The sequence below is a fragment of the Micromonospora sp. NPDC005707 genome, from assembly GCF_040631005.1.
GTDB lineage: Bacteria > Actinomycetota > Actinomycetes > Mycobacteriales > Micromonosporaceae > Micromonospora.
Genome location: NZ_JBEXYR010000001.1, coordinates 113,688 through 342,638, shown reverse-complemented (window position 1 = coordinate 342,638; position 228,951 = coordinate 113,688). Strand labels below are relative to the sequence as shown.

Sequence of the window (228,951 nt, the reverse complement as noted above, 5' to 3'; positions counted from 1 at the left end):
AGCCGTTGCCGTTCTGGAGCTTGCGCTCGGTGCCCTTCACCGTGATCGGGTCGCCGATCCGGGTGTTGGCGAAGAGCCAGTTGCCGTCCTTCATCGAGACGTTCACGCAGCCGTGCGACACGTTCGTCCTGCCCTGCACACCCTCCGACCAGGGCGCGGCGTGGATGAACTCGCCGCCCCAGGTGAGCCGCTGGGCGTAGTCGATCTCGGTGCGGTAGCCCTCCTCCGGGCCCAGCTCCTCCATGGTGTCGAAGACCGTGTGGCGCAGCTTCTCGATCACCACCATGGTGCCGCTGGACGACGGGGTGCTCTTCTTGCCGAGGCTCACGAGGATCGTCTTGATCGCCTTGCCGTCCTTGGTGACCGTCATCTTCTTGGTGCGGTTGTCCACGGTCATCACGAACGACGAGCCGATCTTGATGTCGACGGTGAGGTCGGAGCGGCCGTACCAGCCTCCGCCGAGTGGCAGGCCACCCGCCTGCACCTTGTAGGTCACCGTGCTGTTGGCCTTCCAGAACTCCTTCGGCCGGTAGCGCACCTCGGTCGGGCTCACCCAGTGCCAGATGCCCTCCTGGGCCGGCTTCGAGGTGACCGTCATCCGGCGCTGCAGGTCGTCGCGGTAGTCCTCGGGGATGGCCCGGCCGAACTTCACGATCAGCGGCATGGCCACCCCGACGACCTGGTTGTCGCCGAGGAAGCTGGTCACCCGGACCTGCTTGCCCGGCTTCGCCATGGTGGTGAAGGTGCTGGTCGCGGTGGCGGGCTTGCCGTCGTCGCCGGTCGCGGTCACCGTGGCCGTGTAGGTCTCGCCGTAGGCCAGGGCGCCGTCCGGCAGCCAGCTCTTCCCGTCCTTCGCGAGCTGGCCCTCGACGACCTTGCCGGCGGAGTCCTTCAGCTCGACGGTGGTGTCCTGCGCCTCCTTCGTCGTGAAGGTGACGGCGGTGGAGGCCGGCACGTCCTTGGCGTCGGCCGCGGGCTCGGTGATCGTGGCCGCCGCCTTGGGGCCGCTCTCGCCACCGCCCTGCCAGCTCGACCCCTTGTCGTCCCCGCCCTTGTCGCTGGTGCACCCGGTCAGGGCCATGGCGGCGGCGAGCACCGCGGCCGCGAACACGCGGCGTCGCCCGCCGCGCCGGGCACTGCCGCCCCGGATCAGCTCGTCCTGGCTAGCTCGCATGTTTCCCTCACAGTCGTGGTCCCGGGCCCCATCGTCCCTATAGACGCACCGGAACGGTTACCCGTTGCCGGAAGTGAACCGAAACACCCTGCCCGCGATGTAACGATTCTGATACCGTGCGGCGCTTTGTCGGGTGGAGTGGTCTCTCCGCCAGGCGTTACGCGGACGAACGGCCACCGAGGGTGGCGCGTCCGCCCACGTTACGCCTGCTCAGAAGGGCGATCCCTGCCCACCCTCGGGCACCGGCACGGCGCTGCCCGCGACGAACTGCGACCAGCTCATGCTCCAGGCCGTCCAGCCGTTGCCCGGCTCCAGCCGCCGCTCGGTGCCCTTCACCGTGATCGGGTCGCCGACCAGCGTCTTGCCGAAGAGCCACCGGCCGTTCGCCATGGAGACGTTGACGCAGCCGTGCGAGACGTTCACCCTGCCCTGCTTGCCCTCCGACCACGGCGCTGCGTGGATGTACTCGCCGCCCCAAGTCAGTCGCTGAGCGAAGTCGATCTTCGTGACGTACTGGTTGCGCGGGTCCGGCTCGTCGCGGGTGTCGAAGACCGTGGACTCCTTCTTCTCCATCACCACCATGGTGCCGCTGGACGAGGGGGTGCTCTTCTTGCCCAGGCTCACCGGAATGGTGCGGACCACCGACCCGTTCTCGTAGACGGTCATCTGCTTGGTCGCGTTGTCGACCTTCATCTCGAACGCGCGGCCGATCTTGGCGGTGGCGGCCCGGTCCATGTTGCCGTAGCGGCCGTTGCTCAGCGGGATCCCGGCCAGCCCCAGCCGGACCGTGATCGTGGTGCCCGGCTTCCAGTACTGCGGCGCCCGGTAGTACGCCTGCGTGCCGTTGTAGACCCAGTGCCAGGCGCCGGGCTGCGGCGGGTCGGTCTGCACGAACATCCGCTTCTGCACCGCGGCGCGGTCCTTCTTCGGGATGCCCGGCGAGAACTCGGCGACCACGGGCATGCCCACCCCGTACGTCTTGCCGCTGAACAGGTAGAGCCCGGAGCCGATCATCGACTTCGGCTTGGCCATCGTGGTGAAGCTGCTGGTGCCCTGCCGGGTCTGCCCGTCCGTGCCGGTGCCCGTGACCGTGGCGGTGTACCGGGTTCCGTACTTCAGCGGAGCCGACGGCACCCAGGACGAACCGTCCCGCCGCAGCCGGCCGGCGACGGTCGCGCCGTTGGCGGCGGTGAGGACGACCTTCGACACCTTCCCGCCGCCCGGGACCTTCGCGCTGATCTCGGTGCTGACCGGGCGCTTGGCGGACCCGTCGGCCGGGCTCACCGTCAGCGCCGCCAGGGCGGGCCCGCTCGGCTCGCCCGTCGCGTCCGGCGACGTGGTCGCCCCCGGGTCGCCCTGCTGCGCGCCGGCCACGAACGCCGGCTTCTTCTGGTCGTCACCGCACCCGGTCAGTGCCAGCGACGCCGTGAGGACCAGGACGCCCACCACCGCCCCGGCCCGCGCGAACCTGCCCATTCCCACCTCTGTTCTCGCGTGCCTGGCGGACATCGTGCCCCATGAGCACCCGCGTCCTGCGCCCCTCGACCGGACAGACGCGAATTTTGCGGTCTTTCGCCGGTTAAGCTCGACCGAAGGGTGGAGCCCGGTATCGGATTGGAACCCGGGTCGGCGTGCGTGCTAAGGTTCTTCCCGTTGTCAGCGAGCGCCGCTAGCTCAACTGGCAGAGCAGCGGACTCTTAATCCGCGGGTTCGGGGTTCGAGTCCCTGGCGGCGCACACTTCAGATCAGGCCCGGTGCAGTGCACCGGGCCTGATCTTTTTCGTCCGCCACTGCCGCATCGGGCTGGGGAGCGTGGCCCGGCGCACGCCGGCCGCGACCGGCGGCGAAACGGTGGCCGCCCCCGGCTGGGGCGTGATCGGCGGCGTGTTAACGTTCCTGCCGTTGCCGGCGAGCGCCGCTAGCTCAACTGGCAGAGCAGCGGACTCTTAATCCGCGGGTTCGGGGTTCGAGTCCCTGGCGGCGCACCAACGATCAAGGCCCCGACCTGTGTGGTTCACACCGGGTCGGGGCCTTATTCGCGTACGTCGGTGGTGGGCGGTCGCTCGGTGGGTGCTCTGGAGCCGCTGGACCGGTCCAGCGTGGCTGGGACGATGCGGCCAGGCGAGCTTCCGGCCGTCTGCCGGAGCGCGGCTCGACAGGATCCCATAGTCAGTTATGCCGGACGGTGTGCAGGTGACGCCTCGGCGTGGCGCATCTTGTAGTTCCAGGGGTTGCACGGCGTGGCCACAACGCGTGGCGTCGCCGTCGTGTTGGGGTGCCTCGGTTAACCGCGCACCGAGAACTCGCGTGGCTGCACGACGCGGGGCTGGTGGGCCGGGCGCGGTCGGCGGAGGACCGGGCGCACGCATGGTGGTATGGGATCACGGGGGAGGGCGTAGAGCTACTCGGCCACGCCCTCGCCGTCGCCGGGGCGGCCGGTGCCGTTGCGCCTGGGCCGGCGGCAGTGGGTGGGGCGCACTACCTGTTGTTCCTGCCGCTGCTGGCGGCCTCGCGGCAGGACCCTGGCCGGTGTGGGTTGTTCCAGTGGTTGGCGACGTTGGACACGTCGGTGTGGTTGCGGAAGCGGGGCTTGGCGCATCTACGCGCTGACGGGTACGGCGTGTGGCTGGAGGACGGCCGGTGTGTGCGGTTCTTGGTACACGTCGATCCGGACCAATTGCTGACGTCATCGCCGAACGCGAGCGGCCCACCGCCAGCCTCGGTGGAGTCCTTGTCGGTGACCGGCGCACCGACCCCGTCGTGCCGGTCGGTGTGGTGCTGGTCATCGCCCGCGGCGCGCTGCCCGGGAAGCGAACCTGCTGGCGGCTCGACGACGTTCCCGGCGCCGAGCCCGACGAGGAGGGGCGTGGCCCTGCAGGCCACTGTCCAACACTTCGGTGGCACCGCCGAGGAGGACCAGCACGAACTGCTGATCATTTATAACGTCCCGACCGGTTGGTTAGTACGCCACAGCTTGACGCACCACCCGGGCGTTGGATCGGACTTAACCAGGCCCAGGCCAACTGCGTAGTCAAGGTCATGCCGTGGGATTCCGATCGCCCGCCGAGGTTGGTCAGCCTTCAACGAACCCGAGCACCTGTAGCTGTACGGGCGCCCGGCATTCAGCCAAGTTGAAAATCCGGCGCGGAAATTCGCCCAGAGGTGGGGCCCTCCGCACAGGGAGCTTCGGCTACGGTGTTGGCGTCGAATCCATACCGGATGGAGCCCGTGACCAGCTATTCGAGCAATGCAGACGGAGAGTCTGACGGCGGCCGGCGGGCTGCCGACACTCTTCTCGGGACGATCGCGGCAGGTCGCGCTGTCCTTGTCCTCGGCCAGCGACACAGCACCGGCCTCGTTGACGAACTAATCCGTGACGTCGCCACGCTCTCCGGTGCGGCGGAGCGGCCCAACCTCCAGGAACAATTGCAGGAGCTGGAGACGGCGAGCCGGGTAGAAGAGGTTCGCCGGGCGTTCGGCCGGCATCGGCCCAACGATGACCTGCTCGAGATCGCACGGTGCCCATGGAGCATGGCCGCCGTCTCCGCCGTCGATCCGTTGCCGCTCGAGGCCTTCAACCAGGTGGGTAGCGACTCCGGACGGCGGCTGCGCGTGCTGTTCCCGTCGCAGGCGAGATCGCTGTCGGCATCGGTAAACCCGGCGGTGCTCACTGTCATCCGGCTCTTCGGCTCGACCGACGAGCAGGTGCCGGCCAATCTGCCCCCGCTGACCGCCATGGCGCTCCGGCAGCGACGCGCGTTCGACGTGGTACCGGTCCTCCAGCAGCTCCCGTTCCTTGCGGCGTCCGGCATGGTGGTCATCGCGGGCGTCGGCGAAGACGACTGGCTCCCGCTGGATGTGCTGGCGCTTGCGTGCAGCGCCCTACCTGCCGGCTCGGTCCACTGGTTCCTCGGCCACGAAAAGCCGGCGAAGCCCTCCGACTTCGACGACTTCGGCGATGCCCTGGTCGTCCACGAGGGCGCCCTGCCCGACTTCCTCCGCGACAACGCCGCGACCGACGCGGGCCGTAGGCTCGCGGAGGCTCAGGAGACCGCACTCTCAGCTGACGATCACATCATCTCGTACGGCCGACCCGGCGAGACCAAGCGCATCGTGCTGTCGGCGCAGGAATGGCGCAGCATGGCGCAGTCCGCAGTCATCCTCGACGATGCCGCGACCGCCACCCCGCCACCCCTCTCCCCGGACGAGATGCGGACGGAATTCCGCCACTTCCTCCGGGGCACGCAGCGTCCGCCCGACTGGTCGGCGATCGTCCGAGGTTTCCTGTACAGCCGCGATGCCGGCCACGAACTGGCGAAGGCCGTTGAAGCCGCGCTCACCCAGATCGGCTCGGTAAATCCCATCGAGTCGACGGAGCAGTACGCCGTCAATTACTCGCGCCGCCCGATCCTGCTGACCGGCCCGCCGGCCTCCGGCAAGAGCCGCATCCTTCATTGGCTGGCGGTCCACCTGCGCCAGCGTGGCCACGTCGTCCTCTACGTCGCGCCTGTCGCCGGGCGGTTGAAGATTGAGGCGATCGAACGGGTATGCCGCCTCCTGCAGTCCCGCGGGGCCCAGGGTGTGGCCGTGCTGGGCGACGAGCTCGACAACGCCGAGTACGCCCAACTTGCCGAGGCGCTCGCCGCAGCGGGCCGTAACGCGGTTGTGGTGGGCTCTGCCCGGCACAGCCCGTCCAAGTTCAAACCGGACGACGATCCGAGGTTCATGGCCGACCGGGAACCGGACTACAAGCCGATTCCGGTGGAGCGCCGGCTATCGGGGCAGGAGATTGCGAAGTTCAGGAAGTACCTCGAGGACCATGGCGAGAGAACAGACGGCCTCACCGCCGCCGTGATAGGCGACCCCTACTTCCTCCTGCTCCTCTACTACCTGCTACCCGATGCCCGTGGAAACGTCCGGCTGCGGGTGGGGGAGGCGTACGACCGGTTGGCCCGCGCTCTCGACGCGGCGGGACGGGCGGCGGAAGGCAGCGATCCTAAGGGCAACAGCGAACTGCGTGAACAGCTGAAGGCAGCGGCCAGCCAGCTCTTCCCCGGCATCGACTTCGATCGTGGTACCGAGGCCGAGGCGGCCTCACCCTTCGCGCACAGCGAGGCGACCCGCAATGCGCTGGACCTTGCCCTGCTCTGCGCGCGGCTGAAGAGGCCGATCCCCGTCGACCTCCTGCTGCGGGTCTTCGGCACCGACTTCATCCGGCCGTACGCCGCGTTCAGCCGCCGTCTCGGCGACTCCGATCTCATGTACGAGACCGTGGACGAGTACGGCGCACTAGTGCTGGGCACCGACCATGACGAGCTTGCCCGCCTTGCGCTCGGGGTCGTGCGGCCATCGCTGCCGGACCAGGTGCGTCTCCTCGAGCCTCTCGTCGACGCGGTCCAGTGGCGCGAAAGCAACTACCCGGGCGACGACCCCTATCAGGACTACTGCATCGAGATCCTCCGTCTGGTCGGTCCCCGCGGCGCGTACGCCGATGATTATTCGAGCCCTGCCAGCCTCGAGCTGCTGGCCCAGGTGCTCGAGCGCATTCGGCGTGGTCGCCAGGTGCGCATCCCGAAGCTGCTGCTCCTCGAGGCGCAGGCCCTGCGCCTGCTGGCCAACCGTGACGCCGATTACGACACCTCACTGCACCACGCCGTGAGCGCCATCGAGATCCTGGAACAAGCCGAGGAGGTGCTCCAGGCCCGCCGCGCGACGGACACCCGGAACCTCGAGCTGCTCAACCTCCTGACCACGCGCGCCGCCGTGCACGGATACAAGATCGGTGCCCATCTACGCCGCCTGAAGCAGGTGTACGAGACGGCACCCGGGTCCTCAGAGGAGCTGACCCTCCGCAAGGCGATCGAGGACGAGCTGGAGCTGGTGAGCCTTTACGTTGGCCGCACTCGCGCGCTCGGCCGCACTAGCTTCTTCCCGCTGGACGTCAACTTCTGGACGCTGCGGGATGTCGTCGGTCAGATCCCGGGGCTCTCCGAGGCCGAGCGGATCCGCTTCATCGCCGAGATGGCATCCATCCTGGAGACGGCGGTGGAGGAGCCGCTGGAGCCACGGCAGGTCCAGCGGTTCCTGAGCCGTCGCATCGAGCTGGCCGAGCTGGAGGGGCAGCATGCTGTCAGTGCTGAGCTGGCCGAGGGGATGCGCCGCGAGGGTGACTTCTCCGGCTACTGCCAGATTATCAGAAGCCAGGTCTACGACCCGAGAACCCGCCGGGCGCGGTCACCAGCCGCCGCGCGGCAGGGCCTGAATAGGCTCCTAACCCTGGACGAGGCCGTGTGGCGCAGCCGGGTGGCTATGGCGCTCGCCCATCACCTCTGGATGGAGGCCCACCTGCCCGGTGGTCAGGTCGGCGGCGCCGACCCGGTATACGCCGCCTGCACGCGCGAGGAGTGGGAGCAATGGAGCGAGATCCTCCGCGCTCGGCTGGGCTTCTCTGAGGACGAGGACAGCGCGTTTGTTACCTTCTGCCTGGCTTGGGCGCTGCTCCAGCTCTCCGAGCCCCACGCCGCCCTCAGCCAGATCGGGGCGCTGGAGGCCAACTCGGCCGGCAGCCGGCGGCGGGTGGGGTGCCTGGCGGTCCTCTCCGGCGACGACGGCAACCCGAAGCAGTATCGCGCGGTGGCCCGTCGCCGCCAGGGCGACGTGTGGATCTGCTACATGCCGCAGTTGCTCACCGAGATTCGGGTGTCGCCCGCAGTCCTGGGCTCGGCGGCCGATCTCCAGGTCGGCACCGAGATCCCGATCTTCGTGGGCCTCAACTACCGCGGCCTGCTCCCTTGGGACCGGCGAACCGACACACAGCGCCCGCCGGTCCCGGCCCCCCGGCGCGGCGCTCCGGGAGGCGCAGCGGAGCCTCCTCGCCCTGCGGCGCCTGCCGGGCCTTCTCCGGTCCGGCCGTCGCCGGCCATGATGCCACCGAGGCAGCCCCGAGGCCAATGAGACAGGCGGAATGGGCACAGCGATATGGGGAGACCGCCCGCTGGCGTCGTGACTACGGCGCCGGCGGCGTGCCCGTCCAGGTCGTGGCGGCCAGCCCCGAACTCGTCCAGGCGTGCGACCTGATCAATGATCTTGGGCGCGGCGAATCCCAGTTCGTGCTGGTGCAGGCGCCGGCCGGCGGCGGCAAGTCGACGCTGATCGCGGCGGCCTTGGCTGCGTTCACCGAACTGGGACTCCCCTACGAGCAGATCCAGCCCGGACACAGCCCGGGCCCGGTCATGGAGCGGCTCAGCCGGGGCAGCCTCGATGCGATCGTGGTTGTGGACGACTGCGACAGGCTTTCGGCGTCGACGTTGCGCAAACTCGTCGCGAGCAGGCGGAACTGCCGCGGCCTGTTCCTTACCGCGACCAGGGTCGGGAGCGACACCTCCTCGGTCCTCGACGGTGAACACGACCACTACCTCCGGGTGCCACATCTGGAGCGGCGACCGGACGACCTGCTCCTCGTCGCGGCCACTCTCTGGAGTCAGCTGTCGATGCCGCCGCTCGCGGACGCCTGCGACGAGTCCGCCACGGAGGCCCTGCTCCAGGGCACGTACGGCAAAGGCGCGTGGTCGCTCGCAGCCGTCCTGACGAGCCTCGCCGAGCTGCTGGAGGCCAGTGGAGACCTGGACGGTGGCCGCCTCCACCGGAAGATCACCTCAAGCGACGTGACGCCGCACCTGTTCCGCCTAATCAGGGAACAGATGCCGCAGCCGGCGGTCGCGCCCACGGACGCCGTCCTAGTGGTCGAGGGCGAGACCGACGAGATCTACCTGAGGCGGGCCGCCGAGCTCGCCCTGGAGGAACAAGGATGGCGCCTGCTCGACGGGCTGCAGGTCGAGTCGCCGGCTGGCCGCACCGGAGGCGCCAGCGCCGTCGTGGACCGCCTGCTCGAACTCCGGCGTGACGGCGTCACCGGGATCGGCCTCTTCGATCGAGACCCTCCCGGCTCCGTCGCGTGGGACATCGCCCACCGGCACGACCTCAAGCGCTACCAACTACCTGCCAGGTTCGACCCGCTCGACCGCGGCGACCAGAGCGCGATCGTGGAGATCGAGGATCTGCTGCCCGTCGAGCTGCTGGACCGCTACTACCAGGAGCATCCTGACGCCTCCTGTGAGGAGCGGCATTGGCGCCTGGGTCGATGGCGAATCGTTCCGCTTGGCAAGGACAAGGGGGAGCTCGCCGAGTGGGTCTGCTCCGTCGCCACCTACGATGACTTGGAGCGGTACGTGTATCTCCTGGTCGAGGTCCGGCATCTGCTGGACTTGCCGTACTCCCCGGCGATGCGTGACAAGCGCTGGCTTGCTCGCCTTCAGCAACGACCCACCGAGGCGAGCGAGCCGGCGATCGCCCCGGCAGCCCTTCCCGCCGCGTCCACCGCCGGGCCCTCAGCTCCTTGAGCTTGCCGGACGCGGGTAATCCCCCTCATCCCAGAGCCTGGCGCGATCACTGCAGGCTACGTCCAAAGGTCGGGCCGGCAGGCTACGCAGGTCAGCGCGCCGGGACACCAATTGCGCCCTGAAATTCCCAAGACCTGCTAGATCAGCTTCCCCGCCTGGGTGACAACCTTTCGACGTCGTGTGGCTGGCCATCGCCGTTGGACCCTGCAACCGTTTGCGCCGGTGATCGTGCGGGGGTAAGGGGGTTGGCGTTGCTCTCGTAGGAGGCAGATGGAGATCCATGCGCTGCGGGCGCAGGGCTGGACGATCTCGGCGATCGCCCGGCATGTCGGTGCGGCCCGTAAGGCTGGGTTCGTCAAACGCATGGCCTCTCAGGGAAGCGTCCGGGCACACCTACGGCGCTGACCGGCTGCACCGGCAGCTACGCCGCCACGGCATCCGCGACGGCAGCAAGCGAGTCGAGTGGCTGATGGTGCAACAGGGCTGGCGGGGCCCGTTCCTGCTCCGAGGCTGGAGCAACAGCGGCGCGGTGGTCCGCATTCTGTCTAGGCGAGGGCACCGGGTGGGCGCGCTGCCCAGCCGAACGCCGGCGCGGAAGGCTCGCCTGGATTCGTCACTTTCAGTAACCCACTGTCTCAGTGTGTGGCGCCTCATCGTCGAGCCGGGAAGGCGCGCGTCAGGCGTTTCTGGCGATCGCTACAGCGGTGCGATTTCTCCGTGGAGATCAACTTCTGGCAGCCCGGTTTGACCGCTTCGTTTTCTTTGTCCTCGGCTCTTCGGCTGATTCACTGAACAGTGATCTCCAGAATCGGCCCCAAAACCACGATTTGGGTATGTGGGTGCTCGCACGGCCTGCCGACGCCTGGCCCAACGGCCCACGGCGGGCGCTGTCGCCGCTCACGGCGGTCCCTGGCTTCCGATCTCCCGGCCAGAGCATCGACCACTCTCTGTCACGGCTGTGGGAAACAGGATGTCGGACCGCCGGGGTTCGGAGGGATCATCGGGGAATGGGTGACCAGGATGCCGCGCGGCGGTTGTCCCCGCGGCAGTGGCGGATCCTGTTGTACCTGGCGCAGCACGCTTCTGCCTCGACGCTGGACGTGGCGCTTGTCTGTGCGGTGTCGCGGCTGACGGCTCACCGGGACCTGGTGTGGCTGTACGAGGCGGGACTGGTGCGCCGCGACCGTTCGCCGGAGGACCGGACCCACACCTGGTGGTACGGGGTTACGGCGGAGGGGACCGACGTGCTCCGGCGGGCCCTGACAGCGTCGGGGCGGTCGGTTCCGCTGCGGTTGGGTCAGCGGCCCTCCGGCAAGGCGGATGCCCTGTTGTTTCTGCCGTTGGTGGAGGTGTCGCGGCGCAACCCGGGGCGATGCGAGCTGTTCCAGTGGCTGGCGACGATGGGGACCTCGGCGTGGTTGCGCCAGCACGACCTGGCGCGGTTGCGGGCCGACGGCTATGGCGTCTGGCTGCAGGACGGGCGGTGCCTGCGGTTCCTGGTACACGTCGACCGCGGCCCGATCGGCGACGTTGTCGCCGAGCACGAGCGGCCGGCGTCAGGGCTGGGTGGACTGTTGGCCGGCTACCGGCGCGCGGACCGGCTGGTGCCGGTCGGGGCGGTTCTGGTGATCGCTCAGGACGCCGAGCGAGAGGAACGGTTGCGGGCTGACCTGCTCCGGGAGCCACTGCGGAATGCTGTCGCCACAACCACGCAGCAGTTGTTGTATCGCCACTGGCCGGACGATCAGTTATGGCAGGTGCCGGGCGAGAGTGGTAGGCGCCGCCTCGTCGAGGTCGGATCCTGACCTCACCACGTCACGATGCCTCTACCACCATCAACCTCCTGATCGCGACGAGGTAGGCGGAGTGGTGCTGGAGTCAGCGGCGTCGTGCTGCCCTGCTACCCCTACGCTGGCGGCATGAGGGAACTTAGCGCGAACCGGAGTGGTAGGTGCTGATGAACCGGCATGCGGCGGCACATGCCGAGGCGATTCCCGACGCTATCCGGGCGGACGTGGAGACGCTGTGGCGCTACCACGACATGTATCACGAGTTGCGCCCGTGCGACGTGGGGATTGGGTTGGGCAGTCATGACCTCGGCGTGGCTGTCATCGCGACGCGCTTGTTTCACGAGGGCCTGTTCCCAAGAATCGTGTTTACCGGCGCGAACGCCCCGACGACCGTCGAGCGGTTCCCGCGTGGAGAGGCGGTGCACTACCGCGAGTACGCCGTCGAGCAGGGCGTACCTGGGGAAGCGATTCTCGTGGAGCCGTGTGCCACGAACACCGCTCAGAACCTGGAGTACTCGCGTCAGCTCCTGACTGAACACCAGATTCCGGTGCGGTCGGTGCTGATCATGTCGCGGCCCTACCAGCAGCGTCGGGCCTACGCGACGTGCAGGCTGATGTGGCCGGAGGCCGATGTGGTGTGCGCGTCGAACCCGCTCGAACTGGACGACTATGTGAGCAGCATCGGCGACCCGCGGCGGGTGGTGGACATGCTGGTCGGCGACACGCAGCGGATCGAGGTGTACGCCGAGCGCGGGTTCGCGATCCCGCAGGAGATACCAGACGAGGTACGGGCGGCCTTCGAGCGCCTGGTAGCGGCTGGCTACACGAGCCGGCTGATCTGAGCCCAGCTACCAGCGCGGCCCTCCCGACCGGACGCCCATCCGGTCGCTGAGTTCGACGGCCAGTCGAGGGGGCCGGGGGCGGGTGAGGATGTCCCGGACGAGGTCGCGGGAGAGCTGGTGGTAGCGCACCTGGTCGGGGCCGATGACCTCGGCGTCCAGGAGTGCGGCGAGCGCGTCGTCGATGCGGTTCCACCGGGCAAGGGCTCGGGCGGTTTCGATGGCGTGGCGAACCTGCCGCTCGACGGGCACGGTGCTGGTGTCGAGTGGGGCGCCGATGGCGATGGCGCGCTGCACGTCGCCGAGTTCCATCGCCACGGTCGTCTTGTGGATCGACACGTTGGTCGGCCCGAACGCGGTCCACACGTGGTTGCCATCGGCACCGAGTCGCCGTGCGGCGGCATCGGCCTCGGTGATGTGGGTGTCGGCCGAGGCGCGGTCGTCGTCTCGGGCGGCGGCCAGCGCGCAGACGAGGTGCAGGCTGCCGTAGACCGACAGCAGCTGTGGAGTCGGCTTGACGAGCCGTGGTTCCAGGAACTGTGCCGCCGTGGCGGCGAGGCCTCGGGCTTGGGCGTACTCACCGATGGAGGCCAGCGAGTGCGCGGCGGAGCGGCTGAGTGAGCCGATGACGACGTGGTCGTGGCTGGCGTTGGCGGCGGCCAGACCTCGGCTGGCGGCGGTCCACGCGAGGTCACCTTCGCCTAGCTTGGTGAGGAACAGCGCGGCGAGCTGGTGGGCGTAGGCGGTCATCGCATGCGCGCGCTGGCCGTCGTCTCCGTCGTACGCCTCGGTGGCGGTGAGGCGGTCGTGGATGAGGTAGGGCAGCCGGCGGGCGAGGGTGCCGTACCGCGAGTGCTGGTAGGCGGTCCAGATCTCGGCGACGTCGTTCTCGATCTCGCGCAGGGCGGCGGCCTCGACGTCCCCCGTGCTGGCCAGCGCTGGCGCGAGGTGGCGATAGTCGTGGAGCGCGGCCCGCAAGGCGGGGATGGTCTCGCGCCCTGAGTCGTCCGACCACTCGAACAGGCTCGGTGCACCGATCAGGTCGCCGAGGGACACGTCGAGGGCCTTGGCGATCGCGCGGATGACCGACAGCCGGTCCAGGTCGGCCCGGTTCGTTTCGACCTTGCGTAACCACTCCTGCGTCTTGCCGACCAGACCGGCCAGCACCTCCTGTGAGAGCCCGCGCCGACGCCGGTAGAAGGCGACGCGCTGGCCGATCGTCATGTCGTCCGTCATCCCTCGCACACCATCACCCTGCCCGCTGAAGGCCGCTGGACCCGGTACGGATTTTCCCGGTCCTCCGAAGGGGCCGCCCCTACGTTCAGTTCACCTCGGATCACCGGCGTGTGTCGATGCCGGTGTCGGGATGGCTGACAGGGAGCTGCAGATGGAGGGATCGATGAGCGGCGCACCACACCACGGCTTGGGCCGCTGGCTCGGCCCGTCCGGGAGCGAACTGTCGCGGCGTTGTCCCCGCCTGCGTACCGCCATGAGGGCTGCGCGGGTGGGTGATCGGCGGTCTGCTCCCAGCCGCCGTGATGCGGCGGCGGGCTCGCCCTTCCCCCGGCGAGCCCGCCGCTCATCGTTGCTGGCGGGAGTGGCGGCATGACGGTCTACGTCTCGCGTAACGCGATGGCCGGCCGGTCCCGGCGCCCCGAGCCCGGGTGGACGGCCTTGCCGGGACAGGTGTGGCCCGCTGATCCGCCGCTGCTCACCTTCGTGTGGCGTCGGCTGTTCGAGCAGCAAGCCCGCGAGGGCGGTCCCCGGTGAGCGGCCAGCAGCGCCGTCTTGTGGTCAACCGGCTCGCGCCAGCCGAGGTGGAACATCTGCCAATGCGCCCGCTGTGGCTGTGCCGCCGGTGCGGGCAGCCGTGGCCCTGCGGCGCGGCGAAGCTCGCGCTCCTGGCCGAGTACCGGGAAGTGCCGGTGAGCCTGTTCCTTTACCTGGCCGGCTGCCTGCACGACGCGATCGACGACCTGCACCGGCTCAACCCGAGCGTCACGGGCAGCGCCGCCGACATGTTCGACCGGTTCCTCGGCTGGCCCGCCCGCCACACCCACGCCTACCGCGTCAGTAGCCCCACGGCCGTCAGCATCGAAGAGGCCCCCTCGTGAACGGCATCGGCCTCATCAACGCCACCGGCCAACCGGCGGTCGCCAGCAGCTTCCACACGCTGGTCGTGCAGCCGACGAGCTTCTGCAACCTCGACTGCACCTACTGCTACCTGCCCGACCGGAGATCCCTCCGCCTGATGAGCGCTGCGGTCGCGCGGGCCTGCGCGGAGTCGATAGCCCTGCAGAACAGCTGTCATCCGGTGACTGTCGTGTGGCACGGGGGCGAGCCCACTGCCACACCCATCGGGCTGCTCCGGGATCTCTTGGCCCCGTTTGAGGAGCTCCGGCACGCGGGAATGGCCCGTCACGAGATCCAGACGAACGCGACGCTGATCAACCAGCAGTGGTGCGAGCTGTTCACCGCTTACGGGTTCGAGGTCGGGGTCAGCATCGATGGACCGGGCGCGTTGAACCGTAACCGCCTCGACCGGGCCGGCAACCCGACGGACGCCCGAACCCTGCGTGGCATGCAGGCCCTGGCCGACGCGGGGTTGAGGTACTCGGTGATCTGTGTTGTCACACCGGAAACCATCGACCAGGCGGATGCCCTCGTCGACTTCTTTACCGGCCTGCCCGGCTGCGAGTCGGTGGGCTTCAACATCGAAGAGCAGGAGGGCGCTGACCGGGCGCCGGTGTCGGAGGATGCCGCGTATCGGTTCTGGAAGCGCCTCATCGCACTTCGCGTCGGCGCCAGCCCGCTGCGGATCCGCGACCTGGACCGGCTGGCCGACTATCTCGCCGCCACCCGCGCCGGACACGTCGACCACGCCCCGTACGAGCCGATCCCGACTGTCTCATGGGATGGGCAGGTGGTGCTGCTGTCACCGGAGCTGCTCGGCGTCACCGAGCCGCGATACGGCGACTTCATCGCCGGCAACGTCATTCAGCAACCCATTACCGAAATGCTTGCCGGCGCCGGCGACCTGGGCTACGTCGCCGAGTTCATGACGGCCCTCAACGACTGCGCCGACCACTGCGCCTTCTACGACTTCTGCCGCGGCGCCCAGGCCGGCAACCGCTACTTCGAGCACGCGACGTTCACCGCCCGAGAAACGACCTACTGCCGAACCACCCGACAGGCCCTCGTCCGCGCCGCCGCGGAGCACCTCACCCCTCCAGGAGAAGCACCATGACCAACGCCCTCGCGGTCCTCGTCAACGCCGCACCCGAGCAACTCACCCGCCTCGGCGTCGACCCCCAGCGGTCGGTAGAGCCGATCGACGCGGCGAAGTTCGACAACCGCCCCACCTGGGCCAACAAGGGTAAGTTCGACAGCCGACCCGGCTGGGACAACTGGAACAAGAAGAAATAGCCCCGCGACGGACGCGCGGGGTGGCGTGCCCACCCCGCGCCCACACAGGTTGAGGACACATGCGCACCACCATGATCGGCGACGTGAAAGTCCTGCTGCCGGACCTCGAACCGGACGACCTCGACACCACCACGGACCTCGCCGGCGGCCTCACCGAGGCCCTCGTCGAGGGCGCAGCGTGGCACGGCTCGCGCCTTGAGGACGTCAGTATCCGTAGCAGCCTGATCACCGGCGTGGACCTGAGCGAGAGCACCTGGGAGGCGGGCAGCCTCTTCGGCTGCGAGTTCACCCGGACCGACTTCTCCGGCGCGACCCTGATCGGCATCACCATCGAACGGTGCGCCATTATCGGATCTCGGTTCACTGGCACCAGACTCACCGACGTACGCCTCAAGGACGTCCTGTTCGACGGCTGCCGCTTCGACTACGCCACCCTCCACCGCGCCAGCGCCGCCGGTTCGGTCGCGTTCATCGACTGCACTCTCACCAACGGCGCGTGGTCGTCCTGCCGACTGCCGCGCATCGCACTTCGGTCATGTGACCTCGCCGGCCTGGAACTGGACTCTTGTCACCTCGACGGCGCCGACCTGCGGGGCAGCCGCCTCCCGGGCCTCAAGGCGCCGCTGGACAACCTGCGCGGCGTCACCCTCGGCGAGGACCAACTCCCTGACCTCACCCGGCTGACCGTCGCCGCCCTCACCCTCACCGTCCGCAACGACTGAAGCCGGGGAGGCACCGTGGTCGCTGAACCCACTGGCAGCCCGGACACGATCCTTGTCTGCGTCCGGGGCAACTCCGGCTCAGGCAAGAGCAGCATCGGCCGGGAGCTACGACGCCGGTACGGCCGGGGCTGCGCCCTGGTCGAGCAGGACTACCTGCGCCGCATCCTGCTGCGCGAACGAGATCTGCTCGGTGGCGCCGCGCCCGCGCTGATCGGGCAGACCGTTCGGTTCGGGCTGGACCACGGCTACCACGTGGTGCTGGAAGGCATCATGCACACCAGCCGCTACCGAAGCATGCTGACCTCTCTGCGGGACGGCCACCGCGGCCGGTCGCTGTTCTGCTACCTCGACGTATCCCTGCCCGAGACCCTGCGGCGACACCTCACGCGCCCGCAGGCCGGTGAGTTCACCGCCGAGCACATGAGCGGCTGGTACGCCGCCCACGACGTCCTCGGCTGGCCCGACGAACTTGTCCTTCCCGAGACCACCGGACTGCACGAGGCCGTCGAGGCCATCGCAACTGCTGCCGAGCTACCCCAGACCGGACGCGACGACGACCTGCTTCCGTACGTACCGTCCCCATAGGGCAGTCCGGCCGGGTTGCCACCGCCGCATGTTCGCCCTACCGCGGCTGCATGAGCCAGCTCTCGATGGCGGTGAAGTCGCGCTCGGTCAGTCCGCGACGGGGATCAACCCGATGCAGCAGCGCCGGACCGTGGTGACGAGTGGACACCCACTGCTGATCGGCGTGGGAGATCTCGTCGTCGACCCAGACGAAGGGGCGTCCCTGCGCCCACTCGACCAGCCCACGGGTCTTCCAGTGCAAGGCGCCAGCGTCGTCGGAGTCTGGCCAGTCCACGACCGGCAGGGTCGGTAGCCCGAGCAGCGGCGCGAGCACGTCGTTCGCGTCGCTCATCCAGGTCGTCGCCCACACCAGATCACACGGCAGGGCCACCAGCCGGCGGCCGTGTCCCGGATCGACCTTGTACAGCAGGGGATGGGCATCGGCCGGTAGAGCCGGTGCCACGGGGCGGCCATGCGACATGTCCGGCCCAGCCGCCGCGGGTGTGCCGAACGGGATGAGGGTGCCGTCCACATCAAGGAACAGCAACGGACGCTGCGCGGGGGCGGACATGACCCCACAGGCTAGCTTCACGCGCCAACGGCTACCTCCGCGCTTTCCCACGGCCATTCGTCTCGTTGCTGCTCCGTGCCGGCTGGGTGCGCCACCGATGGCGACCACGGCAGGGGCGGCGCCCGGCTGCCTTTCGGCCTTTCCCGCTCCGACAGCGCCGGTGACCCGAACACGCCAGCAACACCACATTCCACACCCTCAACCAAGGAGTTCTCGTGCTTTCGCCGACACCTTCACCTACTGCCATAGGCATTGGCAGTGGCGAGTTCCGGCTTGATCTCCGTGCGGGGGTCGGGCTTGGCGTCAGCGTTGACGTCAGTCTTCAGCCGGACCCCCGAACAGACCCCCTATTTCCTCTCACACCGCAGGCCAACCCGCCGGTCAGCACTGGAGCCTTGTCCTGCGACAGACCCTGCTTAGTCTCGGGTCTCTCCCCCTGGGGCTGGTATCCCCTACCTGGGAAGGAAGTGGTAGCCGGTGGATGATCCGGTCCTTCGGGTCCAGTCCCAGCTGACCGGCCGTGATCGTGTGCTGCTGGGCTGGTTGTACGACCACGGCGTGTTGACGTCGTTCCAGATCGCGACCGCCCTGTTCCCGTCGTTGGACTTCTGTCAGCGGCGGCTGCGGACCCTGTACCGGTTGCGGTTGGTGGCCCGGCTCCGGCCGCAGCGGGCCGACGGCGGCTCGTACCCGTACCACTACGTCATCGACCAACTCGGCGCCGAGGTCGTCGCCGCCAGCCGCGACGAACGCCCACCCCGGCGGGACCACGCCCGGGTGGAGCGACGGCGCTGGACCTCGACCCGCAGCCTCGCCCACCGCCTCGGAGTGAACGGCTTCTTCACTGACCTGGCCGGGCACGCCCGCACCCGCCCGGGTGCTGGCTTGGTGGAGTGGTTCCCGGAGGTGGTGTGCCAGCGCGCCGGCACGTTCACCAGCCGGCAGGATCCGGGGCTGGTGCGGGCATACCAGCCGCGGGTCCGCCCGGACGGCTACGGCCGGTGGGTCGAGAACGGTGTCGAGGTGCCGTTCTTCGTCGAGTACGACACCGGCGCCGAGCAGCTGTCGATCCTGGCCGGCAAGGTGGACGGCTACCAGGAACTGTTCTCGAAGATCGGGCGGGCGTGGCCGGTGCTGTTCTGGCTGCACTCGGCCGCCCGGGAACGCAACCTACGCCGCGTCCTGGCCGACGTGCCGCTGATGGTGCCGGTCGCCACCGGGGCCCGCGACCACGCCGCGACGGCGGGCCTGGGCCCGGCGGAGGCGGTGTGGGCCGTGGCCAGCGGGGAAGGGCAGCGGCTGCGGCTTGTGGATCTGGCCCGGTATGCCGTTGACGTTTCCAGCCGGGCGGGTGAGGCCGCGTGATCGGCGACGGCACGACGGCGGCGGCGGACAGTACCTCCGCTGCGGATCGAACAGCAACTGTCGGCGTCTGTCGCGGATCTGTCGTAAGCGGCTCGGCCGGTGCTGACAGATTCGTGAGAGCAGCGGACGTCCGCTCCCACAGCGGCCGGACCGTGTCCGAGTCCCGCGTCCGCGGCGGGCAGTCCGCAGCCGGCGTCCGGTCCCCGTCCCAACGGTTGTCCGACGCCGGGCCGGTCGCAATCCGGTCCCGCCTCCTGCGACTTCCGGACGGACTGGAACCCCGGTCCGGAGCGAGGAGGTGATGGGCCACGACAGCACCGATCCGTGACCCGGACGGCGGTCCGCGCGATAGCCGCGTCGAGGGTGTCGTCCAAGTCGTCATCATGCTGGCGATCGGCGGCGCGGCGGGGGCGGCCAGCTTCACCCACGTGCACAACGTGGCCGCCGCGCACGGCCAACCCGGCTGGCTGGCCTGGGCCGACGCGACCGTCCTGGAGCTGATGTCCATCGCCTCCGGCCTAGAACTCCGCCGCCGCAAACGCGCCCACACATCCACCGTGTTCCCAGCAACCGTGCTGGCCTGCGCCGTCACCCTGTCCCTGGCGGCACAGGTCGTCGAGGCCGAACCCTCGGTCATCGGCTGGGTCGCCGCCGCCGTACCGGCGCTCGGGTTCCTCGTCATGGTCAAGATCGCCCTCGGACGCACCACCACCGCCACGCCCACCAACCCAGGGACCATCGGGGACCACCGACCGGACGAAGCCGGACGGACCGTTCCGGACAGCGGACCGGGCGAGACGGTGTGGTCCGCTGTCACGGCGGGGGAGCGGTCCAGGACCCGGACCGTCCGCTTACCGGAGGCTCCTCGCCGACATGGCGGACGGGACCGGCTTCGGCGAGCGGACCGGGGACGGTCCGCGCAGCCGTCCGGCGACGTGGCCGAGCTCCTGTCAGCGGCGCGAACTGTTCGGGACCGGCTGGCGGCGGACGGGCAGGCCCTGACCCGGGCGGCGCTCGCCGAAGCCCTCCGCGCCGCCGGTCACACCGTGTCCAACACCCGAGTATCCGAACTGCTCAAGACCGTCAAGGTCGAGGCGTCGGCATCACGCGAGCTGATCGTGGAACCGGCCGTGCCGATCAAGCCGACGCCACCGCCTCTGGCGCCACAGCGGCGCAGCGGTGACCGGGCAGCCATCCCTGCGCCGGTCGACCCCGACGGGATCACCCCGCTCGTGCCGCACAGTCATCCATCTCATAACCAGGAGAACCCTGATCATGAACAGCCCAACGAATCACGATGACCAGAGCACCCGCACCGCGACCGACAGCGCCACCACCGTGCCCGGTGTCGGGGAGGTGTGGACGGTCGAGGGCATCCGTGCCCTCGGCGTGACCACCACCCTCGCCACCACCGCGTCGGTGCTCGGGATCAGCCGATCCCAGGCGTACCGGCTTGCCGCCACCGACCAGTTCCCTCTACCGCTGATCCGGGCCGGCAGCCGCATCATCGTCCCCGTCGCCGCCCTCCTCCAGCTCCTCGAACTTGACCCCGCCGCTACCGGCGGCGGGCGACTTGAAGCCGCCGCGAAGGTGAGCGTGGATGCGATGACCCCGCCACCAGCGGATTCCACCCGACACCGCTGGCGACACCACAGAAAGCATCCAGGAGACCATGAGTGAAGGGATCCACCTTCAAACGCTGCGGCTGCCGCGACAGCGTCACGGGCCGGCGACTGGGACGCTCCTGTCCCCAGCTTCGCCGGCCCGGCGGCGGCTGGTCCCGCACCCACGGCCACTGGCAGTGGCAGATCGAAATCCCCGCCCGCGCCGACGGCACCCGCCGCACCCTCCGCCACGGCCCCTACGCCACCCAGGCCGACGCCGACGCCGTCCTGGACCGCATCCGGGCCGCGCTCGCTGTCCCCGATCCCACCGACGCGCACGTCACCGTCAAGACCGGTGACCTGATCGAGGCCGCCGTCAAGACCGGCGCGCCCGTGCCCAGCCCGGACCAGGTCCGGCGGGCGCTGCACCTGGACATCACCCCGACCGAACTACCCACGATGCAGGCGTATCTGACCGACTGGCTGGCTGGGCGCAAGAACATCAAGACAGGCACCCTGCGCTCCTACGAAGGGCACATCCGGCTGTACCTGATCCCGCACCTCGGGCACCTACGCATCGACCGGCTCCGCCCCGGCCACATCGACGCCATGTACGGCGCCATCGCCGAACGCAACACCACCATCGCCACCCTGCGCGCCAGCCGCGACCCCGCCAAACGCGACCAGGTCAAGAACCAACGGATCGTCGGCAACCGGACCCTGCACGTCATCCACGCCACCCTGCGCAAGGCCCTCAACGACGCGATGCGCCGCCACCGCTACATCGACACCAACCCCGCCCTCATGATCGAACTACCCACCGCCCGACCACCCAAGCCCACCATCTGGACCGACCAACGCATCCGCACCTGGCGCGACACCGGCCAAACCCCCAGCCCCGTCATGATCTGGACCCCCGAACACACCGGCCGATTCCTCGACCACACCCACGACGCAGGCGACCGGCTCTACGCCCTCTACCACCTGATCACCTTCACCGGCCTACGCCGAGGCGAAGCCTGCGGCCTGCACTGGGACGACCTCGACCTCGACGCCCACACCCTCACCGTCCGCTGGCAACTCGTCCAACACGGCTGGGCCACCGCCATCGACACCCCCAAAACCACCGTCAGCGAGGCCGCGGTCGCTCTCGACACCGAGACCGTCGCGGTGCTGCGCGCCCACCGTGCCCGGCAACAGCGCGAGCGTCTCGCCGCCGGTACTGCCTGGACCACCACCGGGCTCGTGTTCACTACGCCCACTGGCGGGCGGCTCCACCCTGCGGACGTCACGGGCCACTTCCACCACCTGGCCACGCAAGCCGGGCTGCCACACATTCGGCTCCACGACCTCCGCCACGGCGCCGCGACCATGGGCCTCGCCGCCGGCGTCCAGATGAAAGTCATCTCCAACCGGCTGCGCCACTCCAGCCCACACTTCACCGCCAAGTTCTACGGCGACGTCCTCCCCGAACTCTCACACGCCGCCGCCGAAGCAACCGCCGCCGTCGTACCAAGACGCAGTGGCACCGCAAGACCGGCATAAGACGCAGGCTCACCGTCTATCAGATGGCCAGGGCCAGATTGCCACCGAGCCGTCATCGGCAAGTCCGAAGCGTCTCAGGTAGTCGGCGTCGTCGGTGTCGCCTGCCTGCATGCGGAGCTCGGCCAGTTTCCGCAGCGCTGTGGTGTCGCCACGGTCGGCGGGCCTGCTGGTGCAGCGCCTCGGCACCGGCAGTATTACCAGCCTGCTCCCGCCGGTCCGCCAGGTAGGTCTCCGGTTTCCGGTTCTGCTTGGTCGCTGAACCATCTACCGGAGACCTCGCTGCGTCTCGACCTCCGCCACGCAGAGATCATCAAACAAGCAGCTCAAGCCCGGGCAACGACTTCGACACAGGGCCCAGTCGACTTCTGGGTCGCCCACGGGTTCTGGTCGTCCAGCCCACCCATCTCGACTCGCGGACCCTCGACGTCACGCCCGACGATCCCCGCTACCCGCGGATCTGGCGCGTCCGGGTCGAGGACCTGACCCGGGTCCTCGACCAGCTCGACCTCGTTCGAGACCGCCCTGCCCGGACTCGCCGGGCGCCTCGACCGCAGCCGCATCGCCGCCGCCGGACACTCCTGGGGCGCCCAGTCGGCAAGCATGCTGCTCGGCGCGCGGGTCCGCAACGCCGACGGATCCCCGGGTGAGGACCTGTCCGACCCCCAGATCGCCGCCGGAGTGCTGCTCGTCGTGCCGGGCACCGGCGGGGCGGACCTGACGCCGTTTGCCGCCGAGCGCTTCTCGTTCATGAGCCCGAGCTTCGCGGAGATGACCACCCCGGACCTCCTTGTTGCGCGACACTGAAGATCACAACCGATGAGGCGTTCACGGTGCCGACGAAGATCTAGGCCTACGAGACTGCCGGATCGGTGAGGTGTCGCCCGTCGTCGGCAAGGCGCCGCGAATACCCGGTCCTATGCGTTCTACAACGAGTCTCGCCTACTCGGCGTAGGTGTTCGTGAGAACCGGCGCCCTTGTGGATCACGGAGAAGTCCGGTGTGGGCCATCAGCAGCAGGTCGAGCCACTTTCCGTAGAAGCTGATCAAACCGCTGGCGTCCCGGCAGTAAACGGATCTGCCGAGTTATGGCGAGATTCTCCGGGTCAGTCGGCGGCGACTGCGGTCTTGGTGCTGCCGCCGTGTTCGGTGATCCGCGGCCGGATGTGTGCCTTGACGGCGCTGCGGCTGAAGGCTGGGTCGGTCGCCTTGCCTGACCAGATGTAGGCCTCTCCTCGTCCCAGCGCTGCCATCTTGGCCGGCGTTAGATCGGCGAGAGCAGCGTTGGCCTTCTGCAGATGCTTTAACCAGGCTGGAGAGGTGAACCGGTGCAAGATGAGTTGGTTGGAGAGCTCGATGAGGGCTATCGGCACTGATGCTGGTTCCTGGCTCGCCACCAGGATGCTCATCCCCTTGTGTCGCATCTCTCGCACGCTCTCGATCAGCCCGGCGGCGAGATCCGGGCTGTCGATGAACTTGTGTGCCTCGTCGAAGACGACGAGTTTGTTGAACCGACGCCCGGCGCTGGTGGCTTCCGAGAACAGCTCCATGAGTACGACGAACAGGCCGAGAGCCTCGTCCTTCTCAATCAGTTCGTCTCGAAGATCCACAATGATTACCCGACCGGGGCGGACCAGGTCCTGGATGCGGGCCGTGTCGTCGATGTAGTCGGCGGCGAGGTCCAGACGCTGGTGGGCCAGCTGTTTGATGGGATCCGACATCGACGATTGGTCGACCCCGGCGCGCAGAGCGTCGATGGACAGGTTGTTGCGGTGCGCCTTCATGATCCGGCCGAGTTGGCGGATGTAGGTGGACTGGTTGCCGACAGCTCCCATCAGAAAACGCCAGTGTGCGGCCCGTAGCTCCGTCGAGCTGAATTTGAGTGCCCGCAGCTCGATGCCGGGATATTCGTTCCGGCGTTGCTCCAGTTGGTCTTCGGGGACCAGCATCAGCACATCGTCGAGCCCGGTCGGCGCTACGCCGTAGCGGTCCCGCAGACCTTGGACCTGCGTCGCGTCGGAGTTGGGGGCGACCAGGCTGGTGAACTCAGGTACGTAGCTCAGGATCGGACTGTAGTGGAAGATGATGGTGGCCAGCGGCTGCGGCAGCCGGTTGACCGGTGGCGTGGCGAGGGAAGCAGCTTCGACGATGGTGCCCAGCGTGTAGCTCTTCCCAGCGCCCTGCACGCCGAACAGGCTGATGGTGTGGGTCTCGTTCAGGTCGAGAGCAATATGCCGCCCGCCGTACTCGCCGATGATGCCGTACTGGAGGGACGGACCGGCTGCGCCGATGTAGATGTCAGGCTGAACCGATGGAGCCGGTGGGTCGGGCACCGGCTGTTCTGACCGGTCTGTCGACTCCAGCAGTTCCGCTGGTCCGGTGGATTCCACCGGCTCCGGCCCAATTGGCGTTGCATCGGTGATCGCATCGTCTCGGTCGTTTGGGGTCTCGGGGTCGCGGTCGCTCGGTGGGCGACCCTGCGGCACGACATGGTCGCGGGCAGGTGCCCGGAACGCGGCCTGTGGCAGATGTGCGACGGTGGACTGACGTGTTCCGAAGGTCCCCTCGGAGTGGGTGTCGGTCGGCGAAGCCGCCGCCAGAACCGGATCGGTGGCGATGCCGCCGAGTAGTTCGCTGATGACGTCGCGGCCGACGCGGTGAAACTCGACCTCGCCCTCGTCGTCTTGGTCAGTTCCGCTGCCCCGGAGGTCGAAGATGAGTCCGGTCTGGGTGAAGCTCAGCTGATATCCCCAGTCGAGGTGATCCAACATCCAGTGAGCTTCTTCCGCGATCTCACTGGCACCATCGATGATGCCGTGGCGGACCGCCCGGCCGAGATAGAAGCGCAACAACGCGGCGAGCTCCGCGTTGCGGCTCGCCCGGTCAGGACGATCGGGCTGGTAGTACGCGGGGTCGAAGCCCTCGGCGAGCACGTCTCTGCTGCGGCTGAGCTGCTCGGTGATCTCGTTTCGGACCTTCTGCAGGTCCGCGATGCTGGTCAGCGTGCTGTGACACTTCACTTCGACGAGCCGGCAGGTGATGGCGCGTCGCTGCGCGTCGAGACTGAAGAGGGCAAGGTCGGTGCGTCGAAGTCCGACGCTTTCGGCGACCTCGTCGGCTCTGCGGCGAGCGTCGCGGTATAGCTCCAGGTGGGAGTCGAGGGGGACGAGGATCTGGTCGCCCAGGACTGCCTGGTGCTCCAGGTAGAGCCGGGCGAGCGCCAAGCCCAGGACTTCGGTCCGCTGGTTCGGTGCGGTGGACGCGATCTTGAAGGCCAGCCTGCCGGACAGTAGCCGAAGCTGGTCGAAGAAGGTCCCAGCGTGTCTGCGGTCGACCTGGAATCCGTGCTGATCCAGCATTGGACGCAGCAAGGAGCGCAGCTCGTCGACAGACCTGGAGCTGACCACCAGTTGGTGGCCGAGGCCGTCTGGTCCGGTGCTGGCGAAGTCGATGATGTAGTCGGGGCGGCGGGAACTTCCTGGGCTGTCGAAGTACTCGACGCCCAAGGTCCGGTCCACGGTGATGACCCAGTCGCTGCAGCGGTGTGCCTGATGTAGCAGGCTGGCGTCGGCGGCGGTCAGGTTCAGCGTTATCCGTGGCACCAGCCCGGTTCCTGCTTCACCGGTGGCCACCGTCGCTGTGGCGACCGAGATCGCCTGGGGAAGTGCGGTGAGCAGGTCGGAGTATTCCTCGGACCCTGGAATGTCCCGGCCAGGGCCGTGCCGGGGCTGCTTGTGCCAGGCCACGATGCCGTCGGTGGTGTCGACGTAGTCGACGGTCAACTCCTGGACCAGCCCGTGCACCGGTGCTGTCGAGTCGGGGCGGGCCGGACCGACACCGAGATCTTCGCCGCTGAAGGCATCGAAAAGCAGCGTGAGGTGTGCCGTGTGCCGGCTTGTCGCCGAGCGGAAGTCGTCGAGCGGCAGCACCGCGACGGCGAGTTTGGGCGCCAACCCGGCGCTTGTCGGTGTGCAGAACGTCTCCGCCTCGGCGGTGGTGCTCCACTCACCGCTGAGTAGTTGAGCGAGCGCCACACCGGTGCCGGTCTGCTGCGGGTCTGCCGCGAACAGTCGCAGGTCGTACGAGAGATGCCGAAGGTTCTTGCGGCGTTCCAGCTCGATGAGGGTGTCCGCCAGCTGCTCCGCGCGCCCCGGGTTGACCACGCACAGGACCAGGGTGGCGACGTAGGGGTGCATCCGGACGTAGCGCTCGATCCGGTCAGCGAGTTGTCCGGCGGTGACCGTCAGGGCCGCGCTCGGACTGTCTGGCACGCCGAGCGCCGATGCCACGTCGGCCAACAGGCTCTGCGGGTCGCCCGTTTCCGCCGGTAGGTAGACCCCCCAGTGGGTGGCGAAATCGACGGTAGCGGCGCTGAGCCGGCGGTCGGTGCCGACGGCGGTCAGCGGGAAACCGGTCGGTGCCAGGGCGAACAACCGCTCGGCCGCCGCCCTTACCCGGTCCTTGTCACCGGCCGCTACCGCGTGAACGAGCGGGGCGACGGACGAGGCTTCCGCGAGCCAGTGTCGCCCAAGCCGGGCCCAGGTGACCATCCACAGCAGACGCAGTGGGTGGGTGGGGGCGACCAGGGTGAGCTGGTGCAGGTTGCCCCGGGTGTCCTGGTGCTCCACCACGACGGTGTCGATCTGCAACAACGTCGTCAGTTGCCGCGTCAGCTCGGTGTCAGCGATCCGCCCGGTGCTGTGCAGCGATCCGTTGAGCAGCTCGGTGTATGCCTCCGCATAGGCGAGTACGGCGGTGTCGATCCGGCTCAGATCACGGCCGGCGACGACCATGCCGTCGTCGCCACTGATCGCGGTCAGGACGGCGGCCCGGGTGGCGAGGAACGTGTCGAGCCGTTCCGAGGCAGCCAACGGTGGGTGCTGATGCTCGACCTCGACAAGGCGGGGCGATTGCCCGGCCGCTGTGCTCAACTGGCGGACGGCGAGCCGGGTGGGCTCGGCCAGGATCTGCCGTTCCAGCTCGGCGAGGATCGGAGCGAGCGGCACCTGCGCGGTGCCATGCCCGCCGAAATCGGCCTCGACGATGGTGCGGGCCGGATCCTTCCATGACGTCTGCTGGCAGCTGGCCTCCTGCCAGTCCCGCCCGTCCGCCGACGCCTCGAACGCCAGCCGGAGCAGCTCCTGGGTCACTCCGGCGGTCCGGCGGTTGTTGGGTTGGCTCGGTGGCTCGTCGAGGTCGTTCTCCGCGACCACGTAGAACCGGTGACTCTCGTTGTCAGGGTGGCTGGCCGGAAGCTCGGATTCCGGCTGGTCGCGGCGGCTCGCGTGCTGGGACGTCTCGACCGGCAGCGGCACGCCCGTGCTGTCCATCGGCGTGACCCGGATGTAGTGCCAGCCGTGGTCGAGCCGGGCGGGGCGCAGCCGCTTCAGCATCGCCTTGTACGTCTGCCGTCGGTTGGTGCCGACCTTGACGGTGGTGTGTATTCCAGTCGGGCCGGACTCCTCGGACATCAGTTGGACGGAGAAACTGGTCAGGCCACGGACCTGTCGGGCGTCCGGGGTCACCTCGAAGACCACCGGCAGCTGGTTGTGGCCGGATGTGCCGCCTGGCAGGTAAGCCTGGCCGGTGATGCTGCCCAGGACCGGGTGGTCGCGGTGCTCAGGTCGCCCGCCGGCGCGCGGCAGGGGCAGCTCGTCGATGGTGATGCGTACGGCCGATGCGATCCGGTCCTCCGGCAGCGGCCAGCGGTGAAACGACAGCCCCCAGTTGGCGCGGTCGACGACGATCCGGCGGGTCCAGTCCAGGGAGGTGTCCCGGCCGGCGTCGGTCAGAAATTCGGCCACCTTGGTGCGGAACGCGGCATCGGTGAGCCGCAGGTCCACGACGCGTTGCCGGACCGACCGGTCGGCACGGTTGAGCGCCTGGATGGTCCGGGCGTTGCGGGTGGCCCGGGTGCGCACCTGGGCGGGGTCGGCGAACAGCTCGAAGTCGGGGATGAGCCCGAGCTCGAACAGCGCGCCGCCCGCGGCCTGCGGGTCCCGATCGTTGTGTTCGACGGTGAGCAGGAACCGGGCCTGCTGCAGCGTGCCGGCGACGACCCCGTACGGCTCGGTTGCCTGCTCGTCGAGCACGCCGAACAGTTCGCCGATCGCCGTGCGCAGCTCGTCGGGCAGGGCGGCTTGTAGTCGGGTGACGAGTTCCTGGTAGACGTCACCGGGTTCACTTTGCTCGAAGGTGGCGACCCCGAAGGAGTCTTCGGCGCTGGCGTGCGTGCCGGGTGGGATGAACACGAGCAGCGGTGGGCGCTGGCGGCCGTCGGCGTCGGGGTTGCGCAGCTCGACGAGCTTGGTGCCGCTGATCGCCACATCGTCGGACACCTGGGGCGGTTGTCCGAGGACGTGGATCTGGGCGGCGGCGCCGGTCGCGGCGCGTAGCCGGCGGCACAGCTGGGCGGCCAGCGGCGCGCCGAGGTCGGTCACCCGGACACAGTGCCCCGGTGCGCGGGCGGCGAGCAGCGCGGCGAACCGGGGCACCAGGACCCGTTCGAGGGCTTCGTCGAGGTCGGTGTCGGTGACTTCGCGCAGTCCGGTGCTCATCGTGGCGCTCCGTCGGGCCCGAGGCGATAACGCGGGGTGATGGTCTGGGTGAGGTAGGCATCGGAGAGGTCGGTGTAGAAACCGATCTCCCGCAACCGGGCGACGAGCGCGGCCCGGTTCTCCCGAAGCGCCCGGTGGTCGATGATGCTGGGCTGGCCAAAGCCGTCCCCTGGCGGAAGCTCGTCGATGTAGAGCCCATACCGGTCGCGTAGCACCGCGAGGAATTCGTCGACTCGGATCGCGGCGGTCCGCAGCGTCCCGGCGCCGTCGGGCCGCAGCAGGGCCAACTGGAGGAGCACTTCGAGTAGTCGGCTGTCGAGCACGAAGCGGCGCTGTCCGCGACGCGGCTGGGTGAGCATCGCGCCAGGACGGTGTTTGAGCAGCAGGCTGTCGAGGCAGTCGGTCAGGTAGCCACGGTGGAACTTGATTCGGTACGCGGTGATGATCTCGATGTAGGTGGCGAACGGGTCGAGCTTCAGCTGCAGCAGGTCGGCGATCTGCGGGTCGAGGCCGTTGTCCTCGCCGGATGCCGCCTCCACGACGCGGGCCAGCCGGGCTTCGGCGAACCGGCCCCGGTCGGCCTTGTGCGCCGGGCCCAGCAACGACAACAGCTGCTCGACGAGGAACATGTCACCGGCCGGCTTGCGAAGCTTGCCGATCTTCACCAGGTGCCAGCCGAAGTCGTCGAGCTTCTTCACGGTGAAGGTCGCCTGCACGAACGCCGGGATTCGGTCGTACCAGACCTGGGCGCTCGTTTCGGCCAGCCGGGCGGCGGGTGTGCCGGGCACTCCCGCGACGTCGAGGAAGAATCCGCCACCGAATCCGACGCGGTCGCCGGCTGTCCAGATCGGCAACGTCTTCATGATCCGGAAGTGGTACCGCGCCAGGTGGAAGGCGAACAGGATCTTCAGGTGGTCGACCAGCACCGACCGGGGGACGACCCCTCGGTGATAGAGCAGGCGGGTGACGTCCTGGGTGAGGAGCTCGGCGGCGGCGGTGTCCAGCGGTGGGTAGATCTTGCGAACCCGGCTCCGATCCTCCCGGTCGGTGACGGCCCTCTTGGCGGCCTCGCAGAGGTTGATCAGGGTCTGGGTCTCGACGTCGATCTCGGTGGCGTCGCCGACGCCACCGACGCGCTGGTCGACGCCGGCGAAGAAGAAGTTTTTCAGCAGTCTCAGTACGGTTTCACGAGACTTGGAGCCGTGGTGGAGCATCCAGTAAAGCTGTTCGTCGGCACCGTAGGGCCGGGATCGGCGCCCCACCCGGAAGCGGTAGGTGAAGCCATGCAGTGGCCGCAGCCCGGCGACGGCCTGGCCAGGTTTGCCCCGGTTGACCAGGTCGAGTAGGTGGGTTTCCAGCCAGCGGGCGGTGACGTCCGGGTCGAAGCCAACGAACCAGTCAGGAGACTCCGCGATCTGTTCGACGAAGGCGTCGACGCTCAGATCCGCCCCCGAGCCGACTATGACGCTCGGCGAGCCCTTCCACCGCAGCCGGGGCAGCAGGGCGGTGAGCACCCGGTCCATGTCGAGCTGTTTGTAGTCGAGGTAGCTGACCGCCGGGTGGCGGAACTCCTTGTCGTCCTTGTGTAACCCCACTACGACTCCTCCCGCGGGGCCACCGGCTCCATCCGGACCTGCCCAGCTGGCTCCCGCAGCACCCGCCACAGCTCCCGCCCGGTTACGGTGAGGAGCAGTTCCTGGTACGGGGCGGCGGACAGCTCGTGCTTGAAGATGGTCAGGCCGAGATGCAGCCCTTGGCGTTCGGCGATGCCGGGCAGGTAGCCGTCCCGCAGCCGGGTGAGCAGCTCGAACAGGTCGAGCCGGATCCGCAGCGCGGCGTGCTGGTCGGCTGCGCCCCGGTAGCCCAGCACCAGCTCCTGGGCACCACCCTCCAGGTAGGGCGACTGCGGCGCACCGTCCGCGCGCAACGACAGCTGCCCGGCGGGGAACAGCCGGTAGCTGCGGATCCTGCCGTCGGGCACCGCTCGGACCTGCAACGCCAACGCGTCGGCGATCCGGGCCGCGTCGCCGAGTCCTTCGCCGCGGTTCAGTGCGCCGATGAGCTCCGGCAGCCGCGACGGCAGCTCGTCCGGGCGGGCCAGCAGGTTCAGGAAGTCCGATGCCGAGCGGTACGGCAGCATGCGTCGCGACCGTTCGTCGTCGACGCACTCGAAGTAGAACCGGCGACGGGCGGCGGCGAGGTAGCGGCGGTGCGCCTGGCCGGTGGCCGAGCTCAGCGCCGTGCCGCGTGGCAGCTCGTCTACCAGGCGTTGCAGCATCTGCAGGTCGTATTCGCCGCGCCGGTCCACCGTCATCAGGGCACGGCCGGCGTCCGGTCCGACGTAGTCGAGCCGGCGGTCCAGGCCCGGGTCGGCGACCGCAGCGACATCCACCTGGGTCAGCAGGTTCAGTAGCCGGTCGGCACCGCCGGCCGGCCCGGCCCAGCTGTTGAAGTAGAAGCCGTCGAGCACTTCGGTGAGCTGGTCGCTGGCGTACAGCTCGTGGATGTCCGCGCAGTCGCGACCGGAGGTGAGCATGAAGGCCAGCGCCGACTGCACGTCTCGGACGGTGATGTGCGCGATGCCCCGCAGCTCGGTCAGGCGGTAGAGCATCCGCAGCCGTGCGGTGATCTTCGGCCCGATAGCCGGGTGCGCGAAGGTACGGGCGTTGTGCCGGGCGTAGCACTTGTCGACGAGCACGCACCCGTCGCAGCCCTCCCACCGTCGGGGGTGGGTCATCCGGCCCAGCATCCGGTCGAAGACCGCACCATTGAGCTCGTCGGAGTCGTCCAGCAGGCTGCGGCGGTTGAGGTTGATGACCACGACGCCGGACCCACTGCCGCGGGGACCAGCGGCACCCGGACCAGTGACGGCGGCCGGCGCGCCCGACCGGTCGTGCAGACCGGCCAGCACCTGGTCGGCCAGGGCCGGGAACTCCGACCGGTGGGTGTCGAGGAAGTCGACCAGCCGACCTTCGTTGATCGCGATCAGCCGGGTCTCTCCGGCGACCCCGGCCAGGTCGGCACCGGCGAACGGCGCGAAGAAGTCCAGCAGGACATCGTCGTTGTGCTTGTCCGACTCGTCCTGGCTGCCGTCATGGTTGGTCCGCAGGACCAGGCCGGTCGGGGTCTCGAAGTCCGCTCCGTTGCTGCGCCGCACGGGTGTGCGCGGCCCGTCCTTGGTGGCGACCGTCAACAGCCGTTCCAGGAACGCGGTCTTGCCGTCGCCAGCGTTGCCGGTGATGACCACCAGCCGGTAGGTGCCGGCCAACACGTCGGGGGTGAGCCTGTCGTCCAGCGCCGTGGTCACGTACAGGTCGAACGCCGGGTTGCCGCCGGCGCGGGTGCCGGCGTTGCTCCGGACGCTCTGGCTGTAGAGCGTTTGTAGGTGCCCGACGAACGGGTTGCTGCCGGCCGACGACGGCGTGGGCGGCGGGAGCACCGGGTCGGCGGGCTCCGATCGCACCGGCTCGAACACCTGGTCGCCGAGGTCGCGCAACGCGTCGCGTAGCTGCTGGGCGCTGGTGTACCGCTCGCTGCGCAGCGGGGCGATGGCGGTCGACAGGGTGTGGACAAGCCGCTCGGAGAGGTTGCCGAGCCCAGGCACCTGGCGCGGGTCGTCGGGCCGTCGACCCATGGTGGCGGCGCGATCCGAAAAAGGCCACTGGCCGGTCAGCACCTCGTAGAGGGTCAGCCCGAGCGCGTAGACGTCCCGGTCGATGAGGTCGGCGCGGGTGACCGGCCCGCCGGTGGCGAAGTCCGGCGGGGCGTAGCGGGCGGTGCCACCGGTGCGCGACAGACTGGAGTCGTCGGAGACCGCCACGTTGAAGTCGATGATCTTGCAGCCGTTGTCGGTCCGCAGCAGGTTCGCGGGCTTGATGTCGCAGTGGTAGATGCCGTTCTCGTGCAGGTAGACAAGCCCGTCGGCGACATCGACGCCGAGCCGCACGGTGTCCGCAGGCCCCAGCGCCCGCTGACTGACCAGGTCGGCGACCTGCTGACCGTCGACGTATTCGAAGACCAGGTACGGGATGTCGCCGCCGTCGAGGAAGTCGGCGCTCTCCACCTTGACCACGCTGGGATGAGCCGGTAGCCGCAACAGCAGTTGATACTCGACCCGCAGGCGCTCGACCACCGAATCCCGGTCACGGTGCACGATCTTCACCGCCCGGTCGAGGCCGGCAAGACGGTCGTACGCCTGGTAGGCGGTGCCGTAGGAGCCCGGCTTGCCGAGCCGGCGGCGGATGGTGAACTTGTGAGTCAGCTGATAGCCCGGCGGCAGGTCCCGGAAGTCGGGCTGCGGCGGCGTCGGCGCGGAGGTCGCCTCGGCCCGCCTGGTGTTGCCCGGTCGGATCAGCCACGCCAGGTCCCGCAGGGCCTCGGTGGCGGCCGGCCGCGCCGATGGCGCCAACGCGCACATCCGGCGCAGCAGCTCGGCCAGCGCTGGGCTGAGCCCGGCAGCGGTCATCACCTGCGGCGGCAGCACACTGCCCCGGCGGGTCTGGTCGTCGGTGGTGGCGAACGGCAGCTCGCCGGTGAGTAACCGGTACGCGATCACTCCGGCGGCGTACACATCGGACGCCGGGCTCATCGCCTGGGCCCGCCGCTGGCATTCGGGGGCGACGTAGGCCGGGTCGAGTACGTCGGCCAACCGGTCGATCACCGAGTGGTCCCGTGGCCCCTGCGGCCGAGCGTAGTCGAACCCGGTGAGCACGCCCCGGTTTTCCCGGGTGACCAGCACCGACGCCGGGGTCAACGCTCGGTGCAGCACCCGGTGGGTGTGCGCGTGGGCGAGCCCACGCAACATGTCCGCGACGACCCGCAGCCGCACGTCGGCGCTGAGCGCCTGCCGTGGGTCGGTCAGGTGTACGGTCAGTGGCTGGCCGTTGACGTCGTCGAGGACAAGGACGAACTGTCCTTCGTCGTCGGTGGGGAAGAAGTCGCGCCGGCCCACGATGTGCGGACTCGGCGGCATCTTCGTCAGAATCTCGTACGCGTTGCCGATCGCGTGGCGCTGCGCCGCCCGCTGATCGGCGGGCAGGAACGGGTCGGCCCGGTAGACCCGCAGCAGCACGGTTTCCGACGCGGCGGCGAAGGCGGCGTTGCGGGCCCGGTATTCGGTGACCTCTTCGTCGCCGCCGAGCCGTTCGCAGACCTGCCAGTTGCCGAAGTGTCGCGGCCCGGTGCGGCGGCGGACCCCGCTACCCAGGGCGTTGAGGACGGTCGCCTGATGCGATCGGATGTCGCGGATCATGCCGGCCCGGATCCGGGTCGGGTCATCGAGGGCCGGGATCAGGCCGTGCAGGTCGACGACGTCGATGGCGTCGGCGTCGAGGCGGTCGCTCGGGTCGACCAGCCGGGCGTCGCGACCGACCAGGACCACCAGGTGGCCCACGTAGACCTGGGAAAGCTCAGGTCGGGCCCGCTCCAGGACGCCTTTGAGCGCCCTGGCGTGCCCCCGGAGTTTGCGCACCGGCGAGGCGAACGAGTCGCGACCCTGCGGATACCACCGGACGCCGGCGACGTCGATCCGCCCAGCGGTGCCCTTCACGTCGATCAGGTGCACGGCGCGGGTGGTCACCACCACGAGATCCACTTCGTACGCGTTGCCGTGCACCGGGATCTCGATGTTGTGCAGCACGAACCAGTCGCCGGGAGCGTTGTCCCGCAGGTGCGCGATGATCCGGCGTTCCCCGTCGTTGGCCGGGGTGGACCCACCAACGATCTCAGCCACGATCAGCGAGCCGCCTCTCGCACCGCCTTTTCGAGCAGAGCAAACGCCTCGTCCTCCTTGCGGTCCGCATCGTCGCGGTCACGATACGCCTGCCGGACAACCCCGGCGATCCGCTCCCGGTCCGCCGCCGCCGCCATCGGCACCGGCAGCCGGGCCCGCAGCGACTCGTGGATGTCCTGTTGCTTGCCGCCGGTGCTCATCGAGCGGAGCATCCGGAAGGCCACCTCCGACCGGAGGAACGCGAAGAGGTACGCCCCCGACACCTGCGGATCCCCCGAAACCACCCGAAGAAAGTCTTCGGAGAAGACGTACTTGTCCAGCCAGTCGCCGGTCACCAGGAGCGGGCGACAGTAGACCTCGGTTTCCCCCAGGGTGCCGCGGGCAGCGATCAAGACGGTCTCATCCTGGCATCGCATGGCGTCGAACGTGGCGGCATCGAGACTGATCCACCGGCCTTCGGGGCGCAGCCAGAATCCCTGGCGTTGGCCGAGTAGCCGGTGACCCATCCCCGGTTTGCTCTCGACCCGCTTGAACCGATGACCGCGCGACAGTTGGCCGCCGGTGCAGATGTCGCCGAGGGGGCGGTGCGGGACTGAGCGGAGGGCGTCGATGATGCGGCGGGCGCGGGGGGAGTAGTTGAGGGCCCGCAGCGACAGGGCGGTGGGCCGCTCGATGGTGAAGCCGAGGTCACGCTCCCGGTCGTGCCAGCGCAGGTCGAGCAGCTCGGGGATGCCGGCGCTGACGAAGAGATCGCGGGTCGCCTCCCGTACTCCGTCTTCGTAGTGCTGCCGCAGCTGCATCGCCTCGGTGATCAGGGCGTCGATCCGCTGCTCGACGCCGCCGCCGAAGCGGGGCACCGGCAGGTCGGCGATGTGGCTCGGCTCGATGTGCTTGACGCTGGTGCCGTAGATGCCGCCCTTGATCACCGGGATGCCGAATGGGCTGGCCAGGAAGGTGTAGAGGTAGCCGGCCGGGATCCGGGCGAGGTCCGGCACCACCCGCATGACATCTTGGCTGCACGCCGCACCGGCCATGCTGAGCCGGGCGTAGGTGACCCGGCCGGCGGTCATTCCGGAGCAGGTGACCAGGGTCCAGCCCGGCTCCAGCGGAAGGTTCGGGATCGTCTCGAACGACCTCTTGGTGATCATCGGCAGGTTGGCCAGGTCGGCCTCGAAGATGTCCGCGCTGCCGAGGAACGGCACCCCGTGCGCCGGGTCGGTGGTCCACTCGCGGCGGAACCGGCCGGCGTGGAAGACGCGCGCGGTGACCGCGCGCAGCGGCTCGCTGTGCGGCATCCGGTGCAGGTATTTGCGGGCGGCGTAGGCGTCGGAGACGTATGGCCCCGGGTCGAGGCGGAATCCCTGATCGGCCAGCCAGCTCGCCTGGACGGGATTGTCTGGGCTGGCCAGCTTCACAGATCCTCCTCGGGGAACCAGTCACGTAGCGTGTCGCGCAGTTTCAGGAACGCCGGATCGGTGCAGCCCTTGACGGAGATCCCGGCCGCCAGCCGCTTGAACAGCGCCGGGGAGCGGTCCACCTTGTGCCCGTCGCGGCGCAGGTCGCGGTAGCGATCGCGCAGATGTTCGAGGGCCTCCTTCGGCCGCGCCGGTTTGGCCCGGTCGTGCGGCCAGTGGCCGCTGTCGGCCAGGATCTGCCGGAAGTTGGCGGGGCAGTTGAGCGCCTGGGCGACCCGGGGGTTGTCCTGCCAGACCCACGCCTCCAGCTCCGGTTCGATCACGATCACCGCAAACTCGGCCCAGGTGTCGCGCATCCGCCGGCTGAGGTCGTCGTGGATCTTCCCCGGCCCGGGGGTGCCGTCCCAGTCGTTGTCCAGCACGATCACCGCGCGGTGGTAGTCGCGCCGGTACGTGCGCAGCAGCTCCGGCCCCTGCCGGTAGACCCCGGGATCCTTGGTGGGGGAGACGACCACGTCGTGACGCGGATCGAAGGCGAACCGTTGGCAGCCAACGCTGCGGTGGAACTCACGTCGCCCGAGGAATCCGTGCAGCATCTGCTGCATCGAGCCGTCGGCGACCAGGAAGATCACGTCACGCATGGGTGGGGGCATCCGGGGGGTGGGAGGGTCACGAGAGCACTCCTGATGCGAAGAGGGTGCCGATGTCGACGCTGCCGTGCCAGTCCTGCATCCGAGGGTGCGCGGTGCCGGGGATGACCTCGACCGCGCCGTCGCCGTCGAGCCGGGCGAGCACGATGTTGGCGAGGTCGGTGTTGGCCAGCACGATCGGCGACTGGGTGGAGATCCACACCTGATCGTCGGTGAGGGCGGCCAGTGACTGCACCACGGTCTCGATGGCCCGTGGGTGGATGCCGTTCTCCGGCTCCTCGGTGACCAGCAGGCGGGGCCGCGCGGAGCTGGGCAGGTAGGGCAGCAGCGACAGCGACAGAATCCGCAGGGTCCCCTCGGACAGCCCGGACGAGGTGACCCGGTAGCCGCCGGCGTACTCCACCGACAGGTAGGCGTAGTGGTCGTCGGCACGCTCGATCGCGGTGACCCCGGTGATCTGCGGCAGCGCCGTCTGCAGGTGATCGATCCAGTAGCCGAACCCTTGCGGATCTTCCTGTTGCAGGTGCAGCACCAGCCAGGGCAGGTTGCGCCCGGAGGGCAGCACCCGCAGCGGGTCACCGGGCGCGGCGGCCTGGCGCAGCTGTGCCCAGTCCGGATCGAAGAAGACGGCACCTTCACGCAGCAGGTTGGCGAACCAGAGCGCCGCCGGGAACAGCTCCGGATCGGCCGGCACGGCGGCGAGCGCTACCTGACTGGCCGGCACCCGGAAGTCCGGCACCTTTGGGCCTCGGGTGGTCGTCTCGGCGGTGAACGCGGTCGGCTCGCCCGGCCCGCGTTGGATGACCGGCTGGGCGGCTTGGCGGGCGGACCGGCCGCGCTTGGGCAGGTTGGCTCCCTGCATCGCGATGCCCGCAGTCGGGCGCCGCCGGTCGGCGGCGGAGAAGAGGTAGAGGTATTCCTCGTCGACCTGCAACTTGTCGTTGAAGATCCGCAGCCGCAGCTCGTACCGCAGGTGATCCGGGATCCGGTGCATCATCGCCGCGGTGCTGCGGCCAGCCATGGTGTTGACGATGTCGGCCGGCAGCGCGGCCTCGATGGTGAAGGCGACGCTGTCGCCGCGCCCCTGGTGCACCAACTCGGTGAGGGTGTGCGCCCGGGGCACGCCGCGCCACTCCGGCGGGCGGAGGAAGGCGTCAGCCACCCGCTGCTGGGCGAGCAGGTCACCGAGCAGCACCGGGATGTCCAGCAGGGTGCTCTTGCCGGCACCGTTGGCACCGGCGAGCACGCGGAACTCGCCCAGGTCGATGCTGAGCTGCGCGAAGCAGCGGTAGTGGTAGGCCTCGATCCGGGTGATCATGTGCGCTCCCCTGGCTCGGGGTGCTCCGCGCGGAATCGCCGGTAGGCTTGGACGATCTCCGGCAGGTCGTTGTCGACGACCTCCTTTTTGCGGGTGACCTCCCGATAGCTGGTGCCGCCGTTGCGGTAGACCGGGATGCGCTCCACAGTGTCCTCCAAGATCGGCACACCGTCCGGCCGACACTTGTAGATCTTGTTGCCGCGTCGGTCCACCCCGACCTTCTCCGCTACCGCCATGAAGACCGGATAGTCGGGCTGCTCACCCAGCTCGGCCGCCAGCTTCTCCCGGTCGGTCTTCTTCTTGAGCAGCAGCACCGAGGTGAGGATGTTGACGTGGGCGTCGACGATGAAGGTCTCCACCGGCAGCTCGACGCTGGCCAGGATCCAGCAGTTGTCCAGCACCCAGCGGCGGATCCCTTCGTCCACCGGGCCGGGGTTGGACAGGATGCCATTGGGCAGCACGATGCCGATCCGCCCGCCGGGCCGGACCCATTCGACCGCCCGTTGGATGAACAACTGCTCCGGCGACATCGCCGACACTCGGCCCGGCCCGGCCTCGACCTGGCCGGTCTGCCGGTTGCGGGCCCAGGACTGGGCCACCCCGTCGCGGTACGCGTCGAGGATGTCCGCGTCTTCGATCTTGATGTCCGAGCCGAACGGGGGGTTGGTCATCAGGACGTCGATGCTGCCCAGCGGGATCTTCTCGGCTGCGGCGTGCCGTTCGGTCAGGTGGCCGCCGGGGAAGGCGAGGGAGTCCAAGTGGAAGACGTTGCCCTCTTCGCCGGTGGAGAGCATGACGCTCATCTGCGAGGCACGCACCAGGAATGGGTCGAAGTCGGCCCCGAACAGATGCGTCCGCGAGTACTGGGCCAGCCGCTCCTGGTGCTCGATCAACTGTGCCTCGGTGTCGGGCAGACCCTTGGTGCCCGCCGCTGCACGCCACTGGTCGAGCAGGTAGCGCAAGGGCTCCCGGAGGAAACCACCGGTGCCACAAGCCGGGTCGAGGATGGTTTCGTGCTCCTTGGGGTCGAGCATCTGCACCATCAACTCCACGGCGCCCTTCGGGGTGAAGTACTGCCCCCGGTCGCCGCGCAGGTTGATGCCGACCAACTCCTGATACGCCATGCCCTTGACGTCGATGTCGGTGCCGGCCAGGTCGTAGGAGGCGAGTTCGCCGACGATGAAGGCGAGCGCACGCGGCGAAAGGCTGATCTGGTCGCGGTCGGTGAACAGCGGGTAGTTCTTCTTCACCTCGTCGAAGAGCTCATGAATGCGCCCGGCGATGTCGGCGCGGCCTTCGTTGGTGAAGGGTTCGGCCGGCAGGGCGTAGAACCGGGGTGCGCGGTGCTGTCGGCGGCTGATCCGCTCGTCGTGCACCTTGGCGAAGATCAGGTAGAGGAACTGCCAGAACGCGGCGTCCTTGGGCAACCCTTCGTTGCCGTGCACGTAGTTGTGGCAGCGCCGGAAGGCGGTCTTGAGCATGGCTGCCTCGCCTCGGCGGAGCCGGGCTGCAGAGCCGCTCGTGGCGCCGAAGCTGGCGGCGTCGATCGGCCAGTCGGCCCGCGCCGGGAATTTGACACCGAATCGGGTGTTTTCCCGCTGCAGGAAGAAGAAGTCCAGGCCGTTGGTCCACAGGCCGTACTGCGCGTTGGGGGTGGCCGGCGTGCCGAGCAGATCCTCAAGCTCCTCCAGATCCTGCCGGGCCTGCTCATGTGTCCTGATCTTGGTGACGGCCCGGCTGACCTTCGGCTCCGGTTTGCAGATCACCACCCGTTGCAGGTTCTCCAGGGTCTGCGGCGCGCCAGGGGTGAAGACCGCGATATCGGCCTTGCGGATGCGCCGGCGTCGCCCCTCGATGTCGACCGGGATCGGGAAGTCGCGCGCCATGTCGTCGACCGAGATGCCGTACTCCACGGCCAGGGCTCGGGCGATGCGCTGGCGGACCTCTTCGTTGCCGCGCAGTCGGACCGGCTTGTTGGTGATGAAGTCGATGGTCTCGTCTGTTGCCAGGGACTCCGGCCCAGCTCCGGCGACCTCTGCCGTGCTGGATTCGTCGCCCGACGCGACGTCATGGCCCCTGTCGTCAACCATCCGCTGTGCCAACCCCTCTGAGCCGATCAAGTCTCGATCATTGTCGCCTGTGTGACCGACACTCCCGCGCGACACCCCCGGATCTGCCCCAGGTGGCGAGGGCAGAGCCGGAGGTGGCCAGCGCAAGAGGTGGTCAGCGGTGGATGCTGACCTGGGTGACGAAGGCCGACTAGGCGGTCGGGCCGAAGGTGAGGGTGCCGCCGGCGCGGTCCTCCTTGCTGTCGCGGACCAGCACCCGGCCCGGCAGGTTGTCGGCGACCTCGACGCAGTCGCCGCCATTGCTGCCGCTACGGGTGCTCTTGTGCCAGTTTGGTGCGTCGCTCATGTTCATGGATCACCCTAAGGATCAAGTCGCGGGACAGATCACAGGGTAGCGCTCGCGCGCAGATGGCTTCCCAGACAGCTGCCGCGTAGTGCACGTCCTTCATCCTGGCGCCGATCTCACCCTCAACCAGGGTGTCGAGGTATACCACCGGCGATCCGTCCAGAAGAGTGGCGATTGCAAAAGCGCCCGTGAGCCCCGCGTGCACGCCTGCCGTGAACGGGCTTCCCGACTCCGGTACCGCATGACGGAAACGATCGACGCACAAGGACGCCTACACCCATCGCTTGAGTGGTCCGGCAGGCGGGTGCTCGTCGGGTGCTCGCCCGCCGTGGACAGGTAGGCATCAGGTGGCACCCGGCGGCTGCAGAAACCGGATCAGTGCGCGTGTGTAGGACCGTCGGTGCCGCATGGGACCGATGAACATGACATTGGCGTGGCTCTTAATCCGCGGGTTCGGGGTTCGAGTCCCTGGCGGCGCACACTTTCACATCAGGCCCGGTCCTTCGCGGACCGGGCCTGATGTCTGTCCGGCCCCCGCACCGCCAGGGCAGCCGGCCTGCGTCGGGTTGAACCGGACAGATCGGGCATGGCGCAGGTGGCCCGTCGAGATCTTGGACAGTTGCCGTTCGTCACGAACGGCAACTGTCCAAGATCGCGGAGGACGTGTGACGACGCCTGCGATGTGTGCCGTGAATGTCCGGTTCGACGGTGGCCGGTGGCACGCCGGTGGCGGAATGGCGGGTGGGCGGGGGTCGTTGTATCGGGGTGCACGACCCGAGGAGGCGGCCCGTCGAGGCGGGTGCCCGTGGCCTGGAATGTTGGTGGGCCGGCGGTCGTTGTACATGGTCCGGCGCGGCGAAGTGGCACCCCGCCCCGCGCGCCGATGATCCCCCCGAATGACTATCGAGCGCCTGACGGTGCTTGCGCGCACCAGCAACCGTGTCGACCCCCGTCGGCCGGGGTGTGCGCCGACCCCCGAATGGAGCTACCCCCATGAACACGATGCTGCGGAAGAGTGTGCTGGGTATTGCTGGTCTGGCGGTTGCCGGTGGTCTGGCGGCCGGTCCGCTGAATCATCACGAGGCGGCGCCGACGGCGGGGCTGTCGGAGGCGGCGATGGTGCAGGTCGACAAGCCGGACGCGGGCAAGCTGATCCCGCACGGTGTGCAGGGCGCCCAGTCGCGTATCGAGCTGAGCGACGAGCAGGTCGGCAACGCGAAGGCGATCATCGCCGCCACGAAGAAGGCCGGTCTGCCGGAGCGGGCGGCGGTGATCTCGATCGCCACGTCGCTGCAGGAGTCGAAGCTGGAGAACCTGGGCCACCTCGGTGACGCCAACGACCATGACTCGCTGGGTCTGTTCCAGCAGCGCCCGTCCAGTGGTTGGGGTACGCCGGAGCAGATCACCGACCCCGAGTACTCGACCCTGGCGTTCCTGAAGGGTCTGAAGCAGGTCGACGGCTGGCAGGACATGCCGCTGACCGAGGCCGCGCAGACCGTGCAGGTGTCGGCCTACCCGGACGCGTACGCGCAGTGGGAGCAGCAGGCCGCCGACATCGTCGGCCAGTACTGGAACAGCTGACCTGAACAACCGACCGCTGGCCGGCACCCCGAAACCGGGGTGCCGGCCAGCGGCGTATCCGCGCGAGGTACGGCGTGGCCCACAGTGGACAGGGCGGCCGGGTATGCGGTATTTGCCGGGCCGCGCGGCCGGCCCGAGCTGCGTAAGGTCTTTGCGGTCGTCCTGAATACGGGGGTTCTCGCATGACCGTACATTTCGCCGCCCGCCTCGCCCTGGGCGCCGGAGTTCTCGCCGCCGGCGTCACCGCCCTGCCGGCCGCCGGGCACGCCGCCCCGGCCCCGGACAGCGCCACGCTGGTCGCCGTCACCGAGCGGGATCCGGCCACCGGGCTCAACGTCAAGTACCCGGTCAAGCCCGGTGAGGTGGTGCCGGCCGCGCTCGGTGTGACCAACCCCGGCGACGCTCCGGTGTCGGGCCTCGTGGTCCAGATCCGCGTGGTGGACGACCTGGATCTCGCCGTCAAGCACGACAACTGCTGGTACGCGGTGGACAGCAACCTGGAGGCCGCCTGGTGCGAGTTCGACAACGAACTGGCGGCCAGGCAGACCCTGGCGGTCGTCGGTGACGTGGTCACCGCCAAGGCGGACGCGCGCCCCGACAAGGTCACCTCGATCATCTTCCGCTGGTTCAGCAAGCAGTGGGTCGACGCCCAGGGTGGCGTGCAGCAGCTCGCCGACGGCGACGCCGGCCAGGGCACCAAGGCGGTCCGGGGCACCGGGACGGCCCTGGCGCTGACCGAGCGGGACCTGCCGCTGCCCGAGACGCCGCGGCCCATCAACTTCGCGTACGCCCAGCTCGTCACGCCGCCGACCACCCAGCCCACGGCGACCGCGACCCCGTCGCCCGGAGGGACCCCGACCGCCACGCCGACGGGCGGCACCGAGCCGACGGCGGTGCCCACCGGCACGGCGGGCGCGCCGGGTGACGGTGGCACGGGCGGTGGCGGCCTGCCGGTGACCGGCGCGAACATCGGCCTCCTGGCCGGGGTCGGCGGGGCGCTGCTGGTGCTCGGCGGCGGTGGTTACCTGATCGCCCGGCGTCGCCGTACCCGCTTCGTCGCCTGACCGCGGTTCCACCAGGCGCCCCGGTCCGCTCCCGCGGGCCGGGGCGCTTCGTCGTCCCCGGGGCCGGAGATCGTCAACCGGCGGTTGACGCGAGACTATCGTCAACCTATGGTTGACGCATGACGGAGGAGACAGAGCCGCTGAAGATGACCCAACCGGTACGCCTCGACGAGCTGATCGAGGGCATCAAGAAGGTGCACGGCGACGCGCTGGACCAGCTCGCCGGCGCCGTCCTGGTCGCCGACCACCTGGGCGACCTCGCCGACCACCTGGTCGGGCACTTCGTCGACCAGGCCCGCCGCTCGGGGGCCTCGTGGACGGAGATCGGCCGCAGCATGGGGGTGAGCAAGCAGGCCGCCCAGAAGCGGTCCGCCGCGAAGGCCGAGACGGCGGCGGCCCTCGACCCGAACGCCGGCTTCGGCCGGTTCACCCCGCGGGCCCGCAACGTGGTCGTGTCCTCGCAGGAGGAGGCGCGGGCCGCGGGCAACGCCGAGATCACGCCGGGGCACGTCGCCCTGGGCCTGCTGGCCGAGCCGGACGGGCTGGCGGCCGCGCTGATCGTGGCTCGGGGCGTACCCCTGGAGCGGCTGCGGGAGGCGGTCAGCGCGACCCTGCCGGCGAAGGCCGACACGGTTCCGGACCTGATTCCCTACGACGCGCGGGCCAAGAAGGTCCTGGAGCTGACCTTCCGGGAGGCGCTGCGGCTGGGCCACAACTACGTGGGCACCGAGCACATCCTGCTCGCCCTGGTGGAGGAGGAGGCCGGCGACGGCGTGCTCACCGGGCTCGGGCTGGAGAAGGCGGCCCTGGAGTCGGCGGTCGAGGGCGCCCTCGCCGAAATCACCCGTAAGCGGGCCTGACCCGCGACCGGGCCGCAGCCGCGCCAGGTCCGAGCCGCACCAGGGCCGAACCCCACCGACCCGAACCGCGTCAGTGCCGAACCTCAGCCCCGGCCGGGCACGCGCCACGGGGGCGCGTGCCCGGCCGGTGGGCGTCAGGCGGCGGGGAAGCCGTAGCGGGCGGCGTGCTCCGGGTCGGCCGGGTCGACCTGGCGGATCCCCGCGTCGGCGAGGCGCTTGTTCACCTCGTCGAGCTGTTCGCGGACCAGCCGGGCCTCCTCGTCGGTGACCCGGCCGCGGTGCGGCTTGCCGGCGTGCTCGATGGTGCCGTAGTCGACCTTCTCGGCGGAGCGCCGGGCTTTGGGCGGCCTGACCCGCTCGGCGGTGCGGAGCAGCTGTGCCATGGGCACGTCGGTGGCCATGGCGTCGAACTCGCTGGCCGTCAGCACCACCCGGCGCGGCTCGCCCCCGCCGTGCCGGTCGTGGATCTCCACGACGGCCACGTCCAGCGCCGCGTCGTCGATGCTCTCCACCTCGACCGGGGTGGCGTCGAGTTGCACGGGCCCGGCGACGAGGTCCGGGTGCTCCAGCACGACGACTGTGACCACCTCGTCGTCGGCGCGCAGCACCTGGCCGCTGAAGTCGGAGACGTGGATCGTCTTCTTGCCCATGCGCGAAGTTTCTCCTGTGGTAGGCCGGGATTCGGACCACAAGACGCTACAGGACAGGTGTGCGAAAGCTCGGTGCGGAGCGCCCCGGTGTGTCGGGGCGTCAACGGGCGGTGAGGCCGCGCCGGGGGGAGGCGCCCGCCGGCAGCGCGTTCAGCTCGGCCCACGAGAGCCTCCCGCGGCGAGCCCCCCGGTAGTCGGCCTGCGCCGGGAACCGCCCGGCGGCCTCGACGGCCTGCCAGCGCTGCTCGGCGTCCTGCTGGTACCGGTCATTCGGCTGATTCGGCATGACCATTACCGTCCCAGAGAAACTTGTACATGTATGGAAATGAATATGACGCGGGATCGATGGCTCCGGTTCCCGCAGCCGCCGGTGATGTTCTGAACGGTCTACCCGTCCGCCGGACGCTTCAATCGACTCACGCGCCGGATCCGGTTGGGCGTACCGTGATCACGTGCTCGACCGACGGCTGTTCCTGCACCTGGCGACCTGGTTGGGGCAGTGGCCGGCGGGTCCCGGGCTGCACGTGGTCCGCTCGCACCGGCGGGCCCGGCCGGCCTGGGACGGGCGGCTGCGCCCGGCCGTCGCGGTCGCGTCCCCGGAGTGCGCGATCCTCTCGGTGCCGCCGGACCGGGCCGGGCTGGTGCGGGACCTGGTCCGGGAGCGGTCCGGCGAACGGCTGCTGCCGGCCCTCCCGTCAGCGGTCGGCGCGCCCGAGTTCACCACCCACGCCGGGCTGTTCCGGTGGAGCACGGCACCGGCGCCGCTGCCGGACGCCGGTGAGTGGGTCGCGCCGACCACCCCCGGGCTGCCGCCCTGGCTGCGGCTGTTCGACCGGGAGGTGCTGGTGGTCCGGGACGCCGACGGGGCGTACCTGGCCGGCGCGGGGATCAAGCGGCACGACGCGTACGGGCACGAACTGGCCGTGGGGACGGCGCCGGCGGCGCGGGGGCGGGGGCTGGCCCGGCGGCTGGTCGCCCAGGCGGCGCGGCGGGTGCTGGACGAGGGAGCCGTGCCCACCTACCTGCACAACCACGACAACCGCGCCTCCGCGCGGGTGGCCGAGGCGGCGGGCTTCCCGGACCGGGGCTGGACGTCGTACGGGGTGTTCCCCCGCTGAGCGGGGCCGGCGCGGACCGTGGATCCCGGGCCGGATCCACGGTCCGCGGCCTGTCCCCCCAGGTCCCGACCCTGGTAACGCTAAGTGTCTGCCGCGTGTCGAGCAAGGGGTGAAGGGGCGTCGACCCCTGTCCGGTTGCGGACTTGACCTGCGGTTCAGCCGATGGGGTGGCCGCAGCGATCAGTGACGCAGTGTGTGGATCAATCCGATCACCTGGCGGGTCACGGGGCGCAGCACCCGGAGCCGGGACAGCTTCACCAGCCGGTCGACCAGCGGGACCGCGCCGTCGATGAGCTGGCGGGTCTTGGCCTGGCCGGGGGAGCGGTCGTGCACCCAGTAGAGCACCACGCCCATGTAGCCGAGCCAGAGCAGCTCCGGCAGGGGCTCGCGCAGTTCGGCGTCCACCGCGGCGGCCGAGCCTTCCAGCACCTCGCGGAAGAGCGCGACGGAGGCGTCCCGCGGGCCGGACGACTCGGCGGAGAACGGGCTGAGCGGCGAGGTGGGCTCGGCCGCCGTCTTGAAGAAGCTGGCGGCGAACGAGTGGTACGGCGTGAGCACGTCCACCCCGGCGTGCAGCACCGCGGCCAGCCGGGCGGCGAAGTCCCGCTCCCGGGCCAGCGCGGGCGCGGCCACCACCCGGTGTTCCCGCTGGGTGTCCGCGTAGAACTCCTGGATCAGGTGTTCCTTCGAGCCGAAGTAGTAGTAGGCGTTGCCCACCGCCACGCCGGCCTCCTGGGCGATGGCGCGCATGGTGGTGCGCGCGTACCCCCGCTCGCGGAACAGCCGCATGGCGGTGTCCAGGATCAGCTGGCGGGTCTGCTCACCCCGGGCCGTCGCCCCGGTGCTCGGGCCACCCGCAGCGGTCGTCGGCGCAGTCTGCTCGGTCATCGTCGTCACCGTATCCCGGGTCCGGCCGGGGTTCCCGGACCAGCTCACGTGCCGCGGAGGCGGCCGTCACCATCCGCCGGGCCAGCGGAAGCAGGTGCGGGCGGGCCAGCCGCTCGGCCGTCTGCCGGTGGTCGGTCAGGGCCCAGAGGCAGGCGAACCAGGCGCCGTCGCCCGCGTAGACGGCGCCGGTGTCGGCCACCACGGTCAGGTCCCGCAGCGTGGCGTCGTGGTCGAGCCCGGGGAAGCGCCGCCGGGCCTCCGCCGATCCGGCCGGCACGAACTCCAGGGGTACGAGCTGGGCGCGCGACGCGAGCCACTGCCGGGCGGCCCGGCACAGCGGGCAGTGCGCGTCGTAGAGGACGGTGAACCCGCGGATCCCACCGGCCCCGTGCCCGGTGGGATCCGTCGGGCGTCCGCCCGGGGCGAGCGTCATCGTGGCGGGGCGGGCGGTGTCTGACCCGGCGTGGGGCCGGCCGGCGCCGGGTGGGCCGGTCGCGCGCCGCCCTGCGGCGGGAGGTAGCCGACCGGGGCGAGCGGCGGGTGGGCGGCCGCCTGCTGGCGCAGTCGCCCGCGCCGGTAGCGGCCGAGCGCGAAGACGTTGAAGAAGTGCAGCGCGCCGAGGACCAGCAGCACCCAGCCGACCTTCATGGAGAGCTGTTCCAGCGCCTGGCTGGTGGTGCCGACCGGGCTGGACTCCTTCATGGCCACCGTGACGTAGCCGAGGTTGAGCAGGTAGAAGCCGACCACCAGCAGGCTGTTGACCGCGTCGGCCAGCCGCTTGTCGGCGAAGACGTCCTCCAGGAACACCAGCCCGTTGCGGGCGAGCGCCCGGGCCACCCACACGGTCAGCCCGATGCTGACCGCGAGGTAGGCCAGGTACATCCAGACCTTCACGTCCATCCCCGTCGCCTCTCTTGAACGCGTTCAAATCGAAGTCGGGCTCAGCGTACGACAGCTCTTGAACATGTTCAAGTTCGTCGGTGGGCGTACGGCCGGTATGGTCGCGACGGCGTTGTCGGAGCGGACGGGCGGGTCATGGAGATCGGTACGCGGGACACGGGGGCGGGGCGGCTGGTCGTCAGCCCGGTCGGCGACCTCGACATGGCCGAGGCGCCGGCGTTCGACCGGGCGCTCGACGCCGTGCTGGACCGGCCCGACCTGGTGGAGATCGTGGTCGAGCTCGGCGCGGTCACGTTCCTCGACTCGACCGGGGTCGCCGCCCTGCTGCGCGCCGCCGCGGAGGCGGTCGGCCGCGGCGCCACCCTCCGGGTGACCGATCCGCAGCCCCTGGTGGCCCGGGTGCTGCGGATCACCGCGGTCGACGTCCTGCTCGGCTGGTCGGGCGGGCACGACGACGACGGTTCCGCCGTGGAGCCCGGCTGGCGCCGCCTGCGCTGAACCGCCTCAGGGCTCCGTCCGGGCCGCCGCCGCACCGGACCACTCCATCAGCACCATGCTGGCGTCGTCGCGGGAAGCGGTGCCGTGCGCGGCCACGGCGTGGCTCAGCCGGCGCAGCGTCTCCGGCGCGGGCAGGTCCGAGCCGATGAACCGTTCGGCGAGGTCGGCGAGCCGGGGCAGCCCGAACATCCCCCCGGCCGCGTCGCGGGCCTCGGTCACCCCGTCGGTGTAGAGCAGCAGCCGGTCGTCCGGCTCCAGCCGCGCCTCGCCCGGCTCGCCGCCGGGCAGGTTCAAGCCGAGCGGCGGGCGCCGGCCCCCGGTCAGGGCCCGCACGGCGCGCCCCCGGCGCAGCAGCACGGGGGCGGGGTGCCCGGCGTTGACGTACCGGACCCGGCCGGTGTCGACCTCGACCTCGACCAGGACGGCCGTCACGAACCGCCCGTCCCGCCACTGGCTGAACAGGGCCGCGTCGACGGCGGCGACCTGCTCGGCCAGGCCGCCACCGGTGCGCCGGGCGGCCCGCAGCGCCGCGAGCGCGACCGAGGTGGTCAGTGTCGCCGGCAGCCCGTGCCCGACCCCGTCCAGCACCGCGAGCGCGAGCCGGCCGCCGTCCAGCGCGTAGTCGAACGCGTCCCCGCCCACCTCGTAGCAGGGTTCCAGGATCGCGCTGACGGCGACCGTGTCGGTGGCGAAGGTGAGCGGGGGCAGCAGTTGCCAGAGCAGCTCGGCGGAGACGGCCATCGGCTCGCTCCGCCGGGCGCGGACCAGGCTGTCGCCGTACAAGGACTTGCTGGCCGCCAGGTGCCCGATCAGGCCGGCGACCGTCCGGCAGCCGTCCTGGACGGCGGGGTCGTCCGGGTCGGTCCCGGCCGGCAACCGGACCTCCAGCAGGCCCAGCCGCTCGGTGCCGTCGACCACCGGCACCCAGAGCCGGCCGTCCTGCGCGGCCCGCACCCGCACCTCGGTGTAGGCGCGGCCGGGCAGGCTCGTGTCGATCGGCAGTGGATCCGGCAGTGGCCGACCCGGCTCGGGCAGCGGGCGCAGCAGCTCCTGCTCCACGTCCACCAGGTATGTGGTCACGGTCACGCCGAGCTCACGCACCGCCTCGGTCACCGCCGTGGGCAGCGCGTCCGGGGGCATCCGATGGGATCGGGCCACCAGGTCGGCCACCGCCCGGTGCCAGGGCTCGACGGTGCTCATCGGGACGGTGTACCCCGGAAACGGGCCGCGCAGACCTCAGCCGGCCAGGCCGAGCACCTGTGCCGCCGCGCGGCCGTTGGCGTGACTGGCGCCGTACGTGGTGACGAAGGCCCGCGCGCCGGCCGGCCGCCAGTCGCCCGGCCAGCCCATCTCCACCACCGTCACCGGGTGCGTGGCGGCCAGCGCCTCGACAAGTTCCCGTGCCCCGGGCAGCCGGTGCAGGTGGCGGCCGACCAGCACGACGGGCCGGTCCCCGGCGCGGGCGCGCAGCTCGTCCGGGTCGGTCTCGCCGGCCACCGCGCGGACCACCTCCGCCCCGGCCAGGTGCGGGCCCAGCCCCCACGGCACCCGCCCCTCGGCGATGGTGGAGGTGGCGTGCACCTGCACCACCAGCGGGGCGGCCAGGCCGGTGACGTCGCCCTCGACGCGTACCGCGCGCAGTGCGGCGGCGTAGCCGAGGCCGTCCGGGGTCTCGGACGCGGAGCCACCCGCGCCGGTCCAGGCGGCCAGCTCGGCGGCCCGGCCGGCGGCCTCCTCGACCCGGGTCCGGTCCAGCCGGCCGTCGCCGAGCCCGGCAACGATCGCGTCGACGACATGCTCCACCAGGCCGGCGTCGACCTTCGCGCCGATGCAGAGCAGGTCCGCCCCGGCGGCCAGGGCGCGGACCGCCGCCGGCCCCACCCCGCCGGCGGCCAGCGCGGCGCCCTTCATCTCCAGCGCGTCGGTGATCACCGCGCCGGTGAAGCCGTACTCGACGCGCAGCAGGTCGACCAGGACCGCCCGGCTGAAGGTGGCCGGACCGTCACCGGTCAGCGCGGGCACCCGGATGTGGGCGGTCATGACGGCGCGTACCCCGGCGTCGACCACCGCGGCGAACGGCGGCAGGTCACGCTCGCGCAGCACGGCCGGCGGCACGTCGACGGTGGGCAGCTCGTAGTGGGAGTCGGCGACGGTCGCGCCGTGCCCCGGGAAGTGCTTGGCGCAGGCGGCCACCCCGGCGGACTGGAGGCCGACGACCGCGGCGGCCGAGTGGACGGCCACCCGGACCGGGTCGGCGCCGAACGAGCGGGTGCCGATCACCGGGTTCTCGTCGGCGGTGTTCACGTCGACGGTCGGGGCGAGGTCGAGGGTGATGCCGAGGGCGGCCAGCTCCGCGCCGATCGCCGCGTACACCTGGCGGGTCAGGGTCGGGTCGTCGACCGCGCCGAGCGCCGCGTTGCCCGGGTACGGGCTGCCGGTGGCGTGCGCCAGGCGGGTGACGTCCCCGCCCTCCTCGTCGATGGCGATGAGTACGTCCGGGCGGCCGGCGCGCAGCGCCGCGGTGGTCGCCGCCACCTGGGCCGGGTCGTGGATGTTGGTGCCGAACAGCGTGTGCCCGGCGAGCCCCTCGGCGAGCAGGTCGACCGCCCAGTCGGGCGGGACCGGGCCGGCGTACGCCGCCAGCAGCGTGCCCAGCGCGAGCCGGCGGAGTCCTGGATCCAACCCCACGAGTATCCCCTTTCCCTGCCGGGTCGTCCGACGACCCCGGATCGGGGTGGCCGATACGCTAACGGACACCCCTCGGCAGGCGTTTTGTGGTTAGCAAACTTTACTGAAAATTGAGGACGTGGCATGAGCGCGACCCGGCTGCCCGGCACCCCCCGACTGTTGCGGGCACTCAACGACCGCGCGGCGCTGGAACTGCTGCTTGAGCAGGGTCCGCTGACCCGGGCGCGGATCGGCGAGCTGACCGGGCTCTCCAAGGTCACCGCGTCCCAGCTGGTCGAACGGCTGGAGGAGCGCGGCCTGGTCGCCCGGGTCGGCGAGCAGGCCGGCGGGCGGGGCCCGAACGCCCAGCTCTACGCGGTTCGGCCGGGCATCGCGTACGTGGTCGGCGTGGACGTCGGCGCCGAGCGGGTGGTGGCCGCCTGCGCCGACATCACCGGGGCGGTGGTCGGCCGGGTCGAGCAGTCCACGAAGGACACCGACGACCCGGTCGGCGTGGTGCACAACGCGGTGGTCCAGGCGGCCAGCAGTGCCGGCGCCGAGCTGTCCAGCGTGCGGCGGATCGTGCTCGGCACCCCCGGCCTGGTGGACCCGGGCACCGGCGACATCACGTTCGCGTTCAACCTGCCCCGCTGGCACAGCGGCCTGCTCGCCGCGCTGCGCGAGGACCTGCACACCCCGGTGGTCTTCGAGAACGACGTGAACCTGGCCGCCGTGGCCGAGGCGCAGTCCGGCGCGGCGCAGGGCACGGCGGACTTCGTGCTCGTCTGGCTGGACGCCGGTGTCGGTCTGGCGATCATGCTGGGCGGGCGGCTGCACCACGGCAGCAGCGGCGCGGCCGGCGAGATTGGCTACCTGCCGGTGCCCGGCGTACCCATCCCGCGCGACGTGTCGAAGCGGGCCAAGCCGGCGTTCCAGCAGCTCGCGGGGGCCGACGCGGTCCGCGCGGTGGCCGCGGAGCACGGGTTCGCGGCGGCCGGCGCGGCCGACGCGGTACGCGCCGCGATCGCCGCCGGCGCGGCGGGCGGCCCGCTGCTGGACGAGTTGGCGCGCCGGCTGGCGCTCGGGGTGGCGAGCACCTGCGTGGTGCTCGACCCGCCGCTGGTGGTGCTGGCCGGCGAGGTGGGGCGGGCCGGCGGGGCGGCGCTGGCCGAGCGGGTGCAGCACGAGGTCGCCGCGATCACCCTGGTCCGGCCCCGGGTGGTGAGCACCGGGCTGACCGAGGAGCCGATCCTGCGCGGCGCCCTGCGCACTGCTCTGGACGAGGTGCGCGACGAGGTGTTCGGCTCGACGGTCGGCTGACCGCCGGCCCGTCGTCACCGCTGCCGCCATGTGAAGGAAGTCTTCACGAGGCAGCGAATCTCTGCAAGGAGTTGCCGGTGCGGCCCCGGTCCGGGGCCGCACCGGCGCCCCTCAGATCAGGTCGCGGCGGCGGAACACCGTGAAGGCGCCCACGACCAGGGCGGCGGCCAGGCCGAACAGGACCACCAGCCCCGGCGCCCAGCCCAGCGTGTAGTAGCCGTCGCAGAAGCCCGCGATGTCACCGACGCACGCGTCGTTGTCCCAGAACCGGGCCTCGCCGGTGAGCCAGGCCCCCAGGTAGCTGGAGAGCATGAACCGGTCCGGGCGGGCCACCGACAGGATCTGGAACACCAGCCGGGCGCCCAGCTCCCACACCACCAGGTAGGCGGCCACCGTGCCGAGCGCCGCCGAGGTGTGCCGGCCCAGCGTCGCCAGGGCGAAGCCCAGCGCCGCGGCGAGCAGCACCAGCACCAGGCCGCGCACCCAGACCGCCGCCAGCGACGACCAGAAGTCGCCGCCCAGCCGCCCGGCGAGCCCGGAGGCCTCGCCGATCAGCCAGAACATCCCCAGGTACGCCACCGACGCCACCGCGGAGAGCCCCAGCAGCCCGCCGAGCAGCGTGCCCAGCTTGGCGCCGAGCACCACGAGCCGGCGTGGCCGCCAGAGCAGCAGGTTGACCACGCCGCCCGAGTTCAGGTCGGCGCCGATGTAGGAGGCGCCCACCAGGAACCCGAACATCGCCAGGAACGCGATCAGGAAGTAGAGCAGCGGCTCGGCCTCGTTGGCGAAGACGAACACCCCGCTGAGGTAGTCGGAGGCGCCCGGCAGCTTCTCCATGAGGGCCGGGTCGATCTGCGCGCAGTCCCGCGGCAGGTAGTCGTTCTCGTCCGGCGTCACCGTGCCCGCCTTGATCCGCAGGCAGCGGTCGTGCGCCAGCTCCATGTTGCGCACCTCCTCGGCGGCCTGCGCCTGGGCCCGGCCCAGCTCCACCGGCGTGGGCCGGTGCGAGCCGGCCAGCGTGGTCGCCACGGTCACCGCGAAGGCCGCCACCAGCAGCAGCACCATGAGCTGGACGAAGCGGCGGGCGGCCAGCCGCTCCAGCTCGGCACGGACCAGGTTCACGCGCCCACCTCCCGACTCTCGCGGACGTCCAGGTCGATCACTCCGTCGTTCGGCGGGGCCCCGTCCACCTGGCGGGGCAGCGCCGGGTGCGGGTGGTCGCCGGTCAGCTCCAGGAAGACGCTCTCCAGGTCGGGCCGGAGCGGGATCAGCTCGCGAACCCAGAGGCCCTGCTCGCCCAGCGTGCGGCTGATTAGCTCCGGCTCGACGACCCCGGTCACCACCAGGTGGTCGGTGCGCGCGGTCACCGCCATGCCGGCGCGGCCGAGCAGCTCCACGGCCCGCTCGGGCTCGGCCACCCGGACCTGCCACTGGTGCTGGTCGAAGCCGGCCAGCACGGCCTCCACCGGCCCGTACGCGACCCGCCGGCCCCGGCTGATGATCGTCACGTGGTCACAGATGAGCTGGATCTCGGCGAGGATGTGGCTGGAGAGCAGCACGGTCACGCCGGCCGCGGCGAGCGACCGGGTAAGGTCCCGCATCTCCCGGATGCCGGCCGGGTCCAGGCCGTTCGCCGGCTCGTCCAGGATCAGCAGCTGCGGGTCCTTGAGCAGCGCCGAGGCCACCGCCAGCCGCTGCTTCATGCCCAGCGAGTAGCCCTTGACCCGCTCGTCGCCCCGCTCACGAAGGCCGACCTGCTCCAGCACCTCGTCGACCCGGGAGGTCGGCACCCCGCCGGCCAGGGCCAGCAGCCGCAGCGTCTTGTGCGCGGTGAAGTTGCCGAAGAACTGCGGGCTCTCCACGATCGCGCCGACCCGCCCGGCGACCTCGGCCAGCCGCTCCGGGGACGCCGCCCCGAGCACGCTCATCCGGCCCGCGTCGGGCCGGACCAGCCCGAGCAGGGCGCGCAGCGTGGTGGTCTTCCCCGAGCCGTTCGGCCCGAGGAAGCCGTGCACCTGCCCGGCCTCGACCAGCAGGTCGAACCCGTCGACGGCGATCCGGCGCCCCTGGCGCAGGGTGTGGAACGTCTTGCGGAGACCGGCGATCTCGATGACCGCGCTCATCCGCAAGCCTCCCGGCAGCGGTCGGGCATGGGACGTCCTCCCGGAGTGGTGACCAACGACACGGCGCCCCACCCTATTGCCGCGACGCCGCCCGTGGGGGGCACCGGGCCGGCTGCGTGGTTGGATGGACCGGTGACTGGTGACCTGATCCCCGGCGCCGCCGGCGCCCCCGCCCCCGCACCCGTGGACGCGGATCTGGTGGTCAGCCTCGACGGGGTCGGCGTCAGGCGCTCCGGCAGCATGCTGGTGCAGGACGTCGACTGGCGGGTCGAGCTCGACGAACGCTGGGTGCTGCTCGGCCCGAACGGCGCCGGCAAGACCACCCTGCTCAACCTCGCCGCCGGCCGGCTGCACCCGACCACGGGCACGGCGCACGTGCTCGGCGAGCGCATCGGCCGCACCGACGTCAACGAGCTGCGGACCCGCATCGGCCTCTCCACCGCCACGCTCGCCGAGCGGATCCCCGGCGACGAGCGGGTCACCGACGTCGTGGTGACCGCGGCCTGGTCGGTGGTGGGGCGCTGGCGGGAGAGCTACGACCGCACCGACGAGGCCCGCGCCCGCGCGCTACTCGGCCAGCTCGGCGTCGCCCACCTCGCCGAGCGGACCTACGGCACGCTCTCCGAGGGCGAGCGCAAGCGGGTGCAGATCGCCCGGGCCCTGATGACCGACCCGGAGCTGCTGCTGCTCGACGAGCCCGCCGCCGGGCTCGACCTGGGCGGCCGCGAGGACCTGGTGGCCCGCCTCGCCGAGCTGGCGTACGACCCGGACGCCCCGGCCATGGTGCTGGTCACCCACCACGTCGAGGAGATCCCGCCGGGCTTCACCCACGCGCTGCTGCTGCGTGAGGGGGGCGTCGTGGCGCAGGGCCTGCTCGCCGAGACGCTCACCGCCGACAACCTGTCGAAGACGTTCGGCCTGCCGCTGGTCGTCGCGCGGGCCGGCGAGCGCTGGACCGCGCGCGCCGCCTGAGCCCGACGGGAGGGTACGCCGTGCCGCAGACCCGGGTCGCCGTGGTGGGCAGCGCCAACATGGACCTGATCGGCACGGCCGCGGCGCTGCCCCGGCCGTGGGAGACCGTGCTCGGCGACGACTTCGTCATGCTGCCCGGCGGCAAGGGCGCCAACCAGGCCGTCGCCGCCGTACGCGCCGGCGCCTCCTGCGTCTTCCTCGGCGCGATCGGCTCGGACGCCTTCGGGGTCACCCTCAAGGCGCGGATCACCGCGGCCGGCGTCGACACCGGCCACCTCCGGGTGGTGTACGGCCCCTCCGGCGTCGCCCTGGTCATGGTCGGCGGCGCGGGGGAGCACGCCATCCTGGTCACCCCCGGCGCCAACGGCGCGTTCACCAACCTCACCGAGGGCGAGCTGGCCGCCGTACGCGAGGCGGACGTGCTGGTCGCGCAGCTGGAGGTGCCGGTGGAGACGGTGACCGCGGCGGCGCTGGCGGCCCGGTCGGCCGGCACCCGGGTGGTGCTCAACGCGGCGCCGGCCCGGCCGGTGCCGGCGGAGCTGCTGGCCGCGACCGACCTGCTGGTGGTCAACCAGACCGAGGCGCGCGCGCTCACCGGGCGGGGCGCCGACGAGCCGGGGGCGCTGCTGGAGCTGGTGCCCCGGGCGGTGCTCACCCTCGGCGGCGACGGCGCCTGGTACGTCGAGCGCGACCGGCCGGCCGTGCACGTCCCGGCCGTGAAGGTCGACGTGGTCGACTCCACCGCCGCCGGTGACGCCTTCACGGCCGCCCTGGCGGTGGCCTGGGGCGAGGGGCGCGAGCTGGTCGAGGCGGTGCACTGGGCGGCGGCGGCCGGGGCGGCCTGCGTCCGCAAGCTCGGCGCCTCGGTGGCGCTGCCCCGCCGGGTGGAGATCGACGAGCTGTTCAGCCGGCCGGCCTGACCTCAGGCGGCGCCCGCCCGGAACGCCCGCCGGTACGCCGACGGCGAGGTCCGCATGGCCCGGCCGAAGTGGTGCCGGTAGGTGACCGGGCTGTCGAAGCCCACCGCCGCCGCGATCCCGGCCACCGGCGCGTCGGTCGTCTCCAGCAGTGCCAGGCTGGCCCGCACCCGCTGGTCGATCAGCCAGCGGATCGGGCTGGTCCCGGTGGCTCGGGCGAAGTGCCGCAGGTAGCTGCGGGTCGACAGGTGCGCCTGCCGGGCCAGCGCCGCCACGGTCAGCGGCTCGGCCAGGTGGCGGACCGCCCAGGCCAGGCTCGCGGCGATCCGGTCGTCGTCCGGGTCGACGCTCACCGGCGCCTCGATGAACTGGGCCTGCCCGCCGTCGCGGTGCGGTGGGATGACCAGCCGGCGGGCCACCGCGTTCGCCACCGCCGCGCCGAAGTCGCGCCGGACCACGTGCACGCAGAGGTCCAGCCCGGCGGCGCTGCCCGCGCTGGTGAGGATGTCGCCGTCGTCCAGGTAGAGCACGTCGGGGTCGACCGTGACCGCCGGGTGGCGGCGGGCCAGCAGGTCGGCGTACCGCCAGTGGGTGGTGGCCCGCCGGCCGTCGAGCAGGCCGGCGCCGGCCAGGGCGAACGCGCCGGAGCAGATCGACATGAGCCGGGCGCCCCGGTGGTGCGCCCGGCGCAGCGCGGCGACCAGCTCGGGCGACGGGTCGACGGTCACGTCCGGCACCCCGGGCAGGATCACCGTGCCGGCCCCGGCGAGGGTCTCCAGGCCGTACGGGGTGTGCAGGGCGGCGCCGCCGACGACCGGCACCGGCCCGGGACGCTCGGCGCAGACGCTGAGCCGGTACCAGTCGACCTCCAGCTCGGGCCGGGGCAGCCCGAACACCTCGGTCACGATGCCGGTCTCGAAGACCGACATCCCCGGGTACGCGAGCACCGCCACGGTCCGATCCTCGGGGGTCATGGCGGGATGTTAGCGAAGGACGGCGATCACGCCACTCCCGCCGGCGGCCCGCCCGGCCGCAGGATCGAGACATGACCTTCTCCGTGCCGCCGGCCGACCCGGCGACCGCCGCCGCCCACTTCCGCGCCCGACTCAGCTTCGAGACCGACGTCAGCGACGTGCACGCCGCCCTGGAGGCGGGCACGCCCGGACTCGTGGTGGTCGACTCCCGGGGCGACGCCGCGTGGCGGCAGGGCCACCTGCCCGGCGCCCTGCACCTGCCCACCGCCGAGATCGCCGCCCGGGCCGCCGAGCTGGTGCCCGCCGGGTCGACCGTGGTGACGTACTGCTGGGGACCGGGCTGCAACGGCGCCACCCGGGCCGCGCTGGAGTTCGCCCGGCTCGGCCATCCCGTGAAGGAGATGCTCGGCGGCTTCGAGTACTGGGCGCGGGAGGGCCTGCCGGTCGTCACGTCGGCCGGCACGGTGCGCCGCCGGGTGGACGACCTGACCGCGCCCCGGTCCGCGGTCGCCTGCGACTGCTGACGGTCAGTCGACGGGCTCGTCGGTGAGGCGTTCGCCCCGCCGGCGCAGCATGCCGAGCCCGGGGATGCCGGCCACGGCCAGCTTGAGGTCCCGGGTGACGGCCAGCAGGTCGTGCAGGTCCGGGCCGACCCGGTCCAGGGTGGCCAGGATCGGCAGCACGTCCGAGGTCAGGTGCTCCTTCAGCTTCGGCAGCTCGTCGACCAGCCGGATGGCCGCGGTCACCTCCTCCGGGCTCAGCTGCTCGACGAACCGGGTCGCCATCGGCGCGGCCCGGCGCAGCGCCGGCTCGTACGCGCCCAGCAGCTCGGCCGCCGTGCCGGCCGCCTCCTCGGCGGTGACCACCGTGCCGGCGGCCCGGACGGCCACCGCGTCGGCCTCGGCGACCAGGGCGGCCGCCGCCCGGGCCACCCGGTCCGCCTCGCCCACCACCGCGGCGGCGGTCGTGGCGACTCCCGTCGCGGTCTCGATCGCCTCGGTGGCGGCGGCGCTGATCACGGCGACCTCCCGGACCGCCGCGTCCGCGTCGTCGAGCACCCGGTCGGTGCGGTCGAGGGTGCCCTCGATGCGGTCGACCACCCCGTTGATCCGCCGCACGAGCGCCTCCACCTCGTCGAGCACCGCGAAGGCGCGGGCCGGCACGGCGGCGAACGCGGCGGCCGAGCCGAGCGCCTGGTCCAGGGCGGAACGGGTGAGCCCGACGACGGCGCCGGGACGGGGGAGGGGAATCGCCATGCCACCCAGTGTGCGTCCCGCCGGCCAGGACCGCCGGGTGGCAGCGGGGCGGCCACGGTCACACCCGTCGCCACGACCGGTGACGCCGGCGACAGCGAACAGCGCGGCCGGCGCCCGGTCTGGGCGGTCAGCGACGGTCGCCCTGCTGCTCCACTGCCCGCTGCACGGCCCGGTAGATCTGGCCGAACCGGAGCGCGTCGGGCGTGCGCAGCAGCAGCACCTCCCGGCCGTGGTGCTGCACCCACAGCTCGTGCACCCGGTTGCCCCGCTCGTAGGAGCGGTCCAGCCAGCCGAGCGGCACCTCCAGGAACGGGGTCAGGGCCAGCCCGACCACCACGAACCCGGCCAGGATGACCAGCGCCAGTTTCCAGTCGCCCCGGTCCTGCGCGGCCCAGGCCAGCGAGAGCGCGCAGACCAGCGCCACGAGCGGCGGCAGCGACAGCAGCAGGACCAGCACCCCGCGCCCCAGGACCCGGCCCCGGACCGCCAGGGTGGTCGCACCGCGGGCGTGCCAGACGTACGTGACGTCGGCGAGCGCGACGACGTGCCCGCCGGCGTGGATGGCCTTCGAGGTGACCTGTACCGCGTCGTCCCGGTAATAGAGGGTCATCATTCAGCCTAACCACCCCGGGTCCAGAGGGGACGGTGCGGCGACCGCCGGCGGGGTAGCGTCCCGGCATGGCGGACCGGGACGGGGCCGAGGCGGCCGGCACCGAGCAGCAGCGCAACATCGAGGTGGTCCGGCGCTATCTGCGGACGTTCGTGACCAAGGATCTGGCCGAGTTGGCCGAGGTGGTCGCCGAGGATGTGGAGATCTACGGCTCGGGCACGGCGGTGCGCGGCCGGCGCTACCCCGAGGCGGCCGTCTCCTCGCCCGGGCTGACCGTGCTCGACCAGCGGATCCTGGAGATCTTCGCGGCCGGGGACCGGGTGGTGGTCTCGATGGCGCAGACCTACCGGCGGGACGCGACCGGGGCCACCACGGTGCAGAGCGCGTGCAAGATGTACCGACTGGCCGGCGGGCGGATCGTCCAGTTCTGGGGCGAGCAGGACACCTACGGCCTGCTGCGCGGTCTCGGGCTGCTGCCCGACGTGCCGATCGCGTTCTGACGCCGGGGCGGGTTGCTCTCCATGGCCCGCTGCACCGCCCGGTAGATCTGGCCGAAGCGCAGCGCGTCGCCCGTGTGCAGCAGCCGCACCGGCCGGCCCCGCCAGCGCGCCCACATCTCCAGCTCCCGGCTGCCCCGGGCGTACGAGCGGTCGAGGTGTTCGAAGAGCACGTCGGCGAGCGGACCGATGCCGAGGCCGACCAGCACGGACGCTCCGACGATGGCGATGGTGACCACGGCGGAGCGGTGCAGCCAGACCGCCAGCCCGATGCCGAGCACGGCGGCCACCAGCGGGCCGGCGAGGGCGGCGCCGATCGCGCCCCGGCCGGCGAGCACCCGCCAGGAGCGGTCGCCCCGCCGGTGCCACACCACGGTCAGTTCGGCGAGGGGATAGCTGCGCCCGTCCACCCGGACGGCGGTGGAGGTGACCTGGACCGACTTGTCGTCGTAATAGGTGATCATGGCCTCACTCCCGGTGCAGGGGCGGCGACAACTCCGGCTCGCCGCGCAGCGACCTGGAGCCGTCGACACCACACTGTCTACCCCAACGACCCTGGTCGTAAGGTTGGCACGCGACTTCGACGAGGAAGTGAGGGCAGCGTGGGCGAGTTCGTCAGGCTGGAAGTGAAGGACGGCATCGGCACCATCCGGCTGGAGCGGCCGCCGATGAACGCGCTCAACACCCAGGTGCAGGAGGAGTTGCGCGCCGCCGCCGCGGCGGCCACCGCCGACGCCGAGGTCCGCGCGGTCATCGTGTACGGCGGCGAGAAGGTCTTCGCGGCCGGCGCGGACATCAAGGAGATGGCGGACATGTCCTACGTGGACATGGCCGGCCGGGCCGCCGACCTGTCCAGCGCCCTGGGCGCCATCGCCCGGATCCCCAAGCCGGTGGTCGCCGCGATCACCGGCTACGCGCTGGGCGGCGGCTGCGAGCTGGCCCTGGCCTGTGACTGGCGGATCGTGGCCGACGACGCCAAGCTCGGCCAGCCGGAGATCAGGCTCGGCATCATCCCGGGCGCCGGCGGCACCCAGCGGCTGGCCCGCCTCGTCGGCCCGGCCCGCGCCAAGGACCTGATCATGACGGGCCGGATGGTCGACGCCGAGGAGGCGCTGCGGATCGGCCTGGCCGACCGGGTGGTCCCGGCCGCCGAGGTCTATGAGGCCGCGGTCGCCTACGTGAAGCCGTACCTGACCGGCCCGGTGCAGGCGCTGCGGGCGGCCAAGCTGGCCGTCGACGGCGGCCTGGACATGGACCTCAACTCCGGCCTGGCCTGGGAGAGCCAGCTCTTCGCGGCGCTGTTCGCCACCGACGACCGGCGCGAGGGCATGGCGGCGTTCGTCGAGAAGCGCAAGCCGGGCTTCACCGGCCGCTGAACCGCCGCTCCGGGTCGGCGGCCCGTCCCGCCGCCGACCCGAGAACGGTTCACATCCCGCTTACCGGCCAGTAGCGTGTGACTCCGGTCATGACGAAGGGAAGTGGCGATGACGGAACGGGTCGAGGGGCACGGCGGCGAGCTGGCCCTCGCGGCGCTGCGCGCGCACGGCGTACGGGAGATGTTCACCCTCTCCGGCGGGCACGTCTTCCCGCTCTACGACGCGGCGCACCGGACCGGCTTCGGAATCTACGACGTCCGGCACGAGCAGTCCGCCGTCTTCGCCGCCGAGGCGGTGGCGAAGCTGCAGCGCCGTCCCGGCCTGGCCGTGCTCACCGCCGGCCCCGGCGTCACCAACGGCGTCTCCGGCCTGACCAGCGCCTTCTTCAACGCCTCGCCGGTGCTGGTGCTCGGCGGGCGGGCCCCGCAGTTCCGCTGGGGCTCCGGCAGCCTCCAGGAGATGGACCACCTGCCGCTGGTCGCCCCGGTCACCAAGCACGCCGAGACGGTGTTCGGCGCCGACGACATCCCGCGCGCGGTGACCGCGGCCCTCACCGCCGCGCTCACCCCGCACCGCGGCCCGGCCTTCCTCGACTTCCCCCTGGAGGCGGTCTTCTCGGTCGGCGAGGCCGACCTGCCCGCGGTCACCCCGCCGGCGGCGATCGAGGCCGACCCGGACGAGGTCGCGAAGGCCGCCGCCCTGATCGCCGCCGCGTCCCGGCCGGTGATCATCGCCGGCTCCGACGTGTACGCGGGCGACGCCGTCGAGGCGCTGCGGGCCGCCGCCGAGTCCCTCCAGGTGCCGGTCTTCACCAACGGCATGGGCCGCGGCGCGCTGCCGCCGGAGCACCCGCTCACCTTCGCCAAGGCCCGGCGGGTCGCCCTCAAGAACGCCGACGTGGTCGTGGTGGTCGGCACCCCGCTCGACTTCCGGCTGGGCTTCGGCGACTTCGGCGACGCGCAGGTGGTGCACGTCGTGGACGCGCCCAGCCAGCGCGCCGGGCACGTCCAGCCCGCCGCCGCTCCCGCCGGTGACCTGCGGCTGATCCTCACCGGGTTCGCCGAACACCCGGGCAACCGGGCCGACCACGCCGACTGGATCGCCCAGTTGCGCACCGCCGAGGACGCCGCGAAGGCGCGCGACGCGGAGGAGATGGCCGCCGAGACCGACCCGATCCGCCCGGCCCGGGTCTACGGCGAGCTGCGCAAGGTGCTCGCCCGCGACGCGATCACCATCGGCGACGGCGGGGACTTCGTCTCGTACGCCGGGAAGTACCTGGAGCCCGCCCAGCCCGGCACCTGGCTCGACCCCGGCCCGTACGGCTGCCTGGGCACCGGGATGGGCTACGCCATGGGGGCCCGGGTCAGCCACCCCGACCGGCAGATCTGCGTGCTGATGGGTGACGGCGCGGCCGGCTTCTCGCTGATGGACGTGGAGTCCCTGGCCCGCCAGCGGCTCCCGGTGGTGATCGTGGTCGGCAACAACGGCATCTGGGGCCTGGAGAAGCACCCGATGCGCGCCATGTACGGCTACGACGTGGCCGCCGACCTGCAGCCCGGGCTGCGCTACGACAAGGTGGTCGAGGCGCTCGGCGGCGCGGGCGAGACGGTGGAGAAGGCCGCCGACCTCGGCCCCGCCCTGACCCGTGCGTTCGACGCCGGCGTGCCGTACCTGGTCAACGTGCTGACTGATCCGGGCGACGCGTACCCCCGCTCGTCGAACCTGGCCTGACCTCGACGCCGCGACCGCCGTCGCCCGGGTGACCGGCGACGGCGGTCGCGTCGTTCTGCCCGGAGGTAAATCAGCGGTCTGTCAGCGCCTGTCGCCGTAACGTCAGCGCCGTCGCTCAAGGTGGGGTGACCAGCGAGAACGACGGGAGCAACGATGACTTACGCGATCCGCGCGGAAGGTCTGGTGCGCCGCTTCGGCGCCACCACCGCGCTGGCCGGGGTGGACCTGGCCGTCCCCACCGGGACGGTGTTCGGGCTGCTCGGGCCGAACGGGGCGGGCAAGACCACGGCGGTGCGGGTGCTGGCCACCCTGCTCGCCGCCGACGAGGGGCACGCCACCGTGGGCGGCTACGACGTCCGCCGCGACGCCCACCGGGTGCGCCAGCTGATCGGCCTCACCGGCCAGTACGCCTCGGTCGACGAGAACCTCACCGGCACCGAGAACCTGCTGCTCATCGGCCGCCTGCTCGGGCTGTCCCGGGCCGACGCCCGGGCCCGCGCCCGGGCGCTGCTGGCCGACTTCCAGCTCACCGACGCCGCCGAGCGGGCCGCCAAGACCTACTCCGGCGGCATGCGCCGCCGGCTCGACCTGGCCGCCAGCCTGGTCGGCCGCCCGCAGGTGCTCTTCCTCGACGAGCCGACCACCGGGCTCGACCCGCGCAGCCGCAACGAGCTGTGGGACATCGTCCGCACCCTGGTGGCCGACGGGGTGACCGTGCTGCTCACCACGCAGTACCTGGAGGAGGCCGACCAGCTCGCCGGCGAGATCGCGGTGGTCGACCACGGCCGGGTGATCGCCCAGGGCGCCCCGGAGGAGCTGAAGGCGCGCACCGGCGGCCAGGTGCTCACCGTCCGCCCGACCGATCCCGCCGACCTGCCGACCGTGGTGGCCGTCGCCGCCGAGGTCACCGGGGTCGCCCCGGAGGTCGCCCAGGCCACCGTCACCGTGCCGGTGAACGACCCGGACGTGCTGCCGGCCGTGGTCCGGCGGCTCGACGCCGCCGAGGTGGCGGTGGCCGAGCTGGCGCTGCGCGGCGCCAGCCTGGACGAGGTCTTCCTCTCCCTGACCGGTCACCGCGCCGAGCAGGACGCCCCGGCCCGCACCGACCTGGAAAGGATCCCGGCATGACCGCCGCCACCCTCGCCGCCCCGCTCGCCCCGGCCCGCCGCCCGGGCCTCGTCGCCGGGCTGCGGAACACCCTCACCCTGGCCTGGCGCAGCCTCGTGCAGATCAAGCACAACCCCATGGAGCTGCTCGACCTGAGCATCCAGCCGGTGATGTTCGTGCTGCTGTTCACCTACGTCTTCGGCACCGCGATCGCCGGCTCGCCGAGCGACTACCTGAAGTTCGCGCTGCCCGGGATCATCGTGCAGAACGCGTTCTTCGCCACCATGACCACCGGCTTCGGGCTCAACACCGACCTCACCAAGGGCGTCTTCGACCGGCTCCGGTCGCTGCCCGTGGCCCGCTGGTCGCCGCTGGCCGGCCGGATCCTCGCCGACACGGTCAAGCAGGCGTGGTCGGTGGCGCTGCTGATCGGCGTCGGCATGATCCTCGGCTTCCGGGTGGGCCACGGGTTCGCTGGGCTGCTGGCCGCGTTCGCCCTGCTGCTGGTCTTCTCGCTGGCCGCCTCGTGGATCTCGGTGCTGGTCGGAGTGCTGGTCAGCGAGCCGGACAAGGTGCAGATCTTCGGCTTCATGGTGATCTTCCCGCTGACCTTCACGAGCAACGCGTTCGTGCCGACCGACAAGATGCCGTCCTGGCTCCAGCACTGGGTGGAGGTCAACCCGGCCACCATCCTGGCCGACGCGCTGCGCGGCCTGCTGGTCTCCGGCCCGGTGGCCGGCCCGGTCGCCAAGTCGCTGATCTGGGCCGCCGTGCTGCTCGCCATCTTCGCCCCGCTCGCGGTGCGGGCGCTCAGGCGTCGAGTGTGACGGCCACCGCCTCCGCGGCGGTCGCCCAGCGGTAACCCAGCCCGCCCGCGTACGCCTCGGCGAAGCCCGTCTCGCCGAGCGCGTCGCGGGCGGCCGCCTCCACCCGGGCGCGGTCCAGCACGGCGTGGTCGGGGCCGCCCCGGATCCCGGTCGCCGCACCGAGCAGCCGGGCGGCCCCGGCCGGGCGGCCGAGCCGCAGCGCCAGATCGGCGTAGCCGACCAGCACGGCCGCGACCACCGGGGCGTCCTGCGAGCTGAGCGCCAACTTCAGGGCCTGGTCGTGCCGGGTCCGGGCGGAGACCAGATCGCCGTCGGCGGCGTCCAGCACGGCCAGGGTGGACGCGTTGAGCGCGCGCCACTGCGGAGCGATCGCGCGGTCGCCCACCAGCCGGGCGCCCTCCGTGAGGCAGGCCCGCGCCCCGGCCCGGTCGCCCTCCGCCCGCAGCAGCTCCGCCCTGCCGTACGCCAGCGCCGCCCTCGTCTCGTCCGATGCGGACAGCTCGGCCTCGTGCACCGCCCGGTCCAGTTCCGCCCACGCCCGGCCCCGCTCGCCCCGCCGCCACAGGTTGTGCGCCAGCCGCAGCCGCATTTCCGGCACGTCCTCGCGGACGCCGAGCGCCTCGAAGTAGGTCATGGCCTCCTCGTGGTACGGAGTCGCCTCGGCGGCCTCGCCGCGCCGGTCGAGCAGGTCGGCCAGCGAGGTGAGGCTGAACGACATGCCCCACCGGTCGCCGACCTGGCGGTAGTGCGCCAGCCCGGCCCGCAGGTCGGCCTCCGCGTCGGCATCCGACAGGCCCCCGTTGAGCAGGGAGTGCGCCCGGATCAGCCGGGCGATGCCGGCCACCCACGGATCCGGGTCGTCGAACAGGGCCACCATGGCGGCCATGGCGGGCGGCTGGAAGTTCGTGTCGAAAGCCGCCGCGATCGGCGCGGCGAGGCGCAGCAGCGGGTGTTCGTGCTCGCGCCCGAGGGACAGCTCCGCGGCCCGGGCCAGCCGTTCCCGGCTGACCGTGACCTCGTCGCTGTGGGTGTCGATCAGGTTCAGCGCGGCGGTGGCCAGGGTGAGGGCGGTGGCGGTGGGCGGCGTGTCGGCCACCCCGGGCAGCTCCAGCACCTGGCCGGCCAGGTCGGCGCCCTCGGCGCGCTGGCCGGTCAGCCACCAGTACCAGCCCAGCGCGGCGGCGTACCGGACGGCGGTGGGGGCGTCGCCGACGGCGATCGCGTGGCGCAGCCCGGCGTGCACGTTGTCGTGGTCGGCCGCGAGCCGGCGCAGCCAGTCCAGCTGCGCCGCGCCGCGCAGCTCGGGCTCGGCCGCCTCGGCCAGGGCCAGGTATTCGGCGGCGTGTGCCCGCCGGACCTCGTCCGTCTCGCCCGCCTCGGCGAGCCGGTCCAGGCCGTACTCGCGGATGGTCTCCAGCATCCGGTAGCGCGGCTCGCCCGTGCCGCCCGCCACCACCAGCGACTTGTCCACGAGCGCGGAGATGGCGTCGAGGACGTCCGCGACCGCTCCAGGTCGCGGCGCGGCGGCAGACGCGCCGAGCTGGAGTGGTCGTTCGACGGCGCAGACCCGCTCGACCGCGTCCAGGGTCGCGCCGCCGGCGAAGACGGCCAGCCGCCGCCAGAGCGCCCGCTCCCCGTCCCCGAGCAGGTCCCAGCTCCAGTCGACCACGGCGCGCAACGTCTGGTGCCGGGGCAGGGCCGTCCGGCTGCCGCCGGTCAGCAGCCGGAACCGGTCGTCCAGCCGGGTGTCCACCTGCGCCGCCGTCATGGCGCGCAGCCGGGCGGCGGCCAGCTCGATGGCGAGCGGCATGCCGTCCAGCGCGCGGCAGATGCGCACTACCGGACCGACCGTGGCCGCGTCCACCGCGAAGTCCGGGCGGACCGCGCCGGCCCGGTCGGCGAAGAGCCGCACGGCCGGGTACGCCAGCGCGGTCGCCGGGTCCGCGTCGGCCGGGGGCAGGGCCAGCGACTCCACCGGCCGCAGCACCTCCCCGGTGATGCCCAGCGGCTCCCGGCTGGTGGCCAGCACCCGCAGCCCGGGACAGGCGGTGAGCAGGCGTTCGGTGAGGCCGGCCGCCGCGTCGATCAGGTGCTCGCAGTTGTCCAGCAGCAGCAGGGCCGTACGCCCGGCGAGCGCGTCGACCAGCCGCCCGACCGGGTCGGCCGGCTCGGGGGCGCCGCGGCCGGCCCGGGCCAGCAGCGCCTGCTCGCGCAGGCCGAGCGCGGCGAGGGCGGCCCCCGGCACCTCGGCCGGGTCGGTGACCGGGGCGAGCGGCACCAGCCACACCCCGTCCGGGAAGCGGCCGGCCACGGCGCGGCCCGACTCCACCGCCAGCCGGGTCTTGCCGGCCCCGCCGGGGCCGGTGAGGGTGGCCAGGCGGGACCGGTCGAGCAGCCCGGCGACCCGGGCCACCTCCTCCTCGCGCCCGACGAAACTGGTCAGCGTGGCGGGCAGGTTCCCCCGGGCCGGGCGGGACGGACCAGCCGGGTCGGCCGGGGCGGGTCGCTCGGCGCGGACGGGGGCGGCCGCCGGCTCGCCGCGCAGGACCTCCAGGTGCAGGGCGGCCAGCTCGGGGCCGGGGTCGGTGCCGAGGGTGTCGGCGAGGGTGGCGCGCAGCCGTTCGTACTCGGCGAGGGCCTCCGCCGGATGGCCGGCCCGGTGCAGCGCCCGGATCAGCAGCCCGGTCAGCCGCTCCCGCAGCGGGTGGGCGGCGACCAGCTCGCGAAGCTGCGGCAGCAGGGCGTCCGGCGCCGCCCGGTCCAGCCGCGCCTCGACCAGGTCCTCCGTGGCGGCGAGCCGCAGCTCGGTGAGCCGGGCCACCGGCGCCCGGGCGAAGTCCGCGTCGGCCACGTCGGCCAGGGCCGGGCCGCGCCAGAGCGCCAGCGCCTCGGCCAGCCGGCGGCAGCCCTCGGTCGGGTCGTCGACGAGCCGGGCCCGGGCCGCCCGGACCGCGGCCTCGAACCGGTGCGCGTCCACGTCGTCGGGTGCCACGGCGAGCCGGTAGCCGCCGGGCTGCGCCTCGACGGGCAGCCCGGCCCGGCGGAGCCGCGAGACGAGGGCCTGGAGCGCGTTCGCGGCCCCGGCCGGCGGCTCGTCCGCCCAGAGCGCGTCGGTGAGCCGGCCGGCGGTGACCGTGCGGCCCGGCTCCAGGGCCAGCAGGATCAGCAGCCGGCGCAGCCGGGCGCCGCCCACCTCCACCGGCGTACCGGTGTCGGCGCGCAGCTCCAGGGGGCCGAGCAGGCTGATCCGCACGGCGTCGATTGTGCCCGCCCGGCGCCCGGTGGCGGCGCTCAGACCTCCGGCCGGTCCCGGTCGTCCTGCCCGCGGCGCAGCTCCTCCTCACGCCGGCGCAGGTCCTCCTCCCAGCGGCGGAGGCGTTCCTGGTCGTCGGCCCGCTTGCGCTCGGCGAGCGAGGAGAGGAACTCGGGGTCGTCGTCCGGCGCGACCTGCCGGGGGCGGTGCTGCTCGGAGAAGCCGTTCCCCATCGGCCAGGCGGTCCGCGTCCGCCGGGCGCCGGCCTCCCGGCCGGCGACGAACCAGGCGATCGAGCCGACCAGCGGGAAGAACAGGATGATCAGCACCCAGGCGATCCGGGGCAGCGCGCGGATCTCGCCCTCCTCGGCGGAGAGGCAGCTGATCAGGGCGCAGACGGCGAGTACGAGCTGGGCCAGGAAGAGCAGCCCGTAAAGGCGAACCATGCCGGACATCATGGCCCACCGGGGACGGTCAGCGCAGCCCGCGCAGCACGTGCACCACGCCCAGCAGCGCCAGGCCGGCGGCGGCCAGCGCGGTCAGCGGGATCGACCAGCGTGCCGGAGCGCGCGGCCCGGCGCCGGTGGCCCGGCGCCAGCCGGTCAGCAGGACGCCCAGCCAGGTGACCACGGCCAGCCCGGCCAGCAGCGCGTCGGCGGTGCGCCCGGTGAACGCCAGCCGGAGTTCCAGCACGAGGATCACGGTGACCGCGAGCAGCGTCCGTCGCCAGGCCAGCCGGGTGCGTTCCGGTTGCAGCCCCGGGTCCCGCCTCACCCGAGGCCCCGGGCCAGCACGACGGCCGCCAGCAGCAGCGCGCCGAGCGCGACCACGAGGGCCAGGACGGCCGGGAAGCGGGACGCGGGCAGCTCCTCGTCCAGCCGGATGGCCCGCTCGGTGCGGGCCCAGTGGTCGACCGCCCGGACGGCGACCGTGGCGCCGAGCAGCAGCAGCGCGACGGCGATCACCTCGCGCAGGTGCTCCAGGGGCAGCCGGGGGAGGAACTGCGCGGCGGCCAGCCCGCCGGCGATCAACGCCAGCCCGGTGCGCAGCCAGGCCAGGAAGGTCCGCTCGTTGGCCAGCGAGAAGCGGTAGTCCGGCCTGTTGCCGACCGACCGCAGCTCGCGCGGGTCGAACCAGCGCCTGATCGCCTCCCACACGGCCTCCATTATCCGCTTTGCCCGGTGCCTAGCCTGAAGGGATGACCGATCTTGACGCGCGGAGCCTGCGCGACGCCTACGACACCCAGATCCGCCCGGAGCTGCCCGACCCGGTGCCGGCCGGGGTGACCATCGACCGGGACGGCCCCCTGTTCCGCGTGCTCAACCTGGACCGCGGCGGCTTCCTCACCTACCGCACCCTGGACGGGCTGGCCGGCGCCGAGCTCGACGCTCTGATCGCCCGGCAGGTCGAGTTCTTCCGCGCCCGGGGCGAGTCGGTGGAGTGGAAGCTCACCGGGCACGACGAGCCGGCCGACCTGGGCGACCGGCTGCGGGCCGCCGGCTTCGTGCCGGAGGACCTGGAGACCGTCGTGATCGGCCCGGTCGCGGCCCTGTCCGCCGCCGTCCCGACGCCGCCCGAGGGGGTACGCCTGCGCGAGGTCACCAGCCACGAGGACCTGCAACGGATCGCCGCCATGGAACAGGCGGTCTGGCAGGAGGACCGGAGTCACCTGGTGACCGGGCTGGCCCGGGAGATCGAGGCGGACCCGCAGTCGATCACGGTCGTGGTGGCCGAGGCCGGCGACACCGTGGTGAGCGCCGGCTGGGTGCGCTACCTGCGCAACACCGGCTTCGCCACCCTCTGGGGCGGCTCGACGCTGCCGGAGTGGCGGCGCAAGGGCGTGTACCGGGCCCTGGTGGCGTACCGGGCGCGGCTGGCCGAGCAGCGCGGCAAGACCCTCGTGCAGGTGGACTGCTCGCCGGACAGCCGGCCCATCCTGGAGCGGCTCGGTCTCGTTGCGGTCACCACGACCACCCCGTACGTCTACACTCCGTGATCATGGAGCGGTTGACGGCGGACGAGCAGCTCACCCTCAAGACCGGAGCCTTCGGGGCCGTGTTCCTGGTCTCCAACGCGGTGCCCGGGATGCTGGCCATGGTGCGCGAGAGCATCGCCGCGTCCGGGGCGCTGGGCGGCGCCAGCGGGGTGGTCAAGGAGGCCCTCACCACCGGCCCGCTGCCGCAGCTGCCCCGGGACTCGGCGCTGGAGATCGAGGCGACCGTGCTGCCGGCGCTGGGCCGGGCCGTGGAGATCCTCCGGACCAAGTCACCGGGGGACGTCGAGGCGTACCGGTCGGTGGTGCTGGCCGCGGCCGACCGGGTGGCGCAGGCCCACCGGGGCATCGCGCCCGCCGAGGCGGCGGTGATCGACAAGATCAGGCATGCGCTGGCCGAGCCCGCCTGACCGGCTCGGCCGACCAGAGCGTGCGCACGCTGGCCCGGACGCAGCGGTCGCGGACGCGGCCGCAGGCGCAGCGGTAGGTCTCCGGGAGCATCCGGCGGCAGGCGCGGCGGACGGTCCCGGGGCCGTCCGCCGCGTCCCGCTCTCCCGTCGAAAGGCTCTTTTCCGGCATATCCGTCACCTCCCTATTTTGGGAGCTTACCCGCCGCGACGGAGCCCGGTGAGCTGTGTCACTCTGAGGCGCCGGGGAGCGGATGCTACTTGCGGGTAACATAAGCCCCGTGGGCAACTGCACAGCTCCGCGCGGTTGACCGAACGTTAAGTCACGCGCAAGGCTGCGCCCGTGACCGGGCGAGTGATCGCTACACCAAACAGGAGGGTCGTCGAAGCGCGATGAACATCGTCGTACTCGTCAAGCAGGTGCCCGATTCGGGCGCGGACCGCAACCTGCGTCCTGACGACAACACCGTCGACCGCGGTTCGGCGAACAACGTCATCAACGAGATGGACGAGTACGCCATCGAGGAGGCGTTGAAGATCAAGGAGGCGCACGGCGGCGAGGTCACCATCCTGACCATGGGTCCGGACCGGGCGACCGAGTCGATCCGCAAGGCGCTCTCCATGGGGCCGGACAAGGCCGTGCACGTGGTGGACGACGCCCTGCACGGGTCCTGCGCCGTGACCACCTCGAAGGTGCTCGCCGCCGCCCTGGGGCAGCTCAACGCCGACCTGGTCATCTGCGGCGCCGAGTCGACCGACGGCCGGGTGCAGGTCATGCCGCACATGATCGCCGAGCGGCTGGGCGTGGCCGCCCTGACCGGCGCGCGCAAGCTCACCGTCGACGGCGCCACGCTGACCGTCGAGCGGCAGACCGAGGAGGGCTACGAGGTGGTCACCGCCTCGACCCCGGCCGTCGTCTCCGTCTGGGACACCATCAACGAGCCGCGCTACCCCTCCTTCAAGGGCATCATGGCCGCCAAGAAGAAGCCGGTGCAGACGCTCTCCCTGGGTGACCTCGGCGTCGCTGCCGCCGAGGTGGGCTTCGACGGCGCCACCAGCGCCGTGCTCGAGCACACCAAGCGCCCGCCGCGCTCCGGCGGCGAGAAGATCACCGACGAGGGCGAGGGCGGCGCGAAGCTGGTCGAGTTCCTCGCCACCGAGAAGTTCGTGTGAGAGGTCTGGACATGTCTGAGGTTCTCGTCGTCGTCGAAGCCACCAAGGAATTCGGCGTCAAGAAGGTCACCCTGGAGATGCTCACCCTCGCCCGCGAGCTGGGCACCCCGAGCGCGGTCGTGCTCGGTGGCGCCGGCGCCGCCGAGGCGCTGAGCGCCAAGCTGGGCGAGTACGGCGCGGAGAAGATCTACGCCGCCGAGGGCGAGGAGATCGACGGCTACCTGGTGGCCCCGAAGGCCACCGTGCTGGCCGAGCTCGTCGGGCGGGTGCAGCCGGCCGCCGTGCTGCTCGCCTCCTCCCAGGAGGGCAAGGAGATCGCCGCCCGCCTGGCCGTCAAGCTGGAGAACGGCATCCTGACCGACGTGGTGGCCCTCGCCGCCGACGGCACCGCCACCCAGGTCGCCTTCGCCGGCTCCACCATCGTCAAGTCCAAGGTCACCAAGGGCCTGCCGCTGGTCACCGTCCGGCCCAACTCGCTCAACCCGGCCCCGGCCGCGGCCACCCCGGCCGTCGAGCAGCTCACCGTGTCGGTCTCCGACGCGGACAAGCTGGCCAAGGTCGTCGAGCGGGTCGCCGAGCAGAAGGGCTCCCGTCCGGAGCTCACCGAGGCGTCGGTCGTCGTCTCCGGCGGTCGCGGCGTCGGCAACGCCGACAACTTCAAGCTGGTCGAGGAGCTGGCCGACCTGCTCGGCGGCGCGGTCGGCGCGTCCCGCGCGGCCGTCGACTCCGGCTTCTACCCCCACCAGTTCCAGGTGGGCCAGACCGGCAAGACCGTCTCCCCGCAGCTCTACGTCGCGCTGGGCATCTCCGGCGCGATCCAGCACCGGGCCGGCATGCAGACCTCGAAGACCATCGTCGCGGTGAACAAGGACGCCGAGGCGCCGATCTTCGAGCTGGCCGACTTCGGCGTGGTCGGCGACCTGTTCAAGGTCGTCCCGCAGGCCGCCGAGGAGATCCGCAAGCGCAAGTGACCCCGTCACGACACGAGCCGCCGTCCGGTGATCCGGGCGGCGGCTCGCGTGTGTCGCGGCCCCTTCCATGGGGTGGAAGGGAGCTGATCGGCGGGCCGGGGAGCTGAGCCGGCCCGCCGATCAGCCCGTCAGGGTGCCCCTCAGCAAACTGTCGCCGGAGTGGGCGGGCTTGTTGTCGAACTGTTCGGCGGAGACGTCGACCACCGAGTAGGTCCGGAGGTCGACGTTCGGTGGCACCGGAAGCAACTCGTCTCCCGACGCCTTGCTCAGGGTACCCAAGGAAAACATCTTCATCGTCCGGGGATCAATCAGCCAGACCTCGTAGTACCCGGGAACGCTCGGGAGATTCGCCACGTGCAGGTGCAGCCGGCTGCCGTCGAGCACCCGGGCGTCGCCCGAGGCGTCCTTCGGTGTCGACCCGAACGCGGCCAGCGGCGCGCTGGCCAGCACCGTGGGCTGGGGCGGCGGCTCGTCACCGCCGCCCAGTACGACGGCGGTGCCCACCACGCCGATCAGCGCGGCGGCCGTGGCGGTGACCGCCGTGGTCGCCCAGCGTGGCCAGCGGCGGGAGCGGGGCGCCGTCGCCGGCCGGTCGGCCGGCTCGACCGGGTCACCGGTGCGCGGCGGACGCCGCCGGGTCAGCGCGGGCAACTCCTCGGCCTCCCGGATCTCCGCGACGATGCCCTGCCAGACGTGCTCCGGCGGCTCGGGCAGGTCGCTCAGGCCCTGGGTGCCGGCGCCCAGCCCGGCGACGTGCCGGAGCGACGCCAACTCGTCCCGGCAGTGCGCGCAGCTGTCGAGGTGGGTGGCCTCACCGCCCTCGGCCTCGCTCTCACCGAGCGCCAGAAAGACCAGCCGGTCGTGGTCCACGTGCGGCACCGTCCACCTCCCATCTGCGTCTCAGGCTCTGCATGCCGCGCCGGATGTGGCTCTTGACCGTGCCCAGCGGCACTCCGGTCACGGTCGCGATCTGCTGGTGGGTCAGGTCGTCGTAGAACGCCAGCTCCAGCATCCGCCGCTGCTCGTCCGGGAGCTGGGCCAGCTCGTCGGCGACGACCAGCCGGTCGACCACGGTGTCCGGGTCCGGCCCGGTGGTCGCCGGCTCAGGCAGCCGGCGGACCGTCTCGACCACCCGGGTCTCCCGGGCGGCGGCCCGGAGCCGGTCGACGACCTTGCGCCGCCCGATCCCGAGCAGCCAACCGACCAGCGACCCCTTCTCCGGGTCGAACGTCTCCCGGCCGAGCCAGGCGGCGACGAACGTCGCCTGGGTCACGTCCTCGGCGTCGCTGCGGTTGGCCAGGGTCGTGGTGGCCAGGTGCAGCACGGCTCGGCCGTACCGGTCGTACGCCGCCCGCAGGGCGGTCTCGTCCCCGGCGCGGAACCGTGCGGCGAGGTCGTCGTCGCCCGGCGGCTCGGGGCCCTGCCGGACCGTCGTCACGGGACGGTCCGCCTTCGCTGGGGCATGCCCGACTGTAGCCGCCACAGCCTTCGCCCCACTCTCCCGGTCAATCTGCGCTCCCTCGTCCACCTCCTCTTCGTCGGGCGGGGCCGGTCCGGATGCGGTCCGGCCCGAGAAAAAGAAATCGGATCCGGCCGCATCCGGGGGCCACGAAGCCGGCGTAACCCGTTCTGCACGCCAGTCCTGACGAATCAGCACCAATCACCAGGAGGCAGACAATGCAGTTCGCCATGTTCCGTCGGGTCGCCGCGATCGGCGCGGTGTCCGCCCTGACGTTCGCCGGCATCGGCGCCGCCACCACGGGCCCGGCCTGGGCGGCCTCGTCCAAGGTGTCGGTCGTGCACGGCATCCCGGGCACCCCGGTGGACGTGTACGTCAACGGGAAGAAGACGCTGGACAACTTCCAGCCGGGTGACGTGGCCGGCCCGCTCACCCTGCCCGAGGGGACGTACGACATCGCCCTGACCAAGCCGGGCGAGGCGGTCGACAAGGCGATCCTCACGGTCGACGACGCCGCGGTGCCGGGCGGGGCGAACATCAGCCTCGCCGCCCACCTGAGCGCCGACGGCAAGCCGCGGATCACCCCGTTCGTCAACGACGTGTCGAAGGTGGACGCCGGTGAGGCGCGGCTGATCGTCCGGCACACCGCCGCCGCACCGGCCGTCGACGTACGGGCCGGTGGGAAGCCGGTCTTCGAGGACCTCACCAACCCGAAGGAGGCCAAGGCCGACGTGGCGGCCGGCATGGTCAAGGCGGACGTGGTGCTCGCCGGCACCGACACGGTCGCCATCGGCCCGGCCGACCTGAACCTCCGGGAGGGCACCGCGACGATCGTGTACGCGATCGGCTCCGCCCAGGACAAGAACCTTGAACTTGTCGCGCAGACCGTCACCGGGCTGCACTCGGCCCCCGGCGGCGTGCCCAGCGGCACCGGCGGCCAGGCCGGCACCGGCGTGGACACCTGGTGGTACGTGCTGGCCGGCGCCGGCGTGCTGCTCCTGCTCGGCGGCGGGGCGCGGGTGGCCACCGCCCGGACCGGTCGCCGGTGACCGTGCGCCACCGCGGGGCGCTGGCGGCGATGGCCGCCGGCGCCGCCGCGCTCACCGTGGCGACCGTGGTGGCCTGCGGGTCGCGGCCCGCCGAGGACGTCGGCGCGGGCGAGGCGGCGGCCCTGGCCGGCGCCACCCCCACCCCGACGCCCACGGCCACCGGTGCCCGGCGGGTGCCGGTGAACGCGGGCGCCCTGCCCGCGGCCGGGACGATCGTCCCGCCGGTGCGGCTGCGCATCCCGCCGATCGGGGTCACGGCCACCGTCGACCCGGTCGGCATCAACCCGCGGACGGACGAGTTCGAGGTCCCGCCCAGCGTCGACCGGGTCGGCTGGTACCGCTACGGCCCGGGCCTGGAGGCCGGGACCGGCTCCGTGGTGATCGCCGGCCACGTCGACAGCGCCGATCAGGGCAAGGGGGCGTTCTTCCGGCTGCGCGAGCTGGACCGGGGGGACCTGCTCACCGCCACCGGCTCCGACGGCCGGGAGCGCCGCTTCCGGGTGGTGGCCCGGGAGGAGTACGCGAAGACGCGCATCCCGCTCGACCGGTACTTCGCCCGGGACGGCAGCCCCCGGCTCACCCTGATCACGTGCGGCGGCCCGTTCGACGCGAAGACCCGGCACTACCGCGACAACGTCGTGATCACGGCGGTGCCCGCGTGAGCGCGTGAGCGTCCGGACCGCCCGTCCCTGCCCCCCGTACGGGACGGGCGGTCCGGCATCCGGCGGCACCCCGGTCGGCCGTTAGGCTGAACGGTGATGGCATACCTGGATCACGCGGCGACGACCCCGATGCTCGACGAGGCACTCGAGGCGTACGTCGCCACGGCCCGCGAGGTGGGCAACGCGTCCTCGCTGCACGCGGCGGGCCGGCGCGCCCGGCGGCGGGTGGAGGAGTCCCGGGAGCGGGTGGCGGCCGTGCTCGGCGCCCGCCCGTCCGAGGTGATCTTCACCGGGGGTGGCACGGAGAGCGACAACCTGGCCGTGAAGGGCATCTTCTGGGCTCGCCGCGCCGCCCGGGCCGAAAGGATCCGGGTGGTCTCCAGCGCCGTCGAGCACCACGCCGTGCTGGACGCGGTGGACTGGCTGGCCGGGCACGAGGGCGCCGAGGTCGGCTGGCTGCCGGTCGACGCCGCCGGCCGGCTCGACCCGGAGCGGCTCCGCGCCGAACTGGCCGCGCACGGCGACCGGGTGGCCCTGGTCACGGCCATGTGGGCCAACAACGAGGTGGGCACCGTGCAGCCGGTGGCCGAGCTGGCCGCGGTCGCCGCCGAGCACGGGGTGCCGTTCCACACCGACGCCATCCAGGCGGTCGGTCAGGTGCCCGTCGACTTCGCCGCCAGCGGCGTCGCCGCGCTCACCGTCACCGGCCACAAGCTCGGCGGCCCGACCGGCGTCGGCGCGCTGCTGCTGGCCCGCGATCTCGCCGCCACCCCGCTGCTGCACGGCGGCGGCCAGGAGCGCGACGTCCGCTCCGGCACCCTCGACACCGCCGGCATCGTGGCCTTCGCGGTCGCCGTGGAGGCCGCCGTGAAGGGCCAGCAGGAATACGCGGCCCGCGTCGCCGCGCTCCGCGACGACCTGGTCGAGCGGGTCCGGCAGGCGGTCCCCGAGGTGGTCTTCAACGGCGACCCGACCGACCGGCTCCCCGGCAACGCGCACTTCTCGTTCCCGGGCTCCGAGGGGGACGCGCTGCTGCTGCTCCTCGACGCGCAGGGCATCGCCTGCTCGACCGGTTCGGCCTGCTCGGCCGGGGTGGCCCAGCCCTCGCACGTGCTGCTGGCCATGGGCGCCGACGACGACCGGGCGCGCTCGTCGCTGCGCTTCACCCTCGGCCACACCAGCACCAGGGCGGACGTCGACGCGCTGATCGCCGCGCTGCCCGGCGCCGTGGAGCGGGCCCGCCGCGCGGCCGCCCTCCGCACGCCCCGCTGACCCGGATACCCTCGGTGATGACGAGGGGAGTGGGCTGGTGAGGGTTCTGGCGGCGATGTCGGGCGGAGTGGACTCCGCCGTGGCGGCGGCGCGCGCGGTGGAGGCCGGGCACGACGTGACCGGTGTGCACCTGGCGCTGGCCCGCAACCCGCAGACCTACCGCACCGGCGCCCGGGGGTGCTGCACCCTGGAGGACTCCCGGGACGCCCGCCGCGCCGCCGACGTGCTCGGCATCCCGTTCTACGTGTGGGACATGGCCGACCGGTTCCACGAGGACGTGGTCGACGACTTCGTGGCCGAGTACGCGGCGGGCCGTACCCCGAACCCGTGCCTGCGCTGCAACGAGAAGATCAAGTTCGCCGCGGTGCTGGACCGGGCCGTGGCCCTGGGCTTCGACGCGGTGGTCACCGGCCACCACGCCCGGCTCGGCGCGGACGGCCTGCTGCGCCGCAGCGTCGACGCGGCCAAGGACCAGTCGTACGTCCTCGCGGTGCTGACCCGGGCGCAGCTCGACCGGTCGATCTTCCCGCTCGGCGACTCGACCAAGGCCGAGGTGCGCGCGGAGGCCGCCCGGCGCGGCCTCGCGGTGGCCGACAAGCCGGACTCGCACGACATCTGCTTCATCGCCGACGGCGACACCCGGGGCTTCCTGTCCCAGCGGCTCGGCGAGGCCCCCGGCGAGGTGGTGGACGCGCTCACCGGCGCGGTGGTGGGCAGCCACACCGGCGCCTACCAGTACACCGTCGGGCAGCGGCGCGGCCTGCACCTGGACCGGCCCGCGCCGGACGGCCGCCCGCGCTACGTGCTCTCCATCACCCCGAAGACCAACACGGTCACCGTCGGCCCTGCCGAGGCCCTCGAAGTCGCCGAGGTCCGCGCCGCCCGCCCGGTCTGGACCGGCGGCGCGCGCCCCGACGGGCCGATCGAGTGCGAGGTGCAGCTCCGGGCGCACGGCGACGTGGTGCCGGCGACCGTGTCGCTGGACGCCGACGGGCTGCACGCCGACCTGCGCCGCCCGGTCCGGGGCGTGGCCGCCGGCCAGGCGATCGTGGCGTACCGCCCGGACCCGGCCGGGGACGTCGTGCTCGGCTCGGCGACGATCACCGCCTGAGCCCTCGGCGCCCGCGGGGCGCTGGATAGGCTGCGGCGGTGACTGAGACGACCTGGCCGTGGGGAATGGGGACGGCGACGGGGATCGGGTCGTTGCCCGGCACCGACGTCGCCGAGGCGCAGCGCATCGTGCTCGGTGAGCTGCCCGACCTGCCGCACCTGCCGGAGCTGCCCGCCCGCGGCCCCGGCGCGGACCTGATCGGCCGCACCGGCGGGCTCCTCGTCGAGCTGCCGGTCGAGCTGTACGCGGCCCGCTGGCGGATCGCCCCACGCCCCGGCAAGGACCTGCGCCGCGCCCGCGACCTCATGGAACGCGACCTCGACCAGCTCGCCGAGCAGGCCGAGGAGTACACCGGCCCGGTCAAGGTCCAGGCCGCCGGCCCGTTCACCCTGGCCGCCTCGCTGGAGCTGCCGATCGGCGGCCGGTTGCTGCGCGACCCCGGCGCGGTGCGGGATCTCGCCGGCTCGCTCGGCGAGGGGCTGCGCGGGCACGTGGCGGCGGTGGCCCGGCGGCTGCCCCACGCCACGGTGCTGCTCCAGCTCGACGAGCCGTCGCTGCCCGCGGTGCTGGCCGGCCGGGTGCCCACCGAGAGCGGCTTCGGCACCCACCGGCCCGTCGAGCCCGAGGTGGCCCGCGCGCTGCTGCGCGGCGTCATCGAGGCGGCCGCCGTGCCCACCGTGGTGCACTGCTGCGCGCCGGACGTGCCGCTGGAGCTGATCCGCACCGCCGGCGCCGTCGGCGTGGCCCTCGACCTGGCCCTGGTCACCGATCTGGACCCGCTCGGCGAGGCGATCGACGCCGGGTTCGGGCTGCTGGCCGGCGCCGCGCCCGCGCTGCCGCCGCCGGCCGGCCGCGCGCTCACGTCGGCCCGGGTCGCCGACCGGGTACGCCGGGTCTGGGACCAGCTCGGCTTCCCCCGCCGCCGGCTCGCCGAGCAGGTGGTGGTCACCCCCGCCTGCGGCCTGGCCGGCGCCACCCCGGCGTACGCGCGGACGGTCCTCGCCGCCTGCCGGGACGCCGGCCGCCGGCTCGCCGAGGAATAGGTTTCCTGTCGCACGCCGGGGGCAGGATGACCGGCATGATTGGACAGCTGCGTTCCGTGGTGATCGACTGCCCTGATCCGCGCGCGCTGGCCGGCTTCTACGCGGAGCTGCTCGGCCTCCCGCTGATCGAGGAGAACTCCGACGGCGACGACTGGGTGGTGCTCGGCGGCCGGCCGGGCCACCAGCCGCGCGTCGCCTTCCAGAAGGCGCTCGACCTGCGTGCCCCGGCCTGGCCCGACCCGGAGCGGCCGCAGCAGTTCCACCTCGACGTCACGGTGGACGACATCGAAGCGGCGGAGAAGGCGGCGCTGGCCCTCGGCGCCCGCCGGCTGCCCGGCGAGGGTGAGGGCTTCCGGGTGTACGCCGACCCGGCCGGCCACCCGTTCTGCCTCTGCTGGGACTGATCGCGCCGGGGCTTGCGTGGGCGGGGCATGATCGCCAGCGTGATCGACTCCGCCACGCGCCGCGCGTCCGGCTCCCTCTTCGGCCTCGCCTACGGCGACGCCCTGGGCAAGCCCACCGAGTTCCTCACCGTCGCCGAGATCGTCCGCCGCTACGGCCCGACCGGCCCGCGGGAGCTCACCGGTGACCCGGCGCTGGTCACCGACGACACCCAGATGGCGCTCGCGGTGGCATGGGCGCTGCACGACGCCCCGGCCTGGACGGCGGAGGCGGTGGAGCCGTTGCTGCGGCGGCGGTTCCTCGACTGGGCGGTCAGTCCCGACAACAACCGCGCGCCCGGCATGACCTGCCTGCGCGCCTGCGCCGAGCTGGACCGGGGCACCCGCTGGCAGGAGGCGACGGTCGCCGGCTCGAAGGGCTGCGGGGCGAACATGCGGGTCACCCCGGTCGGGCTGCTCGACGTCGACCTCGACACCCTGGCCGGTCTGGCCCAGCTCCAGGCCGGCCTGACCCACGGCCACCCGACCGGCCTGGCGGCGAGCGAGCTGACCGCGTACGCGGTCCGGCTGCTGCGCGACGGCGCCGCGCTGCCCGAACTGCCCGGCCTGCTCACCGACCGGGCCCACGCGCAGCGCACGGTCTACCGGGGCGACTGGCTCGGCGACCTGTGGCACCGTCCGGGCGAGCGGACGCCGGAGGAGTTCATCGCCCGGGGCTGGGACGAGTGCCTGCGGGTGCTCGGCCGGCTCGACGCGGCCCTGGCCCGCCCCGACGACGGCGGCGACCCGTGCCGGCTCACCGGCGAGGGCTGGATCGCCGAGGAGGCGCTGGCCACCGCGCTGCTGTGCGCGCTGCGGCACCCCGACGACCCGGTCGGCGCGCTGGCCCGAGGCGCCACGACGGCCGGCGACTCGGACTCCATCGCCGCCCTGGCCGGCGCCTTCGTGGGCGCCGCACACGGCATGTCGGCCTGGCCGGCGGAGTGGTCCACCCGCATCGAGTACGGAGACCAGCTCACCGCCCTGGCCACCCCCCTGGACTGACCCGTCCCACCCTCGCCTCGCCGACCCCCACCTGGTTGATCATGAAGTTATTGCCGCGACACGCCGTGGCGCGGCACGACAACTTCATGATCGACGCGGGCCGGGCCGGGCCGGGCCGGGCCGGGGCCGGGGCCGGGGCCAGAGGGGTCGGGCCGGGGTCAGGCGGTCAGGTGGGGGAGGCGGCGGATGCCGCTCCAGAGGTCGGGGTCGCAGGCGCCCGCGCGGTCCTCGAAGGCGGCCAGGGGCACCGGGATGGGCTCGCTGATGTCCAGGTAGCTGTCGTGGTCGGCGTCCGGGTCCCAGCTCCGGGTGGGGATCGGCAGGTGGTCGTCGCGGTCCGACTTGTCCTGACTGGTGATCTTCAGGACGTCGGCGTCCCGCCCGTCGACCCGCAGCACGAGGCAGGGGCGCACCTTTGAGCCGGTCCCGTCGGCGTAGGGCACGTCGGCCCACCAGATCTCCCCGGGCCGGGGCGCATTCGCCGGCCCCCGCCCGGCATCGCGAGGCCGCGGCGGTGAGCCGGCCCGCCCGCGCGCCGGCTCACCGCCGGTTCGTCCACGGGTCGATTCACCGCTGGTTCGTCCGCGGGTCGGTTCACCGCCGGTTCGTCCGCGGGCCGGCTCGCCGTCGGGGCGGTCGCTGTCCGGCCGACCGCCGCGCCGGGAACCGCGGCGCCCCGCCGGTGCGCCGCTGCCGGGGCGGGCCGCCGTCCCGGAACGGCCGTCCGCCGCGCCGGTCCGCCCGTCCGGGCGCCCCGCGCTCCGACCCGCCTCCGCGGAGCGGTCCGCGGCCCGGCGTCGCCACTCGCCCCACAGCCAGCCGGCCGCGACACACGCCACGATCACCGCCGCCCAGAGCAGCCCGTCCCGCATCCGTACCCCGCCTCTCGCCCGTGCCGGCCGACCACCGGCGGCGATCGTCCCACGGCGTCCACCCACACCCCTCGGGCCGCGCCGGTCGATCATGAGGTTTGCGGGGTGGAATGTCCGCTTCGGCGCCGCCAACTTCATGATCCTCGGGGAACGTGGCGGTCTGCCGGGGACGGTTGTCAGGCCCGACCGATACCGTGCGGGAGTAGCACGATCACGGGAGGTCGACGCGGTGTCCGAAGGCGGCAGGGTGTCTGAAGAAGCGATTCCCCAGGCGGTCAGCCCCGCACAGGAGGCGGCGGCCGGCGCCGAGCCGACCCCGGAGGCGCGGGAGCGGCACAACACGCTGAGCCAGGAGCTCACCGAACACCAGTACCGCTACTACGTGCTGGACGCGCCGACGATCTCCGACGCCGACTTCGACAAGCAGCTGCGCGAGCTGGAGGCGCTGGAGGAGGAATACCCGGCGCTGCGCACGCCCGACTCGCCGACCCAGCGCGTCGGCGGCACCTTCTCCACCGACTTCACCCCCGTCACCCACGCCGAGCGGATGCTCTCGCTCGACAACGCCTTCGCCGACGAGGAGCTGGCCGCCTGGGCCGAGCGGGTCGAGCGGGACGCGGGTGGCCCGGTGCCCTACCTGTGCGAGCTGAAGGTCGACGGCCTGGCCATCAACCTGACCTACGAGAAGGGGCGGCTGGTCCGGGCCGCCACCCGGGGCGACGGGCGCACCGGCGAGGACGTCACCGCCAACGTCCGCAGCATCCGGGACGTGCCGGCCCGGCTGACTCCCTCCGACGAGTTCCCCGACGTGCCCGAGCTCCTCGAGGTGCGCGGCGAGATCTACTTCCCGGTGGCCGGCTTCGCCGACCTCAACGCCGGCCTGGTCGAGCAGGGCAAGGCGCCGTTCGCCAACCCGCGCAACGCGGCCGCCGGCAGCCTCCGCCAGAAGGACCCGCGGATCACCGCCTCCCGGCCGCTGCGCCTGGTGGTGCACGGCATCGGCGCCCGCCGGGGCTTCCAGCCGGCGGCGCAGTCGGAGTCCTACGCGGCGCTCAAGGCGTGGGGGCTGCCGACCAGCGACCGCTGGCGGGTGGTGCCCGACCTGGCCGGGGTGGCGGAATACATCGCCTACTACGCCGAGCACCGGCACGACGTCGAGCACGAGATCGACGGCGTGGTGGTCAAGGTCGACCCGGTCTCCATCCAGGGGCGGCTCGGCTCGACCAGCCGCGCGCCACGCTGGGCCATCGCCTTCAAATACCCGCCGGAGGAGGTCACCACCAAACTGCTCGACATCGACGTCAACGTCGGGCGCACCGGCCGGGTCACCCCGTTCGCCGTCCTCGAACCGGTCCGGGTGGCCGGGTCCACGGTCGCCCTGGCCACCCTGCACAACGCCCGCGAGGTCGAGCGCAAGGGCGTCCTCATCGGCGACACGGTCGTGTTGCGCAAGGCGGGCGACGTCATCCCCGAGGTGCTCGGCCCGGTGGTCGACCTGCGTCCCGCCGACGCGCGCCCGTTCGTCATGCCCACCACCTGCCCGGCCTGCGGCACCCCGCTCGCGCCGGCCAAGGAGGGCGACGTCGACATCCGCTGCCCCAACTCGCGCAGCTGCCCCGCGCAGCTGCGGGAGCGGGTCTTCCACCTGGCCGGCCGGGGCGCCTTCGACATCGAGGTGCTCGGCTACAAGGGCGCGGCCGCGCTGCTCGACGCCGGGATCATCCACGACGAGGGCGACCTGTTCGCCCTCGATGCCGAGCAGCTGTCCCGCTCGCCGTTCTTCGTCAACAAGGACGGCACCCTCGGCAGCAACGCCACCAAGCTGCTCGACAACCTGGCCGTGGCCAAGGAACGCGAGCTGTGGCGGGTGCTGGTCGCGCTCTCCGTCCGCCACGTCGGTCCGACCGCCGCGCAGGCGCTCGCCCGGCACTTCCGCTCGGTCGAGGCGATCGACGCGGCGAGCGAGGAGGAGCTGTCCTCGGTGGACGGGGTCGGCCCGACCATCGCGGCCAGCATCAAGGAGTGGTTCGCCGTCGACTGGCACCGCGAGGTGGTGCGCAAGTGGGCCGAGGCCGGCGTCCGGATGGCCGAGGAGGCCGGCGAGGAGGGCCCGCGCCCGCTCGAAGGGGTGACCGTCGTGGTCACCGGCACGCTGGCCGGATTCAGCCGCGACCAGGCGTCCGAGGCGATCCAGAGCCGGGGCGGCAAGGTCACCGGCTCGGTCTCCAAGAAGACCGGCTTCGTGGTGGTCGGCGACAACCCCGGGTCGAAGGCCGACAAGGCCGCCGACCTCAAGCTGCCGATCCTCGACGAGGCGGGCTTCCGGGTGCTGCTGGAGTCCGGCCCGGACGCGGCCCGCGAGGTGGCCCGCATCGAGGGCTGACCCCGCCCTCTGCCGCGCATTCCAACTTAATTACGACTACGACCGATTCGTGACTGTCGTGTCGGGGAAACCGGCACCGAGGGCGTTTCATTGGCGTACGGCGCGTGACGGTGCGCGCCGGGGCCGACCCCGGGAGGTGCGATGGAGACCGGCGACCCGCGAAACTCCGTCCCGCCCGGGCGGACCGGGCCGTTCTTCGGCTTCGTCACCGTGGTCGGCGTCCTGGCCCTGCTCGTCTCGGTCGGGCCGCTGGCCGCGCTCCCCGACGAACTGCCCCACCTGCCGGCCGCCTTCTGGACCATGGCGGCGCTCGCCGTCGCCTGCGACGCCCGGCCGTTCGTGCCGCCCGGTCGGCGCCAGACCTCGGCGGTCTTCCCGTCGACCTGCTTCACGTTCGCCATCCTGCTCGGCTGGGGTCTCGGCCCGGCCGTCGCGGTGCAGGCCGTGGCCGTGGCCGTCTCCGGCTGGCGGCTCGGCTACGCCGGCTGGCGCACCGCCTTCAACGGGGCCCAGTACGCGTGCGCGCTCGCCGCCGCGTACGCGGTCACCCGGCTCGGGCCCGGCGAGCTGTTCGGCGGCGGCCGGCTGCACTGGACCGACGTGGCGGCGGTGGGTGGCGCCACGGCGGCCTGGTTCGTCGTCAACTACGGCCTGGTCAGCTGCGCGATCCGGCTGCGGTTCGGCGACCGCTGGTGGCCCAGCGTCCGGCAGGGCCTGGCCTACGAGCTGCTCTCCACCGGCTCGCTGCTGCTGCTCGCCCCCGTGCTGGTGGCCGCCGCCCGGGCCAGCGCCGCGCTGATCCCGCTGGTGCTGGTGCCACTGTTCGCGGTCTACCGGATGGCCCGGCTCTCCGACGAGCGGGAGCAGCTCGCCGACCTCGACCCGCTCACCGGGCTGCCCAACCGCAAGGCCCTGCTCACCGAGGTGGCCGAGCAGGTGCACCTGCACGCCGAGCGGGCCGCCCGCGGCGAGCCGGACGCCCACCTGGCGCTGCTGCTGCTGGACCTCGACCGGTTCAAGCACGTCAACGACGCGCTCGGGCACGCGGTGGGTGATCGGCTGCTGGTCGAGGTGAGCGCCCGGCTCATCGAGGTGGTCGAGGGTGAGGACCTGGTGGCGCGGCTGGGCGGCGACGAGTTCGCCATCGTCGTACCCGGGCTCACCGGCACCGACCAGGCCCGCGAACGGGCCGGCCGGGTGGTGGCCGCGCTCGCCGAGCCGGTGCCGCTGGACGGCCTGCCGCTGGACGTGGGCGGCTCCATCGGCATCGCCCTCTTCCCCGAGCACGGCGAGGACTTCGCCACCCTCATGCGCCACGCCGACGTGGCCATGTACGACGCGAAGCACCGCAACGACACCGTCGCCGTCTACGCGCCCGAGTCCGACCACAACTCCGCCGAGCGGTTGAGCCTCCTCGCCGACCTGCGCCGGGTGCTGGAGTCCGGGCCGCCGGCCCGGGGCGAACAGCCGGCCGGCGTCCGTGGCGGTGACGGCGCGGCGCTCGCCCCGGCGCCCGGCCTGCCCGCCCCGGCGGCGCGGCAAGCCCGCGGCGACGGGCTTCCCCGCAACGGCGGCCGGGCCGGCGGGGCGCGATCCGGCCACGGGTCCCTCGGCAACTCGGGCGGGGCGCGCCTGACCCCGCGTCGGGACCTGGAGCCTCCGGCACGGTGGCGGCTGCGGCGGCGGGAGCGGGTCGAGGCGCGGCACGACGACGAGCTGATCAACCGGATCGTCACCGGCGCCGACCCGATCCGCCGCCGGTCCACCCGCACGACGCCAGCGGAGACCCCGACGCCCGGCGACGGCGACCGGCTGACCCCGGCCTACGGCGGCGACCCCGCGACGGTCGCCGACAGCCGGCCCGGGACGGTGCCCGACGGCCTGCTCCAGGCGGTGCCCGACGAACACCCCGGCGCGGTGCCCGACGCCCGGCCCGGGGCGGTGTCCGACGAACGGGCCGATGCCCGGCCCGGGGCGGTGTCCGACGCCCGACCTGGGACGGTGTACGACAAGCACCCCGACGCCCGGCCCGGGATGGTGCCCGACGAACACCCCGGGGCGGTGTCCGACGACCAGCCCGGCTCGGTCCTCGGTGGCCGGGCCGGAACGGTGTCCGCCGACCGCCCGGAGCGGCGCGGTCCCGACGTCGCGGGCGTCCGGCCGGGCGTTGCCGGCGGCGCACCGGCCGCCCCAGCCCGGACGGTGGAGCAGCGCGGCGGCACCGGTTCGGTCGGCCTCGACGACCCGGCCGGGGATCCGGGCGAGATCACCATGTACTACCAGCCGCAGATCGCCATCGCGACCGGCGAGGTGGTCGGGGTCGAGGCGCTGCTGCGCTGGCGGCACCCGCGCCGGGGCATGGTCGACCCCGGGGAGCTGATCCAGGTCGCCGAGCAGAGCGCGGTGATGCGGCTGCTCACCCGGCGGGTGGTGGACGACGTGGTGGAGCAGGTCGCCAAGTGGTCCGCGGCCGGCGTCACGCTGCGGGCCGCGCTCAACGTCAGCGTCCGGGACCTGCACACCGGCGAGATCGCCGAGCAGATCGCCGACCGGCTGACCCGCTACGGCGTACCACCGGACCGGCTCCAGGTGGAGATCACCGAGGGCGCGCTGATGGCCGACCCGCGGCGGGTGCTGGCCAGCATCACCCAGCTGCACCGGATCGGGGTCGGCATCGCGCTGGACGACTTCGGCACCGGCTACTCGTCGCTGCAGCACCTGCGCCGGCTGCCGCTGTCCGAGGTGAAGGTGGACCGGTCGTTCGTGCTCGGGATGGCCGACGACGCGGACGACGCGGCGATCGTCCGCTCGATGATCGAGCTGGCCGGGGCGCTCGGGCTGCGGGTGGTGGCCGAGGGCGTCGAGGACGAGCGCACCTGGCGGCTGCTGCACGCGGCCGGCTGCGACGTGGCGCAGGGCTGGTTCTACGCCCGGCCCATGCCGGCCGAGGAGCTGGTCACCTGGCTGTCCCGGTACCGGCCGGTCCACCCGGCCGTGGCGACGGACGGCGAGGGGCCACGCCGCCCGGCCCGGTGACCGGCACACCGGCCGCCCGCCACGCTCGCCGACCGCCGCACCGGCCACCGGGCCACGCGCGCTGACCGGCGCACCGCCGGCAAGCCCGAGCCGCTGACCGGTGTCCCGGCGGGCGGGCACCGGGAGTCGGAGGCGTCGACCCGACCGGAGGGCAATAGACTCGCTCCGGTCACCGCGTGTCATCGTCCCCGGCGAGCGCGCGGCCGGCACACCGCAGACGCAGCAGGACAGCCACGAAGGGGGCACCCGATGGCCGCCATCTCCCGCGAGGAGGTCGCGCATCTCGCGCGACTGTCGCGGCTCGCCGTCACCGAGGAGGAGTTGGACACCTTCGCCAACCAGCTGGACGTGATCCTCCAGTCGGTCGCCCAGGTGGGCGAGGTCGCCGCGGCGGACATTCCGCCGACGTCCCACTCGGTGCCGCTGACCAACGTCCTCCGCGAGGACGTGGTGACGCCGTGCCTGACCCCGCAGGAGGCGCTGTCGGGTGCGCCCGACGCCGAGGAGCAGCGGTTCCGCGTCCCGCGGATCCTGGACGAGGATGTGGCTTCATGAGCGACCTGACCAAGCTGACGGCCGCCGAGATCGCCGGCCTGGTGGCGACGGGCGAGACCTCCGCCGTGGAGGTCACGCGGGCCCACCTGGACCGGATCGCCGCCGTGGACGACCAGGTCCACGCCTTCCTGCACGTCGACACCGAGGGCGCGCTGGCCGCCGCCCGGGGCGTGGACGAGCGCCGGGCCGCCGGCGAGGAGCTGGGGCCGCTGGCGGGCGTGCCGGTCGCGGTGAAGGACGTGCTCACCACGAAGGGCGTGCCGACCACCGTCGGCTCGAAGATCCTGGAGGGCTGGCGCCCGCCGTACGACTCGACGATCGTCGAGCGGCTGCGCGCCGCCGGCACGGTGATGCTCGGCAAGACCAACATGGACGAGTTCGCGATGGGCTCCTCCACGGAATACTCGGCGTACGGACCGACCCGCAACCCGTGGGACCTGGAGCGGATCCCGGGCGGCTCCGGTGGTGGCAGCGCCGCGGCGCTGGCCGCGTACGAGGCGCCGCTGTCGATCGGCTCGGACACCGGCGGCTCGATCCGCCAGCCCGGCGCGGTCACCGGCACCGTCGGGGCGAAGCCCACCTACGGCGGCACCTCCCGCTACGGCCTGGTGGCGTTCTCCTCCTCGCTGGACACCCCCGGCCCGTGTGCGCGCAACGTGCTGGACGCCGCACTGCTGCACCAGGTGATCGCCGGTCACGACCCGCGCGACTCCACGTCGATCCCGGCCCCGGTGCCGGACGTGGTCGGCGCGGCGAAGCTCGGCGCGTCCGGCGACCTGACCGGGGTGAAGCTCGGTGTGGTCACCGAGTTCACCGGCGAGGGCGCCGAGCCGGGCGTGATGGCCGCGTTCCGCGAGTCGGTGGAGGCCCTCGCGAAGCTGGGCGCCGAGATCGTCGACGTCTCCTGCCCGCACTTCAAGTACGCGCTGCCGGCCTACTACCTGATCGCCCCCAGCGAGTGCTCCTCCAACCTGGCCCGGTTCGACGGCGTCCGGTTCGGCCTGCGGGTCGGCGACGACGGCAACCGGTCCCTCGAAGAGGTCATGTCGCTGACCCGCGAGGCGGGCTTCGGCCCCGAGGTCAAGCGGCGCATCATGATCGGCACCTACGCGCTCTCCTCGGGCTACTACGACGCCTACTACGGGCAGGCGCAGAAGGTCCGCACGCTGATCACCCGGGACTTCACCGCCGCCTTCGAGGGGGTGGACGCGCTCATCTCGCCGACCACCCCGTTCGTGGCCTTCCCGATCGGGGCGCGCACCGCGGACCCCTACCAGATGTACCTGGCCGACCTGTTCACCATCCCGACCAACCTGTACGGCGGACCGGCCATCTCGGTCCCGTGCGGTCTCTCCGAGGGGCTGCCGGTCGGTTTCCAGATCATGGCCCCGACCATGGCCGACGACCGGATGTACCGGGTCGCCGCCGCGCTGGAGTCCACGGTCGGCACGTTCACCCCACCGGCACTGTGAGGCAGGAGCAGCGATGACGACGACACTGCCCGCGTACGACGAGGTCGTGGCGCGCTGGGAACCGGTGGTCGGCCTGGAGACCCACGTCGAGCTGGGCACGAACACCAAGATGTGGTGCGGTTGCCCGACCGATTTCGGCGGCGAGCCGAACACCCGGGTCTGCCCGGTCTGCCTGGGCCTGCCCGGCTCGCTGCCGGTGGCCAACAAGGCGGCCATCGAGGCGACCATCCGGATCGGCCTGGCGCTGAACTGCTCGATCGCCGAGTGGTGCCGGTTCGCCCGGAAGAACTACTTCTACCCGGACATGCCGAAGAACTTCCAGATCAGCCAGTACGACGAGCCGCTCTGCGTCGACGGTTACCTGGACGTCGACGTCAACGGCGAGACGGTGCGGATCGGCATCGAGCGGGTGCACCTGGAGGAGGACACCGGCAAGACGCTGCACGTGGGCGGCGCGACCGGCCGGATCCAGGGCGCCACCGAGTCGCTGGTCGACTACAACCGGGCCGGCATCCCGCTCGTCGAGATCGTCACCAAGCCGATCCCCGGCACGGGCGCGCTCGCTCCCGAGGTGGCCCGGGCGTACGTCACGGAGCTGCGCGACGTGATCCGCTCGCTGGGCGTCTCCGACGTCCGGATGGAGGAGGGCTCGCTGCGCTGCGACGTCAACACGTCGCTGAACCGGCCGGGCGCGGAGTGGGGCACCCGCACCGAGACGAAGAACGTCAACTCGCTGCGCTCGGTCGAGCGGGCGGTCCGTTCGGAGATGCTGCGCCAGGCGTCGGTGCTGGATGCCGGCGGCCGCATCACCCAGGAGACCCGGCACTTCCACGAGGACACCGGGGACACCACCTCGGGCCGGTCGAAGGAGACCGCCACCGACTACCGGTACTTCCCGGAGCCGGACCTGGTCCCGCTCGCGCCGGACACCGCCTGGGTGGCCGAGCTGAAGGCCGCCCTGCCGGAGCTGCCGCGGCTGCGTCGCAAGCGGATCCAGCAGGACTGGGGCCTGTCCGACCTGGACATGCAGTCGGTGGTCAACGCCGGCGCGGTCGAACTGATCGAGGCGACCGTGGCCGCCGGGGCCACCCCGGCCGCCGCCCGCAAGTGGTGGCTGGGCGAGCTGTCCCGCCGGGCCAACGAGAGCGGCGTGGAGCTGGCCGACATCGGGGCCACCCCGGCGCAGGTCGCCGAGCTGCAGGGCCTGGTCGACGCCGGCAAGCTCAACGACAAGCTGGCCCGCACGGTGCTGGAGGGCGTGGTGGCCGGCGAGGGCTCGCCGACCGAGATCATGACCAACCGCAACCTCGAGGTGGTCTCCGACACCGGCGCGCTCACCGCCGCCGTGGACGAGGCGATCGCCGCGAACCCGGCCGTCGCCGACAAGATCCGCAGCGGCAAGGTGGCGGCGGCCGGCGCGCTGGTCGGCGCGGTCATGAAGACCACCCGCGGCCAGGCCGACGCCAAGACCGTCCGCGAGCTGATCCTGGCGCGCCTCGGCGTCCAGGGCTGAGTCCCGTTCCGAGGCCGCCGTCGTGACCCGGCGGCGGCCCCGGCCTCTTCCGAGTACGCGGCCACCCCCGCATCCCTCGCGCGTGGGCGTCAACGGCGACGCCCGGATGGAGTCACCGTGAACCAGCACGACCTCGACGTCCTCGACGAGATCCAGCGGCGGGTGCTCTGGCTCGCCACCCGCATCGTGGACGCGGCCAACCACGACCGGGACACCGGCGACGGGGTGAAGGTCGGCGGCCACCAGGCGTCCAGTGCCTCGCTGGTCACGGCGATGACCGCGCTCTGGTTCGCCCACCTGGACGCCGAGGACCGGGTGGCGGTCAAGCCGCACGCCTCGCCGGTCTTCCACGCCGTGCAGTACCTGCTCGGCAACCTGGACCGGTCCTACCTGCCGAAGCTGCGGGCGCGCGGCGGGCTGCAGTCGTACCCGTCGCGGACCAAGGACCCGGACGGGGTGGACTTCTCCACCGGCTCCGTCGGCCTGGGCGCGGCCGCGCCGCTGTTCGCGGCGGTCACCCGTCGCTATGTCGACGCGCACTTCGGCGAGCGGCCGCACTCCCGGTTCATCGCCCTCATCGGCGACGCCGAGCTGGACGAGGGCAACATCTGGGAGGCCGTCGCCGACCCGGCCACCACGGGGCTGGGCAACGTGATGTGGCTTGTCGACTTCAACCGCCAGTCGCTGGACCGGGTGGTCCCCGGGGTGCGGATCAACCAGTGGCGGGGGCAGTTCGAGGCCGCCGGCTGGCACGTGGTCGAGGTCAAGTACGGCCGCAAGCTCGCCGAGGCGTACGAGCGGCCGGGCGGGGCGGCACTGCGCGACTGGATCGACCTGATGCCCAACGAGCAGTACCAGTCGCTGTTCGGGCTGGCCGGGCCGGCCCTGCGCAAGCAGTTCCTGGACGGAGCGCCGGCCGAGGTGGCGGCCTTCGTGGCCGACATCCCCGACGACGAGCTGGGCCCGCTCGTCACCGATCTGGGCGGGCACGACCTTCAGGCGATGCTCGACGCGTACGCCCAGTGCGACGCGGTCACCGACCGGCCCAGCGTGGTCTTCGCGTACACGGTCAAGGGCTGGGGCCTGCCGATCGCCGGCAACCCGCGCAACCACTCGGCGCTGCTCACCACCGAGCAGGTCGACGCGCTGCGCGCCGCGCACGGCCTGACCCGCGACACCGAGTGGGACCGCCTCGACCCGGCGTCCCCGGCCGGCATCCGGGCCGGCGAGCGCCGGGAGGCGCTGGCCCGCGCGCCGCGCGAGCGGGCGCTGGGGGTCACCGTCCCGGAGACCACGAGGGTACGGGTGAACAAGCCCGTCTCCACGCAGGAGGTCTTCGGCCGGGTGCTGGTCGACCTGGCCCGCGACCCGAAGGTCGCGCCATACCTGGTCACCACCGCGCCGGACGTGGCCACCTCCACCAACCTGGCCGGGTTCATCAACAAGACCGGGGTGTTCGCCCCCACCGAGCAGCGTTCCTGGACCGAGGACCGGATGCTGCGCTGGACGGAGACCCCGGCGGGTCAGCACATCGAGCTGGGCATCTCCGAGATGAACCTGTTCCTGCTGCTCGGCCAGCTCGGCCTGTCGTGGGACCTGTCCGGGCAGCCGTTGCTGCCGGTGGGCACGGTCTACGACCCGTTCGTGCTGCGCGGCCTGGACGCGTTCCTCTACGGCACCTACTCCGGTTCCCGGTTCGTGGTGGCCGGCACCCCGTCGGGCATCACCCTGGCCCCGGAGGGCGGCGCCCACCAGTCGACCATCACGGCCTCGGTCGGCCTGGAGCTGCCCGGGGTCACCTTCTGCGAACCCGCGTACGCCGGCAGCCTCGACTGGCTGCTCTGCGACGCGCTCGGCCAGATCGCCGGGGGAGCGGCGCCGGCCGCCACGGCCGCGCCGGCCGAGGACGGGGCGTACTACTTCCGCCTCAGCACCCGTCCGCTCGACCAGGCGCCGTTCGAGGCGGCCCGGGCGCGGATCGGCGACGCGGTGCTGCGCCGGCAGGTGGTGGCGGGCGCGTACCGGCTCGTCGACGCGCACGAGGCGTACCCCCACCTGGCGGACGCCCCGGTCGTGCAGCTCGCCGCCTCCGGCGCGGTGCTGCCGGAGGTCCTGGCGGCCGCCGCGGAGCTGGCGGAGGAGGGCGTCGCGGCGCACGTGGTCGACGTGACCAGCCTGGACCGGCTCTACCGGGCCTGGCAGCGGACGCTGCGCCAGGGTGTGCGGACGGCGACCGTGCCGAGCGTGCCCGGCGCGCTGCGGTCGGCGTTCGCCGACCGGGTGCCGGTGGTCACCGTGCACGACGCCGCCTCGCACGCGATGGCCTGGCTCGGTTCGGCGCTCGGCGCACCGGCGGTCCCGCTCGGTGTGGACGAGTTCGGCCAGTCCGGCAGCGTCACGGAGCTGTACGAGCTGCACGACCTGCTGCCCGGCAGCATCGTCAACGCCGCGCTGGCCGCCCTGTCGCTGCGCTGAGCCTCAGCCCGTGGGGCTGGGCGTCGCGGTCGGGCTGCCGTTCGGGGTGGGCGTGGCGGGCCCGCCCCGGGTCGGGGTCGGGGTGACCGGCACCTGGTCGCCCTTCGTCGGGTCCTGGATGATGTGCCGTTCCAGGTTGACCTGCGACTGCCCGGTCCCGCCCACGGTGATGTCGTCGTACGCCTGGAGCAGCTTCTGCTGGTCGAAGTAGAGCACCGTCATCGACAGCGGGGTGGGCTTCTCGCCCTCCAGGCCGCGCAGGCCGGCGCCCCCGGTGGAGCCCTCGACGAAGAGCTGGGTGGGCTGCTTGCCGGGCACCTGCGGCAGCTTCGACACCTGCCGGGCGTGGGTGTGCCCGGCCAGCACCAGCGGGCAGGTGCCGGAGAGCGGGCCGGCCGAGGCCGGGTCGTGCACCAGTGCGACGTTCACCGGCTTCGGTGAGCTGTTCACCGTGGCGGCGAGCTGCTCGCCGGCCCCGATCACCTGGTCGGCGACGACCTTGGTGAGCCCGCTGCCGGCCGGCGAGGTCTCCTTGTCCGGGGTGAAGCGGGGGTCGCCGATGCCGGCGATGGTCAGCCCGGCGACGGTGGTCGTGGAGTTGTCCAGCACGACGGCGTTGGGCTGGGCGGCCACCGCGGCGGCCGTCTTCGCCGAGTCGTGGTTGCCGCGGATGTAGACGTACGGCTTCTTGAGCAGGCCGATCGAGCCGACGAAGGATGCCTCGGGCTCGCTGCCCCAGTCGGTGATGTCGCCGGTGTCGATCACCACGTCGATGCCGAACTGCTCCACCACCGTGCGGATGAGCTGCCAGCCGGTGGGGTTGAGGTGCATGTCGGAGACGTGCAGCACCCGCGTGGTGCCGGGCGACGGTTGGACCACCGGCAGCGCCGAGACCGTGGTGTAGAGCTTGCTGACGTTGCCGACCAGCCGTTGCAGCTGCTCGGCGTACTTGGTGTAGTCGTTGGCGATCCGCCGCGCGTCACCGACGATCGCCGGCGCGTTGACCAGCAGCCCCTCGTAGCGCGGCTCCTCGATGGCCTGCGGCCGGATGGTGGCGGCGGCCAGGCCGAGGCTGCCGGCGGTGACCGCCAGCGCCAGCCCGCCGGCCCACGCGGTGCGGCGCGTGTCGCGGAAGACCAGCCCGGCCAGCAGCAGGGTGGCCAGCACGGACGAGGCCAGGGTCTTGAGGCCGAGCCGCATCACGCCGGCCCGGACGTCCTCGACCGCCGACTGGCTGGCCCGGCTGATGCTCGCCGGGTCGTCGATCAGCGCCTCGGTGCGCCGCTGGTCGAGCGCGCCCAGCTCGACGGTCAGGTAGGCCGGCCCGTCGTGGCTGTCCAGCAGCAGCGCGCCCAGCGGCGGGATGTCGACGGTGGTGCCGCCGCTCAGCGACGGGCTGAGGTTGAGTTGCGCGCGGAACGGCCCGATGTCGGTGCCCACGTGCCCGCCCACGTACGTGCCGGCCACCACCCCCGCGAGGGTGACCACGAGCAGGGCCAGCACGACGCCGAGCCGGCGCAGGCCGGTGCCGGGGCGCCACCGGCGGCGGGCGCGCCCGTCCTCCGGGGTCGTCGCGTCCCCGGTGCTGTGCTGCTCGTTCTCCTGGCCGTCCATGCTGAGATTCTGACCTGCCCGTTGAAGGATCTTGGCAAACCCGCCGGAAGCGGGGTCAGCTGCGCCCGGCGCCGCCGTCGGCGAAGACCAGCCGCAGGATCCGGTCGTCGTCGCCGGCCGGCTTGCCGCGCCCGTCCCGGTTGGAGGTGGTCACCCAGACCGAACCGTCCGGCGCCACCGCGGCGGCGCGCAGCCGCCCGTACCTGCCGGTGAGCAGCTCGCGCGGCTGGCCGAGGACCGTGCCGTTGCCGGCCAGCTCGACCAGCCAGAGTCGCTGCCCGCGCAGGCAGGCGGTGATCAGCAGCCGTTCGACGGCGGCCAGGCCGGAGCAGGAGGCGTCGCCGGTGCGCCACTGCACGACCGGGTTGACGTAGCGCCGGTCGTCGCCGCGCCCCTCGACCTGCGGCCAGCCGTAGTTGCCGCCCTTGTTGATCTGGTTGATCTCGTCCCAGGTGTTCTGGCCGAACTCCACGGCGTACATCCGCTTGTCCGGCGTCCAGGCGAACCCCTGCACGTTGCGGTGGCCCGTCGTCCAGACCGGGGAGCCGGCGGTGGGGTTGCCGGGGGCGGGCTTGCCGTCCCGGGTGAGCCGCAGGATCTTGCCACCGAGGCTCTTCGGGTCCTGCGCGTTCGCGGTGCGCCCGGCGTCGCCGGTGCTGGCGTAGAGGAAGCCGTCGGGGCCGAAGCCCAGCCCGCCGCCGTTGTGGTTGCCGGCCTTGGGGATGCCGGTGACGATCGGGGTCGGCGGCCGGCCCAGCTCCAGCTTCGCGATCCGGTTGTCCTGGGCGCTGGTGTAGTAGACGAAGACCGTGCGGTCCCGGGCGTACGACGGGGAGACCGCGATGCCGAGCAGCCCGCCCTCGCCCGCGGCCGCCACGCCGGGCACGGTCTGCACCACCCGGACGGTCATCCCCTCCGGCCCCGACTCCGGGCCGACCTGCAGGATCCGCCCGCTGTCCCGTTCGGTGACCAGCGCGGCGCCGTCGGGCAGGAAGGCGACGCCCCAGGGCACCGCCAACCCCTTCGCCAGCACCGTGGCGACGACCTGCTGGCCGGCGCCCCCGGGGCTGGCCGTGGTGGACGGCGACGGGAGGTTGGGCGGTTCACCGGCCGGGTCGGGATCCGGGTCGCCGAAGGCGCAACCGGCGGTGCCGAGCAGCAGCGTCGCGCAGGACGCCGCCAGCGCCGCCCGGAGGCGGCCGGTGCGGGGGTACGGGGGACGCGGCCTCACCCGGCCCAGCCTAGCCGGGCCGGATGGCGAACCGGGCCCGACGAACCGAGCCGTGCTCAACGGGCGCGCAGGGCGAGCAGGGCGACGTCGTCCTCCCGCCGCGGTGCGGCGGCGAGCAGCCGGTCGCAGAGGGTCGCGAGGGGGAGCGTGGCGGCGCCGGCGAGCTGCTCGATCAGCTCGGCCTCCCCCTCGTCGATCGGCCGGTCCCGGCGCTCGGTCAGCCCGTCGGTGTGCAGCAGCAGGGTGTCGCCGGGGGCGAGGGTCAGCTCCCGCCGGCCGCGCCGGGGCGGGCGGGCCAGGCCGAGCAGCGGTCCCCGGACCCCGTCCAGCACCTGCACCGCCCCGTCGGCGTGGACCAGCAGCGGCGGCGGGTGGCCCGCGTTGCACCAGGAGACCCAGAGCCCGGCCGCGGTCGGACGGACCCGGGCCAGCACGGCGGAGGCGACGGTCGGGACGGGCAGCCCCTGGATCGCCCGGTCGAGATGGGTCATCAGCTCGTCGACCGGGTCGTCCCGCCCGTACGCGTCGCCGCGGACCAGGTTCCGCAGCTGCCCCATGGTCGCCGCGGCCTCGATGTCGTGCCCGGCGACGTCGCCGATCGCGGCGACCAGGTCGCCGTCGGGCTGGACGAAGGCGTCGTACCAGTCGCCGCCCACCTCGACCCGGTCCGCCGCCGGCTGGTAGCGGGCGGCCAACTCCACGCCCGGCACCACGGGCAGGGTGGGCAGCATGCTGTGCTGCAGCACCTCGGCGACGTGCCGCTGCTCGCCGTAGAGCCGGCTGTTGTCCACGGCCTGGCTGGCGCGGCGCCCGATGTCCAGCGCAGTCCGCAGGTCGGCCTCGTCGAAGCCCCGCCGGGACGGCCCGTTCACCAGCGTCACGGCGCCGATGACCCGGACCCCGGTGGCGGTGACCGGCACGGTGAGGTGGGAGCCGAAGCCCAGCCGGCCGGCGAGCGGCACCAGCTCCGGGTGGGTGGTGCCCCGCTCGACGTCGGCCGGCGCGGCCGCTTCGCGCATGACCGGCCGCCCGGTCCGCAGCACCGACCGGATGATCGAGTCCGGGCCGAGGCCGGCGGCCAGCAGCGCGGCGAACCGGGCCACATCGGCCGCCCGGTCCGGGTCCCGGTGCGTGCCGGCGACGGTACGCGGCCGGCCCAGCCGGTCGACAAGGGTGATCAGGCACCAGTCCGCCAGCAGCGGGACCATGGTGTGCCCGAGCCGGTCGACCGCCGTGGCCACATCGAGCGTGCCGCCCAGCGTCTCGCTCATCCCGGCCAGCATGGCGAGCCGGTCGTGCGCCTCCTCGGCGCGGCGACGGGCCTGCTCGGCGCCCTGCACGGCGATCCGCAGGCGCAGCTCGGAGGAGCAGGCGGCAGCCAGGTCGGCGAGGGTGCGCAACTGCTCGGCAGTCCAGGCCCGGGGCTTGCTGTCGATGGCACAGAGCGAGCCGAGCACCCGCCCGTCCTGGTCGGTCAGCGGCATCCCGGCGTAGGCGGCCACCCCGAGGTCCTCAACGGCCAGGTTTTCCCGCATCCGTGGGTGGAGGCGGGTGTCGGGCAGCACCATCGGCACCTCGACGTCGACCACGTGCTGACAGAACGAGTGGCTCAGCGGGGTTTCCCGCCGGGCGGCCCACGGCTCGGGCAGCCCGGCCGCGCCGGGAAAGAACTGGCGGTCGGCGGTGACCAGGGAAACCAGCGCGACCGGCACGTCGAGCAGGTCGCTGACCAGGCGGGCGAACCGGTCGAACGCCTCGTCGGGCGTCGCGTCGAGCCGGGTCTCCGCGAGGGACCGGAGCCGTGCGGGGTCGACCAGCGCCGGAATCGGTCCGGCCGGTCGCCCCAGAGTGTCCTCGCTCATCGCCACCTGTCTCCGGAGTCGGGAACGCCGGCCGACGCTCCGCCTCGGTTATACCTCGCGTGGCCGATCGTCAATCGTCCCAGCGGCGGTCGTCACGACCCCGCCCACGGCCGCCGTCCGGGACGGCTATCGTCGGCGGTCGTGAAGGTTTGGATTCCGCACCCGGCCGGCCGGGGCCTCCTCGGCGACCTGCCCACGGGCGTCACCGTGGAGCTGCTGGAGGACCCGTCCCGGCCGCCGTCGTTCCCGACCGGTGTGCGGTTCTGGGTGCCGCCCTTCCTCGCCGGCCCGGACGCCGGCGCGCTCCTGACCGAGCTGCCGGACCTGAAGGTGGTGCAGCTCCTCTCCGCCGGAGCGGACGCCTGGGTGGGGCGGGTTCCCGAGGGCGTGACGCTCTGCGACGCGCGGGGCGTGCACGACTCGGCCACCGCCGAGTGGGTGGTCGCCGCGATCCTGTCCGCGCTGCGCGGCTTCGGTCCGCTGGCCCGCGCCCAGGCCCGCCGCGAGTGGGCGTACGACGAGGTGGCCCCGACCGACGAGCTGGCCGGCAAGCGCGTGCTGATCGTCGGCGCGGGCTCGATCGGCGCGGCCGTCCGGGCCCGGCTGGCACCGTTCGAGGTGAGCTTCACCCTGGTCGCCCGGACGCCACGCCCGGACGACGGGGTGCACGGGGTCGACGAGCTGCCCGCCCTGCTGCCCGAGGCGGACGTGGTGGTGCTGCTGGTGCCGTTGACCGAGCAGACCCGGGGGCTGGTCGACGAGAAGTTCCTCGCCGCGATGCCGGACGGCGCGCTGCTGGTCAATGCCGCCCGCGGCCCGGTGGCCCGCACCTCGGCGCTGGTCGCCGAGCTGGCGTCGGGGCGGCTGCGGGCGGCGCTGGACGTGACCGACCCGGAGCCGCTGCCGGCCGGGCATCCTCTGTGGGAGCTGCCGAACGTGCTGCTCACCCCGCACGTGGCCGGCTCGGTCCGTGGCCTGCTGCCGCGGGCGTACCGGCTGGTGGGTGAGCAGTTGCGCCGGTTCGCCGCCGGGGAGCCGCTGACGAACCGGGTGGTCGACGGCTACTGACCGGGTCAGCCGGCGGACTCGGGCAGTTCCTGCCCGGTGGCGGAGATGAGCCGGGGCAGGTCGGTGGCGCGGACGGCGGGGAGCGTCAGCGTCTCGCCGTCGTCGAGCCGGGCGACCGCCCGGCCGCGCTGGTCGGCGGCCAGCTCGGCGACCCGCGTCCAGGGCACCCGCCGCTGGCCGACGAGGGCCCGCAGCCGCAGCTCGCGGGCGTCCGCGTCGGTGCCGGCCCGCCACGCCCAGACGGCGAGCGCGAGCGGGATCAGCAGCACCCAGAGCAGCCACCAGCGCGCGGTGGCCAGCGGCAGCGCGCCGAGGAGCGCGACGAGCGCGGCGACCAGGATCGCCTGGTTGTAGCGGAAACGGACGGTGTCGGCGCGGCTCACCCCCCGATGATCCCACCCCCGGCCGGCGGCGATTCCGGCGGGCGGCCGGCGCCGGCCCGAGCCTGGGTGTGACGGGCGTCACGTGCTGTGTCGCGTAACCGGGGGCGTCCGGGATCGTTTATGGGCGTGGCCGCACCGGTCCCCGTCCGGCGGCGGTCGCACCCGATCCGACCCGCTGACCCCGCACGTCGTACCGCAACCGCACCGCCCCGTGCCCCCTCACGAAGGCGACCGCCGTGCCCGTCACCCACCCCGCCGCCGGTCCCCGCCGCCGGCCACCACTGCCCGACCTCGCCGTGTCGCTCGCCGGCGCGCTGTTCGTCCTCGCCGGCGCCGCCGGCCTGGTTCCCGGACCCGCCGCCGTGGCGCTCGCCGTGGCCGGTGGCTCCGCCCTGGCCTGTGTCCGGCTCGCCTGGCTGGCCGGCGCCCCGCCCGCGCCGACCGACCCGCCCGCCGCCGCGCCGGCCGGGCAGACGCCCGACGGGACCGTCCCGCCGGCCGGGCCGTGGCCCGGCGCAACCGTCCCGCCGGCCGGGCCGTGGCCCAGCGCAACCGTCCCGCCGGCCGGACGGCGGCCGGGCGGGACCGGGCCGCCGGACCCGCCCGAACCGGCCGCGGGCCGACCGACCGGGCGACGGGCCCGCCGGGTGGCGCTGTCCCGCCGGGTCGCCGGGATCCTCGACGTCGCGGTGCTGGCCGCCGGGCTCACCGTCGCGGTGCTGCCGTTGAGTGAACCCGCGCACCGGCTGCCGGTAGCCCTGGCCGGCCTGGCCGTCACCGCCCCGCTGTACACCGTCGCCCTGCTCCGGCTCCCCGGCCGCTCCCGGCTCTCCGGCGCGGAACGGCTGCGCCGTGGCGTGGACGTGGTCGGCCTCGGCGTCAGCCTGGTCTTCGCCGGCTGGGTGCTGCTGCCGGCCGGCCCGGTGCCGCCGGCCGCGCGGGTCGCCAGCGTCGCCGGCGCCCTGGCCCTGGCCGTCCTGCTGGTGGCCGCGTTCGCCGAGCGGCGCCGGCGACCGGGTGCGGCCCGCTGCCACGCGGGCGCGGCCGCCACGCTGGGCGGGCTGGCCCTGCTCGTGGTCCTGCTCGCCTGCACCGCCCCGGACCGGGCCGCGCTGGCCGTCGCGCCGCCGCTGCTGGCCGGCGCGCTGCTGACCGCGGCCGGCGCCCGGCGTACCGCGGCCGGGGAGCGACCCCGCACCGGCGTGGGACCGGCCGCCTGGCCCGGGCTGACCGCGCCGGCCGGCATCGCGGCGCTGGCCGCCGGTCACCACCTGTGGACGGTGGGACAGTTCACCGCACCGGAGATCGCCCTGGGGCTGGCCGTCATCCCGCCGATGGTGGTCCGGGAGGTGCTCGGCGCCGCCGACCACCGGCGCCGGGCCGAGCGGCTGGCCGAGAGCGAGGCGCGGCTGCGCCTCCTGGCCGGCGACGGGGAGTGGCCCGCCGACGCCCCGCCGGCCGACCGGGCCGAGCTGGCCCGCGTGCTCGCCCGGCGCGCCGGCGGCGCGCTGCTCGTGGTCGACCTGCACGGCGCCGACGAGACGGCGGTGCTGGACGGGCCGGTGCTCGCCGAGGTCGTCCACCGGCTCCGGTCCGGCTCCGGCCCGCACGACCTGGTGGCCCGGCTCACCGACACCGAGTTCGCCGTGCTCACCGACCTCGGGCCGGTGCCCGCGTACGCGCTGGGCATCCGGCTGCTGGCCGCGCTCGCCGAGCCCGTCCCGCGGCCCGGCGGGGCGAGCCGGATCCGGGCCAGCATCGGGCTGGCCGAGACCACCGGGGGCGAGCCGGAGGACGTGCTGCGCCAGGCCGACCTGGCCCGGCGGCGCGCGGTGCAGCTCGGCCGCGACCGGGTCGAGTGGTACGACGCCTACCTGGAGGAGCAGCTGGTCCGCCGGCTGGACCTGGAACGGGAGCTGCCGGGCGCGGTCGCCCGGGGCGAGCTGGACCTGGTCTACCAGCCGGTGCTGGCGCTGGCCGACCGGCAGCCGGTGGGCACCGAGGCGCTGCTGCGCTGGCGCAGTCCCGTGCTGGGCACGGTGCTGCCGGAGGAACTGCTGCCCGTGGCGGCCGACCTCGACCTGCTCGGGGAGGTCGGGCGGTGGGTGCTGGACCGGGCCTGCCGGCAGCTCGCCGACTGGTCGGGGGGCGGCCGGGAGCTGTGGATGGCGGTCAACGTCACGCCCCGGGAGCTGGCCGCGCCCGACTTCGTGGCCCGCACGGCGACGGCCCTGGCCGCGTACGACGTGCCACCGGAACGCCTCGTGGTGGAGGTGGCCGAGCCGGCGGTGGCCCCCGAGCTGTCCACCGTGGTGGCCCGGCTCGCCGGCCTCCGCTCGCTCGGCGTCCGCACGGCGCTGGACGACTTCCGCGCCGAGCACGCTTCGCTCGCCCAGCTCCGCCGGCTGCCGATCGACCTGCTCAAGGTGGGTCCGCACCTGGTCGGGCCGGTCGCCGACGGGCAGCGCCCGCTGATCGACGTGGTGGCCAACCTGGGCGACCGGCTCGGCCTGGAGCTGGTGGTCGAGGGCCTGGAGTCCGATGCCCAGGTGGCCGGGGCGCGGCGGGCCGGCTGCCGCTACGGGCAGGGCTTCGCGCTGGCCCGTCCGGCCCCGGCCGAGCGGGTGGAGGCGTGGTTCGAGGAGTTTCCCTCGACGCCCCGCTGAGCTGGTCGTTCAGCCGGATCGCTGAACCGGTTCACCGGAGTCGCGGCGGCGCGGTGCTGCCGCGCGGGGTGAGGTGGGCGGTCTCGTCCTGGATCCCGGTCACCGGCTCGCCGGCGATCACGGCCAGCAGCTGCCGCGCGGCGTGCGCGCCGTACGCGGGGATGTCCCGGCCCAGCGCGGTCAGCGGCGGGTGCACGAGCTGGCAGAGCGGGGAGTCGTCCCAGGCCACGATGGACAGGTCACCGGGCACGGCCAGCCCCATCTCCTGGGCCACGGAGAGCCCGGCGATCGCCATCACGTCGTTGTCGTAGATCACCGCGGTGGGCCGGGCGGCGGAGCTGAGCAGGCGGCGGGTGGCCCGGGCGCCCTCCTCGCCGGTGTAGTCGGACCAGACCGTGGTGGCCTCGTCCAGCCCGAGCCGCCGGCACACCTCGGTGAACGCGTCGGTGCGGATCTCGGTGTGCAGCAGCGAGGGGAGGCCGCCCACCCGGGCGATCCGCCGGTGCCCCAGCGCGACCAGGTACTCCACCGTCTCGACCAGGGCCGCCGCGTCGTCGGACCAGACGCTGGCCAGGCTGCCGGTGTGGCCGGGGCCGCCGATCACCACGGCCGGGAGTTGCAGCTCCTCCAGCGCCGGCACCCGCCGGTCGTCGGTGCGCAGGTCGCAGACGAACACGCCGTCCACCCGGCGTTCGGCCCACCAGCGGCGGTAGACCGCGATCTCGGCCTCCTGGTCGGCGACCACCTGGAGGGTCAGCGCGTAGGAGCGGGCCGACAGCTCGGCCTCGACGCCGCTGATCAGCTCCATGAAGAAGGGCTCGATGCCCAGTATCCGGGCGGGCCGGCACAGGGCCAGGCCGACCGCCTTGGCGGTGGCGCCGGAGAGCGCCCGGGCCGCGCTGCTCGGGCTGAACCCGATCTCGGCGGCGATGGCCAGGATCCGCTGTCGGGTCGCCTCGGACACGCCGGGCTGGCCGTTCAGCGCGTAGGACACCGCGCCCTTGGAGACCCCGGCCCGCCGGGCGACATCGGCGATGGTCGGCCGCTTCACCGGCGCGCTCCTCCACTGGTCCGGCCCTCGCGGGCCCGTTTCCACCGCCGGGGTGACCGGCGGCTGTCACGCTACTGCACCGGGTCGCGGCGCAGGCGGCGCGGCATGCCCGCTGGCCACTTGCCCGGTTAAGCGCCTGTGCGACCCGACCCCCTCCCCGGTCCGTTCGGGCGCGAGGACGCGCGTGAACACGCGCAAATCACGTCGATCAGGTTACCGGACGGCCCGGCTCGTAACCGCCCGTTGACAGCCCAGGGGGTGCCCCGTACGGTGTCCTCACTTATCCGGTTCAGTCAACGTTCCTCGATCTCGGGAGCGTTCCCATATTCGGCGCGGAGGATGACATGAAACGGTCCTGGACGCACTGGGCCCGGGCGGCCACCGTGGGTGCCGTCAGCCTGGTCATGGTCGCCGCCTGCAGCGGCAAGAGCACCACCGGCGGTTCCGACGCCGCCGACGGCCAGGTCACCCTGAAAATCAACTTCTGGGGCGACTTCGGCCTCCAGGACCTCAAGACGAGGTACGAGGCCGCGCACCCGAACGTCAAGATCCAGCTGAACTCCGGCGAGTACAACGCGCAGCACGAGGACCTGCAGAAGAAGCTCGTCGCCGGCAACGGCGCGCCGGACATCGCGGCGATCGACGAGGGCTTCATGGTCCAGTTCCGCAGCCAGTCCGACAAGTTCGTCAACCTGCTGGACAAGGGCGCCGGATCGTACGAGAGCAAGTACCTGCCCTGGAAGTGGAAGCAGTCGCTCTCCGCCGACGGCAAGACCCAGATCGGCCTCGGCACCGACGTCGGCGGCCTGGCCATGTGCTACCGCACCGACCTGTTCAAGGCCGCCGGCCTGCCCACCGAGCGCGACCAGGTCTCCGCTCTCTGGCCCGACTGGGACAAGTTCATCGAGGTCGGCCAGCAGTACACCGCCAAGACCAACAAGAAGTTCATCGACGCGGGCACCAACCTGTTCAACCCGATCCTCGGCCAGCAGCAGGTCGGCTTCTACTCCGACCAGGAGCAGCTCCAGATGGACGGCGGCCCCAAGGTCGCCTTCGACTACACCGTCAAGGCCGTCCGGGCCGGGCTGTCGGCCAACCTGGTCAGCTTCCAGGCCGACTGGGACAAGGGCTTCACCAGCGGCGCCTTCGCCGTGCTCGCCTGCCCGGCGTGGATGCTCGGCCACATCAAGGACACCGCCCCTGGCACCCAGGGCAAGTGGGACATCGCCGCGGTGCCCGGTGGCGGCGGCAACTGGGGCGGCTCGTTCCTGACCATCCCCAAGCAGGGCAAGCACGTCGACGAGGCGTACAAGCTGCTGGAGTGGCTGGTCGCGCCCGAGCAGCAGATCGAGATCTTCAAGAAGGTCGGCAACCTGCCCTCGCAGCCGGCGCTCTACGCCGACCCGGCGATCGCCGACTTCAAGAACCCGTTCTTCAACGACGCCCCGGTCGGCCAGATCTTCCCGAAGATGGCGCAGGGCCTCACCCCGCAGTACCTGGGCAAGAAGAACGGCCCGACCCGGGTCGCCGTGGAGAACGTGATCCGGCGGGTCGAGAACAAGAGCCTCAAGCCGGACGCCGCCTGGGCCGAGGCGGTCAAGGAGGCCGACAAGGCCGCCAAGTCCTGACCGACACCGGTGACGGGGCGGGCCACGGCCGGCCCCGTCACCGCCTCACCGCCGCACCCACCTCGGCCCTGGAGTGATCCGATGCCCACCACCCGTGCCGCGCCCGCGTCGCCGAGCCGCCGAGCCGCGCCGGAGCGCGGCCGCCCCGGGGGCGACGACCGGCGGCTGAGCTGGCGCAACCGGCTGTACCGCTTCGACATGCGCTACATGCCGTACCTCATGATCGCGCCGTTCTTCCTGCTCTTCATCGTGTTCGGGCTCTTCCCGCTGCTCTTCAACGCGGTGGTCTCGCTGCGCAACTACCGGCTCGACGATCCGACGCTGCCCTACTGGGCGGGCGGCGAGAACTTCAGCCGGCTCCTCGGCGACGAGGACTTCTGGAACGCCCTCTACAACACCTTCGGCATCTTCCTGCTCTCCTCGGTGCCCCAACTGCTGCTCGCGCTCGTGGTCGCCTCGCTGCTCAACCGCAAGCTGCGGGCGCAGACCTGGTGGCGGGTGGGGGTGCTGCTGCCGTACGTGACGCCGATCGTCGCCTCGACCATGGTGTTCAGCGTCTTCTTCTCCCGCGACTTCGGCATGGCCAACTGGGTCCTCGGGCTGTTCGGCCTCGGCGGCCCCGACGACCCGATCGACTGGCGGGCTGACAAGCTGCACTCCTGGATCGCCATCGCCACGATGGTCAACTGGAAGTGGATCGGCTACAACGCGCTGCTCTACCTGGCCGCCATGCAGTCCATCCCGCGCGACGTCTACGAGGCGGCGGCGATCGACGGCGCCGGGCCGTGGAAGCAGCTCTGGCGGATCACCGTGCCGATGATCCAACCCGTGGTGCTCTTCACCGTCATCCTCTCCACCATCGGCGGCCTCCAGCTCTTCACCGAGCCCATGCTGTTCGACCCCAACGCCCAGGCCGCCACCGGCGGGCCGAACGGCGAGTGGCAGACCATCGCCCAGCTCATCTACAAGGTCGGCTGGAAGGACCTCAACCTCGGCTACGCCGCGGCCATGTCCTGGGCCCTCTTCCTGATCATCCTGATCGTCGCCGGCGTCAATTACCTGGTGACGAACCGACTGTCCGGAGGGCAGCGGTGAGCGCGAGGAACGCAGCGATGCGGAGTACCGCAGTCGCGAACGAAAGGAGGCTCTGATGACCGCCGCCGCACCCCCGCGCCGCCGGCCCCGGCTGGTGGCCCGGGCGCCGCAGGAGACCACCGCCGGGCTCTGGACCTACCTGTTCCTCGCGCTGACCATGCTCTTCGCCGCGTTCCCGCTCTACTGGATGTTCGTCATCGCGACCAGCGACGACGAGGCCCTCGCGAAGCTGCCGCCGGCGATCGTCCCCGGCGACCGGTTCCTGACCAACCTCGATGAGGTCTTCTCCCTCCAGGACGTCTACTTCGCCGCCTCGCTGGTCAACAGCGTCATCGTGTCGACCGTGGTGACGGCCTCGGTGCTGTTCTTCTGCTCGCTGGCCGGGTTCGCCTTCGCCAAGCTGCGCTTCAAGGGCAGCAGTGCCCTGATGCTCTTCGTGGTGCTCACGTTGACCGTGCCCAACCAGCTCGGCATCGTGGCGCTCTACATCGTGATGGGCAAGCTCGGCTGGAACGGCACCCTGCTCGCGGTGATCGCCCCCGGGCTGGTCACCGCGTTCGGGGTGTTCTACATGCGGCAGTTCATCGTCAACACCGTCCCCGACGAGCTGGTCGAGTCGGCCCGGATGGACGGGGCCACCACGATGCGCGTGTACGCCAGCATCGTGCTGCCGGCTATCCGCCCGGCCCTGGCCGTGCTCGGGCTGCTCACGTTCGTGGCCACCTGGAACGACTTCCAGTGGCCGCTCATCACGCTGAGCGGCACCGACTTCCCGACCTCGATGGTGGCCGTGTCCGACCTGGCCAGCGGCAACTATGTGATCTACCGGCGGGTGCTGGCCGGGGCGTTCATCGCCACCGTGCCCCTGCTGGTCATGCTGTTCATCGGTGGACGTCAGATCGTCCGCGGAATCATGGAAGGCGCGGTGAAGTCGTGAGCCGTCAGACGCTGCACGAGGGTTGGGTGCTGCGGGCCGTGCCCGGTCCGCAGGTGCCGCCGGAGGTCGCCGGGCAGGCGGTGCCGGCGACCGTCCCCGGAGAAGTGCACACCGACCTGCTGGCGGCCGGCCTCATCCCCGACCCGTACCTCGACGACAACGAGAACCGCCTCGGCTGGATCGGCCGCACCGACTGGATCTACGAGACCACCGTGGACTGGCGGCCCGGCGACGACGAGCGGGTCGACCTGGTCTGCGCCGGCCTGGACACGGTCGCCACGATCACCGTCAACGGCGCCGAGGTCGGCCGCACCGAGAACCAGCACCGCGGCTACCGGTTCCCGATCCGCCCGCTGCTCCGGCCGGGCGCCAACACCCTCACCGTGCGCTTCGACTCGCCGTACCGCTACGCCGAGGCGCACCGGGACCGGCTCGGTGACCGGCCGAACGCGTACCCAGAGCCGTTCCACTTCATCCGCAAGACCGCCTGCAACTTCGGCTGGGACTGGGGGCCCAAGGTGGTCACGGCCGGCATCTGGCAGGAGATCGGGCTGCACGGCTGGTCCACCGCCCGGCTGGCCGGCGTCCGGCCGCTGGTCACCGTCGAGGGTGGCGTCGGCCGGGTCGAGCTGCACGTCGAGGTCGAGCGGGCGGCTGACGAGCCGCTCACCGTGCGCGCCACCGTGGCCGGCGCCGCCGTCGAGGTCACCGTCCCGGCGGGGGAGCGCCGCGCCGTCGCGACCCTCACCGTCCGCGACCCCGCGCTCTGGTGGCCCGTCGGGTACGGCGACCAGCCCCTCCACGACCTCGACGTGACGCTGAACGCCGCGGACGGCCGCGCGCTGGACGGCTGGTCCCGCCGGATCGGCTTCCGCTCGGTACGCCTGGACACCGCCCCCGACGCGCACGGCTCCGCGTTCACCCTGCACGTCAACGGGGTGCCGCTCTTCGTCAAGGGAGTCAACTGGATCCCCGACGACGCGTTCCCGAACCGGGTCACCCGGGCCCGCCTCGCCGAGCGCTTCGGCCAGGCGGTCGGCGCGAACGTCAACCTGCTGCGGGTCTGGGGCGGCGGCCGCTACGAGTCGGAGGACTTCTACGAGCTGGCCGACGAGCTCGGGCTGCTGGTGCAGCAGGACTTCCTCTTCGCCTGCGCCGCCTACCCGGAGGAGGAGCCGTTCCGCACCGAGGTCGAGGCGGAGGCGCGGGAGCAGGTCACCCGGCTGGCGAGCCACCCCTCGCTGGTGCTCTGGACCGGCAACAACGAGAACATCTGGGGCTGGCACGACTGGGACTGGCAGGAGGCGCTCGCCGGCCGCACCTGGGGGCGCGGCTACTACCTGGAGCTGCTGCCCGCCGTCGTCGCCGAGCTGGACCCGACCCGGCCGTACTGGCCGGGCAGCCCCTGGTCGGGCAGCGAGGACGTGCACCCCAACGACCCGGCCCACGGCACCACGCACATCTGGGACGTGTGGAACACCGACGACTACACGAAGTACCGGGAGTACGTGCCCCGCTTCGTCGCCGAGTTCGGCTACCAGGCGCCCCCCGCGTACGCGACGCTGCGCCGGGCGCTCTCCGACGAGCCGCTCGCCCACGACTCGCCCGGGATGGCGCACCACCAGAAGGCCGCCGACGGGGACCGGAAACTCCGGCGTGGCCTCGACGCCCACCTGCCGGCGCCCGCCGATTTCGACGACTGGCACTACCTCACCCAGCTCAACCAGGCCCGGGCCATCCAGCTCGGCGTCGAACACTTCCGCTCGCACCGGCCGGTCTGCATGGGCACCATCGTGTGGCAGCTCAACGACTGCTGGCCGGTCACCTCCTGGGCGGCCGTCGACGGCGACGGCCGGCGCAAACCCCTCTGGTACGCGCTCCGCCGCGCCTACGCCGACCGCCTGCTCACCGTGCAGCCGCGCGACGGCGGGCTGGCGCTGGTGGCGGTGAACGAGACCGGCCGGGCGTGGCAGGTGCCGGTCACAGTTACCCGGCTCACCCTCGACTGCGAGCCGAGGGCGAAGACCTCGGTGAAGCTCGACGTGCCCCCTTACTCCTCGGTGGTTGTGGCGCTGCCGTCGGAGCTGACGCGGCCGGAGGAGGCCCGGCGGGAGCTGCTGGTGGCGGAGCCCTGGGACTCCTCCGAGCGGGCGCTCTGGTTCTTCGCCGAGGACCGCGAGGTCGAGTGGCCGGCGCCGGAGCTGGACGCCACGGTCGAGCCGCTCGAAGGCGGCCAGCTGGTCCAGGTGACCGCACGGAGCGTGCTGCGGGACCTGACCCTCTACCCGGACCGGCTGCACCCGTCGGCGGAGGTCGATCAGGCTCTGGTCACCCTGCTGCCGGGGGATTCCGTGGCCTTCACCGTGACGGCGGACATCCCGCTCGACCCGGCCGCGCTGACCACCCGCCCGGTCCTCCGCTGCGTCAACGACCTCACCCGGTAACCGCTCCTGGATCTTGGGGAGTTGCCGTTCGTGGCGGACGGCAACTCTCCAAGATCTCGCCGATCCGCCTTGAGGCCGACTTGAAGATTTTCGCAAGTGCTAAAGTCTTCAGGGTTCTCGGGGAGGAGTTCACATGTCGGTGCCGCTGTACCAGGCCAAGGCGGAGCTGTTCCGCACCCTCGGGCATCCGGTCCGGATCCGGGTGCTCGAACTGCTCCAGGACGGGCCGAAGCCCGTCCGCGACCTGCTCACCGCCATCGACGTCGAGCCGTCCAACCTCTCCCAGCAGCTCGCCGTGCTGCGCCGGGCCGGCATGGTCACCTCGCACCGGGACGGCCCGCTGGTCGTCTACTCCCTCAGCACCCCCGACGTGGCCGACCTGCTCGCCGCCGGCCGGCGGATCCTCGGCGCGGTCCTCACCGACCGGGACGCCCTCCTCGACGAACTGCGCGCCGGGGAAGGGGAGCGGTGAACGCGGCGGCACCGACCTCCTCCGCCATCGACGGCCCGTCCCGGCCCGGCGTCCCCGGCGGCGGCCCGCGTCGCGCCGGCCGGCTGCTCCGGACCCGGCTGTCCGGGCTGCTGCCCGGCCGGTCCGACTGGGCGGCGGTGCGCCGCTCGCCCCGCCGCGACCTGCTCGCCGGGCTCACCGTGGCCGTGGTGGCGCTGCCGCTCGCCCTCGCCTTCGGTGTCACCTCCGGGCTCGGCGCGCAGGCCGGGCTCGTCACCGCCGTGGTCGCCGGGGCCGTCGCCGCGATCTTCGGCGGCTCCAACCTCCAGGTCTCCGGCCCCACCGGCGCCATGACCGTGGTGCTCGTGCCGGTGGTGCAGCGCTTCGGCGCCCGGGGCGTGCTGATGGTCGGCGCGCTGGCCGGCCTGATCCTGCTCGCCCTCGCCCTGGCCCGCCTCGGCCGCTACGTCCGCTACCTGCCGACCCCGGTCATCGAGGGCTTCACCGCCGGCATCGCCGTGGTCATCGCCCTGCAGCAGGTGCCGGCGGCGCTCGGCGTCACCGACGCGCACGGCGAGAAGGTCTGGGCGGTGGCCGCCGACGCGGTCGCCCGGTTCGCCGCCCACCCGCGGCCGGTGGCCGTCGCCGTCGCGCTCGGGGTGGCCGCGCTCATGCTGCTCGGCGCCCGCTGGCGGCCCGGCCTGCCGTTCTCCCTGCTCGGGGTGGCCGCCGCCACGCTGTTCGCCGAACTCGCACCGGTCGACCTGGTCCGCATCGGCACCCTGCCGCAGGGGCTGCCCGCCCCGTCGCTGGACTTCCTCGACCCCGGCGCGCTCGGCGTGCTGCTGCCCAGCGCGCTCGCGGTGGCCGCGCTCGCCGCGCTGGAGAGCCTGCTCTCGGCGACCGTGGCGGACGGGATGACCGTCGGCGAACGCCACGACCCGGACCGGGAACTCTTCGGGCAGGGCCTGGCCAACCTGGCCGCGCCGGTCTTCGGGGGCATCCCCGCCACGGCCGCCATCGCCCGTACGGCCGTCAACGTGCGGGCCGGCGCCTCCTCGAAGCTCGCCGCGCTCACCCACGCCGTCGCCCTCGCCGCCATCGTGCTGGCCGCCGCCCCGCTCGTCGGCCGCATCCCGCTCGCCGCCCTGGCCGGGGTGCTGCTCGCCACCACCGTGCGGATGGTGGAGGCCGGGTCGCTGCGGGCGCTGCTCCGGGCCACCCGGGCCGACGCCGTGGTGCTGGTGCTCACCTTCACGGTCACCGTGATCTGGGACCTGGTCACCGCGGTGGCGGTCGGGCTGGCCGTGGCCGTGGTGCTGGCGCTGCGCGCGGTGGCCCGCAGCGCCCGGCTGGAGCAGGTGCCCCTCGACCCCGGCGAGCACAGCGCCGAGGAGCACGCGCTGCTGGCCGAGCACATCGTCGCGTACCGGCTGGACGGGCCGCTCTTCTTCGCCGCCGCGCACACCTTCCTGCTGGAGCTGGCCGAGGTGGCCGACGTCCGGGTGGTCATCCTGCGGATGTCCCGGGTGTCCACCGTCGACGCCACCGGCGCGCAGGTGCTCGGCGACGCCGTCGACCGGCTGCGCGGGCGGGGGATCGCCGTGCTGCTCTCCGGCATCACGCCGGGCCACGACCAGGTGCTCAGCACGCTGGGCGTGGCGGAGGAGCTGCGCCGGGAGGGGCTGATCTTCCCGGACACCCCGGCCGCCATCCGCCACGCCCGCACCATCGCGCTGGGCGCCTGACCGGCGGGGCGGCCGGGCCGCCCGGACTACTCCGGCACCCGCCGGTAGGCGCCGTCGCTGGCCGAGGTGGCCATCGAGGCGTACGCGCGCAGCGCCGCGGACACCGGCCGGACCCGGTCGGCCGGGGTGTACGGGCGGTCCCGCTTCTCCTCGGCCACCCGGCGCGCCTGGAGCACGTCGTCGGGCACGTCGAGCCGGATCGACCGGCCCGGGATGTCGATGACGATCTCGTCGCCCTCCCGGACCAGCGCGATCAGCCCGCCCGAGGCCGCCTCGGGGGAGACGTGCCCGATGGAGAGGCCGGAGGTGCCGCCGGAGAACCGGCCGTCGGTGAGCAGCGCGCAGGAGCGGCCCAGGCCGCGGCCCTTGAGGAACGAGGTGGGGTAGAGCATCTCCTGCATGCCGGGGCCGCCCTTGGGGCCCTCGTAGCGGATCACCACCACGTCACCGGCCACGACCTCCTTGGCCAGGATCGCCGTGACCGCGTCGTCCTGCGACTCGTAGACCTTGGCCGGTCCGCGGAAGGTCAGGCACTCCTCGGGCACCCCGGCGGTCTTCACGACGCAGCCGTCCGGCGCCAGGTTGCCGTGCAGGATGGCCAGCCCGCCGTCGGCGCTGTACGCGTGCTCGCGGTCCCGGATGCAGCCGCCGGCCGCGTCGGTGTCCAGGGTGGACCAGCGGTTGGTGGTGGAGAACGGCTCGGTGGTGCGCACCCCGCCCGGGGCGGCGTGGAACAGCTCGACCGCCTCGGGGAGGGCGGAGCCGCCGCGCACGTCCCAGTCGGCGAGCCACCGCTGCAGGTCCGGCGAGTGCACGGCGTGCACGTCGCGGTGGAGCAGGCCGGCGCGGTCCAGTTCGCCGAGGATGGCCGGGATGCCGCCGGCCCGGTGCACGTCCTCCATGTGGTACTGCGGGGAGTTCGGCGCGACCTTGGCCAGGCAGGGCACCCGCCGGGAGATGGCGTCGATGTCGGCCACCCCGAAGTCCAGCTCCGCCTCGCGGGCGGCGGCCAGCAGGTGCAGCACCGTGTTGGTCGAGCCGCCCATGGCGACGTCGAGCGCGACGGCGTTCTCGAAGGCGGCCCGGTTGGCGATCGACCGGGGCAGCACGGAGGCGTCGTCGGAGTCGTACCAGCGCTTGGCGATCTCCACGGCGGTGCGGCCGGCCTCGACGAAGAGCGACCGGCGGGCGGCGTGGGTGGCCAGCGTCGAGCCGTTGCCGGGCAGCGCCAGCCCGATGGCCTCGGTGAGGCAGTTCATCGAGTTGGCGGTGAACATGCCGGAGCAGGAGCCGCAGGTCGGGCAGGCGGAGCGTTCGATCTCGCCGAGTTGGTCCTCGGTGACCGCCTCGTTCGAGGAGGCGATCATGGCGTCGATCAGGTCGATCTTGGAGTGGACGACGCCCTCGATGGCCACCGTCTTGCCGGCCTCCATGGGGCCGCCGGAGACGAAGACGGTCGGGATGTTGAGCCGCAGCGCGGCCAGCAGCATGCCCGGGGTGATCTTGTCGCAGTTGGAGATGCAGACCAGGGCGTCCGCGCAGTGCGCGTTGACCATGTATTCGACCGCGTCGGCGATCAGCTCCCGGCTGGGCAGCGAGTAGAGCATGCCGCCGTGGCCCATGGCGATGCCGTCGTCCACCGCGATGGTGTTGAACTCCCGACCCACGCCGCCGGCCTCGGCGACCGCGTCGGCGACCAGGCCGCCGAGGTCCTTGAGGTGTACGTGGCCGGGGACGAACTGGGTGAAACTGTTCGCGATGGCGACGATCGGCTTGCCGAAATCGTCGTCGGTCATCCCGGTGGCCCGCCACAGGGCCCGGGCACCGGCCATCGTCCGACCGTGGGTGGAGGTCCTCGACCGCAGCTCAGGCATGCATACCAGTCTGACACCGTCGGCGCGGTGGCCCCCGGGCACACGCGCCGTGTCCCAACAGTTGCACACCCGGTGCCCCACGGGGGGCGCCGATCCGGCACAGTTGAGGTCGTGCAGTCGTCCCCGGGCATGGTCATCGTCGCGGTGCTGAGCGGGCTCGCCGCGGCCGGCGCCGCCGCCCTGCTCGCCGTGTCGGCGCGCCGCCGGGGCGGGCCGCACCGGCGGGCCCACGTGCTGCTCGCGGCCGCCGCCGGGGTCGCCCTGCTCAGCCTGCTCCTCGGGCTGGCCGGCACGCTGGCCGCCGGCGACCACTGGGCGCACCGGCAGGGGCAGCGCACCGGCTGGGCCACCGTCGTCTCGCTCGGCACCACGCTCGCCGGGCTCGGCCTCGGCGTCGCCCTGCTCCGGCTGCCCGGCACGGCTGCGGCCCGGGCGGCCACCGCCCGGCTGCTGCTCGACGGCGTGATCATGGCGGGCGCGCTCTGGTTCGTCGGCTGGGCGCTGTTCAGCCCGCCGACCCGGCTGCTCGGGGACGCGACCCCCGTCGCCTGCGTACCCATCCTGCTGGCCACGGTCAGCGCGGCGCTCACCGCCGGGCTGACCCTGATCATGGTGTTGCGGGCGGCGCCGCCGCGCGGGCGGCTGCTCCTGCTCGGCGCCGGCGCGACGGGGGTGACCTGCGGCGGCCTGGGCCTGTCGGCCGGGCTCTGCCAGGCCGGCGCGGGCCTGGCGTACGTCGGCGCCGTCGTGATCGCCGCCGGCCTGCTGGCCACCGCCCTGGCTGCGCACCGGGTCGACCTGCCGCAGGTTGACGTCGACCTCATCCGCCGCGACGGCGAGTACGCCTTCGTGCCGATGTTCGCGATGGCCGCCTCCGCCATGTACCACCTGCTGCAGGGCGGCCGGTTCGACGTGTACGGCATCGCGGCGGGCAGCGTCGAGGGCTTCGCCCTGGTGGCCCGCCAGTACCTCGCGCTCAACGACGTCCGCGGCTACGCCGGCCGGCTGGCCGAGCGGGAGGCGCACTTCCGCGAGCTGGCGCACACCGACCCGCTCACCGGCCTGGCCAACCGGCGTGGTCTGCTGCGCGCGCTGCACCGCTGCGCCGAGGCCGGCGTCCCGTGCGTGCTGCTCGGGCTGGACCTGGACGGCTTCAAGAACGTCAACGACATGCGCGGGCACGACGTCGGCGACGCGGTGCTGGCCGAGGTGGGGCGGCGGCTGCGCGGCAACCTGCGCCCGGGCGACCTGGCCGCCCGGCTCGGCGGCGACGAGTTCGCGGTGCTCATGCACGGCACGACCGAGCCCGGGCCGGTCGCCGAGCGGCTGCTCGGGGTGCTCGGCCGCCCCTACGAGGAGGCGGACGGGCCGGTCTTCCTCTCGGTGAGCATCGGCGTGGCCGGCGCCTACGGGGAGACCGACGTCGAGCTGCTGCTGCGCAACGCCGACCTGGCGCTGCGCTACGCCAAGCAGCGCGGCAAGAACCGGATCGAGCGCTACGACGCCACCTACGACCAGCTGCTGCGCCGGCGCACGATGCTGGAGCACGAGCTGCGCGGCGCCATCGAGCGCGACGAGCTGCGGCTGGCCTTCCAACCGGTGGCCTCGCTGCCGTCGGTCCGCCCGGTCGGCGCCGAGGCGCTGCTCCGCTGGCACCACCCGGAGCTGGGCAACGTCCGGCCGGACGAGTTCATCCCGCTCGCCGAGGAGTGCGGGATGATCTCCAAGCTCGGTGCCTGGGTGCTGCACCAGGCCTGCTACCAGCTCTCCCGGTGGCTGGCCGACGGGCACGACGTCTGGGTGTCGGTGAACGTGTCGCCCCGCGAGCTGCACGCCCCGGAATACGTGGTCCAGGTCGCCGACGCGCTGCGCGCCCACCACGTGCCGCCGCAGCGGCTGGTGCTGGAGGTCACCGAGCACGCCGTCGCCACCGACCTGGACGAGCTGATCCGGCGGCTCACCGCGCTGCGCCTGACCGGGGTGCGGATCGCGCTGGACGACTTCGGCGCGGGCTACTCCTCGCTCGGGCAGCTCCGCCGGCTCCCGATCGACATCCTCAAGATCGATCACAGCCTGGTCGCCGAGCACGAGCCGGTCCGGCCGGTGGGCCGGGACGGCCCGGCGTTCGCCCCGATGGTCGACATCGTCATGCGCCTCGGGCACCAGCTCGGCCTTGAGGTGATCGCGGAGGGCGTCACCACTCCCGCCGAGCTGGCCGCCGTGGTGGCCGCCGGCTGCCGCTTCGGGCAGGGCGCGGCCTTCGGCTGGGGCGTGCCCGCCGAGCACCTGGAGGCGATGCTGGAGGCGGCCACCTCGCCCGGCAACCGCCCGACCTCGGTGCCGCCCGCCCCACCGGTCCCCCCGGCCCGGCCCGGGCCGTCGCCGCTGCTGCCCCGGCTCCGGTCCAACCCGCCCGCCCAGGTGCCCGCGCCGCGTACCTCGAACGAGGGATCTTCGCAGGTCGCGCCCGCTGCGGAGAGCGCTCCGGGAGCCGACACGCCCACGTCCGTGAACCAAAATGTGGGATCAGTTGACTCATCGCGTGAGATGCGTCAGGCTTGACCGCATGTCGTCGAACCGGTCGCTGCGAGTACTTACCTGAGCGCACTCTCCCACCGAGAGTGCGCTGGCCCCGTGCATCTGCACGTGGGCCGTTTTTGTTGCCGTCGGAGCATCGCCGGGACGCCCGCGTCCCACCCTGAGAAGCGCATCACCCACTCCAGCCGAAGGCCTGAACCGCCATGACGAGACCCACGCCAGAGACCCTCGCCCACTCCGTCCGGCGAGCCCGCCCGGCCACCGAGCCGGCCGGTGACGCCGACCACGCCCCCACCCCCCGCACCGGTGCCGCCCCGGCCGCCCCGGCCGTAGCGGGACGCGCGGCGCAGGCCGGCGCGGACGGACGCACCGCGACCGAGCGGGGACCCGCGCCGCTCTCCGGCGCCGGCTCGCTGGTGCGGTCGCTCGAGGCGCTCGGCGTCGACGTCGTCTTCGGCATCCCGGGCGGCGCGATCCTGCCCGCGTACGACCCGCTCTACGACTCGACCGTCCGGCACATCCTGGTCCGGCACGAGCAGGGCGCCGGGCACGCCGCCACCGGCTACGCCCAGGCCACCGGCAAGGTGGGCGTCTGCATCGCCACCTCCGGCCCGGGCGCGACCAACCTGGTCACGCCGATCGCCGACGCCTACATGGACTCGGTGCCGATGGTGGCGATCACGGGCCAGGTCGCCCGCCCGTCGATCGGCACGGACGCCTTCCAGGAGGCGGACATCCAGGGCATCACCCTGCCGATCACCAAGCACAACTTCCTGGTGCAGACGGCCGACGAGATCCCGCAGGTGCTGGCCGAGGCGTTCCACCTGGCCTCGACCGGCCGGCCCGGCCCGGTGCTGGTCGACATCCCCAAGGACGTCCTCCAGGCGCCGACCACCTTCGCCTGGCCGCCCACCCTGGACCTGCCCGGTTACCGGCCCACCCTGCACCCGCACGGCAAGCAGATCCGCGAGGCGGCCCGGCTGATGACCAGCGCCCGCCGCCCGGTGCTCTACGTCGGCGGCGGCGTGCTGAAGGCCGGCGCCACCGAGGGGCTGCGCCGGCTGGCCGAGCTGACCGGCATCCCGGTGGTCACCACCCTCATGGCGCTCGGCGCGTTCCCCGACTCGCACCGGCAGCACCTGGGCATGCCGGGCATGCACGGCACCGTCGCCGCGGTCTACGGCCTGCAGAAGTCCGACCTGATCGTGGCGCTGGGCGCCCGCTTCGACGACCGGGTCACCGGCAAGCTGGACTCGTTCGCGCCGGACGCCACCGTGGTGCACGCCGACATCGACCCGGCCGAGATCGGGAAGAACCGGCACGCCGACGTCCCGATCGTGGGCGACGCCCGGCACGTCATCGACGAGCTGATCGCGGCCGTCACCGCCGAGCAGGCGGCCCGGCCGGCCGCCGACCTCGCCGACTGGTGGAACCAGCTGGACGACCTGCGCGGGCGCTACCCGCTGGGTTACGAGGAGCCGGCCGACGGCACGCTCTCCCCGCAGTACGTGATCAAGCGGCTGGGCGAGATCGCCGGCCCGGACTCCGTCTACGTGGCGGGCGTCGGCCAGCACCAGATGTGGGCCAGCCAGTTCATCTCGTACGAGAAGCCGTACACCTGGCTCAACTCCGGTGGCCTCGGCACCATGGGCTACGCCGTCCCGGCGGCCATGGGCGCCAAGGTCGGCAAGCCGGACACCACGGTCTGGGCGGTCGACGGCGACGGCTGCTTCCAGATGACCAACCAGGAGCTGGCCACCTGCGCCCTGGAGGGCATCCCGATCAAGGTCGCCGTCATCAACAACGGCAACCTGGGCATGGTCCGGCAGTGGCAGACCCTGTTCTACGGGGAGCGCTACTCCAACACCGAGCTGGGCACCCACAAGCACCGCATCCCGGATTTCGTGAAGCTCGCCGAGGCGCTCGGCTGCGTCGGCCTGCGCTGCGAGAACGCCGCCGACGTGGACAAGACCATCGAGGCGGCCATGGCGATCACCGACGCCCCGGTGGTCATCGACTTCGTGGTCGGCAAGGACGCCATGGTGTGGCCGATGGTCGCCGCCGGCACCAGCAACGACGAGATCATGTTCGCCCGGGGCGTCCGCCCCGCCTTCGACGAGGACGAGCTGTAATGACGATGCACACGCTGTCCGTGCTGGTGGAGAACAAGCCGGGCGTCCTGGCGCGGGTCTCCGGGCTGTTCTCCCGGCGCGGGTTCAACATCGACAGCCTCGCCGTGGGGGAGACCGAGAACCCCGACGTCTCCCGGATCACCATCGTGGTCAACGCCGAGTCCTCGCCGCTGGAGCAGGTGACCAAGCAGCTCAACAAGCTGGTCAACGTACTCAAGATCGTCGAGCTGGACCCGCAGGTCTCGGTGGCCCGGGAGCTGCTGCTCGTCAAGGTCCGCGCGGACCGCAACGCCCGCGCCCAGGTGCTGGAGACGGTCGCCCTCTTCCGTGCCCGGGTGGTCGACGTCGCGCCGGACACGCTGACCATCGAGGCCACCGGCACCCCCGACAAGCTCGACGCGCTGCTGCGTGACCTGGAGCCGTTCGGCATCAAGGAGATGGTCCAGTCCGGCACGGTGGCCATCGGGCGGGGCTCCCGCTCGATCACCGCCGGCCCGGCGCTGCGCGCCGCCTGATTCGCACCCACCAGATTTTCGACGGGCCGCCGGGCACCGCCGTAGGAAAGGGAAGTCAATGAGCGTTGAGGTTTACTACGACGACGACGCCGACCTGGGCCTGATCCAGGGCCGTAAGGTCGCCGTGATCGGCTACGGCAGCCAGGGCCACGCCCACGCGCTGTCGCTGCGCGACTCCGGCGTCGACGTGGTGATCGGCCTGCCCGCCGGGTCGAAGAGCCGGCCGAAGGCCGAGGAGCAGGGCCTGCGCGTGCTCACGCCGGCCGAGGCGGCGGCCGAGGCCGACGTGATCATGATCCTGGCGCCGGACACCGCCCAGCGCGGCCTATACGCCGAGGCGATCGCCCCCAACCTCACCCCCGGCAAGGCGATCTTCTTCGGCCACGGCTTCAACATCCGGTACGGCCTGATCAAGCCCCCGGCCGACGTGGACGTGGCGATGGTCGCCCCGAAGGGCCCCGGCCACCTGGTCCGCCGCCAGTACGTCGACGGCAAGGGCGTGCCCTGCCTGGTCGCCGTCGAGCAGGACGCCAGCGGCACCGCCTTCGGCCTGGCCCTGGCCTACGCCAAGGCGATCGGCGGCACCCGGGCCGGCGCGATCCGGACCACCTTCACCGAGGAGACCGAGACCGACCTCTTCGGCGAGCAGGCGGTGCTCTGCGGCGGCGCGGCGGCGCTGGTGCAGACCGGCTTCGAGGTGCTCACCGAGGCCGGCTACGCCCCCGAGGTGGCCTACTTCGAGTGCCTGCACGAGCTGAAGCTCATCGTCGACCTCATGTACGAGGGCGGCATCGCCCGGATGCGCTACAGCATCTCGGACACCGCCGAGTACGGCGACCTCTCCCGCGGCCCGCGCGTCATCGACTCCCGGGTCAAGGAGGAGATGCGCAAGATCCTCGGCGAGATCCAGTCCGGCGAGTTCGCCCGCGAGTGGGTGGCCGAGGACGAGGCCGGCCGGCCGAACTTCGCCAAGTGGCGGGCCGAGGGCGCGGCGCACCCGATCGAGGAGACCGGGCAGAAGCTGCGCGCCATGATGAGCTGGGTCGACCGGCCCATCACCGAGACCGCCTGACCCCGGGTCGGGCAGCTCCGAAGCGGCCCGCGACCCGACGCTCTCCCCGGCGTCGGGTCGTGGGCCGCGCGCGTGGCCCTCACGGCGGATCGGAGCGGGCCGTACCGACCAACTCCTCGACGGCCACGATCTCGTCCCGGATCCGCTCCGCCTCGGCCGTCCGGTCGAGGCGCCACAGGGTGCGTCCGAGGTTGCGCAGCGGCGTGAGGAGTTCCGCCTGGTCGATCCGTTCCGGGTCGGCCCGCAGCAGGTCGAGGCACTCCCGGTAGATCCCGACCGCCTCGTCGAGCCGGTCGAGGGCGTGCATCCGGTTGCCCAGGTCGCACAGCGCCTCGGCCAGCCGCAGCCGGAACGCCACCGGGTCCACGGAGAACAGGTCCCGGCGGACGGCCACGCACTCGCGCAGCAGATCGCTCGACCCGCGCGGGTCGCCGGCCAGGTGCACCGCCCGAGCCAGCGTGAAGAGGCACCGTCCGAGCAGCTCCCGGTACGCCGGGACCGCGCCGGCCAGCAACCGGGCCAGCTCGACCGCCTCCCGTCCGGCCGCCAGCCCGTCCCCGTCCGCCCCGTGTCCGGTCGCGCCCTCGCCCGCCGGCGTGTCCCCGTCCCGTCCGTCCACCCGTGCTGTCCCGTCCCGTGCCGCGGCCGCCGATCCGCTCGGAACCGCGGTGGCCGGCAGCTCGAACACGGTCAGCGCGCAGCGCACCAGCAGGGCGCGGGCCAACCGGGGGCGCCAGACCTCCGGAAGCCGCCCGGTGTGCTCCCGGCAGAGCGGGATGGCTTCGGCCAGCAGTTCTTCGACCGCGGCCCGGTCCCCGGCCGCGACCCGCAGGTCGACCAGCTCGAACAGGGCTCCGGCCAGCACCTCGTCGTGGCTCTTCCGGGCGAGCGCTGCCGCTTCCGTCAGGTGCGCGACCGCCTCGTCCTCCCGGCCGGCCCGGCCCGCCAGGTTGCCCAGCACGAACAGCCCGTGGGCCAGTGCGGCGCCCGAGCCCGGTGTCCCCGCCGCCACCACCGCCCGCTGCCGGTCGACGGCCTGCGCCGCGAGCCGCACGGCCAGATCCGGATCGCCCAGCTGCGCCCGGCACTCCGCCTCGATCAGCATGGCCCGGGCCAGCAGCGGTCGCCCCTGCCGGGGCTGGAGCTGGCTCCAGACCTCCACGTCGGCGCGGGACTCCTCGATCAGGTCGAGGGCTTCCTGCGCCGCACCGGTGACCGTCAGGCCCCGGGCAAGGTCCATCGCGGCGGCCATGCCGACGGTCAACGACTGGACCCGCCGGTAGGCGGAGAGGCCGCGGTGCAGTTCCAGCGCCCGCCGTCGGACGGTGTTCGCCTCCTCCTGCCGGCCCAGCGCCTCCGAGCAGTCGCCGATCACCAGCAGGGCCCGGGCCAGCCGCATCCGCTCCAGCCGGCCCAACTGGCCGCAGGCGTCCCAGGTCGCCCGCGCCCGCAGCGCCAGCGTGAGCGCCTCCCGTACCTCCCCGCACTGGTGGAGGTTCAGCGCGAGGAGTCCCCGGGCGGTGGCGAGCACCACCAGCGCGGACCGGTCGTCGGCGTCCTCGACGTAGCCGATGGCCTCCTGGAGCTGGTCGATCGCCTCGGTGACCGGGGCGGCGTCGGGAGCGGCGGCCCGGGCCACCAGGGCCCGGGCCAGGGCGACCCGGTGCTGGTCGGGCCGCTCGGCGACCAGTCGCCGGCAGAGAGCCACCGCCTCCTCCGCCGCCGCCGTGCGCCGGACGGTCGAACCGGGCAGCCCGCTCACCAGGTGGGACCGGGTGACCAAGACCTCGGCCAGCCGTGGCCCCCACCGGTGGGGGCGGAACCGGGCCAGCGGTCGGAGCATCGCGATCCGTGCCACGAGCGACATCGACGGCCCCCTCCCGTGCGGCTGCTGGCTCCCGTTGTAGCGGGGGCTCGCCAGCCCGTCACCGGGTGAACGGGGGATGACGGGCGCGCGACGAACCTGTGTGAGGGCGCTCACCCCGCGGTCCGCGACCCGGAGGGCAGACCGACCCCTACCATCCTTGGTGAGGTGCTCCAGCCGGCACCCGACGGCCATGGCACGGATCGGCGCAGGGCGCAGAGCGGCGTCCCGACGCCCCAGGCCGACCACAGAACCGAGCGTCTACGAGGACCGATGAATCCTGTCGTACTGATCGCCGAAGAACTCGCTCCCGCTGCCATCGAGGTGCTCGCGCACGACTTCGACGTGCGTCACGTGGACGGCACCGACCGCCCGGCCCTGCTCTCCGCGCTCTCCGAGGCCGACGCGGTGATCGTACGCAGCGCCACCCAGATCGACGCCGAGGCGATCGCGGCGGCTCCGCGGCTCAAGGTGGTCGCGCGGGCCGGCGTCGGGCTGGACAACGTCGAGGTCCCGGCCGCGACCGCGCGGGGCGTCATGGTCGTCAACGCGCCCACCTCCAACATCGTCTCCGCCGCCGAGCAGGCGGTGGCGCTGCTGCTGGCCGTGGCCCGCAACACCGCCAGCGCCAGCGCCGCGCTGAAGGCCGGCGAGTGGAAGCGGTCGAAGTACACCGGCGTGGAGATCCAGGGCAAGACCGTGGGCGTGGTCGGCCTCGGTCGCATCGGCGTGCTCTTCGCGTCCCGCATCGCCGCCTTCGGCACCCGCCTGATCGCGTACGACCCGTACATCCAGCCGGCCCGCGCCGCGCAGCTCGGCGTCCGGCTGGTCGGCCTGGAGGAGCTGCTCCGGGAGAGCGACTTCATCTCGATCCACCTGCCCAAGACCCCGGAGACGGTGGGCCTCATCGGCGAGAAGGAGCTGGCGATCGTCAAGCCGGGCGTCCGGATCGTCAACGCCGCCCGCGGCGGCCTGGTCGACGAGCAGGCGCTCGCGAACGCGATCGCCGAGGGCCGGGTCGCCGGCGCCGGCGTCGACGTCTACGCCAAGGAGCCGTGCACCTCCTCGCCGCTGTTCGCCTTCGACAACGTGGTGGCCACCCCGCACCTGGGCGCCTCCACCAACGAGGCGCAGGACAAGGCCGGCCTGGCCGTGGCGAAGAGCGTCAAGCTGGCGCTCCAGGGCGAGTTCGTGCCGGACGCGGTGAACGTGCAGGCCGGCGGCGTGGTCGCCGAGGACGTCCGGCCGCTGCTGCCGCTGGCCGAGAAGCTGGGCCGGGCGTTCACCGCCCTGGCCGGCGGGGTGGCCGCCAGCGTCACCGTCGACGTGCGCGGCGAGGTCGTCGCCAACGACGTGTCGGTGCTCAAGCTCGCCGCCACCAAGGGGCTGTTCAGCTCCGTGGTGGAGGAGCAGGTCACCTACGTCAACGCGCCGCACCTGGCCGCGGAGCGGGGTGTCGAGGTCACCCTCGCCACGCAGGCCGAGACCGTCGACCACCCCAACCTGGTCACCGTCCGCGGGGCGCTGCCGGACGGCCGGACGGTCAGCGTCTCCGGCACGGTCGCCCACACCGGCGCGCGGGACGTCCTCAAGCTGACCGAGGTGGACGGTTTCGACGTGGAGATCGGCGCGGAGGGCATCCTGGTCTTCCTGCGTTACGTCGACCGGCCCGGCGTGGTCGGCACCGTCGGCACGCTGCTCGGCGAGGCCGGCGTGAACATCGCCGCCATGCAGGTGGCCCGCCGCGAGGCCGGCGGCGAGACGCTCATGACGCTCACCGTCGACCAGGCCCTGGGCGCGGACCTGCTCACCTCGGCGGCCGACTCGATCGGCGCGGTCGCGGCCAGCGCCGCGGACCTGCGCGACGAGTAGTCCGGCCACGACGGATGGGGGGCCCGGCCGTTCGGCCGGGCCCCTCGTCGTACCCGGGGATCAGGGCTGGACGCGGGCCGGCGGCGGGTAGACCGAGCCGTCCTGGGCGTCGAAGAGCATCAGGTCGTGCTCGCCGGCCAGCCGCTCGATGTCCAGCAGCACCTCGTCCGGGCAGGTGGGGAAGAGGTTCATCTCCACGTGGTCGCCGGCCGCGTGCAGCGGGGCGACCTCCCACGGCGTGCCCGGCCCGGCCGGACGGTCGGGATAGCTGGCCGTGATGGCCCGGTAGAAGGCGACCAACCGCGGGTCCGGGTGCCGCTGGTCGTGCCGTCCCTCGCGGCACCGCCGCGCCGCCGCCCGCACGTCGTCAGGTGTGGCCCCGGCCGGCAGGGCCCACACGCTCAAGTCGAAACTCACGGCGGACAGCGTGCCATCCCGGGTGCGCGCCGTCACCCCTGCCCCGCCGCAGGTTAACTCGCTGATTGCCGACAGGACGCCGGACGGTCCGCTGTGGAGACTCTTGCGTCGAGTTGCGTCGATTCGCTAGCGTACCCGTGCGGTCACTGGCTGAGTCGATACTCCGGCCCGTCTTCGGGTGGCGTGGTCGGCCGTCCGGCCCACCGGCCCGCACCCCTCGATTGCGCGAGCCACGCGCACTCGTCGCTGACCGGCCCCCACGGTCGTTGCCGAGACCGTGGGGGCCGATCGCGGCCGGCGTCCCGGATGCGAAGTCGGGGCGGCGTGCCGCGCGGTCAGCGCCGACGGTGGGCGAAGAGCGCCCGGTAGTCCGAGCCGTTGCGGAACCAGGCCAGCCCGGCCGGGCCGGCGGCGTACAGGGCGGTGGCGTAGGCGTCGGCCACCGCGAGGTCCGGGCCGACCACCGTGGCGGCGACCAGCTGGTCGGCCGGCTCGCCGGTGTGCGGGTCCACCACGTGGCCACGCCGCCCGGTCACCCCCGAGGTGCCGACCGCTCCGGCGGTCATCTCCAGCACCAGCGGCGCCCGGTGCCCGTCGGTCGGGTGGTGCACGGCGACCCGCCACGGGCCGCCGTGCGCGGCGTGTCCCCGGACGGTCAGGTCGGCGCCGGCGAGCACGGCGTAGTCGTGGACGCCGGCGGCGCGCAGCCGGGCCGCGGCCCGCTCCACCGCCCAGCCGCCGAGCAGGCCGCCCGGGTCGAAGCCGCCCGGCACCGCCCAGGCGTCGAACCACCCGTCGGTCGCCGCCCGCATGGCGGCGCAGCGGTCCACCAGATCGGCCAGCGGCGGGTACGACTCGGGGCCGATCTCGCCCCGGCGCAGCTTCGACACCAGGCTGTCCGGCTGGTTCGGGCCGTAGGTGAGGTCGATGGCGCGCAGCTCGGCGACCGCGTCCCGGAGCGCCTCACCGACGCCCCGGCGGCCCAGCCACTCGGGCGCGTTGAGCAGCAGCGAGTATTCCGCGGTGGAGGTGCGGACGGTGTGCCGGACGCTGATCCGGTCGTTGGCGGTGCCGCCGGACCGCTCCAGCCGGTGGCTGCGGGTGCCGAGGCGCAGGTCGGGGCGACGGTTTCGGAAGGCGGACTGGTCGATCCACCGGGTGCGGGGCTGCTCGTCCGTCCAGCGGGCCCGCCGCTGCTCCTCGATCCGCATGACACTGCTCCCTCGCTGACCACGCCGCAGCGCCGCGGCGAAAGCCGGTCCCGGGCCCCCGTCGACCCTGTCGCCACCGACCCTAGGCAGTGGACATGACCGGACCATGAATGCCACCTGGGAGACTCCTGTGCATCGCGGTTTCCCGAATACTGGAAGCCGCGTACCGGGAGCCGGGACGGCGACGTACGGTTGCCGAGGACGACGAGGTGAGGAGCGCCAGGGTGGCACGCATTGCGGTGGTGGCCGGGGACGGCATCGGCCCCGAGGTGGTCGGGCAGGCCCGCAAGGTCATCGACGCGGTGCTCCCCGGGGTGGTCGAGGCCACGGAATACGACCTCGGCGCGGCCCGCTACCACCGCACCGGCGAGGTGCTGCCCGACTCGGTCCTCGACGAGCTGGCCGGGCACGACGCCATCCTGCTCGGCGCGGTCGGCGACCCGAGCGTGCCGCCGGGCGTGCTGGAGCGGGGCCTGCTGCTCAAGCTCCGCTTCGCGTTCGACCAGTACGTCAACCTCCGCCCGTCCCGGCTCTGGCCCGGCGTCGCAGGCCCGCTGGCCGCCGTCAAGCCCGGCGAGGTCGACCTGGTGGTGGTCCGCGAGGGCACCGAGGGCCTCTACGCGGGGGCCGGCGGCTCGCTGCACCGGGACACCCCGGCTGAGGTGGCCACCGAGGAGAGCCTGAACACCCGGCACGGCGTCGAGCGGGTGATCCGCGACGCGTTCGCCCGGGCCCGCCGCCGGGAGCGGCGCAAGGTCACCCTCGTGCACAAGACCAACGTGCTCACCCACGCCGGCTCGCTCTGGGCGCGGGCCTTCGCGGCCGTCGCCGCCGAGCACCCCGACGTGACCACCGAGTACCAGCACGTCGACGCCGCCGCGATGTTCCTGGTGACCAACCCGTCGCGCTACGACGTCGTGGTCACCGACAACCTCTTCGGCGACATCCTCACCGACATCGCCGCCGCGGTGACCGGCGGCATCGGGCTGGCGGCCAGCGGCTGCATCAACCCGGAGGGGCGCTACCCGTCGATGTTCGAGCCGGTGCACGGCTCCGCCCCGGACATCGCCGGCCGGGGGACCGCCGACCCGGTGGCCGCCGTGCTCTCCGCCGCGCTCCTGCTCGACCAGCTCGGCCACGCCGACGCCGCCGCGCGGGTCACCGCCGCGGTCGCCACCGAGTTGGCCGGGCGTACGCCGGGTGCTCCGGTGCGCACCGAGGAGGTCGGCGACCGCCTCGCCGGTCACGCCGTAGCCTGACCGGGCCGTCACCTCGGCCCGGATCCGGGCCGCCAGACCCGCACCCGGGCCCGCTTCCGTCCCGGCCCCGGCCGGGCCACCCGTCGGGTGTGCCCGATGTGCCGGGGCGGAGCTATCCGCTGAACGACCGTTCGGGGTAAGTTTCTGGCACCAGTGACGTCGGCGTGCGATCCCGCATGCCGTGAACCCGCAGGGAGGTCAGCGCGATGAGCGGTGGTGACAAGCTCGATTTCGAGATCCGTCCGAATCCCGCGCCGGTATCCGCCGCCGACCGGGCCGCCCTGCTGGCGAACCCGGGCTTCGGCCGGGTGTTCACCGACCACATGGTGACCATTCGCTACGCCGAGGGCAAGGGCTGGTACGACGCCCGGCTGGAGGCGCGCGCGCCGATCCCGATGGACCCCGCCGCCGCGGTCCTGCACTACGCGCAGGAGATCTTCGAGGGGCTGAAGGCGTACCGGACCGGGGACGGGTCGGTCACCATGTTCCGCCCGGAGGCCAACGCGGCCCGCTTCGCCGCCTCGGCGCACCGGCTGGCCATGCCGGAGCTGCCGGCGGAGACGTTCGTCGAGTCGCTGCGCCGCCTGGTCGAGATCGACCAGGACTGGATCCCGGAGCACGAGGACGCCAGCCTCTACCTGCGCCCCTTCATGTTCGCCAGCGAGGTCTTCCTCGGCGTCCGCCCGGCCAACGAATACCTCTACTGCGTGATCGCCTCGCCCGCCGGGGCGTACTTCGCCGGTGGGGTCAAGCCGGTCACGGTCTGGGTCTCGCCGGACTACACCCGGGCCGCGCCCGGCGGCACCGGCGCGGCCAAGTGCGGCGGCAACTACGCCGCCTCGCTCGCCGCCCAGGCCGAGGCCATCGAGGCCGGTTGCGACCAGGTGGTCTTCCTGGACGCGGTGGAGCGGCGCTTCGTCGACGAGCTGGGTGGCATGAACGTCTTCTTCGTCTACGACGACGACACCCTGGTCACCCCGCCGCTGACCGGCACCATCCTGCCGGGCATCACCCGCGACGCGATCCTCACCCTGGCCGCCGAGTCGGGGCACCGGGTGCAGGAACGGCCGGTCACCTTCGCCGACTGGCAGGCCGACGCGGCCAGCGGGCGGCTGCGCGAGGTGTTCGCCTGCGGCACCGCCGCCGTGGTCACCCCGATCGGCGGGGTGCGCTTCCCGGACGGGGAGTTCCTGATCGGCGGCGGCGAGCCGGGCCGCTCCACCATGGCGCTGCGCCAGCAGCTGGTGGACATCCAGCGCGGTCGCGCCGAGGACCGGCACGGCTGGGTCTCCCGCGTCCTCTGACCCCGCACACGCACGTCCCGCACGGCCGGCCCGTCCTCGACGGCGCCGGCCGTGCGCGCATCCTGCCCCGGTCAGTCGAGCAGGTGGGTGCGGAGGGCGGCCAGTTGCTCGTCCGTCACGCCGGCGTGGCGCAGGTAGCCCTCGGCCGAGCCGTAGCCCTCGCGCAGCTCGGTGAGGAAGAGCTTCATGGCCTCGGCGGGGGAGGCGAGGAAGGGCGGCGGCGGCTCGACGGCGTCCGGCAGGGTGGCCCGGACCCAGGCGCTGAACCGCTCGGACGCGACGGTGCTGAGCGCGTAGTCGGCGGCGATGTCGTCGTCGGGCACGCCGAGCACGGCCAGGGTGAGCCCGCAGACGATGCCGGTGCGGTCCTTGCCGGCGACGCAGTGCACGACCACCGGCGCGTTGGCGCTGTCGGCGATGAGGCCGACCGCCTCGGCCAGCCCGGCGGTGCCGGTGCGGGCCAGGTCGGCGTAGCGGTCGGCGAGGTAGCGCGCCAGGTCGCTGCCGGGCTCGTACATCCGCTCGGCCCAGTCCTGGTGCTCGGGGTGGATGTGCCGGTAGGTCAGCCCGTCGTAGGCCGGAACCCGGCCGTCCCGCTCCACCTCGGTGGGGCGGCGCAGGTCGATGACGGTGCGGATGCCGAGCGCGGTGAACGCCGCCCGGTCGGTCTCGTCGATGCGGTGCAGCGAGTCGGATCGGTAGAGCCGGCCGTGCCGGACGGTGTGCCCGTCCCGGCCGCGGTAGCCGCCGACGTCGCGGAAGTTGAACAACGTGGGGAAGGGGGTCTCCAGGGCGTCCACCCCTGACACGGTAACGGCCGGCGGGGCCACGATGTGCCCCGCCGGCCGCTGGTTGCAGGTGTCTCCGTTACCGGGCCGTACCCGGCGGAATCGACGAGTAGGTGTCGTCGTAGTAACCGCCGAGCTTGTCCCGGTACGCCGGGTCCGTGTCGGTGGTCGCGTCGTACTCGGGCGCGGCCTTGATCTGGTCCTTGCTCCGGTCGACGTAGACCTTCCGCTCGTCGTGGTCGACGTGGTTGACGGTGCCGGCCGGCAGCATGACCTTCTTGCCGAAGATCCACGGCCCGGTGTCCACCACGAGGAAACTGGAGTTCACCTCGTGGCTGGCCCGGTCCACCTTGCCGATACCGCCGTCACTCGCCTCCACCTTGTAGCCGACCAGGTCGACACCGGTCACCCCGGCGTCGTCCCGGTAGCTCCACGGATCGAAACGCCCGGCGGGCGCGCCGCCCGCGAAGGCGCCCTGACCACCCTGGGTCAGCGGATCCGGCGTCCCGTGGGTCGTTCGAGGGTCGAGCCGCTCCATGGCGTCAACACTCCCTTTCTCGACTTCTGGGGGATGTGCCTGTCGGATCCCTTCCTACCCGGATACGGAGATCGATACACCGACCGGCTCAGGCGAGCGCGGCCTCCGCGTCCAGAGCCACCGCGGCGGCGTGGACCACGGACGCGATGCGCAGGCCCTCGTGCACCTGGTCGCGGCTGAACCCGGCGGCGCGCAGGGTCTTCTCGTGCGACTCCAGGCAGACGCCGCAGCCGGTGATCGCCGAGACGGCGAGGCTCCAGAGCTCGAAGTCGGCCTTCTCCACCCCGGGCCGGGCGATGATCTGCATCCGCAGCCGGGCCGGCAGCGAGGCGTACTGCTCGTCGCCGATGAGGTGCTTGGCCCGGTAGTAGACGTTGTTCATGGCCATGATGGTGGCCGCGCCCTTGGCCGCCTCGACCGCCCCGCGCGTGAGGTGACCGGCCGCCTCGGCGGCGATCTCCCGCAGCACCATCGGGTTGCGGGCCGCCACCGCGCAGGCCAGGGCGGTGCCCCAGGCCTGCTCCGGCTTCAGCGTCGAGGTGGCGATGGTGGAGCCGAGGTTGAGCTTGATGTCCCTGGCGTACTCGGGCAGTGCCGCCTTGACCGCGTCCAGACCCATGCTCAGGCCCCGGCCCCGGCGAGCAGCGCGTTGGCGTCCAGGGTGGCGCCGCCCTTGTTCCAGTTGCACGGGCAGAGCTCGTCGGTCTGCAGGGCGTCGAGCACCCGCAGCACCTCGGAGACGTTCCGGCCGACCGAGCCGGCGGTCACCATGGCGAACTGGATCTCGTTGTCCGGGTCGACGATGAAGGTGGCCCGCTGGGCGACGCCGTCCTCGCCGAGCACGCCGCAGTCGGCGGTCAGCTCGCGCTTGATGTCGCTGAGCATCGGAAACGGCAGGTCGCGCAGGTCCGGGTGGTCCTTGCGCCAGGCGTAGTGGACGAACTCGTTGTCCACGGAGACGCCGAGGACCTGCGCGTCCCGGTCGGCGAACTCGCCGTTGAGGCGGCCGAATTCGGCGATCTCCGTCGGGCAGATGAAGGTGAAGTCCTTCGGCCAGAAGAAGACGACGCGCCACTTGCCCTCGTAGGTCTTGTGGTTGATCGTCTCGAAGGCCTTGTCGGCGTCGAGCGAGACGCAGGCGGTGAGTTCGTACTCGGGGAAGCGGTCACCGACAGTGAGCAACGGTCCTCCTTGAGGGCGGCCCGGCGGTGCCGCCGGGCCGGTAACTGGATCTGTTCCAGATGCTTCCGCAGCCCGCTTCCCGCCCGACGCCGGGCAGGTGCCCTGTTAAGTCGATCACCGGCCTGTCCCGGGATGTGGGTTTCTCCTCCCAAAACCCGGAGCGGAGTGGCAGAGTACGGACCGTGACCAGCTCCGTCCTGATTATTGGCAACTAGCGCGCCGGCCTTCCCCCTCGCCGAGCGCGCAGACCTCCCGCATCCGCGGGGGGTCTTTTTGTTGCTCCCCGCAGGTTCGAGAAGAGGACTCCCATGACCTTCCAGGTGTACGACACGACGCTGCGCGACGGCGCCCAGCGCGAGGGGCTCACCTACTCGGTGGTCGACAAGCTGGCGGTGGCCCGCCTGCTCGACGACCTCGGGGTCGGCTTCATCGAGGGCGGCTGGCCGGGCGCGGTGCCGAAGGACACCGAGTTCTTCCGCCGGGCCCGCACCGAGCTGGAGCTGCGCCACGCCGTCCTGGTCGCGTTCGGGGCCACCCGGAAGGCCCGTGTCGCGGTCGAGGACGACCCGCAGGTGCGCGGGCTGCTCGACGCGCGGACCCCGGCCGTGGCGCTGGTCGCCAAGGCGGACCTGCGGCACGTCGAGCGGGCGCTGCGCACCACCGCCGACGAGAACCTGGCGATGATCCGCGACACGGTCGCGTACCTGGTGGCGGAGGGCCGGCGGGTCTTCGTCGACGGGGAGCACTTCTACGACGGCTACCGGTACGACCCGGCGTACACGGCCGCGGTGGCGCAGACCGCGCTCGCCGCCGGGGCCGAGCGGTTCGTCCTCTGCGACACCAACGGCGGCATGCTGCCCTCCCAGGTCACCGCCGCGATCACCGACCTCACCGCGCGCACCGGGATCGCCCCCGAGCTGCTCGGCATGCACGCCCAGAACGACACCGCCTGCGCGGTGGCCAACACGATCGCGGCGGTCGAGGCGGGCGTCCGGCACGTCCAGGGCACCGCCAACGGCTACGGCGAGCGCCCCGGCAACGCCGACCTCTTCGCGATCGTGGCCAACCTCCAGCTCAAGCTCGGCATGCCCGTCCTACCGGAGGGCTGCCTGGAACAGATGGTGCGGGTCTCGCACGCCATCGCCGAGATCGCCAACATCGCCCCCGACACCCACCAGGCCTACGTCGGGGCCGCCGCCTTCGCCCACAAGGCGGGGCTGCACGCGAGCGCGATCAAGGTCGACCCGTTGCTCTACAACCACGTGGATCCCTCCGTGGTGGGCAACGACATGCGGATCCTGGTGACCGAGATGGCCGGCCGGGCCAGCGTCGAGCTCAAGAGCCGTGAGCTCGGCCTGGACCTGGCCGGCCATCCGGACGCGGTGTCCAAGGTGACCAGCCGGATCAAGGAGCTGGAGGCCGGCGGCTGGTCGTTCGAGGCCGCCGACGCCTCGTTCGAGCTGCTGGTCCGCTCCGAGCTGCCGGAGGCCGCGCCGTCCCGGCCGTTCGCCCTGGAGTCCTACCGGGTGCTGGTCGAGCACCGCGAGGACGGCGCGGTGGTCTCCGAGGCCACCGTCAAGATCCGGGTACGCGGCGAGCGCGTCATCGCCACCGCCGAGGGGAACGGCCCGGTCAACGCCCTGGACGAGGCGCTGCGGGTGGCGCTCGCCCGGCACTACCCGGAGCTGCGCGAGTTCGAGCTGGCCGACTACAAGGTCCGCATCCTGGAAGGCAGCCACGGCACCGGCGCGGTGACCCGGGTGCTCGTGGAGACCGCCGGGGCCGGCCGCGACTGGACCACGGTCGGCGTCCACCCCAACGTGGTCGAGGCGAGCTGGCACGCGCTGGTCGACGCCCTCACCTACGGCCTGGACCGGGCCCGGGTCTGACGCTCAGCCGGCGGGCAGCCGCAGCTCGGCCAGCACGGCGCGGTGGTCGCTGCCCGGCACCGCGTGCACGCTGACCGCGCGCACCGCGATCCGCCGGTCGACCAGCACGTGATCGATGGTGACCGGCGGGATCCGATCGCCGTCGTAGGGGCCCCAGGTGCCGGAGAGCCCGGCGCCGGCCGCGTCGGCGGCGTCGACGTAGCCGGTGTCGATCAGATCGCGCAGCGGCGCGTGGTCGAGGGTGGCGTTGAAGTCGCCGGCCAGGATGCTCAACCCGCCCCGCGGGGTGGCCGGCGGCTGGGCCCGCAGGTCGGTCCACCAGTCCGGCACCACGTCGACGGCGTACGGGGCGGCCGGGTGCGCCGACTCCACCCGCAGCGGCGGCGCACCGGGCACGGCCACCGTCGCGTACGCCTGGGTGAAGGAGAAGCCCTCGTTGCGCCGCCAGCCGGTGCCGCTGAGCGGGTGGCGCGCGTACAGCCCGGAGCCGGTGGTGCCGACCTCGGGGTTCAGCGCCCGGTAGGGCAGCAGGGTGGCCAGCCCGAGCCGGTCCAGCTCGGCTGCTGCCTCCGGGGTGAACTCCTGCACGGTCAGCACGTCGACCCGGTGCGCCCGGACCAGCTCGACCAGCCGCGCCGGATCGGCCCGACCCTTGAGCAGGTTGGCGGTGAGCAGCCGGAGCACCGGCCCGGCCACCTCCGGCCGGTCGTCGCGGACGGCCCGCGGCGCCACCGCGGCCACCAGCGCCAGCGCGGCCAGGGCCGCGACCACGGCGGGTGCGCGGCGCCGCAGGGCGAGCGCCAGCACCACCGGGGCGAGCGCGGCGGCGGCGACGTACGGCGTGAAGGCGACCGCCTGCACCAGCGGCCCCCGTTCCAGCCCGGCCAGCCGGAGCGCCGCCCAGGCGGCCACGGGCACGACAGCCAGCCAGCAGGCGATCGTGGCGATCCGTCCCCTCGTGATCATGGCCGTCACCCTAGCGGTCGGCGGGGCGGCCCGTTTTCATGAATGGTTCCACGCTCACTTCTCACAATTATCGAAAGCATTTCTCGGGCGCCGCGAGGTAAATGTGAGCTATTGACCGGCCGCATTTTCCGATGCTAGGTTCCACCTGGTCGAGACGTCGCGACTCTCCGTAGTAAGCCCAGTTCAAGGCCAGGTGCAGCTCGACACTCACGGTGCGCTTCGACATGGACCCCCGATGGTTCGCAATTGTTCTGCGCCTGGCTTTTGTGCCGCATCCATCCGTCCCGCACAGCATGTGGGTCGGCCGTATCACCACGGTCACAAAAGGGAGATCTGTCATGGCCACATTCCTCAAGCGCAAGGCGACGGTGGTGGCCCTCGCCGCGCTGTCCCTCACCCTGGCCGGCGGCGGCATCGCGGCCGCCGCCCACCCGGCGGCGAAGGCCCCGGCCGAGGTCGGGCAGCCCGGCGCGCGCCAGCCCGGCCAGCAGCCGCCGGTGACCGCCGCCGAGACCCGGGCCGCGAGGTCCGCGCTGAACGCCACCCTGGCCGCGCCGGCGCCCGGGCTGGTCGCCTGGGCGGTGGTCAGCCCGAACGGGACCCTGCTCCAGCACTCGGCCAACGTGGTGAGCGCCAAGAAGTTCTCCCCGTCGACGCCGGGGCAGTTCGCGGGGCAGTACCAGGTGACGCTCGACTACGCGGTCAACCTCAAGGGCCTGCACGCCACGATCGGCACCAACGACGCGGCGAACGTCCCGCCCGCGGGCGAGGTCGCGGTCGCGCCCCGCTACCTGATCCCGAACGCGGTCTTCGTCCAGACCCGCAACTCCACCGGCGGGTACGCGGACCGGCCGTTCCACCTGCTCATCGCCAACTGACCCCCGCCGGCAGCCGGCCCCCGCCCCCGGGCGGGGGCCGCCTGTCGTGCTCGCCTGCCCCCGTCTGCCCCGGCCCGGGCCCGCTCGCGCCGTTGCCGACCGGCCGGGGGAGTCGTCCCGATCCGGCCCCGGAACGGTCCCCGAGGGGTCGATAATCCGACGTTTGTCCGCACGCCGGCACGGGAAGCAAGCACCGTGACGGACATCTCGGACACCCTGGCCAGCGTGCCCAGCCCGGTCGATGCCGACGCGAGCGGCGTCGAGCTGGATCAGACCCTCTTCGAGGTCAAACGCGTGATCGTCGGGCAGGATCGGCTCGTCGATCGCCTGCTCACCGCCCTGATCGCCGACGGCCACTGCCTACTGGAGGGCGTGCCGGGAGTGGCCAAGACCCTCGCGGCGCAGACCCTCGCCACCGTGGTCGGCGGCACCTTCTCCCGGATCCAGTTCACCCCCGACCTGGTCCCCTCGGACATCGTCGGCACCCGCATCTACCGGGCCTCCACCGAGGCGTTCGACGTGGAGCTGGGCCCGATCATGGCGAACCTGGTGCTCGCCGACGAGATCAACCGGGCCCCGGCCAAGGTGCAGTCGGCGCTGCTCGAAGCGATGGCCGAGCGGCAGGTCTCCATCGGCGGCCGGAGCTGGCCGGTCCCCGACCCGTTCCTGGTGCTGGCCACCCAGAACCCGATCGAGTCGGAGGGTGTCTACCAGCTCCCCGAGGCGCAGCGCGACCGCTTCCTCATGAAGGTCGTCGTCGGCTACCCGAGCGACGCCGACGAACTGGCCATCCTCTACCGGATGAGCACCGAGCGGCCGACCGCCCGCCCGGTGCTCGACCCGGTCCGGCTGCGCGAACTCCAGCGGCGCGCCGCCGACGTCTTCGTCCACCACGCCCTCGCCGAGTACGTGGTCCGGCTCATCCTCGCCACCCGGGACCCGGGGCGGTTCGGGCTGCCCGAGATCGCGCCGCTGCTGGCGTACGGGGCGAGCCCACGGGCCACCCTCGGCCTGGTGGCGGCGGCGCGGGCGCAGGCGCTGATCCACGGCCGCGACCACGTGCTCCCGGAGGACGTCCGGGATCTCGCGGTCGACGTGCTGGCCCACCGGCTCGTGCTCTCCTTCGACGCGGTGGCCGACGGGGTCTCCGCCGAGACGCTGGTCCGCCGGCTGGTCGAGGCGGTGCCGCCACCCCGGGTGGTCACCGGGCACCCGGAGGCGGCGCCCGACCTGGCGGCGGCATGAGACGCCGGGACGCACCCGCCAGGCCCGACCCCGGACTGGCCGACCTGGCCCCCGACCAGCGGCTGCGCCGCCTGGAACTGACCGTCACCCGGCGCCTCGACGGGCTGCTGCACGGCCAGTACCGCGGCCTGCTGCCCGGTCCCGGCAGCGAGGCGGCCGGCAGCCGGGAGTACCGCCCCGGGGAGGACGAGGTCCGCCGGATGGACTGGGCGGTGACCGCGCGGACCACCGTCCCGCACGTACGCGAGGTCGACGCCGACCGCGAGCTGACCACCTGGCTGCTGGTCGACGCCAGCCCCAGCATGGAGTACGGCACGGCCACACTGGACAAACGGGAGCTGGCGGTGGCCGCCGTGGCGGCGGTCGGCTTCCTCACGGCCGGCGTCGGCAACCGCCTCGGCGGCCAGGTGCTCGCCCCGGACGGGATCCGCCGGTTCCCGGCCCGCGGCGGGCGTACCCACCTGCTGGGGCTGCTCCGCGCCCTGCTGGGCGCGCCGCGCACCGACGGGCACCCGCAGACGCCGGGCCTGCACGACGGGCTGGACGGGCTCCAGCGGATGGCCACCCGGCGCGGGCTCGTGGTGGTGGTCTCCGACTTCCTCGACGGGCTGCCCGACGAGCCGGACGCCGCCCCGGCCTGGGAGGCCGTGCTGCGCCGGCTGGCCGTCCGGCACCAGGTGCTGGCGGTCGAGGTGACCGACCCGCGCGAGCTGGAGCTGCCCGACGTCGGGCTGGTCACCCTTGTCGACCCGGAGACCGGCCGCCGCCGCGAGGTGTGGACCGGGGACCCGGCCCTGCGCGAACGGTACGCCCAGGCCGCCGCCGCCCAGCGCGACCAGGTGCGGGACGCGCTGCGCCGGTCCGGTGCGACGCACCTGGCGCTGCGTACCGACCGGGACTGGAGCGCCGACATCGTCCGGCACGTGCACGCCCAGCGCCGGCTCGCGGCCGCGCCCGCCGCGGCCCGGGGAGGTGCCGCGTGACCTGGCAGTCACCCGCCCGACTCTGGCTCCTGCTCGGTGTCGCCGCGCTGGTCGTCGGCTACCTGGCCATGCAGCGCCGGCAGAGCCGGTACGCGGTGCGCTTCACGAACCTGCGGCTGCTGGACCGGGTCGCCCCGCAGCGGCCGGCCTGGCGCCGGCACGTCCCGGCGGGGCTCTTCCTCGCCATGCTCGCGCTGCTGGTGGTCGGCTTCGCGCGGCCCAACGCCGAGGTGCGGGTGCCCCGGGAACGGGCCACCGTGATGGTGGCGGTGGACGTCTCCACCTCGATGCTGGCCGGCGACGTCGATCCGGACCGGTTGACCGCCGCCAAGGAGGCCGCCCGCCGGTTCGTCGACGGGCTGCCGGACGAGTTCAACGTGGGACTCGTGGCGTTCGCCGGCAGCGCGGCGGTGGTGGTGCCGCCGAGCACCGACCGGGATGCGCTGGACGAGGGGGTCGAGCGGCTCGCCGAGGGGATCACCGGGGTGCAGGGCACCGCCATCGGCGAGGCCATCAGCACCTCGCTGGGCGCGGTCAAGAGCCTGGACGCCAAGGCCGCGAAGGACCCGCCGCCGGCGCGGATCATCATCCTCTCCGACGGGGCGAACACGTCCGGCATGGACCCGCTGGAGGCGGCCGGCCAGGCCGTGGCGGCCAAGGTGCCGGTGCACACCATCTCGTTCGGCACCCCGTCCGGCTCGGTCGACCGGGGTGGGCGGGCCATCCAGGTGCCGGTCGACGGGCAGACCCTCAAGGCGGTCGCCGAGGAGACCGGGGGCGGCTTCCACGAGGCGTCCACCAGCGCCGAGCTGCGCGCCGTCTACGAGGACATCGGCACGTCGGTGGGCTACCGCAACGAACGGCAGGACATCTCGGCCCGCTTCATCGGTCTCGGGCTGGTCTTCGCCATGGGGGCCGCCGCCGGATCGCTGCGGTGGTTCTCCCGACTGCCCTGAACCGCAAGGACCGGACGACGCACGACGTGAGGAGCCCAGGTATGGCAGTGCAGACCGGACTCGGCGAGCCGCGCGGCCCGTGGTTCGTCTCGCCGGAGCTGGACCCGGACGGGCGCGGGCGCTGGGACGTACCCGGTTCCGAGCAGGAGGCCGCGCGGCGGGGCTGGCGGCGCCGGCTCCTGAGCGCGGCGGCGGTGGTGGCCCTCTCCACCGTCTCCGGTGCGGCGGCCGGCACCTGGGCCGCCGACCGGGACGCCCCCGGGCCGTCGGCGGCCTCGGCCGCGCCGGTGCCGGCGGAACTGGTCACCGCCGCCGAGAAGACCGTCCCCGGGGTGGTCTCGGTGATGGTCGGCGGGTCGTCCGGCGCGTCGGCCAGCGGCTCCGGCTTCGCCATCGACAACGAGCAGCACATCGTGACCAACGACCACATCCTGTCCCGGGGCGGCTCCGGGCCGGTGACGGTGGAGACCGCCGACGGGCGCCGGTTCACGGCCGAGGTGGTGGGGCGGGAACCGGGCAGCGACCTGGCGGTGCTGAAGGTCCCGGCGTCGGCCCGGCTGTCGGCGCTGCCGCTGGCCAAGCCGAACTCGGCCCGGGTGGGCGAGCCGGTGCTCGCGGTCGGCTCCCCGCTCGGCCTGGCCGGCACCGTCACCGCCGGTATCGTCAGCGCGCTCAACCGGCAGGTCCGCATCGGCAACGGCCGGCACACCGCCGTGCAGACCGACGCCTCGATCAACCCGGGCAACTCCGGTGGGCCGCTGGTCAACGCGCGGGGCGAGGTGGTCGGGGTGAACACGGCCATCGCCACCATCGACGGCAACGGCTCCATCGGCATCGGGTTCGCCATCCCGATCGACCAGGTCCAGCAGACCGCCGACACCATCATCGGCCGCGGCGGCTGACCGGCCCGGCGGCCCTGACCTGCGCCGCCGTGCAGGGCCGCCCGCCGGAGCGGGAACTGTCGGATATCCGGCCTGGGACCATCGGGCCATGGAAATATTACGCTGAGTATGGATACTGGCGTGGGTGGAGCAAGCTGTCATCGCGGCCCTCCTCCTGGTGGGCCTGGTCATCGGCGCCGGTGTCGGCGCGTCGTACGCCCGCGCGCAGCGGGGTTGGAAGGACTATCAGACGATCCGGACCAGCGTCCCGGGTGCCCGGCGCACCGCCTGGACGGCGATCCGTGGGGTGGTCACCAAGATCGGGGTGATCGCGCTGCTGCTGGTCGGGGCGGCCGCGTACGCGGCGGCCGGGTCGGACCACGAACGGGCGGGCCCCGCGCCCACCCCCACCCCGACCGTGACCGCCACTCCGGGCCACCGCGCCGGGCGCTAGCCTCGGGGCGTGGACGACGGACTGCGGGTGACGGACCGGCTCGTGGTGCCCGAGGCCGAGCTGCGGGAGCGTTTCTCCCGCTCGTCCGGCCCGGGTGGTCAGGGCGTCAACACGACCGACTCGCGGGTGGAGCTGAGCTTCGACCTGGCCGGGTCGCCGAGCGTGCCCGAGTCGCTGCGCGCCCGCGCCCTGGACCGGCTCGCCGGCCGGCTGGTCGACGGGGTGCTGACCGTCGCGGCCAGTGAGCACCGGGCGCAGCTGGCAAACCGGGAGGCGGCCCGCGAGCGGATGGCCGCCCTGCTGCGCGAGGCCGTGGCGCCGCCGCCGAAGCCGCGCCGCCCCACCCGCCCCTCGCGGGCGGCCAAGGAGCGCCGGCTGGCCGACAAGAAGCGGCAGTCCCAGCGCAAGCGCGACCGCCGGGCCGACGGGGACTGAGCTGCGCCGGCCGCCCGGCCTCGCCCTGGTCGGGCCGGGCGAGCGGCGGGTCCGGCTCCCGGTGGTCAGCGCGACGGCACCGGCCCGCTGGTGGCCCGCTCGTCGTCGCGGAGCACCTCGAACCCGGTGAGGGCCAGGCAGACCCCGGCCAGCAGGGCCAGCGCGAGCAGCGCCGACAGCCCGGTCGTCAGCGGCAGCAGCGCCGCCACCACCAGGGCCTGCACCAGCCGGGCCGGACGCCGGCGCCCGGTCGTGCGCCACCGGAACGCCTGGACGCCCAACAGGTAGAGCAGCACCCCGCCGAAGAGCGCGGCGTGCGCCAGCGGGTACGGCGGCGGCCCGAGCTCGAAGAAGCCCCGGCTGCCCAGCACCGACATGGTCTTGCGCAGGCCGAGCGAGACCAGCACGATCCCCGCCACCATCGGCAGGTGCAGCCACGTGTACGCGTCGCGGGCCAGCCGGGTCCGGGTGCGGAGGTCGGCGGCGGCCAGCATCCGTTCCCCCTCGGTGCTGTCCCAGCCGAAGTAGGCCCACCACAGGGCGGCCAGCAGGGCGGTGCCGAGGAAGGCCGCCACGACGATCCGGGCCGAAATCGGGGTGTAGACCACCGCGCTGCCCATCGAGATCACCGCCTCCCCGAGGCCGATGATGATGATCAGGCTGTGCCGGTCGGCCCAGTGCTCCGCCGAGCGCACGCTGAGGTGGCGCAGGCCCACCCGGGCGTTCCCGACCAGGTCGACGGCGATGGCGAGCAGCCACAACCCGACCCGCGGCGGGGAGAACTGGCGGACGTCGCCGACCGGCAGCGGCAGCAGCGCGGCGACCAGCATCAGGCCGAGCGACACCAGGGTCGGCACGGCGGCCCGCAGCGGCGGCGTCCGCCACGCCGGGTCCTGCCACGCCACCAGCCCGAACGAGGCCAGGTGCAGCAACCGGATGGCCGCGTAGCAGGCGATGAAGATCAGCGGCCCGGGCAGGCCGCCGCGCGAGTCGTCGATCGCCTGCGGGCTGGCCAGCGTGATCAGCGCCGTGAGCGCCACCACCAGCACCATGACCAGGCGGACCACCGGACTCTCCGAGCGCACCTCGGCCGCCAGCCAGGCGTACGCGCACCAGGCCTGCCAGAGCACGGCGAGCACCAGCAGCCCGCGCGCCAGGCCGGGCCACGTCGGGTCGTCGGCCATCAGTGCGGCCACCTGGAGGAACGCGTAGACGAACACCAGGTCGAAGAAGAGCTCCTTCGGCGTGACCCCGGCGTGCCCCTGGGTCGGGCCGATCATTGCGTGCAGCCGGCGGTGCCGGCGCCGGAACACGGTCACGTCGGCCAGCGCGGTCGCCCCCACCGCAGCGGCCAGCAGGGCCAGCTCGGCCAGCACGGGCAGGTGCGGGGCGAGGGGCGCCAGCCCGGCCACCAGCAGGATGCCGAGCACCGGCGACCGGCCCAGGATGCGCAGCGTCCGCACCTCGAACAGCACCAGTCCCAGCAGGTAGAGCACCACCCCGCCGTGGAGCACCAGCACCGTGAGCGTCGAGGTCGCCCCGTCGCTGCCCACCCGCAGCTCGCCGAGCACCTTCTTCAGGCCGAGCGCCACCAGGATCAGCCCCGTCATCATCGGCAGGTGCAGGAAGCTGTACGCGTCCCGGCCGAGCACCGCGCGCCGCGTGCCGGCGGCCCGCTCCATCGCCTGCTCGGCCGCGAACCGGGCCACGTCGAAGTAGGTCCACCACAGCGCGCCGGCCAGCGCCACCCCGAGCAGCGCCCCGGCGAGCACCGCCGGCGTCAGCGGTTGGGTCGCCGCCACCCCCTGGCTCAGCCCCACCGAGATGATCGTCTCGCCGAACCCGATCAGGATGATCAGGGCGTGCCGCTCCGCCCAGTAGGGGATCGAGCCGATCGACCACCGGTCCGCGGGAACCAGGACCGCACCGCCGTACTCGGCCACGATGGCGCAGCCCACCAGCGTGAAACGGACCCACTCCCTGGCCACGCCGTCCGACACGTGGCCCGGGACCAGCGCGGCGGCGAGCAGGAACAGCGCCCCGGCCAAGGCCGCCGGCCAGGCCCGCAGCGCCAGCCGGCGGGGCCCCGACTCCCCGGCCCCGGCCCGCGCGGCGACGGTCAGCGCGGTACCGCGCACGACCAGGTAGCCGAGGGCGAAGACCACCGGCCCGGAAAGCCCGCCGGGCCGGTCGAGGAACGCCTCGCGCACCGTGAGGCCCATCACGAACAGGGTGGCGCTGAGCCCGAACATCACCACCGGCATGACCCCGCGGTCGAACCGGATGGTGCTGCCCAGCCAGGCGAACGGCGCCCAGCACCACCAGAGCAGCACGAGCAGCAGCAGGCCGCGGGGCAGCCCGGCCGCGTTGAGCTGCTCGGCGGTCACCCCGGTGACGTTGAGGAACGCGAAGACGAAGATCAGGTCGAGGAAGAGCTCCAGCCGGCTGACGCCGCCCGCGTCGCCGGCCAGCTGGATCCGACCGACGCCGCCCACCACCTCACTGTGCCAACCGGGCCGGGCCCGGGCCGGAGATCCGTCCCAATCACACCCTCCGGCCGGCCGCGACCCGGAAAACGATTTGAGGACCGCCCGGCCGTCACCCAGAATCCGCCGGGTGCCGAGCGATTTCTCCGTCAAGCCCACCCTCACCGGCGACCGCGCCCTGCTGCGCCCGTTCGTCGACGACGACCTCGCGGCCTTCGAGGCGATCCTGGCCGACCCGGAGGTGGCCCGGCTCACCGGCAGCCCGCCCGGAGACGGGCTCGAACCGGCCCGGCTGCGGGCCTGGTACGGCACCCGCAACAGCCAGGCCGACCGGCTCGACCTGGCCGTGGTGGACCGGGCGACCGGGCTCTGCGTGGGCGAGGTCGTCCTCAACGAGTGGGACCGGCACAACCTCAGCTGCAACTTCCGCACCCTGATCGGCCCCGCCGGGCGGAACCGCGGGCTCGGCACCGAGGCGGTCCGGCTCATCGTCGGCTACGGCTTCGAGCAGCTCGGCCTGCACCGGATCGGGCTGGAGGTGTTCGCCTTCAACCCCCGCGCCCGCCGGGTCTATGAGAAGGTCGGTTTCGTGGTCGAGGGCACGCTGCGGCAGGTCCTCCGCGACGGCGACGGCTGGGTGGACGCCACCGTCATGTCGATCCTGGCCGACGAGTGGGCGGTGCACCGGGGTCACCCGGCCGGCTGAGCCCGCCACGCGGGACCGGGTTGAGCCGGGCCCGTCGGAGCGCTTCAATACGTACGGGAGCAAGGGCCGTCACCGATCACCACGTCACGTGACAGGAGTCCCGTCCTCATGCTCCGTTCCTCCCTGCGCGCCGCGCTGGTCGCGGTCGCCGCCCTCCTGCCCGCCCTCGCGGTCGGGTTCGCTCCCGTCTCCACCGCGCTGCCGGTCGCCGCCGCGGCCACCCCGGTCCGCGTCATGCCGCTCGGCGACTCCATCACCGGGTCGCCCGGCTGCTGGCGCTCGGTGCTCTGGAACCGCCTCCAGTCCACCGGCTACCCCGACGTCGACTTCGTCGGCACCCTCGGCCCCCAGGGCTGCGGCCAGCCCTACGACGGCGACAACGAGGGACACGGCGGCTACCTGGTCACCAACGTGGCCAACCAGAACCTGCTGCCCGGCTGGCTCGCCGCCACCCACCCGGACGTGGTGCTCATGCACTTCGGCACCAACGACGTGTGGAGCAACATCGCCCCGGCCACCATCCTGGCCGCGTACTCGAAGCTGGTGGACCAGATGCGCGCCGCCAACCCGGCGACGACCGTGCTGGTCGCGAAGATCATCCCGATGAGCCCGCCCACCTGCGCCGAGTGCGGGCAACGGGTGGTCGCGCTCGACGGCGCCGTCGACGGCTGGGCGGCGGGGAAGACCACGGCCGCCTCGCCGGTGGTCGTGGTCGACCAGTGGACCGGCTTCAGCACCGCCACCGACACCTACGACGGGGTGCATCCCAACGCCACCGGCGACCAGAAGATCGCCGACCGCTGGTATCCGGCGCTCACCGCGGCCCTGCGCCGGGCCACCCCGACGCCCACCACCTCGCCGACCGGGAGCCCCACCCCGACGCCGACGCCCAGCACGACCCCGAGCGGCGGCCCGACGCCGACGCCGACCGGCCCGTCCGGGACCGCGTGTGCGGCGACCTACCGGATCGCCGGTCAGTGGCCGGGCGGCTTCCAGGGCGAGGTCACCGTCCGTAACAGCGGCACCGCGCCGGTGTCCGGCTGGACGGCCCGGTTCACGCTGGCCGACGGCCAGCGGGTCACCCAGTCGTGGAGCGCCGAGGTGAGCCAGAGCGGCACCACGGTGACCGCCCGGAACGCGAGCTGGAACGGCGGCCTCGCTCCCGGCGCGCAGACCACCTTCGGCTTCCTGGCCGGCGGCGCCGGCACGAACCCGGTGCCGGTGGTGAGCTGCACGCCCGCCTGACCTCTCGGCCGGGCCCGTCGGCCAGGCGCCGGCGGGCCCCGGTCAGCCCGGCCGGTCCGCCCCGTCGAGGGCGGCCAGCAGGCGGCCCCGCAGCTCGCCGGCCCGCTCCGCGAACCCCCGCTGGGCGGCGGCGTACTCGGCCCGGCCCTCCGGGGTCTCCACCCGCACCGGCGGGTAACCGAGGTCGGCCAGGTCGTAGGGGCTGGCCCGCATGTCCAGCGTGCGGATCTCCCGGGCCAGCGCGAAGGCGTCCGCCACCAGCTCGGACGGCACCAGCGGCGAGAGCTTGTACGCCCACTTGTAGAGGTCCATGTTGGCGTGCAGGCAGCCCGGCTGCTCCAGCGCGTGCTGGCTCTCCCGGGTCGGGGTGAGCACGTTGAGCGGCCGGGCCGGCGCCGTGAAGAACCGGAACGCGTCGAAGTGGCTGCACCGCACGCCGCGCTCCTCGACCACCGCCGCGGTGCCCGCCGGGCTGAGCCGCAGCGGCCAGGCGTTGTGCCGCACCTCGTCCTGGGTCTGCCGGTAGACCATCGCCCACTCGTGCATCCCGAAGCAGCCGAAGTGGGCCGGCCGCCCGGCGGTCGCCGCGAGCAGCGTACGGATCCAGGAGATCGACTCGGCCCGCCGCGCGCGTACCCCCTCGGTGTCGAGGGTGACCCCGGCGGCGGTGGCGCGGTAGTCCCGGCCGAACGTGGCCGGGTCGGCGTCGCGCAGCGTCACTCCGGCGCCGGGGTGCCAGCGGCGCAGCTGGGCCGGGCGGTGCGAGTAGTAGGTGAAGAGGAAGTCCTCCACCGGGTGCGGCACCCCGGCGCGGCGGCGGGCCAGGTGCGGTGCCAGCCAGGCGTCGACCCGCTCCTCGTGGGCGCGCCGCCGGGCCTGCCAGTCGGCCGCGTCGAGCGCGGTGGCGGGGGCGAGGGCGGCGGTCACGGACCCCAGGGTACGGCCGCCGCCCGGCCCCGGTCACCGCACGTCGACCCGCACCCCGGCGGAGAAGACGCCGCTGCGCAGCTCCAACTGCTTCGGCGGGTCGTCGCCGTGCACCGTGAACACCAGGGGCAGCAGCACCCGGGAGCCCGCGGCGACCGGCTGGGCGAAAACGTCCCGGCCGAGGTTCGCCACGCGGGTGGCGCTCTCGTCGGTGGCGACCCAGTTCCCTCCGGGCAGGTACGCCCGCTGCAACTGCCCGTGCCAGGTCTGCTCGCCGCCCGTGAGGTTGCGCACCCCGACCGTGGCCAGGCACTGCCGGCCGCCCGCCGACGCCGACGGCAGCGTCCCCGCGCCGCAGGCCAGCCGGTAGACGGTGAACTCGAACGCGGTCTCGCGCAGCGGGACGCCGAGCGCGCCGGTCACGCTGTTGCCCACCCAGGCGCCGCTGGTCGGCTGCTTGGTGGTGTCCATGGCGGCCACCCGCTGGGTGGCCGTCCAGGCCGCCGCGCCGACCACGCCGGCCAGCACCGCCGCCGCGACCCCGACCACCATCCAGATCGGCGGACGGCGGCGGCGCCCGGCGGGGGCGGGCATCGACGGGCGCGGGTAGACCGTGCCCCGGTCCGCCGGGCCGCCCACGCCGCCGGCGACGGGCGGGGCGCCGGTGGTAGCCGGGGCCGGGTCGGGCCCGCCGCGCCGCCGCCACGCCCACCACAGCACGCCCATGGTCAGGACCAGGAGCGCGGCCAGCGCGGCCAGCAGCACCGGCGGGCGGCGCCAGGCCGGCGCCGCGGTCACCTGTGCCGCCGGAACCGCGGCGGCGCCCGTCCAGGTCGCCGTGGCGCAGTCGTACGGCCGGGTGCCGTCGGTGCCGTAGGCGCAGGTCGGCGCGGTCACCGACCGGCCCGGGGCGGCCACGGTCAGGGCGGTGTTCAGCGTGGTGGTGCTCCGTGCCGGCAGCCGCAGCCGCCAGGTCACCTCGTTGGCGGTGGCCGACCCGATCGGCCGGTTGGCCCGGCCGCCGCCGGTCACCGCGGTCGCCCGGGACCCGGCCGGCAGCTCCTGCCGGACGGTCGTCTCGACGGGCGTGGGACCGCCGTTGCGGACCTGGATCCGGTAGCCCGGCGCCGGGGTGCCGGCCGCCGCCACCGCCACCGTGACGGGTGGCCCGCTCAGCTGGATGGGCGCCGGCTTGGTCGTCGGCATGGCCGGTGGCGCCGCCGGCATCCCGGTCGGGATCGGGGTGGCCTGGGCCACCGCGGCCGGCGGGGCCGCCGGTTGCGGCGGCGCGGCCGCCGCCCGGGGCGCCGCCCCGGGCAGGGCCGGCACGGCGGCGATGACGCCGAGGCAGTTCACGAGCACTGCCAGGGTCCTGTGGTGTCGTCTCGATGCAGGCATACGAACGAACCTCCGGCCCCGAAGCTATGGGCCCGGACCCGCCGGGCGGGTACGAAGTCCGCAATCCCGCCCCGGCCGACGCGGGCCGGCGTACCCTGGCGCGCCGCCCGGCCGGGCCCGTGGCCGCGTCCGGCGTGGCGCGGCCGGCCGGCGGGGATAGATTGGCCGGGTGCGTATCGCTCGTTTCGCTCATGCCAAGGGAATGTCGTTCGGGGTCGTCGAGGGCGAGTCGGAGGCCGGGTCGCAGGGCCTGACCATCGCCGAGATCGAGGGCCATCCGTTCGGGCAGATCCAGTTCTCCGGCGCCCGCTGGGCGCTCTCCGACGTCCGGCTGCTCTCGCCGATCCTGCCGAGCAAGGTGGTCTGTGTCGGCCGCAACTACGCCGAACACGCCGCCGAGCACGGCAGCGAGGTGCCCAAGGAGCCGCTGCTGTTCCTCAAGCCGTCCACCTCGGTGATCGGCCCGCGGGACGCCATCCGGCTGCCGATCTTCTCGAAGCAGGTCGAGCACGAGGCCGAACTGGCCGTCGTGATCGGCGCCCCGGGCGCGCGCCGGGCCGACCGGGCCGCCGCCGAGCGGGCCATCTTCGGCTACACCTGCGCCAACGACGTCACGGCGCGGGACCTCCAGCGCTCCGACGGGCAGTGGACCCGGGCGAAGGGCTTCGACTCGTTCTGCCCCATCGGGCCGTGGATCACCACGGGGCTGGACGTCTCCGACCTGGAGGTCCGCTGCGAGGTGGGCCGCAACCCGGAGGAGATGGAGGTACGCCAGCTCGGCCGCACGAAGGACATGGTGTTCGACGTGCCGGCCCTGGTGTCGTACATCTCCCACGTCATGACGTTGCTCCCCGGTGACGTGGTGCTGACCGGCACGCCGGCCGGGGTTAGCCCGCTCACCGAGGGGGATACGGTCACCGTGCGGATCGAGGGGATCGGCGAACTCACCAACCCGGTGGTGCCGGTCGCCTGACGCGTCCGACGCCCCGTTTCCGCAGTTCAGGGCGGGTTCGAGGGGGTTGGATTTGGCCTGCCGGCACCGGGAGGGTAAAGTTCGTTCCTGGCGCCGCAAGGGGCCAATGGGGTATGGGGTAATTGGCAGCCCGACTGATTCTGGTTCAGTTAGTCTAGGTTCGAGTCCTGGTACCCCAGCGCAGCCGCGGATTCGCGAGAATCCCGGACGCTGGATTCTGGCGGAGTTCCGCTCCGCTCCTCGCGAGGGGGGCGGCAGATGATCTCTGATAGAGTGCAGCTTCCCCGCCCGTCAGGGCGCGGAAGCATGAAGTTCTGGCCCCGTCGTCTAGCGGCCCAGGACGCCGCCCTCTCAAGGCGGTAGCGCCGGTTCGAATCCGGTCGGGGCTACAAGCGCTGGCAGCCCGTCCCACCTCGTGGGGCGGGCTGTTTCGTTGTTTCCCCCGGTCCGGCGGCCGGACCCCCGGGTCGGGGCCGGACGTGGTGCCGCTAGACTACTGCGGCACCGCTCGTCAGGGCGGTGAAGCAGGAAAAGTGCCTGGCCCCGTCGTCTAGCGGCCCAGGACGCCGCCCTCTCAAGGCGGTAGCGCCGGTTCGAATCCGGTCGGGGCTACCAGTAGCGAACGGCCCGTCTCCCCCGGAGACGGGCCGTTCGCCGTCCCACCCCCACGTCCCCACCCCCCGGGGGGAGGGGTTCGGGGTCAGAGGCCGGAGAGGCGTTGGCCGGCGCGGACCACGGCCATGGCGTGGCGTTCGCCGGGGCGGCGGCCCAGGCGCTCGATCGGCCCGGAGATGCTGATCGCGGCGATGACCCGGCCGGTGCGGTCGCGGATCGGGGCCGAGACGCTCGCCACACCGGCCTCCCGCTCGGCGACGCTCTGCGCCCAGCCGCGGCGGCGCACCTCGGCGAGGGTGCGGCCGGTGAACTTCGACCGGGGCAGCAGCGGCATGACCGCCTCGGGCGGCTCCCAGGCGAGCAGGATCTGCGCCGCCGAGCCGGCCGTCATGGGCAGCACCGAGCCGACCGGCACGGTGTCCCGCAGGCCGCTGGCCCGCTCGGCCGCGGCCACGCAGATCCGCTCGTCCGCGCGGCGCAGGTAGAGCTGGGCGCTCTCCCCGGTGGCGTCGCGCAGCGCGGCGAGCAGCGGTTCGGCCGCGGTCAGCAGCACGTCCGGCGCGGCGTTCGCCAGCTCGCCGAGCCGGGGGCCCGGGCGCCAGCGGCCCTGGGTGTCCCGGACGAGCATCCGGTGGATCTCCAGCGCCTGTGCCAGCCGGTGCGCGGTGGCCCGGGGCAGCTTGGTGCGTTCAACGAGTTCGGCCAGGCTGGCGCCGTCGACACAGGCGGCCAGGATGACCACCGCCTTGTCGAGAACGCCGACACCGCTCATACTGTGTCCCACAAGCCGAAATTTACCTCCCAGAATTTAGGATGTCCAGATGGTGGGAGTCACTCAACCGAGGACCCTGGCCGAGAAGGTCTGGGACACGCACGTCGTTCGCTCCGCCGCCGGCGAGCCGGACCTGCTCTTCATCGACCTGCACCTGCTCCACGAGGTCACCAGCCCGCAGGCGTTCGACGGGCTGCGCCTGGCCGGCCGCCCGGTCCGCCGCACGGACCTCACGATCGCGACCGAGGACCACAACACCCCGACCGGGTACGACGACCCGGCGTTCCGCTCCCGGCGCGGCGACCTGCTCACGATCGCGGACCCCACCTCCCGCACCCAGATCGAGACGTTGCGCCGCAACTGCGCCGAGTTCGGCGTACGGCTGCACCCGCTGGGCGACGAGAACCAGGGCATCGTGCACGTCATCGGCCCCCAGCTCGGCCTCACCCAGCCCGGCATGACGATCGTCTGCGGCGACTCGCACACCGCCACCCACGGCGCGTTCGGTGCGCTCGCCTTCGGCATCGGCACCAGTGAGGTGGAGCACGTGCTGGCCACCCAGACGCTCCCGCAGGCCCGCCCGAAGACCATGGCCGTGAACGTCACCGGCCAGCTCGCACCGGGCGTCACCGCCAAGGACCTGGTGCTCGCCCTGATCGCCCAGGTGGGCACCGGCGGCGGGCGCGGCCACATCGTGGAGTACCGGGGCGAGGCCATCCGGAACCTCTCGATGGAGGGGCGGATGACCATCGCCAACATGTCCATCGAGTGGGGCGCGAAGGCCGGCATGATCGCGCCGGACGAGACCACCTTCGCGTACCTCAAGGGGCGGCCGAACGCGCCGCAGGGGGCCGACTGGGACGCCGCGGTGGCCCACTGGCGGACGCTGCCCACCGACGAGGGCGCGACCTTCGACACCGAGGTCACCCTGGACGCGAGCCGGGTCACCCCGTTCGTCACCTGGGGCACCAACCCCGGCCAGGGCCTGCCGCTGGGCGCCGCCGTGCCGGACCCGGAGGAGTTCGTCACCGAGCCCGAGCGGGTCGCCGCGCGCCGGGCCCTGGAGTACATGGACCTCACGCCCGGCACCGCGCTGCGTGACCTGGCCGTGGACGTGGTCTTCGTCGGCTCCTGCACCAACGGCCGGCTGGAGGACCTGCGGGCCGCCGCCGACGTGCTGCGCGGGCACAAGGTCGCCGACGGCGTACGCATGCTGGTGGTGCCCGGTTCCGCCGCGGTGCGCGAGGCGGCCGAGGCGGAGGGTCTGGACAAGGTCTTCGCCGACGCCGGCGCCGAGTGGCGCTTCGCCGGCTGCTCCATGTGCCTGGGCATGAACCCGGACACGCTGAAGCCGGGCGAGCGCTCCGCCTCGACCTCCAACCGCAACTTCGAGGGCCGCCAGGGCCGGGGCGGGCGTACGCACCTGGTGTCCCCGCCGGTCGCCGCCGCCACCGCCGTGGTCGGCCGGCTGGCCGCCCCCGCCGACCTGTAGAAGGGCAGCCGAGAGATGGACAAGTTCACCACCCACACCGGCACCGCCGTGCCCCTGCGGCGGTCCAACGTGGACACCGATCAGATCATCCCGGCCGTGTACCTCAAGCGGGTGACGCGGACCGGATTCGCGGACGGTCTGTTCAACGCGTGGCGGGAGGACCCGTCATTCGTTCTCAACGATCCTGTCCATTCGGGTGCGTCGATTCTGATCGCCGGCCCCGAGTTCGGCACCGGATCTTCCCGGGAGCACGCCGTCTGGGCGCTGCGGGACTGGGGCTTCCGGGCCGTGATCGCGCCTCGCTTCGGCGACATCTTCCGCGGCAACGCGCTCAAGGAAGGGCTCCTTCCGGTCGAGTTGGAATTGAAAGCCGTGGAAGAACTGTGGGATCTCGTGGAATCGGAGCCGACCACCCCGATCACCGTCGACCTCGCCGCCCGCCAGGTCCACGCCGGTGACGCCACCTGGGCGTTCCCGCTGGACGACCACAGCCGTTGGCGGCTCATGGAGGGCTTGGACGACATTGGACTCACCCTCCGCCACGAGGCCGAGATCAGCGCCTACGAGGCGTCCCGGCCGCCGTTCCTACCGTCGGTCGCCTGACCACAGATAGCTTTTCGCCCCCACCGGCCCGGCCGGTGGGGGCGAATCCGTTACGACACAAGGGCTTTTTTCCACCGAATGTTTGTGTCCAGGCAGCACAGGGCATACCGTGCGCGCAGAATGGCTCGCGACGAGTCAGTTGCACAATCGGGAGGAAGTCGTGAACAAGGCCGAGCTCATCGAGGCGCTCGCCGTTCGCCTGGGGGACCGGAAGACGGCGACGGCCGCGCTCGAGGCGGTCCTCACTGAGGTCCAGGCGGCGGTCACCAAGGGCGAGAAGGTGGCCATCACCGGTTTCGGAGCGTTCGAAAAGCGCATCCGGGGAGCCCGAACAGCCCGCAACCCGCGGACCGGCGAGGCGGTGAAGGTCAAGAAGACCTCCGTCCCGACCTTCCGTGCGGGCGCGGGCTTCAAGGAGATGGTGGCCAGCGGCAAGGTGCCGAAGTCCACCGCCGCCGCCAAGAAGACCACCACGGCCGCCGCGAAGGCCACCGGCGCTAAGGCGACCGGGGCCAAGGCGACCGCCGCGAAGAAGACCACGGCGGCCGGTGCCGCCAAGAAGACCACGGCGGCGAAGGCCACCAAGACCACTGCCGCGACCAAGAAGGCCGCGCCCGCGAAGAAGGCCGCGACCAGGACGACCACGGCGAAGAAGACCACCGCGGCGAAGACGGCCGCGGCCAAGAAGACCACCGCGGCCAAGAAGACGACGGCCGCCAAGAGCACCGCCGCCAAGAAGGCGCCGGCGAAGAAGGCTCCGGCCAAGAAGGCCGCCAGCCGGCGCTGAACGCACGGCCCGAAGGGCGCCCACCGTCCGCGGTGGGCGCCCTTTTTCGTGGGTACGCGTTGACCCGCCGTCCGGCCGGCCCGCAGAATCCTCGTGCCGAACACCCCCGTCGGTCACGAGAAGAGGGGCGCCCGTGCGCCACCGTCACCTCCACACCGCCGCGCTCGCCCTGGGCGTCGTCGTCCTGCTCGACGTGCTGCGCGTGTGGCTGCCGTCGATCATCACCATCTTCGGCCGGGCGGCCGAGACGCCGGCCGAACTCCTCGGTGCCTTCGCCCTCGGCTGGTTCGTGCTCGCCCTCGCCGCGCCCGTCCTGGTCCGCCGGCTCGGTCCCGGTCCGGTGGGCGTGGTCGCGGCCGGGTTGCTGGCCGCCACCCGGCTCGCTCTGACGGCCGCGCCCGGCGGCCGGATCCAGCTCTGGCTGGCCTGCGCCGGCCTGCTCGCCGGCCTGGTCTGGCTCGCCGCGACCGCCGCGACGGTCGCCCGGCCGGTGCCGGGCCTGGCGTTGGGCCTGGCCGGGGCGGCCGCCGGGCACGCCCTGCTCGGCACCGAGGACCTCGTCTGGCGGGGCGGCGTGCTGGGCTGGACGGGGAGCGTCCTGCTGGTGGGCGCCTTCGTCGCCGCCCAGGCGGCCGCGTCGTCGCCGGCGTCGTCGCCGGCCGGGCTCCCCCGCCCGGGGCGGCCGCCGACGCCTCCGTCACCCATCCCCGCCGGCATCCCTGGTCCTGCCGTCGCAGCCGATCCTGCCGTCGCAGCCGGTCCTGCCGTCGCAGCCGGTCCTGCCGTCTCGGCCGGGGCTGCCGTTTCAGCCGATCCTGCCGTCTCAGCCGCTCCTGCCGTCTCGGTCCGTTCCGCCGCACTGTCCCGCAGCGCCGTTTCCGGGCCGGGGCCGGGTGGGGAAGCCGGCCGTGCCGCCTGGCTGCTGGTGGGCCCGGTGCTGTTGCTGGCCGGTCAGTTGGCGCTCGCGCCGGCGGTGTGGGACGCCGCCGCCTCGTACTGGCACGGGTCGGCGGACATGTCGGACCTGGCGCTGCCCCCGGGGCGGCTCGCGGCGGTGCCCGAGGTGGCGATCGGCCTTTTCCTGCTGGCGGTGCTGCTCCGGCCGCCCCGGCCGGTGGCCCGGCTCGTCTGGCCCGCCGCGCTCGTCGTCGGGGCCGGGCTGTTCGCCACCGACCGGGCGAACTGGCTGGCACCGGCGGTCCTGCTCACCGCCGCCGGGCTCGGTGGCTGCCTCGCCCTCGTGGACACCGTCGCCGAGCGGGCGATCGTGCCGGCCGAGCGGGTGTCCGGCGGGACCGTCCCCGCCACGACGAGCCCGGACGGGAACACCGGTTCGGCGCCGGTCCGCGGCTTCGGCGCGGGCGCCGGTGCGGATGCCCCACCGGCCGGGCCGGGCGAGGGTTCCGCCGCCGGTGAACCCGCCGCGCCGGAGCCGAGCGCCACGGACGGTGGCCGGCGGGCCTTCGCCGTTGTCGGCGGCATGCTGGGGTTCGCCGTCGGCGCGGTGGCGTACTACGCCGCCTACGACCTCGGGTACCCGAACGGCTGGGCGCCGGTGCTGGCGGCGCTGGCCGTCGCGGCCGCGGCCGTGGTCGCCCCGCCGTTCGCCGCACCCCCGTTCCGCCCGCCCGTGCCGGTGTGGACGGTCCTTGTGGCGATGCTGCTGACCGCCGTGGGCGGCGGGATCCACCGCCCGGCCCCGGCGCCGCATCCGCCCGTGACGCCACCGGCGGCGGTACGGGTGGTGGCGTACAACATCCGGATGGGGTTCGGGCTGGACGGGCGGCTCGACCTGGACGCGCTGACCCGGGCCGTGGCGGGCAGCCGGCCGGACGTGGTGCTGCTCAGCGAGGTGGACCGGGGCTGGCTGCTCAACGGCGGCCACGACACCCTCGCCCTGCTGGCCGGGTGGCTGCGGATGCCGTACGTCTTCGCGCCCGCCGCCGACCCGGTGTGGGGTGACGCGGTGCTGAGCCGATTCCCCGTGCGGGCCGGCCGGACCCGGCCCCTCGCGGCCCACGGGGCGCCGACCGGGGCGCAGGCGCTCGGCGTCACGCTCGACCTCGGCGGCCGGGAACTCGCCGTGGTCGCCACGCACCTGCAACCGCCGCCGGGGCAAGGCCCGGTGGCCCAGGCCGGCGAGGTGGCCGCCTTCGCCACCGGGTACGCGGCCGGCCGCCCGCTGGTGCTCGGCGGCGACCTGAACACCGAGCCCGGCGATGCCGCGTTCGCCGAGTTCACCCGGGCCGGGCTGGTCGACGCGCTGGCCGCGGCCCGCCCGCTGCGGACCAGCCCGGCCGACGACCCGCGCAGCCAGATCGACCACGTCTTCGTCTCGCCGGGTCTCACCCCGTCCGGGGCGGCGGCACCGCGCGGCACCGCCAGCGACCACCTGCCGGTCGCGGTGACTCTCACCCTGCCGTAAGACCTTCCCGGCCACGTGGCACCGGCCCTGCCGAGGCGCCGTCCGGTCGCGCGGTGGCACCGGCCCTGCCGAGGCGCCCTCCGGTCGCGGTGACACTGGCCCTGCACGCACCGGGGGGTGTTGGAAGGGGACGGCCGGCTCTGCCGGAGGCGTCAGCAGGGGCCCTTACAGCCGGTCGGCGGCGAGCAGCCGGTCGCCGGTGAAGGCGAGCAGCCAGCCGCCGCCCTTCGGGGTGGTGAAGTCGTCGGCGCGGCCGACCAGCCGTTCCAGCGCGCCCGGGATCACCTTGCCCTGGCTGCACACGGCGACCGTTTCCCGGTCGGCGGCCAGTGCGGTGAGCCGGGCCGCGGCGGCCAGCGCGCACTCGTCCGGTTGCTGGCCGGGGCGTGGCTCGTCCAGATCGCCGACCACCTCGATGGGCAGGTCCAGCAGGGCGGCCGCCGGGTCGAGGGTCTGCACGCAGCGCCGGGCCGAGGCGGAGACCAGGCGGGCCGGGCGGACCAGGGCGACCAGCGGGGCGAGTGCCTGCGCCTGGGCCCAGCCCTCGGCGTCCAGCGGCCGGCCGTCGTCCGGGCCGGTCCAGGTGCCCCGCTTGCCGGCGTGCGCGTGCCGGACCAGCAGGACGGTGGCGGTGACGGGCGGCAGCGCCGCGAACGCGGCGATCACCTCGGCGTCGTGCGGGTAGCTGACCCGGCGTTCCGCCTCGTCGGTGGGGAACCAGGCCACCTCGTCCACCTCGGTGTCGGGCTGGAAGCCGCCCTGCGCGGCGGCCCGCATCGACCAGTAGTCGACGGCCTTCGGCCGGCCCTCGCTGCGGTAGCGGACGGTGGGCAGGCGCACCTGCGGCACGGCCCGGACGTCGCTCTCCTCGGCGACCTCCCGGACGGCGGCCCGCAGCGGGTGCTCGCCGGCGTCCAGCTTGCCCTTGGGCAGCGACCAGTCGCCGTACCGGGGGCGGTGCACCAGGCAGATCTCGACGCCGCCGGTGGCCGGGCGCCAGACGACCCCGCCCGCCGCCCGGATCCGCGCCGGCTCGTCGTCCGTCATCCGCTCACCGTATGCCCGCTCCGAGCGGGTCGTGGTCCGGTCAGCCCGCCCTACCGCCGACCCGGTGCAGGAGCAGGTCCTGCAGGTGGGTCAGCGGCGTGTCGTCGGTGCCGGTGCGGCGCTGCCAGGTGCCGTCCGCCGCGAGCTCGAAGGCGTCCACGTCCGGGCTGAACGCGGCGGTGAGCACGTGGTCCAGCTCGGCCCGGGCCACCGGGTCGCTCACCTGCACCAGCGCCTCCACCCGGCGGTCCAGGTTGCGGTGCATCAGGTCGGCCGAGCCCATCCAGAACTCCGCGTCGCCGTTGTTGCCGAACCGGAAGATCCGCGAGTGCTCCAGGAACCGGCCGAGGATCGAGCGGACCCGGATGTTCTCCGACAGCCCCGGCACGCCCGGCCGCAGCGTGCACATGCCCCGGATCAGCAGGTCGACGTGCACCCCGGCCCGGGACGCCCGGTAGAGCGCGTCGGTGATCTCCTCGTCGACCAGCGCGTTCACCTTGAACTGCACGAGGCCGGGCATGCCCAGCCGGACGTGCTCGATCTCCCGCTCGATCCGCTCGATGAGGCCGCTGCGGATGCCCTGCGGGGCCACCAGGAGCCGCCGGTACGCGGTCTGCCGGCTGTAGCCGGTGAGCACGTTGAACAGGTCGGTGAGGTCGGCGCCGATCTCCGGGTCGGCGGTGAGCATGCCGAAGTCCTCGTAGAGCCGGGCGGTCTTCGGGTGGTAGTTGCCGGTGCCGATGTGGCAGTAGCGGCGGATCTGGTTGCCCTCCTGGCGTACGACCAGGGCGGTCTTGCAGTGCGTCTTCAGGCCGACCAGGCCGTAGACCACATGGCAGCCGGCCCGCTCCAGGGTGCGCGCCCAGCCGATGTTGGCCACCTCGTCGAAGCGCGCCTTCAGCTCGACCAGCACCACCACCTGCTTGCCGGCGGCGGCCGCGTCGACCAGCGCGTCGACGATGGGGGAGTCGCCGCTGGTGCGGTAGAGGGTCTGCTTGATGGCCAGCACGTTCGGGTCGGCGGCGGCCTGCTCGACGAAGCGCTGCACGCTGGTCGCGAACGAGTGGTACGGGTGGTGCACCAGCACGTCCCCGTCCCGCAGGGTGGCGAAGACGCTGCGCGGCACCTCGCCCTCGGCGAGCCGGGGGTGGGTGGCCGGCACGAACGGCGGGTCCTTGAGGTCCGGGCGGTCGGCCTCGCCGTAGACCTGCCAGAGCGCGGAGAGGTCGAGCAGGCCGCGGACCCGGAGCACGTCCTGGCTGTCCATGTCCAGCTCGCGGACGAGCAGCTCCAGCATGTGGTCGGAGATGGAGGCGGCCACCTCCAGCCGGACCGGCGGGCCGAACCGGCGTCGCGCCAGCTCCCGTTCCAGGGCCTGGAGCAGGTCCTCGTCGCGGTCCTCGTCGACCTCCACCTCGGCGTTGCGGGTGACCCGGAACAGGTGGCACTCGACCACCTGCATGCCGGAGAAGAGCTGCCCGAGGTGCACCGAGATGAGGTCCTCGACCGGCAGGAAGCGCACCCCCGGCTGGTCGCGGGCCACCCGGACGAACCGGGGCACGTTGTTCGGCACCTTCACCCGGGCGAACAGCTCCGAGCCGCCGTCCGGGTCGCGCACCGAGACGGCCAGGTTCAGCGACCGGCCGGAGATGTAGGGGAACGGGTGCGCGGGGTCCACCGCGAGCGGGGTGAGCACCGGGAAGATGTGCTCGCGGAACCAGGTGCGCAGCCGTTCCCGCTCCGCGTCGTCGAGGTCGCTCCAGCGCAGGATCCGGATGTCCTCGGCGGCCAGCTTCGGCAGCACGTCGTCGACGAAGCAGGCGGCGTGCCGGGAGACCAGGTCGGCGGTCTTCTCGGCGATCAGCTCCAGCTGGGTCCGCAGCGGCAGCCGGTCGCCGCCGCGCACCGGCAGGCCGGCGGAGAGCCGCCGCTTCAGCCCGGCCACCCGCACCATGTAGAACTCGTCCAGGTTGCTGCCGAAGATGGCCAGGAACTTGGCCCGTTCCAGCAGCGGCGTGCGGGGATCCTCGGCCAGCGCCAGCACCCGGGCATTGAAGTCGAGCCAGGAGAGCTCTCGGTTGAAGAACCGGTCCTCCGGCAGCGGCCGGGCCGCCGGCGGCTCCACCTGCGGGCCCGGCCCCTCGACCGGGTCGAGGGACTCCTCCAGCCCCGCGGAGGCCGCCGCCGCGGGCTCGGGGCTGACGCTCTCCTCGGGCGGGCGGACGCGGCGGAACCGGCCGTCGGCGCCGCGGGTCGACGCGCCGTTGCGGGGCGCGCCGGGATCGACGAGGTTACGGGGACCGTCGGGGTGCTCGCGAGGGGTGCTCACCACCTCATGATTCCCCGACAAGGGTGAACGGAAAATGAACTCGGGGCAGGTTGGTCACGCCATCGTCGGCAACGTCACCCGGACGACCTCGCCGGCGGCGTCCCGCTCGATGCGGACCCGCTGCCCGAGCCGGAGCAGCCGCAGCCCGGAGGCGTCGAACGCCCGGGCCGGGAAGGCCAGCTCGGTGCCGTCGTCGAGGAGCAGCACGCCGCTGCGGGTCGACGCGTCGTAGGTGGCCACCGTGCCCTGCATGCCAGCACCGTACCCGACGTCCAGGCCGGCCCGGGCCAGCAGCGCGGCGGTGCGCGGACCGGCGCCGAGCCGGGCCGCGGCGGCCAGGTCGGCCGGGGTGTCCACGTCCCGGCGCAGGGTGGGCCAGCCGCCGGGCAACGGCCGGGCCCCGCTCGCCGCGTGCGCCGCCGCCGAGCCGGGGCCGAAGCGGGGCGCCAGGGGCACCCCGGGCGGCGCGGCGAGCAGCACGGTGCCGCTGCCCGGGGCATCGGCCACGAACCCGCGTACCCCGTCGGTGGGGACGGCCCGCAGCGCCTCGGCCAGGTCGGCCGGGCGCAGCGCCGGCAGGTCGGCGGTGAGGCCGGCCACCGCGGCGCGCGGGCCGGCCACCGCCGCGCCGTGCCGGAAGGCCCCGTTCAGCCCGGCCGCCGGGTCCGGCACGACCGCCGCGCCGGCCGCCGTCGCCTCCGCCGCCACCCGGGGGTCGTCGGTCACCACCAGCACCCCGGCCACCGCCGGGCAGGCCCGCACCGCGCGGACCGTGTCGGCCGCCAGGGCCAGCGCCAGCTCCTCGTGGGGTACGCCGGACAGCGCGCCCCGCAGGCGGCTCTTCGCCACTCCGAGGCGCTTCACCGGCACCACGACGGTCCAGGTCGGCTCAGGCACGTGACAATCCTGCCAGCCGGACGGCGGTACCCTCACTGGCCGGACCCGGAGCGAGCAGGCATGATTTCGTCCCGGGGCGTGCGCGCGTGGGGCGGAACGAGGAGGCAGGGTGGCACCGCGGAGGCTGGGATTCTGGCCACGGTTCGCCGTGGTGCTGGTGAAGCCGGTGTTGACCGTCTGGACCCGCCGCACGTGGCGGGGGATGGAGCACCTTCCTCGCGAGGGCGGCATCATCATCGTGCCGAACCACATCTCGCACGCGGACCCGCTGGTGTCCGCGCACTTCATCCACGACGCCGGGCGCTGGCCGCAGTTCCTCGGCAAGGCCAGCGTGTTCAAGGTGCCGGTGATCGGCTGGATCCTGCACCGGTGCAAGCAGATCCCGGTCGAGCGCGGCAGCGTCGAGGCGGCCCGGTCGCTGGACAAGCTGGTGGCCGCGGTGCACGAGGGCGGCGCGGTGGTGATCTACCCGGAGGGGACCACCACCCGCGAGCCGGACCTGTGGCCCATGAAGGGCAAGACCGGCGCGGCGCGGCTGGCGCTGGCCACCGGCGCCCCGGTGATCCCGGTGGCCATGGTCGGGCCGGAGCGGATGTTCGACCCGCGGACCGCCCGGGTCGGGCTGCGCCCGCGTACCCCGGTGACGGTGGTCGCCGGGCCGCCGGTGGACCTGAGCCGGTGGGCGGGCGCCACGCCGACCCGGGCGATCCTGGAGGAGATGACGGACACGATCATGCTGCGGATCCGGGACCTGGTCGCCGAGATCCGCGGCGGCACACCACCACCGCTGTGGGAGCGGCCGGCCCGGACGCGCACGCCCGAGGTGACCGAGTGAGCGAGCGTAGCGAGCGAACCAGCCAGCTCAGTGCGCTGGAGCCTCATGTCGTCGCCGACCGAAGGGAGGCGACGGCATGAGCGGGCATGTCGCGGTGCTGGGGGCGGGCTCGTGGGGCACCGCGTTCGCCAAGATCCTCGCCGACGCCGGCCGGGACGTGACCATCCTGGCCCGGCGCGCCTCGGTGGCCGAGGCGATCCGGACCGGGCGCCACAATCCGGACTACCTGCCGGACGTGCGGCTGCCCGAGCGGGTCACCGCGACCGGGGACGCCGAGGAGGCGATCGCCGGCGCCGAGGTGGTGGTGCTCTCCGTGCCGTCGCAGACGCTGCGCGGCAACCTCGCCGACTGGACCCCGTACCTGGACGCGGACGCCACGCTCGTCTCCCTCATGAAGGGCATCGAGCTGGGCACCACCAAGCGGATGAGCCAGGTGATCATGGAGACCGCCGGGGTGCCGGCCGACCGGGTGGTGGTCGTCTCCGGGCCCAACCTGGCCCCGGAGATCGCCGCCGAGCAGCCGGCCGCGACAGTGGTCGCCGGCACCGACAGCCGCCGGACCGCGCTCGTCCAGTCGTCGATCCGCACGCCGTACTTCCGGCCGTACACCAACGACGACGTGATCGGCTGCGAGCTGGGCGGGGCCGTGAAGAACGTGATCGCCCTGTCGTACGGCATCGCCACCGCCATGGGCTTCGGCGACAACACCCGGGCCATGCTCATGACCCGCGGCCTGGCCGAGACCGCCCGGCTGGGCGTGGCGCTCGGCGCCGACCCGATCACCTTCGCCGGCCTGGCCGGCATGGGTGACCTGGTGGCCTCCTGCTCGTCGCCGCTGGCCCGCAACCGCACCTTCGGCGAGCACCTGGGCCGGGGGGAGACCCTGGAGCAGGCCCAGGCGGCCACCCGGCAGACGGCCGAGGGCGTCAAGAGCTGCCTGGCCATCCGGGACCTGGCCCGGGCGCACGGGGTGGAGATGCCGATCACCGAGCAGATCGAGCGGATCTGCCACGAGGGGATGGACCCGCGGCTCGCCGTGGACGCCCTCATGAGCCGGACCGCGAAGCCCGAGTCGTACGAGTGAGGCGGCGATGACCGACGAGTGGGGTGACGGCACGCGCAGCGTCCACGCGGGGCTGCCCGCGCCGGAACCGGGACAGCCCTTCCTGCCCGGGCCGGTCTTCGCGGCGCCGTACCACCTGGATCCGTGGCGGGGGCCGGAGGCGACCCCCAACGGGTACGGGCGACCCGACAACCCCACCCGGCGGCTGCTGGAGGCGGCCGTCGGCGAGCTGGAGGGCGGCGACTGCCGGGTCTTCGCCAGCGGCCAGGCGGCCATCACGGGGCTGCTGCTGGCCCTGCTGCGCCCCGGGGACACCGTGCTGCTCCCCGCCGACGGCTACTTCCCGGTGCGCGCCTTCGCCACCGCCACCCTGGAGGGCATCGGGGTACGCGTCGGCTTCGTGCCGACCGCCGGGCCGTACCCGTCGTTCGAGGGTGTCCGGCTGGTGCTGCTGGAGACCCCGGCGAACCCGGGCCTGGACGTGGCCGACGTGCCGGCGCTGGCCGTCGCGGCGCACGGCGCCGGGGCCCTGGTGGCGGTCGACAACACCACCGCCACCCCGCTCGGGCAGCGCCCGCTGGAGCTCGGCGCCGACGTGGTGGTCGCCTCCGGCACCAAGGCCCTCACCGGCCACTCCGACCTGCTGCTCGGCTACGTGGCGACCCGCTCGGCCGAGCTGCTCGACGCGGTGACCGCCTGGCGGACCACGACCGGCGGGGTGCCCGGGCCGTTCGACTGCTGGCTGGCCCACCGCTCGCTGGCGACCGTGGACCTGCGGCTGGGCCGGCAGACCGCCAACGCCGAGGCGCTGGCCGGGCTGCTCGCGGGCCGCGGCGACGTCACCGGCCTACGCTGGCCCGGGCTGCCGACCGATCCCGCGTACCCGGTGGCCTCGGTCCAGATGCGACGGATGCCGGGCGTGCTCTCCTTCGACCTGGGTGACGCCGACCGGGTGGCCCGGTTCCTCGACGCGTCCCGCCTGGTGTCCGCCGCCACGTCGTTCGGCGGGCTGCACACCACCGCCGACCGGCGGGCGCAGTGGGGGGACGACACCGCGCCCGGCTTCGTCCGGCTCTCCTGCGGCATCGAGGACGCCGCCGACCTGGTGGCCGACGTGACCGCCGCACTCGACGCGGCCTGACGCGGGCCGGCCCGCTCCGCTAGGGTGACGGGCAGCAGCGGCCCGCGCGGGCCCCGACCGGAGGAGGTGAGACCGATCCATCAGCAGAGGACCGGCGCTCCCTCCGAGTCCGCGTCGCCCCAGGGTTAGGCGACGCCGGGAGCGCCGACGAGCGTTCCCGAAAGGCCTGCCATGCCAGCCACCCTGTTCTCTCCCGACCGTCCCGCCCTCGTCCGGCGGCTGCGCGCCGCCGGCTGCGTCTTCGCCGAGGACGAGGCGGACCTGCTCATCGCCGCCGCCGACTCGGCCGAGGCGCTGACCGACCTGGTCGACCGCCGGGTCGCCGGCCTACCGCTGGAGCACCTGCTCGGCTGGGCCGAGTTCTGCGGCTTGCGGGTCGCCGTCGACCCGGGGGTGTTCGTGCCCCGCGGGCGCACCGCCCTGCTGGTCGACGCCGCCGCGGCGGTGGCCGGCCCGGCGCCCGCCGTGCTCGACCTCTGCTGCGGGTCGGGCGCCGCCGCGCTCGTGCTGCACGGCCGCCTGTCGCCCCGCTGGCTGGCCGCCGCCGACGTCGACCCGGCCGCGGTGGCCTGCGCCCGGCGCAACCTGACCCCGCTGGGCGTGCCGGTCTACGAGGGCGACCTGTTCGCACCGCTGCCGACCCGGTGGCGGGGGCGGCTGGACCTGGTGGTGGCCAACGCCCCGTACGTGCCGAGCGACGCCGTGGCGATGCTGCCGCCGGAGGCACGACTGCACGAGGCCCCGGTGGCGCTGGACGGCGGCGCGGACGGGCTGGCCGTGCTGCGCCGGGTGGCCGCCGGCGCGGCCGAGTGGCTGGCCCCCGGCGGGCACCTGGCCGTGGAGGTGAGCGCCGGCCAGGCCGGGACGCTCTGCGGGATCATGGCCGACGCCGGCCTGGACCCGTCCGTGGTGCACGACGACGACCTGGAGGCGACCGCCGTCACCGCCCGCCGTCCCGGGTGAGACGCCGCCCGACCCCGCCCGTGCCGAGACCGGGCGGGCGGGGTCGCGCGACCGTGGCGGGACGCCCCGGCTCGAACTAGCCTCAGGTCAGGCTCGGCGGGAGGCGGTGGCGGTGGGCAGCGCGGGTGTGCCGGTGGTGGTGGGTCTGGACAACGGCGGCACGAGCAACAACGCCACCGTGCTGACGGTCGACGGCCGGTTCCTGGTGGACGGGCTGGTGGAGATCCCGAGCGAGGTCCAGGCGGGCCCGGACGCGGCGATCGAGGCCCTCGCCCGGGCGTTCGACGGCGTGCTGGCGCTGACCGGGGTGCCCCGCGAACTGGTCCGCGCGGTCGGGCTGGACACCCCCGGCCCGGCCAGCGCCACCGGGGTGATCTCCTCGCGCGGCTCGACCAACTTCTCCCAGCCGGCGTGGCGCGGCTTCGACGTGCGCGGCGCGCTGGAGCACCGGCTCGGCCTGCCGGTGGTCTACGCCAACGACGGCAACGCGGCGGCCCTCTACGCGCACCACGTGCACTTCGGCGCCGACGCGATGGCGCGCTCCTCGGTCGCCGCGATCGTGGGCACGGGGCTCGGTGGCGGCGTGGTGGAGGGCGGCCGGGTGGTCGGCGGCGCGGCCGGTATGGCGGGCGAGTTCGGGCACGTGCACATCCCGCTCGACGGGCTGCTCGGGCCGGGCCAGCCGGTGCCCGTGTGCGCCTGTGGCTTCGCCGGGGACGTGGAGAGCGTCGCCTCGCTCACCGCCATCGTGAACAACCTGCTGCCGTACTGGCTGGGCCGGTTTCCGGGGCATCCGCTGGCCGCCGAGGAGCCGGCCCGGGCGGCGAAGCTGGTTCGCGGCTACGGCGAGCGGGGCGACCGGTTGGCCCGCGAGGTCTTCACCCAGCAGGCCATGGCGCTGGGCCGGCTGTTCACCATCGCGGCCAACTTCACCGACCCGCACGCGTACTTCGTGGGTGGCGGGGTCGTGGAGGCGGCACCCGAGTTCCGCGACTGGTTCCTGGCCGCCGTGCGGGAGCACACCGTGCTGCGCGCCGAGCAGCGCGCGGTGGCCACCTTCGCGCTGGTGCCCGACCGGGACATGGCCGGGGCGCGCGGGGTGGCCATCGCGGCGCTGGAGGCGGTCCGCGGCGGGGTCACCGCCGGTCCGCTGGTCGCCGGCTGAGCCGCGACACCACCGCCTGAGCCGCGACAGCACCGGCTGAGCCGCGACATCAGCGCCACGGCCAGAGGCTGAGCCGCGGTGCGGCCGGCCGGCGGATTCAGGGGCGCGGTGGGGCGTCGGTGAAGGCGGCCCACGCGGCCGGCGGGAAGACCAGCACCGGGCCGGCCGGGTCCTTGGAGTCGCGGACCGCGACCGCCTCCGGCAGCGGCGCCATCTCGACGCACGCGCCCTCGTCGCCGCTGTGGCTGCTCTTGCGCCAGCCGGTGGCCGGCGGGTGCGGGCTGTTCGTGCCGTTCATGGGTTCTACCTCCCGTTCAGCAGGCGGAGCAGCTCGTCCCGTGTGGCCGCCGGGCTCAGCGCCACGGTCCGCAGGTGCTCCATGATCTTGGTGCAGGTGCGCAGGTCGCCCGGCCGGTCCAGCACCATCTGCCCGGCGACGGTCTCCACCGAGGCGATGATCGGGTCCTCCGGATCGGCGAACTCCAGGATGTGCAGCGACCCCCGGGTCCCCCGGTGGTATCCGGCGGACAGGGGAATCACCTGCACGGTGATGTTGGGCAGCTCGGCCATTTTCAGCAGGTGCTGGAGCTGACCTCCCATCACGGTGCGATCGCCGACCGGCCGCAGCAACGCGCCCTCGTCGATGATGGCGTCGAGGATCGGCGGATCGTCACCTGTCAGCCGTTGCTGGCGGTCGAGCCGCAGCTTGACCCGCTGCTCCACCTGCTCGTCGCTGAGGGTGTGCGGGCCGCCGCGCATCACCCCGCGGATGTAGTCGGCGGTCTGCAGCAGGCCCGGCACCACCGACGGTTCGAAGTTGGCGATCCCGGTCGCCTCCGCCTCCAGGGCGATGAAGTCGATGGTCCGCCGGTCCAGCAGGTACGAGTAGGACACCCACCAGCCGGGCTTGCGGGCGTCCTTGGCGAGCTGCACGGCCCCGGCGATCTCGTCGGGCCCCACCCCGTAGAGGGTGAGCAGCGCCCGCACGGTGGCCGGGTTGACCAGCGTCTGCGCGTTCTCGTAGCGGGACAGGGTGCTGCGGGTGCTGTTGATCTCGTCGGCCGCGGCCTCCAGGGTGAGGCCGGCGGCCTCCCGGTGGGTCCGCAGGGCGATGCCGAGCCGTCGGGCCCGGGCGGTCTTCGGCGCCATGCATCGATGGTCGCACATCGATGGGAGCTTGGGCATGAGAGAAATCCGATGAGAGTTGCATTCACGCGTGTCCACCTGTCAATCTGTGACGGCGTCCTCACCGCCGGTTGTCGTGGCGACGGTGGTGGTGAGCGACCGGAGGGGATGGGGCGCGCGGTGATCGGGTTTTACTCCCCCACGACCCGATCGCCGCGTGCCCGTACCGGCACGCCAGACGGGGAGGAATCGCGATGACGGTGACGGCCTGCCACCCCGCCGACGGGGGTGCGCGGCGATGACCCGCTTCCTCGTGGTCCTCACCGACGTACGCCCCCTCGACGGGATCTGGCGCAACGAGCGGACCAGCCCCGAGCGGCGCCGGCAGGTGGTCGGCGCGAGCAGCCGCGAGGCGGCGGACCGGATCGCCGGCGCCTTCATGGCGCTGGGCATGGTCCGCGCCGGCCGGCAACGGGTCAAGGTCATCGCGGTCGGCCGCCGGCCCCTGATCGCGGACCACGGGAGCTGAACCGGGCCCGCCCCCGGGACGCGGTGACGGGGGGCGGGGAGCCGGGCGGCCGGTGGCAGGTCCCGCCACCGGCCGCCCGGGCTCACCAGGGACCGCGCCGCTTCCGGTACGCCCCCGACGGCCGCCCGCATCCGGTTACTCCCCGTATATGGCCTGCTGACCGGTTGCTGCCCGCCGCGTCGTCTCCCCGGGTATCCACCACCGACGCTCGCCACGCACAGTAAGGTCAAGCGGGTGAGCGCCCCCGGCGAGCACGGCAGCCGCAGTCGTGGACGAAGAGGTGACCCGGAGTGACCACCCCAGGCAAGACCCGTGTGGCGATCGTCTTCGGCGGCCGCAGCCCGGAGCACGGCATCTCCTGCGTGAGCGCCGGCAGCGTGCTGGCCGCCCTCGACCCGGACGAGTTCGAGGTCGTGCCGGTCGGCATCACCCGGCAGGGGCAGTGGGTGCTGGCCAGTGGCGACCCCGGCCAGCTCGCCATCGCCGACCGCAAGCTCCCCGAGATCACCGCCGGCTCCGGCGCCGAGCTGGTGCTGCGCGCCGACCCGGCCGTGGGCGGCCTCATGGTGCTCGACCCGGCCCAGGGCCCGGTGGCGCTGGCCGACGTGGACGTGGTCTTCCCGGTGCTGCACGGCGCCTACGGCGAGGACGGCACCATCCAGGGAATGCTGGAGATGGCCGACATCCCCTACGTCGGCGCGAACGTGTTCGCCTCGGCGGCCGCCATGGACAAGGAGTTCACCAAGAAGCTCTGCGCCGCCGAGGGCATCCCGGTCGGCCCGTACGCGGTGCTGCGCGCCGGGATGACGCTGGCCGAGGAGGACAAGGAGCGCCTCGGGCTGCCGGTCTTCGTGAAGCCGTCCCGCGCCGGTTCCTCCTTCGGCATCACCAAGGTCGACGACTGGGCGCAGCTCGACGCGGCGGTCGCCACCGCCCGGGAGATCGACACGAAGGTGCTGGTCGAGGGCGCGATCGTGGGCCGCGAGATCGAGTGCGGCGTGCTGGAGGGCGAGGCCGGCGGCGCCCCGGAGGCGTCGGTGCTGGCCGAGGTGCGGGTGGTCTCCGGCCACGACTGGTACGACTTCGAGGCCAAGTACATCGACGACGCCTGCGAGTACGACATCCCGGCGAACCTGCCCGAGCCGGTGACCCGGCAGGTGCGCGAGTACGCGACCCGCGCGTTCACCGCGCTGGACTGCTCCGGCCTGGCCCGGGCCGACTTCTTCGTCACCCCGGAGCTGGACGTCTACCTCAACGAGATCAACACGATGCCGGGCTTCACCCCGACCTCGATGTTCCCGCGGATGTGGGCGGCCAGCGGGCTGGAGTATCCGAAGCTGGTCAACCGGCTCATCCGCACGGCCCTGCGCCGCGCCGGCCGCTGACGCCCCGGCGTCGCGACCGGCCGGCGACGGTCAGGCGGAGCAGCCGGACGGGGCCGTCTTCGCGGCGGGCACCGAGGCGACCACCGCGTCGGAGATCGGCGTGACCCACTGGAGCGGCTGCTCGTACTGCTTCGGGACGCGCACCCGGACGGGGGTCTCCCGGTCGACGGTGGTCAGCACGGTGGCGTCCGCCTCCTGCACGGCGTGCCAGCAGACCTTGTTCACCGACCAGACCTCGTCGGTGGGCTGCACGAGCGGCGGCGTGCCGCCGCAGGCCACGGTGAGCGCCGGGTCGCCGTACGCGGCGTTCTGCTCGGCGCCGGCGGTGACCGGTCGCTGCGCCAGGTCGCGGACGGTCGCCGGGAGCTGGGACACCAGGGCGCGGCACACCGTGGCCGGGCGCTCGGCCAGGGCGGGGGCCGGCAGCTCGACCGGTGCGCTCGACTGCGGCCGGGCGGCGGACGCCGACGGGCTCGGCGCGGCGGCCGGGGAGTCCGGGGCCAGCTTCGCGAAGGTGAAACCGGCCACCGCGAGGGTGACCGGCACCGCGATGAGCGTCGCCCAGAGCGCGGCGCCGCGGGTCGACCGGTCGCGACGCGCCGGGCGGGACTCGTCGACAGCGGGGGAGGACGTGACTTCTTCCACTTACAGCCGCACCACCGAACACGTGAGGGTGCGGGTGATGCCGGGCACCATCTGCACCTTGCTGACGATGAGTTTGCCGAGCTCGTCGACGGTGTTCGCCTCGGTGAGGACGACCACGTCGTAGGGCCCGGTGACGGCGTCGACGCGTACCACGCCGGCAAGGTCCGCGATCTGACCGGCCACGTCACGCGCGCGACCGACCTCCGTCTGGATGAGGATGTACGCCTGTACCACGACTCGACCTCCGTCCGTCGCCGCCTCGGGCGGCCCGAAGGGTGAAACTACCCTACGGAGCGGCCCTGATCTGTATCGGTCGCCGGCGGGACGCGGTGAGCGAGCACACGTCGAAGCGGTGGTGGCGGGACTGTGGAGCTTGAAGAGCGCGACGAGGGGACGGCATGACGGTCGCGAATGTCGGTGAGTTCGGGCTGATCGACCGGGTGACCGCCCGGTTGGCCCAGGGGGAGAGCTGCCTGCTCGGCCCCGGCGACGACGGGGCGGTGGTGGCGGCGCCGGACCGGCGGGTGGTCGCCTCCACCGACGTGCTGGTCGAGGGGCGGCACTTCCGCCGGGACTGGTCGGGGGCCCGCGACGTGGGGCACCGGGCGGCGGCGGCCAACCTGGCCGACATCGCCGCCATGGGGGCCACCCCCACGGCCCTGCTGGTCGCCCTCTGCATGCCGGCCGAGCTGGACGTCAGCTGGGCGGAGGAGCTGGCCGAGGGGCTCGGCGCCGAGGCGGCCCTGGTCGGGGCGAGCGTGGTCGGCGGGGACATGTCGGCCAGCCCCACGCTGACCATCGCGGTGACCGCGCTGGGTGACCTGGCCGGCCGGGCGCCGGTGGTCCGGTCCGGCGCCCGCCCCGGGGACGTGGTGGCCCTGGCCGGCCGCACCGGCTGGGCGGCGGCGGGCTACACCGTGCTGTCCCGGGGCTTCCGGACACCCCGGCTGCTGGTCGAGGCGTTCCGCCGCCCCGAGGTGCCGTACGCGGCCGGCCCGGAGGCCGCCGCGCAGGGCGCCACCGCCATGATCGACGTGTCGGACGGGCTGCTGGCCGACCTGGGGCACGTGGCGAAGGCCAGCCGGGTGGCCGTCGACCTCACCCGGGAGGCGTTCGAGGTGCCCCGGCAGATGCGCGACGCGGCGCAGGCGCTCGGCGTCGACCCGTACTCGTGGATCCTCGGCGGGGGCGACGACCACGCGCTGGCCGCGACCTTCCCGGCGACCGCGACGCTGCCGGCGGGCTGGCGGCCGGTCGGGCGGGTGACCGAGGGCAGCGGGGTGACCGTGGACGGCTCCCCGTACGCGGGCCCCGCCGGCTGGGACCACTTCCGCCGCTCGGAGTGATCTGCGTCCGATGCGCGTGATCCGGCCGGGGCGGGCCGGCGACCGGTCGTACCCTTGCATTTCGTGAGCGAGATCGAGATCCGGGCGCGGCGCTTCGACGCGTCCGAGTCGCAGGCGTTGATCCGGGCGGCCCTGGCCGACCTCGGCGCGCGGTACGGCGGCAGCGGCGACGACACGCCGGTCGACGCGGCCGAGTTCGAGCCGCCGGCCGGCACCTTTCTGGTCGCCTACCTCGACGGGCAGCCGGTGGGCTGCGGCGGCTGGCGCAGCCACGGCGACGACGCGGCCGAGCTGAAGCGGATGTACACGGCGCCGGCCGCCCGGGGCCGGGGCGTGGCCCGCGCGGTGCTCGCGGCGGTCGAGCGGTCCGCCCGCGACCACGGCCGCAAGCGGATGATCCTGGAGTGCGGCGACAAGCAGCCCGAGGCGATCGGCATGTACACCTCGGCCGGCTACGAGCGGATCCCGAACTTCGGCTTCTATCAGGACGCCCCGGGCTGCCTCTCCTACGGCCGCACCCTCTGACCGCCGCCGTCAGCCGACGCTGATCCGGATCTCGCCGGCCGCCTTGCGGGCGGCGCCCTCCGCCTCGGTGGGGGTGGCGCCCCAGGCCAGCAGGTGCCCGCTGCGGTGCGCCGAGGAGAGCAGTTCCGGCACCTGGTCCCCGACCTTCGCCTCGATCTGCGCGTCGAGCACCCCCGGCGTCCGCAGGGCGGCCCGCCGGCCGTCCACGGCGGTGATCCGGCCGGCCGGGGCGACCAGGAACTCGACGGCCGCCGCGCCGGTCGGCCGGGCCGGCAGCGCGGGCCGCTCGCCGCGCAGCACCCGCAGGTACGCCTCGATGAAGTCGACCTCGTAGGCGATCGAGACCAGCGCGGTGATCATGTCGCCGGGCATCCGGGCGGCGCACTCGACCAGCGTGGGGACCCCGTCCACCACGATCCACTCGCTGTGCAGCATGCCGCTGCGGAAGCCGGCCGCCTCGGCGAGCCGCACCGCGGCGTCCCGCAGCGCCCGCTGCTCCGCCCCCGGCAGCGCGGACGGCACGGTGTGCCCGGTCTCCACCGGGTACCGGCCGCCGGCGATCCGCTTGTCCGTGACGTTGGCGAAGATCGTCTCGCCCTCGGCGACCAGCAGCTCGACGCTGTGCTCCGAGCCCACCAGCAGCTCCTCCACCAGCACACCGGTGGGCAGGCCGCGCTCGGTGGCCTCGGCCGGCTCCGGCGGGGCGGCGCTGGCCGCCCAGCGCCCGGCGATCTCCGCCGGGTCGGTGACCAGCTGCACGCCCAGGCTGCCGGAGCGGCGGGTGGGCTTGAGCACGCACCGGCCGCCGTGTGCCCGGGCGAAATCGGCCGCCCGCGCCGGGTCGTCGACCAGCTCGTACGCCGGGTTGGCCAGGCCGGTGGCGTCGGCGAGCAGCCGCATCCGGTGCTTGTCGGAGAAGACGTCGGCGGCGGCCACCCCGGCGCCGGGCAGACCGAGCCGGTCGGCCAGCCGGGCGGCGGCGCCGACCGCGTACTCCAGGCCGGGCAGGACCAGCCGGGCACCGGCGAGGCCGGGCTCCCGGGCGAGCAGGGCGCCGGCGTCGAAACCGGTCTGGTACTCGGCCGGCACCAGCCGGGCGACCATCGACAACCCGGCGACGAAACCCTCCAGGCCGCGGCGGCGGATCACGTCCGGCTCCTCGACCAGGACCACGCTGCCGGGCAGCAGCTCCTGGTCGAACCAGCGCAGCGAGCCGAACGACCCGCCGATCACCACCAGCTGCTCCCGCCCCAGGTCCAGCTCCACCGGTCGTACCTCCCCCACGCCCCGCGCCGGAACGGACGGCCGGCGCAGCAGCACCCTAACCGGGCCGGCGCGGCCGGTCGCCGCACGGTCGGCGACCCGTCAGCACGGGCGTGCGGACACGACAGAAGCCGGCGGACCCGATGGGTCCGCCGGCATCCGGCGAAGCTGTGAAGGCGGTGCTACCGCGTCAGGCGCGGGTGACCTTGCCGGCCTTGATGCACGAGGTGCAGACCTGCATCTTCTTGGTGGTGCCGCCACCGGCCGGGGTACGCACCGACTGGATGTTCGGGTTCCAGCGGCGGTTGGTCCGCCGGTGCGAGTGGGACACGTTGTGGCCGAAGCCCGGCCCCTTGCCACAGACGTCGCACACGCTAGCCACGGGATACTCCTGGGATTGAAACGTTCATGAGGTCGCCGCCAGGCGCAGCCCGGGCAACCTGGCCAGGTTACCCGATGACCGGCCCGTACGCCCAACCGGCCCGGTCGGGGCCGGCCCAGCGTACCTGGGGGGCCGCTGGGCGGCGGCGCGTCGTCCCCGGGACCGCTCGGGACACGCGGGCCGGGCCCCGGCGGGCGTCGGTGCGCGCCAGTAGGCTTCCCGACGTGCTGGACACCCTCGACGCCGCCGCGGTGCGCCGCTGGTGCGCGAGCGGGCTGGCCGCCCTCCAGCGCCACCAGGGCGAGATCGACGAGCTCAACGTCTACCCGGTTCCCGACGGCGACACCGGCACCAACCTGGTCCTCACCCTCACCTCGGCCCAGCAGGCCCTCGCCATGGACCTGGAGACCCTCCCCGACGACGGGCGCACCCCGCACGGTCACGCCCTGCGGCTGATGGCCCGGGGCGCGCTGCTCGGGGCGCGGGGCAACTCCGGGGTGATCCTCTCGCAGATCCTGCGCGGCTTCGCCGACGCGCTCGGCGCCGCACCCGCGGTCCGCGGCCGGCAGCTCGCCGCCGCGCTGGCCGACGCCACCACCGCCGCCTACGCCGCGGTCGCCCACCCGGTCGAGGGCACGCTGCTCAGCGTGGTCGCCGCCGCCGCCCGCGCGGCCGAACGGGCGGACACCGACGACCTGCGCGTGGTGGCCCGGGCGGCGGCCGGCGAGGCGACCCGCGCGCTGGCGCGTACCCCCGAGCAGTTGCCCGCGCTCGCCCGCGCCGGTGTGGTCGACGCCGGCGGGCGCGGCCTCTGCCTGCTGCTCGACGCGCTGGTCGAGGTCATCACCGGGGAGAGCGTGCGGCACCCGGCGCCCGCGCCGCCCGCGGCCCCCGCGCCCGCCACCGCCGTCCGCGAGACCGGCTCCCCGGCGTACGCCTACGAGGTGCAGTACCTGCTCGACGCCACCGACGAGGCGGTGGCCCGGCTGCGCGGCGAGCTGGACGCCCTCGGCGACTCCCTGGTGATCGTCGGCGACGGCGGCACCTGGAACGTGCACGTGCACGTCAACGACGTGGGGGCGGCCGTCGAGGCCGGCGTGGTGGCCGGCCGGCCGCACCGGATCACGGTGACCCGGTTCGCCGACCAGGCGGCCCCGGCGCCCTCGCCCGCGACGGCGCGGCCCGACGGCCGGGCCGCCGTGGTGGTCGCCACCGGTGCCGGCATCGCCGAGCTGTTCGGCGCGGAGGGCGCCACCGTGGTGCCGGCCAACCCGTCCACCGGCGAGCTGCTCGACGCGATCCGGGCCACGCGCGCCGCCCGCGTGGTGGTGCTGCCCAACGACCCCAACACCCAGTCGGTGGCGAGCGCCGCCGCCCGGGAGGCGCACAGTCTCGGGGTGAAGGTGAGCGTGGTGCCGACCCGGTCCCCGGTGCAGGCCCTCGCCGCCCTCGCCGTGCGGGACCCGACGCGCCGCTTCGAGGACGACGTCATCGCCATGGCCGAGGCCGCCGGCGCCTGCCGCTACGCCGAGGTCTGCCACGCGAGCAGGGAGGCGCTCACCGTGGCCGGGCCGTGCCGGCCGGGCGACGTGCTGGCGCTGGTCGAGGGTGAGGTGCACCTCATCGGCGCCGACCTCCTCGACACCTGCACCGCCGTGGTCGACCGGATGCTCGGCGGCGGCGGCGAGCTGGTCACCCTGCTCTGCGGGGCGGACGCCCCGTCCGGGCTGGCCGACCGCGTACGCGAGCACGTCGAGCGGACCTGGCCGTTCGTCGAGGTGCAGGCGTACGAGGGCGGGCAGCCGCACTATCCGCTCCTGCTGGGGGTCGAATGACGAGCGAACCGGCCACCGTGGACACGCCGCTCAAGAAGCTGGTCGGGGAGCGCACCGCCAAGGCCCTGGCGAGCCACCTCGACCTGCACACCGCCGGCGACCTGATCTACCACTTCCCGCGCCGCTACGACGAGCGCGGCGAGCACACCGACATCCGCTCGCTGGACGTGGGGGAGCAGGTCACCGTGCTGGCCCAGGTGCAGCGCACCGCGGTCCGGCCGATGCGGCAGCGCCGGGGCAACCTGCTGGAGGTCACCGTCGGTGACGGCTCCGGCGGGTTGCTCACCCTCACCTTCTTCGGCAACCAGGCGTGGCGGGAGCGGGAGCTGCGCCCCGGCCGCTGGGGGCTGTTCGCCGGCAAGGTCACCGAGTTCCGGGGCAAGCGGCAGCTCAACGGCCCGGAATACGTGCTGCTCGGCGAGGGCGGCGACGGCGAGGCGGCGGCCAACGAGGAGGTCGAGGAGTTCGCCGGGGCGCTCATCCCGGTCTACCCGGCCGCGGCGGCCGTGCCGACGTGGGTGATCGCCCGCTGCGTGCGGGTGGTGCTCGACACCTTCACCCCGCCGGACGACCCCCTGCCGGCCACCGTGCGGGCCAGCCGCAACCTGGTCGGCATCGGCGCGGCGCTGCGCGAGATCCACCGGCCCACCAGCAAGGAGGAGCTGTACAAGGCCCGCCGCCGGCTCAAGTGGGACGAGGCGTTCGCCGTGCAGCTCACCCTGGTGCAGCGCAAGCACCGGGCCGCGGCGTGGCCGGCGAAGGCTCGGCCGGCGAAGCCGGGCGGGCTGCTCGACGCGTTCGACGCCCGGCTGCCGTACGAGCTGACCTCCGGCCAGCAGGCCGTGGGCCGGGAGATCGCCGCCGACCTGGCCACCGCGCACCCGATGCACCGGCTGCTCCAGGGCGAGGTGGGCAGCGGCAAGACGGTCGTGGCGCTGCGGGCCATGCTCCAGGTGGTCGACGCCGGCGGGCAGGCCGCGCTGCTCGCACCGACCGAGGTGCTCGCGGCCCAGCACCACCGGGGCATGCTCGACCTGCTCGGCCCCCTCGCCCAGGCGGGCGAGCTGGGCGCGGCCGACGACGCCACCCGGGTGGAGCTGGTCACCGGCTCGCTGGGCGCGGCCGCCCGCCGGCGGGCGCTCACCGAGGTGGCCGAGGGGCGCGCCGGCATCGTGCTCGGCACCCACGCCCTGCTCTACGAGGGGGTCGACTTCGCCGACCTGGGGCTCGTGGTGGTCGACGAGCAGCACCGGTTCGGCGTGGAGCAGCGGGACGCTCTGCGGGCCAAGGCCGACCAGCCGCCGCACGTGCTCGTCATGACCGCCACCCCGATCCCGCGCACGGTCGCCATGACCGTCTACGGCGACCTGGAGACCTCCACCCTGTCGCAGCTGCCGCAGGGCCGCTCGCCGATCGCCTCGCACGTGGTGCCGGCCGCCGAGAAGCCGGCCTTCCTCGACCGGGCCTGGCGCCGGCTGCGCGAGGAGGTCGGCAAGGGACACCAGGCGTACGTGGTGTGCCCTCGCATCGGTGAGGGTCCGGCGTCGGACGAGGAGGCGCCGCGGGAGGACGACTCCGGCCGCCGGCCTCCGCTCGCGGTGACCGAGGTGGCCCCGCTGCTCGCCGAGGGTCCGCTGCACGGGCTGCGGATCGGGGTGCTGCACGGGCGGCTGCCGGCCGACGAGAAGGACGGCGTCATGCGCGCCTTCGCCGCCGGCGACCTCGACGTGCTGGTGGCGACCACGGTGGTCGAGGTGGGCGTCAACGTACCCAACGCCACCGTGATGATCGTGCTGGACGCCGACCGGTTCGGCGTCTCCCAGCTGCACCAGCTGCGCGGCCGGGTGGGCCGGGGCTCGGCCGCCGGCCTCTGCCTGCTGGTCACCGAGGCGATGGAGGGCTCCTCGGCCCGGGAACGGCTCGACGCGGTCGCCTCCACCACCGACGGGTTCAAGCTCGCCGAGCTGGACCTGGAGCAGCGCCGGGAGGGCGACGTGCTGGGCGCCACCCAGTCCGGCCGCCGGTCCCACCTGCGGCTGCTGTCGCTGCTACGCGACACCGACCTCATCCGGGACGCCCGGGCCGAGGCGATCACCCTGGTCGAGGAGGATCCGGAGCTGGCCCGCCACCCGGCGCTGGCCGCCTCGGTAGCCGCCCTGGTCGACGAGGAACGCGCCGAATACCTGGAGAAGGGCTGACCCGGCCGGGCGTCCACCGGGGACCGCTGGCGGGCCGGGGCCCCCACCGGATGGCCGCCCGGGCCTAGGCTCGGGCGATGTCGACCCCCTCTCTCGACCGTGGCGTGCTCCTGCTGGCCCGTGGCGACGACCTCCTGGTGGAGCGGGTCGCCGGCCAGGCCGACGCCGAATCGGCCTGCACCCGCGCGACCCGGTTCCAGATCGCCTCGATCAGCAAGCAGATGGCCGCCGTCGCGGTGCTGCTCCTCGCCGAGCGGGGTGCGCTGCGCCTGGACGATCCGATCGGCCGCTGGCTGCCGGACCCGCCGGCGGCCTGGTCCGGGATCACCCCGCACCATCTGCTCACCCACACCTCCGGCCTGGGGCATTGGGAGGAGTACCCGATGATCGACCTGGCCGGGCCGGCCGAGCCCGACAAGCTGCTGGCCGTCTTCGCCGGTCTGCCGCCGCTGTTCGCTCCCGGCACCGGCTGGCACTACAGCAGCCCCGGCTACGTCCTGCTGGCCCGGGCCGTCGAGCGCGCGTCCGGCCGGCCGTACGCCGCGTTCCTCGCCGAGGAGGTCTTCGGGCCGCTCGGCATGACGGGCAGCTTCGCGGGCGGCGCCGCCGGGCGGGACGACGTGGCAACCGGGCACGAGGGCGGCCGGCCCGTGCCGTCGTGGGACCTGGACACGGTGAGCATGGGCGCCGGGGACGTCTGGTGCACGGGTGCCGACCTGCTCACCTGGCTGGACGTGCCCCGCCGCGGGCGGCTGCTGGGGCCGGCGGCGGCGGCCGTGCTGACCGCCCCGCACGCGCCGACCGGCCGCCCCGGCGAGGCGTACGGCTACGGCTTCTTCGTCGGCCCGCTCGGCGGGGAGCGGGCCGTGCACCACTCCGGGGACAACGGCGGCTACAAGGGGTTCGCCGCCTGGTTCCCCGACTCGGACCGCCGCCTCGTGGTGCTGACCAACCAGGCGGAGATCGACCCCGCGCTGCTGCGGGCGGAGCTGGAATGAGCCGAGGGCGCGCCGACCGGGTGGTCGACGCGCCCTCGGGCGATCCGTGGCGGATCAGGCGGTGAAGCGGATCCGGCGACGGCGGGCCATCACGAACAGCACCGCACCGGCGGCGAGCAGCACGGCGGCGCCGGCCACGATGCCGCCGGTCGCCGCGCCGGTCAGCGGGAGGGTCGGGCCCTCGGGCTTGCCGCCACCCGCACCGGGCGCGCAGTCCTTCGGCTTCTCCCAGGCGATCGGCCCGGAGTCGTCCAGGCCCTCGGCCGTCGGGGTCACCTTCAGGCCCTCGAACGCCTTGAACTTCGCGGTCCCGGTCGCACCCGGCCGCACGACGAGCTTCTGCGCGTCGCCCTTGTTCGGGGTGAAGGTGATCTCGACGGTCTTGCCGTCCTCGGGGTTCTCGACCTGGAAGATCAGCTCGTCGCAGGTGGACCGGAAGCTGCCCGACGGCTCGCCCGGCTGGACGCAGTCCTTGGCCTCGGCCGGCTTGTCGTCGAAGAGGGGCTGCTCCTGGCCGGCCTCGGTCACCGTGATGTGGGCCGCGTTCTTGGCGGGAACGCGGATCGGGAGGCTCTTGCCCGGCGCGACCTCCGCGGTCCTGCTGAAGTCACCGCTGCCGGTGACGGTGAAGGAGGCCTTCTTGGTGGCCTCCTCGCCGTTCTGCAGCTTCACCGCGACGTCGCCGGTGCAGTCGGAGGTCACCGTGACGGTCGGGTTGGCCGTGGCCGGCGGGGGAGTGACGACCTTGTCGCAGCTCTCGCTGAACCGGATGGACGCGCTCTTGTCGTCGTTCTCCCGGAACTTGTTGTCCCACTCGGTCCGGACCGTCAGCGACGCCTCCGTGCTGTCGCCGGCCAGGCGGGCGGTGCCGACCAGCGGCTCCGAGACCTTGTGCGGGTACGTGTCACCGTCGGTGGCCTGGAGGCCGTCGATGGTGAACGGCGAGGTGGTCTCGCCCGTCCTGCTGCTGGCTTCGGCCTTGGTGAGCCGGTAGCTGGTCACGCCGCCCGGCGCGTACGTGCGAACGGTCCAGGTGGTGACCCATTCGCCCTTGGCGGTGTCACATTCGGCCGTGACCTTGACTTCGCTGTGGTGAGCGCTGGCCGGGGCCGCGGCTACCGCCGCGCCCGCGAGGCCGATCAGCGCGCCGGCCGTGAGGACGGCGGCACGCCGGAGGTTGAGACGGTTCACGCCTACTCCTGATGAGGGGAGGATGGGAGAGTGCGGCGGACGGACCGGAGTCACACGTCCGCACGACAATCGGGCAGACCCTAGCGAGATCGACAGCACGGGCGTTACCGGAAACGACGGGTCGTAAAGGGACCGTTATAGATTTGAGATCATTGATGTACGGGCCGTGACGGGCCGTCGCCACGGGGTGGTCTGCGCGCCCCAATCCGGACATCGCGTAGCGTCGGGGCATGCGGAGGGAGCGACGGTGACCCGGATCGTGGGCGGGACGCTCGGCGGCCGGCGGATCGCCGCCCCGCCCGGCGCCGGCACCCGGCCGACCTCCGACCGGGTCCGGGAGGCCCTGTTCAGCGCGGTGCAGGCCGAGCTCGACCTCGACGGGGCCCGCGTCGCCGACCTCTACGCCGGCTCCGGCGCGGTCGGGCTGGAGGCGCTGTCCCGGGGCGCCGCGCACGTGCTGCTCGTCGAGTCCGACGCCCGGGCCGCCCGGGTCATCCGGGAGAACGTCGCCGCGCTCCGGGCCGCCCCGGCCGCCCGCCTGGTCACCGGCAAGGTGGCGACCGTGCTCGCCGCCGGCCCGGACGGCGGGCCGTACGACCTGGTCTTCGCCGACCCGCCCTACGCCGTACCCGACAGCGAGATCACCGCGATGCTGGCCGCGCTGGTCGGCGGCGGCTGGCTGGCCCCGGACGCCCTGGTGGTCGTCGAGCGGTCCAGCCGCACCGGCCCGGTCGGGTGGGTGGAAGGCGTCACTGGCGAGCGCAGCCGCCGCTACGGCGAGACCACCCTTTGGTACGGTCGCCGATCATGAGACGTGCGGTCTGTCCCGGCTCGTTCGACCCGGTCACCAACGGACACCTCGACATCATCGGCCGGGCGAGCCGGCTCTTCGACGAGGTGATCGTCGGCGTGCTGGTCAACCAGTCGAAGCAGGGGCTGTTCACGGTCGAGGAGCGGATCGACATGCTCCGCGAGGTGACCTCCTCGTACGACAACGTGCGGGTCGAGTCGTTCCGCGGGCTGCTGGTCGACTTCTGCCGCGCCCAGCAGGCGAGCGTGCTGATCAAGGGCCTGCGCGCGGTCAGCGACTTCGACTACGAGCTCCAGATGGCCCAGATGAACATCGGCCTGGCCGGCGTGGAGACCCTCTTCATGCCGACCAACCCGCTCTACTCGTTCCTCTCCTCCAGCCTGGTCAAGGACGTCGCCAAGTGGGGCGGGGACATCTCCGCGCACGTCCCGGACGTGGTCCGCGAGGAGCTCGTGACCCGGCTGCGCCGCTGACCGACCCGCCGGTCCCCGGCGGGACGCGCCGGGTGGGGGTGTAGCGGCGCGGGTGGAGGGCGCGTTACATGATGTGTGCAGCGCCGAACCCGGGCGCAGGCCGCATCATGTAGGTCGGCAGACGAACGACAGGAGTGAGGTACCGGTGGACCCGCTCGATCGCATCGACGAACTGATCGCCATGGTGGAGCAGGCCCGCTCCGTGCCGATGTCGCGCAACAACTGCATGGTCGACCGGGGCGAGATGATCGCCGCTCTGGACGAGCTGCGCGTGGAGCTTCCCGCCGACCTGCGCCGGGCCGCCGCCCTGCTGGAGGAGCGGGACAAGATCATGGAGGCCGGCAAGCGCGAGGCCGACCGGATCATCAGCGAGGGTGAGGCGGAACACGCCCGCCTGGTCTCGGTGAACGAGATCACCGTCTCCGCCGAGCACGAGGGCGCCCGCATCATCGCCGAGGCCCGCGCCGAGGCGCAGCGCCTGCGCGACGAGGTCGACGACTACGTCGACACGGCCCTGGCCAACTTCGAGCAGTTCCTGACCCGGGCGCTCGCCTCGATAGAGCGCGGCCGGGACAAGATGCACGCGCTGCGGGAGATCGGCACGTTCGCTGGGGACGAGGCGGATCGCCCGCTACCCTTCTGAGCGGCACGCGGGCCGGCGGCCGACAGCCGGCAGCCGACGTGCCAGGGCGGCGTGCCCCCGGTTAGACGGTTCGCGGGTCGCCCAGGTAACCTTTTTTGTCGGCCTCTCACCGGCCGGAGTCTAACTATGCCCAAGCACTCGCCAAGCCAACTCGACCCCAGGTCGCCGCTGGTCCTCGACACGAGGGACCTGCCGCGTCGGCCTGGCGTGTTGCGTACGCATCGGCGGGTCGTGCCGGCACCGGCGGACCTCGGCGTGGAGTTGATCACTGTGCCGGAGGGCGCGGACCTCGACCTCGACCTGAGGTTGGAGTCGGTGTCCGAGGGCGTGCTCGTCTCCGGGACCGTCACCGGTCCCGTCAAGGGCGAGTGCGGGCGCTGCCTGCGCGAGATCGACGACTCGGTGGCCGTGACGATCCAGGAGCTGTACGCGTACGAGAACAGCACCACGGACGACACGACCGACACCGACGAGGTGGGCCGAATGCAGGGCGATCTGATCGACCTGGAGCCGGCGCTGCGGGATGCGGTGGTGCTCGCACTGCCGACCAACCCGCTCTGCCGGGAGGACTGCCCAGGGTTGTGCCCCGACTGCGGGGTGCACTGGGACGATCTGCCGGCCGACCACAGTCACCAGCAGGTCGACCCGCGTTGGGCGGGCCTGTCGCAACTGACCCGTACAGAGGAGTAGGAACCGTGGCCGTCCCCAAGCGCAAGATGTCGCGCAGCAACACCCGCGCCCGCCGGGCGAACTGGAAGGCCGCGGTTGTGGCGACCGTGGCCTGCCCGCAGTGCAAGTCGGCCAAGCTGCCGCACGCCGCCTGCTCCGTCTGCGGCACCTACAACGGCCGTCAGGTCCTGGACGTCTGATCGCCGAGTGACGTCCCCGACCGCCGGTCGGGTGGCGCACGCACCAAGGCTCTCGCCCGGTGCCCCGGCTCCCTCCGCCGCCGGCCGTTCCCCGGCCGACGGGCCGACGGAGCCGGGCACCGCGCGGATCGCCGTCGACCTCCTCGGCGGGGACGATGCTCCCGCCGTCGTGGTTGACGGCGCTCTGCGAGCGGTGCGTACCGACCCTGACCTGCACCTGCTGCTCGTCGGACCGACCGAGGTCGCCGACGGGCTGATCGGTGCGCTCGACCCGGAGCAGCGTGCCCGGGTCACCGTCCGCCCGGTGCGGACCGCCGTCGGCATGGCGGACCATCCCACCGCCGCGCGCGGGGAGAGCACCGTCCGCGCGGCCGTGCACGCCGTCCGCGACGGGTTCGCCGACGCGCTCGTCTCCGCCGGTTCGACCGGCGCCACCGTCACCGCCGCCGCGCTCGGCCTCGGTCGCTGGACCGGGGTACGCCGGCCCGCCCTGGTGGCCACCCTGCCGGCCGTCGACGGGCCGGTCGTGCTGCTCGACGTCGGCGGCACCCTGGAACCCGGCCCCGCCACCCTGGCCCGCCACGCCGTGCTCGGCGCCGCCTACGCGGCCGTGGCGCACGCCGTCGCCGCGCCCCGGGTCGGGCTGCTCTCCGTCGGCACCGAGGCGGGCAAGGGCGACCGGCTGCGCCGCTCCGCCGACCCCGCCCTCGCCGCCGTGCCGCTGCCCTGCGGCGCCCGCTACGTCGGCCTGGTCGAGGGGTACGACATCTCCCTCGGCGCCCGCGCCGACGTGGTGGTCACCGACGGCTTCACCGGCAACGTGCTGCTCAAGGCCATCGAGGGCGCGTACGCGATGGCCGGCGGGCCCCCGGCGAGCGGCGGCGCGCCCCGCGCGGCGGCCCTGCTCGGGGTGGCCGGCACCGTGGTGGTCTGCCACGGCGCGGCCCGGCCCGACGACGTCGCCTCCGGCATCGCCCTCGCCGCCCACCTGTGGCGCCGGAGCGCCACCCACACCGTCTCGACGCTGCTCGACGCGATTCCGCACGATCCCGCACCTGACCGCAACGACACCGAGGTAGCACCATGACCAACGACAAGCGGCGGCGTGCTCCCGTCGGCCACCTGGAGACGGCCTTCGGGGTGTCGCTCGACCCGGAACTGCTGGAGCGCGCGCTGACCCACCGCTCGTACGCGTACGAGAACGGTGGCCTGCCCACCAACGAGCGGCTGGAGTTCCTCGGTGACTCGGTCCTCGGCGTGGTGATCACCACGGCGCTCTTCCACAACCACCCGGACCTGCCGGAGGGGCAGCTCGCCAAGCTGCGGGCCAGCGTGGTCAACATGCGCGCCCTCGCCGACGTGGCGCGCGGCCTCGGCCCGGACGGGCTGGGCGCGTACCTGCTGCTCGGCAAGGGCGAGGAGGCCACCGGGGGCCGGGACAAGGCCAGCATCCTGGCCGACACGCTGGAGGCGCTGCTCGGCGCGATCTACCTCCAGTACGGCCTGGACACCGCAGCCCTCGTGATCCACCGCCTGTTCGACCCGCTGATGGCCGAGTCGGCCGGCCGGGGCGCGGCGCTGGACTGGAAGACCAGCCTCCAGGAGTTGACCGCCGCGCTGGGGCTCGGCGTTCCGGAATACCGGATCGAGGGCACCGGCCCGGACCACCTCAAGACCTTCACGGCCTGGGTGGTGGTGGCCGGCAACCGCTACGGCGGCGCGGAGGGGCGCAGCAAGAAGGAGGCCGAGCAGCGGGCCGCCGAGTCGGCCTGGCGGATGCTGACCGAGCAGGCCGAGGCGGAGGCTGCCGCGAAGGCCGCCGCCGACGGGATCGAGGCGGCGGGCGACCCCGCCGAGACGGGCGCCGGCCGTGCCTGAGCTGCCCGAGGTCGAGACCGTCCGGCAGGGGCTGGCCGAGTGGGTCGTCGGCCGGCGGATCAGCGCCGTCGAGGTGCGCCACCCCCGGGCGGTCCGCCGGCACGAGCCCGGCGGCGGGCACTTCGCCGACGTGCTGACCGGCCGGACGATCACCGACGTGCGGCGCCGGGGCAAGTACCTGTGGCTGCCGCTGGACAGCGGGGACGCCCTCATCGGGCACCTCGGCATGTCCGGCCAGCTGCTGCTCCAGCCGGTGGGCGCGGCCGACGAGCTGCACCTGCGGGTCCGGTTCCGGTTCGCCGACGACGGCCCGGAGCTGCGCTTCGTCGACCAGCGCACGTTCGGCGGGCTGTCCGTCTCCGAGGGCGGGGCGGAGCTGCCGGCCGAGATCGCCCACATCGCCCGGGACCCCATGGACCCGGAGTTCTCCGACGCCGGCTTCGTGGCCGCGCTGCGGAAGCGGCGCACCGAGGTGAAGCGGGCGCTGCTCGACCAGACGCTGATCTCCGGTGTCGGCAACATCTACGCCGACGAGGCGCTCTGGCGGGCCAAGCTGCACGGCGCCCGGCCGACCGACGCGCTGACCGGCCCGGCGGCCACCCGGCTGCTCGGCCACGTCCGGGACGTGCTCGGTGAGGCGATCAAGCAGGGCGGCACGAGCTTCGACGAGCTGTACGTGAACGTCAACGGCGAGAGCGGCTACTTCGACCGGTCGCTGAACGCGTACGGCCGGGAGGGGGAGCCCTGCCCGCGGTGCGGGGCGCCGATCCGGCGCGAGGCGTTCATGAACCGGTCCTCCTACAGTTGCCCGCGCTGCCAGCCCCGCCCCCGGGGCACCCTCCGGGGATGACCCCGAGCCGGCTCGGGGTTGCGCCCGTGTGCCTCGCCGGTCGCGGCCCGGCGCGTCCCCCGGTCGTACCCTGAAAGTCCCCTTCTGTCCGGTCGGCCGACCCGGTTCGGGCCGCCCGGCCGGAGCCTGCCGGATGGGGGACGAGCGGGGGCCGTTCCCCGATGTCCGGGCCCGGCCCGCTCCCTAGCGTCAGCAGAGGTCGGCACAGGGCCGACGTCTGGAGGGGGTCCCAGGTATGGGCAGGCGACCGGTGACCGTGCGGTTGGCACGGTGGAGTGCGGAGCACCCGTGGCGAGCCATCGCGCTCTGGGTGGTGTTCGTGGCGGTGTGCTTCGTGGGCGGCAACGCCGCCGGCCTGAACGAGGCGACCGATGACGACCAGGCGATCGGCGAGTTCGGGCGGGCTCAGCTGATCGTCGACAGTGGGGGCTTCCACGAGCCGGCCACCGAGAACGTGCTGATCACGCCCCGCTCGGGCACGCTCGACCAGGCCGCCGCGAAGGCCGCCGCCGAAGACGCGGCGGCCCGGCTCCGGCAGGTCGACGGGGTGACCGCGGTGGGCGCGCCCATGCCGTCCCGGGACGGCAACGCGATGCTCGTGCCGATCACCATGTCCGGTGACCCGGAGACCGCCTCGGACCGGGTGCAGCCGCTGCGCGACACCACCGCGAAGGTCCAGGAGTCGCACCCGGACCTGCGGGTCGAGCAGGTCGGCGGCCCGTCCATCGGCCAGGCGCTCGACGACACCCTCGGCAAGGACTTCAAGCGGGCCGAGCTGCTCAGCCTGCCGGTCACCCTGGCCATCCTGATCATCGCGTTCGGCGCGCTCATCGCGGCCGGCGTGCCGGTGCTGCTCGCGCTCTCCTCGGTGGCCGCGGCCATGGGGCTCTCCACCCTCGCCTCGCACCTGGTGCCGGCAACCGACACGACGGCCAGCGTCATCCTGCTGATCGGCATGGCGGTCGGCGTGGACTACTCGCTGTTCTACGTCCGGCGAGAACGCGAGGAACGGGCCAAGGGGCGCTCCGGGCTCGACGCCGTGGAGATCGCGGCGGAGACCTCCGGGCACGCCGTGGTGGTCTCCGGCACCGCCGTGATCATCTCGATGGCCGGGCTGCTGCTCGCCCAGGACGCCATCTTCTCGTCGCTCGCCGTCGGCTCGATCCTGGTGGTCGCGGTCGCGGTGATCGGCTCGCTGACCGTGCTACCGGCGCTCCTGGCGCGGCTCGGCCGCTGGGTCGACCGGCCCCGGGTGCCGCTGCTGTGGCGGCTCACCGCCCCGCGCGTCGGGCGGCACGGCCAGCCGGCCCGGCCCCGGTTCTGGCCGGCCGTGCTCAAGCCGGCGCTGCGCGCACCAATGGCCACCCTTGTCGTCTCGGTCGGGCTGCTCCTCGCCCTGGCCGCCCCGGCGCTGGGCATGAAGCTGAAGTTCCCCGGCATGGAGGACGTGCCCCGCACCACGGCGGCCATGCAGGCGTACGACCGGCTCACCGCGGCCTTCCCGAGCAACGGCACCAGCCACACGGTGGCGGTGCGGGCGCCGGCCGAACAGGCCGACCGGGTGCAGGCCGCGCTCACCGGGCTGGCCGGCCGGGCCGCCACCGACCCGCTCTTCGCGCCGGCCGAGGGGGACGGCCCGAAGATCAAGGTGTCGGCCGACCGGCGGGTGTCGGTGCTGGAGGTGGCCACGCCGTACGCCAGCCGCACCGACGAGGCGTCCCGCTCCCTGCACGAGCTGCGTCAGGACCTCGTCCCGGCCGCGCTGAAGGGCATCCCCGGCGTCGAGTACGCGGTCGGTGGCGGCGTGGCGGCCAGCGAGGACTACGCGGACCACATCTGGGCGAAGCTGCCCCTGGTGGCCGCCTTCGTCCTGGCGCTGACCTTCCTGGTGATGGCCTGGACCTTCCGCTCGGTGGTGGTGGCGCTCACCTCGATCCTGCTGAACCTGCTCTCCGCCGGGGCCGCGTACGGCCTGCTGGTGCTGGTCTTCCAGGGCGACTGGGCGGAGGGGCTGCTCGGCTTCACCTCGATGGACGCGATCGTCACCTGGCTGCCGATGTTCCTGTTCGTGGTGCTGTTCGGGCTCTCCATGGACTACCACGTCTTCGTGGTCAGCCGGATCCGCGAGGGCATCCGCCAGGGGATGTCGAACAAGGACGCGGTGGCGTACGGCATCACCTCCTCCGCGGGGGTGGTGACCAGCGCGGCGATCGTCATGGTCGGGGTGTTCTCGATCTTCGCGACGCTGAGCACCATCGACTTCAAGCAGCTCGGCATCGGGCTGGCCGCGGCGATCCTGCTGGACGCCACGATCATCCGGGCGGTGGTGCTGCCCTCGCTGATGACCCTGCTGGGCGACGCGAACTGGTGGGCGCCGCGGTTCCTGCGTGGCCGGGCGGCGACCCCGCCGGCCGAGCCGCCCGCGCCCGCACCGGAGCTGGTCGGCGCGCGCTGAGTTCGGGGGGACAGGGGAGGGCGGGCCGATCGGGTCCGCCCTTCGCCCCGTGACGGAGGTGTCACGGCAGGATTAACGGCCGCGGCGGCGGGGCATGTGGGCCGCCATGGACGAACAGCTCACGCCGGGGGCCCATCGTCGCGCCCCGGCCACCGCAGCCCCTGGGAGCGCGTCATGAGCACCGACGTGCGGACCGGCACCGTACGGACCAACGTCCCGGCCCGCCTGGACCGGCTGCCGTGGTCCCGCTGGCACTGGATGATCGTGATCGGCCTCGGCACGGTGTGGATCCTCGACGGCCTCGAGGTGACCATCGTCGGCAACCTGTCCGGCAAGCTGGCCGAGCCGGGCAGCGGCCTGAGCATCACCCAGAGCCAGGTCACCGGCCTGGCCGCCGCGCTCTACGTGGCCGGCGCCTGCACCGGCGCGCTGTTCTTCGGCTGGCTCACCGACCGGTTCGGGCGCAAGAAGCTGTTCCTGCTGACCCTCGGGCTCTACCTGGTCGCCACCGCGCTGACCGCGCTCTCCTTCGACACCTGGTGGTTCTTCCTGTTCCGGTTCCTCACCGGCATGGGCATCGGCGGCGAGTACGCGGCCATCAACTCGGCGATCGACGAGCTGATCCCGGCGCGGCACCGCGGCCGGATCGACATCATCATCAACGGCACCTTCTGGCTCGGCGCGGCGCTCGGCGCGCTGCTGACCGTGCCGCTGCTCAACGGCCTGCCCACCAACCTCGGCTGGCGGGTGGCGTTCGGGCTGGGCGCGGTGCTCGGCGTGGTGATCCTTCTGGTCCGGCGGCACGTCCCGGAGAGCCCGCGGTGGTTGTTCATCCACGGCCGGGCCGACGAGGCGAACCATCTCGTCGACTCGGTCGAGGCCGCGGTGAAGCGGGAGACCGGCAAGGACCTCACCGAGGCGGACAACTGGATCGAGGTCAAGCAGCGGAAGAGCACCAACTTCCTGGAGATCGCCAGGACCCTGTTCGCCCGCTACCCGAAGCGCGCCACCCTCGGCTTCTCGCTCTTCATCGGGCAGGCGTTCCTCTACAACGCGATCACCTTCGGCTTCGCCCAGATCCTGCAGACCTTCTTCGACGTCCCGCCGGGCAACAGCGGCTACTACTTCGCGGTGATCGCGGTCGGCAACCTGCTCGGCCCGCTGCTGCTAGGCAGGCTCTTCGACACCGTCGGCCGGGTGCCGATGATCGCCGGCTCGTACATCGGCTCGGGCGTGCTGCTGCTCGGCACCGCCTGGCTGTTCCACTCGGGCGTGCTGAACGCGGTCACCATGACCGCCTGCTGGTGTGTGGTGCTCTTCTTCGCCTCGGCCGGCGCCAGCGCCGCGTACCTGACGGTCAGCGAGATCTTCCCCATGGAGACCCGGGCCATGGCCATCGCGTTCTTCTACGCGATCGGCACCGCCGCCGGCGGCATCACCGGCCCGCTGCTCTTCGCCAAGCTGGTCGGCACCGGCAAGGTCGGCGACACGGTGGTCGCCTTCGTCGTCGGCGCCGCCGTCATGATCATCGGTGGCCTGGTGGAGCTGACCCTCGGCGTCAAGGCCGAGGGGAAGTCCCTGGAGGAACTGGCCACCCCGCTCAGCGCCGAGCACGCCGGCGTCCCGTCGCAGCGCGGCGCCGGGACCCCCGCCCCCGTCACCGGTGGCGCTCCCGGCTGACCTCCGCCGCTCCCCCCCGGCACCGCCCCCGCCCGTCCAGGCCGGGGGCGGTGCCGCTTCCCCAGGGGTACGCACACCGCTCCGTCCCCCGGCTGCGCCCGGCTCTCTTCGGGTACCGCTCTCTTAGTCGTCCGCCGCAAAGTCCGGAAGGGGTGCGAACTGAGGCGCCCTGCCGTCACGAATCATCCAGACCCGGAACGCACCCTGTTCCTGATCCTGAACGAGGAGTTGGGCGAGGCCGGGAGCGCGCCAGGCGGTGCTGCCGAATCGTTGGACGACAGCGGTGACGTTGGTAGTCCAGCTCACGTCGTCATCCCTGCCGCAGGCACGAGATGGTCGGCCGTGCCGCGTTACCCGTCGTTCTCGGGATCAACCAGCCGAAGCCGGCGAACCTCGACCCTCACCTCTCACTTTCGCGCCGGGATGCCTCAGGGCAGCGGGCAGGGCTCGCGCCACGCGTCGAGTTTGCGGTCCTTGAGGATTGAGGCGAAGCCGTAGCCGACCGTGGTGACGCAGAAGTCGGCCGGGTCGCCGGTGTATTCCACGTGGAAGACGGGCTTGTCCGCGTCGGTGAACGGCAGCAGCTTGTCGCACCCGCCGCGGCGGACGCACTCCTGGTTGACCGCGAAGTCGAAGTCGGGGGCGAGCGCCGCCACCTGCGGCAGGTCGTCGACCAGCCCGGGGGAGAGGTCCAGCCGCCGGGCCAGTTCGGCCAGCCGGCGGTTGAACAGCAACTGGTCGTCGAAGCTGAGCGGGAAGCCGGGGCGGTGCAGGTAGCCTTCGGCGTCGTCGAGCGCCACCGCGCCGAAGCCCTTGCCCCGGCAGAGTCGGAAGCGGTCGGCCAGCACCGGCTCCAGCGAGTCCCACCGGCGTACGTCCAGCCACCGGCTGCCCGGCCGGCCGGACACGGCCGCCCCGCGTACCGCCGCCGGGAAGCGGCTCGCGTCCGGGTCGCCGGTCGCGTACGTGCCGACCCGGACCTGGCACACCAGGCGGCGGTGGCGGGCGCGCAGCGCGCCGGTCTCGTCGGAGGTGGTCCGCACCGGGTCGAGCAGGAAGACGTCGGCGTCGACGGTCACGTCCACCGGGCCGGTGAGCTGCCACTGCCACTGCCAGTCCCGGGCGTGCGCCGACGGCCACGGGGTGGGCGCCCCGGGCGGGACGATCGGCTCCCGGCAGGCCGCCGCCGGGGCGAGCAGCAGCAGCGTCAGCACGACCGCGACGCCCCGGCGCGGCCCGCGTCGGCGGACGCGGACCGGCCGGGACGGCACGGCCCACGCCGGCCGGATCCGCATCGACAGCTCCCGGGTCGCGGGCGGCACCCCGCCCCCTGCCGGTACGTCTCCGGCGGCCCCGGTGCGCCGGCCGCGGGGCCGGCACGGCTCAGGCGTCCCCGGCGTACCTCACCCGGTCAACGAGCGCGGGCCCGGTCACGACGCGCCGCTCAGCGCGGGGTGCCGAAGTCCTGCGTCCAGTACGGCCCGTTGCTCCGCGCCACGCCCACGCCGATCTCGGTGAACGAGCAGTTCAGGATGTTGGCCCGGTGTCCCGGGGAGTTCATCCAGGCGTCCATCACCGCGGCCGCGCTCTGCTGGTTCCAGGCGACGTTCTCGCCGTACGACCGCCAGGCGTAGCCGACCCGGTCGAGCCGGTCGCCCACGTCGCTGCCGTCGCTGCCGTCGTGCGACATCTTCTTGTGGTCGGCCTGGTCCTGGCTGTGCCGCTGGGCGGCGAGCGTCAGCTTGTCGTCGACGGTCAGCGCCTTGCAGCCGGCCTTGGCCCGCTCCTGGTTGACCAGGTCGACGACCTGTCGCAGCTCGGCCGTGAGCCCCTTGGCCGAGGCCGTCGTGGCGCCCGTGCTGCTCGGCGCGGCGCTCCGCGGCAGCTGCCGGGACGGAGCGGTGGTCCGGCTCGGCTTCGGGGTCGGCTTCTTCGTCGGGGCCGGCCGGGCGCTGGTTGGCGCGGCGCTCGGGCTGGTCGACTCCGGCGCGAGCGCGTCGCCCGGGTCCACCTCGGTGTCCCCGGGCGCGAGCGGGGCGGCGGCCACCGGGGCGTCGGCCGCGGTCCGCTCGGTCGGCTGGTCACCACCGGGCAGCACCAGGGCGCCCACGCCGAGGCTCACCACGAGGGTCGCCGCGGCGGCCGCCCCGCCGATCAGGAGGGGACGCGGCAGGCGGCGCCGCTGCCGGTGCCGGCCGGTGTCCTCGTCCGAGGCGTCGGTGACCGGCTGCCACGCGCCCGTCGACCGCTCGTCGGCGGCCTGCTGCCACGCGCCCGTCGACCGCTCGTCGGCGGCCGGCTGCCACGCGGCGGCGGGCCGCTCGTCCACGGTCGGCTGCCACGCGGTGGGCTGCTCGTCGGGGTGCCAGCCGGCGGCCCGCTCGTACGGGGACATCGGTGCGCCCGGGTGGGCCGCCGGGCCGTACGCCGGTGACTCGGCGGCCGGGCCGTACCCGGTCCGGTCGGCGTCGGCGTACCGCCCGGCGTCGGCCCACCCGTGCGTCCCGGCGCCGGCCGCGGGGAGGTGGCCGGTGCGCTCGGGCGTGGGGTCGTCCCGCCACGGCGTGGCCGGGGCGTCGGCCTGCCAGGCGCCGGTGGGCGCCTCGGTGCGGTCCGGGCCGGGCTGCCCCGGCTCGTCTCCGAAGAGGTAGGACGACCGCGGCTCGGGCCGGTCCGTGAGCCAGGCCGGCCCTTCGTCGGTCGGTGGCTCGGGGCGTCGGGGAACGCCATCCGGTTCGATCGGGTCGGTCCAGCGGTACACGCCTGTCCCCTTCACGGGTCGGTTGCGGGCCGCAGTGACGCTACGGGCGCGGCGCGAGCTGCGGCAACGTGGCTAAGAAAGAGTTAAGGGGAACCCGACAGCAAGGGTGAGGCGTTCACACATTCCCGGGCGTACAGTAAAGGCGTCCGGACAGAGCGTGTCCGCGCCTTGTGGCAACCCCCCGACAAGTGGACCGGTGGACGTGGAGATGATCTACGGCCTGCGGGAACTTGACGAAGGAGGGGGGTTCGGCTCAATATATAGGTGTCGCCAGTCGCGCCCAGCCATGCCCGGATTTCGCGGGGATGGCAGCCGCGAACATCATGGGCGCGCGTTGGCCGGCCTTTCCGGCAGCGCATATCAAGGAGTCAGCATGGCGAAGGCCCTCTACGGCCACGTAGGTGCAGCGCCCGACCGGCGTCTGCTCGACGAGGTCACCCGACTGCGTGCCAGGGTTCAGGCACTGGAGTTCGAGATCACGCGTCTGCGCGCCGACAACGATCGGCTTGCGGCGGCTGCGGCGGAGGCAGACGACCTCCTCCGACTGGCCGAGCCCGCGCTGACCTGATCTCCGGTCGTCGGAAAACTGAATCGCACCACACAGAAAACGCGCGCCGACACCCAGTGCCGGCGCGCAGCTTTTTGTTTCCGGGACCCCATTCCGCGATCTTGAGGAGCGATCCCGGAATTGCGTCCCGCAATTATGATCTTGCACTTTTCCGTGGCGTACGCCACACCGCCGGAATCCGGACACCTCCGGCACCGGGTGGGTCGCGTACCAGGCACTCCCGGGCGGCGGGTTAGTCTGCGGGTTCGCCAGGTCCGCGCAGCCGGCGACGGTACGGCGGCCACCGGACGAGGATCGAGAAGGTGCATCTCAAGAGCCTGACGGTGAAGGGCTTCAAGTCCTTCGCCTCCGCCACGACGCTGAAGCTGGAGCCCGGGATCACCTGCGTGGTCGGCCCGAACGGCTCCGGCAAGTCCAACGTCGTCGACGCCATCGCCTGGGTCCTCGGCGAGCAGGGCGCCAAGGCGCTGCGCGGCGGCAAGATGGAGGACGTCATCTTCGCCGGCACCGCCGGGCGGGCGCCGCTGGGCCGGGCCGAGGTCACCCTCACCATCGACAACACCGACGGCGCGCTGCCGATCGAGTACACCGAGGTCTCCATCACCCGCCGGATGTTCCGCTCCGGCGAGAGCGAGTACGAGATCAACGGCGACTCCTGCCGGCTGCTGGACATCCAGGAGCTGCTCTCGGACTCCGGCATCGGCCGGGAGATGCACATCATCGTCGGGCAGGGCCGGCTCGACGGCATGCTGCACGCCAAGCCGGAGGACCGGCGGGCGTTCATCGAGGAGGCGGCCGGCGTCCTCAAGCACCGCAAGCGCAAGGAGAAGGCGCTGCGGAAGCTCGACGCGATGCAGACCAACCTCAACCGGCTCACCGACCTCACCGCCGAGCTGCGCCGCCAGCTCAAGCCGCTGGGCCGGCAGGCCGAGGTGGCCCGCCGGGCCGCCGCCATCCAGGCCAACCTGCGCGACGCCCGGCTGCGGCTGCTCGCCGACGACCTGCACACCCTGCGCACCACACTGGACCGGGAGATCGCCGACGAGACCGCGCTGCGCGAGCGGCGCGAGCAGATCGAGGGCGAGCACGGTGAGGTGCAGGCCCGCCTCGGCGAGCTGGAGGCGGCGCTGGCCGAGGACGCGCCGCTGCTCGCCGCGGCCCAGGACACCTGGTACAAGCTCTCCGCGCTCCAGGAGCGGTTCCGCTCCATCGAGCAGCTCGCCCGGGAACGGCTGCGGCACCTCAGCGCCACCGGGGACGACGAGCGCCCCGGCCGCGACCCGGACCAGTTGGAGGCCGAGTCCCGGCGGGTCCGCGAGCAGGAGGAGGAGCTGCGGGCGGCGCTCACCGACGACCAGATCCGGCTCGCCGAGGCGGTCGAGCACCGGCAGGAGCTGGAGCGGCAACTCGCCGCCGCCGAGCGGGAACTGGTCGCCGCCGCCAAGGCCATCGCCGACCGGCGCGAGGGTCTGGCCCGGCTGACCGGCCAGGTCAACTCCGCCCGGGCCCGGACCACCAGCGCCGGCGAGGAGATCGAACGGCTCGCGGCCGCCCACACCGACGCCCTGGCCCGCGCCGAGAAGGCCCAGGGCGAACTCGACGCCGTCGCCGAGCAGTCCACCGAGGCCGACCGGGACAACGCCGACCTGGACGCCCGGCACGCCGAGGCGGTCGCCGTGCACGAGCAGGCCCAGGCCGCCGTGCGCAGCCTCGCCGACGCCGAGCGGGCCGCCGAGAAGGACGCGGCGACCTGGAAGGCCCGCGAGGAGGCGCTCGCCCTCGGCCTGCGCCGCAAGGACGGCGCGGGCGCCCTGCTGGCCCGCGCCGACCAGGTGCCCGGCCTGCTCGGCAGCCTCGCCGGGCTGCTCACCGTCGCCCCGGGCAACGAGGCGGCGCTCGCCGCCGCGCTCGGCGGGCTCGCCGACGCGGTCGCGGTCAGCGGCGTGGACGAGGCCGTCGAGGCCATGCGGCTGCTCAAGATCTCCGACGCCGGCCGGGCCGGCCTGCTGGTCGGCAGCCCCGCCGGCCCCGGCATGGCCGGCTCCGCCGACGCGCTGCGCCCGAAGCTGCCCGACGGCGCCCGCTGGGCCCCCGACCTGGTGGAGTGCGCCGCCGAGATCCGTCCGGCGGTGCACCGGGCGCTGCGCGACGTGGTGCTGGTCGACGACCTCGCCGCCGCCGCCGAGCTCGTCGCCGGCAACCCGGAGCTGCGCGCGGTCACCCCCGACGGCGACGTGGTCGGGGCGTACGCGGCGGCCGGCGGGTCGGCCAAGGCGCCCAGCTACATCGAGGTGCAGGCGGCCGTCGAGGAGGCCCGGACCAACCGGGCCGCCGCCGAGCGGACCAGCGCCGAACTGCGCGAGCAACTGGTCGAGGCACGCGCCGAGGTGGCCGCCGCCAAGGAGGCCGTGCAGCACGCCGCCGCCGCCAAGCGGGAGGCGGAGAGCCACCGCAACGCCGCCGCCCGCCGCCTCGCCGAGCTGGGCGCGGCCGCCCGGTCGGCCAAGGCGGAGACCGACCGGCTCGGCGAGTCCCGGGCCCGCGCCGAGGCGGCCCGCGAACGCGACCTGGCGGCCCTCGCCGAGCTGGAGGAACGGCTCCGGCTGGCCGAGACCACCCCGCTCGACGCCGAACCGTCCACCGAGGAACGCGACCAGCTCGCCGCCATGGTGCCGCAGGCCCGGCAGAACGAGATGGAGGTACGGCTCGCCGTGCGTACCGCCGAGGAGCGGGTCTCCTCGATCGCCGGCCGGGCCGACTCGCTCGCCCGGCAGGCGACCGCCGAGCGGGCCGCGCGGGAGCGCGCGGCCGCCCGGCGCGCGGCCCGCACCCGCGGCGCGGAGATCGCCCGGGCCGTGGTCGGCGGCGCCCGGGAGGCGCTCACCCGGCTCACCGTCTCGATCGCCCGGGCCGAGGAGCACCGCGACGAGGTCGCCCGCGAGCGCGCCGCCCGCGAGGCCGAGCTGTCCGAGGTACGCGGCGCGGCCAAGCGGCTCGGCGCCGAGCTGGAGCGGCTGACCAGCCAGGTGCACCGGGACGAGGTGGCCCGCGCCGAGCAGCGGCTGCGCATCGAGCAGCTGGAGGCGAAGGCGGCCGAGGACTTCGGCCTCGACGTGGCCACCCTGATCGCCGAGTACGGCCCCGACCAGCTCGTCCCGCCCACCGACGCGGACGTCGCAACGGCGGAGAAGGAGGGCACACCGGTGCCCGAGCCGGTCCGCTACGAGCGGCCGGTGCAGGAGAAGCGGGCCGCCAAGGCCGAGCGGGAACTGGCCCTGCTCGGCAAGGTCAACCCCCTCGCTCTGGAGGAGTTCGCGGCGCTGGAGGAGCGCTTCAAGTTCCTCTCCGAGCAGCTGGAGGACCTCAAGGCCACCCGCCGGGACCTGCTCACCGTGGTCAAGGACGTCGACGACCGGATCCTGGAGGTCTTCGCCAGCGCGTTCGAGGACACGGCGCGGGAGTTCGAGCAGGTGTTCACCGTGCTCTTCCCCGGCGGCGAGGGCCGGCTGGTGCTCACCGACCCGGAGGACCTGCTCACCACCGGCGTCGAGGTCGAGGCCCGGCCGCCCGGCAAGAAGATCAAGCGGCTCTCGCTGCTGTCCGGCGGCGAGCGGTCGCTGACCGCGGTGGCCATGCTTGTGGCGATCTTCCGCGCCCGGCCCAGTCCGTTCTACATCATGGACGAGGTGGAGGCGGCCCTCGACGACGTCAACCTGGGCCGCCTGATCACGCTGCTGGCCCAGCTCCGCGAGAAGAGCCAGCTCATCGTGATCACCCACCAGAAGCGCACCATGGAGATCGCCGACGCGCTCTACGGCGTGACCATGCGCAGCGGGGTCACCCAGGTGATCAGCCAGCGGCTCAACCGGGCCGACGACGAGGGGCAGGGGAACAGCGAGTGAGTCGGGAACGCGCCACGGCGCTCCTGGTGGATTTCGACGGCGTGCTGCGCCGCTGGGACCCGGCGGTGGCCGCCCGGGTCGAGCGGGAGTACGGGCTGACCGAGGGCGTCCTCGGCGAGATCGCCATGTCCTGGGGGCTGCTCCAGCCGGTGCTCACCGGCAAGGTGAGCCACGCCGAGTGGATGACCAGCGTGGCCGACGCGCTCACCCCCGCGGTCGGCGACCCGGGCCGGGCCCGCGCCGCGGTGGACGCGTGGCAGAGCTACCGGGGCGAGGTCGACCCCGAGGTGCTCGCCCTCATCCGCGAGGTCCGGGCGGCCGGCGTGCGGGTCGGGCTGGGCACCAACGCCACCGACGCGCTCGATGCCGACCTGGCCGCGCTGAACCTCACCGACGAGCTGGACGTCGTGGTCAACTCCTCGGTGGTCGGGGTGCACAAGCCGGCGAAGGAATACTTCCAGGCGGCCTGCGAGGCGCTGGGGACGCCGCCGGCCCGGGTGCTGTTCGTCGACGACGAGGCCCGCGCGGTGGCCGGCGCCCGGGTCGCCGGGCTCTCCGCGCACCGCTGGGGCGGCCACGCCGACCTGCGCTACATCCGGGCGGCGCTGGCGTACTGAGCCGGCCGGCTCGCCGGGGTGGCGGGTTCCGGTCGGCCGGGACACCGCCACCGCACCGGCCGGGGAGGGTCAGTCGCCCGTGACGCCGTCGATGCGTTCGCGGATCAGGTCGGCGTGGCCGTTGTGCCGGGCGTACTCCTCGATCATGTGCACGTAGACCCAGCGGACGCTGATCGTCCGGGTCTCGGCGCTCCCGTCACGCCGGGTGCGCTGGAAGGTCTGGTCCAGCGACAGGCCGGCGGCAGCCTTCCGGGCCGCCTCGACCTCCGCGCGGAAGGTGGCGAAGGTCTCCGCCGGGTCGGCGTCGGCGACGGCGTTCAAATCCGCGTCCGGGTCCTCGTCGCCGTCGTAGAGGCCGGGGATGTCCTCCCCGGCGGCGCGGATCCGGAACCACCAGCGCTCCACGTCGGCCATGTGGCGGACGAGCCCGAGCAGGGTCAGGGTGGACGGCTCGACGCTCGCCGTCCGGAGCTGCTCGGCGGTCAGGCCGGCGCACTTGTACAGCAGGGTGTCGCGGTGGTAGTCGAGCCAGCCTTCCAGCATGGTGCGCTCGTCAGCGACGTAGGGCTCGTGGCTGCGGTCGATCTCGGGTGCTCTCCAGGTCATCCGGTCATCCTGCGGCCCGGGTAGGACGGCCGCGACCGGATTTCAGGGCACCACCACGACCGGCCAGCGGCCGGTGCGGACCAGCCGGGTGGCGACCGAACCGACCAGCTTGTGGCCGGCCTGCTCGGACGACCCGACCACGACCAGGTCGGCGCGGTGCTCGTCGGCCGCCTTGGACAGCTCGGCGTACGCGTCGCCGCGCCGGCACAGGAAGGTCACCGGCAGGCCCAGCTCCTCCGCGCCGCGCCGGCACTCCTCGCGCAGCTCGGCGGCCAGCTCGTCCTGGGTCTGCTGGACCGCCCCGGCCACCACGCCGGACATGATCGCGGTGTACGGGGACGGCGAGCTGACGAAGACCACCACCAGCCCGGCGCCCTGCCGGCGGGCCAGCCCGGCCGCGTACGAGGCGGCGCGCAGCGAGGTGCGGCTGCCGTCGACGCCGACCAGCACCACCCGGGGCCCGTCCGTGCCGCGCTCGAACGGCAGCGGCCGGGCCTCCGGGCCGTACCTCTCACGCTCGGAGGCGGTCATCGGGTCAGCCCCGCCCGCCCGTGCGTACCACCGGGGCGCCGGCGCCGGCCGCGACGGTCGACTCCCGCTCGACCTCGGTGGAGATCGCGTCGCTGTTGGTGCGACGCAGCGGCACCTCCTTGATGAACACCACTGCGATCAGCGCGATCAGCCCGAACGGGGCGGCGGCCAGGAAGATGTCCCCGGCGCCGTGCCCGTACGCGGCCTCGACGACCGCGCGGATCGGTGCGGGCAGGGTGTGCACATTCGGCAGGGTACCGCCGCTGCCGGAGCTGGACGCCGGGATGCCGAGCCCCGCGAGTCCCTCGGCGAGGTAGTCCTTGACCTTGTGGCCGAGGATCGCGCCGAGCGCGCTCACGCCGACGGCACCGCCCAGGCTGCGGAAGAAGGCCACCACCGAGCTGGCCGCGCCGAGCTCGTGCGGGCCGACGGTGTTCTGCACGGCGAGGACCAGGTTCTGCATGGTCATGCCCAGGCCGAGGCCGATCAGCGCCATGAAGACGGCCAGCCGCCAGTACGGGGTGTCCGCCCGCATGGTGCCCATCAGCGCGAAGCCGGCGGTGAGCAGCACCGAGCCGGTGACCAGGTAGCGCTTCCAGCGGCCGGTGTTGGTGATGATGCGGCCGACCACGGTGGAGGCGATGAGCAGGCCGAGGATCATCGGCAGCGTCATGAGGCCGGACATGGTCGGGCTCTCGCCGCGGCTGATCTGGAAGTACTGACCGAGGAAGACGGAGGCGCCGAACATGCCCACGCCGACCGCGATGCTGGCGATCACCGCGAGGGTGATGGTGCGGTTGCGGAACAGGCGCGGCGGGATCATCGGCTCGGCGGCCCGGTTCTCCACCCGGAGGGCGAGCGCGCCGAGCAGCACGGCGCCGGCCACCATGACGGCGCTCTGCCAGGACATCCAGTCGTACTTGTCGCCGGCCAGGGTGACCCAGATCAGCAGCAGCGAGACGGCCGCGGTGATCAGGGTGGCGCCCCACCAGTCGATCTTCGCCTCCCGCTTGACCACCGGCAGGTGCAGGGTCTTCTGGAGCACGACGAGGGCGAGGGCGGCGAACGGCACGCCCACGTAGAAGCACCAGCGCCAGCCGAGCCAGTCGGTGTCGACGATGACGCCGCCGATCAGCGGGCCGCCGATGGTGCCCACGGCCATCACGGCGCCGAGGTAGCCGCTGTACCGGCCGCGCTCACGCGGGGTGATCATCGTTGCCATGATCACCTGGGCCAGGGCGGTGAGACCGCCCGCGCCGACGCCCTGGAGCACCCGGCAGGCGATGAGCTGGCCGGTGGACTGGGAGAGGCCGGCCAGCACCGAGCCCAGCACGAAGATCGTGAGGGCGAGCTGCACCAGGATCTTCTTGCTGGTCAGGTCGGCGAGCTTGCCCCAGATCGGGGTGGTCGCCGTGGTCGCCAGCAGGGTCGAGGTGACCACCCAGGTGTACGCGGACTGGCCGCCGTGCAGCTCGGTGATGATCCGCGGCAGCGCGTTCGAGACGACCGTGGAGGAGAGGATCGCGACGAACATGCCCAGCAGCAGGCCGGAGAGAGCCTCCAGGATCTGCCGGTGGGACATGTCGACGGCGGTCGCCCGGGTGGGCGCTGTCGCCTGCGTCATCGTGGATTGCCTCCGGAGAAAGACGGGGGAAGAGTTGCTTCGGGCAACCGTATGACTTGGTTGCCTCAAGCAACAACCGCACGTGGCGCAGGTCTTATTCCAGGCGGATCCGGTCAGAAGGTCTCGTTGAACCGATGCATGAGCCGAGCGAAGTCCTCGACGTCCTGAATCGGCCAGGATTCCAGCGATCGCCGGATCTGTCCGAGTCGCGCCGCCCGCGCCGCGTCGAACCGGCGGGTGCCCTCCTCGGTGAGGCTGAGCTGGGCCGCCCGCCGGTCGGTCGGGTCCGGGTCACGGCGGACCAGCCCCAGCGCCTCCAGGCCGCCGATCTGCCGGCTCAGCGTGCCCTTGCCGATGCCCAGCTTCACGGCCAGGTCGGTGAGCCGGATCGAGCCGGACCGGCGCAACCACAGCAGCAGCCCGTAGGCGTTCGGCTCCAGGTTGGGATGGACCTCGCGGGCGATCTCCCAGGACAGCGCGCGCCCACGCCGCAGCAGTGCGGTCAGTTCGTGCTCCACGGCGCGCAGGCTCTCGTCCACGCTGAGAGGGTACTCACACCTCGTCGCTGAGCCGCTGCCGTGCCACCGTGCGCAGGTGCCCGTCGCTGGTGGTGCCCTCGATCGTCACCTCGGCCGCCCGGCCCCGGTGGGTCAGCGTGGCCACCGCGTTGCCGAAGTAGGGTCCGGCCAGCTTCTTCCAGCGCACCGGCGGGCGCCGCACCCCGGCCGAGCGGGCCAGGGCGCGGGCCGCGCCGGCCGGCCCCGGGTTCCAGCCGAGCCGCATGAGCGGACGCATCCCGGCGGGCACCTGGTTGTGGATGGGCGAGCAGGTGAGCTGGTGCACCGGGGTGCGCACGCTCCGGTCGGCGAACCGGGCCCGGGCCACGTACGAGTGGTGCACGTCCCCGGAGAGCACGCTGATCGAGGCCGGCCGCGAGTAAGCCGGGCCGGCGCCGACCCGCGCCCCCTCGCGCGGCGCCGTGCCGCTGCCCAACCGGGCGAACAGCTCGCCGAGCGCCTCGAAGGAACGCCGGAACGAGGCCCAGTGCTCCAGGTCCAGAGCCCGGCGCAACTGCTCGCCGAGCTTCGCCGCCCACGGCCGGCGGGAGTCGGCGAGCGCCTCGTTCCACGCCTCGACGTGGTGGATGCCGGGCGGGAGCAGCCAGGGCAGGGAGGCGCCGACCACCAGGTGGTCGTAGACGCCGTGCGCCCGGTCGAGGAACCAGGACCACTCACCCGGCGGCAGCATGGCCCGGTTGCCGGAGTCGAGCACGCGGCTGGAGCGGTTGTCCAGCATGACGAGGCGGGTCCGTCCCAGGTCCAGCGCGTAGCTCCACTGGTACTGCACGGCCCGCCAGCGCTCGGTGTCGTGCGCCACGTCGGCCTCCTGGTCGACCCGCTCGCCGAACTCGTGCAGCACGCCCGTGGCGTCCTCGGCGGCGGTCACCTTGGCGTAGACCGGGTCGGCGGCGATCTCGTCCGGGGACAGATTGCCCAGGTGCTGGTAGACCCAGTAGGAGGCCAGGCCGCTGCGGATGCGCTCCGCCCACCAGGGCTGCGCGCGCATGTCCGCCCGCCAGGACGCCGAGGTGTTCCAGTCGTCGATGATCTCGTGGTCGTCGAAGATCATCACGCTCGGCACGGTGGAGAGCAGCCAGCGGATCTCCGGGTCGCGCCAGGACTCCAGGTAGAGCTTCGTGTACTCGTCGAAGCTGACCACCTGGGTGGCCGGGGCGCCCTTCGGCCGGCGCCGCCGCCGCTTGAGCAGCCGGCGGACGGTCGGCGAGGTCTCGTCCGCGTAGACCTGGTCACCGAGGAGCACCAGCAGGTCGGGCAGGGCGTCCGGGTCGGGGGCGGCGATCAGCCGCCGGGCGTACGCGTCCAGCGCGTCCGGGGGCAGCTTGCGGGCGGTGGCGTGCTGGGTGGTCTCCCGGCACGAGCCGAAGATCAGGCTCACCGGCTGGTCCCGGTCGTCCGCCGCCCGGGTCCGGATCATGCTGGCCGGGAACCCGCTGTCCGGCACCGGCCAGGCCAGCTCGTCGTCGATGAGCACCTCGTAGGTGGTGCTGCTCTCCGGCGTCAGCCCCGACACCACCACGATGGCGTAGTGGTGGTCGTACGCCGAGAAGGTGGGCGCGCTGCCGGAGGCGCCGCCGGCCGTGCGGACGGTGACCACCGCGGGGGCGCTGGTCTCCACCCAGACGGTGGCCCGCGTGCCGACGACCCGACGCAGCAGCGGGCCGATGAGCAGACGGGGACCGGTCACGGCGCACCTCCGACGAAGATCATTAGCCCTTTCCTACCCGGCCGGCGGTTGCGGCACGCCTTCCAGCCGCGAGCGTACCCGCAGCTCGTTCACGTGCCGAGGCGGTGAGTGGGACGCCGTCGCCGGCATCTGACAGGATTTCGGGCATGAAGGAATACCTCCTCGTCGCACTCGCCCTGCTCGGCGTGCTGATCCTCGGCGGCCTCAGCCTCGTGGTGCCCCGGCTGCGCCGGCGCCCCGAGCCGCCGCTGCCGGAGACGGAGGTCGACACCCGGGCCGAGGAGGACCTGGCCGGGCCGCCGGTCGAAGCGGCGGAGTCGGACCTGCGCACCGGCGTGCTGGTCGAACCGCCGCCCGTGGTCGAGGCGCCGCCGCTGCCCACCATCGAGGTCCCCGAGCCCACCGCCGGCCGGCTGGTCCGGCTGCGCTCCCGGCTGTCCCGCTCACAGAACGTCTTCGGCAAGGGCCTGCTCGGCCTGCTCAGCCGGGACCGCCTCGACGAGGACACCTGGGAGGAGATCGAGGACAGCCTGATCACCGCCGACGTCGGCATCGACTCCACCCGCGAGATCGTCGACCGGCTCCGCGAGCAGACCCGGGTGCTCGGCACCCGGTCGGTCGACGAGCTGCGCACCCTGCTCGCCGCCGAGCTGGTCAACGCGCTCGACCCGACGCTCGACCGGTCGCTGAAGACCGCCTCCACGGAGGGCGTCCCGGCGGTGCTGCTGGTGGTCGGGGTCAACGGCGCCGGCAAGACCACCACCTGCGGCAAGATCGCCCGGGTGCTCATCGCGGACGGCCGGACCGTGCTGCTCGGCGCGGCCGACACCTTCCGGGCCGCCGCCGCCGACCAGCTGGAGACCTGGGGCGGCCGCGTGGGCGCCGAGACCGTCCGCGGCCCCGAGGCCGCCGACCCGGCCAGCGTGGCCTTCGACGCCGTCAAGCGGGGCATCGACACGAAGGTCGACACGGTGCTGGTGGACACCGCCGGCCGGCTGCAGAACAAGGTCGGCCTCATGGACGAGCTGGGCAAGGTCAAGCGGGTGGTGGAGAAGCACGGCCCGATCGACGAGACCCTGCTGGTGCTCGACGCCACCACCGGCCAGAACGGCCTGGAGCAGGCCCGCGTCTTCACCGAGGTGGTCAACGTGACCGGCGTGGTGCTGACCAAGCTCGACGGGACCGCCAAGGGGGGCATCGTGATCGCCGTGCAGCGCAAGCTGGGCATCCCGGTCAAGCTGGTCGGCCTCGGCGAGGGTCCCGACGACCTGGCCCCGTTCGATCCGGCGCAGTTCGTCGACGCGCTGCTCGGGACCGAGCCGCTCGCCCGGGACGCGTAGCCTCGACGTGACGACTGACGATCGCGCCTACGCGGGGTGGCGCGACCCCAGCCACCCGTCGCCACGCCTCGGGAGACCGTACGTGACTTCGCAGGAGATCCCGCTCCACGGCGGGAACGTGAGCACCGTGGTCCGGGTGGGCGACACCGTCCGGCGCAACGCCGGCCCGTGGACCCCCTCGGTCCACGCCCTGCTGCGCCATCTGGAGTACGTCGGCTTCACCGGCGCGCCCCGCGCCCTCGGCATGGACGAGCGCAACCGGGAGGTCCTGTCGTACCTGGAGGGGGAGTGCGGGGAGTACCCCCTCGCCCCGCACTGGGTCACCGACGAGGCCCTGGTCACCGTGGCGACCATGCTGCGGATGTTCCACGACGCCCAGTACGGCTTCACCCCGCCGCCGGGGGCGGTCTGGCGCTCGTTCGGCCCGCCCCCGCCGGACACCGAGGTGATCTGCCACCACGACGCCGCCCCGCACAACGTGATCTGGCGCCCCGACGGCACCCTCGGGCTGATCGACTTCGACCTGGCCTCGCCCGGCGCCCGGATCTACGACGTGGCGTACGCGGCCTGGACCTGGGTGCCGATCTTCTCCGACCGGGACTCGATCACCCTCGGCTGGAAGCACCCGGACCGGCCGCGCCGGCTGCGCCTCTTCGCCGACGCGTACGGGCTGATCCCGCGGGACCGGCACCGGCTCATCCGGACCCTCCGCAAGCGGATCGTCGACCACGTCGAGGGCATCCGGCGGATGGCCGCGGCCGGCGAGCCGGCGTTCGTCCGGATCGTGCACAAGGGCCACCTGCGCCGGCCGATGCGCGACCTGCGGCTGCTCGACTACGAGCGGCACGCCCTGGAGTACGCGCTGCGCTGACCCCGCGCGCATCGGAGGTGGTCCCCCGCGGGGTTTTCCCCAGGCATGATCGTCGTTCTTCACACGCCGGAAACAACGCGTCACGCGTCGGAAATCGAGCGGTGTCGGTGAAGGAAACAGCCGCCGAGCAAGCTTCCGCGCAACCGGCGTACGGGCGACGCTGCCCCGGAAGCCGCGAAGGAGGAGACTTCACCTTTAGGAGGCCAGCGTGCCTGAAGCACCGACGATCGACGGCGGCAACACCGTTTGGCTGCTGGTTTCGACCGCTCTCGTGCTGCTCATGACCCCCGGCCTGGCGCTGTTCTACGGCGGCCTGAACCGGGCCAAGGGCGTACTCAACATGATGATGATGAGCTTCTCGGCCATCGGGCTCATCTCCGTGCTGTGGTGGTTCTACGGTTTCAGCGTCGCCTTCGGGGCCGACGTCAACGGTCTGTGGGGTGACCCCGGCGCGTACCTGGGCACCAAGACCTTCCTGGCCGAGACCGACCTCTGGGGCGCCACGGCGGAGAACCCCAGCGGCATCGGCGTCCCGCTGTACGTGTTCATGGCGTTCCAGATGGTCTTCGCGGTGATCACCGTCGCGCTGATCAGCGGCGCCATCTCCGACCGGGCGAAGTTCGCCGGCTGGCTGCTCTTCGCCTTCGGCTGGGCCACCCTGGTCTACTTCCCGGTCGCCCACTGGGTGTGGGGCGGCGGCATCATCGGCGCCAAGCTCCACGCGCTCGACTTCGCCGGCGGCACGGCCGTGCACATCAACGCCGGTGCGGCGGCCCTCGGCGTGGCCCTCGTGCTCGGCCGGCGGGTCGGCTGGCCCCGCGAGGGCATGAAGCCGCACAACATCCCGCTGGTCGCGCTCGGCGCCGGCCTGCTCTGGTTCGGCTGGTTCGGCTTCAACGCCGGCTCGGAGCTGACCGTCGACTCGGTGGCCGGCCTGGCCTTCCTCAACACCCAGCTCGCCACCGCCGCCGCGGTGCTCGGCTGGCTGGCCATCGAGTGGATCAAGGACGGCAAGCCGACCATGGTCGGCGCCTCCTCCGGCGCCGTGGCCGGTCTGGTCGCCATCACCCCGGCGTGCGGCTTCATCGCCCCGTGGGCGGCCGTCCTGCTCGGCCTCGTCGCCGGCGCGGTGTGCGCGCTCGCCATCAGCCTGAAGTACCGGCTCGGCTACGACGACTCCCTCGACGTGGTGGGCGTGCACTTCGTCGGCGGCTGGATCGGGTCGCTGTGGCTCGGCCTGTTCGCCACCAACTCGGTCAACGGCGCGATCAGCGACGTGGTGGGCGCCTCCGACGGCCTCTTCTACGGCGGCGGCCTGACCCAGCTCGGCCGGCAGGCCCTCGCCGGCCTGATCGTCACCGTGTGGTCGGCCGGCATCGCCTGGCTGCTCGCCTTCGCCATCGACAAGACGATCGGCTTCCGGGTGGCGGCCGAGGCCGAGGTCGACGGCATCGACGTCGCCGAGCACGCGGAGAGCGCGTACGACCTGTCGCCCACCACGGGCGGCGGCGCCGGGGGCGCGTTCGCCCTGGCCGGGATCGGCGCCGCCAGGCCGGCCCCGGAACCCACCGACCCGGCGGAGGAGCCCGCCGAGCCGGTCAGCGAGAAGGTCGCCGGTTAACGTTCCTGGGATGGAGGGGTTGGACATGAAGCTGGTGACCGCGGTCATCAAGCCGTACCAGCTGGACGCGGTGAAGGAGGCCCTGCACGCCCTCGGCGTGGCCGGCCTGACCGTCAGCGAGGTCCAGGGCTACGGCCGGCAGAAGGGGCACACCGAGGTCTACCGGGGTGCCGAGTACACGGTCGAGTTCCTGCCCAAGATCCGGGTCGAGGTGCTCACCGACGAGATGGACGTCGACAAGATCGTCGACGCCATCGTGGGCGCGGCGCGGACGGGCAAGATCGGCGACGGCAAGGTCTGGGTGACCGGCGTCGAGGAGGTCGTCCGGGTCCGCACCGGCGAGCGCGGGCTCGACGCCCTCTGAGGACACCTCGATGACCTCGTTGATCAAGGAGAACGCGTCCGGACACCCCGGCGACGGCGACGCGAACTTCTTGATCAACGAGGTCGTCGGCGTGCCGGGCGGGATCGGCGCCGACGCCCGGCGGGCGCGGGCCGAGGCGCTGGACGGGTGGCTGCGCGGGATCTTCCCCGCGCGGGCGGGGATCGCCCTGGTCGCGGTCGGAGGGCTGGGACGGCGGCAGTGTGCGCCCTACGGCGACGTCGACCTGGTGCTGCTGCACGCGGGGGTGCCCGGCATCGACGAGCTGGCCGCCTCGCTCTGGTATCCCATCTGGGACGCCGGGCTGCGGCTGGACCACTCGGTGCGCACGGTCGCCGAGGCGCTCTCCGTGGCCCAGGACGACGTCAAGGTCGCCCTCGGCCTGCTCGACGCCCGCCACGTCGCCGGCGACCCGGTGCTGGCCGACCAGCTCGTCCGCACCGCCGCCGACCACTGGCGGCGCACCGCCGTCCGGCAGCTCCCGAAGCTGCGGGAGATCACCGACGCCCGCTGGGAGGCCCACGGCGAGCTGGCCTTCCTGCTCGAAGGGGACCTCAAGGAGGCCGCCGGCGGGCTGCGCGACGTCGGCCTCCTCCGGGCCATCGCCACCGCCGGTGTCACCGACGCCCTCCGCCCCGCCGTGCACGCCGCCCACCGGCGGCTGCTGGACACCCGGGACGCCCTGCACCAGCAGGTCGGCCGCCGGGTCGACCGGGTCGTCGCCCAGGAGCGGGACGGCGTCGCCGCCCTGCTCGGGCTGCGCGCGTCCCTGACCGGGGACGCGGACGCCGAGACGGTGACGATCGGTGACGGCGACGTGCTGCTGCGCCGGGTGGCCGGGGACGCCCGGACCGTCAGCCACGCCCTCGACGACGCCTGGCGGGCCGCCGACCGGCTCCGCGCCGGCCGGCACCGGAGCGCCGCCGGCCGGCCGCTGCGCCGCCCGGTCGCCCGCGACGTGGTCGAGCAGGACGGCGAGCTCGTCCTCGCCCGCACGGCGATCGGCGCGCGCCCCGACCCGAGCCTGTCGCTGCGGGTCGCCGCCGCCGCGGCCACCACCCGGCTGCCCATCGCGCGGGCCACCTGCGAGTGGCTGGCCGCGTACTGCCCGCCGCTGCCCGCGCCCTGGCCGCCGGCCGCCCGGGCCGCGCTGATCACCCTGCTCGGTGCCGGTCCCGGCCTGGTGCCCGCCTGGGAAACCTGCGACCGGTACGGCCTGATCGACGGCTGGCTGCCCGAGTGGACCCGGCTGCGCAGCCTGCCCCAGCACAACCCGGTGCACCGGTTCACCCTGGACCGGCACCTGGTGCAGGCCGCGTACGAGGCGAGCCGGCACACCCGCGACGTGGACCGGCCCGACCTGCTGCTGCTCGGCGCGTTCCTGCACGACATCGGCAAGGGCCTGCCCGGCGAAGGTGCCGCCGGGCGGGCCGGCAGGCATGAGCCCGCCGGCACCTTCGCAGACCACAGCACGGTCGGGGCGCCCCTCGCCGAAGCGGTGGCCACCCGGATCGGGCTGCCCGACGACGAGGCGGCGCTGATCGCCAAGCTCGTCCGGCTGCACCTGCTGCTGCCCGACGTGGCCACCCGGCGGGACCTCTCCGACCCGAAGACCATCGCCGGTGTCGCCCAGCGGGTCGGCGACACCACCACCCTGGACCTGCTGCACGGCCTGGTCCGGGCCGACGCCGCGGCCACCGGGCCGGCCGCCTGGTCGGAGTGGAAGGGCCGCCTGGTCGCCGAACTCGTCGCCCGGGTGCGGACCGCCCTGGACACCGGCGTGGTGCCCGCCCCGCCGGCCCCCGACCCCGCGCTGGTCGCCGGGCCGCTGCCGGTCGTACACCTCGGGGAGGACCGGGTGTCGGTGGCCGCGGCCGACCGGCGGGGCCTGCTCGCCACGGTGGCCGGTTGCCTGGCCCTGCACCGGCTGGAGGTGATCTCCGCGGACGCCGCGACGGTCGACGGGCGCGCCCTGGTGCAGTGCCGGGTGCAGCCGCGCTACGGCCTGGCCCCCGACCCGATCGCGCTCACCGCCGACCTGCGCCGCGCGGTCACCGGCGACGTCTCGGTCACCCAGCGGCTGCGCGGCCGGGCCCTCGCCGCGCGGGCCCGGGGCGCCGCGCCCCGGGTGGTCTGGCACCGCGAGGCCGCCACCGACGCGGTGCTGCTGGAACTGCGCGCCGCCGACGCGGCCGGGCTGCTCTACCGGGTCGCCGGCGCCCTCGACGAGGCCGGCGCCCAGGTGCGGGCCGCCCGGATCTCCACCCTCGGCGGCGACGTGGTGGACGTGTTCTACCTGGTCGGCGGTTGGCCGACGCCGGCGGACCGCGAGCGCATCGAGACCGCCGTGCTCGCCGCCGTGTAAGGACTGGCCCAGTCTCGACGCCTCCGGTACCCCTTCCGACACCCGCACTACGTCCGGCGACGTAGGCGCGGAGCCGCCTGCGGGGCGACGTGCCGGGGCCCGCCCGGCGGGACGCTCGGGGGCATGAACCTGCCAGTGCAGACCGAAGGGCTCACCAAACGGTACGGCGGCCTGACCGCCGTGCAGGACCTCCAGCTGACCGTCCGGGCGGGCGAGGTGTACGGCTTCCTCGGCCCCAACGGCGCCGGCAAGACCACCACCCTGCGCATGCTGCTCGGGCTGGTCCGGCCCACCGCCGGCACGGTCCGGCTGCTCGGCCGGCCGCCCGCCGCCGGCCGGCTCACCGGGGTCGGGGCGCTGATCGAGGGGCCGGCCTTCTATCCGTACCTCTCCGGGCGGGAGAACCTGCGGGTGCTGGCCTGCTACGCCGGGGTCGGCGCCGACCGGGTCGCGCTCGTGCTCGACCTGGTCGACCTCACCGACCGGGCCGGCGACCGCTACGCCGGCTACTCGTTGGGCATGAAGCAGCGGCTCGGCGTGGCCGCCGCGCTGCTGAAGGACCCCCGCCTGCTGATCCTGGACGAGCCGACCAACGGCCTCGACCCGGCCGGCATGGCGGACATGCGCACGCTGATCCGCCGGCTCGGCGCGGCCGGCTGCACGGTGCTCGTCTCCAGCCACCTGCTCGGCGAGGTCGAGCAGGTGTGCGACCGGGTCGGGGTGATCGCCCGGGGCCGGCTGGTCGCCGAGGGCAGCGTCGCCGAGCTGCGTGGCGCGGCCGGGCTGCGGCTGCTCGCCGACCCGCTGGACGCGGCGGCCGCCCGGGCGCGGGAACTGGTCGGCGCCGAGCGGGTCCGGGTGGTCGACGGCGGGCTGGAGCTGGCCGTCGAGCCGGACCGGGCCGCCTGGCTCAACACCGAGCTGGTCGGGGCCGGGCTCGCCGTGCGCGAGCTGCGCCCCCGGGAACGGGACCTGGAGCAGGTCTTCTTCGACCTCGTGGAGAGGGGAACGGCCGATGTCGCGTAGCTTCCGCGCCGAGACGGTCAAGCTCGTCCGGCGGCCGGCCAGCTGGCTGCTGCTGGCCATCACGCTGGTGCTCGCACTGATCTTCACCTACGTCTTCCCGTACGCGGGCCTCGCGGGCGGCACCGACGGGCCGAACACCGGCCGCGCCCTGCCCGCCCTGCTCCCCGACCAGCTGGTCGGCAACTCCCTCGGCGGCCTGCCGGTCTTCCTCGGCTCGATCCTGCTGATCCTCGGCGTGCTCACCGTCGGCGGCGAGTACGGCTGGGGCACCTGGAAGACCGTGCTCACCCAGGGCCCGACCCGGCTGGAGGTGTACGCGGGCAAGCTGCTCGCCCTCGCCGCCGCCGCGCTGGCCGTGGTGCTGGCCGTGTTCGCGGTCGGCGCGGCGGCCAGCGTGCTCATCGCGTCCGCCGAGGCGCAGCCGGTGACCTGGCCGTCGGCCGGCGACCTGCTCACCGGGATCGGGGCGGGGTGGCTCATCGCGACGATGTGGGCCATGCTCGGTGCCGTGCTGGCCGTCGCGCTGCGCGCCGTGGCGCTGCCGGTCGGGCTGGGCCTGGTGTGGATGCTCGCCGTGCAGAACCTGCTCGCCGCGATCGCCGCGCCGCTGGTCGACTGGGTGGCGAAGGCCCAGGAGGGGCTGCCCGGGCCGAACGCCGGGTCGCTGGCCGCCGCGCTCGGCGCGCCCGGGGACACCCCGGGGGTGGCGGCCGTCGTCGGCGGCGGGCAGGCGGCCATGGTGGTGGCCGCGTACCTGATCGGGTTCGCGGCGGTCGGCGCGGTGCTGCTGCGCCGGCGGGACATCGGCTGAGGCGGGGCGGGGGAGGCGACGTGGACCGCGAGCGTGGCAACCGGGGCCCGTGGCTCCTGGACGGCCTCGTCGCCCTGGTCCTGCTGGTGATCGGGCTGGCCGGCACTGCGCCGGCCGGCCTCAACCAGGGCGTCGAGGCCGGGCCGGGCGCCTATCCGTTGGTCGTGGTGGCCGCGCTCGCGGTGGCCGTCCGGCGGCGCTGGCCGCTGCCCACCCTGGCGGTGGTCACCGCGGTGAGCACCGCCTACCTGGTGCTCGGCTACCCGTACGGGCCGATCCTGCTGTCGTTCTTCGTCGCGGTCTACACGGTGGCCGCGTACCGGCCGGTGCGGGACGCGGCGGTGGCCAACGGGGTGGCGCTGCTCGCGCTGCTCACGCACGTCTTCGTGGGGGTGCGCCCGCCCGGCGTGGTCGGGCTGATGCCGGCCGCCGCGTGGGTGGTGGTGCCGTTCGCGGTGGGGGTCACCGTACGGCTCGGCCGGGAGAACGCGGCGCGCAGCCGCACCGACGAGGCGCGCCGGCTGGCCGACGCCGAGCGGCTGCGGGTGGCTCGGGAGGTGCACGACGTGGTCGGCCACGGGCTCGCCGCGATCCACCTCCAGGCCGAGATCGCCCTGCACCTGCTGGCCCGCAAGCCCGAGCAGGCCGAGGCGGCGCTCACCGCGATCAGCCGCACCAGCAAGGAGGCGCTCGACGAGCTGCGGGTGACGCTGACCGTCGTCCGCCGCGACGAGCCCGCCGACGAGCGCGCCCCCGCGCCCGGGCTGGCCCAGCTCCCGCAGTTGCGCGAGCGGCTGGCCGGCGCGGGGCTCCCCGTCACCGTCGAGGTGGACGGGGCGCCGCGCCCGGTCCCGGTCGCGGTGGACCTGGCCGCCTACCGGGTGGTGCAGGAGGCGCTGACCAACGTGCTGCGGCACGCCGGACCCGCGACGGCCACCGTCCGGATCCGGTACGCGCCGGCCGAGGTCGGCGTGGAGGTCACCGACACCGGCCGCGGCCCTGCCGCCGCGGCGGACCGGCCCGGCTACGGGCTGGCCGGCATGCGGGAGCGGGTCACCGCGCTGGGCGGCTCGTTCACGGCCGGCCCCGCCTCCACCGGCGGCTTCCGGGTGTCCGCCACACTGCCCGTGGAGGAGGTCGCATGATCCGTGTGCTGCTCGCCGACGACCAGGACCTGGTCCGGATCGGGCTGCGTGCCCTCGTGGAGAGCGAGGACGACCTCACCGTGGTGGGGGAGGCCGCCGACGGGCTCGCCGCCGTCGAGGCGGCCCGCCGGGAACGCCCCGACGTGGTGCTCATGGACGTCCGGATGCCCGGCGTCGACGGCATCGAGGCGACCCGCCGGATCGTCGCCGACCCCGCGCTGGCCGGCACCCGGGTGGTCGTGCTGACTACCTTCGAGCTGGACGAGTACGTCTTCGACGCGCTCCGGCACGGTGCCAGCGGTTTCCTCACCAAGGACACCCGCCCGGCCGAGCTGCTGCGGGCCATCCGGCTGGTCGCCGAGGGGGAGGCGCTGCTCTCCCCGTCGGTGACCCGGCGGGTGGTCCGGGAGTTCGCCACCCGGCCGGCCCGGGTGCCCCGCCCGCACCCCCGGCTCGACGCTCTGACCGACCGGGAACGCGAGGTGGTGGGCCTGGTCGGCGAGGGGCTGAGCAACGTCGAGATCGCCGAGCGGCTGGTGGTCAGCCCGGCGACGGCGCGGACCCACGTGAGCCGGGCCATGGTGAAGCTGGGCGCCCGGGACCGGGCGCAGCTGGTGGTCTTCGCGTACCAGTCGGGCCTGGTGGCCTCCTGACCCACCGGCGCCTCCAGCGCCGCCAGGACCACAGCGGCCGGGGATGCCTCCTTCCGGCGCTACGAACTTGATGGCGTGAACGATTCAGCGCAGGGCGGGTTGATCCGGCGGGTTGATCCGGCCCGGGGTTGATCCGGCCCGGGGTTGATCCGGCCCGGGGTTGATCCGGCCCGGGGTTGATCCGGCCCGGGGTGGATCCGGGCGGGGTGGATCCGGGCGGGGGTGGATCCGGCCGGGGGTGGATCCGGGCGGGGTGGATCCGGGCGGGGGTGGATCCGGCCGGGGGTGGATCCGGGCGGGGTGGATCCGGGCGGGGTGGATCCGGGCGGGATGGATCCGGCCGGATCCGGCTGGGTGGACCCGACGGGGCGGATCCGGCGGGGTGGATCCGGCGGGTGGATCCGGCGGGGTGGATCCGGCGGGTGGATCCGGCGGGGTTGGCCACGGCCATCGAGGGTTGGCCCGGCATCAAGGGTCGGCGCGGCGCGGGCGGGGCGGGCGCGGGGCTGGGCGGGCGCCTGCGTGGTGAGTCATCCGCGTCATCAAGTTGCTAGTCGGCCACGGCCGACCGATGCACCCGAGCGCCGGCCGGGTGCCGACTCCACCGTCGCCCTCACCACCACTCGAGACAACGCGTCCGGACAGTGGGAAACCAGAAGATCTTGGTACGAAACGGCCCCCCTGGGGGCCATTTCCGTCCAAGATCTCGGGCGGCGGGCGGCGGGCGGCGGGCGGCGGGCGGCGTGCGGCGTGCGGCGTGCGGCGTGCGGCGGGCGGCGTGCGGCGGGCGGCGTGAGGCGTGAGGCGGGTGCGGCGGGCGGCCGGCCGGCGGCGGTCGTGGCGGTGGTGGGCGGATGGCGGCTTGTGTGGGCGGCGCGGCGGCGGCGGCCGGCGTGGCCGTGGTGTGCGGGTGGTGGCGTGTGCGGGCGGCGCGGCGGCGGCCGGCGGCCGGCGTGGCCGTGGTAGGCGGGTGGTGGCCTGTTTGGGCGGCGCGGCGGCGCGGCGGTGGGCGGTGGGCGGGCGGGGCGGCGGTGGGCGGTGCGGCGGCGGGCCGGCAGGCGGTGGGCGGCGCGGCGGCGGGCCGGCTGGGCGGGTGGACGGCGGGGCGGTGGTGGGGTTGGGTCGGAGCGAGGGTGCGGGTGGCGGGCTACCCTAGCGGTGGGCTGGACACCTGCCCGGCCGCCTGTGCCCGCCGAATACGACAAACGGGATGTTCGCGTGTTTGACACCTTGAGTGACCGCCTGTCCGGGATCTTCACCAAGCTCCGCGGCAAGGGTCGGCTCACCGACGCCGACATCGACGCCACCGCGCGCGAGATCCGCATGGCGCTGCTGGAGGCCGACGTCGCCCTGCCGGTGGTCAAGGGCTTTATCGCGAACGTCAAGGAGCGGGCGCGCAGCGCCGAGGTCTCCGAGGCGCTCAACCCGGCCCAGCAGATCATCAAGATCGTCAACGAGGAGCTGATCAACGTCCTCGGCGGCGAGGGGCGGCGGCTCCAGTTCGCCAAGCACCCGCCGACCGTGATCATGCTGGCCGGTCTCCAGGGTTCCGGCAAGACCACCCTGGCCGGCAAGCTGGCCCGCTGGCTCAAGGCCCAGGGCCACCAGCCGCTGCTGGTCGCCGCCGACCTCCAGCGCCCCAACGCCGTCGGGCAGCTCCAGGTGCTCGGTGGCCGGGCCGGCGTCGAGGTGTACGCCCCGGAGCCCGGCAACGGCGTCGGCAACCCGGTGCAGGTCGCGCGCGACTCGATCGAGCACGCCAAGCGGGCCGCCCGGGACATCGTCATCGTCGACACCGCCGGCCGGCTCGGCATCGACGCCGAGATGATGCAGCAGGCCGCCGACATCCGCGACGTGGTCCAGCCCGACGAGGTCATCTTCGTCATCGACGCGATGGTCGGTCAGGACGCGGTCCGCACCGCCGAGGCGTTCCGCGACGGCGTCGGCATCACCGGTGTGGTCCTCTCCAAGCTCGACGGTGACGCCCGCGGTGGCGCCGCCCTGTCGGTCCGGGAGGTCACCGGGCAGCCGATCCTCTTCGCCTCCACCGGCGAGAAGCTGGAGGACTTCGACGTCTTCCACCCCGACCGGATGGCCAGCCGGATCCTCGGCATGGGCGACGTCCTCACTCTGATCGAGCAGGCCGAACAGGCCTTCGACGCCGATCAGAAGGAGAAGATGACCGCCAAGCTGATGGGCGGCGAGCAGTTCACCCTGGAGGACTTCCTCGATCAGCTCATCGCGGTCCGGCGGATGGGTCCGATCGCCAACGTGCTGGCCATGATGCCCGGCATGGGGCAGATGAAGGACCAGCTCGCCGAGCTGGACGACAAGCACTTCGACCGGGTCACCGCGATCATCCGGTCGATGACCCCGGCCGAGCGCACCACCCCGAAGATCATCAACGGCTCCCGCCGGGCCCGCATCGCCAACGGCTCCGGCGTCACCGTGATGGACGTCAACCAGCTGCTCAACCGCTTCGCCGACGCGCAGAAGATGATGAAGCAGATGGGCGGCATGATGGGCCTGCCCGGTGGCGGCCGGCGCAAGGCGACCAAGTCGCCCAAGAACAAGCGCAAGGGCACCAAGGGTGGCGGGCGGCCGCGCACCGGCGCCGGGGTGCCGGGCGGCTTCCCGGGCGGCATGCCGCAGCTGCCGCCGGGCCTCGACCCGGGCGACCTGGCCGGTGGCCAGGGCCTGCCGCCGGGCTTCAAGCTGCCGAAGATCGACTTCAACAAGCTCGGCAAGGGCGGCGACAAGGGCCCGCGCTGACGGCGTGCTGACGGCCCCGTTCCCCACCCGGGGGCGGGGCCGTCCGCGTACCGTGGCGGGCTCGTAACACGCTCGCTTGAGTGATCGGGTAGGACTGTGCACATGGCTCTGCATGTGCGCGGCGTGTTCCTGCCGGACGACGAGGTCCGGGACGTCTGGTTGGTCGGCGACCGGGTCACCTTCGAACCGGTGCCCGGCGCCGAGACGGTGGTCGACGGCGGTTTCGTGCTGCCCGGCCTGACCGACGCCCACTGCCACATCGGCATCGCCCGTGGCGGCGCCCCGATCACCTCCGTCGACCAGGCCCGCGAGCTGGCCCGCACCGACCGGGACGCCGGCGTGCTGGCTATCCGCGACGCCGGCTCGCCGTACCCGTACCCCGAACTCGACGACGAGCCGGACCTGCCGCGACTGGCCCGCGCCGGCCGGCACGTCGCACCGCCGAAGCGCTACCTGCGCGACATCGGGGTGGAGGTCGGCGCGGCCGAGGTGGCCGCGACGGTGGCCGCGCAGGCCGCCGCCGGCAACGGCTGGGTGAAGCTGGTCGGCGACTGGATCGACCGTGGGGTGGGCGACCTGGCGCCGGCCTGGGACGCCGACACGATGACCGCGGCGGTGGCCGCGGCGCACGCCGCCGGGGCGCGCGCGGCCGTGCACACCTTCTCCGAGTCGGCCGTGGAGATCATGGTGCGGGCCGGGGTGGACTCGGTGGAGCACGGCACCGGGCTGAGCCTCGACCTGATCGACCTGATGGCCCGGCAGGGCACGGCGCTGGTGCCCACGATGATCAACATTCGGACCTTCGGCCACATCGCCGAGCAGGCCCGCGCGAAGTTCCCCGGGTACGCCGACCACATGCTCGCCCTGCGCGACCGCTTCCCCGAGGTGGTCCGTGCCGCACACGAGGCGGGGGTGCCGATCTACGTGGGCACCGACGCGGGCGGCGGCATCGACCACGGGCTGGCCGCCGAGGAGATGCTGCTCCTGCACGAGCAGGCCGGCATGTCCGCCGAGGACGTGCTCGCCGCCGCCTCCTGGCGGGCCCGGGAGTGGCTCGGCTTCCCCGGCCTGGTCGAGGGCGGCCTGGCCGACCTGACCGTCTACCCCGAGGACCCCCGTCGCGACCTGCGCGTGGTCCGCACCCCGTCCCGCATCATCCTGCGCGGCCGGGTCGTGTCCCCGCCTCGTTGATCAAGAAGTACGCGTCGGCGGACGGACCGATCCGGACGCGAGCTTTCTGATCAGCCCGCCGGGTGGGTGGCGGCGGTGTGGAAGAGGTGGAGGGCCAGGGTGGCCAGTTCGTCGGCCGTCTCGTCCACCGGGGAACGGGGGAGCACGATGTGGCTGACCACCAGGCGGACGATGGTGTCGGCGGCGAAGGCGCGGGCCGTCGGGTCGGCCTCCGGCAGGTGCCGGTCGGCCCACTCCAGCAGGGCCGCGGACGATTCGGCGAGGACCAGCTCGGACCGGGTGGTCAGGTAGGGCAGCAGCTCGTCGGAGCCGCCCCGGGCGCTCGTCAGGATCGCCTTGACCAGCGGATTGTCCGCGGCGGCGGCGAGGGTGTGCCGGATGGCCGCGTACGCCGCGGCCCGCACGTCGGCGCCGTGCGCGTCGAGGGCCGCGCGGACCTCGCCGACGAACCGGTCCACCTCGCGCCGGGCGAGCGCCTCGGCCAGGCCGGCCTTGCTGCCGAACTCGTTGTAGACGGTCTGGCGGCTCACCCCGGCGGCCCGCGCCACCCCGCCCATCCGCACGCCGTCCCAGCCCGCGGCGATCGTCTGCGCGCGGGCGGCGGCCACGATCTCGTCCCGCAGCCGTTTCGACAGCTCCGGCTCGGCGCGTCCCGTGCCGCGCCGCGAGCCGGAGCCGTCGCGCGACGCCCCGGAGCCGTCGTCTGGAAGCTCACCCATCGTCGTCGAAGTCTACGGTCGGGCGGCGCGACACGGCGCGCGCCGACTCCCGGGCGCAGCGGTGGCCCGCCCGGCGCATAGGATGTGCGGTCATGGCACGCGTGCTCACTCCCCGTGCGGAGGACTTTCCCCGCTGGTACCAGGACCTGATCGCCAAGGCGAAGCTGGCCGACAACGGCCCGGTGCGGGGCACCATGGTCATCCGACCGGCGGGCTACGCCATCTGGGAGCGGATGCAGGCCGAGATGGACGCCCGGATCAAGGCGGCCGGCGCGGAGAACGCGTACTTCCCGCTCTTCATCCCGGAGAGCTACCTCAAGCGCGAGGCCGAGCACGTCGAGGGCTTCTCGCCGGAGCTGGCGGTGGTCACCCACGGCGGTGGCAAGCAGCTCGCCGAGCCGGTGGTGGTCCGCCCCACCAGCGAGACGGTCATCGGCGAGTTCATGGCCAAGTGGATCGACTCCTACCGGGACCTGCCGCTGCTGCTCAACCAGTGGGCGAACGTGGTCCGCTGGGAGCTGCGCCCCCGGATCTTCCTGCGCACCAGCGAGTTCCTCTGGCAGGAGGGGCACACGGCGCACGCGACCCGCGAGGATGCCCGCGCCTACGCCCGCCGGATCCTCCACGAGGCGTACGAGGACCTGATGGTCAACGTGCTCGGCATCCCCGTGGTGGTCGGCCTGAAGACCGCCCGCGAGCGCTTCGCCGGCGCGACCGCCACCTACACCTGCGAAGGCATGATGGGCGACGGCAAGGCCCTCCAGTTGGGCACCAGCCACGAGCTCGGCCAGAACTTCGCCAAGGCGTTCGACATCAGCTACTCCTCCGCCGAGGGCGGTCGGGAGCACGCCTGGACCACCTCCTGGGGCACCTCGACCCGCATGCTCGGCGGCCTGATCATGTGCCACGGCGACGACAACGGCCTGCGGGTGCCGCCGAAGCTGGCGCCGGTCCAGGCGTACGTGATGGTCGTCAAGGACGGCGAGGGCGTCGCGGAGGCGGCGAACAAGCTGTGCGACGCGCTGCGTGACGCCGGCGTCCGGGTCGCGCTGGACGACCGGACCGACACGGCGTTCGGCCGCCGCGCGGTCGACGCCGAGCTGCGCGGCTACCCGGTGCGCGTCGAGGTCGGCCCCCGCGACCTGGCCGCCGGCAACGCCGTGGTGGTCCGGCGTACGGACGGCTCGAAGGCGCCGGTCCCGGTCGCCGACGTGGTGGGCGCGGTGCTCGCCGCGCTGGAGGCGGACCAGCAGGCGCTGCACGACCAGGCGCTGGCGTTCCGGCGGTCCCGGACCGTCGAGGTCGGCACGCTGGCCGAGGCGATCGAGGCGGCCGGCGCCGGCTGGGCCAAGGTGCCGTGGTCGGCGGTCGGCGTCGAGGGTGAGGCCGAGGCGAACGGTCAGGGCGTCACGGTCCGGTGCCTGCTGCGGGCCGACGGCTCGGTGCCGGACTCCGAGGACGAGCCCGACCTGGTCGCCGTCCTGGCCCGCGCCTACTGAGGTGCGGCCGGGCCTCCCGGTCGACCGGTTCGCGCCGGGCCGGCTGATCATGCACCGCAACGTGCGGCACGGCCGGATCGGTTGGGTCCGGTCGGCCCGCGTGGTGTGCGACGACGACCGGGGCCTGCTGCTCTGGGTGGCCCGGAACACCCCGGTGGCGCACGAGGTGACCGAGGCGGGGCTGGGCATGCGAGCCGTGCCCTTCGCCGAGTGGATCACCTCGTCCTACCGGCTGGCGCAGGGGCGCTGGAGCGGTCCGCCGGTGCTGAAGTTCCTGCCCACGGGCGCCGCCCACTCGGTCTGGTGGTTCCGGGACGACCGGGGCCGGTTCAAGAACTGGTACGTCAACCTGGAGGAGCCCGGCATCCGCTGGGACGACGGCGCGGTGGCCGGGGTCGACATGCTCGACCAGGACCTCGACGTGCTGGTCCACCCGGACCTGAGCTGGGAGTGGAAGGACGAGGACGAGTTCGTCGAGCGCCTCGCCTTCCCCGGGCACTACTGGGTGACCGACGAGAAGGCGGTCCGGGCCGAGGGGGAGCGGGTGATCCGGATCGCCGAGGCCGGCGAGTTCCCCTTCGACGGCACCTGGTGCGACTTCACCCCGCCCGCCGACTGGGACGTACCGGACGAACTGCCACCCGGTTGGGACCGGCCGCCGGTCCGCTGAGTTCGTGTCGTTCGTCACCGGCGCGGGCGACCCGGGCGAGCTGTCCGGGTCCGGTGTGAGAGATCGCGGCCGGACATGGCAGAATGGGTCGCTGGTATCCGGCGCGCGTCCGGCGCCCTCTAACCCGGGCGCGTCGCCAGTTAACCGAGCAGTCTCCGGCCCAACCCCACTGTGCCGGTCGGCGCTCACCCGCCACACCGCCCGTACCGGGCCGGTGAGATCGCAACAGGAGCGAAACAACTGTGGCCGTAAAGATCCGGCTCCTGCGGATGGGCAAGATCCGCAACCCGCAGTACCGCATCGTCGTCGCCGACTCGCGCACCAAGCGTGACGGTCGCGCGATCGAGTTCGTCGGTGTGTACCAGCCGAAGGAAGACCCTTCGGTGATCGAGGTCAAGTCGGAGCGGGTCCAGTACTGGCTGTCGGTCGGCGCGCAGCCGAGCGAGGCCGTGCAGCGCCTGCTGGAGCTGACCGGTGACTGGCAGAAGTTCAAGGGCCTGCCGGCCCCGCCGCCGCTGAAGGTCGCCCCCGAGCGGGCCGACCGCAAGGCGGCGTACGAGGCCGAGGCGAAGGCCGCCGCCGGCGTGGCGGACACCCCGGCCCCGGCCAAGAAGGCCGCCAAGGCTGCGGCTCCGGCCGCCGAGGCCAAGGCTGCCGCCCCGGCCGCCGAGGCCGAGGCGCCGAAGGCCGAGGAGCAGACCGGTGCCGAGTCCGGCGAGCAGGCCTGACATGGCGCTGCGTCCGGCCCTGGAGCACCTGGTGAAGGGGATCGTCGACCACCCGGACGACGTCCGGGTGCGCATGGTCGACTCCCGTCGGGGCAAGCGGCTCGAGGTCCGCGTGCACCCGGAGGACCTCGGCACGGTGATCGGGCGGTCCGGCCGGACCGCCAAGGCGCTGCGCCAGGTGATCGGCTCCATCGGTGGGCGCGGGGTGCGCGTCGACATCGTCGACTCGTACTGATGCTTCTCATCGTCGGCCGGATCGGCAAGCCGCACGGCATCCGCGGTGAGGTCACCGTGGAGGTGCGGACCGATGAGCCCGAAGCACGATTCGCCCCCGGAGCGGTGCTCAGCACCGAGCCGGGGGCGGTCGCGCCCCGGGAGCCCGGCGCCTACCGCGTGCCGGCGGAGTTGACCATCGAGTCCGCCCGCTGGCACCAGGGGCGGCTGCTGGTCAACTTCGAGGGCGTGCTGGACCGCGACGTCGCCGAGGCGCTGCGCGGCACCCTGCTCGGCGTGGACAGCGCCGACGTCGCTCCGCCGGAGGACCCGGAGGAGTTCCTCGACCACCAGTTGGTCGGCCTGGCCGTGGTGACCCCGGCCGGCGAGCGGCTGGGCGAGGTGGCCCGGATCGACCACGCTCCCGCCTCCGACCTGCTGGTGCTGCGGCGCCCCGAGGGGCGCACCGCGCTCATCCCGTTCGTCAAGGCGATCGTCCCCGAGGTCGACGTCGCGGGCGGGCGCGTGGTGGTCGAGCTGCCCGCCGGGCTGCTCGACCTCTGACTGGAGCCACCCCCTCATGCGCGTCGACATCGTGTCGATCTTCCCCGAATACTTCGCCCCGCTGGACCTGTCGCTGATCGGCAAGGCCCGGGCGGGCGGCACGCTGCGGCTGGCCGTACACGATCTGCGGACCTGGACCCACGACGTGCACCGCACGGTCGACGACACCCCCTACGGCGGCGGTCCCGGCATGGTGATGCGGCCGGAGCCGTGGGGTGAGGCCCTCGACGCCCTGGCCCCCGACGAGCTGAGCCCGGACGGGCACACCCTGCCCCGGCTTCTCGTCCCGTCGCCGGCCGGCGTCCCGTTCACCCAGGCCATGGCCCACGAGCTGGCCGCCGAGTCGCACCTGCTCTTCGCCTGCGGCCGTTACGAGGGCATCGACCAGCGGGTGCTCGACCACGCGGCGGCCCGGATGCGGGTGACCGAGGTCTCGCTGGGCGACTACGTGCTCTTCGGCGGTGAGGTGGCCGTGCTGGTCATCCTGGAGGCGGTCACCCGGCTGCTGCCCGGGGTGCTCGGCAACGCCGGCTCGCTGGACGAGGAGTCGCACGCCCACGGGCTGCTGGAAGCCCCGATGTACACCAAGCCGGCGGAGTGGCGCGGGCACGAGGTGCCCGAGGTGCTCCGCTCCGGTGACCACGGGAAGATCGCCCGCTGGCGGCGCGACGAGGCGCTGCTGCGGACCGCGGCCCGCCGCCCCGACCTGATCGCCGCGCTGCCGCTGGAGAGCCTGGACAAGCGGGACCGGGCGGCGTTGGACCGGGGTGGATTTCAGCCCCGGGCGGGGGATGTGGCAAAGTAGAGGGGTTGCCGCATCCGTCCACGCCGTGGGCGGCTGCGAGGACCCTCGACCGGGGTCGGCGTCGCCGGCCACCACCCGGGGGTCAGAATCACCCATCCGCGCACCGACTGACGGTGCGCCGTGAGCCTCACGAGGACACAGCGATGAACATCCTGGACGCCCTTGACGCCCAGTCGAAGCGCGTTGACCTGCCCGACTTCCGCGCCGGTGACACCGTGAAGGTGCACGCGCGGGTTGTCGAGGGCAACCGGTCCCGGGTCCAGATCTTCCAGGGCGTCGTCATCCGCCGCCAGGGTGACGGTCTGCGCGAGACCTTCTCGGTCCGCAAGGTCAGCTTCGGTGTGGGCGTGGAGCGCACCTACCCGCTGAACAGCCCGGCCCTCGACCGCATCGAGGTCGTGACCCGCGGTGACGTGCGGCGCGCCAAGCTCTACTACCTGCGCGAGCTGCGAGGCAAGAAGGCCAAGATCAAGGAGCTGCGCGAGAAGCAGCCGGCGAGCTGAATTTCGCCTCGCCACGCCGCCTGACCTGTGCGGATGTCGTATCGACCGGAGCGCATTACCCTGGTCGTACGGGCGCCGGGGGACGGCGCGCCGCGCCCACTCGACGCGGTGTCACAGCGGTCCACTACCGCCCGTGGGGTCTTCTCAGGAGACTCCCGGGCGGTAGTGTCGTTTCCGCGGACCGGAGAGTGGCATGGTGCAGATGCTTGACGAGGACGGCACCGTCGACCCGTGGCGCCGCAGGCGGCGCACCCGCCGGCAGATGCCGCTGTGGCAGGAACTGCCCCTGCTCCTCGTCGTCGCCTTCTGCCTCGCGGTGCTGATCCGCACCTTCCTGCTCCAGGCGTTCTTCATCCCGTCCGGGTCGATGGAGAACACCCTGCTCATCGGCGACCGGGTGCTGGTCAACAAGGTCGTCTACGACGTCCGCGACCCGGTCCGCGGCGAGGTGGTCGTGTTCCGGGGCACCGACCGGTGGGTCGCCCAGGAGGCCCCCGCGCCCCCGACCAACTTCGCCGGCAAGGTCGGCCGCACCCTCGGTGACCTGGTCGGCATCAGCCGCCCCGGCGAGAAGGACTTCATCAAACGGGTCATCGGCGTGCCCGGCGACAAGGTCTGGTGCTGCGACAAGGGCCGCGTGGTGGTCAACGGCGTGCCGCTGGACGAGCAGGGGTACGTCTCCGAGGACTCGCCGGTCGACCTGCCGCCGAACCCGAAGGAGTGCCGCTCCCGGCAGTTCACCGAGATCGTCGTGCCGCCGGGGCAGATCTTCGTGATGGGCGACCACCGGCTGGTCTCCCAGGACGCCCGGTGCCAGGGCCCCGTGCCGATCGACAACGTGGTCGGCCGGGCCTTCATGATCGTCTGGCCGTCCCAGCGGTGGACCACCCTGCCGGTCCCGAAAACCTTCGCCGACCTGCCACAACCGAACGCCGCGCCGGCCGGGCCGGCACCGGTGGACCCCGATCCGGTGGGCGGGGTCGTCCTGATCCTCCCGGTCACGGCGGCGCTCTCCGTCTTCGCGCGTTCGGGGCGACTGCGCCACGGCCGGGGACGTAGGCTCCACCCGTGATTGACGAGCAGACCGAGAAGCCGCGCAACTCCTTCTGGAAGGAGCTGCCCATCCTCCTGGGCGTGGCGATCCTGGTCGCAGTGCTGGTTCGTGCCTTCGTGCTGCAGACCTTCTTCATCCCCTCGCCGTCCATGGAGAACACCCTCAAGATCGACGATCGGGTGCTGGTCAACAAGCTGGTGTACGACTTCCGCTCGCCGCACCGCGGCGAGGTGATCGTCTTCAAGGCGCCCACCGAGTGGAGCGGCAACCCGCAGGGCGAGGACTTCATCAAGCGGGTGATCGGTGTCGGCGGCGACCACGTGGTCTGCTGCGACCGCACCGGCCCGCAGGAACGGCTGATCATCAACGGCAAGCCGATCGACGAGCCGTTCATCTTCCCCGGCAACAAGCCCGCCGACCAGGATTTCGACATCACCGTGCCGAAGGGCCGGCTCTGGGTGATGGGCGACCACCGGGAGGCCTCCGGTGATTCGCTGGAGCACTGGCAGCAGTCCGGCGAGGACATCGGCGAGGCCACCATCCCCGAGGACCAGGTGGTCGGGCGGGCCTTCACGATCTTCTGGCCGGTCGGCCGGGCGACCTGGCTCAGCGTGCCGGAGCAGTTCGACGCCATCCCCAATCCCTGACTTGCCGGCCCGGCTCCGTGACGGCGCCCGCACTCCGGGAGCCGGAGGGCGTGGGCGTTCGTCGGAGGCGTCTGGCAGGCTTGTGCGGTGACCGTCTACACCCCTCGTCGCGCGGCCCGGGTGCTGCTCGTCGACGCGTCCGACCGGGTGCTGCTGTTCGAGGGCAGTGATCCGGCCCGGCCGGGCCACCGCTACTGGTTCACCCCCGGCGGCGGCCTCGACCCGGGGGAGGCCCCGGCCGCGGGCGCGGCACGTGAGCTGGCCGAGGAGACCGGTCTGCGGCTCGCCCCGGCCGACCTGGGCGCCCCGGTCTGGGCGGAGACGGTCGAGTTCCCGTTCGACGGGGTCTGGTACCGGCAGGAGCAGGAGTTCTTCCTGGTCCGGGTGCCGACCTGGGAGGTCGACACGGCCGGCTTCGACGAGGTCGAACAGGCCAGCGTGCACGGTCACCGCTGGTGGTCGGCCGGCGAGCTGGCCGCCACGACCGAGCGCTACTACCCGCCGGACCTGGCGGACCGGCTCACCCGGGCGCTCGCCGGGGGTGGCCCGTGCTGACCCCGCCGCGCACCGTCGTGCGCCGCGACGGCGGCCTCTACGCGCTGGAGCGGGCGCTGCAACGGCGCGGCTTCCGGCACGTGGCCGGCGCCGACGAGGCGGGCCGCGGCGCCTGCGCCGGGCCGCTGGTGGCCGCCGCCGCGGTGCTGCCCGAGGGGCGGCGCGGCGAGATCGACGAGCTGGCCGACTCCAAGCTGCTCACCCCGGCGGCCCGGGAGCGGGTCTACGAGGAGGTCGTGGCGCGGGCCCTGGCGTACGCGGTGGTGGTCATCCCCGCCGAGGAGGTCGACGCGCGCGGGCTGCACGTGTGCAACCTGGCCGCCATGCGCCGGGCGCTCGCCTCGCTGACCACCCGCCCGGAATACGTGCTGACCGACGGCTTCGGCGTGGACGGGCTGGACGTGCCCGGTCTGGCGGTCTGGAAGGGGGACCGGGTGGCCGCCTGCGTGGCGGCGGCGAGCGTGCTCGCCAAGGTCACCCGGGACCGGATCATGGTGGAACTGGACGAGCGGCACCCGGGCTACGGCTTCGCCGAGCACAAGGGCTACATCACCCCCGAGCACAGCGCCGCGCTGCGCGAGCGGGGGCCCTGCCGGGAACACCGCTTCTCGTATGTGAATGTCGCCACCGTCTCGGGACGGGACGGCCGGCCGCCCCGCTCCCGCCGGCCGGCTGCCGGCAGCCCGGACGAGGTGCTCTTCGGCGCCCCGGACGGGGCGTTCGACGACGGCCCGGACGAGCCGATGGAGCGCTCCGACGCGGCAGGGGGTACCGTCGGCGTGGCGTTGGGCGAGCAGCCGCGACCTCCGGCGTCGGTGGGGGAAGATGTGGTCATGGAAGGCGGAGTGCGATGAGCGCGGAAGATCTCGAGAAGTACGAAACCGAGATGGAGCTGCAGCTCTACCGGGAGTACCGCGACATTGTCCGCCAATTCTCCTACGTGGTGGAGACCGAGCGCCGCTTCTACCTGGCGAACCAGGTCGACCTGCACGTGCGTAACTCGGACGGCGAGGTCTACTTCGAGGTCGAGATGCACGACGCCTGGGTGTGGGACATGTACCGCCCCGCCCGTTTCGTCAAGAATGTCCGCGTAATGACGTTCAAGGACGTCAATGTGGAAGAGCTCGAAAAGCCCGAGATCTCGCTTCCCGCAGATTCCGGATTCGGCGGCTGACCCCAGCCGTCCCGGCGGCCGGCGGGCCCGAAGGCCCGGCGGACCGCCCGAGGCGGATCACTCCGCCAGCACGACCACCTCGACCCGCTGCACCAGGTTGTTCGCGAACCCGCCCCGGTTCCACGGCTGCTCGACCGGCTGGGTTCGCCCGGAGGCGTCGACCGCCCGGGCACCCAGCACATGCCGCCCCGGCGTCGCCCGCCACGACACCTGCCACCGCCGCCACGCCCACTCGCCCCCGGCCGGCTCGTCCAGGGTCGCCGGCACCCATGTCGTACCGCCGTCGAAGGTCACCTCGACGGCCGTCACCGGCGCGTGCCCCGACCAGGCCCGACCGTCCACCGTGCACGGCCCCGGCCGCAGCACCCGGGTACGCGACATGAAGTCCGGGAAACCCGGCGGGCGGACCAGCGCGCGGGGCTCGATCCGGGTCACCGGCACCCCGGGGTCGCCGGCGTCCTGCCGCAGCCGGTACGCCACCGCGTTCTGGTAGCCGTCGAAGGGCTCGGTCAGCACCCGGATGTCGCGCAGCCACTTGACGTGCGCCATGCCGTACCAGCCGGGCACGATCAGCCGCAGCGGCGCACCGTGCTGCGGCAGCAGGGGAGCGCCGTTCATCTCGTACGCCAGCAGCACCTCCTCGCGCAGCGCGTCCGCCACCGGAAGCGCCCGCTGGTAGTCCTGCTCGACCCCGCGCTCCACCCCGTGGTCCGCGCCGGTGAAGACCACGTCCACCGCGTCGGGCGCCAACCCGGCCTCCCGCAGCAGTGGGGCCAGCGGGGTGCCGGTCCACTCGGCGTTGCCCACCGCCTCCACCAGCCACGGCTGGCTCACCGGGCGGGGGTGCAGCAGCGCCCGGCCGTTGCCCGCGCACTCCAACGTCACCCGGTGGGTGACCCGGGGCCGCTCCCGCAGCGCCGCCAGGTCGAGGCGGAGCGGACGCGTGACCGCGCCGCCCACGGTCAGCGCGTGCGCCGCCGGGTCTACGTCCGGGATGTCGTAGTGGATGAGCAGGTAGTGCAGCCCGGCCGGGGTCACGTCGTAGCGCAGCGCCTCCAGCGGGATGCCGTGGTTGCGCGCGGCCAACTGGAGTTCCTCGGCGCTGATCGCCTCGTCGGGGCCGGCGACCCGGGAGGGCCGGCTGACGTCGTCCACGGTGGTCATCTCGCTGCTCCTCGGCCTGTTCAGGGGTGGGTGAGACGGTCGTAGCCGATGAACGCGAACATCGCCGCGCCCGGCTCCAGCGGGCGGGGCCGGCCGGCGAAGCGGTGCGCGCCGACGCCGACCCCGTCGGCCGGGCTGCTCACCGCGACCGGCGCGAAGCCCTCCTCGGCGAACCAGTCGCAGATGGCGGGCACCAGGTCCGGTTCGCGGCGGTGCCGCGTCCAGAAGACCGTGCCGCCGGTGGCGCACAGCGACGCGCAGTGCCGCACGGTGGCCCGGATGTCGGCGTCGGTGATGTTGCCGAAGATGCCGCACACCAGGACGAGGTGCGCCGGCACGAGGTCGACGTACCGGTCGGTCGACGCGGCGTCCCCGACGACCACCTCGACGCCGGTCAGCCCCGCCTCGGCGGCGGCCCGCCGGGCCACCTCGGCGTTGCGCGGGTCCAGCTCCACCAGGCGGGCCGTCACATCCCGGCCGCGCGGATGGCCGGCGAGCACCGGGATCAGGTCCCGCCCCTGCCCCGCGCAGAGGCTGATCGCCCGCAGCGGCCCGGGCGGCGCGCCGTCCAGCGCCTCCGCGATGAGGTCCCGCACTTCCGTGAGCCGGCGGGACAGGGAGGAATCGGGCTGGTCGTAGTCGGTGTGCCAGGCGTACCAGTCCTTCGTCACGCGGCCAGCATAGGCGGCGCGCCGGTTAGCAGATCGCTCCCGCGGGTGGGGGTGCGTCCACAGGTCGCATCTGTCCACAGTGGCGGCGCTCGGGTGGTGCGGGGATGGTGCGGGGCGGGCAGAGTGCGGTGGCGTGTGGATCCTGTCGAGCCGGGCCGGCGCGGCCCTCGTGATGGTGCTGCTGGTCCTCCCGGGCCTGCCGGTCGCGCGTCCGGCGCTGCCCCGACCGTCTTCCTCGGGATGGGCTGCGGCTCCGTCCGTCGGGTCGGGTGGGAGGCCGTCGTCTCCGACGGCCACGGCGCGGCCGTCGCCCGGATCGTCCGTGGCCGGCGCGCCGGCGGCCCGGTTCCGCTGGCCCCTGGCCGGCGCACCGCGCGTCACGCGCCGGTTCGACCCGCCGCCGGAGCCCTGGCTGCCCGGGCACCGGGGCGTGGACCTGGCCGCCACCCCGGGCGCCGAGGTCCGCTCGGCGGGCGCCGGGGTGGTCCTCTTCGCCGGCACGGTGGCCGGGCGGCCGGTGGTCACCGTCGGGCACGCCGACGGGCTGCGCACCACCTACGAGCCGGTCCTCCCCGGCCCGGCGGCCGGCGCCCGCGTCGCCGCCGGCACACCGATCGGCCTGCTGGTCGCCGGGCATCCCGGCTGCGTCGCGGCGGCGTGCCTGCACTGGGGGCTGCGCCGGGGCGAGGAGTACCTGGATCCGCTCGCCCTGCTCGGGCTCGGCCCGGTCCGGCTGCTCCCGCTCGATTCGCCGCCCACCGGAGCCGCCGCTCAGCCCTGGGCCAGCAGCGTGGGCAGCCGGACGGCCAGCCGGTCGTACTCGTCCGGGGTGTTGTAGACCTGGCCGCACAGGCGCAGGTAGCCGCGACCGTTCCAGGCGGCCGTCGACACCTCGACCGAGAGCCGGTCCGCGATCCGGGCCCGGAGGTCCCGCGCCGCGTCCATCGTCGTGGCGAGGCCGGGCGGCAGCGGGATCAGCCGCATGGCGACCGTCGGTCCGCCGGGCTCCGGCAGGTCGGCCGGCGCCACCCCGAGCGCGTCCCCGACCACCCGTTGCCCGTACGCGGCCAGCGCCGCGTTGTGCGCCCGCACCCGGTCCAGGCCGAGGCTGCGCAGGGTGAACAGGCCGACCGGGGCGGCCAGCCAGCCGGTGTAGTCGAGGGTCGCCTGCCACTCGACCCGGGTGGGAAACCCGCTGCCCTGCTCCCAGGAGACAACCAGCGGCCGGATCCGCTCCCGCCACCGCTGCGCCACCACCAGCGCGGCGGTGCCGCGCGGCGCGTACGCCCACTTGTGCAGGTTGCCGACCCAGAAGTCGGCGCCGACCGAGGCCACCGTGGTCGGCAGCATGCCCGGGGCGTGCGCGGCGTCGACCAGCACCGGGACACCCTGCTCCCGGGCCACCCCGACGATCGCCGCCGTCGGGAAGAGCCGCGCGGTCGGCGAGGTGATCTGGTCGACGATCAGCAGTTTGGTCCGCCCGGGACGCAGCCCGGCCCGGACGATCTCCACCACCTCCTCGTCGGTGGCGGTCAGCGGCACGGGCAGAGTCCTCGACACCGCCCCGGTCCGGGCGCACTCCCGGTCCACCGAAAAGCCGACCGCCCCGTAGCCGTGGTCGGTGGTCACCACCTCGTCGCCGGGACCCAGCCCGAGCGACTGGAGCACGATGGCGGCGCCGGTGGTGGCGTTGCCGACCAGCGCCGTGCCCTCCGGATCTGCGCCGAGGAAGGTGGCCAGGTGCCGCCGGGCGTGGGCGATCCGTTCCACCAGACCCTGGGTGAAGAAGCGGAGCGGGTTGGCCTCCATCTCGTCGCGCAGGCGCTGCTGGGCGCGCTGCACGGCGATCGGGACAGCGCCGAACGATCCGTGGTTGAGATGGCTGACCGACGGGTCGAGGGAGAAGAGCAGCCGAGCCCCGGGGATCGGCTCGGGCGGCTGCGGAACCGTCATCGGGCGATCGTAGCCCGCCGTGGATCATCAGCCCGCCGCTTCCGCGAGCCGGTCCCGCGCGGTCAGGCTCGGGGGTGTGCCTGCCGGTACGCCGCCCGCAGCCGCTCCACGGACACGTGGGTGTAGATCTGGGTGCTGGCCAGCGAGGAGTGCCCCAGCAACTCCTGCACGGCGCGCAGGTCCGCGCCGCCCTCCAGCAGGTGGGTGGCGGCCGAGTGCCGCAGCCCGTGCGGGGTCACCCGCGGCAGGCCGGCGGCCTCGGCGTAGCCGGCGACGATCCGGCGGGCCGTGGTGGGGTTGAGCCGGCCGCCCCGGGCCCCGAGCAGCAGCGCGCGGTCGGAGCGGGGCACCGCCAGGGCCGGCCGGCCACGGGCGAGCCAGTCGTCCAGGGCCCGCTGCGCGGGCACCCCGTACGGCACGGCCCGTTCGCGTCCGCCCTTGCCGAGCACGCGTACGACCCGGCGGGCCTGGTCGACGTCGGTGACGTCGAGGCCGCAGGCCTCGCTGATCCGGACGCCGGTGCCGTAGAGCAGTTCGAGCAGCAGCCGGTCCCGCAGCAACACCGCGTCGGGCTCGCCGTTCCCGCTTGCGGCCGGCGCGCGGCTCGCCGTCCCGGCGCTCCCGCCTCCGACCGGTTGAACGTCGTCCCTTCGGCGCCGCGTGTTGCGCTCGTCGCGGGCCGGCTTGGCGTTCCCGCTCCCGGGCCGGGTGTCGTTCTCGTTCCGGACCGGTGCGGTGTCGGCGGCATCGGTCGCCGTCCGGGCCCGGTTCGGGCGCGGGGCGTCCATGAGTGCGGCGGCCTGGTCGGCCCGCAGGACGGTGGGCAGTTCGCGGTGCGCCCTGGGACTGGCCAGCGGCGCGGCAACGTCGCCGGGCAGCAGGCCGGCCCGGTGCGCCCAGGCGCTGAACGTGCGGGCCGTGGCCGCCCGCCGGGCGAGCGACGTCCGGGCCGCTCCCATGGTCCGCTGCTTCGCCAGCCAGCTCCGCAGCACGGTCAGGTCCAGCTCCGACAGGTCGGTGCAACCCATCCGCACCGCGTGGTCGAGCAGTGCGACGAGGTCCGTCACGTATGCCCGCACGGTGTGCGCGGACCGGTTGCGCACCCGGGCCAGGTGGTCGGCGAAATCGTCCACCGCCTCCCGCATCGGGGCCGGGAGTGCCTCGTGGGACGCCCGCGTGCCACGCCGCTGGTCAGTCATCGCGGGTACCGGCTGACTCGTCGGTGCCGAGGGCGCTCGCGGCGCGCTCCGGAGCGGTGGCGGGCGGGGACACGACCTCAGCCTAAGGGCGTTGGCGAGTGGCGGCCGGCCTGCGCGCCGTCGGATCGGCGTCGCCCCGGAACCTGACGCGGCGCGGCACGCCGTTCGGGGTGGCTGACCTGCCCCTGGACAGGGGAAACTGTTCCTACGAACAGGACAGTGGCAACCCCGGGTCGCCGGCGGGCGACCGGCCGGTGTTGCCGACAGGTGCCGACACCCCGCCACGGCGGGCGGCCGGGCGCTGGGGGGCGTACCCGGCGTGGTGGCGGCGCGGAAGGGTGATTCGCGAGACGGATCGGAACGGGCGTCCCCGGGGTGGCGACGCCGGTGGGAGGAGGGACCGAGCGTGGGGGTGGATGCCGTCCTCTACCGGCAGGTGCGGGCCGGGCCCGTTCGCCGCCGGCCGTCGTACGTCTCGACCGACGTGGTGGGGGACCCGCACGATGTCCTGCTGGACCTGCTCAAGCGGGTGCGGGGCGGGGGCCGTACGCCCCTGCTGGACCGGGTCGACCCACTCGGCGAGCTGGTGGTGACCGCCGAGGGGGTGCCGCAACTGCTGGCCGAGCTGCGCTGCCTGGCCGAGGTGGCCCGGGCGCCGGCGGAGGTCGACCAGGTCCGCCGGCTGGCCCTCCTCGCCCGGCGCTGCCTGAACAGCCGCGACGCCGAGATCCGGTTCGAGGGTGACTGAGCGCACGGGCAGGCCCGGGCAGGTCAGCTCGGCGGAGCGGCGGGCGGACCCGGACTGACTCCCGTCGGCGCCCGGCCGCCCCCGGTCCCGCGCTCCGGTGGCGGCGCGAGGGCGTAGCCCTCGTCGCGGCGCACCACCATGGCCAGTTCCTCCAACATGGAGAGCTTGCGCATGGCGGTACGCAGGTCCACCCCGGCGCGCGCCGCCACGCGCTCCAGGCCGATCGCCTTCCGCCGGGGTAGCGCCTCCAGCACCAGGGCCGCCTCGTCGTCGAGCTGGTCCCGGGGGCGTTCCGGCGCGCGGGCGGGCGGCGCCAGGTCGTACCCGATCCGCCCCACCTCCTCCAGCACGTGGGCGGTGCCGGTTACGAGCCGGGCCTTCTCATGCTCGCGGAGCGCCTCGTGCGCGCCCACCGACATGGCCGAGGTGACCGGCCCCGGCACCACCATGGCCGGCCGCCCGACGCCGATCGCGCGGTTGAGGGTCTGGGTGGCGCCGCTGCGGGCCGACGCCTCGACGAGCACCGTGCCCGTGGTCGCCGCCGCGATCACCCGGTTGCGGATGAGGAAGCGGGGCCGCAGCGGTTCGGCCCCGGGCATCCACTCGCTCACCAGCAGGCCGGTCTCGGCGATCCGGTCGAACAGGGCGGCGTTGCCCATCGGGTACGGGCGGTCCAGCCCGCAGGCCAGCACGGCGACCGTGAGCCCGCCCGCGGTCAGCGCCCCGCGGTGCGCGGCGGAGTCGATGCCGAACGCGCCGCCGGAGACCACCGTCCAGTCCCGGTCGGCCAGCCCGTAGCCCAGCTCGGTGGCGACATGCGTGCCGTACGGGGTGGCCGCCCGGGCGCCGACCACGGCGACCGATCGCGCCAGCGCCTCGCCCAGCGGCCACGCCCCGCGTACCCAGAAGCAGAGCGGTGGGGCGGTCTCCAGGTCGACCCGGCGACCGGTCCCGGAGAGCCGGAGCGCCCGCAGGTCCGCCACCTGGACGGGCCATTCCTCGTCCTCGGGGGTGATCATCCGCGCGCCGAGCCGCTCGGTGCGGCGCAGCGCCTGCTCCGCCACCGCTCGCGCGTCACCGGCGGCGGAGCGGGCCGCCACGGCCGACCGGAGCACCGAGTCCGGTGCGCCGCCGTCGAGGAGCAGGTCGAGCGCCGCGACCGGGCCGAGCTGCTCGACCAGCCGGTGCACCGACCAGGTGCCCGGTTCGGCGAGCCAGGTCAGCGCCACCCTTGCCAGCAGGTGTTCCTCGGTGCCGCTCACGCGCCCTCTCCCGTCCTCAGTTGGATGGCCTCCGCGATGTCCCCGCCGTCGGGGCGGTCCCGCCCGTCCAGGTCGGCGATGGTCCAGGCGAGCCGGATGACCCGGTCGAAGCCGCGCGCCGACAGCGAGCCGGTGTCGAGCCGCTTCCGCAGCTCCGTGGTGTCCCGCCCGGGCAGGCGCCACGGGGGCCGGCGCAGGTAGGGGCCGGGGATCTCGGCGTTGACCCGCCGGCCGGTCGAGGCCCACCGCTCGGCGGCGGCCCGGCGCGCCTCGGCGACCCGGGCCGCGACCGTCGCGGACGACTCGTTGGGTGTGCCGGTCTGCAACAACTCCGCCGCGCGTACCGGGGGCAGCCGCACCTGCACGTCGACCCGGTCCAGCAGCGGGCCGGAGAGCCGGCCAAGGTAGCGCCGCCGGGCCAACGGGGTGCACTCGCAGGCGGCGTCGCCCGACGGCTTCGCGCAGGGACACGGGTTGGCGGCCAGCACCAGTTGCGTCCGGGCCGGGTATTCGGTGGAGCCGCGCGTCCGGGCGACCTGGACCCGGCCGTTCTCCAGCGGCTGGCGCAACGCCTCCAGCGCCCCCTTGCTGAACTCGGCGGCCTCGTCGAGGAAGAGCACGCCCCGGTGGGCGAGCGACACCGCCCCGGGCCGGGCCAGCCCGGACCCGCCGCCCACCAGCGCCGGAACCGTGGCGGTGTGGTGCGGCGCCTGGAACGGGGGACGGCGGAGCAGCCGGCCACCGGGCGGCAGCAGACCGGCGATCGAGTGCAGGGCGGTGACCTCCAGGGCGGCGTCGTCGTCGAGCTCCGGCAGGACCGACGGCAGTCGCTCGGCGAGCATGGTCTTGCCGGCGCCCGGCGGACCGAGCAGCGCGAGGTGGTGCCCGCCGGCCGCCGCCACCTCCAGCGCCCGCCGGCCGAGCCGTTGCCCCGCCACGTCGGCGAGATCCGGCCCACCGGTCACCGGAGCGGGCGCGTCGGTCGGCGGGGCGAGCAGCGGCGTGCCGTCCCGGACGAACGAGACCAGCCGGTGCAGGGTGTCGACGGCGCGGACGCGGACGCCGGGGATCACCGCCGCCTCGGCCGCGTTGCCGGCCGGCACCACGACCTGGGCGAACCCGGCCCGGGCCGCGGCGGCCACCATCGGCAGCGCGCCGCGCACCGGGCGCACCGTGCCGTCGAGGCCCAGCTCGCCGAGGACCACCGTGGCGTCCAGCGGCACCAGCGGC

At 73.4% G+C, this 228,951-nt stretch carries 201 protein-coding genes, 5 tRNA genes and 2 pseudogenes (2 of these 208 running past the window's edge); 132 read left to right on the top strand and 76 right to left on the bottom strand.

Going from position 1 to position 228,951, the window contains the following annotated elements:
• Positions 1–1,174: the 5' portion of an Ig-like domain-containing protein gene (locus ABZ452_RS01570; RefSeq protein WP_357937708.1), read on the bottom strand. The gene continues 128 nt to the left of window position 1, outside the view; the window shows 1,174 of its 1,302 coding nt (coding positions 1–1,174); the start codon lies at positions 1,172–1,174; its stop codon lies beyond the left edge, outside the window.
• Between the two features lie 210 nt (positions 1,175–1,384).
• The gene (locus ABZ452_RS01565; protein WP_357937706.1) at positions 1,385–2,650 is read right to left on the bottom strand and encodes an Ig-like domain-containing protein; all 1,266 of its coding nucleotides are present in this window, start codon (positions 2,648–2,650) and stop codon (positions 1,385–1,387) included.
• Positions 2,651–2,837: 187 nt separating this feature from the next.
• Between ABZ452_RS01565 and ABZ452_RS01560 the strand changes: the two genes are divergently transcribed.
• The 7 genes from ABZ452_RS01560 (at position 2,838) to ABZ452_RS01530 (ending at position 12,205) form a co-directional block, all read left to right on the top strand.
• A tRNA-Lys gene (locus ABZ452_RS01560) sits at positions 2,838–2,910 on the top strand.
• Between the two features lie 176 nt (positions 2,911–3,086).
• Positions 3,087–3,162, top strand: a tRNA-Lys gene (locus ABZ452_RS01555).
• Between the two features lie 1,240 nt (positions 3,163–4,402).
• Positions 4,403–8,128 (top strand): hypothetical protein, encoded by a 3,726-nt coding sequence (locus ABZ452_RS01550; RefSeq protein WP_357937705.1) that lies wholly within the window; start codon positions 4,403–4,405, stop codon positions 8,126–8,128.
• Positions 8,125–9,573 carry a hypothetical protein gene (locus ABZ452_RS01545; RefSeq protein WP_357937703.1) on the top strand — a complete coding sequence of 483 codons (1,449 nt, stop codon included), beginning with the start codon at positions 8,125–8,127 and terminating at the stop codon, positions 9,571–9,573. The genes ABZ452_RS01550 and ABZ452_RS01545 overlap by 4 nt, the downstream gene beginning before the upstream one ends.
• A 280-nt stretch (positions 9,574–9,853) precedes the next feature.
• Positions 9,854–10,321, top strand: coding sequence for an IS3 family transposase (locus tag ABZ452_RS01540; RefSeq protein ID WP_357937701.1), 468 nt, complete (start codon positions 9,854–9,856; stop codon positions 10,319–10,321).
• Positions 10,322–10,580: 259 nt separating this feature from the next.
• Positions 10,581–11,378 carry a DeoR family transcriptional regulator gene (locus ABZ452_RS01535; protein WP_357937699.1) on the top strand — a complete coding sequence of 266 codons (798 nt, stop codon included), beginning with the start codon at positions 10,581–10,583 and terminating at the stop codon, positions 11,376–11,378.
• 146 nt (positions 11,379–11,524) lie between these two features.
• Positions 11,525–12,205 (top strand): YdcF family protein, encoded by a 681-nt coding sequence (locus ABZ452_RS01530; RefSeq protein WP_357937697.1) that lies wholly within the window; start codon positions 11,525–11,527, stop codon positions 12,203–12,205.
• Between the two features lie 6 nt (positions 12,206–12,211).
• On the opposite strand, the gene ABZ452_RS01525 is transcribed toward ABZ452_RS01530, so the two are convergent.
• Complete coding sequence (locus ABZ452_RS01525) at positions 12,212–13,438, bottom strand: helix-turn-helix transcriptional regulator (protein WP_357937695.1); 1,227 nt, start codon at positions 13,436–13,438, stop codon at positions 12,212–12,214.
• A gap of 369 nt (positions 13,439–13,807) precedes the next feature.
• Between ABZ452_RS01525 and amcA (ABZ452_RS01520) the strand changes: the two genes are divergently transcribed.
• From amcA (ABZ452_RS01520) to ABZ452_RS01495, 6 genes are read left to right on the top strand one after another with little or no spacing between them, the layout of a single operon-like run.
• On the top strand, positions 13,808–13,972 hold the full coding sequence (gene amcA, locus ABZ452_RS01520) for a multiple cyclophane-containing RiPP AmcA (RefSeq protein WP_357937693.1): 165 nt from the start codon (positions 13,808–13,810) through the stop codon (positions 13,970–13,972).
• The gene (locus ABZ452_RS01515; protein ID WP_357937691.1) at positions 13,969–14,316 is read left to right on the top strand and encodes a hypothetical protein; all 348 of its coding nucleotides are present in this window, start codon (positions 13,969–13,971) and stop codon (positions 14,314–14,316) included. The genes amcA (ABZ452_RS01520) and ABZ452_RS01515 overlap by 4 nt, the downstream gene beginning before the upstream one ends.
• Positions 14,313–15,449, top strand: coding sequence for a cyclophane-forming radical SAM peptide maturase AmcB (gene amcB / locus ABZ452_RS01510; RefSeq protein WP_357937689.1), 1,137 nt, complete (start codon positions 14,313–14,315; stop codon positions 15,447–15,449). The genes ABZ452_RS01515 and amcB overlap by 4 nt, the downstream gene beginning before the upstream one ends.
• On the top strand, positions 15,446–15,628 hold the full coding sequence (gene amcA / locus ABZ452_RS01505) for a multiple cyclophane-containing RiPP AmcA (RefSeq protein ID WP_357937688.1): 183 nt from the start codon (positions 15,446–15,448) through the stop codon (positions 15,626–15,628). The genes amcB and amcA (ABZ452_RS01505) overlap by 4 nt, the downstream gene beginning before the upstream one ends.
• Before the next feature lie 59 nt (positions 15,629–15,687).
• On the top strand, positions 15,688–16,350 hold the full coding sequence (locus ABZ452_RS01500; protein WP_357937686.1) for a pentapeptide repeat-containing protein: 663 nt from the start codon (positions 15,688–15,690) through the stop codon (positions 16,348–16,350).
• A 15-nt stretch (positions 16,351–16,365) separates the two neighbouring features.
• Positions 16,366–16,935 (top strand): kinase, encoded by a 570-nt coding sequence (locus ABZ452_RS01495; protein WP_357937684.1) that lies wholly within the window; start codon positions 16,366–16,368, stop codon positions 16,933–16,935.
• Positions 16,936–16,972: 37 nt separating this feature from the next.
• On the opposite strand, the gene ABZ452_RS01490 is transcribed toward ABZ452_RS01495, so the two are convergent.
• Complete coding sequence (locus tag ABZ452_RS01490) at positions 16,973–17,485, bottom strand: HAD domain-containing protein (protein WP_357937682.1); 513 nt, start codon at positions 17,483–17,485, stop codon at positions 16,973–16,975.
• A gap of 477 nt (positions 17,486–17,962) precedes the next feature.
• Here ABZ452_RS01490 and ABZ452_RS01485 point away from each other — a divergent pair, with 477 nt between their 5' ends.
• The 5 genes and pseudogenes from ABZ452_RS01485 to ABZ452_RS01465 form a co-directional block, all read left to right on the top strand.
• Positions 17,963–18,850: a replication-relaxation family protein gene (locus ABZ452_RS01485; RefSeq protein WP_357937680.1), complete on the top strand. Its 888-nt coding sequence runs from the start codon at positions 17,963–17,965 to the stop codon at positions 18,848–18,850.
• Positions 18,851–19,230: 380 nt separating this feature from the next.
• On the top strand, positions 19,231–20,151 hold the full coding sequence (locus ABZ452_RS01480; protein WP_357938169.1) for a DUF2637 domain-containing protein: 921 nt from the start codon (positions 19,231–19,233) through the stop codon (positions 20,149–20,151).
• Positions 20,126–20,530, top strand: coding sequence for a hypothetical protein (locus ABZ452_RS01475; protein WP_357937678.1), 405 nt, complete (start codon positions 20,126–20,128; stop codon positions 20,528–20,530). The genes ABZ452_RS01480 and ABZ452_RS01475 overlap by 26 nt, the downstream gene beginning before the upstream one ends.
• Positions 20,527–21,999: a tyrosine-type recombinase/integrase gene (locus ABZ452_RS01470; RefSeq protein ID WP_357937676.1), complete on the top strand. Its 1,473-nt coding sequence runs from the start codon at positions 20,527–20,529 to the stop codon at positions 21,997–21,999. The genes ABZ452_RS01475 and ABZ452_RS01470 overlap by 4 nt, the downstream gene beginning before the upstream one ends.
• Positions 22,000–22,353: 354 nt before the next feature.
• Positions 22,354–22,794: pseudogene (locus ABZ452_RS01465) on the top strand (chlorophyllase); the annotation flags it as partial.
• A gap of 307 nt (positions 22,795–23,101) precedes the next feature.
• Here ABZ452_RS01465 and ABZ452_RS01460 read toward each other — a convergent pair.
• The 9 genes from ABZ452_RS01460 to ABZ452_RS01420 all read right to left on the bottom strand — a co-directional run bounded on the left by ABZ452_RS01460 (position 23,102) and on the right by ABZ452_RS01420 (position 40,346).
• Positions 23,102–28,552: a hypothetical protein gene (locus ABZ452_RS01460; protein ID WP_357937674.1), complete on the bottom strand. Its 5,451-nt coding sequence runs from the start codon at positions 28,550–28,552 to the stop codon at positions 23,102–23,104.
• Entirely contained in the window at positions 28,549–30,216 is a 1,668-nt protein-coding gene (locus ABZ452_RS01455) for a hypothetical protein (RefSeq protein WP_357937672.1), read from the bottom strand. The genes ABZ452_RS01460 and ABZ452_RS01455 overlap by 4 nt, the downstream gene beginning before the upstream one ends.
• A complete protein-coding gene (locus tag ABZ452_RS01450) occupies positions 30,147–34,283 on the bottom strand; it encodes a protein kinase (RefSeq protein WP_357937670.1) in 4,137 nt (1,378 codons plus the stop codon). Before ABZ452_RS01450 ends, ABZ452_RS01455 begins: the two co-directional genes overlap by 70 nt.
• Positions 34,284–34,285: 2 nt before the next feature.
• Positions 34,286–35,698 (bottom strand): hypothetical protein, encoded by a 1,413-nt coding sequence (locus ABZ452_RS01445; protein ID WP_357937668.1) that lies wholly within the window; start codon positions 35,696–35,698, stop codon positions 34,286–34,288.
• On the bottom strand, positions 35,695–36,339 hold the full coding sequence (locus ABZ452_RS01440) for a hypothetical protein (protein WP_357937666.1): 645 nt from the start codon (positions 36,337–36,339) through the stop codon (positions 35,695–35,697). The genes ABZ452_RS01445 and ABZ452_RS01440 overlap by 4 nt, the downstream gene beginning before the upstream one ends.
• A gap of 28 nt (positions 36,340–36,367) precedes the next feature.
• Positions 36,368–37,666, bottom strand: a complete 1,299-nt coding sequence (locus ABZ452_RS01435) for an AAA family ATPase (RefSeq protein ID WP_357937664.1) — start codon at positions 37,664–37,666, stop codon at positions 36,368–36,370.
• Entirely contained in the window at positions 37,663–39,786 is a 2,124-nt protein-coding gene (locus tag ABZ452_RS01430; RefSeq protein WP_357937661.1) for an N-6 DNA methylase, read from the bottom strand. Before ABZ452_RS01430 ends, ABZ452_RS01435 begins: the two co-directional genes overlap by 4 nt.
• Before the next feature lie 139 nt (positions 39,787–39,925).
• Positions 39,926–40,081 (bottom strand): DUF397 domain-containing protein, encoded by a 156-nt coding sequence (locus tag ABZ452_RS01425; RefSeq protein ID WP_357937659.1) that lies wholly within the window; start codon positions 40,079–40,081, stop codon positions 39,926–39,928.
• Positions 40,044–40,346, bottom strand: a complete 303-nt coding sequence (locus ABZ452_RS01420; protein ID WP_357937657.1) for a Scr1 family TA system antitoxin-like transcriptional regulator — start codon at positions 40,344–40,346, stop codon at positions 40,044–40,046. Before ABZ452_RS01420 ends, ABZ452_RS01425 begins: the two co-directional genes overlap by 38 nt.
• A 728-nt stretch (positions 40,347–41,074) precedes the next feature.
• Between ABZ452_RS01420 and ABZ452_RS01415 the strand changes: the two genes are divergently transcribed.
• The 3 genes from ABZ452_RS01415 to ABZ452_RS01405 all read left to right on the top strand — a co-directional run bounded on the left by ABZ452_RS01415 (position 41,075) and on the right by ABZ452_RS01405 (position 43,586).
• The gene (locus tag ABZ452_RS01415) at positions 41,075–41,662 is read left to right on the top strand and encodes a hypothetical protein (RefSeq protein ID WP_357937655.1); all 588 of its coding nucleotides are present in this window, start codon (positions 41,075–41,077) and stop codon (positions 41,660–41,662) included.
• Positions 41,663–41,844: 182 nt separating this feature from the next.
• Positions 41,845–42,726, top strand: coding sequence for an LPXTG cell wall anchor domain-containing protein (locus ABZ452_RS01410; protein ID WP_357937653.1), 882 nt, complete (start codon positions 41,845–41,847; stop codon positions 42,724–42,726).
• A gap of 119 nt (positions 42,727–42,845) precedes the next feature.
• The gene (locus ABZ452_RS01405) at positions 42,846–43,586 is read left to right on the top strand and encodes a Clp protease N-terminal domain-containing protein (protein WP_357937651.1); all 741 of its coding nucleotides are present in this window, start codon (positions 42,846–42,848) and stop codon (positions 43,584–43,586) included.
• 134 nt (positions 43,587–43,720) lie between these two features.
• On the opposite strand, the gene ABZ452_RS01400 is transcribed toward ABZ452_RS01405, so the two are convergent.
• Both ABZ452_RS01400 and ABZ452_RS01395 read right to left on the bottom strand, forming a co-directional pair.
• Positions 43,721–44,236 carry a hypothetical protein gene (locus ABZ452_RS01400; RefSeq protein WP_357937649.1) on the bottom strand — a complete coding sequence of 172 codons (516 nt, stop codon included), beginning with the start codon at positions 44,234–44,236 and terminating at the stop codon, positions 43,721–43,723.
• Between the two features lie 100 nt (positions 44,237–44,336).
• Positions 44,337–44,522 (bottom strand): DNA repair protein, encoded by a 186-nt coding sequence (locus tag ABZ452_RS01395; RefSeq protein ID WP_357937647.1) that lies wholly within the window; start codon positions 44,520–44,522, stop codon positions 44,337–44,339.
• A 166-nt stretch (positions 44,523–44,688) separates the two neighbouring features.
• Between ABZ452_RS01395 and ABZ452_RS01390 the strand changes: the two genes are divergently transcribed.
• The gene (locus ABZ452_RS01390) at positions 44,689–45,354 is read left to right on the top strand and encodes a GNAT family N-acetyltransferase (RefSeq protein ID WP_357937645.1); all 666 of its coding nucleotides are present in this window, start codon (positions 44,689–44,691) and stop codon (positions 45,352–45,354) included.
• A gap of 180 nt (positions 45,355–45,534) precedes the next feature.
• Here the strand turns inward: ABZ452_RS01390 and ABZ452_RS01385 are convergent, their stop codons facing one another.
• Genes ABZ452_RS01385 through ABZ452_RS01375 form a run of 3 tightly spaced genes read right to left on the bottom strand, consistent with a single transcriptional unit; the run spans position 45,535 to position 47,142 of the window.
• Complete coding sequence (locus ABZ452_RS01385) at positions 45,535–46,242, bottom strand: TetR family transcriptional regulator (protein ID WP_357937643.1); 708 nt, start codon at positions 46,240–46,242, stop codon at positions 45,535–45,537.
• Positions 46,175–46,675: a DCC1-like thiol-disulfide oxidoreductase family protein gene (locus ABZ452_RS01380; RefSeq protein ID WP_357937641.1), complete on the bottom strand. Its 501-nt coding sequence runs from the start codon at positions 46,673–46,675 to the stop codon at positions 46,175–46,177. Before ABZ452_RS01380 ends, ABZ452_RS01385 begins: the two co-directional genes overlap by 68 nt.
• Entirely contained in the window at positions 46,672–47,142 is a 471-nt protein-coding gene (locus ABZ452_RS01375; RefSeq protein ID WP_357937639.1) for a hypothetical protein, read from the bottom strand. The genes ABZ452_RS01380 and ABZ452_RS01375 overlap by 4 nt, the downstream gene beginning before the upstream one ends.
• A 135-nt stretch (positions 47,143–47,277) precedes the next feature.
• On the opposite strand from ABZ452_RS01375, the gene ABZ452_RS01370 reads away from it, so the two are divergent.
• Positions 47,278–47,640 carry an STAS domain-containing protein gene (locus ABZ452_RS01370; RefSeq protein WP_357937638.1) on the top strand — a complete coding sequence of 121 codons (363 nt, stop codon included), beginning with the start codon at positions 47,278–47,280 and terminating at the stop codon, positions 47,638–47,640.
• A gap of 6 nt (positions 47,641–47,646) precedes the next feature.
• Here ABZ452_RS01370 and ABZ452_RS01365 read toward each other — a convergent pair whose 3' ends face one another.
• Together ABZ452_RS01365 and ABZ452_RS01360 are read right to left on the bottom strand one after the other, a co-directional pair.
• Positions 47,647–48,840, bottom strand: coding sequence for a PP2C family protein-serine/threonine phosphatase (locus ABZ452_RS01365; RefSeq protein ID WP_357937636.1), 1,194 nt, complete (start codon positions 48,838–48,840; stop codon positions 47,647–47,649).
• 36 nt (positions 48,841–48,876) lie between these two features.
• On the bottom strand, positions 48,877–50,328 hold the full coding sequence (locus ABZ452_RS01360; protein WP_357937634.1) for a glycoside hydrolase family 3 N-terminal domain-containing protein: 1,452 nt from the start codon (positions 50,326–50,328) through the stop codon (positions 48,877–48,879).
• A 123-nt stretch (positions 50,329–50,451) separates the two neighbouring features.
• Here ABZ452_RS01360 and ABZ452_RS01355 point away from each other — a divergent pair, with 123 nt between their 5' ends.
• Positions 50,452–51,627 (top strand): ROK family transcriptional regulator, encoded by a 1,176-nt coding sequence (locus ABZ452_RS01355; RefSeq protein ID WP_357937633.1) that lies wholly within the window; start codon positions 50,452–50,454, stop codon positions 51,625–51,627.
• A 111-nt stretch (positions 51,628–51,738) separates the two neighbouring features.
• On the opposite strand, the gene ABZ452_RS01350 is transcribed toward ABZ452_RS01355, so the two are convergent.
• Positions 51,739–52,749 (bottom strand): ABC transporter permease subunit, encoded by a 1,011-nt coding sequence (locus ABZ452_RS01350; protein ID WP_357937631.1) that lies wholly within the window; start codon positions 52,747–52,749, stop codon positions 51,739–51,741.
• On the bottom strand, positions 52,746–53,750 hold the full coding sequence (locus ABZ452_RS01345; protein ID WP_357937629.1) for an ATP-binding cassette domain-containing protein: 1,005 nt from the start codon (positions 53,748–53,750) through the stop codon (positions 52,746–52,748). The genes ABZ452_RS01350 and ABZ452_RS01345 overlap by 4 nt, the downstream gene beginning before the upstream one ends.
• 93 nt (positions 53,751–53,843) lie before the next feature.
• On the opposite strand from ABZ452_RS01345, the gene ABZ452_RS01340 reads away from it, so the two are divergent.
• On the top strand, positions 53,844–54,722 hold the full coding sequence (locus ABZ452_RS01340; RefSeq protein WP_357938167.1) for an ABC transporter ATP-binding protein: 879 nt from the start codon (positions 53,844–53,846) through the stop codon (positions 54,720–54,722).
• A 20-nt stretch (positions 54,723–54,742) separates the two neighbouring features.
• A complete protein-coding gene (locus ABZ452_RS01335; RefSeq protein ID WP_357937627.1) occupies positions 54,743–55,642 on the top strand; it encodes a ribokinase in 900 nt (299 codons plus the stop codon).
• A 2-nt stretch (positions 55,643–55,644) separates the two neighbouring features.
• On the opposite strand, the gene ABZ452_RS01330 is transcribed toward ABZ452_RS01335, so the two are convergent.
• A complete protein-coding gene (locus ABZ452_RS01330; protein ID WP_357937625.1) occupies positions 55,645–56,613 on the bottom strand; it encodes a helix-turn-helix domain-containing protein in 969 nt (322 codons plus the stop codon).
• Between the two features lie 71 nt (positions 56,614–56,684).
• On the opposite strand from ABZ452_RS01330, the gene ABZ452_RS01325 reads away from it, so the two are divergent.
• Positions 56,685–57,137, top strand: coding sequence for a rhodanese-like domain-containing protein (locus tag ABZ452_RS01325; protein ID WP_357937623.1), 453 nt, complete (start codon positions 56,685–56,687; stop codon positions 57,135–57,137).
• A gap of 3 nt (positions 57,138–57,140) precedes the next feature.
• Here the strand turns inward: ABZ452_RS01325 and ABZ452_RS01320 are convergent, their stop codons facing one another.
• Complete coding sequence (locus ABZ452_RS01320; RefSeq protein WP_357937621.1) at positions 57,141–57,869, bottom strand: hypothetical protein; 729 nt, start codon at positions 57,867–57,869, stop codon at positions 57,141–57,143.
• Between the two features lie 127 nt (positions 57,870–57,996).
• Positions 57,997–58,479, bottom strand: coding sequence for a DUF6232 family protein (locus ABZ452_RS01315; RefSeq protein ID WP_357937619.1), 483 nt, complete (start codon positions 58,477–58,479; stop codon positions 57,997–57,999).
• Positions 58,480–58,547: 68 nt separating this feature from the next.
• On the opposite strand from ABZ452_RS01315, the gene ABZ452_RS01310 reads away from it, so the two are divergent.
• Positions 58,548–58,979: a nuclear transport factor 2 family protein gene (locus ABZ452_RS01310; protein WP_357937617.1), complete on the top strand. Its 432-nt coding sequence runs from the start codon at positions 58,548–58,550 to the stop codon at positions 58,977–58,979.
• On the opposite strand, the gene ABZ452_RS01305 is transcribed toward ABZ452_RS01310, so the two are convergent.
• Positions 58,925–59,440 carry a DUF6232 family protein gene (locus ABZ452_RS01305; protein ID WP_357937615.1) on the bottom strand — a complete coding sequence of 172 codons (516 nt, stop codon included), beginning with the start codon at positions 59,438–59,440 and terminating at the stop codon, positions 58,925–58,927. The genes ABZ452_RS01310 and ABZ452_RS01305 overlap by 55 nt on opposite strands.
• Before the next feature lie 138 nt (positions 59,441–59,578).
• Here ABZ452_RS01305 and ABZ452_RS01300 point away from each other — a divergent pair, with 138 nt between their 5' ends.
• From ABZ452_RS01300 to ABZ452_RS01285, 4 genes are all read left to right on the top strand, one after another.
• A complete protein-coding gene (locus tag ABZ452_RS01300; protein WP_357937613.1) occupies positions 59,579–60,352 on the top strand; it encodes an enoyl-CoA hydratase-related protein in 774 nt (257 codons plus the stop codon).
• Between the two features lie 108 nt (positions 60,353–60,460).
• A complete protein-coding gene (locus tag ABZ452_RS01295) occupies positions 60,461–62,083 on the top strand; it encodes an acetolactate synthase (RefSeq protein ID WP_357937611.1) in 1,623 nt (540 codons plus the stop codon).
• A 153-nt stretch (positions 62,084–62,236) separates the two neighbouring features.
• On the top strand, positions 62,237–63,211 hold the full coding sequence (locus tag ABZ452_RS01290; protein ID WP_357937609.1) for an ATP-binding cassette domain-containing protein: 975 nt from the start codon (positions 62,237–62,239) through the stop codon (positions 63,209–63,211).
• Positions 63,208–64,017 carry an ABC transporter permease gene (locus ABZ452_RS01285; RefSeq protein WP_357937607.1) on the top strand — a complete coding sequence of 270 codons (810 nt, stop codon included), beginning with the start codon at positions 63,208–63,210 and terminating at the stop codon, positions 64,015–64,017. The genes ABZ452_RS01290 and ABZ452_RS01285 overlap by 4 nt, the downstream gene beginning before the upstream one ends.
• On the opposite strand, the gene ABZ452_RS01280 is transcribed toward ABZ452_RS01285, so the two are convergent.
• Genes ABZ452_RS01280 through ABZ452_RS01265 form a run of 4 tightly spaced genes read right to left on the bottom strand, consistent with a single transcriptional unit; the run spans position 64,001 to position 68,427 of the window.
• Entirely contained in the window at positions 64,001–67,270 is a 3,270-nt protein-coding gene (locus tag ABZ452_RS01280; protein WP_357937605.1) for a BTAD domain-containing putative transcriptional regulator, read from the bottom strand. The genes ABZ452_RS01285 and ABZ452_RS01280 overlap by 17 nt on opposite strands.
• A gap of 38 nt (positions 67,271–67,308) precedes the next feature.
• Positions 67,309–67,716, bottom strand: a complete 408-nt coding sequence (locus tag ABZ452_RS01275) for a PLDc N-terminal domain-containing protein (RefSeq protein ID WP_357937603.1) — start codon at positions 67,714–67,716, stop codon at positions 67,309–67,311.
• A gap of 28 nt (positions 67,717–67,744) precedes the next feature.
• Complete coding sequence (locus ABZ452_RS01270) at positions 67,745–68,044, bottom strand: DUF202 domain-containing protein (RefSeq protein ID WP_357937601.1); 300 nt, start codon at positions 68,042–68,044, stop codon at positions 67,745–67,747.
• Positions 68,041–68,427 carry a DUF202 domain-containing protein gene (locus tag ABZ452_RS01265; protein WP_357937599.1) on the bottom strand — a complete coding sequence of 129 codons (387 nt, stop codon included), beginning with the start codon at positions 68,425–68,427 and terminating at the stop codon, positions 68,041–68,043. The genes ABZ452_RS01270 and ABZ452_RS01265 overlap by 4 nt, the downstream gene beginning before the upstream one ends.
• A 41-nt stretch (positions 68,428–68,468) precedes the next feature.
• Between ABZ452_RS01265 and ABZ452_RS01260 the strand changes: the two genes are divergently transcribed.
• The 4 genes from ABZ452_RS01260 (at position 68,469) to ABZ452_RS01245 (ending at position 71,814) form a co-directional block, all read left to right on the top strand.
• Positions 68,469–69,266: a GNAT family N-acetyltransferase gene (locus ABZ452_RS01260; RefSeq protein ID WP_357937597.1), complete on the top strand. Its 798-nt coding sequence runs from the start codon at positions 68,469–68,471 to the stop codon at positions 69,264–69,266.
• 2 nt (positions 69,267–69,268) lie between these two features.
• Positions 69,269–69,673, top strand: a complete 405-nt coding sequence (locus ABZ452_RS01255) for a hypothetical protein (protein ID WP_357937595.1) — start codon at positions 69,269–69,271, stop codon at positions 69,671–69,673.
• A gap of 390 nt (positions 69,674–70,063) precedes the next feature.
• A complete protein-coding gene (locus tag ABZ452_RS01250) occupies positions 70,064–70,843 on the top strand; it encodes an electron transfer flavoprotein subunit beta/FixA family protein (protein WP_357937593.1) in 780 nt (259 codons plus the stop codon).
• A gap of 11 nt (positions 70,844–70,854) precedes the next feature.
• Positions 70,855–71,814, top strand: a complete 960-nt coding sequence (locus ABZ452_RS01245) for an electron transfer flavoprotein subunit alpha/FixB family protein (RefSeq protein ID WP_357937591.1) — start codon at positions 70,855–70,857, stop codon at positions 71,812–71,814.
• 120 nt (positions 71,815–71,934) lie between these two features.
• Here the strand turns inward: ABZ452_RS01245 and ABZ452_RS01240 are convergent, their stop codons facing one another.
• Both ABZ452_RS01240 and ABZ452_RS01235 read right to left on the bottom strand, forming a co-directional pair.
• Positions 71,935–72,693, bottom strand: coding sequence for an anti-sigma factor (locus tag ABZ452_RS01240; RefSeq protein ID WP_357937589.1), 759 nt, complete (start codon positions 72,691–72,693; stop codon positions 71,935–71,937).
• Positions 72,647–73,252, bottom strand: a complete 606-nt coding sequence (locus ABZ452_RS01235) for a sigma-70 family RNA polymerase sigma factor (RefSeq protein ID WP_357937587.1) — start codon at positions 73,250–73,252, stop codon at positions 72,647–72,649. Before ABZ452_RS01235 ends, ABZ452_RS01240 begins: the two co-directional genes overlap by 47 nt.
• 239 nt (positions 73,253–73,491) lie before the next feature.
• On the opposite strand from ABZ452_RS01235, the gene ABZ452_RS01230 reads away from it, so the two are divergent.
• The 7 genes from ABZ452_RS01230 (at position 73,492) to ABZ452_RS01200 (ending at position 79,855) form a co-directional block, all read left to right on the top strand.
• Positions 73,492–74,322, top strand: coding sequence for a DUF4397 domain-containing protein (locus tag ABZ452_RS01230; protein ID WP_357937585.1), 831 nt, complete (start codon positions 73,492–73,494; stop codon positions 74,320–74,322).
• Positions 74,319–74,984, top strand: coding sequence for a class F sortase (locus ABZ452_RS01225; RefSeq protein ID WP_357937583.1), 666 nt, complete (start codon positions 74,319–74,321; stop codon positions 74,982–74,984). The genes ABZ452_RS01230 and ABZ452_RS01225 overlap by 4 nt, the downstream gene beginning before the upstream one ends.
• Positions 74,985–75,080: 96 nt before the next feature.
• Positions 75,081–76,256 carry a cysteine desulfurase family protein gene (locus tag ABZ452_RS01220; protein ID WP_357937581.1) on the top strand — a complete coding sequence of 392 codons (1,176 nt, stop codon included), beginning with the start codon at positions 75,081–75,083 and terminating at the stop codon, positions 76,254–76,256.
• A gap of 37 nt (positions 76,257–76,293) precedes the next feature.
• Positions 76,294–77,367 (top strand): tRNA 2-thiouridine(34) synthase MnmA, encoded by a 1,074-nt coding sequence (gene mnmA / locus ABZ452_RS01215; protein WP_357937579.1) that lies wholly within the window; start codon positions 76,294–76,296, stop codon positions 77,365–77,367.
• A gap of 38 nt (positions 77,368–77,405) precedes the next feature.
• Complete coding sequence (locus tag ABZ452_RS01210; RefSeq protein WP_357937577.1) at positions 77,406–78,410, top strand: methionine synthase; 1,005 nt, start codon at positions 77,406–77,408, stop codon at positions 78,408–78,410.
• A gap of 35 nt (positions 78,411–78,445) precedes the next feature.
• On the top strand, positions 78,446–78,814 hold the full coding sequence (locus ABZ452_RS01205) for a VOC family protein (RefSeq protein ID WP_357937575.1): 369 nt from the start codon (positions 78,446–78,448) through the stop codon (positions 78,812–78,814).
• Positions 78,815–78,841: 27 nt separating this feature from the next.
• On the top strand, positions 78,842–79,855 hold the full coding sequence (locus ABZ452_RS01200) for an ADP-ribosylglycohydrolase family protein (protein WP_357937573.1): 1,014 nt from the start codon (positions 78,842–78,844) through the stop codon (positions 79,853–79,855).
• A gap of 158 nt (positions 79,856–80,013) precedes the next feature.
• Here ABZ452_RS01200 and ABZ452_RS01195 read toward each other — a convergent pair whose 3' ends face one another.
• Positions 80,014–80,727 carry a type II toxin-antitoxin system PemK/MazF family toxin gene (locus tag ABZ452_RS01195; RefSeq protein ID WP_357937571.1) on the bottom strand — a complete coding sequence of 238 codons (714 nt, stop codon included), beginning with the start codon at positions 80,725–80,727 and terminating at the stop codon, positions 80,014–80,016.
• A 247-nt stretch (positions 80,728–80,974) separates the two neighbouring features.
• Between ABZ452_RS01195 and ligA the strand changes: the two genes are divergently transcribed.
• The 6 genes from ligA to ABZ452_RS01165 all read left to right on the top strand — a co-directional run bounded on the left by ligA (position 80,975) and on the right by ABZ452_RS01165 (position 92,161).
• Positions 80,975–83,110, top strand: a complete 2,136-nt coding sequence (ligA, locus tag ABZ452_RS01190) for an NAD-dependent DNA ligase LigA (protein ID WP_357937569.1) — start codon at positions 80,975–80,977, stop codon at positions 83,108–83,110.
• A gap of 141 nt (positions 83,111–83,251) precedes the next feature.
• Entirely contained in the window at positions 83,252–86,146 is a 2,895-nt protein-coding gene (locus ABZ452_RS01185) for an EAL domain-containing protein (protein WP_357937567.1), read from the top strand.
• A 249-nt stretch (positions 86,147–86,395) separates the two neighbouring features.
• A complete protein-coding gene (gatC, locus tag ABZ452_RS01180; protein ID WP_357937565.1) occupies positions 86,396–86,701 on the top strand; it encodes an Asp-tRNA(Asn)/Glu-tRNA(Gln) amidotransferase subunit GatC in 306 nt (101 codons plus the stop codon).
• Positions 86,698–88,173: an Asp-tRNA(Asn)/Glu-tRNA(Gln) amidotransferase subunit GatA gene (gene gatA / locus ABZ452_RS01175; protein ID WP_357937563.1), complete on the top strand. Its 1,476-nt coding sequence runs from the start codon at positions 86,698–86,700 to the stop codon at positions 88,171–88,173. Before gatC ends, gatA begins: the two co-directional genes overlap by 4 nt.
• A 13-nt stretch (positions 88,174–88,186) precedes the next feature.
• On the top strand, positions 88,187–89,686 hold the full coding sequence (gene gatB, locus ABZ452_RS01170) for an Asp-tRNA(Asn)/Glu-tRNA(Gln) amidotransferase subunit GatB (protein ID WP_357937562.1): 1,500 nt from the start codon (positions 88,187–88,189) through the stop codon (positions 89,684–89,686).
• Positions 89,687–89,803: 117 nt separating this feature from the next.
• Complete coding sequence (locus ABZ452_RS01165; RefSeq protein WP_357937560.1) at positions 89,804–92,161, top strand: pyruvate dehydrogenase; 2,358 nt, start codon at positions 89,804–89,806, stop codon at positions 92,159–92,161.
• A gap of 3 nt (positions 92,162–92,164) precedes the next feature.
• Here the strand turns inward: ABZ452_RS01165 and ABZ452_RS01160 are convergent, their stop codons facing one another.
• From ABZ452_RS01160 to ABZ452_RS01150, 3 genes are read right to left on the bottom strand one after another with little or no spacing between them, the layout of a single operon-like run.
• Complete coding sequence (locus ABZ452_RS01160) at positions 92,165–93,775, bottom strand: metallophosphoesterase (RefSeq protein WP_357937558.1); 1,611 nt, start codon at positions 93,773–93,775, stop codon at positions 92,165–92,167.
• Positions 93,776–93,830: 55 nt separating this feature from the next.
• Positions 93,831–95,006, bottom strand: a complete 1,176-nt coding sequence (locus tag ABZ452_RS01155) for a PQQ-dependent sugar dehydrogenase (RefSeq protein WP_357937556.1) — start codon at positions 95,004–95,006, stop codon at positions 93,831–93,833.
• A 56-nt stretch (positions 95,007–95,062) separates the two neighbouring features.
• Complete coding sequence (locus ABZ452_RS01150; RefSeq protein ID WP_357937554.1) at positions 95,063–96,868, bottom strand: SpoIIE family protein phosphatase; 1,806 nt, start codon at positions 96,866–96,868, stop codon at positions 95,063–95,065.
• Positions 96,869–97,009: 141 nt separating this feature from the next.
• On the opposite strand from ABZ452_RS01150, the gene ABZ452_RS01145 reads away from it, so the two are divergent.
• Positions 97,010–97,936, top strand: coding sequence for a 2-hydroxyacid dehydrogenase (locus ABZ452_RS01145; protein ID WP_357937552.1), 927 nt, complete (start codon positions 97,010–97,012; stop codon positions 97,934–97,936).
• A 5-nt stretch (positions 97,937–97,941) separates the two neighbouring features.
• On the opposite strand, the gene ABZ452_RS01140 is transcribed toward ABZ452_RS01145, so the two are convergent.
• The gene (locus ABZ452_RS01140; protein WP_357937550.1) at positions 97,942–98,319 is read right to left on the bottom strand and encodes a PH domain-containing protein; all 378 of its coding nucleotides are present in this window, start codon (positions 98,317–98,319) and stop codon (positions 97,942–97,944) included.
• Positions 98,320–98,555: 236 nt separating this feature from the next.
• Between ABZ452_RS01140 and ABZ452_RS01135 the strand changes: the two genes are divergently transcribed.
• Positions 98,556–100,985 carry a GGDEF domain-containing phosphodiesterase gene (locus tag ABZ452_RS01135; RefSeq protein ID WP_357937548.1) on the top strand — a complete coding sequence of 810 codons (2,430 nt, stop codon included), beginning with the start codon at positions 98,556–98,558 and terminating at the stop codon, positions 100,983–100,985.
• 31 nt (positions 100,986–101,016) lie between these two features.
• Here ABZ452_RS01135 and ABZ452_RS01130 read toward each other — a convergent pair whose 3' ends face one another.
• Entirely contained in the window at positions 101,017–102,036 is a 1,020-nt protein-coding gene (locus tag ABZ452_RS01130) for a LacI family DNA-binding transcriptional regulator (protein ID WP_357937547.1), read from the bottom strand.
• A gap of 344 nt (positions 102,037–102,380) precedes the next feature.
• On the opposite strand from ABZ452_RS01130, the gene ABZ452_RS01125 reads away from it, so the two are divergent.
• The 6 genes from ABZ452_RS01125 to ABZ452_RS01100 all read left to right on the top strand — a co-directional run bounded on the left by ABZ452_RS01125 (position 102,381) and on the right by ABZ452_RS01100 (position 110,339).
• The gene (locus tag ABZ452_RS01125; protein ID WP_357937545.1) at positions 102,381–103,664 is read left to right on the top strand and encodes an extracellular solute-binding protein; all 1,284 of its coding nucleotides are present in this window, start codon (positions 102,381–102,383) and stop codon (positions 103,662–103,664) included.
• Between the two features lie 81 nt (positions 103,665–103,745).
• Entirely contained in the window at positions 103,746–104,759 is a 1,014-nt protein-coding gene (locus ABZ452_RS01120) for a sugar ABC transporter permease (protein ID WP_357937543.1), read from the top strand.
• A 55-nt stretch (positions 104,760–104,814) separates the two neighbouring features.
• A complete protein-coding gene (locus ABZ452_RS01115; RefSeq protein WP_357937541.1) occupies positions 104,815–105,696 on the top strand; it encodes a carbohydrate ABC transporter permease in 882 nt (293 codons plus the stop codon).
• Positions 105,693–108,140, top strand: coding sequence for a glycoside hydrolase family 2 protein (locus ABZ452_RS01110; protein WP_357937539.1), 2,448 nt, complete (start codon positions 105,693–105,695; stop codon positions 108,138–108,140). Before ABZ452_RS01115 ends, ABZ452_RS01110 begins: the two co-directional genes overlap by 4 nt.
• Before the next feature lie 133 nt (positions 108,141–108,273).
• Positions 108,274–108,612, top strand: coding sequence for a metalloregulator ArsR/SmtB family transcription factor (locus ABZ452_RS01105; protein ID WP_357937537.1), 339 nt, complete (start codon positions 108,274–108,276; stop codon positions 108,610–108,612).
• Positions 108,613–108,695: 83 nt separating this feature from the next.
• The gene (locus ABZ452_RS01100; protein WP_357938165.1) at positions 108,696–110,339 is read left to right on the top strand and encodes a SulP family inorganic anion transporter; all 1,644 of its coding nucleotides are present in this window, start codon (positions 108,696–108,698) and stop codon (positions 110,337–110,339) included.
• A gap of 26 nt (positions 110,340–110,365) precedes the next feature.
• On the opposite strand, the gene ilvD is transcribed toward ABZ452_RS01100, so the two are convergent.
• Positions 110,366–112,213, bottom strand: a complete 1,848-nt coding sequence (gene ilvD / locus ABZ452_RS01095) for a dihydroxy-acid dehydratase (protein ID WP_357937536.1) — start codon at positions 112,211–112,213, stop codon at positions 110,366–110,368.
• 111 nt (positions 112,214–112,324) lie between these two features.
• Here ilvD and ABZ452_RS01090 point away from each other — a divergent pair, with 111 nt between their 5' ends.
• The 4 genes from ABZ452_RS01090 to ilvC all read left to right on the top strand — a co-directional run bounded on the left by ABZ452_RS01090 (position 112,325) and on the right by ilvC (position 118,470).
• Positions 112,325–114,775 (top strand): bifunctional diguanylate cyclase/phosphodiesterase, encoded by a 2,451-nt coding sequence (locus tag ABZ452_RS01090; protein WP_357937534.1) that lies wholly within the window; start codon positions 112,325–112,327, stop codon positions 114,773–114,775.
• A gap of 179 nt (positions 114,776–114,954) precedes the next feature.
• A complete protein-coding gene (locus tag ABZ452_RS01085) occupies positions 114,955–116,883 on the top strand; it encodes an acetolactate synthase large subunit (protein ID WP_357937532.1) in 1,929 nt (642 codons plus the stop codon).
• The gene (gene ilvN / locus ABZ452_RS01080) at positions 116,883–117,398 is read left to right on the top strand and encodes an acetolactate synthase small subunit (RefSeq protein ID WP_357937530.1); all 516 of its coding nucleotides are present in this window, start codon (positions 116,883–116,885) and stop codon (positions 117,396–117,398) included. Before ABZ452_RS01085 ends, ilvN begins: the two co-directional genes overlap by 1 nt.
• Positions 117,399–117,456: 58 nt before the next feature.
• A complete protein-coding gene (gene ilvC, locus ABZ452_RS01075; RefSeq protein ID WP_357937528.1) occupies positions 117,457–118,470 on the top strand; it encodes a ketol-acid reductoisomerase in 1,014 nt (337 codons plus the stop codon).
• A 79-nt stretch (positions 118,471–118,549) separates the two neighbouring features.
• Here ilvC and ABZ452_RS01070 read toward each other — a convergent pair whose 3' ends face one another.
• Positions 118,550–120,337, bottom strand: a complete 1,788-nt coding sequence (locus ABZ452_RS01070) for a tetratricopeptide repeat protein (RefSeq protein ID WP_357937526.1) — start codon at positions 120,335–120,337, stop codon at positions 118,550–118,552.
• A gap of 270 nt (positions 120,338–120,607) precedes the next feature.
• On the opposite strand from ABZ452_RS01070, the gene serA reads away from it, so the two are divergent.
• Complete coding sequence (gene serA / locus ABZ452_RS01065) at positions 120,608–122,206, top strand: phosphoglycerate dehydrogenase (RefSeq protein WP_357937523.1); 1,599 nt, start codon at positions 120,608–120,610, stop codon at positions 122,204–122,206.
• A gap of 60 nt (positions 122,207–122,266) precedes the next feature.
• On the opposite strand, the gene ABZ452_RS01060 is transcribed toward serA, so the two are convergent.
• Positions 122,267–122,623: a hypothetical protein gene (locus ABZ452_RS01060; RefSeq protein WP_357937521.1), complete on the bottom strand. Its 357-nt coding sequence runs from the start codon at positions 122,621–122,623 to the stop codon at positions 122,267–122,269.
• A 335-nt stretch (positions 122,624–122,958) separates the two neighbouring features.
• On the bottom strand, positions 122,959–123,834 hold the full coding sequence (locus tag ABZ452_RS01055; protein ID WP_357937519.1) for an FAD:protein FMN transferase: 876 nt from the start codon (positions 123,832–123,834) through the stop codon (positions 122,959–122,961).
• 224 nt (positions 123,835–124,058) lie between these two features.
• Between ABZ452_RS01055 and ABZ452_RS01050 the strand changes: the two genes are divergently transcribed.
• Together ABZ452_RS01050 and ABZ452_RS01045 are read left to right on the top strand one after the other, a co-directional pair.
• Positions 124,059–125,093, top strand: coding sequence for a 3-isopropylmalate dehydrogenase (locus ABZ452_RS01050; RefSeq protein WP_357937517.1), 1,035 nt, complete (start codon positions 124,059–124,061; stop codon positions 125,091–125,093).
• Positions 125,094–125,299: 206 nt separating this feature from the next.
• Complete coding sequence (locus tag ABZ452_RS01045; protein WP_357937515.1) at positions 125,300–126,397, top strand: branched-chain amino acid aminotransferase; 1,098 nt, start codon at positions 125,300–125,302, stop codon at positions 126,395–126,397.
• 71 nt (positions 126,398–126,468) lie between these two features.
• Here the strand turns inward: ABZ452_RS01045 and ABZ452_RS01040 are convergent, their stop codons facing one another.
• From ABZ452_RS01040 to ABZ452_RS01025, 4 genes are all read right to left on the bottom strand, one after another.
• The gene (locus ABZ452_RS01040) at positions 126,469–127,206 is read right to left on the bottom strand and encodes a tyrosine-protein phosphatase (RefSeq protein WP_357937513.1); all 738 of its coding nucleotides are present in this window, start codon (positions 127,204–127,206) and stop codon (positions 126,469–126,471) included.
• A gap of 58 nt (positions 127,207–127,264) precedes the next feature.
• The gene (locus ABZ452_RS01035) at positions 127,265–127,723 is read right to left on the bottom strand and encodes a PRC-barrel domain-containing protein (RefSeq protein ID WP_357937511.1); all 459 of its coding nucleotides are present in this window, start codon (positions 127,721–127,723) and stop codon (positions 127,265–127,267) included.
• Between the two features lie 88 nt (positions 127,724–127,811).
• Positions 127,812–128,342, bottom strand: coding sequence for a carboxymuconolactone decarboxylase family protein (locus tag ABZ452_RS01030; RefSeq protein ID WP_357937509.1), 531 nt, complete (start codon positions 128,340–128,342; stop codon positions 127,812–127,814).
• 2 nt (positions 128,343–128,344) lie between these two features.
• Positions 128,345–128,905, bottom strand: coding sequence for a peroxiredoxin (locus tag ABZ452_RS01025; RefSeq protein ID WP_151463499.1), 561 nt, complete (start codon positions 128,903–128,905; stop codon positions 128,345–128,347).
• A gap of 308 nt (positions 128,906–129,213) precedes the next feature.
• Between ABZ452_RS01025 and cimA the strand changes: the two genes are divergently transcribed.
• Positions 129,214–130,794 carry a citramalate synthase gene (cimA, locus tag ABZ452_RS01020; RefSeq protein WP_357937507.1) on the top strand — a complete coding sequence of 527 codons (1,581 nt, stop codon included), beginning with the start codon at positions 129,214–129,216 and terminating at the stop codon, positions 130,792–130,794.
• A 3-nt stretch (positions 130,795–130,797) separates the two neighbouring features.
• Here cimA and ABZ452_RS01015 read toward each other — a convergent pair whose 3' ends face one another.
• Entirely contained in the window at positions 130,798–131,760 is a 963-nt protein-coding gene (locus ABZ452_RS01015; RefSeq protein WP_357937505.1) for an endonuclease/exonuclease/phosphatase family protein, read from the bottom strand.
• Between the two features lie 338 nt (positions 131,761–132,098).
• Here ABZ452_RS01015 and ABZ452_RS01010 point away from each other — a divergent pair, with 338 nt between their 5' ends.
• The 7 genes from ABZ452_RS01010 (at position 132,099) to arfB (ending at position 137,592) form a co-directional block, all read left to right on the top strand.
• Positions 132,099–132,638, top strand: a complete 540-nt coding sequence (locus ABZ452_RS01010) for a hypothetical protein (protein WP_357937504.1) — start codon at positions 132,099–132,101, stop codon at positions 132,636–132,638.
• Positions 132,639–132,833: 195 nt separating this feature from the next.
• Positions 132,834–133,883 carry a MoxR family ATPase gene (locus ABZ452_RS01005; protein ID WP_357937502.1) on the top strand — a complete coding sequence of 350 codons (1,050 nt, stop codon included), beginning with the start codon at positions 132,834–132,836 and terminating at the stop codon, positions 133,881–133,883.
• Complete coding sequence (locus tag ABZ452_RS01000) at positions 133,880–134,866, top strand: DUF58 domain-containing protein (RefSeq protein ID WP_357937501.1); 987 nt, start codon at positions 133,880–133,882, stop codon at positions 134,864–134,866. Before ABZ452_RS01005 ends, ABZ452_RS01000 begins: the two co-directional genes overlap by 4 nt.
• Positions 134,863–135,822, top strand: coding sequence for a VWA domain-containing protein (locus ABZ452_RS00995; protein ID WP_357937499.1), 960 nt, complete (start codon positions 134,863–134,865; stop codon positions 135,820–135,822). The genes ABZ452_RS01000 and ABZ452_RS00995 overlap by 4 nt, the downstream gene beginning before the upstream one ends.
• Before the next feature lie 41 nt (positions 135,823–135,863).
• Positions 135,864–136,724 (top strand): trypsin-like peptidase domain-containing protein, encoded by an 861-nt coding sequence (locus ABZ452_RS00990; protein ID WP_357937497.1) that lies wholly within the window; start codon positions 135,864–135,866, stop codon positions 136,722–136,724.
• 124 nt (positions 136,725–136,848) lie between these two features.
• Positions 136,849–137,157 carry a hypothetical protein gene (locus ABZ452_RS00985; protein ID WP_357937495.1) on the top strand — a complete coding sequence of 103 codons (309 nt, stop codon included), beginning with the start codon at positions 136,849–136,851 and terminating at the stop codon, positions 137,155–137,157.
• A 9-nt stretch (positions 137,158–137,166) separates the two neighbouring features.
• Positions 137,167–137,592, top strand: coding sequence for an alternative ribosome rescue aminoacyl-tRNA hydrolase ArfB (gene arfB, locus ABZ452_RS00980; protein ID WP_357937494.1), 426 nt, complete (start codon positions 137,167–137,169; stop codon positions 137,590–137,592).
• A gap of 65 nt (positions 137,593–137,657) precedes the next feature.
• Here arfB and ABZ452_RS00975 read toward each other — a convergent pair whose 3' ends face one another.
• The gene (locus ABZ452_RS00975) at positions 137,658–140,087 is read right to left on the bottom strand and encodes a low temperature requirement protein A (RefSeq protein ID WP_357937492.1); all 2,430 of its coding nucleotides are present in this window, start codon (positions 140,085–140,087) and stop codon (positions 137,658–137,660) included.
• Between the two features lie 121 nt (positions 140,088–140,208).
• On the opposite strand from ABZ452_RS00975, the gene ABZ452_RS00970 reads away from it, so the two are divergent.
• Positions 140,209–140,784: a GNAT family protein gene (locus ABZ452_RS00970; protein WP_357937490.1), complete on the top strand. Its 576-nt coding sequence runs from the start codon at positions 140,209–140,211 to the stop codon at positions 140,782–140,784.
• 108 nt (positions 140,785–140,892) lie between these two features.
• Positions 140,893–142,029 (top strand): cellulose binding domain-containing protein, encoded by a 1,137-nt coding sequence (locus ABZ452_RS00965; protein ID WP_357937488.1) that lies wholly within the window; start codon positions 140,893–140,895, stop codon positions 142,027–142,029.
• 42 nt (positions 142,030–142,071) lie between these two features.
• Here the strand turns inward: ABZ452_RS00965 and ABZ452_RS00960 are convergent, their stop codons facing one another.
• Positions 142,072–142,956, bottom strand: coding sequence for a 3-methyladenine DNA glycosylase (locus ABZ452_RS00960; protein WP_357937486.1), 885 nt, complete (start codon positions 142,954–142,956; stop codon positions 142,072–142,074).
• A gap of 33 nt (positions 142,957–142,989) precedes the next feature.
• Positions 142,990–144,354 carry a hypothetical protein gene (locus ABZ452_RS00955; RefSeq protein WP_357937484.1) on the bottom strand — a complete coding sequence of 455 codons (1,365 nt, stop codon included), beginning with the start codon at positions 144,352–144,354 and terminating at the stop codon, positions 142,990–142,992.
• A gap of 169 nt (positions 144,355–144,523) precedes the next feature.
• On the opposite strand from ABZ452_RS00955, the gene ABZ452_RS00950 reads away from it, so the two are divergent.
• From ABZ452_RS00950 to ABZ452_RS00935, 4 genes are all read left to right on the top strand, one after another.
• Positions 144,524–145,327 carry a fumarylacetoacetate hydrolase family protein gene (locus ABZ452_RS00950; RefSeq protein ID WP_357937482.1) on the top strand — a complete coding sequence of 268 codons (804 nt, stop codon included), beginning with the start codon at positions 144,524–144,526 and terminating at the stop codon, positions 145,325–145,327.
• A gap of 107 nt (positions 145,328–145,434) precedes the next feature.
• Positions 145,435–145,506: transfer RNA gene (locus ABZ452_RS00945), tRNA-Gln, on the top strand.
• 137 nt (positions 145,507–145,643) lie between these two features.
• Positions 145,644–145,716, top strand: a tRNA-Glu gene (locus ABZ452_RS00940).
• Positions 145,717–145,866: 150 nt separating this feature from the next.
• A tRNA-Glu gene (locus ABZ452_RS00935) sits at positions 145,867–145,942 on the top strand.
• Positions 145,943–146,027: 85 nt separating this feature from the next.
• Here the strand turns inward: ABZ452_RS00935 and ABZ452_RS00930 are convergent.
• Complete coding sequence (locus ABZ452_RS00930) at positions 146,028–146,714, bottom strand: IclR family transcriptional regulator (RefSeq protein ID WP_013284529.1); 687 nt, start codon at positions 146,712–146,714, stop codon at positions 146,028–146,030.
• A gap of 49 nt (positions 146,715–146,763) precedes the next feature.
• On the opposite strand from ABZ452_RS00930, the gene leuC reads away from it, so the two are divergent.
• The 4 genes from leuC to ABZ452_RS00910 all read left to right on the top strand — a co-directional run bounded on the left by leuC (position 146,764) and on the right by ABZ452_RS00910 (position 152,021).
• The gene (gene leuC / locus ABZ452_RS00925) at positions 146,764–148,206 is read left to right on the top strand and encodes a 3-isopropylmalate dehydratase large subunit (RefSeq protein WP_357937480.1); all 1,443 of its coding nucleotides are present in this window, start codon (positions 146,764–146,766) and stop codon (positions 148,204–148,206) included.
• Positions 148,207–148,221: 15 nt separating this feature from the next.
• The gene (gene leuD / locus ABZ452_RS00920) at positions 148,222–148,809 is read left to right on the top strand and encodes a 3-isopropylmalate dehydratase small subunit (protein WP_357937478.1); all 588 of its coding nucleotides are present in this window, start codon (positions 148,222–148,224) and stop codon (positions 148,807–148,809) included.
• A gap of 160 nt (positions 148,810–148,969) precedes the next feature.
• Positions 148,970–149,596 carry an HU family DNA-binding protein gene (locus ABZ452_RS00915; RefSeq protein WP_357937477.1) on the top strand — a complete coding sequence of 209 codons (627 nt, stop codon included), beginning with the start codon at positions 148,970–148,972 and terminating at the stop codon, positions 149,594–149,596.
• A gap of 133 nt (positions 149,597–149,729) precedes the next feature.
• Positions 149,730–152,021: an endonuclease/exonuclease/phosphatase family protein gene (locus ABZ452_RS00910; RefSeq protein ID WP_357937475.1), complete on the top strand. Its 2,292-nt coding sequence runs from the start codon at positions 149,730–149,732 to the stop codon at positions 152,019–152,021.
• 165 nt (positions 152,022–152,186) lie between these two features.
• Here ABZ452_RS00910 and ABZ452_RS00905 read toward each other — a convergent pair whose 3' ends face one another.
• From ABZ452_RS00905 to cofC, 4 genes and pseudogenes are all read right to left on the bottom strand, one after another.
• A complete protein-coding gene (locus ABZ452_RS00905) occupies positions 152,187–153,068 on the bottom strand; it encodes an NUDIX hydrolase (protein WP_357937473.1) in 882 nt (293 codons plus the stop codon).
• 40 nt (positions 153,069–153,108) lie between these two features.
• Positions 153,109–155,397, bottom strand: coding sequence for an RNA degradosome polyphosphate kinase (locus tag ABZ452_RS00900; protein WP_357937472.1), 2,289 nt, complete (start codon positions 155,395–155,397; stop codon positions 153,109–153,111).
• Positions 155,398–155,451: 54 nt separating this feature from the next.
• The gene (locus ABZ452_RS00895; protein WP_212838810.1) at positions 155,452–155,649 is read right to left on the bottom strand and encodes a hypothetical protein; all 198 of its coding nucleotides are present in this window, start codon (positions 155,647–155,649) and stop codon (positions 155,452–155,454) included.
• Positions 155,650–155,688: 39 nt separating this feature from the next.
• Positions 155,689–156,294: pseudogene (gene cofC, locus ABZ452_RS00890) on the bottom strand (2-phospho-L-lactate guanylyltransferase); the annotation flags it as partial.
• A gap of 109 nt (positions 156,295–156,403) precedes the next feature.
• Here cofC and ABZ452_RS00885 point away from each other — a divergent pair.
• The 5 genes from ABZ452_RS00885 (at position 156,404) to ABZ452_RS00865 (ending at position 161,461) form a co-directional block, all read left to right on the top strand.
• On the top strand, positions 156,404–157,129 hold the full coding sequence (locus tag ABZ452_RS00885) for a lysophospholipid acyltransferase family protein (protein ID WP_357937470.1): 726 nt from the start codon (positions 156,404–156,406) through the stop codon (positions 157,127–157,129).
• A 76-nt stretch (positions 157,130–157,205) separates the two neighbouring features.
• Positions 157,206–158,213 carry an NAD(P)H-dependent glycerol-3-phosphate dehydrogenase gene (locus ABZ452_RS00880; RefSeq protein WP_357937468.1) on the top strand — a complete coding sequence of 336 codons (1,008 nt, stop codon included), beginning with the start codon at positions 157,206–157,208 and terminating at the stop codon, positions 158,211–158,213.
• Positions 158,214–158,220: 7 nt separating this feature from the next.
• Positions 158,221–159,333 carry a cystathionine gamma-lyase gene (locus ABZ452_RS00875; RefSeq protein WP_357937466.1) on the top strand — a complete coding sequence of 371 codons (1,113 nt, stop codon included), beginning with the start codon at positions 158,221–158,223 and terminating at the stop codon, positions 159,331–159,333.
• Positions 159,334–159,504: 171 nt separating this feature from the next.
• Positions 159,505–160,296: a putative protein N(5)-glutamine methyltransferase gene (locus ABZ452_RS00870; RefSeq protein WP_357937465.1), complete on the top strand. Its 792-nt coding sequence runs from the start codon at positions 159,505–159,507 to the stop codon at positions 160,294–160,296.
• A 112-nt stretch (positions 160,297–160,408) separates the two neighbouring features.
• Positions 160,409–161,461: an ROK family protein gene (locus ABZ452_RS00865; RefSeq protein WP_357937463.1), complete on the top strand. Its 1,053-nt coding sequence runs from the start codon at positions 160,409–160,411 to the stop codon at positions 161,459–161,461.
• Between the two features lie 97 nt (positions 161,462–161,558).
• On the opposite strand, the gene ABZ452_RS00860 is transcribed toward ABZ452_RS00865, so the two are convergent.
• Together ABZ452_RS00860 and ABZ452_RS00855 are read right to left on the bottom strand one after the other, a co-directional pair.
• Entirely contained in the window at positions 161,559–161,759 is a 201-nt protein-coding gene (locus tag ABZ452_RS00860; RefSeq protein WP_357937461.1) for a DUF397 domain-containing protein, read from the bottom strand.
• A 5-nt stretch (positions 161,760–161,764) separates the two neighbouring features.
• The gene (locus tag ABZ452_RS00855; RefSeq protein ID WP_357937459.1) at positions 161,765–162,610 is read right to left on the bottom strand and encodes a helix-turn-helix transcriptional regulator; all 846 of its coding nucleotides are present in this window, start codon (positions 162,608–162,610) and stop codon (positions 161,765–161,767) included.
• Positions 162,611–162,884: 274 nt separating this feature from the next.
• Here ABZ452_RS00855 and ABZ452_RS00850 point away from each other — a divergent pair, with 274 nt between their 5' ends.
• Complete coding sequence (locus tag ABZ452_RS00850) at positions 162,885–163,115, top strand: hypothetical protein (RefSeq protein ID WP_357937457.1); 231 nt, start codon at positions 162,885–162,887, stop codon at positions 163,113–163,115.
• Between the two features lie 290 nt (positions 163,116–163,405).
• Complete coding sequence (locus ABZ452_RS00845; protein ID WP_357937455.1) at positions 163,406–164,500, top strand: D-alanine--D-alanine ligase family protein; 1,095 nt, start codon at positions 163,406–163,408, stop codon at positions 164,498–164,500.
• A 30-nt stretch (positions 164,501–164,530) separates the two neighbouring features.
• On the opposite strand, the gene ABZ452_RS00840 is transcribed toward ABZ452_RS00845, so the two are convergent.
• Both ABZ452_RS00840 and ABZ452_RS00835 read right to left on the bottom strand, forming a co-directional pair.
• Positions 164,531–165,145, bottom strand: coding sequence for a DUF3515 family protein (locus ABZ452_RS00840; RefSeq protein ID WP_357937453.1), 615 nt, complete (start codon positions 165,143–165,145; stop codon positions 164,531–164,533).
• Complete coding sequence (locus ABZ452_RS00835; protein ID WP_018786298.1) at positions 165,146–165,379, bottom strand: Lrp/AsnC ligand binding domain-containing protein; 234 nt, start codon at positions 165,377–165,379, stop codon at positions 165,146–165,148.
• A gap of 164 nt (positions 165,380–165,543) precedes the next feature.
• On the opposite strand from ABZ452_RS00835, the gene ABZ452_RS00830 reads away from it, so the two are divergent.
• On the top strand, positions 165,544–166,491 hold the full coding sequence (locus ABZ452_RS00830; RefSeq protein ID WP_357937451.1) for a thiamine-phosphate kinase: 948 nt from the start codon (positions 165,544–165,546) through the stop codon (positions 166,489–166,491).
• Between the two features lie 63 nt (positions 166,492–166,554).
• Positions 166,555–167,016, top strand: coding sequence for a GNAT family N-acetyltransferase (locus tag ABZ452_RS00825; protein ID WP_357937449.1), 462 nt, complete (start codon positions 166,555–166,557; stop codon positions 167,014–167,016).
• Positions 167,017–167,025: 9 nt separating this feature from the next.
• On the opposite strand, the gene ABZ452_RS00820 is transcribed toward ABZ452_RS00825, so the two are convergent.
• A complete protein-coding gene (locus tag ABZ452_RS00820) occupies positions 167,026–168,282 on the bottom strand; it encodes an ATP-grasp domain-containing protein (RefSeq protein ID WP_357937447.1) in 1,257 nt (418 codons plus the stop codon).
• Positions 168,283–168,469: 187 nt separating this feature from the next.
• Entirely contained in the window at positions 168,470–168,661 is a 192-nt protein-coding gene (gene rpmB, locus ABZ452_RS00815; RefSeq protein WP_073832489.1) for a 50S ribosomal protein L28, read from the bottom strand.
• A gap of 224 nt (positions 168,662–168,885) precedes the next feature.
• Here rpmB and ABZ452_RS00810 point away from each other — a divergent pair, with 224 nt between their 5' ends.
• The 3 genes from ABZ452_RS00810 (at position 168,886) to ABZ452_RS00800 (ending at position 173,692) form a co-directional block, all read left to right on the top strand.
• Positions 168,886–170,496 (top strand): DAK2 domain-containing protein, encoded by a 1,611-nt coding sequence (locus tag ABZ452_RS00810; protein WP_357937445.1) that lies wholly within the window; start codon positions 168,886–168,888, stop codon positions 170,494–170,496.
• On the top strand, positions 170,493–172,694 hold the full coding sequence (recG, locus tag ABZ452_RS00805; RefSeq protein ID WP_357937443.1) for an ATP-dependent DNA helicase RecG: 2,202 nt from the start codon (positions 170,493–170,495) through the stop codon (positions 172,692–172,694). The genes ABZ452_RS00810 and recG overlap by 4 nt, the downstream gene beginning before the upstream one ends.
• A 77-nt stretch (positions 172,695–172,771) precedes the next feature.
• On the top strand, positions 172,772–173,692 hold the full coding sequence (locus tag ABZ452_RS00800; RefSeq protein WP_357937441.1) for a serine hydrolase domain-containing protein: 921 nt from the start codon (positions 172,772–172,774) through the stop codon (positions 173,690–173,692).
• 54 nt (positions 173,693–173,746) lie between these two features.
• On the opposite strand, the gene ABZ452_RS00795 is transcribed toward ABZ452_RS00800, so the two are convergent.
• Entirely contained in the window at positions 173,747–174,883 is a 1,137-nt protein-coding gene (locus ABZ452_RS00795; RefSeq protein WP_357937439.1) for a cell wall anchor protein, read from the bottom strand.
• A gap of 247 nt (positions 174,884–175,130) precedes the next feature.
• Here ABZ452_RS00795 and rsmD point away from each other — a divergent pair, with 247 nt between their 5' ends.
• The 10 genes from rsmD (at position 175,131) to ABZ452_RS00745 (ending at position 184,542) form a co-directional block, all read left to right on the top strand.
• Positions 175,131–175,694, top strand: a complete 564-nt coding sequence (rsmD, locus tag ABZ452_RS00790; RefSeq protein WP_357937437.1) for a 16S rRNA (guanine(966)-N(2))-methyltransferase RsmD — start codon at positions 175,131–175,133, stop codon at positions 175,692–175,694.
• Entirely contained in the window at positions 175,691–176,167 is a 477-nt protein-coding gene (gene coaD / locus ABZ452_RS00785; RefSeq protein WP_357937435.1) for a pantetheine-phosphate adenylyltransferase, read from the top strand. Before rsmD ends, coaD begins: the two co-directional genes overlap by 4 nt.
• Positions 176,168–176,312: 145 nt before the next feature.
• Entirely contained in the window at positions 176,313–176,810 is a 498-nt protein-coding gene (locus ABZ452_RS00780; protein ID WP_091269033.1) for a hypothetical protein, read from the top strand.
• A gap of 126 nt (positions 176,811–176,936) precedes the next feature.
• Positions 176,937–177,500 (top strand): YceD family protein, encoded by a 564-nt coding sequence (locus tag ABZ452_RS00775; protein WP_357937433.1) that lies wholly within the window; start codon positions 176,937–176,939, stop codon positions 177,498–177,500.
• A 5-nt stretch (positions 177,501–177,505) separates the two neighbouring features.
• On the top strand, positions 177,506–177,679 hold the full coding sequence (gene rpmF, locus ABZ452_RS00770; RefSeq protein ID WP_357937431.1) for a 50S ribosomal protein L32: 174 nt from the start codon (positions 177,506–177,508) through the stop codon (positions 177,677–177,679).
• Between the two features lie 127 nt (positions 177,680–177,806).
• A complete protein-coding gene (locus ABZ452_RS00765) occupies positions 177,807–178,766 on the top strand; it encodes a phosphate acyltransferase PlsX (RefSeq protein ID WP_357938163.1) in 960 nt (319 codons plus the stop codon).
• The gene (gene rnc, locus ABZ452_RS00760; RefSeq protein WP_357937429.1) at positions 178,763–179,557 is read left to right on the top strand and encodes a ribonuclease III; all 795 of its coding nucleotides are present in this window, start codon (positions 178,763–178,765) and stop codon (positions 179,555–179,557) included. The genes ABZ452_RS00765 and rnc overlap by 4 nt, the downstream gene beginning before the upstream one ends.
• Positions 179,550–180,407, top strand: coding sequence for a bifunctional DNA-formamidopyrimidine glycosylase/DNA-(apurinic or apyrimidinic site) lyase (mutM, locus tag ABZ452_RS00755; protein WP_357937427.1), 858 nt, complete (start codon positions 179,550–179,552; stop codon positions 180,405–180,407). Before rnc ends, mutM begins: the two co-directional genes overlap by 8 nt.
• Before the next feature lie 235 nt (positions 180,408–180,642).
• Positions 180,643–182,862, top strand: coding sequence for an MMPL family transporter (locus ABZ452_RS00750; RefSeq protein ID WP_357937426.1), 2,220 nt, complete (start codon positions 180,643–180,645; stop codon positions 182,860–182,862).
• Positions 182,863–183,036: 174 nt separating this feature from the next.
• Positions 183,037–184,542, top strand: coding sequence for an MFS transporter (locus ABZ452_RS00745; RefSeq protein WP_357937424.1), 1,506 nt, complete (start codon positions 183,037–183,039; stop codon positions 184,540–184,542).
• A 428-nt stretch (positions 184,543–184,970) separates the two neighbouring features.
• Here the strand turns inward: ABZ452_RS00745 and ABZ452_RS00740 are convergent, their stop codons facing one another.
• A complete protein-coding gene (locus ABZ452_RS00740) occupies positions 184,971–185,864 on the bottom strand; it encodes an endo alpha-1,4 polygalactosaminidase (RefSeq protein ID WP_357937423.1) in 894 nt (297 codons plus the stop codon).
• A gap of 122 nt (positions 185,865–185,986) precedes the next feature.
• Positions 185,987–187,303, bottom strand: coding sequence for a CAP domain-containing protein (locus tag ABZ452_RS00735; protein ID WP_357937422.1), 1,317 nt, complete (start codon positions 187,301–187,303; stop codon positions 185,987–185,989).
• A 373-nt stretch (positions 187,304–187,676) separates the two neighbouring features.
• Here ABZ452_RS00735 and ABZ452_RS00730 point away from each other — a divergent pair, with 373 nt between their 5' ends.
• The 3 genes from ABZ452_RS00730 to ABZ452_RS00720 all read left to right on the top strand — a co-directional run bounded on the left by ABZ452_RS00730 (position 187,677) and on the right by ABZ452_RS00720 (position 192,390).
• Positions 187,677–187,871, top strand: a complete 195-nt coding sequence (locus tag ABZ452_RS00730) for a hypothetical protein (protein WP_007456482.1) — start codon at positions 187,677–187,679, stop codon at positions 187,869–187,871.
• Positions 187,872–188,173: 302 nt separating this feature from the next.
• Positions 188,174–191,773 carry a chromosome segregation protein SMC gene (gene smc, locus ABZ452_RS00725; RefSeq protein WP_357937420.1) on the top strand — a complete coding sequence of 1,200 codons (3,600 nt, stop codon included), beginning with the start codon at positions 188,174–188,176 and terminating at the stop codon, positions 191,771–191,773.
• Positions 191,770–192,390 carry an HAD-IA family hydrolase gene (locus ABZ452_RS00720; RefSeq protein ID WP_357937418.1) on the top strand — a complete coding sequence of 207 codons (621 nt, stop codon included), beginning with the start codon at positions 191,770–191,772 and terminating at the stop codon, positions 192,388–192,390. The genes smc and ABZ452_RS00720 overlap by 4 nt, the downstream gene beginning before the upstream one ends.
• A gap of 69 nt (positions 192,391–192,459) precedes the next feature.
• Here the strand turns inward: ABZ452_RS00720 and ABZ452_RS00715 are convergent, their stop codons facing one another.
• The 5 genes from ABZ452_RS00715 to ABZ452_RS00695 form a co-directional block, all read right to left on the bottom strand.
• The gene (locus tag ABZ452_RS00715) at positions 192,460–192,996 is read right to left on the bottom strand and encodes a DinB family protein (protein ID WP_357937416.1); all 537 of its coding nucleotides are present in this window, start codon (positions 192,994–192,996) and stop codon (positions 192,460–192,462) included.
• A 42-nt stretch (positions 192,997–193,038) separates the two neighbouring features.
• Positions 193,039–193,527 (bottom strand): universal stress protein, encoded by a 489-nt coding sequence (locus ABZ452_RS00710; protein WP_357937414.1) that lies wholly within the window; start codon positions 193,525–193,527, stop codon positions 193,039–193,041.
• Between the two features lie 4 nt (positions 193,528–193,531).
• On the bottom strand, positions 193,532–195,151 hold the full coding sequence (locus ABZ452_RS00705) for an MDR family MFS transporter (protein WP_357937412.1): 1,620 nt from the start codon (positions 195,149–195,151) through the stop codon (positions 193,532–193,534).
• 113 nt (positions 195,152–195,264) lie between these two features.
• A complete protein-coding gene (locus tag ABZ452_RS00700; RefSeq protein ID WP_262281429.1) occupies positions 195,265–195,690 on the bottom strand; it encodes a MarR family transcriptional regulator in 426 nt (141 codons plus the stop codon).
• 13 nt (positions 195,691–195,703) lie between these two features.
• Positions 195,704–197,416: an alkaline phosphatase D family protein gene (locus ABZ452_RS00695; protein WP_357937409.1), complete on the bottom strand. Its 1,713-nt coding sequence runs from the start codon at positions 197,414–197,416 to the stop codon at positions 195,704–195,706.
• A 146-nt stretch (positions 197,417–197,562) separates the two neighbouring features.
• Between ABZ452_RS00695 and ftsY the strand changes: the two genes are divergently transcribed.
• From ftsY to ABZ452_RS00640, 11 genes are all read left to right on the top strand, one after another.
• Entirely contained in the window at positions 197,563–198,756 is a 1,194-nt protein-coding gene (ftsY, locus tag ABZ452_RS00690) for a signal recognition particle-docking protein FtsY (RefSeq protein WP_357937407.1), read from the top strand.
• Between the two features lie 7 nt (positions 198,757–198,763).
• On the top strand, positions 198,764–199,627 hold the full coding sequence (locus tag ABZ452_RS00685; protein WP_357937405.1) for an aminoglycoside phosphotransferase family protein: 864 nt from the start codon (positions 198,764–198,766) through the stop codon (positions 199,625–199,627).
• Between the two features lie 208 nt (positions 199,628–199,835).
• Positions 199,836–201,248, top strand: coding sequence for an ammonium transporter (locus ABZ452_RS00680; protein WP_357937403.1), 1,413 nt, complete (start codon positions 199,836–199,838; stop codon positions 201,246–201,248).
• Between the two features lie 25 nt (positions 201,249–201,273).
• Positions 201,274–201,612 carry a P-II family nitrogen regulator gene (locus ABZ452_RS00675; RefSeq protein WP_013284578.1) on the top strand — a complete coding sequence of 113 codons (339 nt, stop codon included), beginning with the start codon at positions 201,274–201,276 and terminating at the stop codon, positions 201,610–201,612.
• Between the two features lie 10 nt (positions 201,613–201,622).
• The gene (locus tag ABZ452_RS00670; protein ID WP_357937401.1) at positions 201,623–203,995 is read left to right on the top strand and encodes a [protein-PII] uridylyltransferase; all 2,373 of its coding nucleotides are present in this window, start codon (positions 201,623–201,625) and stop codon (positions 203,993–203,995) included.
• A gap of 123 nt (positions 203,996–204,118) precedes the next feature.
• Positions 204,119–205,021 carry an ABC transporter ATP-binding protein gene (locus ABZ452_RS00665; protein ID WP_357937399.1) on the top strand — a complete coding sequence of 301 codons (903 nt, stop codon included), beginning with the start codon at positions 204,119–204,121 and terminating at the stop codon, positions 205,019–205,021.
• A complete protein-coding gene (locus ABZ452_RS00660) occupies positions 205,011–205,832 on the top strand; it encodes an ABC transporter permease subunit (protein ID WP_357937397.1) in 822 nt (273 codons plus the stop codon). Before ABZ452_RS00665 ends, ABZ452_RS00660 begins: the two co-directional genes overlap by 11 nt.
• A 20-nt stretch (positions 205,833–205,852) precedes the next feature.
• Positions 205,853–206,977: a sensor histidine kinase gene (locus tag ABZ452_RS00655; protein ID WP_357937395.1), complete on the top strand. Its 1,125-nt coding sequence runs from the start codon at positions 205,853–205,855 to the stop codon at positions 206,975–206,977.
• On the top strand, positions 206,974–207,630 hold the full coding sequence (locus ABZ452_RS00650; RefSeq protein WP_151463117.1) for a response regulator transcription factor: 657 nt from the start codon (positions 206,974–206,976) through the stop codon (positions 207,628–207,630). Before ABZ452_RS00655 ends, ABZ452_RS00650 begins: the two co-directional genes overlap by 4 nt.
• A 1,218-nt stretch (positions 207,631–208,848) precedes the next feature.
• Positions 208,849–210,402 (top strand): signal recognition particle protein, encoded by a 1,554-nt coding sequence (gene ffh / locus ABZ452_RS00645; protein WP_357937392.1) that lies wholly within the window; start codon positions 208,849–208,851, stop codon positions 210,400–210,402.
• A gap of 102 nt (positions 210,403–210,504) precedes the next feature.
• The gene (locus tag ABZ452_RS00640; RefSeq protein WP_357937390.1) at positions 210,505–211,593 is read left to right on the top strand and encodes an amidohydrolase family protein; all 1,089 of its coding nucleotides are present in this window, start codon (positions 210,505–210,507) and stop codon (positions 211,591–211,593) included.
• Positions 211,594–211,643: 50 nt separating this feature from the next.
• On the opposite strand, the gene ABZ452_RS00635 is transcribed toward ABZ452_RS00640, so the two are convergent.
• Positions 211,644–212,216 carry a TetR family transcriptional regulator gene (locus ABZ452_RS00635; protein WP_357938161.1) on the bottom strand — a complete coding sequence of 191 codons (573 nt, stop codon included), beginning with the start codon at positions 212,214–212,216 and terminating at the stop codon, positions 211,644–211,646.
• A gap of 188 nt (positions 212,217–212,404) precedes the next feature.
• Here ABZ452_RS00635 and proS point away from each other — a divergent pair, with 188 nt between their 5' ends.
• The 12 genes from proS to ABZ452_RS00575 all read left to right on the top strand — a co-directional run bounded on the left by proS (position 212,405) and on the right by ABZ452_RS00575 (position 220,724).
• Positions 212,405–213,811, top strand: coding sequence for a proline--tRNA ligase (proS, locus tag ABZ452_RS00630; RefSeq protein WP_357937388.1), 1,407 nt, complete (start codon positions 212,405–212,407; stop codon positions 213,809–213,811).
• Positions 213,812–213,860: 49 nt separating this feature from the next.
• Complete coding sequence (locus tag ABZ452_RS00625; RefSeq protein WP_357938159.1) at positions 213,861–214,481, top strand: DUF402 domain-containing protein; 621 nt, start codon at positions 213,861–213,863, stop codon at positions 214,479–214,481.
• Positions 214,482–214,723: 242 nt separating this feature from the next.
• Positions 214,724–215,209, top strand: coding sequence for a 30S ribosomal protein S16 (gene rpsP, locus ABZ452_RS00620; RefSeq protein WP_151463123.1), 486 nt, complete (start codon positions 214,724–214,726; stop codon positions 215,207–215,209).
• Complete coding sequence (locus ABZ452_RS00615) at positions 215,184–215,444, top strand: RNA-binding protein (protein ID WP_030500803.1); 261 nt, start codon at positions 215,184–215,186, stop codon at positions 215,442–215,444. The genes rpsP and ABZ452_RS00615 overlap by 26 nt, the downstream gene beginning before the upstream one ends.
• Entirely contained in the window at positions 215,444–215,986 is a 543-nt protein-coding gene (gene rimM / locus ABZ452_RS00610; protein WP_357937386.1) for a ribosome maturation factor RimM, read from the top strand. Before ABZ452_RS00615 ends, rimM begins: the two co-directional genes overlap by 1 nt.
• A 16-nt stretch (positions 215,987–216,002) precedes the next feature.
• Complete coding sequence (gene trmD / locus ABZ452_RS00605; protein ID WP_357937384.1) at positions 216,003–216,791, top strand: tRNA (guanosine(37)-N1)-methyltransferase TrmD; 789 nt, start codon at positions 216,003–216,005, stop codon at positions 216,789–216,791.
• A 143-nt stretch (positions 216,792–216,934) separates the two neighbouring features.
• Complete coding sequence (rplS, locus tag ABZ452_RS00600; protein WP_107077631.1) at positions 216,935–217,294, top strand: 50S ribosomal protein L19; 360 nt, start codon at positions 216,935–216,937, stop codon at positions 217,292–217,294.
• 193 nt (positions 217,295–217,487) lie between these two features.
• The gene (gene lepB / locus ABZ452_RS00595; RefSeq protein ID WP_357937382.1) at positions 217,488–218,366 is read left to right on the top strand and encodes a signal peptidase I; all 879 of its coding nucleotides are present in this window, start codon (positions 217,488–217,490) and stop codon (positions 218,364–218,366) included.
• On the top strand, positions 218,363–218,995 hold the full coding sequence (gene lepB, locus ABZ452_RS00590) for a signal peptidase I (RefSeq protein WP_357937380.1): 633 nt from the start codon (positions 218,363–218,365) through the stop codon (positions 218,993–218,995). The genes lepB (ABZ452_RS00595) and lepB (ABZ452_RS00590) overlap by 4 nt, the downstream gene beginning before the upstream one ends.
• 87 nt (positions 218,996–219,082) lie before the next feature.
• Positions 219,083–219,550 (top strand): NUDIX domain-containing protein, encoded by a 468-nt coding sequence (locus ABZ452_RS00585; protein WP_357937378.1) that lies wholly within the window; start codon positions 219,083–219,085, stop codon positions 219,548–219,550.
• Positions 219,544–220,404, top strand: coding sequence for a ribonuclease HII (locus ABZ452_RS00580; RefSeq protein ID WP_313722563.1), 861 nt, complete (start codon positions 219,544–219,546; stop codon positions 220,402–220,404). Before ABZ452_RS00585 ends, ABZ452_RS00580 begins: the two co-directional genes overlap by 7 nt.
• Positions 220,401–220,724 (top strand): DUF2469 domain-containing protein, encoded by a 324-nt coding sequence (locus ABZ452_RS00575; RefSeq protein ID WP_169598379.1) that lies wholly within the window; start codon positions 220,401–220,403, stop codon positions 220,722–220,724. The genes ABZ452_RS00580 and ABZ452_RS00575 overlap by 4 nt, the downstream gene beginning before the upstream one ends.
• A gap of 57 nt (positions 220,725–220,781) precedes the next feature.
• Here the strand turns inward: ABZ452_RS00575 and ABZ452_RS00570 are convergent, their stop codons facing one another.
• Together ABZ452_RS00570 and ABZ452_RS00565 are read right to left on the bottom strand one after the other, a co-directional pair.
• Positions 220,782–221,888 (bottom strand): sulfite oxidase, encoded by a 1,107-nt coding sequence (locus tag ABZ452_RS00570; protein ID WP_357937375.1) that lies wholly within the window; start codon positions 221,886–221,888, stop codon positions 220,782–220,784.
• Positions 221,889–221,908: 20 nt separating this feature from the next.
• On the bottom strand, positions 221,909–222,559 hold the full coding sequence (locus ABZ452_RS00565; protein WP_357937373.1) for an SAM-dependent methyltransferase: 651 nt from the start codon (positions 222,557–222,559) through the stop codon (positions 221,909–221,911).
• Between the two features lie 172 nt (positions 222,560–222,731).
• Between ABZ452_RS00565 and ABZ452_RS00560 the strand changes: the two genes are divergently transcribed.
• Positions 222,732–223,397: a M23 family metallopeptidase gene (locus ABZ452_RS00560; RefSeq protein ID WP_357938157.1), complete on the top strand. Its 666-nt coding sequence runs from the start codon at positions 222,732–222,734 to the stop codon at positions 223,395–223,397.
• Here the strand turns inward: ABZ452_RS00560 and ABZ452_RS00555 are convergent.
• Positions 223,331–224,512, bottom strand: coding sequence for an aminotransferase class V-fold PLP-dependent enzyme (locus ABZ452_RS00555; RefSeq protein ID WP_357937371.1), 1,182 nt, complete (start codon positions 224,510–224,512; stop codon positions 223,331–223,333). The two genes, ABZ452_RS00560 and ABZ452_RS00555, sit on opposite strands and share 67 nt — an antisense overlap.
• 62 nt (positions 224,513–224,574) lie before the next feature.
• Positions 224,575–225,711, bottom strand: coding sequence for a tyrosine recombinase XerC (locus tag ABZ452_RS00550; protein WP_357937369.1), 1,137 nt, complete (start codon positions 225,709–225,711; stop codon positions 224,575–224,577).
• Between the two features lie 406 nt (positions 225,712–226,117).
• Between ABZ452_RS00550 and ABZ452_RS00545 the strand changes: the two genes are divergently transcribed.
• Entirely contained in the window at positions 226,118–226,459 is a 342-nt protein-coding gene (locus ABZ452_RS00545; RefSeq protein WP_357937368.1) for a hypothetical protein, read from the top strand.
• 23 nt (positions 226,460–226,482) lie between these two features.
• Here ABZ452_RS00545 and ABZ452_RS00540 read toward each other — a convergent pair whose 3' ends face one another.
• Both ABZ452_RS00540 and ABZ452_RS00535 read right to left on the bottom strand, forming a co-directional pair.
• Complete coding sequence (locus ABZ452_RS00540) at positions 226,483–227,721, bottom strand: DNA-processing protein DprA (RefSeq protein WP_357937366.1); 1,239 nt, start codon at positions 227,719–227,721, stop codon at positions 226,483–226,485.
• Positions 227,718–228,951, bottom strand: the 3' portion of a protein-coding gene (locus tag ABZ452_RS00535) for a YifB family Mg chelatase-like AAA ATPase (RefSeq protein WP_357937364.1). 287 nt of this gene lie beyond the right edge of the window; the window shows 1,234 of its 1,521 coding nt (coding positions 288–1,521); its start codon lies beyond the right edge, outside the window; the stop codon is at positions 227,718–227,720. Before ABZ452_RS00535 ends, ABZ452_RS00540 begins: the two co-directional genes overlap by 4 nt.

What these genes read in the sequence shown, in the direction of transcription:
- ABZ452_RS01565 (WP_357937706.1), bottom strand. Translation starts at nt 2,650, where the DNA reads ATGGGCAGGTTCGCGCGGGCCGGGGCGGTGGTGGGCGTCCTGGTCCTC.
- ABZ452_RS01545 (WP_357937703.1), top strand. Translation starts at nt 8,125, where the DNA reads ATGAGACAGGCGGAATGGGCACAGCGATATGGGGAGACCGCCCGCTGG.
- ABZ452_RS01540 (WP_357937701.1), top strand. Translation starts at nt 9,854, where the DNA reads ATGCGCTGCGGGCGCAGGGCTGGACGATCTCGGCGATCGCCCGGCATG.
- ABZ452_RS01535 (WP_357937699.1), top strand. Translation starts at nt 10,581, where the DNA reads ATGGGTGACCAGGATGCCGCGCGGCGGTTGTCCCCGCGGCAGTGGCGG.
- ABZ452_RS01525 (WP_357937695.1), bottom strand. Translation starts at nt 13,438, where the DNA reads ATGACGGACGACATGACGATCGGCCAGCGCGTCGCCTTCTACCGGCGT.
- amcA (WP_357937693.1), top strand. Translation starts at nt 13,808, where the DNA reads ATGACGGTCTACGTCTCGCGTAACGCGATGGCCGGCCGGTCCCGGCGC.
- amcA (WP_357937688.1), top strand. Translation starts at nt 15,446, where the DNA reads ATGACCAACGCCCTCGCGGTCCTCGTCAACGCCGCACCCGAGCAACTC.
- ABZ452_RS01500 (WP_357937686.1), top strand. Translation starts at nt 15,688, where the DNA reads ATGCGCACCACCATGATCGGCGACGTGAAAGTCCTGCTGCCGGACCTC.
- ABZ452_RS01490 (WP_357937682.1), bottom strand. Translation starts at nt 17,485, where the DNA reads ATGTCCGCCCCCGCGCAGCGTCCGTTGCTGTTCCTTGATGTGGACGGC.
- ABZ452_RS01475 (WP_357937678.1), top strand. Translation starts at nt 20,126, where the DNA reads ATGAACAGCCCAACGAATCACGATGACCAGAGCACCCGCACCGCGACC.
- ABZ452_RS01460 (WP_357937674.1), bottom strand. Translation starts at nt 28,552, where the DNA reads ATGAGCACCGGACTGCGCGAAGTCACCGACACCGACCTCGACGAAGCC.
- ABZ452_RS01440 (WP_357937666.1), bottom strand. Translation starts at nt 36,339, where the DNA reads ATGCGTGACGTGATCTTCCTGGTCGCCGACGGCTCGATGCAGCAGATG.
- ABZ452_RS01435 (WP_357937664.1), bottom strand. Translation starts at nt 37,666, where the DNA reads ATGATCACCCGGATCGAGGCCTACCACTACCGCTGCTTCGCGCAGCTC.
- ABZ452_RS01425 (WP_357937659.1), bottom strand. Translation starts at nt 40,081, where the DNA reads ATGAGCGACGCACCAAACTGGCACAAGAGCACCCGTAGCGGCAGCAAT.
- ABZ452_RS01415 (WP_357937655.1), top strand. Translation starts at nt 41,075, where the DNA reads ATGAACACGATGCTGCGGAAGAGTGTGCTGGGTATTGCTGGTCTGGCG.
- ABZ452_RS01410 (WP_357937653.1), top strand. Translation starts at nt 41,845, where the DNA reads ATGACCGTACATTTCGCCGCCCGCCTCGCCCTGGGCGCCGGAGTTCTC.
- ABZ452_RS01405 (WP_357937651.1), top strand. Translation starts at nt 42,846, where the DNA reads ATGACGGAGGAGACAGAGCCGCTGAAGATGACCCAACCGGTACGCCTC.
- ABZ452_RS01400 (WP_357937649.1), bottom strand. Translation starts at nt 44,236, where the DNA reads ATGGGCAAGAAGACGATCCACGTCTCCGACTTCAGCGGCCAGGTGCTG.
- ABZ452_RS01395 (WP_357937647.1), bottom strand. Translation starts at nt 44,522, where the DNA reads ATGCCGAATCAGCCGAATGACCGGTACCAGCAGGACGCCGAGCAGCGC.
- ABZ452_RS01385 (WP_357937643.1), bottom strand. Translation starts at nt 46,242, where the DNA reads ATGACCGAGCAGACTGCGCCGACGACCGCTGCGGGTGGCCCGAGCACC.
- ABZ452_RS01380 (WP_357937641.1), bottom strand. Translation starts at nt 46,675, where the DNA reads ATGACGCTCGCCCCGGGCGGACGCCCGACGGATCCCACCGGGCACGGG.
- ABZ452_RS01375 (WP_357937639.1), bottom strand. Translation starts at nt 47,142, where the DNA reads ATGGACGTGAAGGTCTGGATGTACCTGGCCTACCTCGCGGTCAGCATC.
- ABZ452_RS01370 (WP_357937638.1), top strand. Translation starts at nt 47,278, where the DNA reads ATGGAGATCGGTACGCGGGACACGGGGGCGGGGCGGCTGGTCGTCAGC.
- ABZ452_RS01365 (WP_357937636.1), bottom strand. Translation starts at nt 48,840, where the DNA reads ATGAGCACCGTCGAGCCCTGGCACCGGGCGGTGGCCGACCTGGTGGCC.
- ABZ452_RS01355 (WP_357937633.1), top strand. Translation starts at nt 50,452, where the DNA reads ATGAGCGCGACCCGGCTGCCCGGCACCCCCCGACTGTTGCGGGCACTC.
- ABZ452_RS01345 (WP_357937629.1), bottom strand. Translation starts at nt 53,750, where the DNA reads ATGAGCGCGGTCATCGAGATCGCCGGTCTCCGCAAGACGTTCCACACC.
- ABZ452_RS01330 (WP_357937625.1), bottom strand. Translation starts at nt 56,613, where the DNA reads ATGACCCCCGAGGATCGGACCGTGGCGGTGCTCGCGTACCCGGGGATG.
- ABZ452_RS01325 (WP_357937623.1), top strand. Translation starts at nt 56,685, where the DNA reads ATGACCTTCTCCGTGCCGCCGGCCGACCCGGCGACCGCCGCCGCCCAC.
- ABZ452_RS01320 (WP_357937621.1), bottom strand. Translation starts at nt 57,869, where the DNA reads ATGGCGATTCCCCTCCCCCGTCCCGGCGCCGTCGTCGGGCTCACCCGT.
- ABZ452_RS01315 (WP_357937619.1), bottom strand. Translation starts at nt 58,479, where the DNA reads ATGACCCTCTATTACCGGGACGACGCGGTACAGGTCACCTCGAAGGCC.
- ABZ452_RS01310 (WP_357937617.1), top strand. Translation starts at nt 58,548, where the DNA reads ATGGCGGACCGGGACGGGGCCGAGGCGGCCGGCACCGAGCAGCAGCGC.
- ABZ452_RS01305 (WP_357937615.1), bottom strand. Translation starts at nt 59,440, where the DNA reads ATGATCACCTATTACGACGACAAGTCGGTCCAGGTCACCTCCACCGCC.
- ABZ452_RS01295 (WP_357937611.1), top strand. Translation starts at nt 60,461, where the DNA reads ATGACGGAACGGGTCGAGGGGCACGGCGGCGAGCTGGCCCTCGCGGCG.
- ABZ452_RS01290 (WP_357937609.1), top strand. Translation starts at nt 62,237, where the DNA reads ATGACTTACGCGATCCGCGCGGAAGGTCTGGTGCGCCGCTTCGGCGCC.
- ABZ452_RS01285 (WP_357937607.1), top strand. Translation starts at nt 63,208, where the DNA reads ATGACCGCCGCCACCCTCGCCGCCCCGCTCGCCCCGGCCCGCCGCCCG.
- ABZ452_RS01275 (WP_357937603.1), bottom strand. Translation starts at nt 67,716, where the DNA reads ATGGTTCGCCTTTACGGGCTGCTCTTCCTGGCCCAGCTCGTACTCGCC.
- ABZ452_RS01260 (WP_357937597.1), top strand. Translation starts at nt 68,469, where the DNA reads ATGACCGATCTTGACGCGCGGAGCCTGCGCGACGCCTACGACACCCAG.
- ABZ452_RS01255 (WP_357937595.1), top strand. Translation starts at nt 69,269, where the DNA reads ATGGAGCGGTTGACGGCGGACGAGCAGCTCACCCTCAAGACCGGAGCC.
- ABZ452_RS01250 (WP_357937593.1), top strand. Translation starts at nt 70,064, where the DNA reads ATGAACATCGTCGTACTCGTCAAGCAGGTGCCCGATTCGGGCGCGGAC.
- ABZ452_RS01245 (WP_357937591.1), top strand. Translation starts at nt 70,855, where the DNA reads ATGTCTGAGGTTCTCGTCGTCGTCGAAGCCACCAAGGAATTCGGCGTC.
- ABZ452_RS01230 (WP_357937585.1), top strand. Translation starts at nt 73,492, where the DNA reads ATGCAGTTCGCCATGTTCCGTCGGGTCGCCGCGATCGGCGCGGTGTCC.
- ABZ452_RS01220 (WP_357937581.1), top strand. Translation starts at nt 75,081, where the DNA reads ATGGCATACCTGGATCACGCGGCGACGACCCCGATGCTCGACGAGGCA.
- ABZ452_RS01205 (WP_357937575.1), top strand. Translation starts at nt 78,446, where the DNA reads ATGATTGGACAGCTGCGTTCCGTGGTGATCGACTGCCCTGATCCGCGC.
- ABZ452_RS01200 (WP_357937573.1), top strand. Translation starts at nt 78,842, where the DNA reads ATGATCGCCAGCGTGATCGACTCCGCCACGCGCCGCGCGTCCGGCTCC.
- ABZ452_RS01195 (WP_357937571.1), bottom strand. Translation starts at nt 80,727, where the DNA reads ATGCGGGACGGGCTGCTCTGGGCGGCGGTGATCGTGGCGTGTGTCGCG.
- ABZ452_RS01185 (WP_357937567.1), top strand. Translation starts at nt 83,252, where the DNA reads ATGGAGACCGGCGACCCGCGAAACTCCGTCCCGCCCGGGCGGACCGGG.
- gatC (WP_357937565.1), top strand. Translation starts at nt 86,396, where the DNA reads ATGGCCGCCATCTCCCGCGAGGAGGTCGCGCATCTCGCGCGACTGTCG.
- gatA (WP_357937563.1), top strand. Translation starts at nt 86,698, where the DNA reads ATGAGCGACCTGACCAAGCTGACGGCCGCCGAGATCGCCGGCCTGGTG.
- gatB (WP_357937562.1), top strand. Translation starts at nt 88,187, where the DNA reads ATGACGACGACACTGCCCGCGTACGACGAGGTCGTGGCGCGCTGGGAA.
- ABZ452_RS01160 (WP_357937558.1), bottom strand. Translation starts at nt 93,775, where the DNA reads ATGGACGGCCAGGAGAACGAGCAGCACAGCACCGGGGACGCGACGACC.
- ABZ452_RS01150 (WP_357937554.1), bottom strand. Translation starts at nt 96,868, where the DNA reads ATGAGCGAGGACACTCTGGGGCGACCGGCCGGACCGATTCCGGCGCTG.
- ABZ452_RS01125 (WP_357937545.1), top strand. Translation starts at nt 102,381, where the DNA reads ATGAAACGGTCCTGGACGCACTGGGCCCGGGCGGCCACCGTGGGTGCC.
- ABZ452_RS01120 (WP_357937543.1), top strand. Translation starts at nt 103,746, where the DNA reads ATGCCCACCACCCGTGCCGCGCCCGCGTCGCCGAGCCGCCGAGCCGCG.
- ABZ452_RS01115 (WP_357937541.1), top strand. Translation starts at nt 104,815, where the DNA reads ATGACCGCCGCCGCACCCCCGCGCCGCCGGCCCCGGCTGGTGGCCCGG.
- ABZ452_RS01105 (WP_357937537.1), top strand. Translation starts at nt 108,274, where the DNA reads ATGTCGGTGCCGCTGTACCAGGCCAAGGCGGAGCTGTTCCGCACCCTC.
- ilvD (WP_357937536.1), bottom strand. Translation starts at nt 112,213, where the DNA reads ATGCCTGAGCTGCGGTCGAGGACCTCCACCCACGGTCGGACGATGGCC.
- ABZ452_RS01085 (WP_357937532.1), top strand. Translation starts at nt 114,955, where the DNA reads ATGACGAGACCCACGCCAGAGACCCTCGCCCACTCCGTCCGGCGAGCC.
- ilvN (WP_357937530.1), top strand. Translation starts at nt 116,883, where the DNA reads ATGACGATGCACACGCTGTCCGTGCTGGTGGAGAACAAGCCGGGCGTC.
- ilvC (WP_357937528.1), top strand. Translation starts at nt 117,457, where the DNA reads ATGAGCGTTGAGGTTTACTACGACGACGACGCCGACCTGGGCCTGATC.
- ABZ452_RS01070 (WP_357937526.1), bottom strand. Translation starts at nt 120,337, where the DNA reads ATGTCGCTCGTGGCACGGATCGCGATGCTCCGACCGCTGGCCCGGTTC.
- serA (WP_357937523.1), top strand. Translation starts at nt 120,608, where the DNA reads ATGAATCCTGTCGTACTGATCGCCGAAGAACTCGCTCCCGCTGCCATC.
- ABZ452_RS01055 (WP_357937519.1), bottom strand. Translation starts at nt 123,834, where the DNA reads ATGCGGATCGAGGAGCAGCGGCGGGCCCGCTGGACGGACGAGCAGCCC.
- ABZ452_RS01045 (WP_357937515.1), top strand. Translation starts at nt 125,300, where the DNA reads ATGAGCGGTGGTGACAAGCTCGATTTCGAGATCCGTCCGAATCCCGCG.
- ABZ452_RS01035 (WP_357937511.1), bottom strand. Translation starts at nt 127,723, where the DNA reads ATGGAGCGGCTCGACCCTCGAACGACCCACGGGACGCCGGATCCGCTG.
- ABZ452_RS01030 (WP_357937509.1), bottom strand. Translation starts at nt 128,342, where the DNA reads ATGGGTCTGGACGCGGTCAAGGCGGCACTGCCCGAGTACGCCAGGGAC.
- cimA (WP_357937507.1), top strand. Translation starts at nt 129,214, where the DNA reads ATGACCTTCCAGGTGTACGACACGACGCTGCGCGACGGCGCCCAGCGC.
- ABZ452_RS01015 (WP_357937505.1), bottom strand. Translation starts at nt 131,760, where the DNA reads ATGATCACGAGGGGACGGATCGCCACGATCGCCTGCTGGCTGGCTGTC.
- ABZ452_RS01010 (WP_357937504.1), top strand. Translation starts at nt 132,099, where the DNA reads ATGGCCACATTCCTCAAGCGCAAGGCGACGGTGGTGGCCCTCGCCGCG.
- ABZ452_RS01000 (WP_357937501.1), top strand. Translation starts at nt 133,880, where the DNA reads ATGAGACGCCGGGACGCACCCGCCAGGCCCGACCCCGGACTGGCCGAC.
- ABZ452_RS00990 (WP_357937497.1), top strand. Translation starts at nt 135,864, where the DNA reads ATGGCAGTGCAGACCGGACTCGGCGAGCCGCGCGGCCCGTGGTTCGTC.
- ABZ452_RS00965 (WP_357937488.1), top strand. Translation starts at nt 140,893, where the DNA reads ATGCTCCGTTCCTCCCTGCGCGCCGCGCTGGTCGCGGTCGCCGCCCTC.
- ABZ452_RS00955 (WP_357937484.1), bottom strand. Translation starts at nt 144,354, where the DNA reads ATGCCTGCATCGAGACGACACCACAGGACCCTGGCAGTGCTCGTGAAC.
- ABZ452_RS00930 (WP_013284529.1), bottom strand. Translation starts at nt 146,714, where the DNA reads ATGAGCGGTGTCGGCGTTCTCGACAAGGCGGTGGTCATCCTGGCCGCC.
- leuC (WP_357937480.1), top strand. Translation starts at nt 146,764, where the DNA reads ATGGTGGGAGTCACTCAACCGAGGACCCTGGCCGAGAAGGTCTGGGAC.
- leuD (WP_357937478.1), top strand. Translation starts at nt 148,222, where the DNA reads ATGGACAAGTTCACCACCCACACCGGCACCGCCGTGCCCCTGCGGCGG.
- ABZ452_RS00905 (WP_357937473.1), bottom strand. Translation starts at nt 153,068, where the DNA reads ATGACGGACGACGAGCCGGCGCGGATCCGGGCGGCGGGCGGGGTCGTC.
- ABZ452_RS00895 (WP_212838810.1), bottom strand. Translation starts at nt 155,649, where the DNA reads ATGCAGGGCACGGTGGCCACCTACGACGCGTCGACCCGCAGCGGCGTG.
- ABZ452_RS00880 (WP_357937468.1), top strand. Translation starts at nt 157,206, where the DNA reads ATGAGCGGGCATGTCGCGGTGCTGGGGGCGGGCTCGTGGGGCACCGCG.
- ABZ452_RS00875 (WP_357937466.1), top strand. Translation starts at nt 158,221, where the DNA reads ATGACCGACGAGTGGGGTGACGGCACGCGCAGCGTCCACGCGGGGCTG.
- ABZ452_RS00870 (WP_357937465.1), top strand. Translation starts at nt 159,505, where the DNA reads ATGCCAGCCACCCTGTTCTCTCCCGACCGTCCCGCCCTCGTCCGGCGG.
- ABZ452_RS00860 (WP_357937461.1), bottom strand. Translation starts at nt 161,759, where the DNA reads ATGAACGGCACGAACAGCCCGCACCCGCCGGCCACCGGCTGGCGCAAG.
- ABZ452_RS00855 (WP_357937459.1), bottom strand. Translation starts at nt 162,610, where the DNA reads ATGGCGCCGAAGACCGCCCGGGCCCGACGGCTCGGCATCGCCCTGCGG.
- ABZ452_RS00850 (WP_357937457.1), top strand. Translation starts at nt 162,885, where the DNA reads ATGACCCGCTTCCTCGTGGTCCTCACCGACGTACGCCCCCTCGACGGG.
- ABZ452_RS00830 (WP_357937451.1), top strand. Translation starts at nt 165,544, where the DNA reads ATGACGGTCGCGAATGTCGGTGAGTTCGGGCTGATCGACCGGGTGACC.
- recG (WP_357937443.1), top strand. Translation starts at nt 170,493, where the DNA reads ATGACGAGCGAACCGGCCACCGTGGACACGCCGCTCAAGAAGCTGGTC.
- ABZ452_RS00800 (WP_357937441.1), top strand. Translation starts at nt 172,772, where the DNA reads ATGTCGACCCCCTCTCTCGACCGTGGCGTGCTCCTGCTGGCCCGTGGC.
- coaD (WP_357937435.1), top strand. Translation starts at nt 175,691, where the DNA reads ATGAGACGTGCGGTCTGTCCCGGCTCGTTCGACCCGGTCACCAACGGA.
- ABZ452_RS00775 (WP_357937433.1), top strand. Translation starts at nt 176,937, where the DNA reads ATGCCCAAGCACTCGCCAAGCCAACTCGACCCCAGGTCGCCGCTGGTC.
- rnc (WP_357937429.1), top strand. Translation starts at nt 178,763, where the DNA reads ATGACCAACGACAAGCGGCGGCGTGCTCCCGTCGGCCACCTGGAGACG.
- ABZ452_RS00750 (WP_357937426.1), top strand. Translation starts at nt 180,643, where the DNA reads ATGGGCAGGCGACCGGTGACCGTGCGGTTGGCACGGTGGAGTGCGGAG.
- ABZ452_RS00745 (WP_357937424.1), top strand. Translation starts at nt 183,037, where the DNA reads ATGAGCACCGACGTGCGGACCGGCACCGTACGGACCAACGTCCCGGCC.
- ABZ452_RS00730 (WP_007456482.1), top strand. Translation starts at nt 187,677, where the DNA reads ATGGCGAAGGCCCTCTACGGCCACGTAGGTGCAGCGCCCGACCGGCGT.
- ABZ452_RS00715 (WP_357937416.1), bottom strand. Translation starts at nt 192,996, where the DNA reads ATGACCTGGAGAGCACCCGAGATCGACCGCAGCCACGAGCCCTACGTC.
- ABZ452_RS00710 (WP_357937414.1), bottom strand. Translation starts at nt 193,527, where the DNA reads ATGACCGCCTCCGAGCGTGAGAGGTACGGCCCGGAGGCCCGGCCGCTG.
- ABZ452_RS00705 (WP_357937412.1), bottom strand. Translation starts at nt 195,151, where the DNA reads ATGACGCAGGCGACAGCGCCCACCCGGGCGACCGCCGTCGACATGTCC.
- ftsY (WP_357937407.1), top strand. Translation starts at nt 197,563, where the DNA reads ATGAAGGAATACCTCCTCGTCGCACTCGCCCTGCTCGGCGTGCTGATC.
- ABZ452_RS00675 (WP_013284578.1), top strand. Translation starts at nt 201,274, where the DNA reads ATGAAGCTGGTGACCGCGGTCATCAAGCCGTACCAGCTGGACGCGGTG.
- ABZ452_RS00670 (WP_357937401.1), top strand. Translation starts at nt 201,623, where the DNA reads ATGACCTCGTTGATCAAGGAGAACGCGTCCGGACACCCCGGCGACGGC.
- ABZ452_RS00665 (WP_357937399.1), top strand. Translation starts at nt 204,119, where the DNA reads ATGAACCTGCCAGTGCAGACCGAAGGGCTCACCAAACGGTACGGCGGC.
- ABZ452_RS00660 (WP_357937397.1), top strand. Translation starts at nt 205,011, where the DNA reads ATGTCGCGTAGCTTCCGCGCCGAGACGGTCAAGCTCGTCCGGCGGCCG.
- ABZ452_RS00650 (WP_151463117.1), top strand. Translation starts at nt 206,974, where the DNA reads ATGATCCGTGTGCTGCTCGCCGACGACCAGGACCTGGTCCGGATCGGG.
- ABZ452_RS00640 (WP_357937390.1), top strand. Translation starts at nt 210,505, where the DNA reads ATGGCTCTGCATGTGCGCGGCGTGTTCCTGCCGGACGACGAGGTCCGG.
- proS (WP_357937388.1), top strand. Translation starts at nt 212,405, where the DNA reads ATGGCACGCGTGCTCACTCCCCGTGCGGAGGACTTTCCCCGCTGGTAC.
- ABZ452_RS00625 (WP_357938159.1), top strand. Translation starts at nt 213,861, where the DNA reads ATGCACCGCAACGTGCGGCACGGCCGGATCGGTTGGGTCCGGTCGGCC.
- rimM (WP_357937386.1), top strand. Translation starts at nt 215,444, where the DNA reads ATGCTTCTCATCGTCGGCCGGATCGGCAAGCCGCACGGCATCCGCGGT.
- trmD (WP_357937384.1), top strand. Translation starts at nt 216,003, where the DNA reads ATGCGCGTCGACATCGTGTCGATCTTCCCCGAATACTTCGCCCCGCTG.
- rplS (WP_107077631.1), top strand. Translation starts at nt 216,935, where the DNA reads ATGAACATCCTGGACGCCCTTGACGCCCAGTCGAAGCGCGTTGACCTG.
- lepB (WP_357937382.1), top strand. Translation starts at nt 217,488, where the DNA reads ATGGTGCAGATGCTTGACGAGGACGGCACCGTCGACCCGTGGCGCCGC.
- ABZ452_RS00575 (WP_169598379.1), top strand. Translation starts at nt 220,401, where the DNA reads ATGAGCGCGGAAGATCTCGAGAAGTACGAAACCGAGATGGAGCTGCAG.
- ABZ452_RS00570 (WP_357937375.1), bottom strand. Translation starts at nt 221,888, where the DNA reads ATGACCACCGTGGACGACGTCAGCCGGCCCTCCCGGGTCGCCGGCCCC.
- ABZ452_RS00560 (WP_357938157.1), top strand. Translation starts at nt 222,732, where the DNA reads ATGGTGCTGCTGGTCCTCCCGGGCCTGCCGGTCGCGCGTCCGGCGCTG.
- ABZ452_RS00555 (WP_357937371.1), bottom strand. Translation starts at nt 224,512, where the DNA reads ATGACGGTTCCGCAGCCGCCCGAGCCGATCCCCGGGGCTCGGCTGCTC.
- ABZ452_RS00550 (WP_357937369.1), bottom strand. Translation starts at nt 225,711, where the DNA reads ATGACTGACCAGCGGCGTGGCACGCGGGCGTCCCACGAGGCACTCCCG.